The 226702-nt window shown below is 58.0% G+C and carries 218 protein-coding genes, 3 tRNA genes and 1 pseudogene (1 of these 222 cut by a window edge); 105 read left to right on the forward strand and 117 right to left on the reverse strand.

The features are described from left to right. Positions 1-190: 190 nt before the first annotated feature. The 4 genes from AC2FNR_RS15185 to AC2FNR_RS15200 all read right to left on the reverse strand — a co-directional run bounded on the left by AC2FNR_RS15185 (position 191) and on the right by AC2FNR_RS15200 (position 3585). On the reverse strand, positions 191-727 hold the full coding sequence (locus AC2FNR_RS15185; RefSeq protein WP_496849829.1) for a GNAT family N-acetyltransferase: 537 nt from the start codon (positions 725-727) through the stop codon (positions 191-193). Between the two features lie 12 nt (positions 728-739). Further along, on the reverse strand, positions 740-1159 hold the full coding sequence (locus AC2FNR_RS15190) for a nuclear transport factor 2 family protein (RefSeq protein WP_496849831.1): 420 nt from the start codon (positions 1157-1159) through the stop codon (positions 740-742). A 557-nt stretch (positions 1160-1716) separates the two neighbouring features. Then, on the reverse strand, positions 1717-2223 hold the full coding sequence (locus AC2FNR_RS15195) for a hypothetical protein (RefSeq protein WP_209195153.1): 507 nt from the start codon (positions 2221-2223) through the stop codon (positions 1717-1719). 411 nt (positions 2224-2634) lie between these two features. After that, the gene (locus tag AC2FNR_RS15200; RefSeq protein ID WP_480867100.1) at positions 2635-3585 is read right to left on the reverse strand and encodes a GlxA family transcriptional regulator; all 951 of its coding nucleotides are present in this window, start codon (positions 3583-3585) and stop codon (positions 2635-2637) included. 121 nt (positions 3586-3706) lie between these two features. Between AC2FNR_RS15200 and AC2FNR_RS15205 the strand changes: the two genes are divergently transcribed. The 4 genes from AC2FNR_RS15205 to AC2FNR_RS15220 are packed head-to-tail and all read left to right on the forward strand — an operon-like array spanning position 3707 to position 8176. Beyond that, on the forward strand, positions 3707-4414 hold the full coding sequence (locus AC2FNR_RS15205) for a GntR family transcriptional regulator (protein WP_170353316.1): 708 nt from the start codon (positions 3707-3709) through the stop codon (positions 4412-4414). Between the two features lie 7 nt (positions 4415-4421). After that, positions 4422-5339 (forward strand): dihydrodipicolinate synthase family protein, encoded by a 918-nt coding sequence (locus tag AC2FNR_RS15210; RefSeq protein ID WP_480867098.1) that lies wholly within the window; start codon positions 4422-4424, stop codon positions 5337-5339. Positions 5340-5342: 3 nt separating this feature from the next. Continuing rightward, positions 5343-6839: an aldehyde dehydrogenase gene (locus AC2FNR_RS15215; RefSeq protein WP_496849832.1), complete on the forward strand. Its 1497-nt coding sequence runs from the start codon at positions 5343-5345 to the stop codon at positions 6837-6839. After that, on the forward strand, positions 6836-8176 hold the full coding sequence (locus AC2FNR_RS15220) for an NAD(P)/FAD-dependent oxidoreductase (protein ID WP_496849833.1): 1341 nt from the start codon (positions 6836-6838) through the stop codon (positions 8174-8176). The genes AC2FNR_RS15215 and AC2FNR_RS15220 overlap by 4 nt, the downstream gene beginning before the upstream one ends. Here the strand turns inward: AC2FNR_RS15220 and AC2FNR_RS15225 are convergent, their stop codons facing one another. The 3 genes from AC2FNR_RS15225 to AC2FNR_RS15235 all read right to left on the reverse strand — a co-directional run bounded on the left by AC2FNR_RS15225 (position 8177) and on the right by AC2FNR_RS15235 (position 11245). Then, on the reverse strand, positions 8177-8905 hold the full coding sequence (locus AC2FNR_RS15225; protein ID WP_170751493.1) for an SDR family NAD(P)-dependent oxidoreductase: 729 nt from the start codon (positions 8903-8905) through the stop codon (positions 8177-8179). Beyond that, positions 8902-9633, reverse strand: a complete 732-nt coding sequence (locus tag AC2FNR_RS15230; protein ID WP_496849834.1) for an SDR family NAD(P)-dependent oxidoreductase — start codon at positions 9631-9633, stop codon at positions 8902-8904. Before AC2FNR_RS15230 ends, AC2FNR_RS15225 begins: the two co-directional genes overlap by 4 nt. A 64-nt stretch (positions 9634-9697) precedes the next feature. Further along, positions 9698-11245, reverse strand: coding sequence for a trimethylamine methyltransferase family protein (locus tag AC2FNR_RS15235; protein WP_170751497.1), 1548 nt, complete (start codon positions 11243-11245; stop codon positions 9698-9700). A 264-nt stretch (positions 11246-11509) separates the two neighbouring features. On the opposite strand from AC2FNR_RS15235, the gene AC2FNR_RS15240 reads away from it, so the two are divergent. The 7 genes from AC2FNR_RS15240 (at position 11510) to AC2FNR_RS15270 (ending at position 19205) form a co-directional block, all read left to right on the forward strand. After that, positions 11510-12415: a LysR substrate-binding domain-containing protein gene (locus AC2FNR_RS15240; protein ID WP_496850327.1), complete on the forward strand. Its 906-nt coding sequence runs from the start codon at positions 11510-11512 to the stop codon at positions 12413-12415. A 100-nt stretch (positions 12416-12515) separates the two neighbouring features. Beyond that, entirely contained in the window at positions 12516-13670 is a 1155-nt protein-coding gene (locus AC2FNR_RS15245) for an aromatic ring-hydroxylating oxygenase subunit alpha (protein ID WP_496849835.1), read from the forward strand. A gap of 48 nt (positions 13671-13718) precedes the next feature. Next, a complete protein-coding gene (locus AC2FNR_RS15250; protein ID WP_170751500.1) occupies positions 13719-13958 on the forward strand; it encodes a hypothetical protein in 240 nt (79 codons plus the stop codon). A 112-nt stretch (positions 13959-14070) separates the two neighbouring features. Then, positions 14071-16491, forward strand: a complete 2421-nt coding sequence (locus AC2FNR_RS15255; protein ID WP_496849836.1) for a GcvT family protein — start codon at positions 14071-14073, stop codon at positions 16489-16491. Positions 16492-16595: 104 nt separating this feature from the next. Beyond that, a complete protein-coding gene (locus AC2FNR_RS15260) occupies positions 16596-18068 on the forward strand; it encodes a flavin-containing monooxygenase (protein WP_496849838.1) in 1473 nt (490 codons plus the stop codon). Between the two features lies 1 nt (position 18069). Continuing rightward, entirely contained in the window at positions 18070-19044 is a 975-nt protein-coding gene (locus AC2FNR_RS15265) for an alpha/beta fold hydrolase (protein WP_496849840.1), read from the forward strand. A gap of 84 nt (positions 19045-19128) precedes the next feature. Next, positions 19129-19205 (forward strand) — tRNA-Met (locus tag AC2FNR_RS15270). On the opposite strand, the gene AC2FNR_RS15275 is transcribed toward AC2FNR_RS15270, so the two are convergent. The 4 genes from AC2FNR_RS15275 to AC2FNR_RS15290 form a co-directional block, all read right to left on the reverse strand. Next, complete coding sequence (locus AC2FNR_RS15275) at positions 19162-20775, reverse strand: recombinase family protein (protein WP_496850329.1); 1614 nt, start codon at positions 20773-20775, stop codon at positions 19162-19164. The two genes, AC2FNR_RS15270 and AC2FNR_RS15275, sit on opposite strands and share 44 nt — an antisense overlap. A gap of 274 nt (positions 20776-21049) precedes the next feature. Continuing rightward, positions 21050-21484, reverse strand: a complete 435-nt coding sequence (locus AC2FNR_RS15280; protein WP_496849842.1) for a hypothetical protein — start codon at positions 21482-21484, stop codon at positions 21050-21052. Beyond that, the gene (locus AC2FNR_RS15285; RefSeq protein ID WP_496849844.1) at positions 21477-23630 is read right to left on the reverse strand and encodes a hypothetical protein; all 2154 of its coding nucleotides are present in this window, start codon (positions 23628-23630) and stop codon (positions 21477-21479) included. Before AC2FNR_RS15285 ends, AC2FNR_RS15280 begins: the two co-directional genes overlap by 8 nt. Before the next feature lie 157 nt (positions 23631-23787). Then, entirely contained in the window at positions 23788-25011 is a 1224-nt protein-coding gene (locus AC2FNR_RS15290) for a MobA/MobL family protein (protein ID WP_496849846.1), read from the reverse strand. A gap of 215 nt (positions 25012-25226) precedes the next feature. On the opposite strand from AC2FNR_RS15290, the gene AC2FNR_RS15295 reads away from it, so the two are divergent. Further along, complete coding sequence (locus AC2FNR_RS15295; protein ID WP_170652438.1) at positions 25227-25454, forward strand: hypothetical protein; 228 nt, start codon at positions 25227-25229, stop codon at positions 25452-25454. Positions 25455-25557: 103 nt separating this feature from the next. Here the strand turns inward: AC2FNR_RS15295 and AC2FNR_RS15300 are convergent, their stop codons facing one another. The 12 genes from AC2FNR_RS15300 to AC2FNR_RS15355 all read right to left on the reverse strand — a co-directional run bounded on the left by AC2FNR_RS15300 (position 25558) and on the right by AC2FNR_RS15355 (position 39839). Continuing rightward, complete coding sequence (locus tag AC2FNR_RS15300) at positions 25558-27339, reverse strand: thiamine pyrophosphate-binding protein (RefSeq protein WP_496849848.1); 1782 nt, start codon at positions 27337-27339, stop codon at positions 25558-25560. Then, on the reverse strand, positions 27339-28748 hold the full coding sequence (locus tag AC2FNR_RS15305) for an aldehyde dehydrogenase family protein (protein WP_496849850.1): 1410 nt from the start codon (positions 28746-28748) through the stop codon (positions 27339-27341). Before AC2FNR_RS15305 ends, AC2FNR_RS15300 begins: the two co-directional genes overlap by 1 nt. Continuing rightward, positions 28729-29643 (reverse strand): sugar phosphate isomerase/epimerase family protein, encoded by a 915-nt coding sequence (locus AC2FNR_RS15310; RefSeq protein WP_496849852.1) that lies wholly within the window; start codon positions 29641-29643, stop codon positions 28729-28731. Before AC2FNR_RS15310 ends, AC2FNR_RS15305 begins: the two co-directional genes overlap by 20 nt. A 154-nt stretch (positions 29644-29797) precedes the next feature. Beyond that, positions 29798-30988, reverse strand: a complete 1191-nt coding sequence (locus AC2FNR_RS15315) for a Gfo/Idh/MocA family protein (protein WP_496849854.1) — start codon at positions 30986-30988, stop codon at positions 29798-29800. Beyond that, a complete protein-coding gene (locus tag AC2FNR_RS15320; RefSeq protein WP_496849855.1) occupies positions 30981-31655 on the reverse strand; it encodes a hypothetical protein in 675 nt (224 codons plus the stop codon). The genes AC2FNR_RS15315 and AC2FNR_RS15320 overlap by 8 nt, the downstream gene beginning before the upstream one ends. After that, positions 31636-32832: a Gfo/Idh/MocA family protein gene (locus tag AC2FNR_RS15325; RefSeq protein WP_496849856.1), complete on the reverse strand. Its 1197-nt coding sequence runs from the start codon at positions 32830-32832 to the stop codon at positions 31636-31638. The genes AC2FNR_RS15320 and AC2FNR_RS15325 overlap by 20 nt, the downstream gene beginning before the upstream one ends. Next, positions 32822-33649: a citryl-CoA lyase gene (locus tag AC2FNR_RS15330; protein ID WP_496849858.1), complete on the reverse strand. Its 828-nt coding sequence runs from the start codon at positions 33647-33649 to the stop codon at positions 32822-32824. The genes AC2FNR_RS15325 and AC2FNR_RS15330 overlap by 11 nt, the downstream gene beginning before the upstream one ends. Further along, on the reverse strand, positions 33646-35538 hold the full coding sequence (locus AC2FNR_RS15335; RefSeq protein WP_496849860.1) for a bifunctional sugar phosphate isomerase/epimerase/4-hydroxyphenylpyruvate dioxygenase family protein: 1893 nt from the start codon (positions 35536-35538) through the stop codon (positions 33646-33648). The genes AC2FNR_RS15330 and AC2FNR_RS15335 overlap by 4 nt, the downstream gene beginning before the upstream one ends. Then, on the reverse strand, positions 35538-36833 hold the full coding sequence (locus AC2FNR_RS15340) for a TRAP transporter large permease (protein ID WP_496849862.1): 1296 nt from the start codon (positions 36831-36833) through the stop codon (positions 35538-35540). Before AC2FNR_RS15340 ends, AC2FNR_RS15335 begins: the two co-directional genes overlap by 1 nt. Next, on the reverse strand, positions 36830-37405 hold the full coding sequence (locus AC2FNR_RS15345; RefSeq protein WP_496849863.1) for a TRAP transporter small permease: 576 nt from the start codon (positions 37403-37405) through the stop codon (positions 36830-36832). The genes AC2FNR_RS15340 and AC2FNR_RS15345 overlap by 4 nt, the downstream gene beginning before the upstream one ends. A gap of 30 nt (positions 37406-37435) precedes the next feature. Further along, on the reverse strand, positions 37436-38446 hold the full coding sequence (gene dctP, locus AC2FNR_RS15350; protein ID WP_170429695.1) for a TRAP transporter substrate-binding protein DctP: 1011 nt from the start codon (positions 38444-38446) through the stop codon (positions 37436-37438). Between the two features lie 100 nt (positions 38447-38546). Then, entirely contained in the window at positions 38547-39839 is a 1293-nt protein-coding gene (locus AC2FNR_RS15355; RefSeq protein WP_496849865.1) for a Gfo/Idh/MocA family protein, read from the reverse strand. Here AC2FNR_RS15355 and AC2FNR_RS15360 point away from each other — a divergent pair. Then, complete coding sequence (locus AC2FNR_RS15360; RefSeq protein ID WP_170353340.1) at positions 39838-40491, forward strand: GntR family transcriptional regulator; 654 nt, start codon at positions 39838-39840, stop codon at positions 40489-40491. The genes AC2FNR_RS15355 and AC2FNR_RS15360 overlap by 2 nt on opposite strands. A 214-nt stretch (positions 40492-40705) precedes the next feature. Here the strand turns inward: AC2FNR_RS15360 and AC2FNR_RS15365 are convergent, their stop codons facing one another. Beyond that, complete coding sequence (locus AC2FNR_RS15365) at positions 40706-41719, reverse strand: LacI family DNA-binding transcriptional regulator (protein WP_496849867.1); 1014 nt, start codon at positions 41717-41719, stop codon at positions 40706-40708. A 218-nt stretch (positions 41720-41937) separates the two neighbouring features. On the opposite strand from AC2FNR_RS15365, the gene AC2FNR_RS15370 reads away from it, so the two are divergent. The 5 genes from AC2FNR_RS15370 (at position 41938) to AC2FNR_RS15390 (ending at position 47159) form a co-directional block, all read left to right on the forward strand. Continuing rightward, entirely contained in the window at positions 41938-43242 is a 1305-nt protein-coding gene (locus AC2FNR_RS15370; RefSeq protein ID WP_496849869.1) for an extracellular solute-binding protein, read from the forward strand. A gap of 74 nt (positions 43243-43316) precedes the next feature. Next, positions 43317-44198, forward strand: coding sequence for an ABC transporter permease subunit (locus AC2FNR_RS15375; RefSeq protein WP_496849870.1), 882 nt, complete (start codon positions 43317-43319; stop codon positions 44196-44198). Between the two features lie 11 nt (positions 44199-44209). Next, complete coding sequence (locus tag AC2FNR_RS15380) at positions 44210-45103, forward strand: ABC transporter permease subunit (protein WP_480483418.1); 894 nt, start codon at positions 44210-44212, stop codon at positions 45101-45103. Between the two features lie 11 nt (positions 45104-45114). Continuing rightward, the gene (gene ugpC / locus AC2FNR_RS15385; protein WP_496849872.1) at positions 45115-46161 is read left to right on the forward strand and encodes a sn-glycerol-3-phosphate ABC transporter ATP-binding protein UgpC; all 1047 of its coding nucleotides are present in this window, start codon (positions 45115-45117) and stop codon (positions 46159-46161) included. Further along, a complete protein-coding gene (locus AC2FNR_RS15390) occupies positions 46158-47159 on the forward strand; it encodes an endonuclease/exonuclease/phosphatase family protein (RefSeq protein ID WP_496849874.1) in 1002 nt (333 codons plus the stop codon). Before ugpC ends, AC2FNR_RS15390 begins: the two co-directional genes overlap by 4 nt. A 48-nt stretch (positions 47160-47207) precedes the next feature. On the opposite strand, the gene AC2FNR_RS15395 is transcribed toward AC2FNR_RS15390, so the two are convergent. Then, positions 47208-47567, reverse strand: a complete 360-nt coding sequence (locus AC2FNR_RS15395; protein WP_496849876.1) for a hypothetical protein — start codon at positions 47565-47567, stop codon at positions 47208-47210. 354 nt (positions 47568-47921) lie between these two features. Here AC2FNR_RS15395 and AC2FNR_RS15400 point away from each other — a divergent pair, with 354 nt between their 5' ends. The 10 genes from AC2FNR_RS15400 to speB all read left to right on the forward strand — a co-directional run bounded on the left by AC2FNR_RS15400 (position 47922) and on the right by speB (position 58987). Further along, on the forward strand, positions 47922-49184 hold the full coding sequence (locus AC2FNR_RS15400) for an imelysin family protein (RefSeq protein WP_496849878.1): 1263 nt from the start codon (positions 47922-47924) through the stop codon (positions 49182-49184). A gap of 124 nt (positions 49185-49308) precedes the next feature. Beyond that, on the forward strand, positions 49309-49602 hold the full coding sequence (locus AC2FNR_RS15405; protein WP_496850331.1) for a (2Fe-2S)-binding protein: 294 nt from the start codon (positions 49309-49311) through the stop codon (positions 49600-49602). Next, positions 49550-50035, forward strand: a complete 486-nt coding sequence (gene bfr / locus AC2FNR_RS15410) for a bacterioferritin (protein WP_170751522.1) — start codon at positions 49550-49552, stop codon at positions 50033-50035. Before AC2FNR_RS15405 ends, bfr begins: the two co-directional genes overlap by 53 nt. Further along, the gene (locus AC2FNR_RS15415) at positions 49995-51536 is read left to right on the forward strand and encodes a di-heme oxidoreductase family protein (RefSeq protein WP_496849880.1); all 1542 of its coding nucleotides are present in this window, start codon (positions 49995-49997) and stop codon (positions 51534-51536) included. Before bfr ends, AC2FNR_RS15415 begins: the two co-directional genes overlap by 41 nt. Next, positions 51533-52546, forward strand: a complete 1014-nt coding sequence (locus AC2FNR_RS15420) for an imelysin family protein (protein ID WP_496849882.1) — start codon at positions 51533-51535, stop codon at positions 52544-52546. Before AC2FNR_RS15415 ends, AC2FNR_RS15420 begins: the two co-directional genes overlap by 4 nt. 3 nt (positions 52547-52549) lie before the next feature. Further along, positions 52550-53632, forward strand: a complete 1083-nt coding sequence (locus AC2FNR_RS15425) for a DUF1513 domain-containing protein (RefSeq protein WP_496849884.1) — start codon at positions 52550-52552, stop codon at positions 53630-53632. Positions 53633-53734: 102 nt separating this feature from the next. Then, positions 53735-55624, forward strand: a complete 1890-nt coding sequence (gene speA / locus AC2FNR_RS15430) for a biosynthetic arginine decarboxylase (protein WP_496849886.1) — start codon at positions 53735-53737, stop codon at positions 55622-55624. 23 nt (positions 55625-55647) lie between these two features. Next, positions 55648-56871, forward strand: coding sequence for a saccharopine dehydrogenase family protein (locus AC2FNR_RS15435; RefSeq protein WP_496849888.1), 1224 nt, complete (start codon positions 55648-55650; stop codon positions 56869-56871). Positions 56872-56978: 107 nt separating this feature from the next. Next, on the forward strand, positions 56979-58148 hold the full coding sequence (gene nspC / locus AC2FNR_RS15440; protein WP_496849890.1) for a carboxynorspermidine decarboxylase: 1170 nt from the start codon (positions 56979-56981) through the stop codon (positions 58146-58148). Next, on the forward strand, positions 58145-58987 hold the full coding sequence (speB, locus tag AC2FNR_RS15445) for an agmatinase (protein ID WP_496849891.1): 843 nt from the start codon (positions 58145-58147) through the stop codon (positions 58985-58987). Before nspC ends, speB begins: the two co-directional genes overlap by 4 nt. Here speB and AC2FNR_RS15450 read toward each other — a convergent pair. Next, positions 58984-59574: an HD domain-containing protein gene (locus AC2FNR_RS15450; protein ID WP_496849893.1), complete on the reverse strand. Its 591-nt coding sequence runs from the start codon at positions 59572-59574 to the stop codon at positions 58984-58986. The two genes, speB and AC2FNR_RS15450, sit on opposite strands and share 4 nt — an antisense overlap. 101 nt (positions 59575-59675) lie before the next feature. On the opposite strand from AC2FNR_RS15450, the gene AC2FNR_RS15455 reads away from it, so the two are divergent. Then, complete coding sequence (locus tag AC2FNR_RS15455) at positions 59676-60506, forward strand: LysR family transcriptional regulator (protein ID WP_496849894.1); 831 nt, start codon at positions 59676-59678, stop codon at positions 60504-60506. Here AC2FNR_RS15455 and lptF read toward each other — a convergent pair. From lptF to AC2FNR_RS15470, 3 genes are all read right to left on the reverse strand, one after another. Further along, positions 60503-61636 (reverse strand): LPS export ABC transporter permease LptF, encoded by a 1134-nt coding sequence (gene lptF, locus AC2FNR_RS15460; protein ID WP_496849896.1) that lies wholly within the window; start codon positions 61634-61636, stop codon positions 60503-60505. The genes AC2FNR_RS15455 and lptF overlap by 4 nt on opposite strands. A 141-nt stretch (positions 61637-61777) precedes the next feature. Next, positions 61778-61981 (reverse strand): hypothetical protein, encoded by a 204-nt coding sequence (locus AC2FNR_RS15465; RefSeq protein WP_170353358.1) that lies wholly within the window; start codon positions 61979-61981, stop codon positions 61778-61780. Positions 61982-62117: 136 nt separating this feature from the next. Beyond that, positions 62118-62193: transfer RNA gene (locus AC2FNR_RS15470), tRNA-Trp, on the reverse strand. A gap of 143 nt (positions 62194-62336) precedes the next feature. Between AC2FNR_RS15470 and AC2FNR_RS15475 the strand changes: the two genes are divergently transcribed. After that, positions 62337-63041 carry a lysophospholipid acyltransferase family protein gene (locus tag AC2FNR_RS15475; protein ID WP_496849897.1) on the forward strand — a complete coding sequence of 235 codons (705 nt, stop codon included), beginning with the start codon at positions 62337-62339 and terminating at the stop codon, positions 63039-63041. Here AC2FNR_RS15475 and AC2FNR_RS15480 read toward each other — a convergent pair. The 5 genes from AC2FNR_RS15480 to AC2FNR_RS15500 all read right to left on the reverse strand — a co-directional run bounded on the left by AC2FNR_RS15480 (position 63038) and on the right by AC2FNR_RS15500 (position 70214). Continuing rightward, positions 63038-63283, reverse strand: a complete 246-nt coding sequence (locus AC2FNR_RS15480) for a MoaD/ThiS family protein (RefSeq protein ID WP_170353360.1) — start codon at positions 63281-63283, stop codon at positions 63038-63040. The genes AC2FNR_RS15475 and AC2FNR_RS15480 overlap by 4 nt on opposite strands. After that, positions 63276-65531 (reverse strand): xanthine dehydrogenase family protein molybdopterin-binding subunit, encoded by a 2256-nt coding sequence (locus AC2FNR_RS15485; RefSeq protein WP_496849899.1) that lies wholly within the window; start codon positions 65529-65531, stop codon positions 63276-63278. Before AC2FNR_RS15485 ends, AC2FNR_RS15480 begins: the two co-directional genes overlap by 8 nt. Next, positions 65531-66010 (reverse strand): (2Fe-2S)-binding protein, encoded by a 480-nt coding sequence (locus AC2FNR_RS15490; protein ID WP_170353362.1) that lies wholly within the window; start codon positions 66008-66010, stop codon positions 65531-65533. The genes AC2FNR_RS15485 and AC2FNR_RS15490 overlap by 1 nt, the downstream gene beginning before the upstream one ends. Beyond that, entirely contained in the window at positions 66007-66873 is an 867-nt protein-coding gene (locus tag AC2FNR_RS15495) for an FAD binding domain-containing protein (RefSeq protein ID WP_496849902.1), read from the reverse strand. The genes AC2FNR_RS15490 and AC2FNR_RS15495 overlap by 4 nt, the downstream gene beginning before the upstream one ends. A gap of 128 nt (positions 66874-67001) precedes the next feature. After that, on the reverse strand, positions 67002-70214 hold the full coding sequence (locus AC2FNR_RS15500; protein WP_496849904.1) for a reductive dehalogenase: 3213 nt from the start codon (positions 70212-70214) through the stop codon (positions 67002-67004). A gap of 75 nt (positions 70215-70289) precedes the next feature. On the opposite strand from AC2FNR_RS15500, the gene AC2FNR_RS15505 reads away from it, so the two are divergent. Next, positions 70290-71192 carry a LysR family transcriptional regulator gene (locus AC2FNR_RS15505; RefSeq protein WP_480867040.1) on the forward strand — a complete coding sequence of 301 codons (903 nt, stop codon included), beginning with the start codon at positions 70290-70292 and terminating at the stop codon, positions 71190-71192. Here AC2FNR_RS15505 and AC2FNR_RS15510 read toward each other — a convergent pair. Next, the gene (locus tag AC2FNR_RS15510; RefSeq protein WP_496849905.1) at positions 71183-72034 is read right to left on the reverse strand and encodes a LysR substrate-binding domain-containing protein; all 852 of its coding nucleotides are present in this window, start codon (positions 72032-72034) and stop codon (positions 71183-71185) included. The two genes, AC2FNR_RS15505 and AC2FNR_RS15510, sit on opposite strands and share 10 nt — an antisense overlap. 103 nt (positions 72035-72137) lie before the next feature. Between AC2FNR_RS15510 and AC2FNR_RS15515 the strand changes: the two genes are divergently transcribed. Then, entirely contained in the window at positions 72138-72839 is a 702-nt protein-coding gene (locus AC2FNR_RS15515) for an SDR family oxidoreductase (protein WP_496849907.1), read from the forward strand. Positions 72840-72841: 2 nt separating this feature from the next. On the opposite strand, the gene AC2FNR_RS15520 is transcribed toward AC2FNR_RS15515, so the two are convergent. From AC2FNR_RS15520 to AC2FNR_RS15530, 3 genes are read right to left on the reverse strand one after another with little or no spacing between them, the layout of a single operon-like run. Then, positions 72842-74113 (reverse strand): NAD(P)/FAD-dependent oxidoreductase, encoded by a 1272-nt coding sequence (locus AC2FNR_RS15520; protein WP_496849908.1) that lies wholly within the window; start codon positions 74111-74113, stop codon positions 72842-72844. Positions 74114-74152: 39 nt separating this feature from the next. Next, positions 74153-75187 (reverse strand): ACP S-malonyltransferase, encoded by a 1035-nt coding sequence (locus AC2FNR_RS15525; protein ID WP_496849910.1) that lies wholly within the window; start codon positions 75185-75187, stop codon positions 74153-74155. Further along, on the reverse strand, positions 75184-77376 hold the full coding sequence (locus tag AC2FNR_RS15530; protein ID WP_496849912.1) for a dehydrogenase E1 component subunit alpha/beta: 2193 nt from the start codon (positions 77374-77376) through the stop codon (positions 75184-75186). The genes AC2FNR_RS15525 and AC2FNR_RS15530 overlap by 4 nt, the downstream gene beginning before the upstream one ends. Positions 77377-77540: 164 nt before the next feature. On the opposite strand from AC2FNR_RS15530, the gene AC2FNR_RS15535 reads away from it, so the two are divergent. Further along, entirely contained in the window at positions 77541-78431 is an 891-nt protein-coding gene (locus tag AC2FNR_RS15535) for a LysR substrate-binding domain-containing protein (RefSeq protein ID WP_496849914.1), read from the forward strand. A gap of 165 nt (positions 78432-78596) precedes the next feature. Here the strand turns inward: AC2FNR_RS15535 and AC2FNR_RS15540 are convergent, their stop codons facing one another. Beyond that, a complete protein-coding gene (locus AC2FNR_RS15540; RefSeq protein WP_496849916.1) occupies positions 78597-79754 on the reverse strand; it encodes an acyl-CoA dehydrogenase family protein in 1158 nt (385 codons plus the stop codon). A 101-nt stretch (positions 79755-79855) separates the two neighbouring features. After that, positions 79856-80422: a TetR/AcrR family transcriptional regulator gene (locus AC2FNR_RS15545; protein ID WP_496849918.1), complete on the reverse strand. Its 567-nt coding sequence runs from the start codon at positions 80420-80422 to the stop codon at positions 79856-79858. A 300-nt stretch (positions 80423-80722) separates the two neighbouring features. On the opposite strand from AC2FNR_RS15545, the gene AC2FNR_RS15550 reads away from it, so the two are divergent. The 7 genes from AC2FNR_RS15550 to AC2FNR_RS15580 all read left to right on the forward strand — a co-directional run bounded on the left by AC2FNR_RS15550 (position 80723) and on the right by AC2FNR_RS15580 (position 89130). Then, positions 80723-81187 carry a nuclear transport factor 2 family protein gene (locus tag AC2FNR_RS15550; RefSeq protein ID WP_170751567.1) on the forward strand — a complete coding sequence of 155 codons (465 nt, stop codon included), beginning with the start codon at positions 80723-80725 and terminating at the stop codon, positions 81185-81187. 12 nt (positions 81188-81199) lie between these two features. Beyond that, entirely contained in the window at positions 81200-81820 is a 621-nt protein-coding gene (locus AC2FNR_RS15555) for a pyridoxamine 5'-phosphate oxidase family protein (protein WP_496849920.1), read from the forward strand. A gap of 45 nt (positions 81821-81865) precedes the next feature. Further along, positions 81866-82027, forward strand: coding sequence for a hypothetical protein (locus AC2FNR_RS15560; protein ID WP_480483368.1), 162 nt, complete (start codon positions 81866-81868; stop codon positions 82025-82027). A 106-nt stretch (positions 82028-82133) separates the two neighbouring features. Then, positions 82134-84605 (forward strand): heavy metal translocating P-type ATPase, encoded by a 2472-nt coding sequence (locus tag AC2FNR_RS15565; protein ID WP_496849923.1) that lies wholly within the window; start codon positions 82134-82136, stop codon positions 84603-84605. Then, positions 84602-84991 (forward strand): Cu(I)-responsive transcriptional regulator, encoded by a 390-nt coding sequence (cueR, locus tag AC2FNR_RS15570; protein ID WP_496849924.1) that lies wholly within the window; start codon positions 84602-84604, stop codon positions 84989-84991. Before AC2FNR_RS15565 ends, cueR begins: the two co-directional genes overlap by 4 nt. A gap of 97 nt (positions 84992-85088) precedes the next feature. Next, positions 85089-85961, forward strand: a complete 873-nt coding sequence (locus AC2FNR_RS15575) for an NAD(P)-dependent oxidoreductase (protein WP_496849926.1) — start codon at positions 85089-85091, stop codon at positions 85959-85961. 118 nt (positions 85962-86079) lie between these two features. Further along, positions 86080-89130, forward strand: a complete 3051-nt coding sequence (locus AC2FNR_RS15580) for an aminotransferase class III-fold pyridoxal phosphate-dependent enzyme (RefSeq protein WP_496849928.1) — start codon at positions 86080-86082, stop codon at positions 89128-89130. 52 nt (positions 89131-89182) lie between these two features. Here AC2FNR_RS15580 and AC2FNR_RS15585 read toward each other — a convergent pair whose 3' ends face one another. Next, positions 89183-89644: a hypothetical protein gene (locus AC2FNR_RS15585; RefSeq protein ID WP_496849930.1), complete on the reverse strand. Its 462-nt coding sequence runs from the start codon at positions 89642-89644 to the stop codon at positions 89183-89185. Beyond that, positions 89641-89808, reverse strand: a complete 168-nt coding sequence (gene hemP / locus AC2FNR_RS15590; protein ID WP_170751582.1) for a hemin uptake protein HemP — start codon at positions 89806-89808, stop codon at positions 89641-89643. The genes AC2FNR_RS15585 and hemP overlap by 4 nt, the downstream gene beginning before the upstream one ends. Before the next feature lie 224 nt (positions 89809-90032). On the opposite strand from hemP, the gene gph reads away from it, so the two are divergent. Then, positions 90033-90707: a phosphoglycolate phosphatase gene (gene gph / locus AC2FNR_RS15595; RefSeq protein WP_496849932.1), complete on the forward strand. Its 675-nt coding sequence runs from the start codon at positions 90033-90035 to the stop codon at positions 90705-90707. Between the two features lie 248 nt (positions 90708-90955). Here gph and AC2FNR_RS15600 read toward each other — a convergent pair whose 3' ends face one another. From AC2FNR_RS15600 to AC2FNR_RS15620, 5 genes are all read right to left on the reverse strand, one after another. Then, complete coding sequence (locus AC2FNR_RS15600; RefSeq protein ID WP_496849934.1) at positions 90956-91711, reverse strand: ABC transporter ATP-binding protein; 756 nt, start codon at positions 91709-91711, stop codon at positions 90956-90958. Between the two features lie 9 nt (positions 91712-91720). Beyond that, the gene (locus AC2FNR_RS15605) at positions 91721-92476 is read right to left on the reverse strand and encodes an ABC transporter ATP-binding protein (RefSeq protein WP_170353384.1); all 756 of its coding nucleotides are present in this window, start codon (positions 92474-92476) and stop codon (positions 91721-91723) included. 11 nt (positions 92477-92487) lie between these two features. After that, positions 92488-93693 carry a branched-chain amino acid ABC transporter permease gene (locus AC2FNR_RS15610; RefSeq protein WP_170353385.1) on the reverse strand — a complete coding sequence of 402 codons (1206 nt, stop codon included), beginning with the start codon at positions 93691-93693 and terminating at the stop codon, positions 92488-92490. A 3-nt stretch (positions 93694-93696) separates the two neighbouring features. Further along, entirely contained in the window at positions 93697-94728 is a 1032-nt protein-coding gene (locus AC2FNR_RS15615) for a branched-chain amino acid ABC transporter permease (RefSeq protein ID WP_170353386.1), read from the reverse strand. A 100-nt stretch (positions 94729-94828) separates the two neighbouring features. Next, positions 94829-96175: a substrate-binding protein gene (locus tag AC2FNR_RS15620; RefSeq protein WP_170353387.1), complete on the reverse strand. Its 1347-nt coding sequence runs from the start codon at positions 96173-96175 to the stop codon at positions 94829-94831. A gap of 677 nt (positions 96176-96852) precedes the next feature. Here AC2FNR_RS15620 and AC2FNR_RS15625 point away from each other — a divergent pair. Together AC2FNR_RS15625 and AC2FNR_RS15630 are read left to right on the forward strand one after the other, a co-directional pair. Further along, the gene (locus tag AC2FNR_RS15625) at positions 96853-97698 is read left to right on the forward strand and encodes a helix-turn-helix transcriptional regulator (protein ID WP_496849937.1); all 846 of its coding nucleotides are present in this window, start codon (positions 96853-96855) and stop codon (positions 97696-97698) included. Then, a complete protein-coding gene (locus AC2FNR_RS15630; protein WP_496849939.1) occupies positions 97698-98192 on the forward strand; it encodes an A24 family peptidase in 495 nt (164 codons plus the stop codon). Before AC2FNR_RS15625 ends, AC2FNR_RS15630 begins: the two co-directional genes overlap by 1 nt. A gap of 3 nt (positions 98193-98195) precedes the next feature. Here the strand turns inward: AC2FNR_RS15630 and AC2FNR_RS15635 are convergent, their stop codons facing one another. The 14 genes from AC2FNR_RS15635 to urtA form a co-directional block, all read right to left on the reverse strand. Further along, complete coding sequence (locus tag AC2FNR_RS15635; protein ID WP_496849941.1) at positions 98196-99182, reverse strand: type II secretion system F family protein; 987 nt, start codon at positions 99180-99182, stop codon at positions 98196-98198. Positions 99183-99194: 12 nt separating this feature from the next. Beyond that, entirely contained in the window at positions 99195-100223 is a 1029-nt protein-coding gene (locus AC2FNR_RS15640; RefSeq protein ID WP_170353391.1) for a type II secretion system F family protein, read from the reverse strand. An 11-nt stretch (positions 100224-100234) separates the two neighbouring features. Next, positions 100235-101632 carry a TadA family conjugal transfer-associated ATPase gene (locus AC2FNR_RS15645; RefSeq protein WP_170751600.1) on the reverse strand — a complete coding sequence of 466 codons (1398 nt, stop codon included), beginning with the start codon at positions 101630-101632 and terminating at the stop codon, positions 100235-100237. Positions 101633-101680: 48 nt separating this feature from the next. Continuing rightward, complete coding sequence (locus AC2FNR_RS15650; RefSeq protein ID WP_496849944.1) at positions 101681-102883, reverse strand: CpaE/TadZ family protein; 1203 nt, start codon at positions 102881-102883, stop codon at positions 101681-101683. Between the two features lie 11 nt (positions 102884-102894). After that, positions 102895-103533: a TadE/TadG family type IV pilus assembly protein gene (locus tag AC2FNR_RS15655; protein WP_480845506.1), complete on the reverse strand. Its 639-nt coding sequence runs from the start codon at positions 103531-103533 to the stop codon at positions 102895-102897. Then, positions 103530-104036, reverse strand: coding sequence for a TadE/TadG family type IV pilus assembly protein (locus AC2FNR_RS15660; RefSeq protein WP_480867003.1), 507 nt, complete (start codon positions 104034-104036; stop codon positions 103530-103532). The genes AC2FNR_RS15655 and AC2FNR_RS15660 overlap by 4 nt, the downstream gene beginning before the upstream one ends. Beyond that, on the reverse strand, positions 104033-105598 hold the full coding sequence (locus tag AC2FNR_RS15665) for a pilus assembly protein TadG-related protein (RefSeq protein WP_496849947.1): 1566 nt from the start codon (positions 105596-105598) through the stop codon (positions 104033-104035). Before AC2FNR_RS15665 ends, AC2FNR_RS15660 begins: the two co-directional genes overlap by 4 nt. Before the next feature lie 28 nt (positions 105599-105626). Further along, complete coding sequence (cpaB, locus tag AC2FNR_RS15670; protein WP_170353397.1) at positions 105627-106487, reverse strand: Flp pilus assembly protein CpaB; 861 nt, start codon at positions 106485-106487, stop codon at positions 105627-105629. Positions 106488-106640: 153 nt separating this feature from the next. Further along, positions 106641-106835, reverse strand: coding sequence for a Flp family type IVb pilin (locus tag AC2FNR_RS15675; RefSeq protein WP_170353398.1), 195 nt, complete (start codon positions 106833-106835; stop codon positions 106641-106643). A gap of 389 nt (positions 106836-107224) precedes the next feature. Further along, positions 107225-107920, reverse strand: coding sequence for an urea ABC transporter ATP-binding subunit UrtE (gene urtE, locus AC2FNR_RS15680; protein ID WP_496849950.1), 696 nt, complete (start codon positions 107918-107920; stop codon positions 107225-107227). Between the two features lie 3 nt (positions 107921-107923). Continuing rightward, positions 107924-108664 (reverse strand): urea ABC transporter ATP-binding protein UrtD, encoded by a 741-nt coding sequence (gene urtD / locus AC2FNR_RS15685; protein WP_170773791.1) that lies wholly within the window; start codon positions 108662-108664, stop codon positions 107924-107926. Next, positions 108661-109890: an urea ABC transporter permease subunit UrtC gene (urtC, locus tag AC2FNR_RS15690; protein ID WP_496849953.1), complete on the reverse strand. Its 1230-nt coding sequence runs from the start codon at positions 109888-109890 to the stop codon at positions 108661-108663. The genes urtD and urtC overlap by 4 nt, the downstream gene beginning before the upstream one ends. A gap of 3 nt (positions 109891-109893) precedes the next feature. Next, complete coding sequence (gene urtB / locus AC2FNR_RS15695) at positions 109894-111846, reverse strand: urea ABC transporter permease subunit UrtB (RefSeq protein ID WP_496849955.1); 1953 nt, start codon at positions 111844-111846, stop codon at positions 109894-109896. Positions 111847-111907: 61 nt separating this feature from the next. Further along, entirely contained in the window at positions 111908-113188 is a 1281-nt protein-coding gene (urtA, locus tag AC2FNR_RS15700; protein WP_170353403.1) for an urea ABC transporter substrate-binding protein, read from the reverse strand. Positions 113189-113548: 360 nt separating this feature from the next. Between urtA and AC2FNR_RS15705 the strand changes: the two genes are divergently transcribed. From AC2FNR_RS15705 to AC2FNR_RS15765, 13 genes are all read left to right on the forward strand, one after another. Beyond that, positions 113549-114403 (forward strand): urease accessory protein UreD, encoded by an 855-nt coding sequence (locus tag AC2FNR_RS15705; protein WP_331251766.1) that lies wholly within the window; start codon positions 113549-113551, stop codon positions 114401-114403. Position 114404: 1 nt separating this feature from the next. Further along, positions 114405-114707, forward strand: coding sequence for an urease subunit gamma (locus AC2FNR_RS15710; protein WP_152460019.1), 303 nt, complete (start codon positions 114405-114407; stop codon positions 114705-114707). Positions 114708-114722: 15 nt separating this feature from the next. Then, positions 114723-114884 carry a peptidase M23 gene (locus AC2FNR_RS15715; RefSeq protein ID WP_170353404.1) on the forward strand — a complete coding sequence of 54 codons (162 nt, stop codon included), beginning with the start codon at positions 114723-114725 and terminating at the stop codon, positions 114882-114884. Continuing rightward, positions 114881-115186: an urease subunit beta gene (locus AC2FNR_RS15720; RefSeq protein WP_170353405.1), complete on the forward strand. Its 306-nt coding sequence runs from the start codon at positions 114881-114883 to the stop codon at positions 115184-115186. Before AC2FNR_RS15715 ends, AC2FNR_RS15720 begins: the two co-directional genes overlap by 4 nt. After that, complete coding sequence (ureC, locus tag AC2FNR_RS15725; RefSeq protein ID WP_170353406.1) at positions 115186-116946, forward strand: urease subunit alpha; 1761 nt, start codon at positions 115186-115188, stop codon at positions 116944-116946. The genes AC2FNR_RS15720 and ureC overlap by 1 nt, the downstream gene beginning before the upstream one ends. A 121-nt stretch (positions 116947-117067) precedes the next feature. Then, on the forward strand, positions 117068-117292 hold the full coding sequence (locus AC2FNR_RS15730; protein WP_170751626.1) for a DUF1127 domain-containing protein: 225 nt from the start codon (positions 117068-117070) through the stop codon (positions 117290-117292). A 28-nt stretch (positions 117293-117320) separates the two neighbouring features. Next, complete coding sequence (locus AC2FNR_RS15735) at positions 117321-117773, forward strand: urease accessory protein UreE (RefSeq protein WP_170353408.1); 453 nt, start codon at positions 117321-117323, stop codon at positions 117771-117773. Further along, entirely contained in the window at positions 117739-118407 is a 669-nt protein-coding gene (locus AC2FNR_RS15740) for an urease accessory protein UreF (protein WP_496849959.1), read from the forward strand. The genes AC2FNR_RS15735 and AC2FNR_RS15740 overlap by 35 nt, the downstream gene beginning before the upstream one ends. After that, complete coding sequence (ureG, locus tag AC2FNR_RS15745; RefSeq protein WP_480866986.1) at positions 118404-119063, forward strand: urease accessory protein UreG; 660 nt, start codon at positions 118404-118406, stop codon at positions 119061-119063. Before AC2FNR_RS15740 ends, ureG begins: the two co-directional genes overlap by 4 nt. 643 nt (positions 119064-119706) lie before the next feature. Continuing rightward, the gene (locus AC2FNR_RS15750; protein WP_496849961.1) at positions 119707-121215 is read left to right on the forward strand and encodes an FMN-binding glutamate synthase family protein; all 1509 of its coding nucleotides are present in this window, start codon (positions 119707-119709) and stop codon (positions 121213-121215) included. An 84-nt stretch (positions 121216-121299) separates the two neighbouring features. After that, a complete protein-coding gene (locus tag AC2FNR_RS15755; RefSeq protein ID WP_496849963.1) occupies positions 121300-122973 on the forward strand; it encodes an acetolactate synthase large subunit in 1674 nt (557 codons plus the stop codon). Then, a complete protein-coding gene (locus AC2FNR_RS15760; protein WP_496849965.1) occupies positions 122970-124355 on the forward strand; it encodes an aldehyde dehydrogenase family protein in 1386 nt (461 codons plus the stop codon). The genes AC2FNR_RS15755 and AC2FNR_RS15760 overlap by 4 nt, the downstream gene beginning before the upstream one ends. 281 nt (positions 124356-124636) lie before the next feature. Beyond that, positions 124637-125635, forward strand: a complete 999-nt coding sequence (locus tag AC2FNR_RS15765) for a LacI family DNA-binding transcriptional regulator (protein ID WP_496849967.1) — start codon at positions 124637-124639, stop codon at positions 125633-125635. Here AC2FNR_RS15765 and AC2FNR_RS15770 read toward each other — a convergent pair whose 3' ends face one another. Next, positions 125636-126769: a Gfo/Idh/MocA family protein gene (locus AC2FNR_RS15770; RefSeq protein WP_480866975.1), complete on the reverse strand. Its 1134-nt coding sequence runs from the start codon at positions 126767-126769 to the stop codon at positions 125636-125638. A 36-nt stretch (positions 126770-126805) separates the two neighbouring features. Next, a complete protein-coding gene (locus tag AC2FNR_RS15775; RefSeq protein ID WP_496849970.1) occupies positions 126806-127909 on the reverse strand; it encodes a Gfo/Idh/MocA family protein in 1104 nt (367 codons plus the stop codon). 127 nt (positions 127910-128036) lie between these two features. Here AC2FNR_RS15775 and iolC point away from each other — a divergent pair, with 127 nt between their 5' ends. The 3 genes from iolC to AC2FNR_RS15790 are packed head-to-tail and all read left to right on the forward strand — an operon-like array spanning position 128037 to position 130686. Further along, a complete protein-coding gene (gene iolC, locus AC2FNR_RS15780; RefSeq protein ID WP_496850332.1) occupies positions 128037-129005 on the forward strand; it encodes a 5-dehydro-2-deoxygluconokinase in 969 nt (322 codons plus the stop codon). A gap of 8 nt (positions 129006-129013) precedes the next feature. Beyond that, entirely contained in the window at positions 129014-129850 is an 837-nt protein-coding gene (locus AC2FNR_RS15785; RefSeq protein ID WP_496849972.1) for a 5-deoxy-glucuronate isomerase, read from the forward strand. After that, positions 129847-130686, forward strand: a complete 840-nt coding sequence (locus AC2FNR_RS15790; protein WP_496849974.1) for a class II fructose-bisphosphate aldolase — start codon at positions 129847-129849, stop codon at positions 130684-130686. The genes AC2FNR_RS15785 and AC2FNR_RS15790 overlap by 4 nt, the downstream gene beginning before the upstream one ends. Positions 130687-130744: 58 nt before the next feature. Here AC2FNR_RS15790 and AC2FNR_RS15795 read toward each other — a convergent pair whose 3' ends face one another. The 9 genes from AC2FNR_RS15795 to iolG form a co-directional block, all read right to left on the reverse strand. Continuing rightward, entirely contained in the window at positions 130745-131545 is an 801-nt protein-coding gene (locus tag AC2FNR_RS15795) for an SDR family NAD(P)-dependent oxidoreductase (RefSeq protein ID WP_496849976.1), read from the reverse strand. Next, a complete protein-coding gene (gene iolB / locus AC2FNR_RS15800; RefSeq protein ID WP_496850333.1) occupies positions 131499-132305 on the reverse strand; it encodes a 5-deoxy-glucuronate isomerase in 807 nt (268 codons plus the stop codon). The genes AC2FNR_RS15795 and iolB overlap by 47 nt, the downstream gene beginning before the upstream one ends. A 48-nt stretch (positions 132306-132353) precedes the next feature. After that, positions 132354-133535, reverse strand: a complete 1182-nt coding sequence (locus AC2FNR_RS15805) for a phytanoyl-CoA dioxygenase family protein (protein ID WP_496849978.1) — start codon at positions 133533-133535, stop codon at positions 132354-132356. A gap of 47 nt (positions 133536-133582) precedes the next feature. Then, the gene (gene iolE / locus AC2FNR_RS15810; protein WP_496849980.1) at positions 133583-134482 is read right to left on the reverse strand and encodes a myo-inosose-2 dehydratase; all 900 of its coding nucleotides are present in this window, start codon (positions 134480-134482) and stop codon (positions 133583-133585) included. Next, a complete protein-coding gene (gene iolD / locus AC2FNR_RS15815) occupies positions 134479-136311 on the reverse strand; it encodes a 3D-(3,5/4)-trihydroxycyclohexane-1,2-dione acylhydrolase (decyclizing) (RefSeq protein WP_496849982.1) in 1833 nt (610 codons plus the stop codon). The genes iolE and iolD overlap by 4 nt, the downstream gene beginning before the upstream one ends. A gap of 89 nt (positions 136312-136400) precedes the next feature. After that, the gene (locus AC2FNR_RS15820) at positions 136401-137219 is read right to left on the reverse strand and encodes an ATP-binding cassette domain-containing protein (protein ID WP_170353423.1); all 819 of its coding nucleotides are present in this window, start codon (positions 137217-137219) and stop codon (positions 136401-136403) included. 1 nt (position 137220) lies between these two features. Beyond that, positions 137221-138345, reverse strand: a complete 1125-nt coding sequence (locus AC2FNR_RS15825; RefSeq protein WP_170353424.1) for an ABC transporter permease — start codon at positions 138343-138345, stop codon at positions 137221-137223. Positions 138346-138427: 82 nt separating this feature from the next. Then, positions 138428-139330, reverse strand: a complete 903-nt coding sequence (locus AC2FNR_RS15830; RefSeq protein WP_234899385.1) for a sugar ABC transporter substrate-binding protein — start codon at positions 139328-139330, stop codon at positions 138428-138430. A gap of 163 nt (positions 139331-139493) precedes the next feature. Continuing rightward, positions 139494-140507, reverse strand: coding sequence for an inositol 2-dehydrogenase (iolG, locus tag AC2FNR_RS15835; RefSeq protein ID WP_496849985.1), 1014 nt, complete (start codon positions 140505-140507; stop codon positions 139494-139496). 340 nt (positions 140508-140847) lie between these two features. On the opposite strand from iolG, the gene AC2FNR_RS15840 reads away from it, so the two are divergent. Next, positions 140848-141009 carry a hypothetical protein gene (locus AC2FNR_RS15840; RefSeq protein WP_170353427.1) on the forward strand — a complete coding sequence of 54 codons (162 nt, stop codon included), beginning with the start codon at positions 140848-140850 and terminating at the stop codon, positions 141007-141009. A gap of 89 nt (positions 141010-141098) precedes the next feature. Here the strand turns inward: AC2FNR_RS15840 and AC2FNR_RS15845 are convergent. The 3 genes from AC2FNR_RS15845 to AC2FNR_RS15855 form a co-directional block, all read right to left on the reverse strand. Then, positions 141099-141175, reverse strand: a tRNA-Arg gene (locus AC2FNR_RS15845). 75 nt (positions 141176-141250) lie between these two features. Further along, positions 141251-141727, reverse strand: coding sequence for a GNAT family N-acetyltransferase (locus AC2FNR_RS15850; RefSeq protein ID WP_496849987.1), 477 nt, complete (start codon positions 141725-141727; stop codon positions 141251-141253). Then, the gene (locus AC2FNR_RS15855; RefSeq protein WP_496849989.1) at positions 141728-142039 is read right to left on the reverse strand and encodes an ETC complex I subunit; all 312 of its coding nucleotides are present in this window, start codon (positions 142037-142039) and stop codon (positions 141728-141730) included. 153 nt (positions 142040-142192) lie between these two features. Between AC2FNR_RS15855 and uvrB the strand changes: the two genes are divergently transcribed. After that, a complete protein-coding gene (gene uvrB / locus AC2FNR_RS15860) occupies positions 142193-144379 on the forward strand; it encodes an excinuclease ABC subunit UvrB (protein ID WP_480866955.1) in 2187 nt (728 codons plus the stop codon). Between the two features lie 90 nt (positions 144380-144469). After that, entirely contained in the window at positions 144470-144898 is a 429-nt protein-coding gene (locus AC2FNR_RS15865) for a hypothetical protein (protein ID WP_496849991.1), read from the forward strand. A 120-nt stretch (positions 144899-145018) separates the two neighbouring features. Here AC2FNR_RS15865 and AC2FNR_RS15870 read toward each other — a convergent pair whose 3' ends face one another. Further along, complete coding sequence (locus AC2FNR_RS15870) at positions 145019-145309, reverse strand: antibiotic biosynthesis monooxygenase family protein (protein ID WP_170353432.1); 291 nt, start codon at positions 145307-145309, stop codon at positions 145019-145021. Between the two features lie 223 nt (positions 145310-145532). On the opposite strand from AC2FNR_RS15870, the gene AC2FNR_RS15875 reads away from it, so the two are divergent. Further along, positions 145533-146234: an ORF6N domain-containing protein gene (locus AC2FNR_RS15875; protein ID WP_496849993.1), complete on the forward strand. Its 702-nt coding sequence runs from the start codon at positions 145533-145535 to the stop codon at positions 146232-146234. Here AC2FNR_RS15875 and AC2FNR_RS15880 read toward each other — a convergent pair. After that, positions 146231-146584, reverse strand: a complete 354-nt coding sequence (locus AC2FNR_RS15880; RefSeq protein WP_496849995.1) for an MmcQ/YjbR family DNA-binding protein — start codon at positions 146582-146584, stop codon at positions 146231-146233. The two genes, AC2FNR_RS15875 and AC2FNR_RS15880, sit on opposite strands and share 4 nt — an antisense overlap. A 7-nt stretch (positions 146585-146591) precedes the next feature. Next, entirely contained in the window at positions 146592-146882 is a 291-nt protein-coding gene (locus tag AC2FNR_RS15885; RefSeq protein ID WP_353391296.1) for an excalibur calcium-binding domain-containing protein, read from the reverse strand. 258 nt (positions 146883-147140) lie between these two features. On the opposite strand from AC2FNR_RS15885, the gene AC2FNR_RS15890 reads away from it, so the two are divergent. Then, positions 147141-147644, forward strand: coding sequence for a HugZ family pyridoxamine 5'-phosphate oxidase (locus tag AC2FNR_RS15890; RefSeq protein WP_170751675.1), 504 nt, complete (start codon positions 147141-147143; stop codon positions 147642-147644). On the opposite strand, the gene AC2FNR_RS15895 is transcribed toward AC2FNR_RS15890, so the two are convergent. Together AC2FNR_RS15895 and AC2FNR_RS15900 are read right to left on the reverse strand one after the other, a co-directional pair. Further along, entirely contained in the window at positions 147629-148036 is a 408-nt protein-coding gene (locus AC2FNR_RS15895) for a universal stress protein (protein WP_170751677.1), read from the reverse strand. The two genes, AC2FNR_RS15890 and AC2FNR_RS15895, sit on opposite strands and share 16 nt — an antisense overlap. Positions 148037-148105: 69 nt before the next feature. After that, positions 148106-148429, reverse strand: coding sequence for an antibiotic biosynthesis monooxygenase family protein (locus tag AC2FNR_RS15900; RefSeq protein WP_170353438.1), 324 nt, complete (start codon positions 148427-148429; stop codon positions 148106-148108). 123 nt (positions 148430-148552) lie between these two features. On the opposite strand from AC2FNR_RS15900, the gene AC2FNR_RS15905 reads away from it, so the two are divergent. Beyond that, on the forward strand, positions 148553-149233 hold the full coding sequence (locus AC2FNR_RS15905; RefSeq protein WP_496849998.1) for a hypothetical protein: 681 nt from the start codon (positions 148553-148555) through the stop codon (positions 149231-149233). A gap of 10 nt (positions 149234-149243) precedes the next feature. Here AC2FNR_RS15905 and AC2FNR_RS15910 read toward each other — a convergent pair whose 3' ends face one another. The 4 genes and pseudogenes from AC2FNR_RS15910 to phhA all read right to left on the reverse strand — a co-directional run. Next, the gene (locus AC2FNR_RS15910; RefSeq protein ID WP_496849999.1) at positions 149244-151532 is read right to left on the reverse strand and encodes a glycosyl hydrolase family 28-related protein; all 2289 of its coding nucleotides are present in this window, start codon (positions 151530-151532) and stop codon (positions 149244-149246) included. Positions 151533-151670: 138 nt separating this feature from the next. Next, positions 151671-152072 carry a DUF4864 domain-containing protein gene (locus AC2FNR_RS15915; protein WP_170751680.1) on the reverse strand — a complete coding sequence of 134 codons (402 nt, stop codon included), beginning with the start codon at positions 152070-152072 and terminating at the stop codon, positions 151671-151673. 48 nt (positions 152073-152120) lie between these two features. Then, on the reverse strand, positions 152121-153695 hold the full coding sequence (locus AC2FNR_RS15920) for a lysine--tRNA ligase (protein WP_496850001.1): 1575 nt from the start codon (positions 153693-153695) through the stop codon (positions 152121-152123). A 130-nt stretch (positions 153696-153825) separates the two neighbouring features. Then, positions 153826-154635 (reverse strand): annotated as a pseudogene (gene phhA / locus AC2FNR_RS15925) (phenylalanine 4-monooxygenase); the annotation flags it as partial. A 99-nt stretch (positions 154636-154734) separates the two neighbouring features. Between phhA and AC2FNR_RS15930 the strand changes: the two are divergent. Together AC2FNR_RS15930 and AC2FNR_RS15935 are read left to right on the forward strand one after the other, a co-directional pair. Then, positions 154735-155202 (forward strand): Lrp/AsnC family transcriptional regulator, encoded by a 468-nt coding sequence (locus tag AC2FNR_RS15930; RefSeq protein ID WP_496850003.1) that lies wholly within the window; start codon positions 154735-154737, stop codon positions 155200-155202. A gap of 83 nt (positions 155203-155285) precedes the next feature. Further along, on the forward strand, positions 155286-155708 hold the full coding sequence (locus AC2FNR_RS15935; protein WP_170353444.1) for a tellurite resistance TerB family protein: 423 nt from the start codon (positions 155286-155288) through the stop codon (positions 155706-155708). Here the strand turns inward: AC2FNR_RS15935 and dacB are convergent. From dacB to AC2FNR_RS15950, 3 genes are all read right to left on the reverse strand, one after another. Continuing rightward, a complete protein-coding gene (gene dacB / locus AC2FNR_RS15940) occupies positions 155705-157183 on the reverse strand; it encodes a D-alanyl-D-alanine carboxypeptidase/D-alanyl-D-alanine endopeptidase (protein WP_496850005.1) in 1479 nt (492 codons plus the stop codon). The two genes, AC2FNR_RS15935 and dacB, sit on opposite strands and share 4 nt — an antisense overlap. Positions 157184-157248: 65 nt before the next feature. Further along, positions 157249-157869 carry a nicotinate-nucleotide adenylyltransferase gene (locus AC2FNR_RS15945; RefSeq protein ID WP_480866940.1) on the reverse strand — a complete coding sequence of 207 codons (621 nt, stop codon included), beginning with the start codon at positions 157867-157869 and terminating at the stop codon, positions 157249-157251. A 32-nt stretch (positions 157870-157901) separates the two neighbouring features. Continuing rightward, positions 157902-158372: an MOSC domain-containing protein gene (locus AC2FNR_RS15950; protein ID WP_496850007.1), complete on the reverse strand. Its 471-nt coding sequence runs from the start codon at positions 158370-158372 to the stop codon at positions 157902-157904. A gap of 137 nt (positions 158373-158509) precedes the next feature. On the opposite strand from AC2FNR_RS15950, the gene ettA reads away from it, so the two are divergent. The 4 genes from ettA to AC2FNR_RS15970 all read left to right on the forward strand — a co-directional run bounded on the left by ettA (position 158510) and on the right by AC2FNR_RS15970 (position 162068). Continuing rightward, on the forward strand, positions 158510-160165 hold the full coding sequence (gene ettA, locus AC2FNR_RS15955) for an energy-dependent translational throttle protein EttA (protein ID WP_496850009.1): 1656 nt from the start codon (positions 158510-158512) through the stop codon (positions 160163-160165). After that, positions 160162-160890, forward strand: a complete 729-nt coding sequence (locus AC2FNR_RS15960; protein WP_496850010.1) for a hypothetical protein — start codon at positions 160162-160164, stop codon at positions 160888-160890. The genes ettA and AC2FNR_RS15960 overlap by 4 nt, the downstream gene beginning before the upstream one ends. A 242-nt stretch (positions 160891-161132) precedes the next feature. After that, positions 161133-161339, forward strand: coding sequence for a cold-shock protein (locus tag AC2FNR_RS15965; protein WP_170350547.1), 207 nt, complete (start codon positions 161133-161135; stop codon positions 161337-161339). Between the two features lie 168 nt (positions 161340-161507). Further along, positions 161508-162068 carry a L,D-transpeptidase gene (locus AC2FNR_RS15970; RefSeq protein ID WP_496850012.1) on the forward strand — a complete coding sequence of 187 codons (561 nt, stop codon included), beginning with the start codon at positions 161508-161510 and terminating at the stop codon, positions 162066-162068. A 13-nt stretch (positions 162069-162081) separates the two neighbouring features. Here AC2FNR_RS15970 and AC2FNR_RS15975 read toward each other — a convergent pair whose 3' ends face one another. Continuing rightward, complete coding sequence (locus AC2FNR_RS15975; RefSeq protein WP_480867149.1) at positions 162082-162708, reverse strand: arylesterase; 627 nt, start codon at positions 162706-162708, stop codon at positions 162082-162084. Between the two features lie 48 nt (positions 162709-162756). Between AC2FNR_RS15975 and AC2FNR_RS15980 the strand changes: the two genes are divergently transcribed. Both AC2FNR_RS15980 and AC2FNR_RS15985 read left to right on the forward strand, forming a co-directional pair. Beyond that, positions 162757-163452, forward strand: coding sequence for an ABC transporter ATP-binding protein (locus AC2FNR_RS15980; protein WP_170353452.1), 696 nt, complete (start codon positions 162757-162759; stop codon positions 163450-163452). Then, positions 163449-165977 carry an ABC transporter permease gene (locus AC2FNR_RS15985; protein WP_496850015.1) on the forward strand — a complete coding sequence of 843 codons (2529 nt, stop codon included), beginning with the start codon at positions 163449-163451 and terminating at the stop codon, positions 165975-165977. Before AC2FNR_RS15980 ends, AC2FNR_RS15985 begins: the two co-directional genes overlap by 4 nt. 2 nt (positions 165978-165979) lie before the next feature. Here AC2FNR_RS15985 and AC2FNR_RS15990 read toward each other — a convergent pair whose 3' ends face one another. Then, positions 165980-166426, reverse strand: a complete 447-nt coding sequence (locus tag AC2FNR_RS15990) for an RrF2 family transcriptional regulator (protein WP_209195274.1) — start codon at positions 166424-166426, stop codon at positions 165980-165982. A gap of 94 nt (positions 166427-166520) precedes the next feature. Here AC2FNR_RS15990 and AC2FNR_RS15995 point away from each other — a divergent pair, with 94 nt between their 5' ends. Beyond that, complete coding sequence (locus AC2FNR_RS15995) at positions 166521-167090, forward strand: gamma-glutamylcyclotransferase family protein (RefSeq protein ID WP_170353455.1); 570 nt, start codon at positions 166521-166523, stop codon at positions 167088-167090. A gap of 66 nt (positions 167091-167156) precedes the next feature. Here the strand turns inward: AC2FNR_RS15995 and gltX are convergent, their stop codons facing one another. Continuing rightward, entirely contained in the window at positions 167157-168482 is a 1326-nt protein-coding gene (gene gltX, locus AC2FNR_RS16000; RefSeq protein WP_496850017.1) for a glutamate--tRNA ligase, read from the reverse strand. A gap of 233 nt (positions 168483-168715) precedes the next feature. Between gltX and AC2FNR_RS16005 the strand changes: the two genes are divergently transcribed. Beyond that, positions 168716-169648, forward strand: coding sequence for an MBL fold metallo-hydrolase (locus AC2FNR_RS16005; RefSeq protein ID WP_496850019.1), 933 nt, complete (start codon positions 168716-168718; stop codon positions 169646-169648). A gap of 3 nt (positions 169649-169651) precedes the next feature. Here the strand turns inward: AC2FNR_RS16005 and AC2FNR_RS16010 are convergent, their stop codons facing one another. The 3 genes from AC2FNR_RS16010 to AC2FNR_RS16020 form a co-directional block, all read right to left on the reverse strand. Beyond that, positions 169652-170980 (reverse strand): NAD(P)/FAD-dependent oxidoreductase, encoded by a 1329-nt coding sequence (locus AC2FNR_RS16010; RefSeq protein ID WP_480866925.1) that lies wholly within the window; start codon positions 170978-170980, stop codon positions 169652-169654. Between the two features lie 135 nt (positions 170981-171115). Beyond that, positions 171116-171382, reverse strand: coding sequence for a hypothetical protein (locus tag AC2FNR_RS16015; RefSeq protein WP_353391266.1), 267 nt, complete (start codon positions 171380-171382; stop codon positions 171116-171118). 257 nt (positions 171383-171639) lie between these two features. Continuing rightward, entirely contained in the window at positions 171640-173298 is a 1659-nt protein-coding gene (locus AC2FNR_RS16020; RefSeq protein WP_170353460.1) for an NAD+ synthase, read from the reverse strand. A 145-nt stretch (positions 173299-173443) separates the two neighbouring features. Between AC2FNR_RS16020 and AC2FNR_RS16025 the strand changes: the two genes are divergently transcribed. Further along, positions 173444-174910 carry an MORN repeat-containing protein gene (locus AC2FNR_RS16025; RefSeq protein WP_496850021.1) on the forward strand — a complete coding sequence of 489 codons (1467 nt, stop codon included), beginning with the start codon at positions 173444-173446 and terminating at the stop codon, positions 174908-174910. A gap of 6 nt (positions 174911-174916) precedes the next feature. On the opposite strand, the gene AC2FNR_RS16030 is transcribed toward AC2FNR_RS16025, so the two are convergent. Continuing rightward, positions 174917-175582, reverse strand: a complete 666-nt coding sequence (locus tag AC2FNR_RS16030) for an SDR family NAD(P)-dependent oxidoreductase (protein ID WP_496850022.1) — start codon at positions 175580-175582, stop codon at positions 174917-174919. A 286-nt stretch (positions 175583-175868) separates the two neighbouring features. Between AC2FNR_RS16030 and AC2FNR_RS16035 the strand changes: the two genes are divergently transcribed. Continuing rightward, positions 175869-177437 (forward strand): 2-isopropylmalate synthase, encoded by a 1569-nt coding sequence (locus tag AC2FNR_RS16035; RefSeq protein WP_496850024.1) that lies wholly within the window; start codon positions 175869-175871, stop codon positions 177435-177437. A 45-nt stretch (positions 177438-177482) separates the two neighbouring features. On the opposite strand, the gene AC2FNR_RS16040 is transcribed toward AC2FNR_RS16035, so the two are convergent. Both AC2FNR_RS16040 and AC2FNR_RS16045 read right to left on the reverse strand, forming a co-directional pair. Then, positions 177483-179216 carry an adenylate/guanylate cyclase domain-containing protein gene (locus AC2FNR_RS16040; protein ID WP_170751710.1) on the reverse strand — a complete coding sequence of 578 codons (1734 nt, stop codon included), beginning with the start codon at positions 179214-179216 and terminating at the stop codon, positions 177483-177485. A gap of 122 nt (positions 179217-179338) precedes the next feature. After that, positions 179339-180124, reverse strand: a complete 786-nt coding sequence (locus tag AC2FNR_RS16045; RefSeq protein WP_496850026.1) for a 23S rRNA (adenine(2030)-N(6))-methyltransferase RlmJ — start codon at positions 180122-180124, stop codon at positions 179339-179341. A 155-nt stretch (positions 180125-180279) separates the two neighbouring features. Here AC2FNR_RS16045 and AC2FNR_RS16050 point away from each other — a divergent pair, with 155 nt between their 5' ends. From AC2FNR_RS16050 to AC2FNR_RS16075, 6 genes are read left to right on the forward strand one after another with little or no spacing between them, the layout of a single operon-like run. Then, a complete protein-coding gene (locus AC2FNR_RS16050; RefSeq protein ID WP_039523195.1) occupies positions 180280-181326 on the forward strand; it encodes a rod shape-determining protein in 1047 nt (348 codons plus the stop codon). A 56-nt stretch (positions 181327-181382) separates the two neighbouring features. Beyond that, positions 181383-182285, forward strand: coding sequence for a rod shape-determining protein MreC (gene mreC / locus AC2FNR_RS16055; protein WP_496850028.1), 903 nt, complete (start codon positions 181383-181385; stop codon positions 182283-182285). Further along, entirely contained in the window at positions 182278-182811 is a 534-nt protein-coding gene (locus AC2FNR_RS16060) for a rod shape-determining protein MreD (protein WP_496850030.1), read from the forward strand. The genes mreC and AC2FNR_RS16060 overlap by 8 nt, the downstream gene beginning before the upstream one ends. Beyond that, positions 182811-184760, forward strand: a complete 1950-nt coding sequence (gene mrdA / locus AC2FNR_RS16065; RefSeq protein WP_496850032.1) for a penicillin-binding protein 2 — start codon at positions 182811-182813, stop codon at positions 184758-184760. The genes AC2FNR_RS16060 and mrdA overlap by 1 nt, the downstream gene beginning before the upstream one ends. Then, positions 184757-185896, forward strand: coding sequence for a rod shape-determining protein RodA (gene rodA, locus AC2FNR_RS16070; protein ID WP_170353468.1), 1140 nt, complete (start codon positions 184757-184759; stop codon positions 185894-185896). The genes mrdA and rodA overlap by 4 nt, the downstream gene beginning before the upstream one ends. 15 nt (positions 185897-185911) lie before the next feature. After that, complete coding sequence (locus tag AC2FNR_RS16075; protein ID WP_496850034.1) at positions 185912-186844, forward strand: 2-hydroxyacid dehydrogenase; 933 nt, start codon at positions 185912-185914, stop codon at positions 186842-186844. Here AC2FNR_RS16075 and AC2FNR_RS16080 read toward each other — a convergent pair. The 6 genes from AC2FNR_RS16080 to AC2FNR_RS16105 form a co-directional block, all read right to left on the reverse strand. Further along, positions 186833-188845, reverse strand: coding sequence for a M3 family metallopeptidase (locus tag AC2FNR_RS16080; RefSeq protein ID WP_496850036.1), 2013 nt, complete (start codon positions 188843-188845; stop codon positions 186833-186835). The genes AC2FNR_RS16075 and AC2FNR_RS16080 overlap by 12 nt on opposite strands. Before the next feature lie 58 nt (positions 188846-188903). Beyond that, on the reverse strand, positions 188904-189941 hold the full coding sequence (locus tag AC2FNR_RS16085; RefSeq protein WP_496850038.1) for a HesA/MoeB/ThiF family protein: 1038 nt from the start codon (positions 189939-189941) through the stop codon (positions 188904-188906). Beyond that, on the reverse strand, positions 189941-190396 hold the full coding sequence (gene dut, locus AC2FNR_RS16090; protein WP_480866905.1) for a dUTP diphosphatase: 456 nt from the start codon (positions 190394-190396) through the stop codon (positions 189941-189943). The genes AC2FNR_RS16085 and dut overlap by 1 nt, the downstream gene beginning before the upstream one ends. A gap of 15 nt (positions 190397-190411) precedes the next feature. Next, positions 190412-191608, reverse strand: coding sequence for a bifunctional phosphopantothenoylcysteine decarboxylase/phosphopantothenate--cysteine ligase CoaBC (gene coaBC / locus AC2FNR_RS16095; RefSeq protein WP_480866903.1), 1197 nt, complete (start codon positions 191606-191608; stop codon positions 190412-190414). Between the two features lie 63 nt (positions 191609-191671). Then, on the reverse strand, positions 191672-192487 hold the full coding sequence (locus AC2FNR_RS16100) for a ChaN family lipoprotein (RefSeq protein WP_496850040.1): 816 nt from the start codon (positions 192485-192487) through the stop codon (positions 191672-191674). Continuing rightward, positions 192484-193362 carry an RNA polymerase factor sigma-32 gene (locus AC2FNR_RS16105; protein WP_170353475.1) on the reverse strand — a complete coding sequence of 293 codons (879 nt, stop codon included), beginning with the start codon at positions 193360-193362 and terminating at the stop codon, positions 192484-192486. Before AC2FNR_RS16105 ends, AC2FNR_RS16100 begins: the two co-directional genes overlap by 4 nt. 99 nt (positions 193363-193461) lie before the next feature. Here AC2FNR_RS16105 and cobU point away from each other — a divergent pair, with 99 nt between their 5' ends. From cobU to AC2FNR_RS16125, 4 genes are read left to right on the forward strand one after another with little or no spacing between them, the layout of a single operon-like run. Next, on the forward strand, positions 193462-193983 hold the full coding sequence (cobU, locus tag AC2FNR_RS16110) for a bifunctional adenosylcobinamide kinase/adenosylcobinamide-phosphate guanylyltransferase (RefSeq protein ID WP_496850335.1): 522 nt from the start codon (positions 193462-193464) through the stop codon (positions 193981-193983). Next, the gene (locus tag AC2FNR_RS16115) at positions 193980-194558 is read left to right on the forward strand and encodes a histidine phosphatase family protein (RefSeq protein ID WP_496850042.1); all 579 of its coding nucleotides are present in this window, start codon (positions 193980-193982) and stop codon (positions 194556-194558) included. The genes cobU and AC2FNR_RS16115 overlap by 4 nt, the downstream gene beginning before the upstream one ends. A 58-nt stretch (positions 194559-194616) precedes the next feature. Then, positions 194617-195498: a glutathione S-transferase N-terminal domain-containing protein gene (locus tag AC2FNR_RS16120; protein WP_496850044.1), complete on the forward strand. Its 882-nt coding sequence runs from the start codon at positions 194617-194619 to the stop codon at positions 195496-195498. Between the two features lie 45 nt (positions 195499-195543). Beyond that, positions 195544-197055: a YifB family Mg chelatase-like AAA ATPase gene (locus tag AC2FNR_RS16125; RefSeq protein ID WP_496850046.1), complete on the forward strand. Its 1512-nt coding sequence runs from the start codon at positions 195544-195546 to the stop codon at positions 197053-197055. Here the strand turns inward: AC2FNR_RS16125 and gshB are convergent. The 3 genes from gshB to rsmI all read right to left on the reverse strand — a co-directional run bounded on the left by gshB (position 197052) and on the right by rsmI (position 199276). Next, a complete protein-coding gene (gene gshB / locus AC2FNR_RS16130; RefSeq protein WP_480866893.1) occupies positions 197052-197984 on the reverse strand; it encodes a glutathione synthase in 933 nt (310 codons plus the stop codon). The two genes, AC2FNR_RS16125 and gshB, sit on opposite strands and share 4 nt — an antisense overlap. A gap of 61 nt (positions 197985-198045) precedes the next feature. Next, entirely contained in the window at positions 198046-198417 is a 372-nt protein-coding gene (locus AC2FNR_RS16135) for a YraN family protein (RefSeq protein WP_496850048.1), read from the reverse strand. A 1-nt stretch (position 198418) separates the two neighbouring features. Beyond that, positions 198419-199276 (reverse strand): 16S rRNA (cytidine(1402)-2'-O)-methyltransferase, encoded by an 858-nt coding sequence (rsmI, locus tag AC2FNR_RS16140; protein ID WP_480866891.1) that lies wholly within the window; start codon positions 199274-199276, stop codon positions 198419-198421. A gap of 87 nt (positions 199277-199363) precedes the next feature. Here rsmI and AC2FNR_RS16145 point away from each other — a divergent pair, with 87 nt between their 5' ends. Genes AC2FNR_RS16145 through murJ form a run of 3 tightly spaced genes read left to right on the forward strand, consistent with a single transcriptional unit; the run spans position 199364 to position 204853 of the window. After that, positions 199364-200536, forward strand: coding sequence for a penicillin-binding protein activator (locus AC2FNR_RS16145; protein ID WP_170724091.1), 1173 nt, complete (start codon positions 199364-199366; stop codon positions 200534-200536). Next, a complete protein-coding gene (locus AC2FNR_RS16150; protein ID WP_496850050.1) occupies positions 200496-203315 on the forward strand; it encodes a [protein-PII] uridylyltransferase in 2820 nt (939 codons plus the stop codon). The genes AC2FNR_RS16145 and AC2FNR_RS16150 overlap by 41 nt, the downstream gene beginning before the upstream one ends. Continuing rightward, the gene (gene murJ / locus AC2FNR_RS16155; RefSeq protein ID WP_496850052.1) at positions 203312-204853 is read left to right on the forward strand and encodes a murein biosynthesis integral membrane protein MurJ; all 1542 of its coding nucleotides are present in this window, start codon (positions 203312-203314) and stop codon (positions 204851-204853) included. Before AC2FNR_RS16150 ends, murJ begins: the two co-directional genes overlap by 4 nt. Here the strand turns inward: murJ and AC2FNR_RS16160 are convergent, their stop codons facing one another. Beyond that, the gene (locus AC2FNR_RS16160) at positions 204854-205540 is read right to left on the reverse strand and encodes a rhomboid family intramembrane serine protease (RefSeq protein ID WP_496850053.1); all 687 of its coding nucleotides are present in this window, start codon (positions 205538-205540) and stop codon (positions 204854-204856) included. A gap of 86 nt (positions 205541-205626) precedes the next feature. Here AC2FNR_RS16160 and trpS point away from each other — a divergent pair, with 86 nt between their 5' ends. From trpS to AC2FNR_RS16225, 13 genes are all read left to right on the forward strand, one after another. Further along, positions 205627-206655 carry a tryptophan--tRNA ligase gene (gene trpS, locus AC2FNR_RS16165; RefSeq protein ID WP_496850055.1) on the forward strand — a complete coding sequence of 343 codons (1029 nt, stop codon included), beginning with the start codon at positions 205627-205629 and terminating at the stop codon, positions 206653-206655. Positions 206656-206714: 59 nt separating this feature from the next. After that, complete coding sequence (locus AC2FNR_RS16170) at positions 206715-207578, forward strand: branched-chain amino acid aminotransferase (protein ID WP_496850057.1); 864 nt, start codon at positions 206715-206717, stop codon at positions 207576-207578. A gap of 60 nt (positions 207579-207638) precedes the next feature. Continuing rightward, positions 207639-208094 (forward strand): universal stress protein, encoded by a 456-nt coding sequence (locus tag AC2FNR_RS16175; protein WP_170353488.1) that lies wholly within the window; start codon positions 207639-207641, stop codon positions 208092-208094. After that, entirely contained in the window at positions 208095-208688 is a 594-nt protein-coding gene (locus tag AC2FNR_RS16180) for a 2-hydroxychromene-2-carboxylate isomerase (RefSeq protein WP_496850059.1), read from the forward strand. It begins immediately after the preceding gene. Positions 208689-208757: 69 nt separating this feature from the next. Beyond that, positions 208758-209321, forward strand: coding sequence for a NifU family protein (locus AC2FNR_RS16185; RefSeq protein WP_170751753.1), 564 nt, complete (start codon positions 208758-208760; stop codon positions 209319-209321). Beyond that, positions 209311-209898, forward strand: a complete 588-nt coding sequence (gene tsaB / locus AC2FNR_RS16190; protein ID WP_496850061.1) for a tRNA (adenosine(37)-N6)-threonylcarbamoyltransferase complex dimerization subunit type 1 TsaB — start codon at positions 209311-209313, stop codon at positions 209896-209898. The genes AC2FNR_RS16185 and tsaB overlap by 11 nt, the downstream gene beginning before the upstream one ends. Next, the gene (locus tag AC2FNR_RS16195; protein ID WP_170353492.1) at positions 209895-210308 is read left to right on the forward strand and encodes a GNAT family N-acetyltransferase; all 414 of its coding nucleotides are present in this window, start codon (positions 209895-209897) and stop codon (positions 210306-210308) included. Before tsaB ends, AC2FNR_RS16195 begins: the two co-directional genes overlap by 4 nt. 158 nt (positions 210309-210466) lie before the next feature. Then, positions 210467-211465, forward strand: a complete 999-nt coding sequence (locus tag AC2FNR_RS16200) for a BMP family lipoprotein (RefSeq protein ID WP_170353493.1) — start codon at positions 210467-210469, stop codon at positions 211463-211465. Between the two features lie 86 nt (positions 211466-211551). Continuing rightward, positions 211552-213081, forward strand: coding sequence for an ABC transporter ATP-binding protein (locus AC2FNR_RS16205; RefSeq protein ID WP_496850064.1), 1530 nt, complete (start codon positions 211552-211554; stop codon positions 213079-213081). Positions 213082-213084: 3 nt separating this feature from the next. Further along, positions 213085-214179 carry an ABC transporter permease gene (locus tag AC2FNR_RS16210; protein WP_496850066.1) on the forward strand — a complete coding sequence of 365 codons (1095 nt, stop codon included), beginning with the start codon at positions 213085-213087 and terminating at the stop codon, positions 214177-214179. After that, positions 214179-215147, forward strand: a complete 969-nt coding sequence (locus AC2FNR_RS16215) for an ABC transporter permease (RefSeq protein ID WP_170353496.1) — start codon at positions 214179-214181, stop codon at positions 215145-215147. Before AC2FNR_RS16210 ends, AC2FNR_RS16215 begins: the two co-directional genes overlap by 1 nt. Positions 215148-215395: 248 nt before the next feature. Further along, on the forward strand, positions 215396-216316 hold the full coding sequence (locus AC2FNR_RS16220; protein WP_496850068.1) for a sulfite exporter TauE/SafE family protein: 921 nt from the start codon (positions 215396-215398) through the stop codon (positions 216314-216316). A gap of 2 nt (positions 216317-216318) precedes the next feature. Beyond that, on the forward strand, positions 216319-217086 hold the full coding sequence (locus tag AC2FNR_RS16225) for a TIGR02186 family protein (protein ID WP_170353498.1): 768 nt from the start codon (positions 216319-216321) through the stop codon (positions 217084-217086). A gap of 1 nt (position 217087) precedes the next feature. Here the strand turns inward: AC2FNR_RS16225 and AC2FNR_RS16230 are convergent, their stop codons facing one another. From AC2FNR_RS16230 to AC2FNR_RS16240, 3 genes are read right to left on the reverse strand one after another with little or no spacing between them, the layout of a single operon-like run. Further along, the gene (locus AC2FNR_RS16230; RefSeq protein ID WP_496850070.1) at positions 217088-217816 is read right to left on the reverse strand and encodes an SDR family oxidoreductase; all 729 of its coding nucleotides are present in this window, start codon (positions 217814-217816) and stop codon (positions 217088-217090) included. Continuing rightward, positions 217813-219345, reverse strand: a complete 1533-nt coding sequence (locus AC2FNR_RS16235) for an ATP-dependent DNA helicase (protein ID WP_496850072.1) — start codon at positions 219343-219345, stop codon at positions 217813-217815. The genes AC2FNR_RS16230 and AC2FNR_RS16235 overlap by 4 nt, the downstream gene beginning before the upstream one ends. Before the next feature lie 60 nt (positions 219346-219405). Next, positions 219406-220044, reverse strand: a complete 639-nt coding sequence (locus AC2FNR_RS16240) for an acyl-homoserine-lactone synthase (protein ID WP_496850074.1) — start codon at positions 220042-220044, stop codon at positions 219406-219408. Positions 220045-220254: 210 nt separating this feature from the next. On the opposite strand from AC2FNR_RS16240, the gene AC2FNR_RS16245 reads away from it, so the two are divergent. Beyond that, complete coding sequence (locus AC2FNR_RS16245) at positions 220255-221241, forward strand: tyrosine-type recombinase/integrase (protein WP_496850076.1); 987 nt, start codon at positions 220255-220257, stop codon at positions 221239-221241. 16 nt (positions 221242-221257) lie between these two features. Next, positions 221258-221599 (forward strand): hypothetical protein, encoded by a 342-nt coding sequence (locus AC2FNR_RS16250; protein ID WP_496850078.1) that lies wholly within the window; start codon positions 221258-221260, stop codon positions 221597-221599. Between the two features lie 7 nt (positions 221600-221606). On the opposite strand, the gene AC2FNR_RS16255 is transcribed toward AC2FNR_RS16250, so the two are convergent. The 8 genes from AC2FNR_RS16255 to AC2FNR_RS16290 all read right to left on the reverse strand — a co-directional run. Beyond that, positions 221607-221993 carry a hypothetical protein gene (locus AC2FNR_RS16255; protein WP_496850080.1) on the reverse strand — a complete coding sequence of 129 codons (387 nt, stop codon included), beginning with the start codon at positions 221991-221993 and terminating at the stop codon, positions 221607-221609. After that, positions 221993-223663, reverse strand: coding sequence for a hypothetical protein (locus tag AC2FNR_RS16260; RefSeq protein WP_496850082.1), 1671 nt, complete (start codon positions 223661-223663; stop codon positions 221993-221995). Before AC2FNR_RS16260 ends, AC2FNR_RS16255 begins: the two co-directional genes overlap by 1 nt. A gap of 7 nt (positions 223664-223670) precedes the next feature. Then, on the reverse strand, positions 223671-224516 hold the full coding sequence (locus AC2FNR_RS16265) for a hypothetical protein (protein ID WP_496850084.1): 846 nt from the start codon (positions 224514-224516) through the stop codon (positions 223671-223673). Positions 224517-224638: 122 nt separating this feature from the next. Then, positions 224639-225310 (reverse strand): hypothetical protein, encoded by a 672-nt coding sequence (locus AC2FNR_RS16270; protein ID WP_496850086.1) that lies wholly within the window; start codon positions 225308-225310, stop codon positions 224639-224641. Next, entirely contained in the window at positions 225307-225825 is a 519-nt protein-coding gene (locus AC2FNR_RS16275; protein WP_496850087.1) for a hypothetical protein, read from the reverse strand. Before AC2FNR_RS16275 ends, AC2FNR_RS16270 begins: the two co-directional genes overlap by 4 nt. A 97-nt stretch (positions 225826-225922) precedes the next feature. Beyond that, the gene (locus tag AC2FNR_RS16280) at positions 225923-226240 is read right to left on the reverse strand and encodes a hypothetical protein (RefSeq protein ID WP_496850088.1); all 318 of its coding nucleotides are present in this window, start codon (positions 226238-226240) and stop codon (positions 225923-225925) included. An 11-nt stretch (positions 226241-226251) separates the two neighbouring features. Then, complete coding sequence (locus AC2FNR_RS16285) at positions 226252-226461, reverse strand: hypothetical protein (protein ID WP_496850090.1); 210 nt, start codon at positions 226459-226461, stop codon at positions 226252-226254. 228 nt (positions 226462-226689) lie between these two features. Beyond that, positions 226690-226702, reverse strand: the 3' portion of a protein-coding gene (locus AC2FNR_RS16290) for an SU10 major capsid protein (protein ID WP_496850092.1). It continues 1028 nt past the right edge of the window; 13 of the gene's 1041 nt are visible here — the last part of the coding sequence; its start codon lies beyond the right edge, outside the window; the stop codon is at positions 226690-226692.

Below are 226702 nucleotides of genomic sequence, written 5' to 3' on the forward strand. Positions count from 1 at the left end.
TCGCCAGCTCTCCCTCGCCTCGGGAGAAGTGAATCAGCGGTGAAAGCCCAGTTCAAGCAGAGTTTTTCAACACAATCGGCTCAGTGCAGTCGTTCGCTGCGGCCTCTCCGAATGACTGCTCAGCGGGACTAAGCGGACGAAGATTTTGGATGATCCCTTATTGAATTAACTCCCCGCAAAGTTCTCGCTTCTATTCCTGCGGCTTAATACTTGGCTTAGGATGGCGCCAGACTTGCATCGCGCCTAATGCGGGGTGTTGAAACGTTTTTTCAAATGTCGCGTTCAGGCGCTCAGCTAGAGCAAACGACCGAGTATTGCCTTCCATGATGAGGCTAACTGCCGTTGTCCACTCAAGGGTATAGTATGCAAAATTTCGAGCGGCGAGTGAAGCTTCGAAGGCTATGCCTTTGCCCTCCCCACTTGCAAAAACCGACCATGCCACCTCGGGCTCCGGCCATCCCTCTGGAAACCAAAGACCAACAACACCAAGCGGCTCATCTGTCCTGCGGTCAGCAACGACCCACCGGCCAAATCCGTGTAGAATCCAATGACCGAACAGCTCGCCGAATTGGCCATATGCTTCTGATCGCGTAAATGGTCCACCGACGCCTTGAGCGCGTTTTGACATACGGAACTCGACGAACGGTTTGTAATCTGAAGCTAGCGGTGCACGCATGTTCAAGCGTTCTGTTTCAAGGGTTGGTATATTTGCAAGTTTCGGTTTCATTTCCTTGAAAGGCTAGTGCAATTCTTCCGGGACCGGGTTGTTCTCGTCCGCCTGATCCCAAGCGTGAGCCATGATCGACCAACGGCCATCAGACTTAACGAGCAGATACCCACTGATGTCGTGGCTGACGTCCTTGCCGTTTTCCACAAGTTCCGACATTGCAAGAACAACCGCGATATTGCCAAAGCGCAAGATCTTCATTCCACGGGTGTGTTCTTCAAAGCTGCGCAGATTCTTCCTAGCGACCGTTTCCATCCGATCTACGAACTGCTCAAGCGATCGAAGCTGCGCTGGGCGTACCGCGCCGCATAACTTTGCGTCCGCAAGGAAATCGTTTCCAAACTTTCCCCAATTGGGCTCATCAACCTCGCCCCATCGCATAGGCTCAAAGTGTTGCCCAATCAATTTCCTGATTTCAAAGTCATCAGACATCGCTTAACTCAATCGGATTGCCATCTGCACGAAGTCTAGACGATTTAATCCAACTTTCAAAATCTTGGGCCGGAGCGTCCGCCTCGGACTCGAAGCAGGCTTTCGCCGCGTTTGGCCTGAATGTCCGCTTTCGATCTCTCCATTGAAGTTTCGCAATACACCGCGACATCCGTCTAAACCGGACTGTGCTACCATGCGGGTTGTCCCAGAGCCGTTGGCGGGGCGGGGGCATTAGTAGGGCATTAGTAGGGGAGCGGAGTCCAATACGATCCAACTAGCTGCTGCAGCTTCCAAATCCAACATTGTGAAAAGTCCAGAAAGAGCAATCAGTTATACTGCTGCGTCCAATTCGTTCGGCTTACGTCCAACTCTGGCAAAGAACTAGGCAAACACATTGGTAAGGGAGAGGTCGAGAGTTCAATTCTCTCCAGCAGCACCACCTTACAGTACAATATGTAGATGTGCGGATACTAAGCCTAATGTCCCTGCGCCGACAATGCGTTATTGCGCAGCATCACCGCCATTTGCCGCGCAATTGAACACCTCAGAGCTATGAATTAGTTCAGACGGCGGGACGCAGCCAACGCTCCTGCCAGAGCATTTTCTATCTCGCCCGGAAAGCTCCGGCCTTTTTCGTGCAGCCCAGCGGCGACCCATCCCACAGTATGTCCGCGCGCACCGATGTCGTTGGCCCTGACCACCATCGGAGAAGTCTTTTCAACCCGAACCAGCGCCATCGACTCTTCCACATCGCTTTCGGACAGGATCATTTTGACCGCGCTGCATATATCCATAGATACCTGCAGGGTCTGATGCTCAAGCCGATGGACGGATTCGGACAACAACCGGGTGCAGAAGGCAGACAAGAAATACCACCGAAAGATTTTGAAAACCCGCTTCTGGAAATCACCACTCGCTTCCATGTTGCAGGATGCGCTTTGGGAAATCTGTTCGAATGCCGTTTGGGCCGACTGTGCCGCTTCACAAATCTGCGCCTCGCGCTGTTCGACAGGCAAGCCGTGCAAACCCGAGAAAATTGCAGTTTCTTGAGTTTCTAAATTCATTTCGGTCCTCCAGCTTTAACTCCTGAGAAGGACATGGGAAACTTCAAGGCCATTCGAATGTGATTTTCTGCCATAAATTAACATGTCAGGCTGATTTCTGACTTTACGAAAGTGCCACAAACTCGCGCTTAAGGCAAACATGCCTAAGATTAACTTATCTTTAAGGGCCAAACTGTGGCCCAGAAGAGGCATTTAAAATGAGGCAGGATGATCGTTTCCGCGCCAAAAAACAGCGCGGAGTTGACATGTTCTGGCAATAGTTACGCCCATATTACGGTTTAAACACAGTCAATCTCGCGGAATTGTTGACCAGTTGGATTTTAACGAGGGGGTACAAGCGGGAACACGGGGGTGAGCGCATGTCCAGCCCACCTCGCCAATTGACAGAGCGGCTCCCCCCGTCACCACAAATCAATCGATCTTGCTTTTCTGCGCATGAGGCGTGACCCCGAAACTTGAGCGATACACCCGCGAAAAATGACCGGGGCTTTCGAAACCACATGCCATGGCAACTTCTGTGACCGAGGCTTCGGTCTGCAGCAACAGCCTTTGCGCCTTTTCCAGCCGCAGTTCCATGAAATACTTCTTGGGTGAGGTGTTTAGGTATTTGCCGAACAAACGCTCCAACTGTCGGGTTGAAATGCCAAGCCCATCGGCGATCTGCGAAGGAGAAATCGGAGACTCGATACAATCGCGCATTATGTGGATCGCCTTGGCCAGATGGGCATTGCGCATCCCGTTGCGCGATTGCAGCGATACGCGTTGTTTAGCGGTCGCATTTCGCACGGCGTTGTAAACCATCTGGTCGGCCACAGCGACAGCCAGCTCTTCGCCGTGATCCCGCTCAATCAGGTGCAGCATCAGGTCCGCAGTCGCTGTGCCTCCGGATGCGGTTATGTGCTTTTCATCCGCCACAAAGACACTACGAACAAGATTCACCTCGGGGAATGCTTCCATAAAGGCGTCATGGTACTCCCAATGGATCGCGGCCTGCATTCCGTCTAGAAACCCCGCCTCGGCCAGCAGCCACGCGCCGGAACACAAGGCACCAATGGCGGTTCCCCTCGCCCGTTCCCGGCGAAGAGTAGCCAAAAGCGAACGGGTGACGTGGTTGCGCATATGAATGCCGGACAAAACGAACAACTGATCCGTCTTTGGCAGATCGCCCAAACCACCATGCACCAGCGTCACAAGTTCGTTCGAGCAAACAGCCCTCTCTCCATCTTCTGAAATTAACGTCCAATCATAAAGCGTCTGCTCACTCACCAGGTTGGCGATCCGCAAGGGTTCGACCGCGCAGGAGAATGCGAGGTGCGAGAATTCCTCGATCAAGATGAAGGTGATGTGCCGCGTTTTGCGCATGAACAGATCCGGTTTCTATGGGGCGCTATGCTGCACGATTCTTTTCTGTATACAACTTGTATTTTTATAGAATACAGAATGAAAGACCAGACACGAATCGATCAAGAATGGGGCGGACCAGGTGAAAGACGACAGCAAATCCCGCAAAGCGGACCTGACCGAACATCTGAAGGTCGGTATTTTGACCCTGCGCCTGCAGCCTGGAACCGATTTGGATGAGGCACATCTGTCTGATGCGTTCGGCCTGTCCCGCACGCCCCTGCGCGAGGTGTTCCGGCAACTGGCCGGTGAGGGTTATCTGGACCTGCGCACCAACCGGTCTGCGCGCGTGTCCGAGATGTCATATACCACCCTACGCGATTTCTTTCTGGCCGCACCGATGGTTTACGGCGCCATCCTGCGGCTGGCTGCGCAGAACGCCACAGGAACGCAGATCGACGCCCTGAAGGATGCGCAGCAGGCGTTCAAGGCGGCTTTGCGTGCTGGGTCCGCCGAAGATCGCGCGCTGGCCAACAACCGGTTCCATGACGTGACCGGCGAGATGTCGGGCAATGTCTACTTGTTGCCCTCGTTCAATCGGCTTTTGATTGACCACGCCCGTATCGGGATGACGTTTTACCGGCCTCAAACAGCCAAAATGACCGAGAACCTGTCCCAGGCCAGCACCCAGCACGACGCCATCATCGCCGCCATCGAGGCGGGCGATGAGGCGGCTGCTGCGCAGCTGGCCGAGGACCACTGGAACCTGTCACGCGATCAGATTGAGCTGTTCGTGATGCCTGACGCGCTGGATGTGCCCATGGGCGCGCCCCTGTCGAAACCTGCATGAGGACGCAATGAACCCGATTTTCAAATTTGAGGGGATCTATACCCCCGTAGTCACGCCCTACCACGCCGATGGGTCCGTGAATTGGGATGCTCTGGCGCAGGTGATCGAGTTTCTGATCAACCATGGCGTGCATGGGCTGATCTCGGGCGGGTCAACGGGTGAGAACTATGCCCAAACGGTCGAAGAACGGCTGGAACTGGCACGTTTCACGCATCAGCAGTTGAAGGGCCGTCTGCCCTTGGTGGTCGGCACCGGTGCGATGTTGACGGCGGATTCGATTGCGTTGGCCTCGGGCGCGCGAGAGATCGGCGCGGACGCGATCCTGCTGGCCAGCCCGCCCTATGCGGTGCCCACCGACCGCGAGAACGCGTTGAACGCGCTGGCCATAGACAAAGCCGCCGACCTGCCCGTCATGCTGTATAACTATCCACACCGCACCGGCACGATGATGGGAGAGGAGTTCCTTGACCGCGTGGGCCGCAGCCGCAATTTCTGCGGCATCAAGGAAAGCTCGGGCGATATCAACCGGGTTCATCTGCTGGCGCGCGACTACCCTCATATCCAGCTGGGCTGCGGCATGGATGACCAGGCACTGGAATTCTTCGCCTGGGGTGCGCCCTTCTGGGTCTGCGGCGGATCGAATTTTCTGCCTGCCGAGCATGTGGCTCTGTACCAAGCCTGCGTCGTCGAAGGCGATTTCGCCAAGGGCCGACGGATCATGTCGGCGATGATGCCCCTGATGCGGGTGTTGGAACAGGGCGGCAAGTTCATCCAGACAATCAAGCACGGCGTCACAATGAACGGGATTGATGCGGGGGGGATGCGGCCTCCGCTGAAAGGTTTGAACAAGGATGACAAGCGCGCGCTAGAACAGGTGACACGGGTGCTGAAAAAGACAATCGCTGACATCGTGGCGGAGGAATAAAGCATGGAACTGCTGACACAGGACGAATACACATCCATCGCCGCAGGGCTGGACCTGCCCACCGGGGCGTTCATCGACGGTGGTTATCGCCCCGCGATCTCGGGCCAGACGTTTGCGACGGTGAACCCCGCAACAGGCGCGAAACTGACAGATATCGCCGCCTGTGGTGCGGCCGATGTGGATTTTGCCGTCGAAAAGGCGCGCGAGGCGTTTGATGATGGCCGTTGGTCGAAACTCCACCCGTCCGAACGCAAGGACGTGCTGATCCGTCTTTGCAAGCTCATGACGCGAAATGCCCGCGAGCTGGCGGTGATGGAGAGCATCGACAGCGGCAAGACCATCTATGACTGCGAAACCGTGGACGTGCCCGAGACCATTCACTGCCTGAAATGGCACGCCGAGGCGATCGACAAAATTTACGATCAGGTCTCGCCCGCCAGCGACGATCACATCGCCATGGTGGTGCGTGAGCCGATTGGCGTCGTGGGTCTGGTGCTGCCCTGGAACTTCCCTTTGCTGATGCTGGCGTGGAAGATCGGGCCTGCTCTGGCGGCAGGCTGTTCGGTAGTGGTAAAACCAGCGGCCGAGACGACGCTGACCGCCCTGCGGCTGGCCGAACTGGCGATGGAAGCCGGGGTGCCGCGCGGTGTGCTGAACATCGTGCCCGGTGGCGGGACCGAGGTGGGCGAGCCCATCGGCCGGCACATGGATATCGACATGGTGTCCTTCACCGGCTCCACCGTCACCGGCAAGCGGTTCCTGACCTATTCGGCGGAAAGCAACGCAAAAGAGGTGGTGCTTGAGATGGGTGGCAAGAACCCCGCCATCGTGATGGAGGATGCCGAGAATCTCGACCGTGTAGCCGCGCATATCGTCAATGGCGCGTTCTGGAATATGGGCGAGAACTGCTCGGCCGCGTCCCGCCTGATCGTGCATAAGGACGTGAAGGCTGAACTGCTGGAACGCATCGCCCATCACGCGAAACAGTGGAATATCGGCGACCCTCTGAACCCGGAAACCCGTATGGGCGCGCTGGTGAGCGCGGGGCATTTCGCCAAGGTCTGCGGCTATCTTGAACAGGCCGAGAATGTCGTAATCGGTGGCACCGCGAAGGATGGGTTTGTCGAGGCCACGGTGGTCGAAGTGCCCGGAAACGATGCGGTGTTGGCGCAAGAGGAGATCTTTGGCCCGGTGCTGTCGGTGATCGAGGTCTCAGGCTTTGATGAAGCCATCAGGATCGCCAATGACACCGAGTATGGCCTGTGCGCCTCGATCTTCACGGCCAATGTCAAACGCGCCATTCGCGGTGCGCGGGCGATCTGGGCGGGCACGGTCACGGTGAACAGCTTTGGTGAGGGCGACATCACCACGCCCTTCGGCGGCTACAAGCAATCGGGCTTTGGCGGGCGCGACAATTCCGTTCACGCGCATGATCAATACACCCAGCTGAAGACCATCTGGATTGATCTGGCCGATGACGAAGATGAGGCGGTGGATTGAGAAGCTACACCGCTCGCTCCCTGCCCCTCCACCGCGGGCCAGCGGCGTGGAGCGTCCTTCTGGGCGATCCTCCGCCAGCGCTGGAACTCAGCGACAACATCACCGCCGATTTCACCATCATCGGTGCCGGGTTTGCCGGGTTGTCTGCGGCGCGGCGACTGACCCAATTGCAGCCCGACGCCAAGATCGTGGTGCTAGAGGCCGGACGTGTCGCCGAGGGGGCTGCGGGGCGGAACTCGGGCTTTATGATCGACCTGCCGCATGATCTGGCCTCGGATGATTATGCGGGCGTGGGCGATGACCGGGCGATGATCGCGCTGAACCGGCAGGCCATCGCCTTTGCGCGTGAGGCCGTCGCGCAATACCAGATCGACCCGAACTATTTCGACCCGGCGGGCAAGGTAAACGGCGCAGCCAGCGCAGCCGGTCACACTCATAACGAAAGCTACGCGCAGCATCTGGCCAGTCTCGGCGAGATCAGTGAAATGCTGGACCCACAGCAGATGCATGAGTTGACCGGGTCTCGCCACTATCGCTCGGGGCTTTACACGCCGGGGACGGTGATGCTGCAACCGGCGGGCTATGTGCGCGGCTTGGCAGAGGGGCTGGTCGAACATGGGGTCGCGGTGTTTGAAAACTCGGCGGTCACGGGGTTTCAGAAACAAGACAACGCGTGGCAAGTTCAAACGGCGCACGGGTCGGTCAGCACGGGCACGGTGATCCTGACGGTGAACGGGCATCTGGAAAGCTTCGGGATCGAGACCGACCGGCTGATGCAACTGTTCCTGTTTGCCGCCATGACAACCGAGTTGGACGCCGAGCAGATGGCCCATATCGGCGGGCAGTCACGCTGGGGTGTGACACCGTCCGACCCGATGGGAACGACGATGCGTAGGATTGATAGCGGTCAGGGCGGCAACCGGATCGTTACCCGCACCTGCGCCGCGCTGCGCCCCGGTATGGCGGCGAAAGCGCGCGATCTGAACCGGGCCGCCCGCGTCATGCAACGCAAGTTCGATCAGCGCTTTCCGCAGTTGGCGGGTCTGCAAATGCAATACCAATGGGCGGGCCATCTGTGCTTGAGCCTGAACGGCGTCTCGGTCGCGCGGCAGATCGAACCCGGTGTTTTCTCGGGCTGCGTTCAGAACGGGCTGGGCACCGCGCGCGGCACGTTGACGGGTATCGCTGCGGCGGAACGTGCTTGCGGACATCAATCCGACATCACCCGCCATTTTGAGGAGGAACAACCGCCAAAACGCCTGCCTCCACAGCCTTTTCGCGAGCTTGGAGCGAATGTGGTACTGCGCTGGAAGGAGTGGCGGGCGCGGGATGAATAATCAGGGCAAGCTGAGCTTGGCCATACGCCCGCCGTCAACCGTATAGACCTGCCCGGTGATGAAACTGGCCTCGTCCGACGCCAGAAACGCGACCAAAGCCGCCACCTCGGCGGGTTGGCCGGTACGGGCGACGGGATGGATGCGTTTGATATCCTCGGAAAACCCCTCGGGGTCCGGCATCGAGGCGATGAATTCCACGTTCAGTTCTGTGTCGATCCAACCGGGTGCAACTGCATTACAGCGAATGCCCTCGGCCCCGTGATCCACGGCAACGGCGCGGGTCAAACCATGCAGCCCGGCCTTGGAGGCGCCATAGGCGGCGTGGCCAGGATTGCTGCCCAAACCCTCGATCGAGCCGATATTGACGATGCTGCCCCCTTCCTTTCGCAAATGCGGCAGCGCGGCTTTGATCAGCAGAAACGGCGCGGTCAGATTGACGGTCAGAGTGCGCTGCCAATCCTCAAGGCTCATTTCGTCAACGCGGGCCTCCTGCATCATGCCTGCATTGTTGATCAGGATATCCAGCCGCCCCGCCCTGTCGACGACCTGATCGACCACGGCTTTCGGGCCGTTGGGATCGCTGAAATCGACCTCGATCCCATTGGCATCCGCACCGCGCTGCGCGGTGAACACCTGCGCGCCCTCATCCCGCAAACGCTGAGCAATGGCACGCCCGATCCCGCTGCGCCCGCCTGTCACCAAGGCGGTTTTTCCTTCAAATCGGGTCATGCGACGGGTTTGCCTCCGTTCACTTCCAACAAGGCCCCGCAGATATACCGCGCCGCGTCCGAGACCAGAAACATCACCACATCCGCAATGTCCTCGGGTTCGGCAATTCGACCGAGCGGGACGGTCTGGCCCAACTCGGCAACTGCGCTGTCGGGATCGAATCCGCGTTTTTCAAAGCCCGAGCGCAACATAGGCGTGTTCACCTCATTCGGACAAACTGCGTTGATACGTATACCCTGATGGGCGTGATCCATCCCCATACATTGCGTCAGCGAGGCAATGGCGGCCTTGGTCATGCAATAAACGGCATGTTTCGGGCCGGGGCGCAGGCCCCAGCAAGACGCAGTGTTTACGATGGCCCCGCCCCCCGCTGCAGCCATGATCGGAATGGCAGCACGGCAGATGCGGAACGGGGCCTCGACATTCACGCCCAGCGACAGCACCCAGTCCGGGTCCGTCGTCTCGGTCACGGCCCCGCGCGTGATGACACCTGCGTTATTGATCACGATGTCCAACCCGCCCAGCGCATCCGAGGCGGCGTGCGGCAGCGTGTCGGCATAAGATGCGTCAAGCAGGTCTCCGGGCAAGTGGGCGTCGGCAGCGATCCCGGCCACGTCGCGGTCAGCCACGGCAACCTGTGCCCCGGCGGCGCGCAAGCGTTGCACGATGGCTGCTCCGATCCCGCCTGCGGCCCCGGTCACAAGGGCGGTTTTTCCTGTCAGGTCCATAGTACCTCTGGTTTGAAAAAGCCTGCCCGAGGGGACGGGCGGGCAAGTTTCGGGAGAGATGATTTCAGTAGCTTTGATTCAACTCGTCAGCGGCCGGGATTTCGCGTTCGCGCCGGGCGATATAGTCCAACAGGGCCTCATCCTTCGCCTCGTCCAGTTTCGGTTCCTGATATTCGTCCAGCAGAGTTTTGGCGCGATTCAGGGCGCGTTCCGTAACCTCGATGCTGCCTTCGGCCTGCCACTGCTCGATCGAGTTGTTGTCGAACAGTTCGGGCATGAAAAAGGCGCTTTGAAAATTGTCCTGCGTGTGCGGATGACCCAAGTAATGCCCGCCGGGGCCAACATCCGGCACAGCCGCCAAAGCCTGATCGAAATCACCCCACTTCGGCCCCTCGGCCATTCGATAGGCCATGGCGCATTGTTCGGCATCGACGATGAACTTGGCCACGGAACAGTGCATCCCGGCCTCATTCCAGCCCGCCGAATGCCAGATATAGTTGGCCCCCGCATGGATCACCGCCTGCAAGGTAGTGGCGGATTCGTATCCGGCCTGCGCGTCAAAGGTCTTGGCCCCGCCCAGTGTGTTCGAGGTCCGCCACGGCACCCCGTAATGCCGCGCCATCTGGCCGATCATGAAATTCATCAGGCTGATCTCGGGTGTGCCCGCCATCGGCGCGCCGGATTTCATCGAAACGGTTGACAGGTAATGCCCGTAGATCGCGGGTGCGCCCTTGCGAATGACCTGCGTATAAGCCAGCGCGCTTAACGCCTCGGCGTTCAACTGCGCCACAGTGGCGGGAACGCTGGCAGGCGTGTTTGCGCCGCCCAAGACGAAGGGCGAACACAGAACCGGCTGATTGCGACGGCAAAACGCCCGCATCGCGCCCAGCATCGTCTCATCCCAGACCAGTGGCGAGTTGCCGTTGCAATTACCGGTCGTGACGGGGTGATCCTCTAGGTAGTCTTCGCCGAACAGAATGGCGCACATCTCCATCACGTCCTCGGCGTTTTTGGGGCTGGTGGTCATGCCCATGAAAGTCTTGTCGGAATGTTTCATCGACGAATAGGTGATCCGCAGATGGCGCTGGCTGATCGGGTGGTCATAGGGTTCAACGATGTGGTGCGCGCTGGAATGCAACGCAGGCAGCATATGCGACAACTTGTGAAACATCGCCAGATCATCCAGCGTCGGATTGCGGCGCACATCATCGAGATCGCGCAAAAACGGCGCCCCGGTCATTGGCACAAAGATCGAATGCGGTCCGCCCAAGCGCACATTCTTTTGCGGATCGCGCGCGTGATAGGTGAAATCGCTTGGGATCGAGGAAATCAGCTGACGCACCAACCCGCGGTCCAGATAGACCAGCTCTCCTTCGACCTTGGCCCCAACCCGTTTCCAATCCTCTAACGCGATAGGGTCTCGAAACTGAACACCCACATTTTCCAGAATGTCCATCGAGGCCGCATCGATACGGTCTACTTGCGCACCATCCATAACTTCGCACAAAGGAATGCCTCGGGTCAGGCCAGGCAGCATGTCAAAGTTCGGCGCGGTGCGCAGGGCGCGGCGGGCCTGACGGCCTCCGGCGCGGGTTGCGGTGCGAATGTTCATTGGGCAGTCCTCCGATCTTGTGGTCCAGATTGAGGGATTCGGAGGCGTCCTACGTCACTGATTGCGAAACCTGTTTGCAGGAAACGACACAGATGCCTGCTTTGAATACCGTCACCCCGGGCGTCCGTGCGGGGCCGCAAGCCGGTTGATCGCTTTGTCCAATCGCTTTCAAAAAACCTGAGAACACTGGTTTTCTTGCACGGATACCCCGATATTGACATGAACCAAACTCATGCGAATGCATCACCCAAGGTCCCTGCGATTATGTCCAGACGTCACTACAACCTACCCCCGCTGACAACGCTTGCCGCGTTCGAAGCCGCCGCGCGGCATCTGAGTTTCAAGAATGCGGCCGAAGAGTTATCGGTGACGCCCGGTGCTGTCAGCCACCAGATCAAGGCATTGGAAGGCGATTTGGAAACGACCCTTTTTCAACGCAAGCATCGCGGGGTTGAACTGACAGAAGACGGAAAAGCCTTGTTCGAGGCACTGTCATCTTCATTTTCCAACATCTCAAAGACTCTGGCCACAATTCGTGGTCGCGTGTCGGTGGGTAAGGTCACTGTCGGATCCACGACCGCCGTAGCAGCCCTGTGGCTGTCGCCGGCTGTGATCCGATTCTGGCGCGAGATGCCCGAGGTCAACGTGGATCAAATCGCGCAGGACAGACCATTCCGTGACCGGCCGGATATCGACTTTTTTATACGCTATGGTCACGATAGTGACCCTAGCCTATCGCATACACCACTGTTTCGCGACCACTTGACCCCTGTGGCAAGCCCGGAACTGGCCCGGCAACTGACCGGCGCCGATCTGGAACAGCTTGCCGCACAGCGCCTGATTCATCTTGAATCAGATGACCGCAGTTGGACCACGTGGCCCGAATGGTTCCAGCAGCTTGGCTACCCCGGTAAAATCCCGATCGTATCCCGCGTGAACAGCTATTCGGTCGCGTTGCAGCTGGCGCGCAAAGGGGCAGGCCTGGTGCTTGGTTGGCAGCGCCTTATTCAACCCATGCTGCAATCGGGAAAACTGGTGACCCTTGGGCCGCATCACCTGACCGCGCCTAACCAATTCTACCTTGTAGGGCGGCCGGATGACGAACTGTCTGAAAGCGCACGCGCGTTGAAAAACTGGATCCTTCAAGAGGTACGGGATGGTTCGGTTTAGGTGAAGTCACCCACTGATGAGGTTTTCTGGTATTGAGAAAAGGCAGCCCCTTCCGCCAAAACGGATGAAACGCATCCAGCAATACCCTCAGGAGAGCCCGATGAATAAATATAGCCCGCTGTCCTCGGTTCTGGCCGATGTGAATGTGGCCAACGGTCTGCCGAACGAGCATTACATCGACCCGGTCGTCTTTGCCGAGGAACGTAAGTCCGTCTTATATGCGAACTGGTCAGGGATCGGGTTCGGCAAGGACGTTCCCGAGGAAGGCGATGCCAAACCGGTCGATTTTCTGGGCATGCCCCTGTTGATCGTGCGCGACCGGGATGGTGAAATCGGTGTATTCCAGAACACATGTCGCCACAGGGGCATGATACTGGTCGACACCCCCCGCAAGATCGGCGGCGCGATCCGCTGCCCCTACCACAGCTGGTGCTACAGCCTGAAAGGCGAGCTACGCGCGACCCCTCATGTGGGCGGCCCCGGCCACAACACACACAAGGATGTTGACCGCAAAGATCTGGGTCTTGTCCGGGTCCGCTCGTATGTCTGGCGCGACGTGATTTTTGTAAACGTGGACGGCAACGCCCCCGCATTCGAGGACGCCCACGCCGCGCTAATGGACCGTTGGAAAGAGTTCGACAAACCGGTGCATCACGGTGGCGAGACCTCTTCGTTCAAGCTTGAGGTCAAGACCAACTGGAAGCTGGCAGTCGAAAACTATTGCGAAAGCTATCACCTGCCTTGGGTCCACCCCGGCCTGAATAGCTATTCCCGATTGGAAGACCATTACAATATCGAAGAGCGCGGGCATTACTCGGGTCAGGGCACATTGGTCTATCGACAGCTGACCGACCAAGACGGCGCTACCTTTGATGATTTTGACGGCCTGAGCGACAAATGGAATGAGGGCGCGGAATATGTGGCGCTGTACCCGAATGTCCTGCTGGGCGTGCAGCGAGACCACGCCTTCGCAATTGTGCTGGAGCCGGTTGACCAGGAAAACACGGTCGAACACATCGAGCTTTACTATGCGAAAAGCATCGACGAGACACCGCAGCACGACGGCTTGCGCGCCTCGAATGCGCAGCTGTGGAAGACCGTATTCGAAGAAGACGTCTTTGTAGTCGAAGGGATGCAGAAAGGCCGCCACGGAGTGTTGTTCGACGGAGGTCGTTTTTCGCCCGCGATGGACGGTCCGACCCATAACTTCCACCATTGGGTTGCCTCGCAGATCGAAAATGGTCGCGCAGAGTAAGACAGCGGGCTGGTCGGCTTTTTGCTGATCGGCCCTGACGGAGACCCGATGGACAAGACCGATCTGGATCGCCTGCTGCTTGAGGCCCATGATCACAACGATCATGGCGCCCTCATTCGCTATTACACGATGGCCGCAGACGAACGCGAAGCGGTGCAGGATATCGACGCGGCCTGTTTCTATCTGACCCATGCCTTTGTGTTCGCTCTGGAATCCGGCGCGCCTGAGGCAGAGCCCCTGAACGCACGACTGGCCGCCTACGGGCGCGCTCATCGGTTGGAATTCTGAGATTAGCGTCAGGTTAAACTCGCTCAACTCAACTTGAAATTTATGTCCGTTGTCCGCGCAACACCCTTGGTGACACAAAGCGCGAAGAACCCAACTTGGATATGGCAGGCTCATGAAAACGAATGCACAGGCGGTGGTAATTGGCGGCGGGGTGATCGGGTGTTCTATCCTGTATCATCTGACCAAATTGGGGTGGTCAGATGTGGTGCTGCTGGAACGGGACGAGTTGACCTCGGGCTCAACCTGGCACGCGGCGGCGAATATCCACGGGCTGCATGACAGCACCAATATCAGCCGCATTCAGCACTATACCATGACCCTGTACAAAGAGCTTGAGGCCGAAACAGGCCAGAGCTGCGGCGTGTTCCAGCCCGGCTCGCTCTATCTGGCGCAGACCCAAGAGCGCGAGCATCAGCTTCGCCTGCAGGCGGCCAAGGCCAAGCTCTATGGCATGAATTTCTATGAGATAAGCATTGAAGAGGCCCAACGCCTGAACCCTCTGGTCAACTATGACGGCATCCGCTGCGTGATGTTCGAACCCGATGGCGGCAATGTGGACCCGTCGGGCGTGACCAATGCCTATGCGGTGGGCGCGCGCCAGCGCGGGGCCGAGATTCATCGTTTCACTCCGGTTACGGCAACCGATCAGCAAGAGGATGGCAGCTGGATCGTGCGCACCCCCAAGGGTGACATCAAAACGCCCTGGGTGGTGAATGCCGCCGGTCTGTGGGGCCGCGAAGTGGCGCGGCTGGCGGGAATCGAGCTGCCTCTGCAGCCCACCGAACACCAGTATTTTGTGACCGAGGCAATGGCAGATGTGCAGGCGCATGGCACCCGCCTGCCCTCGGTCAGTGATCGGGATGGAGAATATTATCTGCGGCAAGAGGGCAACGGCCTGTTGGTCGGGGCCTATGAGAAAGACATGAAATTCTGGGCCGAGGACGGCACGCCGCTGGACTTCGCCCATGACCTGTTCCCCGACGATCTGGAGCGGATCGAAGAGAACATGATGAACGCTATCGAACGCCTTCCTGCTGTAGGTGAGGCCGGAATCAAGCGTGTCATCAACGGCCCGATGATCTGGTCTCCGGATTCGAATGTCTTGATGGGGCCGGTACCCGAGGTTGATGGCTATTTCTGCTGCAACGGCATCATCCCCGGATTTTCGCAATCCGGTGGCATGGGCCTTATGGCCGCGCAGTGGATCATCGAAGGCGAAACCCAATACGACATGTTCGCCTGGGATATGGCCCGCTTTGACACCTGGGCCACAAAGGAATTCACCAAAGCCAAGGTGCAGGACCAATACGCCCACCGCTTTGCAATCCACTTCCCGAATGAGGAGCGCAGCGCAGGCCGCCCTGCCCGCGTGCGCCCGATCTACGAAACCCAAAAAGCCATGGGTGCGGTATTCGGCCTGAATGTCGGCTGGGAACATTCGCTATGGTTCGCGGATGAGCCGTGCACGGTGGATACCAACGGCTTTACCCGCCAGAACTGGTGGGCCCCTGTGGGCGAAGAATGCAAGATGTTGCGCGACCGAGCAGGCATCATCGACATCTCGAACTTTGCCAAATACGTCTGCAAAGGGCCGGGTGCCGAGGACTGGTTGAATGCAGTCTTCGCCAACACCATGCCCAAGGCGTTTGGCCGGTCTTGCTTGACGCCGCTGATCTCGAAACGCGGCGGCATTGCCGGGGACTTTACTGTCACCCGCGTGGCCGAGGATGAATTCTGGATCATCGGCTCGGGTATGGCCGAGCGATATCACAAACGCTTCTTCAAGCAGGTTCCGCTGCCCAAAGGCACCACATTCGACAGCCACACCGAAGCCATGTGCGGCTTCAACGTCGCCGGTCCGAAATCGCGCCAGATCCTGCAACGCCTGACCAACACGTCGCTGGCAACCGAGGACTTCCCGTTCATGCGGTCCGCGATGATCGAGCTTGCAGGCGTCGAAGTTCTGGCCCTCCGCGTGTCCTTCACCGGCGATCTGGGGTGGGAGTTGCATTGCAAGACCGAAGATCAGGCGCAGCTATATGAGGCACTGCTGGAAGCTGGCAAAGAATTCGGTGCAGGCCCCGTGGGCAGTCGCGCACTGATGTCGCTGCGGGTCGAAAAAGGCTATGGGTCATGGAGCCGCGAATACAGCCCCGAACACTGGCCGCACGAAGTTGGGCTGGATCGTTTGTGCAAGTTCGACAAAGACTTCCTGAACAAGGAGGCCGCGCAAAAGGTTCTTGAAAACCCTGCCCGAGAGCAGCTGGTCCTGCTGCATCTGGATGAGGCCGACGTTACGGCGTCCAATGCCGACGCAACCGGTGGTGAGCCGATCTTCAAGGACGGAAAAGGGGTCGGCCGTGTGACCTCGGGCACTTATGGCTACACGGTCGGCATGTCCCTGGCGCTGGGTTATGTCAAAAACGCTCAACCCGGTGATGAGGTCGAAGTGATGGTGCTGGGCCGCCCGCACAAGGCCACCATCCTGCAAGAGCCTCCGTTCGATGCAAAAGGTGAAAAACTGCGCGCCTGATCGAACCGTGATCTACCCCTGACCCTACGAGACCCTATCCACGCGCCCTGCCCTGCCTATATCCTTCACATACCATCTGGATCGTTTTGGGAGGGGCGGGGCGCGTGGAACACAAGACCGACATGCTGATTATTGGTGCCGGGTTCTCGGGGCTGATCATGGCGATTGAGGCCCGTAAGCGCGGGATTACCGATATCGCGATCCTTGAAAAAGCGGGCGATATCGGCGGCACATGGCGTGAAAACACCTATCCCGGCGTTGCCTGCGATGTGCCTTCGCATCTTTATTCAATGGCCACTCATCTGAACCCTGACTGGAGCCGCGCATACGCAGGCGGGGCGGAAATACAGGCTTATCTGCGTAAAGTCGCACAAGACGAAAGCTTGTACGATCTGTGCCATTTTCATCAACAGCTTAAATCCGCGCGGTGGGACGGAGCCCGATGGCAGGTTGAAACCGAAGACGGGCAGCATTGGTCGTCGCGGATACTGGTTTCCGCCATAGGCGCACTGCACGTGCCCAGCATTCCAGACATCCCCGGCGCGGACAGTTTTACGGGGCCAAGTTTCCACTCTGCCCAGTGGAATCACGACGTCTCTTTGTCGGGTAAACGTATCGCGGTGATCGGCACCGGAGCCTCCGCAGTCCAATTCATCCCCGAGATCGCGAAAATGGCGGGGCATGTCACAATCTACCAACGCAGCGCCCCATATGTTCTGCCGCGCCCGGATGGCCCAATCGCGCCGTGGGTCCGCAGGCTGTACCAGCGTGTTCCCATGTTACCCAAATTGCGCCGCAAGCTGATCTACATGGTGTTCGAATACCGCCACCGGGTTTTTCGCGGAGAAAAAGGCGCTGTGAATTTTGCCATGAAGATGTGGCGCTCTGCCATGGAAAAGGCGATCAGTGACCCGGACGAGCGCGCCAAGCTTACGCCCAACTACCAAATTGGCTGCAAGCGTATCCTCAGCTCGAACGACTGGTATCCAACTCTTGCGCGTTCCAACGTGTCTGTTGTGCCGCAGGGCGTGACCTCAATCGAGGGCGATCAGATCACAGCTGCGGATGGGTCCCAATCACAGGCCGATATACTGATCTGGGGCACCGGATTTCACGTCACCGATATGATCGAGTATCTGAATATCTCGGGCGACGACGGTGTAAGCCTACGCGACGCATGGGCTGACGGAATGAAAGCCAATCTGGGTACTGCGATTGCAGGCTTCCCGAACTTCTTCATTCTGCTTGGGCCCCATACGGGATTGGGGCACAATTCTGTGGTGCTGATGATAGAAGCGCAGGTTCGCCATATCGGCCGTGTTTTGGACGAAATGCAGCGCGACGGTCTGCAGGTTGTAACGCCCGACCCCAAAAAACAGGCGGCCTTCACCCAAGAAATGCATGACCGGCACACGGACAGCGTTTGGCAGGCTGGCGGATGTACGTCATGGTATCAGGACGCCCAAGGCCGCAACACCACGCTATGGCCCGGCACTGTATCCGAATTTGAAAAGCGTATGGCGCGCTCGGGGTTAGAACATTACCAACCCCTTCCTTCCCAACACGCGGAGAATTGAGATGAACGTAATTCTGATCCTTGTCCTTCTGATCGCCGCATTTTTCGTGGTCATGAATGTCTGGACCCGAAAACTGACCCGCGACGGGCTTGTCCGTGTTCCTCAACTGGGTCAGATCACTCCTGTGCGTGGAGGCAATATCCACTATGTCGAAAAAGGCGACCCCTCCAAACAGACGCTTGTGCTGATTCATGGCCTCGGTGGGCAGCTGCAACACTACACCTATGCGATGGTCGACCTGCTGGCCGATGATTACCACGTCCTCGCTGTGGACCGCCCCGGCTGCGGCTACTCGACCCGCGATACTGCTGAACTGGGCCGACTACCGGAACAGGGCCGCATGATACAGGAGTTTCTGGACACCAAAGGCGTGTCTGATGCAATCCTTGTCGGGCATTCGCTCGGGGGGGCGGTCTCATTGGCCATGGCATTGGACTATCCTGAACAAACAAGAGGATTGGCCCTGCTGGCCCCGCTGACACAGGTGATGCCCGGGCCGCCCGCCGTGTTTAAACCGCTAGAGATCCGCACCCAATGGCTGCGCACCTTTATCGGCAACACCATTGCCGTTCCAATTGCCGCAAAAACTGCCCCACATACACTTAGCGCAGTGTTTGATCCCGAACCGGCGCCCAGTGATTTTCTCGACCGCGCTGGTGGGGCTTTGGGCCTGCGCGCTTCGGCATTCATAACCGCCTCGCAGGACATTGTCGGCATTGACGAAAGCCTTGAGGGACAAGTGGCCCGCTACGGTGACCTCAAAACCCCCGGAGGCATCCTGTATGGCGCACAGGACGCGATCCTTTCACCCGAGGCACATGGCGCCCCGATGGCTCAATTCGGCCTGTCCGAAGAGCGGCTTGAGGGGCTGGGTCACATGATCCCGATAACCGCACCCGACACCTGCGCCGACTTCATTCGTCGCATCGCCAAAAGCACAGTAGAGGTTGATAACTCCGATACCGGAACGACGTGAGACTGGGTTAAAAAAGAATCTCGCACGGGGGCCATTTCCCTCTTGACCCTCTTGGGCCCCTCGCTTAAATCGCCTCTCACCCATGGCGGAGTAGCTCAGTTGGTTAGAGCAGCGGAATCATAATCCGCGTGTCGGGGGTTCAAGTCCCTCCTCCGCTACCACCAAACCCCCCAGCTTTTTGGAACGATTTGATACCAAGGCGCTAAGGCGGCCCTTCACCTCGACTGGCACGCCGTCTTTCTCGGTTGGAGACACAACGATCTCCGAAATCAAGCCGCGCACCGCGTCACGCGCTTTTGGGTTCGGATTGCCGTCATGTGCCTGCATGGAAGAGATCATTTCATCCAGTGCAGTGACATACCTGGATGCTGTCGCTGGATTGAATTCGAGCGCCTTCTCCTTCTCGTCAAAGCTGGCCAATACGTCCGTTACAACCGAAACGCGTTGTTTGGCCTCAGTCAACTTTGCCTCTCCTTCAACTCCTTCAAGAATTCCCATCTCGAAAAGTTCAATACGGCGCGATAGCAGCTTGTTAGCTTCTGCTACCGCGCGTTCGAGCTTCTTCCTGTCCGGTTTGTCCGCTGCGTTGAGTTTGCGACGTTCTTCATTGTAGGTGCGGATGAAATCATCGATGTAGGTTGGCTCAGACAACTCCTTTCGCAGTTCGGTCAGCAGAGCGCTCTCGATCTTGTCGAGGCGAACCTTCCCGTTATTGTTGCAGGAGCCACTCTCTTTGGCAGTTGAGCAACGGATGCGGATGGTATTGCCGTTTCTGTCATGAATCGACATGCCGCCACCGCAGCACCCGCATTTGATCAGCCCCGAGAACGGGCGCACAGGGTTTCGGGTCGATTTTCCCGATCGCTTGGCCGCAGACTGCGTGGTCAAACGCCGCTGAACTGCGTCCCAAAGTTCCTCTTCGACAATACGAAGGTGCGGAACTTCCGCAAATTTCCAGTCTTTGACCGGCTTTTCACGGCTGACCCTTTTGCCTGTTGTCGGGTTTCGTACCATTTTGACGCGATCCCAAACGAGTATGCCAGCATAAAGGGAATTTCTGAGAATACCGTAGCCGCGCTTGCCGTTTCCATTCAGCGTTGACGCGTTCCACTTCGTCCCACGAGGCGGTAACTCACCGCGAGCGTTGAGATCATGAGCAATATCTCGCGGGGAGGCTCCTTCTGCGTAGGCCTTATAGATTTGGCAAATAACTTCCGCTTCGTGTGGTTTGACCTGGAGCTCCCCGGGTTTTCCCGCAATAGGTGAGTAACCATAAGCCTTACCGCCGGCACTCAAACCTTTGGCTATGTTGCCTGACATTCCGCGATGCACTTTTTCACGCAGATCTTTGAGGAAAACCGTACCGACAAAGCCGCGAAGGCCAATCTGGAGTTCCGACTGTACCCCCTCGCTGGCTGAAATGATTTCGACGCCAGCGTAGCTAAGCAGTTTATGCACCTTATGAAGATCACCTGCGTCCCGGCTGATCCGATCAACACACTCCACGACCAGTGCATCAATTTCCCCCGCACTCGCCGCTTCGAGAAGATTAGCAAAACCAACTCGCCCAATCAGAGTCTCAGAGGTTTTGGCCCTGTCTTCGAATGTCCGGACCTCCCTATAGCCTTCACTTGTCAGGTAGCGTCGGCAGAGCTCCACCTGATCTTCAATGGAGCGCTCCGACTGGAGCGTGGTCGAATAGCGGGCGTAGATCGCAGCGCGGCGTTGCATTCTCTCGAGTTCCTCGCGTCTTGTTGTGCTGCCGCCCGGGCCAATTCCCGGACGAGCTCAAGCAAACCAACATCTGGCGTCGGGTTTTGCTTTGCTGCTGGGGACTTGGTGATCTCTTCACAAATCGAAAAATCGGTTTGGATCGGTTTTTGAACTGTCATGGTGCTCGCTTTATGTTTCAACGAGCGTGAGATCGGTCTCCTTTGGAAAATTTAGAAACGCAGTTTAATCCGAACGGTTCGGAGAGCGAGAAACGCTCTCCGAAGGCTGCAGGCTAAGTCTGCGTTTCAGCGATCACTCGACGTGTTATTCGGTCGGCTCGACGCAGGTTCTGGATGAGTTGAAGACATCTTTGAAGCGCCACCAAAGGTTCAACGGTCCGGTTCAATTCGGCTGCTCGATTTGTCAGCCGCTTGTTGATCCACGCACCGCCCGGGCAATTCTCGTCTGCAATCACCTCGCTCACCCATCCGGCTTCTATCTCAGCCAAGACAGGTTGGAGCAGGGATTCGAGATCATTGAGATCGCGATCACCGAACATTTCACCCGCACGGAGGCGTGAGCCAAAACGATAAGCAATGCGCGCGCCACTGGGCTCCAGATTGTCGATTAGCGTGTCGAGTGCCTTCGACGCTGAGGGCACCATGTTGAGCGCATCGAGGATCGCTGCCTCGATGGGCAATAGCTGCTGTGCGATGCTATCATACATAGCGCACCTCCCGCGTATCCGGCCGTCCCTTGCGCCGCGTTTCAACCGTGACGGCGCGTATCTTTCGACCCGAGCCTCTGCTGCCGAACCTACGGGAGCGCCGGATATCGCGTTCTGCATGTATTCGTGCGCGAACGCGATGAAGTCGATCCAGCGCTGCGTCGGCGAGTTCACCCAATACGGGCGTTCCATCGGAGTTTCTGTCGAAGCCGCTGTTGTTGACAGATACGGAAACACTTCGAGCCGCATTGAAGCGTGTTGGCGCCCTCAAAGAAGCCTGTTCCCGCTCCTCTTCCGAACGCACATCGACGCAATAGGCCTGCTTGCGTGGACAGGGGTTCGTTGTGCCGTAAGCCAGAACCGCAAAGCGCTCACCGGCCATTTTCTCGACATCAATAACCAGCGACGGCCGAACTTTGGGATCATCCTCTCCCATCGTTTCATGGGGGAAGCGAAACGCGACGACATCGCCAACTTTCAAACGGGATTTCCAGTTCTCGGAGGGCAGCGCGATTTCAGTTTGAAGTGTCATGAGACATCCTTCATCGAAGTTGAAAAGAGCCGCGTCTTCCACCGTGTTTGGGCTGGTTCCCACTTTCGGCTGCGCGACATCCGGACTGCGCAGTCGAAGGTGGGCGACCTGCCTTTTCCGCTGTTTCGGTTCTCGTCCGTGCGCTGTTGTCTGGTCTGTTGCAGCTTTCCGATCTGTCATCAGCGAGCTCGAATTTTTCCCGATGGGTCGGTCGATGGGTCTTTCCGACCGCTGTACTTCTGTTGGAGGGCCACAGAGTTCTCTGTGTCCAGAATGGTTCCCCTGTAGTGGGCATGGACCTGTCCGGTCCGGAGCAACTGGTAGGTCGGGGAGTGTTCCGGCCTTCTTGCGCGCGTAATACTGGGACCTACCAAGACCATAGTTCAGCCAGGGCTTGTTTCTCGATGCGCTGTTTTCCAGCAGGTACTGGTCGCGGGAGGCACTCCCCTGCGCGGCACGTCGCTGTCGTTCTCGTTCCGATTTTCTACGAAGACGCTCGACCGCTGGCATCACCTGACGCATGCTCAACTGACGCGCCATATCCGCTGATACGCCGAGACGCTCCGCGACCGTCGAGCCCCGGTAACAATATCTCTCACTCTCGCGTGCATTGTCGGAAGCTTGCAGCTTTGACTTCGCGAGAGCCTGCTTGATGATTGCGTTTGTTTCGACCTGGCATAGCCCGGGCGTTGCCGTGTCTGCCGCTCGTTGAATGTGACCTTCGATGCCTTGGGGGTGTGACTGATGGCTCAGGCAGGTGGCATAGAAATGCAACCACGTGTTTCGGTGTCCCTCCGGGATCACCCCACCGTGGTGAATCCGGTAAGCCTCGAGATCTTTGCGTATCTGTTCAAAACGCTCAGCTTGCGTCAAACCTCGGGGCATTGTCCGGGCGCCCGATGCCCAATGCTGACGTTGCTTGCGGTGCTCTGCGAGCTCGGAACGTGTGGGCCGCCCGACGGCGGCAAAAATCTGATCGGCAAGGACATCGAAATCCTGGCGTTGGGAATTCCCTCCTGATACCCGAACGACCCGGCCCGATTTCTCGTTTCGAGTGCCGGGAATGCGAAAGACGCGAGCTGGGTCGTTGCAAGAACGATCCGAACCAAAGGGAGCAAGCAGATCCATCAATGCCCGGATTGCCGCCTGCCAGCGGGATAGTGCAGCCGGTGGCATCGAATGGATCAACCAGATTGCGGCCAGTCCTCGTCCCGTCCGCAAATAGAATGATGGCTCAGAGACACCGCGCATCAGAAGATGGCCCGCGGCGGCTGCCTGAACGTTCTCTTCACCCTCAGCGCGCCAGCCGGGATCGTTGTGAAAGTCCAGATCGACATAGAGCGCATTTAGACTTGCCAGGCTGGAGTTCCTGCGTCGGCCATTGAACCGGTTCAACGAGATGAACGACGTCCGATCCAGCAGCGCATGAAGACACGCTACAATTCCATCCGGAGAGCGTGTGAATTGTTGGCTTGCCTCCTCGGAATTCTTGATCAGAACGGCAGGTCTACCGACCGCACCCAAGGGATGGAGGAGTCGAACGTATTCCTCTGGCGAAACGGTGTGGATGTCATCTGAATGCGGGGCAAAGTCGCGCGGATTGGTGTGCTTCATTCGCGGGAATTGGCTCTACGGTTGTAGGCACAGAAAAATCCAAGCAAAGAAAGGCAAGGCCCGGGTGACGCACCATGCTCGTCAACCGATCAACGGCTCGAATCCAAACATTGTAGATCGCATCAAGTGTTGCGCCCCGCAAAAACTGGCATCGGTGTCATCGCCTACGCTGACGCGGCTTGCGTGTTCTTACACGCGGTATGTTGGAAACCCGATCATTCTGCTGGAGCTGAGGTGGGTGATACGCCTCAAGGTCGACATCAAAGGAGAATTCCTCATCGAGGATATCTAAGGGATCGGCGTTTATGCCTTCTGTCGCCCATCGCACCGCTTTCTGGTATGCTGTTTCAGTTCTGAGACATTCTATTTGCGACGAAGCTTCCAGCGCTGCTTTCACTTCGCGGCCGGATCGCGCCTCCAGCATTCGACGTTTCTCATTGCTGGCCGTTTTCTTGCGAGCAGCCTCTCTCTCCCGCGCGATACGATCCGCTTCGAGGTCATCTCTCTGACGCTCCAGGGCGCGCAGCTGCAACCAGGAGTGCCAGAGTGTTGAATTGTGTTCTTGGACAGCCTGGCGCCGTACTCCGGCAACTGTGTCGTCGCTTCCGCTTTCTTGCAGTCTGCGGCGCGACCTGGCGGATCTGCGTGGCCCGACATGATCTTGTCTTGCCAGGCCTTGCGGTGCATCGCCTGTCTCGAGCATCTCGGCATACGAACGAAGATCAACCCGCGCTGGAGAGCCAATCTTGCGCAGGGCCGCGTTGGTCCGCTTTTCCCATTCTCCGCGGATACGCTTGATTTCTCCGGGGCCTGAGGTTCTGTCGTCAAGAACACGCGTTTTCTCACCAAAATCGCCAGTAATCCTATCAACCTTCCGCGTCGTCATCAGGATGTGGGCGTGGAAATTCAGGTTGGTCTTCGATGGATTGAAGAGCCTCTGCTCGTAGTCTTCTCGCGTCAGTTCGAGTTTGCCCACGCTGTTCCGTTTCTCTTCCTCAGGGCACAAGAAACGCGGCGCGTGAATGTCGGCTTGAACGGCAACGCCGTATTCATCGCGAAGCCAGAGGCAGAAGCCGCGGACAAGCCAGACCTGCTCGGGAAGCGGTAGCTCGCGCGGCAGGGATGGGCGCAGTTCGCGGATGACTCTTGCATTCTTTCGGCGTTCCGAACGCTCAGCAGCGTTCCAGAGCTCCTCGGCGTTTCCTGTCCAGTTGATCAATTCATGAGACAGGAGGCCACCCTTTCTGCCCGGCGAAAACCGTCGTCCAACCCGCGCATCCCGAAAGGTGGTGCGCGCGGTGTAAGCGGCGGATTTGACGGCGGAGCGACCGTCGGCACGAGAATGCAGGATGACTTCAAGTCTGCTGGCGGGATGTATCATGTAAAGGACATCGGGTCCCAACCCGAACTCCGCACAAAAAAGCCCGCGGCAGGCGCGCAGGCAAACCCCAAGTTTGCGTAACTGCGCGCATTGCACAACGGGCATGCGGACGGCCGCTCACAAGGCGGCCTGGCGGAGCCACGTTTTCACGCAGGGGGAGCGAAGCCGGGATCCAGGCCGCATTTCCTGTTCGACCACTGAAAAGGGAGGACGAAATGGCGGACCTGGATCAACAAATCGAACAGGCGCGCGCGAGACTCAGGGACCTTCAGGCCCGGGCGAGCAAACAACGGAGACGCGATGAAACGCGCAAAAAGATTATCTATGGCGCTGCTGTTTTGAAGCTTCTCAAGGAAATTGAGAGAGACAAAGCGGATCGGTTGCTCAGGCTTCTGCACGAGCGTATCTCACGCGACTCCGATCGAGAGCTGTTAGGGCTATAAACCCAGTTAGATCTTCTTGGGGCACTGCAGGCTCTCGGAAGGGTTGGCTGACTTGGGCCTATTGAAAGAAAAAAACTGGCGCGGCTTACCGCGCTCAGTATCGTCAGGTCGCGACGTGAGAAACATCCTTGTCCGGCGAATAAATGTCCAGGATGTTCCAATGACCGGTCGTTGGTGTCGGGTTGTTGATCATTGGCACATCCAGCACGGTTGGTTTGCCGCTGGCGATTGCCGCTTCCAATGCAGGCAACAACTCGTCAGCAGCGCTGAGTCTGTGCCCTTCCGCGCCGTAGGCTCGCGCTATGTCGGCATAGCCCGGTCCGTTTGCGGGTGCGGCGGCTGATCCGGGGAACGTGGTTCCATAGGTCAGACCGTAGTGCGCTTTTTGAAGGCCGGCGATCGTTCCGAAGGCGTTGTTGTTCATAACCAGCCAGATGATGCCGAGATCAAGCTCGACTGCTGTTGCCAGCATCGACGGATTTTGACCGAATCCACCATCGCCAACGAGGCTAAGCACCACGCGATCAGGTGCCGCCAGTTTCGCGCCGATCGCTCCCGGCGGGCCAAAACCCATCGTCGCAAACCCGCCCGGGGTCAGGATTGAACCCGGCGTCAAAATGTCGAACTGTTGCCCGACGCCATTCTTGTTCCACCCGACGTCCGTGGTGATGATGGCATCCTCGGGCAGTGCCTTGCGGGTATCTGCCAGAATACGCTCGGGCATCATAGGAAAAGCTGACGAGGTCGCCATTTCCACATTGCGCGCTTTGAAATCCGTCCGGAAGCCAGCGATCTTCTGTTCCAGCGCGGGGCGTTTGAAGCCTTCAGGATACATCTCGTGGGCGACTCGGTTGAGGACGCGCAACGCGGCCTTTGCGTCAGCAACGACGCCGATCTCGGTGGGATAGTTCCGGCCGATTTCCTGCGGTTCGATGTCGATATGAATGACCTTTGAGCCGGGAATGTTGAACGTATAGCCGGGATACCAGCTGGAACAATCGGCCTCTTTGAACCGGGTGCCTACGGCAAAGATATAGTCGGCATTCAGGCAGGACTGGTTGACCAGCTCGGTGCCCCAAAACCCGGTCATTCCCAGCACGAGCGGATGGTCATCCCGCAGCGCACCCTTGCCCATCAGGGAATGCGCTACGGGCAGGCCCATATGTTCAACAAACTCGCGCAACTCCTCACTGGCCTGCGCCAACAGGATACCGCCGCCGACATAGGCAACCGGGTTTTCGGCCTTCGCCAGCGCTTCGACAATCTCTCGCGCTGTTTCATCGTCAATCGACGGTTTCTTGAGCGCGCGCGTGTTATCGCGGATACGGTCGAAGCTGTCCGAGGGGATCACCTCGGAGAAGATGTCCATCGGCACATTGACCAGCACCGGCCCGGGCTGACCGCTTTCAGCCAGATGAAACGCCTTTTCCAAGATTTCGGCCATCAGGTCGGCGCGATCCACCCGCCAAGCACGTTTGACGAAGGGGCGATAAATCTCCCATTGGGCCGCGTCTGCGTGCAGGTTCACTTCCTGATGCGGATGCTTGCCGTAGTAGTGCGTAGGAATATCGCCCGCAATCACGACCATCGGGATACAGTCCAGTGCGGCGTTGGCGACCCCGGTGGCGCAATTGGTGAGCCCCGGGGAGAGATGGGACAGCACCACCGAGGCCTTGCCCGTCACGCGGGCATATGCATCCGCCGCGTGGCTGGCGATTTGTTCGTGTCGTACTGTGACGAAATCGATGGGACTTTCCGCCAGCGCAGCCAGAACCGCAATGTTCGTGTGCCCGCACAGGCCGAAAACGTGCTTGACCTCACGGCGTTCGAGAAAGTCAACGATATGTTCGGCAACGGTTTTGCCGTCCAGTTTCGCTCCGTCCATCACGCGACCTCCTGTCCGTAGAACTCACCGAACAGGTCCGGCTCCGAGGGGCGATCCTCAGGGATCGGACGACTGACCCAGGTGTAGTTCATCATGTGTTTCATGGTGACGTTTTCGTTGGTGATGTTGCCGCCCCAGATGCCGCAGCCCAGGCTGCTGGTCATAGGCATGCCATTTGTCCAGGCACCCGCATTGGCCTTGGACTGAGGCTGTCGCACCATCATACGGCTGACTGGAGCAAGGCGAGCGAGCCGATCAATGTGATCGTCATTATGGCTATAAATCCCGCAGGAATGGCCCTTACCTCCGGTATTGTAAATCCGGCTGACCGTTTCCAGCGCGTCATCGAACGTGTCGAAGTGATAAAGCGCCATCAGCGTGGTCAGTTTTTCCTTGGAGAACTTGTGCTGCGGCCCGATTTGCCCCTGATTTTCAACCATCAGAAACTTGCGATCTTCGGGGATGCTAAAACCGGCGACCTTGGCCGTTTGCTGCGGCGGACAGGCAATGGTCGGAAACGTACGGTTTCCCTTTTCATCCCACATGGCCGCTTCGAGCATGGCCTTCTCTTCATCCGAACACAGGTAGCCTCCCTCGGCTTGAAGCGCCTTGACCATATCGTCGTAAACTGAGCGCTGGATGATGATGTTGCCGTCGGCCGAGCAGCCCGACCCAAAGTCGGAGGTCTTTGAAATACGGGTATTCTGCGCGGCGATATCCAGATCGGCAGTCTCATCAATGACAATGGATGAATTGCCTGCGCCGACACCATAGGCTGGACGCCCTGAACTGTACGCCGCTTTGACCATGGGTTTGCCGCCCGTCGCCAAAGTCAAGTCGCAGATCTCCATCAGATGTTGCGTCAATGGGACCGAGGGTTTGCGAATGGATTGAAACAAGTCCTCGGGGGCACCGGCAGCACGACAAGCTGCACGCATAACCTCGACCATTTCGAAGGTCGTATGAGCGGTTCGCGGGTGCGGGCTGAAAATGACGGCATTCCGGGCGTTGGCGGCGGAAACGCCGGTCACCGGTGGTGTCATCGCTGGGTTAGTCATTGGGATCAGGGATGCGATGACGCCAGCAGGTTTGGCATATTTCACCAGACCTTTTTCCTCATCAACCTCGACGATGCCGGTCGAGGGTGTGCGCAAGACATCTCGCAGCACCATGTGAATCTTGAAGCGCTTCGCTGGGCGGCCTTCGCGATCTCCGATACCGCTCTCATCCACGCCTTGTTGAGCCAGACGCGTGAAGGTTTTCTCATTACCCGCATACCACGCAATGGCCTGAGACAGGCGGTCCAGCCTGTCCTGATCCCAATCCTCGATCTCGGCCATGGCAGCGCGGGCGCGTGCCAGCATATCTGCCGCCATGTTGCGGTCGTTTTCAGTGAGCTCTTTGCCCATGATGATCCTCTTGGTGTTTTGGAATTGTAGCATCGGGCATACGACGCTGTGACCGCGCCTCGCCAAATGTTCGCTTGGCGTGGCTGAGACAGCGACGCGCGTGTTCTTCATATCCCAACTCGGCAACGCGGCTTTGGTTGGGCAGTTCGATGGAATAGTCGACGGGCGGCATCCGTTCGATGATGCCGGTGAAATCGATCCATCCCTCACCGGGATATAGCCGCGCATCGCGGGCCAGTTGGATCATGCCCTCACGCGTATCGGCGATGCCGGGCAGGCAATCAGAGATATGCAGGAAGTGAAACAGGTCCGAAGGGACGTGCAGAAGCTCTCCGAGATCAACGCGACTGAGGTGCAGATAAAGCGTATCGACCAGAATACCGCCATTCGGTTGATCAGAGGCGCGGACAATATCCAGGGCCTCATCCAGAGTGCGCAAGCGAGAGAAGCTTGGGAATTCCAAGTCCACTGTTAGCCCGTAGGGCGCCGCCAGTTCGCAGGTTTCAGAATAGACGTCGATCAGGAAGTCACGATCATCGCGGGTATTGGTCCACGCGCTCATGATCATGCGTTTAGCGCCCAATTCCCCACCGATCTCAAGAGAAGGTTCAAAACTGCGCGGATCGACATCTTCCGTGATGCGCGCAAGTTCGACATCGAGGACTTTCAAGCCAGTGGTAGAGAGAGCAGTTTTGGTGGCATGCACCTGTGCCTTGTCGATTGGAGATTGAGTGAATTCACCGGGCACATGCATCGGAATGAATCTGGGGCTGACGGCATCGTAACCGGCCCGCGCGGCGATATAGACCAACTCGGGCGGCGTACAGCCAATCAGCGTCAGATGCGCCAAGGAATAGAGAGAGAGGCTTGCGCCAGCCTCTTCGGGTTTCACCATGAACGACAGCTCCACATGTCTGCGAATCTCAAATTCATCACACGTAGTAAAAAATATCTGATATTTTTAAAAATATCAACTCTCAATATCAGATAGGAAAGGAAAACGCCCGGGCCATTGCCCGGGCGTGATTTAAATTCGTGTTGGCAGAGCCTTAGAGAGTGACCCATTCCCCTCCGGACTGGTGAGAGCGCACAGAGGCTTCAATGAATCGGACACCGTCTGCACCTTGTTCCACACTGGGATAAGCAAGCCAATCGGCCGGAACGGTAACGCCATCCCGACGCGCGGCTACGGCCATGGCAAATTCCGTATAGAGGTTGGCCCAGGCTTCTATAATCCCTTCGGGAAAGCCGCGCGCCGTACGGATCAGACGTTCCGCTCCGGGTCCGATGCCTTGCCCGTGACCTCGGCTAATGATACGATCCGGCTCACCGAACCGATTGAACTTCAGCTGCTCCGAATTCTCCAGGTCCCACTCGAGACCTCCTTCGTTCCCGAATATCCGCAATCGCAACCCACCCCGATTTCCGGGGGCAAGACGCGTTGCCATCAGGGTTCCCGGAACCTCGTTTTGGTAGCGGGTGAACATGAATGCTGTGTCTTCCAAAGGCTTTGGCGCGCCGCAAACGTGAAACTCGGCCCGTAGATCGGTCAAGGGCATGCCCGAGACAAAACTGGCGAGATGTGCCGCATGGGTGCCGATATCGCCGACACAGCTGGTCGGACCAGAAATCTTTGGGTCCAGCCGCCATTTGACGTGGGGCGCATCAGCCACATCGTCGGGCGTCATCCAGTCTTGCATGAACTCGACGTGGATTTGGTTGATTTTACCGATGCCGCCTTCCGCTACGATTTGTTTGGCCTGACGGATGACCGGAAAGCACGACATCGCATAGCCGACAGCAAAGATGTGTCCCGTTCGCGCGGTAATCTCCTCAAGCCCCTCGGCCTCGGAGACTTCGTTGGTCAGTGGCTTATCGCACAGCACGTCAATGCCCGCCTCCAGAAAGGCTTTGGCCGCTTCGAAATGAACGTGGTTCGGGGTGGTGATCATGACGGCATCTACGCCATCAGGGCGCGCCGCCTCTGCTTGTGACATCTCGTCGAATGTCGCATAGCATCTGTCCGCTGGCAGATACCATTCGGCCCCGCGCGCCTTGCTGCGCGCGGCGTCGGAACTGAGCGCACCTGCAGCGACCTCCCACCGGTCGGTCATCCGGGCCGCCGTTGCCTGCGTGACCGAGATACGCCCACCGCCAACAACGCCCAGCCGCAAACGGCGAGACAACCGAGGGAAAGGCCCGTCAAAGTTCAGGTCTTCGGGCAAAAGTCTCTCAGCCATTCTGAATCTCCATTTCCGGGACCCGTACGCCTTCCGGCAGCATTTCCACCGCCATGAAAATGCTGGGGGTAATCGTCTCGTACTGATGCCAGGGATAGTTGCCCTCGGCGTCATACATCGGCTTGTGCGTCATGCCGGGGGCCATGAATTCTTCGAGGTAAAGGGTTTCAACATCCCGCTCACGGCATTGCTGCATTTTGCCAAAGCCTACGATTTGCGTATGCACTTCGCGAAACCCCGGTACCGGGCAGAACGGATGATCCTTGTGCAATCCGACATTCAATGGGACCGAGCCGGAATGGTACATGGTCAGCCCAACGTTACCCACGAAGAGCTTTGGCGACATGTAGTGGCTGACACCGCGCAGACGCTCCTCTTGGCGAACATCAAAAGCAGATGGCCATGTATCTTTCACCCATGCGAACAACTCGTTGTCATCCGCATGAGCGTCGAAATCGTGGACAATGACTGCACGTTCCACGCTGCTAAGCGTGCTGTCTTGCACGATCACAGAGGATAGCGGTGCAACGGTCTGATCCTCGACAGAGAGGCTCCTCTCCCCGAGATTCAGAACAATGGCGCGACCCTCGACAGACATTCTGTCTTCATCAGTGATGTGCTGGACGCGAAAAAATGGCTGGGCAAAGTCAAGAGTCTGAATAGGCATAGACCAGCTCCTTCCTCTCATCGTTCAGGAAATCGACAGGCAGAGGCATCGGCGCGTCGCACCGGCTTTCTATTGTCTGATAGGCGCCAAATTTCGGCGCCCGTTCAATTGCGTCCATGACTTCAAAAACATGGTAGGCGAGCGCTCCACTTGCACGGGGTTGGCGTCCATCTTGCGCCGCCAGGGCCAGATCCAAAAGGCCGAGCCCGCGGCTGTCTTCATTGAACCCGTGTTTGTTTTCGACCACCTGCCAGTCTTCGCGACCGGTTGGACGGGGCTGATGAGACCAGCGCGAGGTGTCCCGCGTCTTCAACCAGACATCCCCTTGAAAGATATTGGCGCCATGAACCGGGTCAGGGTCAGGGATGCTGATGGTGCCGTTTTCACCGTAGATCTCGAACCGCGGGGTTTCACTATCCCAGACGTCGAAGCTCATGGTCATTGACCCTATAGCTCCGGAAGAGAACTGCAGCAGGCTTAGGGAGTGCGTGTCGACCTCGACATCCATCCATTCACCATTGCGAGGGCCGTTTTCGATCATCCGCTGGTCAAAGGTTCGCCGTGCCATTCCGGCGACCCGGTCAATTGGTCCAAGGCAGCAGACCATGGCGGTCAGATAATATGGGCCAAGGTCCAGCAAGGGCCCGCCGCCGACCTGATAGTAAAAATCCGGGTTGGGATGATGACGCTCCGTCCCGTGGGTGCCGACATGGGCAAAAACCCCTGTTGGTTTGCCAATAGCACCCTCGTCGATCAAGCGCCGAACGGTCTGCCAGCGACCGCCCAGAAACGTGTCGGGCGCGCAACCGACCAGTAGCCCCTTTTCAGAGGCCATGTGCAGGATCGCCTTACCATCCGTTCGGTTCATGACCAGTGGCTTTTCGGAATAGACGTGTTTCCCCGCCTCCAGCGCGCGCAAGCTGATTTCGGCATGCGCCGCCGGAATTGTCAGGTTCAGAACGCAGTCAATCGCCGGATCGTCAAACACCTCATCCGGTGTGCAGGCCTTGGCGTCACCGTATTGATCCGCTTTGGCGCGGCTTTCCGAAGGATCAAGGCTGGCGCAAGCCACGACCTCGACGCTCGAAAATTTGAATAGTGTTTTTAGATAAATATCGCTGATACGACCACAGCCGATAAGGCCGACCCGGAAGGATTTCGATGTCTCAATTGTCATCTTTCCTGTCTTCGTAGAGGGGTAAGTAATTCGGGGGCATCGGCCCTTTGTTCCGCCCCCCCTGGTTCATCTGCTCCCAAGCGTGTGCAAGTATTCCAACCGAGCGGGACAGGCAGAATAGCCCCCGCGACAAGGGCGCAGGAAAGCCAAGCTCGCAGAAGATCACAGCTGTCGCGCCGTCGATATTCATGGCAATCGGCCGACCGCCGCGTTGACGGCCGAGTTCGGCCTGAACCTCTTCTCCGATATCGGCAAACCGGCCAGAAACTGTACCTTCTGTCGCCGCATCACGAACAAGTTGCATCAATCGTGGTGCGCGTGGATCGACGGGTTTGTGGAACCTGTGACCAAAGCCCGAGACGATCTTGCCATAGGTCTCACGCCAGCTATCCAAACCATCCCGAACAGCTTCATTTAGAGAAGCTCCCGAATCCATGCGGGCTGCGATATCATAGTACAGTTCTGCGCACTGCTCTCCTGCACCTCCATGCACGTCGCCCAGCATGTTCACCGCGGTCGCCATCGCATTATTGAGACCTACCCCGCAGGTGGCGGCCATACGCGCAGCCGCGATTGAGGGAGCCTGTGGGCCGTGATCCACGCTTGCGACCAAAGCGGCTTCGAACAGGCGCGCTTGCGCGTCGCTGGGTAGATCGCCCCGCACCATAAGCCAGATCATCTGCGGGAAAGACACGTTTCCGATCAGGTCCTCTATGGCGTTGCCACGAAAAGAGATCTGTCCGGGTTTCATGTCGATGATGGAGGTACGCCACCATTGGCGAACGGCGCGCTCATCGTCTGTCGTCTGCGCGGTCATTGCGTCTGCACCTCTTTCACCGGCTGGGTTTTGCTTTGCGCAGCAAGGCGAATGGATGCATTGCGCGCGCCATAACCGGCATAGCCCATACGGCGTTCAACAATTTCGAAGAAGAAGCCGTTAAAGATGGGGCGGCTGTATATCTGAAAATACTCAGCACCCGCCGCCCGATCGTAGAGAATGTTCCCACTGCGCAATTGGGCGACCAAATCGTCATCCAATCCGAATGTCGCTTGCAGATCAGCGTAGTAGTTCTCCGGGATGGACAGGCTGGGAAAGCCAGACTTGAGCAACTGGGCTGAAGTTTCAAAAATATCATCCGACTGGAAGGCAATGTGCTGAACACCAGCCCCAAAGCCGTCTTCAAGGAATGACGCCGCCAGTGTTCGACGCCCAACTGCCCCATTCAGGTTTAAGCGCACTTCGCCTTCGGGACTTTCGATAGCCTGGCTTTGCACGACACCAGACGGGTCGGCGACGTTCACGATAGGGGATTTTGCCATCTCGAAAGTCGAAATGTAGTAGAGTAGCCAGCTTTGCATCTCATCGTGACGCATCGTCTGGGCCAGATGGTCGATACGACGCAGACCGGCAGGTTGGGTGGCTTTGGTTTTCGCAACCGGCTCGAACTCAATGTCCCATACCCGATGGAGATCGGATTTCTCATCGATGAAATGAACGACGTTGCCACCAACGCCCCGAATGGCCGGGATATCCAGTTCCCCTGTTCCCACCGGTTGTGAGAAATTCGGCGCGCCCAACGCGGTCGCCCGCTGAACCGTCTGATCCGCATCTTTGACACGCAACCCCATGTCACAAACGGAGGGGCCGTGACCCAGGAACGCCGAATGGGCAAATCCTTCCTTTTCGGTATTCACAACGATGTTTATCGCGCCCTGCCGCCACAGCTCGACGGACTTGGATACGTGTTTTCGCTCCATTCGAAAACACATTGCTGACAACATATCTGCCAGCTGCGCGCCGCTTGTTTCGTCGGCTGTAAATTCGACGAATTCGAAGCCTGACGCATAGACGCGTTCCGGCAGGTCCGGGATGCCGAAATCGGTTCCCGGCTCGGTCCGGGATACCTCATCCAGGAGGTTCACCAGCGACCTGTAGCTGTCTCGGGCCAGTGTTCGGCCACCGGGTTGAGGAGCTGCTTCGTTGACGCGTGCAATGGACCAAGGTCCCTTGTACCCGGCGCGGGCCAGTACACGCACGAAGCCCTCAAGGTTCAGCGACCCAAGCCCTGGCAGAAGCCCAAAGTGCCGTTTGAGCCGACGTATATCCATCTCAAGCCGGGGTGCATCGGACAGTTGCACATGGAACAGCCGCTCTCCGGGAATATCCCGAAGGCGGGCGGGTTTGGACCCGTCGGCAAGCGAGAAGAATGAATTCAAAGCCAACCCCAAATGAGGGCTGTCGATGGCTTCCACGACACGTAACGCCTGCTCATCCGAGTGAACAAGATCTGACCATGGCAAACCCATATAGGCCAGACGCAACCCCATCTCTTTCGCGATCTCGGCCGCCTCGCCAAGATCTGCGATTACCTGTTTTTCGGTCGCAGCGGCATCGACCTCGAATGCGGACCCAATTAGCAGCAGATCCGTGCCCAACTCGCTCATCAGGTCGAGTTTGCGCTTCAGTCGATCAAAGGCGCGCTCACGTCCGGCATCGGGCTGGCCTTCAAGGTTATGGATGGGTTGTAGCAGGCAAATCTTCAGGCCGAGGTCCGACGCAATTTCGCGGACTTGCGATGGCGATCCGTCAAAAGCGGTCAAATCCGGTTCGTGTAATTCGACACCCCTGAATCCCGCGTCAGCGATAGCACTCAGCTTTTCAGCCAGATCACCGGGGATCGACGTTGTCGAAACCGAGAGGCACATTATCCCTGATATCCAAACATACGCGGCAACCACAGGACCAGATCCGGCATCAGCATCATGATCACCAAAGCGAAGATGAGAACCGCGAGGAAGGCCCAGATTTCCGAGATGATTTCACGCAGGGGAATGTCCGTCACAGCGTTGATCACAAAGAGTAGAATGCCATAGGGCGGCGTGATCAGACCGATCATCGAGTTCACGACGACCAGCACCCCGAAATGCACCAGATCAATTCCAAGCGCTTCGCAAGTTGGAATGAACAGGGGCACGATAACAAGAATGATCGTTGTTGCGTCTAACACGCATCCCAGCGCGAGGATCAGCAGGTTTACGAGGATCAGGAATACAATCGGGCTAACATCCGAACCCTCCAGCAGTGCCGAGATCGACTGTGGAATCTGTTCCTGAATGACGATGAAGTTCAGAATGAACGCGCCACCAATGACCACCCCGACGGCTGCGGAAGAGCGCGCGCTGTCGATGAACACTTGATAAAGGCCACGGAAGGTCAGCGCGCGGTAGAACAACGCTGCCAGTAGCAGAGCGTAGAATGCAGCAACTGCGGCGGCTTCGGTCGGAGTGGTGACGCCGCCATATATACCGTACAGCAGGATTGCGGGCATCAGCAGTGCCGGAAACGCGTTGGCGGTTTTAGCCGGCAATTCGCGCAGAGGAACAGGTTCTTCCAATGCAAAGTTCCGCTTTCCGGCCAGATAGTAGTTCATCGCCATGAGGACGACGCCCATGATCAGGCCCGGCAGAATACCGGCTAAGAACAGAGATCCGATGGAGGCCTTGGAAACGAGCGCGTACAAAACCATTGGGATCGAGGGCGGAATGATCGGGCCGATCGTCGCCGACGCCGCGGTAATAGCAGCAGCATAACCTCGGCTGTAGCGGCCATCCTTGGTCATCATCTCAATGATGATCTTGCCGATCCCCGCGGCATCCGCGACAGCCGAGCCGGACATACCGGAAAAGATCAGAGACGCTACCACGTTGACGTGCCCGAGGCCGCCCTTGAAACGACCGACAGCGGCTACGCAGAAGTTCAGCAGACGGTCCGTGATCGAACCAGCATTCATGATATTCGCGGCGACGATGAACAACGGCACGGCAAGCAGGATCGTGCTTTTGTAGAAGCCCTGCAGGATCTTCTCGCCGGCGAGTGCGACGTCCAGTCCGGCTGTGCCCAGATACACCAATGAGGCCAAAAGGATGGAATAGCCGATAGGTGTCCCGATGCCTGCCAGAAGAAAAAGAGCGAGCAGGCAGGAAAGAAGTTCAAAACTCATTTGTCTGCTTCCTCGTCCTCTTCGAAGTCGACACGGGGATGGTCGTCAACCACGTTGTACCCAACAACCAGTTCCAACTCTGTCTTTGGGGGGCCATTGCGCATGACGTCGAAGAATAGCCACGCGTAGCGCGCTGCGACGACCAGCATGAACACCGCGTAAATTGAAAACACAGTGCGCAGCGGTATCTTCTCACCCGAGAACGGATTGCGCACAGTCGAGGTTTTGCGGATTTTCATCCAGTCGATGTAGTCCCACGTCGGCAGGAAGCTGTAGAGCATCCCGACCACGATCGCCGCGGCCGCCAGCATCGCAAAGATCTGCCGCACGCGCATCGGCACCGAAAGGTAGATGATGTCGAACTTCACGTGATCCCTCTCGCGCACGATGAAGGCGCAGCTAAAAAAGATCACCCAGACCCAGAGGATGCCGATCAGTTCAAGCGTCCAGCCAGCGGGGGTAAAGAAGTAGCGCAAGAGTATTTGTAGAAGGAAGATCAGGAAGATTGCCGCCAGCATCCCGCCGGCAATCGCTTCGGTCAGTCGGGAGAACCCCTTTATGAAGGCTTTCATTATGGTTCTCCCTCCCTTGTCTTACTGGGCTCAGTTGCCCAAAGCGTTGATCTGATCCAGAACGCCTTCGGGCCATGAGCCAGCGAATTCGCTGTCCAGATACATAGACTGTACCTGATCACGGAACGCAGCGAGATCGGGTTCGTAGATCTCCATGCCTTGCTCTTTCAGGAAACTGACAAGATCCTCTTCTTTCTGAAGTTGCTTCTGGCGGCCTGATTCAGCTGCTGCGTCCGCAGCTTCCTGAACCTTGGCTTGCTGTTCCGGCGTCAACCCGTCCCAAACTTCTTTGCCAATGGCGATATAGTTCAAGTCGACTAAGTGCGATGTCAGGATGATCTGATTGGTCACTTCGTAAAACTTGGCATCAACCACGGTCGGCAATGGGTTGTCCTGACCGTCAACGGCACCAGTCGACAGAGCTGTGTAAACCTCTGAGAACGCCATTGGTGTCGGGGCGGCACCCAACGCTTTGCCAAGGAACTGCCACGCATCTGTGCCCGGCATCCGCAGGTTCACACCCTCCAGATCAGCCGGAGTGCTGACGGTCAGTTCATCCTTGGGTTGGCGCAGGTTCACCTGACGACGGCCCAAATACATGACCGACAGCAGTTTGACGCCCAGTTCTTCTTCGGCCTTTTGCTTGAAGGCATCCATCAGGGGATCGTTGAAGACAGCCACCTGATGCGCGGCGTCCTGGTGGACATAGCCTGCGGTAAAGATCGAAAACTCTGGGAAGAACTGTGCCAGTTCCTGCGCCGAGGTGATCGACATTTCCAGGTTACCCCGGCTGATGGCGTCTAACTCGGTGCCTTGAGCGAAGATGGTTCCGTTATAGCTGGGCTCGTAGCTTGCGAAATCAGCGACCATGGGTGCGAAAACCTCGGCCATGGCGACCGAGCGCTGATCGGTCTCCGATCCTGATGTTGCGAGGCGAAGTTGCACTTTGTCTTCCGCCAGCGCACCACTTGTTGCGCTAAACAGAACACCGGTTGCGACCAGGGCCGATACAGCAGCCCGGCGGGTAAGTTTGGTAATCACTTTGCTCCTCCCTGAGACATCATGATGCTTCTTTTTTGCGATTCAGAGTTTTGACCTATTTTGGACTTTTTGCAAGATGTTTTGCAAAATATCTGATATTTTAGACTGCCGTCATACCTACCATTGGTGTTTTTTGTAAGTTCTTGATCTTGACCGTATCACCTGTTCTGCAGGAATTCTGAATAGCTTCAATAACTTGAAGCGTTCTGAAACCTTCCCATCCAGACACAATCGGTTCTGCTTCGTGCCGAGCTACTTCAACAAAGTGCCTAAGCTGATTGACCAGGGGGTCAGACGCACCCTTCTTCAGCGCGGTTGATGAGATTGGCGTCCACCAGTCCCTTTGCTCACCCTGGTAACTCCACAATCGAAGATCGGGAACGGACAACGAACCATGAGAGCCACCTATCATGTAGCTACTCTCAGTGGTTGAAGGATAGATTGGATATTCCTGAGACGTCATCTCCCAGCTCCATGGAGCAACGATGCTGTCGGACACACTTATGGTCCCAATCGCCCCACTTTCGAACGTCAACAGAGCACCGGCAACATCTTCGTTGTCATAACCGCGCTTGGATACAGCCGACTGAGCCTGAACGGTCACGACTTCTCCGGCCAAATACCGCAGAAGATCGACGTCGTGGACCAGATTGACCGAGATGGGCCCTGCACCTGGTTTCTTTCGCCAGGGCGCAGCATCAAAATACTCGTCTGGCTTATAGAACCAGCAATTCGCATGGACAGCGCGCACATCTCCAATCTTCCCATCGACAATGGCTTCCTTAGCCGATCGGATCAGAGGATTGTGTCGACGATGATGTCCGACCATCAGTGGCACATTGGCCTTCTCCGCTGCTTGAACAAGCTCAAGTGCAGCGGTGGCTTCCACGGCGATCGGTTTTTCGACAAGAAGGGGACAACCACGTCGAACACACGTGAGGCCTTGTTCAACATGAAGAGTGGTCGGGGTCGCAAGAACAGCTCCGTCCGGCGTCTGATTTGCAAACATTTCCTCGAGGGTTTCGAAACATGCGACCCCATGCTCAACGGCGTAAGCACGACCTTCATCGCTGGGGTCGACCACCGCGACGAGATCAACATGGCGCAACGCTCGTATAGCGTCTGCGTGGCGGCGTCCAACAAGGCCAATGCCGACAATGGCAATGCGAAAGTTCTTAGACACTTTGCTTCCTTCCGGAGGGTCCGGAAAATCCCGAAACCGATGATTGCGATCGGGCTGCTTTGCCCAACTTGGCCACGACCGTATTGGGGTTTTCGCGATTCCGCAATAATGTATGATATTTTTATTTTTACCATACATCAGTTTGGATTGCTGATGTCTCTGAAAAATGCTAATTGAACGAGGAAACTGATAATATCGGGTGAAACGCATGGCGAAACAGCCGTCCACGATAGGTGCAAGCACCTATCAGCGCATCAAGCGGGATATCATCTTCGGGGAGCTGCAACCCGGCTCCAAACTGAAGCTGGACGCCTTGAAGGAACGCTACTCGGCAAGCCTTTCGACACTTCGTGAAACGCTGAACAGGCTCGCCAGCGACGGATTTGTCGAAGCTCCCGAGCAACGGGGTTTTCTGGTCACACCAGTTTCACGAGAAGACCTGACCGAGATTTCAGAGCTGCGGGTCCTGTTGGAATGCCACGCGTTGGAACTGTCCATTGCGAATGGCGACACGGATTGGGAAGGCAACCTCGTTGCCGCACACCACAAACTGCACCTGATGGAACAGCAGCTTCTCAAGGGCGACGAGTCCGAGAAAGAAACCTGGAAACGATATGATTGGGAGTTTCACCAAGCGATGATCGCGGCCTGCAACTCCAAAAACCTTCTGTCTCTGCACTCCATCATCTACGACAAGTACTTGCGGTATCAGATGCTTGTGCTGACTTATCGCGGCGAAGAGGCGGTCAAGGAGCACAAGGGCATGTTCGATGCCGCGCTGGCCAGAGACGCCGACACGGCGAAGAGGCTGTTGGAAGATCACATTCGAAATGGCCTCCAGCATACCTTGGAGGCTATGTAAGACGTTCCCCTTGCCGCAATAGCGACAGCCTTCAACGCAGAGCACCCCGGTGAAGGCGAATTTCTTTTGATCGAATTCGCCAGTCAGGGCACCGCTACGACAATTGACCTTTCGGCTTACCCCTTGAAGGTCACGGCACGCATATTTTACAGAGTGTTAATGTGTGGGGTTTGTGCCCAAGACGGACCTCCGCTACCATTTCTTCCCACACGTTTCAGTGTGTCCCGCGCGGAACGAAGAAGGGGTCAATCAACACTGTCTCACTTTCTTTTGCCGGGTCGGCGAGACGCCGCTCTAGCAGCCAGATGACCTGCTCGACAGCCTCGTCAATTGGATTGTTTACTGTGCTGAGGTTAAACATAGGCCAGCCCGCCATTTCAATGTCATCGAAGCCTACAATCGATAAAGATCCCGGAACATCCAAGCCAAGTTCTCGCGCCGCTGTCAGGGCACCGATGGCGCTTGCGTCATTGGCACAAATCAACGAGTCCAGCTGGTGGGCTTCAAGCATCCTCATCGCTGAACGGTATCCTGCTTCAACTGTGAACTCCCCGACCTCTTCTGCCACCAAAGAAAGACCGGCATCCCCTAGCGCTTGCATCACGCCAGCTTTGCGGTCAGCGGAGGACCCAAACCCTGTTGCGCCCGCTATATAGCCAAATCGTTGACGACCGCGATCAACCAAAACCCGAGTCGCTATCTGCATACCTCGCGCGTTTCTGCAGCATACATTGTCTACGCCCAATGCATCTACGATGCGCCCTGATGAGATCATTGGGACGCCGAATTTACTGCATTGCGTCACTACCGACTCAGGCATACTGCCGCCGCGCAGAATCAAAGCGTCCAGCGGGTAGCGGAGCACCTGGTCGATGGCGGAGCCGGCCCGATCATCTTCGCCATCAATCAGGACCGGCCACTTGTTCAAAGCATTCAATCGACCGACCAAGCGATGCACGAATTCCGAGTCATACGCGCTGCGCATATTGCCAATAAACACCGCCACAAGATGCGAGCGTCCGCCCTTCAACCCTGCGGCCAACGCATTTGGTTGATACCCCATATGTGTCGCAATTTCTTGAATTTTCCGCCGCTTACTCGCATCAAGATACGCGCCCGGAGTAAACGCGCGCGACACGGCAGACCGCGAAACCCCGGCGGCGTCAGCGACGGTTTGCGCCGTTACACGGCGGGGCCTTTCGGCAGGTTTACTGTTGTCGTCAGCCACCCCCAAGCTGTCCTCCGTTTCCATATAATTTGTCAATATTGCAATAAATCTTTCACCGAACTGTCACAGGAACTGCGTATGTGACCACGTGTGCACACACTGTGCATTCGCAAGCGGACCGTGTCCGTTTGCTCTGCTTTTTTATGCTGCAAGGGGCACCAGCCCCGCGAACTGGTGTGTTGGCCGCAAGCGCGGGAACCACCAAACCGGAGAGAGACATGACCAACCTGACATTCTGCGCAACCGCTGCGGCTGTCGCGTTTTCCGCGACCGCGGCCTTTGCCGAAACCGAGATCACATGGTGGCACGCCATGGGCGGCCAGCTGGGCGAAACCGTCAATAAACTGGCCGAGGATTTCAACGCCTCGCAAGACGAATACAAGATCACTCCGGTCTATAAAGGCAGCTACGAAGAAACCCTGACTGCAGGTATCGCCGCCTTCCGCGCGGGCGAACAGCCCAACGTCATGCAGGTGTTCGACGCCGGTGCCGCGACCGTAATCGGAGCCAAGGGCGCAACCATCCCGGTTCAGGACCTTCTGGCCAATAATGGCGTCGACTTCGACATCAACGACTATATCGCCGGTGTGCGTTATTTCTATGCCGACAGCGACGGCAAGATGATCGGGATGCCCTTCAACTCTTCCACGCCGATCCTGTACTACAACGTGGACGCGCTGGAAGCGGCGGGCGTTACCCCGCCGAAAACCTGGGAAGAGTTCCAGGCGACAACCGCCCCCGCGCTGAAAGACGCAGGCTACATCGCGCTGAGCCAGTCGCACCTGCCCTGGATCTTCACCGAAAACTTCATGTCGCGCCACAACCTGCCGTTTGCGACCAACAACAACGGCTATGACGGCACCGACACGCAGATTTTGGTGAACAACGACGCGATCAAAGCGCATTTCACCGCTGTGTCCGAATGGAAAGACGACGGTCTGTTCGAATGGTACGGCACCGGCTGGGGCGACAACGCCAAGCCGTTCGAGGAAGGCAAAGTTGCCATGTGGCTGGGTTCTTCGGGCTCGTTCGGCGGCCTGCTGCAGAAAGATCTGCCGTTCGAATTCAGCGCGACCGGGTTGCCCTATTGGGAAGCAGTGACCGCCGAGCCCACACAGACCTTCATCGGTGGTGCCGCTCTGTTTGCCATGTCCGGCCAATCGGACGAGGAGAACAAAGCCACGGCCGAATTCTTCCGCTTCCTGACCGCGCCTGAAACCCAGTATTTCTGGCATCAGGAAACCGGCTATGTGCCGATCACCGAGGCCGCTTATGACGCCGCCAAGGCGGACGGCCACTATGATCGCTTCCCGGCCGCCGAAGTGGGCGTCAACCAGCTGCAGGCCAAAGCGGGCGACAACACCAAGGGCTACCGCATGGGCTTTTACGTGCAGATCCGCGACATCATGAACCGCGAATATGGCCGTATCCTGACCGGTGAAACCGACGTGGAAACCGCGTTCAAAACTATCGAAGAAGAAGCCAACGAACTGCTGGCCCGCTTCGCCAAGACCCAGGGCTAAGCACCCGTATCACCCCCAGGGATGGTCGCGCTGTCACTGCGCGGCCATCGCTCTTTTTCTTACTGGACCACTCAATGAAACGTGCGGGCTTCGACAATATCTGGCTGCCTGTGGCGCTACTGCTTCCACAGCTGGTGATCATCGCCATCTTTTTCTACTGGCCTGCGGGCTGGGCACTGCAATCCTCATTGTATCTGCAGGACCCTTTCGGGTTTGGCTCGACCTTTGTGGGTGGCGAGAACTACACGTCGCTTGTGGGCAACGACCAGTACAAGCGTGTCGCCGGATTTACGATCATCTACTCGGTTCTGGTGACGTTCTTCTCTCTGGCCATCGCGCTGTTGCTGGCCGTGAAGGCAGACAAGGTAATCCGAGGCGCCAAGACATATCGCACGCTGCTGATGTGGGTTTATGCCATCGCGCCGCCGGTCGCCGGCTTCATGGGTATCCTGTTCTTTGATCAAAGCACCGGACCGCTGACCAAGTTCTTTCAGATGTTCGGGTGGGATTTCAAACTGGGCGTGGATTACAACGCCACCGCCACCGCTATGGTCATCGTGGCCGTTTGGAAGCAGATCCCGGTGAACTTCATCTTTTTCCTGTCCGGCCTGCAGTCCATCCCCCGATCGGTGCGCGAGGCCGCGATGATCGACAACCGATCCGCCACCGGACGGTTCTGGCAGGTGACCTTCCCGCTGCTGGCCCCCACCGCATTTTTCTTGCTGATCATCAACATCACCTACGCCCTGTTCGACACGTTCGGCATCATCGACGCATTGATGAAGGGCGAGCCGGGCAACAACCCGATGACGCTGGTCTACAAGGTTTATCTGGACGGCTTTCGAGGCAACGACCTGGGCGGATCATCGGCGCAATCGGTCATCCTGATGGTGCTGGTTCTTTTGCTGACCGTGTTTCAGTTCCGGCTGGTGGAACGCCGGATTCACTATACGTAAGGGCTTTGGACATGGCTGAGACAACACTCGAAACTCCCGTTGAAACCCATCGTCCCCGCCGCATCAAATGGGGCGCGATCGGCGATCACACCGTCCTGATCCTAGGCGCTTTGCTGATGATGATACCACCGCTGCTGGCGCTGACCACAGCCAGCCATGATGCGGTGACGATCCACCGCGAGGGGTTGCAGCTGACGCTGGGCGACGATCTGGGCAAGAACTTCCATGCCGCCATGTTCGAAAAGGGTGGGTTCACCCAGACGGTGGATGGCACGCTGATGCTGATGAACTCGTTCATCCTTGGCATCGGCTTTGCGGTGGGCAAAATCGTGATTTCGATGATGGCGGCCTATGCCATCGTCTATTTCCGTCTGCGGTTCGCGACGCTGGCTTTCTGGGTCATCTTCACCACGCTTCTGCTGCCGCTTGAAGTCCGCATCTTGCCCTCATACGAGGCGATCCAGAAACTGGGCCTGACAAACACCTATACCGGTCTGATCGTACCGCTGATCGCATCCGCAACCGGCACGTTCTTTTTCCGTCAGTTCTTCATGTCCGTCCCCGAGGAACTGGCCGAGGCCGCCCGGATTGACGGCGCAGGCCCATGGAAGTTCTTTGTCGATATCCTTGTACCGCTTAGCCGGACCATGATCGCTGCGATCTTCATCATCATGTTTGTCTTTGGCTGGAACCAATATCTGTGGCCGACACTGATCACGACGGATGAGAGCTTTTTCACCCTGGTCCGGGGCATCAAACAGATCGTGCTGTCCTACACAGATAGTCAGATCCCAGAACACGGGCAGGCATTGGCGCTGGCCATTGTCGCGATGATCCCACCCGTGGCGATCGTCGTCTTTTTCCAAAACTGGTTCGTTAAGGGCCTCACAGAATCCGACAAATAAGGAATACGCGCATGGCTCAGGTTTCATTAGAGGGCATCCGCAAGGTCTATCCCAACGGCTTTCAGGCGGTTCAGACCACCAGCTTCACCATTCAGGACGGCGAGTTTGTCGTGCTGGTCGGCCCCTCGGGCTGTGGCAAATCCACCCTGCTGCGGATGATTGCGGGGTTGGAGGAGATCACCGAAGGTGAACTGAAGATCGGCGACCGGGTGGTCAATGACGTGGATCCGGCGGACCGGGACATTGCGATGGTGTTCCAGAACTATGCGCTATATCCGCATATGACGGTGCGCAAGAATATCGGCTATGGCCTCAAGAATCGCGGCACCCTGGCCTCCGAGATCGCGGCCAAGGTCGAAGACGCAGCCCGGATGCTGAACCTGACCGAGTATCTGGACCGCAAACCAGCGCAGCTGTCGGGCGGTCAGCGTCAGCGCGTCGCCATGGGCCGTGCCGTAGTGCGTGACCCGGCGCTGTTCTTGTTTGATGAACCGTTGTCGAACCTCGACGCTAAGCTGCGCAACCAGATGCGGATCGAGATTAAGGCCCTGCAACGCCGCCTTGGCACCACAGCCGTCTACGTGACCCATGATCAGGTCGAGGCGATGACGATGGCCGACCGGATCATCGTCCTGAACGCGGGCCGGATCGAACAGATCGGCACGCCGTCGGAAATCTACCACAACCCCGCCTCGACCTTCGTGGCCTCGTTCATGGGGGCACCACCGATGAACCTGATCCGGGCTGAAATCGATCAGAAACAGGTCAAAATAAATGGGTATGACGCGTTAATGGTCGCCCCTGAGGCGTTTAGCGGCCCGATCACAATGGGAATACGCCCCGAAGATGTAGAGCTAGACGCCCAAGGCCAGGTGAAGTTTCACGTCGATATCCTTGAGGAATTGGGCGCTCATCGCCTGCTGCACGGGCGGATCGATGACCAGCCGTTCTCGGTCATGATTGGTAAAGAAGATACAGCCCATACAGGTGAAACACGGATCAAGTTGAAGCCCGAAGCACTGCGCCTGTTCGACAAGGATACGGGGCTGCGCCTGTGATTACTCAAACCCTTGCGACGCTACCTGCGGTTTCACCGAACCAGCGGGCCGCAATCCTGTCGGCGGATCGCACGGCGCAATCACACCGCCATTTGCTTGGTGATCTTCCGGCATTGAATGCTGTCCAGGTCGGTGGAACACCTAAGGCAGACCAGTTGCCGTCAGAATTCACGGTCGCCGCCTGGAACGTTGAGCGCTGTTTGTTTCCGGAAGAGACGGCCGCGCATCTGCAAAGTGTCTCTCCTGATGTCGTTCTGTTGTCCGAAGTAGACCACGGCATGGCCCGCACGGCGCAACGGCACACGACCGAGGCAATGGCGAGCGCACTTGGCATGACCTATGCTTTCGGGGTCGAGTTTCACGAGCTTGGTTTGGGCGGAGCAACCGAACGCGCCTATTGCACGGACGCTACCAATTCTCTCGGTTGGCATGGCAACGCGATCTTGTCCTCGGTTCCGTTCGAACGTACGGCGCTTATTCGACTGGACGATCACGGACACTGGTTCTGCACCGATTCCGGCGCCGCTGACCCAGAGCAGCCAAGAATCGGAGGTCGCATGGCGATCGCTGCGGTGGTTCCATACGGCCGCGGGCTTGTATGCCTGGTGTCCACACATCTGGAAAGCAATGCTGATGCTGCGCATCGTTTCGGTCAATTCCAGAAGCTGTTGCGAGCTATAGACGAATTCGCGCCCGGTCTGCCCGTTCTGATCGGAGGAGACCTGAACACCGGCAATCATATACCCCCCGCCTTTGATTGGAGGGACGAAACCCTGTTCGGATTGGCCGAATCTCAGGGCTATGATTGGGGTTTCACCGCGCCGGGTTTCACCACACGCCCCAGCCTTATCACGCCGCATCCCGAACGTCAGATGAAACTGGACTGGCTGGCTGGTCGGAAACTGACCCCGTTAGAGACAGGTATCGTGACGTCCATATCAAAAGATGGAAAGCCACTCTCGGATCATGACTGCGTCTGGAGTCGCATTACCTTTTAAGACTGAGCCGGGCGAAGTAATTCCTGACGCCCAGCTTGGCCCCGCACTTCAGGAGCTTTGCAAGGATAGACCCGCATCTGCCATATGGATGCTGAAACCTTTAGCGTTGGCAAAAGGGGTAAGAGTTTCCCCAAGGCGCTTCAACACAGCTGCATCCTTACACGCAACTTCATATTTCGCTTCGAACTTCAAATCCAAAACATCACCGGCCACCAAGGTCCCGCGACCTAGCCCGTGACCCGAAAGAACCACACGCGCAGACGTTACTGAACACTCGGCCTCGACCGGAAGGCCCAAAAATCCATGAGGGTCTGACAAATCCGAGATCGCCCGAGCGATCAGCGCGTTGTCGTCTGCAACCCCACTGGCGGAGACGTCCCCTAGCACATCAAAAGTGGCGACTGTCATGGATATCAGAAGGCGGGAACCAGAGTGAACTGCTTCACCACTCGGCTCTCTATCGCGCCACGCTGTTGCCGGACCAGCCTGGCTGAAAAATAAAAACGACAGTGCCGCTAAAACAGTCGAAAAACAAATCCTACGCACAAAAAAACCAATCAACTAACTTTAACTTAAACTGGTAGTACCTCCTACAGGTGCGGCCTTGAAGATGGAAGCCCACTATATTTGGGGAAGTCTCCACACCCAAATACCTGACAGTAAAACTCAGGTTGACATAGTCGACTAATTCACTCAGTTATCAGGCAGCCGACGCTTTCGTGGCGCCGGACCTGAATTTCTGAGATGAAAGACCTGCCCCCAATGACCAGATTGATTGCAACCACAAGCGCACTGACACTTTGCGCCGTTTCTGCGGTCGCTGCCCCGGCGAAAACTGATGTTCTGACCACTTACGCCAATATTGCCGAAGCCAAGTATCAAGACAGCCTGATTGCAGCCCAGACGTTGCAATCTGCAGTGAACGCGCTGATTGCCAACCCGTCAGATGCAACCCTGAACACTGCCCGCGCGGTATGGATCGCCGCCCGTGTTCCCTATCAACAGACCGAGGTCTACCGCTTTGGCAACGCGATTGTTGATGACTGGGAAGGCAAGGTGAACGCGTGGCCTCTGGACGAAGGTCTGATCGACTATGTCGATGCCGCCTACGGCGGGCCGTCGGATGAAAACGAGCTTGCAGCACTGAACGTCATCGCCAATCCAAGCTTTACGCTGTCGGGCGAAACAATCGACGCATCGGAAATCACACCTGAATTGCTGGCAGAAACCCTGCACGAAGCAGACGGGATCGAGGCAAACGTGGCCACTGGCTACCACGCGATCGAGTTTCTTTTGTGGGGTCAGGACCTGAACGGCCATGATGCTGGCGCAGGTGACCGTCCGTGGACCGATTATGCCCAAGGTGACGACTGCACCGGCGGACATTGCGACCGACGCGGTCAATACCTAAGCGCAGCCACCGACCTGTTGGTCAGCGATCTGGAGTGGATGGCAACCCAGTGGGCCGAAGGTGGTGATGCGCGCGTTGCTTTGACCGAAAACGAAGCTGCAGGTGTCAGCGCAATTCTAACTGGTATGGGTTCGCTGTCTTATGGCGAACAGGCGGGCGAGCGGATGCGTCTTGGCCTGATGCTGAATGACCCGGAAGAAGAGCATGATTGTTTTTCTGACAACACCCATAACAGCCACTATTACGACGGCTTGGGCATCCAGAACGTTTATCTGGGCAGCTACACCCGGATCGACGGAACGCCGATTTCGGGCGCGTCGCTGTCTGATCTGGTCACCGCGACCGACCCGGCGCTGGACGCAGAGATGAAGGTTAAGCTGGCCAACACCATGCAGGCATTGGGCCTGATCAAATCGACTGCTGAAGCCGGTTTTGCCTATGACCAGATGCTGGAACGCGGCAACGAAGGTGGCGAGGCCTTGATTATGGGCGGCGTGAACAGTCTGGTCGACCAGACCAAAACGATCGAACGGATCGTTGCGACGCTGGAGCTGGATCAGATCAGCATCGAAGGTTCGGACAGTCTGGATAACCCGAACGCAGTATTTCAGTGACCTTGGCCGAGAGGCGGCTCACCGCCGCCTCTCGGGCTTTTGAGAGCTGAATGACAGTATGACGCAGGACTACTGCCAATTAACCTACTATTATAGTCAGATTAGCAGCCTAAGGCACCATGCCATGATCGTTTGCCATTGCACGAACATCTCGGACACCGAAATCCATGCCGCGATCGACTGGATGCGCGCGTCGGACACCCATGCAGTGATCACCCCGGGCAAAATCTATCATGCCCTTGGAAAATCAGCGGATTGTGGCGGATGCATGCCACTTTTCCTAGACACGATGCGTTCCAGCGATAAGCTGGAAGTCCCCATGCAACTTCGCGCGTTGCGCAGCGAAGTATCACAGGAGAGTGCAGATGAAGGGCGACCCCAAAGTAATCGAATACCTCAACAAATCCCTGCGGCATGAGCTGACAGCGGTCAGCCAGTATTGGTTGCACTACCGTTTGCAGGAAGATTGGGGTCTTGGCCATATGGCCAAGAAAAGCCGCGAGGAAAGCATCGAAGAGATGGGCCACGCAGACAAGCTGATCGAACGGATCATCTTTCTGGAAGGCCACCCCAACCTACAAAAGCTGGACCCTCTCCGGATCGGACAAACGCCCAAAGAAACGCTGGAATGCGATCTGGCCGCCGAACACGACGCGCGCGCTTTGTATGTTGAGGCCCGCGAATACTGCCGCGAAGCCGGGGACTACGTAACCATGTCCCTGTTTGAAGAATTGATCAGCGACGAAGAGGGTCACATCGACTTCCTCGAAACGCAGCTTGATCTGTATGAAAGGATTGGCGAAGCCAATTATGCGCATCTCAACGCATCGAAAATGGACGAAGGCGAGTAAACTTTCGATCTTGGCGGTGGCGGCTTTGGCGGCCACCCCCTCACTGTCCGGCGAATTGCAGGACCTTCACCTCAACTTTCTGCCGAGAACCGAAGACGAGGCCGCGCGGATCGCCAAAGTGACCGCCCCGCCTGAAGATTTCAGCGCACCGCAACAGTTCGAAGAGTTGCCCGCAGGGGCGGCGACTGTTCGTTTGCGCACGGATGCGGACGCGTTTTCGCAACCGTCAGGCAATCTGGAGTTCGAACAGGAGCTGGACTTCAAGGTCGGCAATGGGCTTTTTAAAAAGCTCTGGGTCTCTTCTCCGTCATCGACATTGGCGTCAGATGGGCTGGGCCCGCTCTATAATGCGCGGTCGTGCCAGCGATGCCACATCAAAGACGGGCGCGGTCATACGCCAAATGGGCTGAATGACAGTGCCGTGTCGATGTTCCTGCGCATATCGATCCCCGGCGGGGCCAACCCTACCGAGATCGAAGATTACATCGCCACGCAACCTGAACCAAACTATGGCGGGCAGATGCAGGATCTGGCACTGCCCGGCCATCCGGCAGAATACCGGCTGGACATCACCTATGAGGACGTCCCCGTTACGCTTGCAGATGGCGAAACTGTCACGCTGCGCAAGCCGACATATGTCGCCGCAGATCTGGGTTACGGGCCGTTACACCCTCAGGCCATGCTTAGCCCGCGGGTCGCGCCACAAATGATCGGCTTGGGATTGCTGGAAGCGATTCCGGTCGAAGACCTACTGGCCAAGGCCGATCCCGACGACGCAGACGGAGACGGCATTTCCGGGCGACCCAATATCGTTTGGGCCACAGAATATGCGCAGCCCATGATGGGCCGCTTTGGCCATAAGGCCGGAATGCCCACGATCATGGAGCAATCGGCAGCGGCCTTTGCCGGAGATATCGGAATTTCAAGCCCGCTTTATCCTGCTGGCCACGGCGATTGCACTGAATTGCAGGTGAATTGCGTGAAGGCGCCGCATGGCGATGGCGACGACCGCACTTTCGAGATCGACCAGCAAGGCATGGACCTGATCACCTTTTACAGCAGGAATCTGGGGGTGCCCGAGCGTCGCAACTTGGGCGATCCACAAGTTCTCCGCGGAAAACAGGTGTTCCACGAAACGGGATGCACGTCGTGCCACACCCCGTCATATGTGACTCACCGCTTGGAAGACCGCCCCGAGCACAGTTTCCAATTGATCTGGCCCTACACCGATCTGTTGCTGCACGATATGGGCGAAGGTTTGGCCGACAACCGCCCCGAAGCGCGGGCCACAGGCCGGGAATGGCGCACTGCTCCTCTGTGGGGAGTGCGCCTGACACAACAGGTTTCGGGTCATACCCAGTTTCTGCATGACGGGCGCGCACGCTCGCTGCTCGAAGCGATCTTGTGGCACGGAGGGGAAGCACAGACCGCTCGTGACACAGTTGTTGCCATGCCAAAACCCGATCGCGACGCCCTGATCCGCTTTCTAGAGAGTCTATGATGCGTAAATTCGCTTTGGCCCTATCAATATGTCTGCCTGCAGTGGTGTCGGCACAGGATCGTGGGCAAGTTCTTGCGGATTTGACTGAAGAACACATACTGCCCAGATTTTCTGAATTGTCAGAGGCGACCTTTGTGCTGTCCGCAACAGCGCAGGCCGATTGTACATCTGAATCGTCTGAACTGCGCGCCGCTTATCACGCTGCTTTCGACAAATGGATTTCCGCCAGCCACCTTAGGTTTGGTCCATCCGAAGTGGACGATCGTGCGTTTGCTTTGGCTTTCTGGCCCGACACCAAGGGATTCACAGCCAAAGCGTTGTCCGGGCTGATTGCTTCGGAGGACACCGCTGTCGAAACCCCTGAACTCTTCGCTGAAACCTCGATCGCCGGTCGCGGATTTTTTGCTTTGGAACAGATGATTTTCGAACCTCATTTTTCGGACCAGGGTACCGAGGTTTATCGTTGCGCGCTCATTCGTGCCATCACGACTGACATCAACAGCAATGCCAACGCCATGTCGGAAGAATGGAAAGTTTACGCGCCATCATTGTTCCAGCCAGGTGCCGACAGCCCTTACCGCTCGGATGACGAAGCCCTGCAAGAGTTATTTAAATCGCTGGTCACAGGGCTGGAATTCACCGCCCAAACACGTTTGGGGCGTCCGATGGGGACTTTCGATCGACCCCGTCCCAAGCGCGCTGAGGCACGTCGCTCTGGCCGCTCGCTGAGGCACGTAGAGCTATCTTTGATCGCACTGAAAGACCTGGCGAAACATCTATCCGCAAACCACCCCGAAATTTCGGCCGATCTCAATCGTGCATTCGAAAAAGCAATCCTCCGCGCACAATCCTTGGATGATCCGACACTTGACGGAGTGTCGTCACCGCAAGGACGGCTTCGTATCGAGGCTTTGCAGCAGTCAATCGAAGATTCCCGTCAGATTGCCGCAACTCGGCTAGGCCCGACTTTGGGTATCAGCGCCGGGTTCAACTCATTGGACGGGGATTGACGGATGACCAACCGACGTCATTTTCTGGCCGGCCTGGTGGCTACAGGTCTCGTCCCGATGCGCGGTTGGGCAGCGGTCGGCGCGCCTGATTTTCTAGCCGCTGCGCTCTTTCCAGACGACTCCTACCGGCTTGTCGGGCTAGCAGTAGACGGTGACATTCAGTTTTCCCTTCCGCTGCCAGCTCGTGGCCATGCTGCAGCTGCCCACCCATCCCGCGCGCAGGCCGTCGCGTTTGCCCGACGACCAGGTACTTTCGCTGTGGTCATCGACTGCGCGGCAGGTGCTGAGATGGCTCGGCTGAAAGCACCCGAAGGTCGCCATTTCTATGGCCACGGCGTGTTTTCAGCGGATGGCTCGCAACTCTTCACTACCGAAAACGACTATGAGGCGGGCACGGGTCTGATCGGCGTCTGGGACACGGCGACATATTCCCGACAAGGCGAGTTTCCCTCGGGCGGGGTTGGTCCGCACGACGTGCGCCTGATGCCTGATGGCAAGACGCTGGTCGTGGCAAATGGCGGGATAGAAACCCACCCCGAGACGGGGCGCACCAAGCTGAACCTACCCGTGATGCAGCCAAGCCTGGCCTATCTGGACTTGGCGGGCACGGTGCTAGAGCAGGTCACGCTGCCAAGAGCGCTGCACAAGAATTCGATCCGCCATGTGGCGGTGCGGTCTGATGGGGTGGTGGCGTTTGCGATGCAATGGCAGGGGGACAGGACGCAGCATCCTCCGCTACTGGGTCTACACCAGCGCGGCGAGGACCCCCTCTTGTTGGCCGCCTCAGCAGCCGACCAGAACACGCTTCAGGGCTACGCCGGCAGCATCGCCTTTACTAGAGACGGCCAAAGCGTCGCCATCACATGCCCGCGCGGCAATGCGTTGCATCAATTCGACGTCACTACCGGCGCGCTGACCGCCGCTCTCACTCTTGAGGATGTCTGCGGCATCGGCCCCGGCCCCACGGGATTTGTCTTTACCACCGGAACCGGGCAGATCGGAGCCTTCACCTCCTCAGTCCGCATCTCAGCCCACCCAGACTGCCATTGGGACAATCACTTGATCCCGGTCGGCACTTGCGCGTAACTTCGTTACTTCCCGTCACATAGATTACACTTGGACGAATCAAACTGCTGCCGTATGGGCAGGCGCAAAACCGCACCCCCACGGATCAAAGGACTGACTTGATTGAAACAGACGCCCGACGCACCGCATTCCATCTATGGAGTTGAGAAATGGGGCAAGGGCCTTGTCGAGGTGACAGAGCAGGGCGAGATCGGCCTGCGAAACCCACTGGTCCCCGACGCGGCTGCGATCAGCCTGCCGGGTATTCTGGCCGATCTGGATGACCGGGGGATCAAGGCGCCGATGGTGCTGCGGGTCAGTTCCTATCTGGAACATGAGATCGCGCATCTGAACGAAAGTTTTGCCGACGCCATCGCACGCGTGGGCTACAAAGGCCCCTATCGCGGCGTGTTTCCGATCAAGGTCAACCAGCAGGCACAGGTGGTCGACCGCATCGTCGAGTTCGGCAAGAAATACAACTATGGGCTTGAAGCCGGATCGAAGCCCGAACTGGTCGTGGCGCTAGCCCATCGTCTGGCCCCCGAGGCGCTGATCGTCTGCAACGGCGTCAAGGATGCCGAATTCATCCAACTGGCCATCCTGTCCCGCAAGATCGGTTTCAACACCGTCATCGTTCTGGAAAGCCCGAAAGAGGCCGACACGGTGATCGATGTCTATAACGAGCTGGGCATAGAACCCCTGATCGGCGTCCGGGTGAAGCTGACCAACCAGATCAGCGGCAAGTGGGAAGAAAGCTCGGGCGACCGCTCGGCCTTTGGTATGAACACGGACCAACTGGTCGCCACGGTGGACAAGCTGAAGGCGGCGGGGCTGTTGCATTGCATGAAGCTGCAGCACTCGCATCTGGGGTCGCAGGTGCAGGACGTGAACGATGTGCGCCGCGCCGTGGGCGAGGCGTGCCGGTATTACACCGAACTCACACGCGAGGGCGTACCGCTGACCCATCTGGACCTCGGCGGTGGTATGGGCGTGGACTATACCGGTGAGAAAAAGGCCGCCGAGAACTCGATCAACTACACGGTCGAGGAATATTGCGCCAATGTGGTCGAAACCGTGGCCTATGCCATGGATGAGGCCGAAATTGCGCACCCCACTCTGGTCACCGAAAGCGGCCGTGCGGTGGTGGCGACATCCTCGATGTTGGTCTTCAACGTGCTGGAGAGCACGCTCTACGACGCCCCCACAGGCCCCGAGGTTGAACCCGACGATCACCATCTGGTCGCCGACCTTGCCGCCGTTCACGGGTACCTCAGCCAAGACCGTCTGCAGGAATGCTGGAACGACGCCACCTTTTACCGCAACGAATTGCGCGCCCTGTTCCGCCGGGGCTATGTCGACCTGCGCCAGATGGCCCGCGCCGAGCGTATCTACCTGTCGCTGATGGCCCGCCTCAAGGCGCTGGCGGCCAGTGAGGAACTGGACACGGATGTGGACGACCAGCTTGAGAAAGTGGCTGATATCTACCACTGCAACTTCTCGCTGTTCCAATCCCTGCCCGATGTCTGGGCCATCGACCAGCTTCACCCAATCGTCCCGCTGCAAGGGCTGAACGAAACGCCGGACCGCCGCGCGGCGCTGAGCGACATCACCTGCGACAGTGACGGCAAGATCGACCGGTTCATTCTGGCCGACGGCGTCTCGCCCAGCCTGCCGGTGCATTCCCTGCCCGAGGACGGTGAGTACTTCATGGGCGTCTTCTTCGTCGGTGCCTATCAGGAAACGCTGGGCGATCTTCACAACCTGTTTGGCGACACCAACGTCGTCACAATCGACTTGCGCGCCGATGGTGGCTTCGACCTGCTGCATGAACAAGAGGGCGATACGATCAGTCAGGTCCTGTCCTATGTCGAGTTCGACCCCCAAGACTGTGTCGCCGCCTTCCGCAAAATGGTGGACGAGGCGATCTCGACCGGTACTCTGATGGCCAAAGACCGCAAAACCCTGATGAGCGCGTATCGCGACTCCATCAACGGCTACACCTATTACGAATAACCCCCTGAGAGGAGACGACCCCCATGGGAACTTTGAGTGGCAAAACACTGGTTGTCGGCGCAGGCGGCGTATCCCACGCCGCCGTGCACAAGATGGCGATGAACTCGGACATCTTCACCGAGATCACTCTCGCCAGCCGCACGAAATCGAAATGCGATGCCATCGCCGCAGCCGTGAAAGAACGCGTTGGGGTCGAGATCAAGACCGCCGAACTGGACGCCTACAAGGTCGAAGACACGGTCAAACTGATCAAGGAAACCGGGGCCGAGATCCTCGTAAACCTCGCCCTGCCCTATCAGGATCTGGTGCTGATGGATGCCTGCCTTGAGGCCGGTATCCACTACATCGACACCGCGAACTATGAGCCCGAGGACGAGGCCAAGTTCGAATACCACTGGCAATGGGCCTATCAGGAGCGCTTCAAAGCGGCCGGCCTGACCGCCATTCTCGGGTCTGGCTTCGATCCGGGTGTGACCAGCGTATTCGCCAAATGGCTGAAGAAACACAAGCTCGACACGATCCGCCAGATCGACGTTCTGGACGCCAATGGCGGCAGCAACGATCAGGAATTCGCCACCAACTTCAACCCGGAAATCAACCTGCGCGAAGTGCTGGCCGAAGTCCGCCACTGGGAAGGTGGTGAGTGGAAACACTCCCCCGCCATGACCCATAAGGTCGAGTTCGACTTCCCCGCCATCGGCCCAAAGAACATGTACCTGATGTATCACGAGGAACTGGAGAGCCTCAGCACCCACTTCCCCGAGATCGAGCGTGCGCGCTTCTGGATGACGTTCGGCGACGCCTACATCATGCACGCCAAAGTGCTGGAAAACGTCGGCATGACTCGCATCGATCCGGTGATGCATGACGGCAAGGAAATCATCCCGATCCAGTTCCTGAAAACCTTGCTGCCCGATCCCGGCGATCTGGGCGCGGAAACCAAGGGCAAAGCCTGCATCGGCGACATCGCCACAGGTCAGGCCAAGGATGGCTCAGGCGAAAAGACCTTCTACATCTACAACATCTGCGACCACGAGGAGTGCTACGCCGAGGTCGGCAGCCAGGCCGTTAGCTACACCACCGGCGTTCCAGCAATGATCGGCGCGGCCCAGGTGCTGAAAGGCAACTGGACCGAGCCCGGCGTCTGGAACATGGAACAGCTCGATCCTGATGACTTCATGGACATGCTGAACACCCACGGCTTGCCGTGGCAGGTCCACGAACTCGACGGCCCGGTCACCTTCTGATCCGCGCGGGCGGCCCCCACGGCCGCCCTGCTTCATCTGGCTAAAAATACCTCGGGGGGGACCGGGGGGCTGGCCCCCCGGCCTCTCCACAATCGGAGACGCCTGACATGTCCGACATGATGACCACCCAAGCCGGCGACGCCGGTGCCTTTCGCAATTTCGACCTCAGCCGCGTCCCCACTCCCTGCTTCGTGGTCGACGAAAAGGCGATCGAGCGAAACCTGCGCATCCTCTCCGATATCGGCACACAATCTGGCGCGCATGTCCTGAGCGCGCTCAAGGCCTTCTCCATGTTCTCGCTCGCCCCGCTGGTGCGCCAGCACCTCGGCGGCACCTGCGCCAGTGGCATCTACGAGGCCCGCCTCGGCCGCGAGGAATATGGCGGTGAAGTCGCTACCTTCTGCGCTGGTTACAAAGACGCAGATATAGAAGAAATCCTGTCGCTGTCGGACCACATCATCTTCAATTCGCCCGCGCAAAAGGACCGGTTTCTCACGAAAGCCCAAGCCGCAAACGTTCAGGTCGGACTGCGCATCAACCCGGAGCATTCCGAAGGCGAGATCCCCAAATACGACCCCTGCGCGCCCTGCTCGCGCCTCGGCACACCCGTCAGCCAACTCACCGCCGAGACCCTGAGCGGCGTCGACGGGCTGCACATGCACACGCTCTGCGAACAGGGGTTCGAGCCATTGCAACGCACATGGGATGCGGTCGAACCAAAACTCAAACCCCTCCTCGGCCAGCTCAAATGGCTGAACTTCGGCGGCGGGCACCACATCACCCGCGACGACTATGACCGCGAAGAGCTGATCGCATTCATCAAGACTATCCGAGAAACGTACAACGTCGACGTCTATCTGGAACCCGGTGAGGCCGTCGCCTTGGACGCGGGTATTTTGGTCGGAGAAATCCTCGACCTACCGATCAATGGCATGAATCTCGCCATCACCGATATCTCGGCCACCTGCCACATGCCCGACGTGATCGAGGCCCCTTACCGTCCCGCCCTGATGGACGAGGCAGATGCAGGCCATACCTACCGCCTCGGCGGCCCCTCCTGTCTGGCAGGCGACGTTATCGGCGACTACACATGGGACAAACCGCTGGAGATAGGGCAGCGCTTTGCCTTCCTAGATCAGGCGCATTATTCGATGGTCAAGACCAACACGTTCAATGGGGTGCCCTTGCCGACCATCGCCCTGTGGAACAGCGAAACGGACGAGCTGAAGATCATCAAACAATTCGGCTATGACGACTTTAAGGACCGCCTCTCATGAGCATTTTCCTCGACAGTGAACTGACCACGTCCGAGCGCACCGAAGACGCGCGGTTCCGCGTGATCCCGGTGCCGCTGGAGCGCACCGTGTCCTACGGTTCGGGCACCGCCAAAGGCCCCGAAGCCATCATCGAAGCCAGCAACGAACTGGAGCGTATCACCGGCCATACCGAGCCCTGCGTCGAGGGCATTTTCACCGAAAACCCGCTGGATTGCGAAGGCGCCCTCCCTGACGTCATGGAACGCCTTGCCCAACGCACCGAGGCCGCCATTCGTGCAGGCAAAGTGCCAGTAACGCTGGGCGGAGAGCATTCCCTCAGCTACGGCGCAGTGATGGGCGTGGCACGTGCGCTGAACCAACCCGTCGGCATCGTCCAGATCGACGCCCATGCGGATCTGCGCAATGCCTATCAGGACGAGAAGCATTCGCACGCGTCAGTTATGCATCTGCTGGCTGAAGAAGGCATCAAACTGGCCCAATTCGGCGTCCGCGCGTTTTCCACCGAAGAGGCGCAAAGCCGTCTGAAAAACCACGTCTTCCATGTGGATGCCGAGGAGCTGGTCACCGGCAATATCCACGCCGTCGACCTGCCCGAGGATTTCCCCGAGCTGGTCTATGTCAGCTTTGACGTGGACGGTCTGGACCCTTCGTTGATGCCTGCCACCGGCACCCCGGTTCCGGGCGGGCTCGGTTACTACCAAGCCCTACGGTTGGTCGAACATGCCCTTAAAGGCCGCAAATGCGTGGGGTTCGACGTGGTCGAATTGGCCCCCGATGGCAACGCTGCGTGGGATTTCACCGCCGCGCAGATCGTCTATCGGCTGATGGCGTCCTGTTAACCTTCGGAAGTCTCATTCAATTCCATATGCCCTTCGCCCTTGTTCAATACGCGACGCAGCATGGGCTCGAAAAACTCCAGCGGCTTGGTCGGGTAGTTCGGGTCGAACGCCTTCTGATCGTATTCATGGCAGAAATAGCGGCAGTCTTCCCAATACGGGCTGTCGCGGTATTTGTCGCGGGCGTTTCGATCGCCGCCAAGGTGGTGGTTGTAGTAGTAACCCTGAAACACGCAGTGATGTTTCAATATCCAATAGGTCTTCTCGCTGACATAGGGCTTCATCATCGCCGCTGACAGCTCACCGTGATTGTATGGTGACAGGATATCGCCGGTGTCATGGATCAGAGCAGCGACCACCAGTTCCTCATCAGCCCCATCCTTATAGGCGCGGGTCGCGGCCTGCAAACTATGCTGATAGCGGTTGACCGGGTATGGCGTCCACTCCTCGTCCAGCGATCGGATCGCGTCCAGAATACGGTCGGGCAAAGCGGCATTGTACGCCTCTTCATACTCCATGACCGCATCCCAATCGGCTTTCGTCGCCTCTTCGAAACTAGTCCAGGTGGGTTTGTGGCTTTTGTCCAGCATGACACGGTCCTTATGCACATCGTTCACAACAGAGTAGCGCGGAACCATGCCTCCAAAAAAATGATTTGATTTTATCAATTCGATGAAAAAATACTTTCAACATGCAAATCACAGCGCTCGAGACTTTCCTATGCGTGGCCGAAACCGGAGGGTTCCACGCCGCCGCCCGCAAGCTGAACGTGACACAGACCGCAGTCAGTGCCCGTATCCGGTCGATCGAGGAATCGACCGGAAAATCACTGTTTAACCGCGGTGCAGGTGGCACCACCCTGACTGATTTTGGTCGACAATTCCGCCCCTATGCCGAGCAGATGCTGTCTCTGTGGTCTTTTGCTTCGCGGGACTTGCCTGCTCAATCGACAAACCGGATAGCTCTGCGTCTTGGAGCGCAACTCAGCATCTGGGATCCATTGCTTGTCGATCTTGCTGTTCGATTTGAGCAGAAACTGGGCCAGTTGCTACTGACCCTTAACTACGACCACGATCTGGACATGATCGACGCGGTCGCCACACATGTATTGGACGCGGCCCTTACCTACGAAAAACCGTCAGACACACGGATCATTTCTGACGAACTAGCCCCAGAGCGCTTGCGGCTCGTCAAATCCGCAGGCTCGGGCGGCGACCCGGTGTTCGTCAACCTGGAACTAGGTGAGGTCTATCAGGACCATGTTCGCTCAACCGCGCGCAGTGCATCGGGACAAACAGTGTTTCTGGGCAATTGCATGATGGCGCTTCGCTATATCCTGCGGCGGGGCGGGATCGGCTATTTTCCAGACTACGTTATCGCCGGCCATCTGGCATCTGGCGAATTGACGGCTGTGCCCGACGCGCGCGATCTGATGTTGCCACTCTATCTGGTCACGCGCCGTTCCAGCCCCGCGTTTGACAACATTCGGGATTGCCTGACTGATCTGAGAAAACCTGTCTAAGCCGCAGACGCCTGCCGCAGTCTGGACCGTCCTCTTACCAACGGCCTCCCTGCGATTAGCAGGAACAGACATGATATCAGGATACCGATAATTGCTGGCAAATACAGCACGATCCACAACCCCGGATCGGCAACGACAATGGGCGAAACAAAACCGCGCACACCCTCTAAAAGCACCAAAATCGTAAAGGCACCGAAAATCTGCGGCCATAGGCCAAATCGCGAAAAACTACCCAGCATCAGGGTTGCGTATCCGGCCATTGAAACGGCGACGCAAATGGCAATCCACGAGAACCTCTGATGCAGCTCCTCGATCAATTCACCCTCAGTGAACCCTTCCGCCGCTGCTATTTCCGCCCGGTTTTGAAAAAGCTCATTGGTCGGGATCGCCTCGAGGCTTCGTTCTGTCATCCGATTGGTGTTCGTTAACCCTGAGATGTCGTACGAGGCGTCCTCGAACAGTGTCGAAGAAAGCGTTTTGCCCTCTTGATCCAGGCGCAAAGCAACACCGTCCACCATAACCAGATGGATACCCGAACCGCCACTGACCAGATAGGCCGTTTTACTGGAGTAGCTCACGGGAGTTGCCTCATCCCTGCGGTCGGACACAAAGACCTCGTGCAAAGTCCCATCCAGGTCAATCCGACCGATATATACCGTGACGCCAGTGGTCGGGTGCAGAAACTCACCTTCGTTCAACAGTTGAGCGGTCACGTCGCCTGCGACTTCGGCCTGACGCAGTTCCAGCTGTTCGACCGAGGCAGGGCGCAGGAAAATACTGATCGACGCCATCATGGCGCCAGACACAAGACCAAACAGGAAAACCGCGCGCGCAAGGCGCCACGGGCTGGACCCGGTCGCCAGCATTACGGTCAATTCACTTTCACGACTCAGCCGGTTGGTTGCGTAGACGGCCGCAGCAAATACAGCCATTGGCATCACGGTTCGGATTAGCGTAGGCAGAGTCAGAGCGGTAAATTCCAGAAACACAAGCGCCGACTGCCCGCCACTGATTACCCGGTCAAACAGGCTGACCGAGCGAGTGATCCAGAAGACCCCCACCAGAATTAGAGTGAAAAAGCCGAACAGAATCAGCAATTGTCGCAGGAAATATCCATCGAAACGCGACATGTATCCTCATCCGGCCCTTGGGTGTTTCACCGGACAATATGCCAATCGCTGGGCCGAGGAAACCAGAATGCGAAGGAATAGCCCAAATTGACCGTCCGTCGTCAGGGATTTTGGAGCAAATTACATTATCTTCGCGTACGGTCAGGCCGTCGGTCGCCCTGGTGCGTCACCCAATGCAAGCAACAACAGGATCGCCAATAAGGGTGATGCGACAAGACCTATCAGAAACCAGATGAGACCGGATCGGTTGCGGCGCCCCGCCATCGTGATTGGCAGAATGTAGAGCCAGATCACGAAAATCAATAACAAGAGCAAAAGAACAAGTTGGATAATAGGTGCGTCCATATCTGAGCCTCGTAATTTTATTACGAACCTGCCCGTTCTACGCGCAGTGTCAACACCGGCCGTTAGTTGTGTATTGACACAAAAAGCCCCGGATCCCGTGATCCGATCTCTCGACATACTGATACAAAGTGTAATTTGGCAGGGGCAGCAGGGTTCGAACCCGCGACCTACGGTTTTGGAGACCGTCGCTCTACCAACTGAGCTATACCCCTAAGGTGCGCATCAGATATGCCAGCCGCGCGGCGGACTCAAGAGGCTTTTTCAGATTCTGTTGCTCTAAACCTATGCGACAAACAAGTTGCGCATGGCGTTGAGTTCTATAAGACACAATTTGCTTGGCAGAAGGACCCCGCCCGTGAGTATCCGCAAGAAGATCGCTGATAGTGAAGCCCTGTTGAACTGGGCCGCGCGGCGCATTGCGTGGTATATCCGGCTGGTCCATCGCAACACCGAATGGCAGCGTATTGGCTATGAGGAACTGGACCAGTTGGCCGAACAGGGCGAACCGGTCATCGTTGTGCTGTGGCACCAAAGGCTGGCGCAATCGCCCTATTTCTATCCGCTGGACAAGGGGCCCATCTGCTCCATCACCTCGTCTGCGCGCGCGGGCAGCATGGTTGGTCGAGTGCAAAAGCTGTTCGGTATGGACACGATCGCCATGACCAGCAAGAAATCGAACAACATTGCCGTGTCGCGGGCGGTGATCGGCAAGATCAAACAGGGCATTTCCATCGGCATCGCCGCCGACGGTCCGCGCGGGCCGGAAAGGGTGTTGTCCACGGTGCCTTTAGTCTGGGCAAGGACCTCAGGCAAGCGGGTGTTCGGGATTACTTTTTCCGCGGAACATGGTCGCGAGGCAGGCACATGGGACCGGTTGCTAATGCCGCGTCCCTGGCGCAACAAGGGCGTGTTTATTTGCCGGGAATGGACCAAAACCGTGCCGCGCAAAGCCTCGGACGAGCAGATCAAGGCCCTGCGCCTCAGCCTTGAACAACATATGAATGACATCACGGCCGAGGCCGACCGCATGGTCGGGCGCGAGCCTTGGTCGCCGTCCTAACCGCCGCGCAGACGCTGCATCAGGTAAACTTCACTGCCTTCGGGGATCGGTTCGGTCAGACCGGTTGCGATGACGCGTCCGTCGATGGCGATGGACACGCCCGCCTCAATTGGGCCTTCCAGTTGCGGATGCGTCCTGACCAGTTCCCGCAGCAGATCGCCGGTGGTTTTGGCCTCGACCTCCACCACCTGCTGACCCCCGGTCAACGACCGGAGGCCGGACCAGAGGTGGACCTCAACCATTGTCCTTGAGCGCCGCCAGAATGCGCGGCGGGGACATTGGCAGTTGCTTCATCCGCACGCCAGCCGCGTTGGACACAGCATTGGCGATGGCGGCCAAAGGCGGCACGATGCCCGTCTCACCCACACCGCGCACACCGAAGGGGTGGCCGGGGTTGGGCACTTCGACGATCACCGTGTCGATCATGGGCAGGTCGCTGGCAACGGGGATGCGATAGTCAAGGAAGATCGAGTTCTGCAACCGACCATCCTCGCCATAGATATATTCCTCGTTCAACGCCCAGCCGATACCTTGCGCGGCACCGCCCTGGAACTGGCCCTCGACATAGGTCGGGTGGATCGCCTTACCGGCGTCCTGAATGACCGTGTAGCGGGTGATCATGGTCTTGCCGGTTTCCGGATCGACCTCGGCGTCAACAATGTGGGTGCCAAAGGACACGCCTGCGCCTTCGGGCGTCGCCTCAAAATGGCCCGAGATCGGACCCCCGGTGCGTCCCATTTTGGCGGTGATATCTGCCAACGGCATCGGGTTAAAGTCACCCGCGTTCGGGCCCGAAGGCACGGCGCAACCGTTTTCCCACTTTACGGCTTCAACCGGGATATCCCATTTGGCCGCTGCACGTTCGCACAGTTTTTCGACCGCATGGCGCGCCGCCTTGATCGTTGCCAGACCCGAAGCATAGGTCACCCGGCTACCGTGGCTGACGTCGTTATACCCCAGCGTTGCGGTGTCTGCGACGGTGACACGGATGTTCTCATATGGAATGCCCAACACCTCGGCCGCCATCAGCGCCATCGACGCGCGCGAGCCGCCGATGTCGGGCGTGCCCACCATCAACTGGGCTGAGCCATCTTCGGACAATGCCAGGGATACCGAGGTTTCACCCCCGTGGTTGAACCAGAAACCGCAGGAGACGCCGCGTCCCTGCCCCGGCTTCAACGGCGCCGAATAATGCGGATGCGCCTTGGCGGCCTCGAGCGTTTCCACCAGACCGATGCGTTCATAACGCGGGCCATAGCTGGCCTTGGTACCCTCATGCGCGGCGTTCTTCAGACGCACCTCGATCGGGTCGAGACCCAGCTTGTTGCACATCTCATCAATGACCGACTCGACCGCAAAAGCCCCCATCGGCGCGCCCGGCGCGCGATAAGCGGCTTGCTTGGGGCGGTTGGCCATCACGTCATAGCCGATCTGTTTGACGTTGGTCAGGTTATAGGCCGCAAAGGCACACATGGCGGTCATATCGCCCGGCGCTCCGGGGAACGCGCCGCCTTGCAGACGGAACTCGCCGCGTGCTGCGGTAATCGTGCCGTCATTCTTCATGCCAATCTTGATATCCATCGAGGCCGAGGCGGTTGGCCCTGTCGCCCGGAACACTTCGGATCGGGTCATGACCAGCTTGACCGGGCGGTTCGCCTTGCGGCTCAGCGCCAGCGCGACCGGTTCGATGAAGACCGTGGTCTTGCCGCCAAATCCACCGCCAATCTCGGACGCGGTAACGCGCAGCTGCGAGGTTTCGATGCCCAGCAACGCCGCGCAGGTCTTTTGCGCGATCCAATGGCCTTGGGTGGTGCACCACAGCTCACCTTTGCCGTCATTGCCCAGCAGGCCAAGACAGGCGTGCGGCTCGATATAGCCCTGATGGGTCGCCTCGGTGACAAAGCTATCTTCAAGGACCAGATCTGCCTCGGCAAAGCCTGCGTCGACATCGCCATGACCGCTTTCGTGATACCGCACAACGTTGGGGTGCATCCCTTCGGGCACGGAATAATCCGCCGCACCTTCGCGAATGACCGGTGCATCCGGGGCCATCGCTTTGTCAACGTCGGTCACATGAGGCAGCACCTCATACTCGACCTCGATCAGCTTCAGCGCATCCCGCGCGGCCAGCGCCGAAGTCGCCGCCACCGCAGCCACCGCATGACCATCATAGAGAGCTTTCTCGCCCGCCATGACGTTTTCCAGCACGTTCCAGAATTCGCCCGCCAAACCGGGTTTGAACGGCACGTCGGCGAAATCAGCGCGTGTGACCACGGCTTTGACGTCTTTCAGCGCCTCGGCCTTCGATGTGTCGATTTTCACGATCCGCGCATGGGCGTGGGGTGAGCGCAGGATCGCGCCATGCAGCATGCCGGGCGCAGACATATCCGCGCCGAACTTGGCGCGGCCCGTCACCTTGTCCAACCCGTCAGGGCGGTTCGGACGGGTGCCGACAAAAGTGAAATCCGTTTTACGATCGTCCAGAGCCATTACGAAGCCTCCCGCAATTCTTCTGCCGTTTCCATGACGGCGCGAATGATCTTGTCATAGCCGGTGCAGCGGCACAGGTTACCCGCCAGCCAGTACCGGGTTTCTTCCTCGGTCGGGTTGGGGTTTTTCTCCAGCAGCGATTTGGCCGCCACCAGAATGCCCGGCGTGCAGATGCCACATTGCAGGGCGGCATGTTCGATGAACTTCTGTTGCAGCGGGTGCAGCACGTCACCATCCGCGATACCTTCGACGGTTTCGATGGTCTTACCCTCGGCCTCAGCGCCCAGCATCAGGCAGGAACAGACCAGACGGCCATCAACCGTGACCGAGCACGCGCCGCAATCGCCAGTACCGCAACCCTCTTTCGCGCCGGTCAGGTTCAGCTTGTCGCGCAGACAATCCAGCAGGGTTTCGCGCGGGTCGCACAGAAAATCGACCTCATCGCCATTCACGGTGGTCGTTACGTGGAGCTTGCTCATGCTTTCTCTCCCTTCGCGCGGGCATAGGCGATTTTCGCGGCGCGCTTGGCCAGAACGCCAGCGACCTCGGTGCGAAATGCGATCGTGCCGCGTTTGTCGTCGATTGGGTTACAGGCAGCCGAAGCGGCAGTGGCCAGTGCCTCCAGCGCTGCGTCGTCCAGCGTGCTGCCGATGATGGCCTTGGCACAGTCTTCAACCAGCAGGACGGTCGGCGCGACCGCGCCCAGCGAGACGCGGGCCTCGGTCACGGTATCACCGTCCAGACGCAGGCTGACACCCACGCCAACAACGGCGATGTCCATCTCGGTGCGCGGGATGAACCGCAGATACGCGTCACCCGCATTGTCCCCGCGCGCAGGGATGTTTACGGCCGAGATCACCTCACCCTTGGACAGCGAGGTCTTACCGGGTCCGGTTGGGATATCCTCGACAGCAACCTCACGCGTTCCATCAGGGCCGGTGACAGACACGGTCACACCAGCGGCAACCATCGCAGGCACCGAATCCGCCGCCGGAGAGCCATTACACAGGTTTCCGGTCAGCGTTGCCCGCCCCTGCACCTGCGTCGAACCGATCAGGTCCATCGCCTCAACCACGCCGGGCCAGTCGCGGCTCAGTTCAGCATGTTCGCTCATCTCGGCACCGGTTGCGGCAACGCCGAGGGTCCAACTGCCGTCTGAATTACGGGTGATGTCACTGACACCGTCGATCTTCTTGATGTCGATCAGCGTATCGGGCGTGACCAGTTCCGAGCGCAACTGCACCAGAACATCCGTTCCACCCGCCAGAAAGCGGGTGACGCCCGTTGCGTTTGCAGCCAGAGCCGACGCCTCGGCAAAACTGGCGGGGCTGTGATAATCCATGAAAATACCTCGCACCTGTTGATCAGGGTTCACTAGGGTTCGGCAGGGACGTTAGTGCAGCGGCTCCCCAACGTCCATGGTTGGAGCGACCAATTTTTGAGATAAAAAAGTCGTTTCCTGACCTTCGCTCAGAGGTCGATCTCGATCACACCATCCGGCTGCGCCGCCCGGCTTTGGCACAGGATGACAGCGCTCTCACGTTGTTTCTTGGACAAAACGAAATCGCGGTGTTCGACCTCACCCGAAATCACGCCACATTTGCAGACCCCACAGATGCCATCGGCGCATTTCACATCCACGTGAATGCCTGCCTCGTTCAGCACCTGCGCTGCATCTTTGTCGGCGGGTACAGTCAGATCTCGACCCGATTTTGCCAGCCGCAAAGTGAAGGCGTGATTCTCATAGTCCGGCTGCTCGGGGACCGAGAAATACTCCAGATGCCGCGCTTCTTCGGGAAAGCCCTGACGCTCAGCCGCTTGCATAACTCCGTCCATGAAGCGATCGGGGCCGCAGGTATAAACGTGCCAACCGTCTTGATAACCCGACAGGACGGCTTCCAGATCGGCCCGCGTGCCTTCGTCCGAGAAATGATAGTGCACGCGATCCGCCCAAGGCATCGCTGCCAGATCCTTCAGATACCCGACCCCGGCACGGGTACTGGCCGAATAGTGCAGCTGGAACGGTTTGCCCAAGGCATACAGACGGTGAGCAAAGGCGATCATCGGAGTGATGCCGATCCCGCCGCCCATCAGGAAGGTCTTGGTTGCGCCCTCGTCCAGTTCGAAGTGGTTGATGGGTTTCGAGATGAAGACCTTGCGCCCCTCGTTGAAAATGCGGTGCAGCAGAGCTGAGCCACCGCGTCCCTCATCCTCACGCAGCACGCCGATCTGATAGGTGGCGCGGTCTGCTGGATCGCCGGACATAGAGTACTGCCGCAGGAATTCCGGCGCGACCAGCACGTCCAGATGCGCGCCCGCCGTCCATTCGGGCAGTGGTGAACCGTCCAGCGTCGAGAATTCGTACTTGGTCACATCCGCAGTCATCTTGTCGACCTTGGTCAGTGCGACGCGCATAACCGGGGCATCGCCCGCGATGGTATAGCGGTGGATCACCGACAGATCACCCGCCGCTTTGCGCGCCTTGTATTCCTCGGCCGTGACCATGGCCTCATAGGCTGCGATCCCAGCCTCACGGTCCATGGCGAACGGATAGGGCCAGGGATGCGGGGCCAGATAGGCGGGGTAGACCGCCAGAGTCTGATCTTCGTATTTCAGGTCCAGGTCGGTTTGCAGATCGCGCCGGTTCAGCGGGTGGTCGGTCGGGCGATAGGCGCCGTCCGGTTGCAGCTCCAGATCCCACCACCATTTCTTGACATCGTTCAGCCCGCCATTGCCCACCACATCATCCAACCGCGCCAGCGCGGGCGCGGCTTTGGGAATATTCATCGCGGCCCAGCGGAAGGGACGTTCCTTGAAGATGCCCTCAAGGTTCCAAGGGCAGGTCTTCATACACCGCCCGCACATCGCGCCGCCCGGCGTGGTCACCCGGTAGGTGGCGCATTTCTGGCTGTCGGATTTCCAGATTTCATAGCCGTTGAACATCAGCTTCGGACCAGCAGTGATCGCACCCGAGGGGCATTCGCGGGCGCATTTGTTGCAGCTTTCGCAGAAGGTCTGCAGACCGAAATCGATCGGCTTGTCATGCGCCATCGGCATATCCGTCGTCACCGCGCCTGATTTCAGGCGGGGCCCCAAATAGGGGTTCAGGATCACTTCCCCGATCCGGCTAACCTCTCCCAGCCCAGACAACAACAGCAGTGGCGGCTGTAACACCTCGCCATCCATTACGGTATGCGCGCGGGCCTTATAGCCCAGATTGCGGATCTGCTGCGCGATCACTCCACCCAGCAACGAAAACCGCAGATAGGCGCGCATCGACTGGGCCACGCTGATCCAGTCATCACCGCTGGCGCCTTCCATCGTCTCATAACCCTGGTCGATGATCATGCTGATGGCCTGGTCGTGGGGTGGCGTGATCTCCTCGCCCGTTGCGTCATGCGAGTACCACGCCCAGTCCGGGCACCGGCTGAGGCCCACCGCATCGACCCCCAGAAAATACGTGGCCGCCTTGATATTCGCGGCATTGCGCGCGGCGTCCGTCGGCGGCGCGGTATCGGCGCTTTCCCCATCCTGCAACAGAACAAACGCGCCCAGCGCGCGGCGTTGCGCGGTACTGGGCGCGGCCTTGCGCACGTAATACCCGCCCTTGGCCCCGTCTTGCAGATGCTTGCCCATATCCCCGAACTGCGCGCGAGCGAACATGTCGGCGCGCTTGGGGACGCGGGCGACGTTTTCCTCGTCGATATAAGTTGTAGGTTTTTCCACCCGCTTGAGGGTCTCAAACGGATGCGCCCCGTCCACATAGCGCCGTTTGGCATAAGGGTCGCGGTTCAGCGCGTTCTTGGCAAAGCCCGCGCCCAGCCACCACGCCGGGCCTTGGGTGCGAAACCACGGCTGTTGCGCCATGGGGCGCAGGGGCTGATCGTGGGCGATCTCCATCTCGGTCGTGACCGCAGCCAGTCCGAACCGTTTACCCAGCCACGGCGCGACCAGCTCTCCGTCTTCGACCGAACACAGCCCCGCCGCGACGGCCAGCTTACCCAGATCAACCTCGGAAGACATGACCGTATGCGCCCGGGCGTCAAAGCCCAGAATGCGGATGTAGTTGGCAATGACCACGGCGTTTTCGGTCGCCAGAAGACAAGCGCGGTGGTCTTGCGCATCCATGATCCAATCTGCGCCGGGCTCGTTGGGGTCCGGGTCGCGGTTGTGTTCGTACAGAAAGACAATCGCATGGCGATGGGTGTCCATGGGGCGCGGTTTGGCCTCCATGCTTTCTTTCAGATCGGCCATGATCAGGTCGATCCCCGAAGCCAGTGTCTTGGTCTGCCGTGTCTTCAGCGCATGGGCCAGACGGTCGATATCGGGGTTGCGGCGGGGTTCGGTCAGCAATGCCTCGGGCGGCAGAGGACCACACCCCATCATTGAGGCATCATTGAAATAGCCGAACGCTTTTAGATGGTTGGCACGACCGGTCAGATCGGCAGGCACCTCGGACTCCACCGGATTCACGAACCCATCCCGGATCGTATCCAGCATCGCTTGAAACTCACCCATCGCATTGACAATGCTCTCAGGGCGCTCAGGGCGATGAAAGCTGAGCGTTGGCATGGGCATCACCTCGGAAAGATCAGGCAAATCCGACTGCCGTGCCAACCGTTCTAGCGGGTATTGCCCCATATGAACCGGGCGGTTCTTGTCCGAGAAAAAGCGGATTCCCATCGCGCACCTCCTGATGATGACAGTCACCTATTGCGCACTGGACTGCAAATCCATTCATGAATTATCATACACGTCATGAGGAAAACTGATTTTACTGATCTGGACGGTAAGGTCTTGCGCGTGTTTCTGACCATTCTCGAAGAAAGTTCGGTATCGAAAGCGGCCGACCGGTTGGGCGTGACGCAATCAGCGATCAGCCATACGCTGGCCAAATTGCGACAGGTTCTAGGCGATCCGCTGTTTGTCCGCTCGGGTCAGGGGCTGACCCCGACCGAACGGGCTTTGTCGCTGAAAGACCCAGCGCAAAACGTGCTGGATGCAATGCGGGCGCTGACCGAAGACCGCCCGTTTGATCCGATGCTCGAGGAAATGCAATTTCAGATCGCCACCAACGACATGCCGCGCGAACTGATCTTTCCCGAACTGCTGCGTGCCACACGGGCCGAAGGCGTCCGGTTGCGGCTAGGGTTCATACCCTCGGGCGTTCCCGATCCGGACTTGTTGCGCAGCGACCGGTGCCAGCTGATGCTGACGCCCCTGCCGCCTGATGGGCCGGACATCTTTCAGAAACGTATTCTCAGCAGCCCATTGATGATCTTTTACGATGCAGAACGACGCTGTCCGCCGGACAGTTGGCACGCCTACTGTGCGACTGAACATGTTGACGTTCGGTTTCCCGATGGCCGCAGTTCGCGAGCCGTGATGCGGGGCGTAGACCAAAGCCAGATCAGACCACCCACCGTCACCTTGCCTCATTTCAACGCCATCCCGTCCTTTGTGAAAGGCAGCGACCTGATCTCGACCGACACCGCGTTGATGAAACGCGGGCCACTGGCTGCGCTGGACTGCGCGCCCTTGCCGTTTAAATGCGAGCCGGTCTCAATCTACATGGTCTGGCATCAAAGGTCGGCCAATGATCCCGCTCATCGCTGGGTACGTAACAGGATCGAGTCCACCGCGCGCGCCCTTCAGACCTGAGATAAAAGCCATTTTTGCACCACCTTGACCAGTTCCGGTTGTCGGGGGCGTTTTGGCATGACGATGTGAAAACCGAGATCCTCGACCAATACGTCAGGCAGAGGTTGAACAAGGCGTCCTGACGCCAGTTCGGCCGCGACCAATGGCGCATTAGCAAGCGCTATCCCTTGCCCGGACACAGCCGCGTCAATGGCAAGGCTCGTCTGGCTAAAGTTCATCATTCGTGGCTTGCCGACGACTCCGGCCCGATCAAGGAACAGAGGCCAAAGACCGTGGGTGTCGTTCAAAAGGATTGCGCCTGACAGGTCCTGCGGCGCTTTGACTTTGTTGGCCATCGAAGGGCTACAGACCACAATGAATTCAGTGGAAAACAGAGGCACCGATGATAAGTCGCTGCCAAATGGGGCTCGACCCTGTCGCACGGCGATATCGACCCCGTCGCTTTTGAAATCTGCCAACCGCTCGCGCGCGTCGATCTGAACGGCGATATCCGGATAACGCGAGGAAAAGTCCTTTAGCCGTGGCACCAACCATTTCGACGCGAAACTGGGTGTGACCGAAATCGTAACATGTCTGTCGCCGGACAGATCAGTGACCGCCTCTTCGATCAAACGAAAAGCGCGGCGCAGAGGGGCATGAAACCTGCGTCCGGCTTCGGTCAGCGCAAGGCCACGCGGCAGGCGATCAAACAGCTTCTCGGCCAATCGCGCTTCTAGTCCGCGCACCTGTTGGGCAACCGCCCCTTGCGTCACGCCCAACTCTTCTGCTGCCAGTCGAAAGTTGAGATGCCGCGCCGAGGCTTCAAACGCGCGTAGAGCATTGAGCGGGGGTAATGCGGTCATATGACCATCCTGTAGATTTTCTACAGCATAGAAACAGAAGAACTGATTAGTCAAATGCGCCGACGAGGCGCATTTTCGGGTCATCAACAAACGGAGAGATCAAATGACCAAAGTGGCGCTTATCACAGCCGGTGGCAGCGGAATGGGTGCGGATTCCGCCCGGCGGCTGGCTGCAGACGGTTTCAAGGTCGGTATCCTGTCCTCTTCGGGTAAAGGCGAGGCACTGGCGCATGAATTGGGCGGTGTTGGCGTGACCGGTTCAAACCAATCTACAGAGGATCTGCAAAAGCTGGTCGACGCCGCGATGTCCCATTGGGGGCGTGTCGACGTCCTGGTCAACTCGGCCGGGCATGGACCCCGCGCGTCGGTACTGGAGCTGACGGACGAGGATTGGCACACAGGCATGGACGTCTATTTCATGAACGCCGTTCGCCCCACCCGTCTGGTTACACCGATCATGCAAGCGCAAGGGGGCGGGTCGATCATCAACATCTCGACTTTCGCCGCCTTCGAACCGGACCCGGTCTTCCCAACGTCTGGTGTATTCCGAGCCGGACTGGCAGCCTTTACCAAGCTGTACTCGGACCAATACGCCGCCGACAATATCCGCATGAACAATGTCCTGCCCGGCTTTATCGACAGCCTGCCCGAGAAAGAAGAGTTCCGCGCCCGTATCCCGCTGGGCCGCTATGGGCGCAGCTATGATGAGATCGCCCCGGTCGTGGCAATGCTGGCATCCGAAGGCGGAGGCTACATCACAGGGCAAAACATACGCGTAGACGGTGGCATCACGCGATCCGTCTAGGATTAGAACCGCGCCTTAATCAGATGCGTAAGCGCCGCGCCTGTCTCGAAATAGGCGCGCCGCAGGCCGGTCCAACTTTCCGAGTACTCAGCAACTGCCGGGACAGGCAGCAGACCCGGATCGTTGCGCAACAGGCTTTTGGCCATTTGACGGCCAAAAACGGTACCCGGGCCGATACCACGGCCCGAGAACCCATGCGCTGCCAAGGCATTCGGGCCAATCTGCGTGATTTTGGGAATATGGTCCGACGTCATCGCAATGCGACCATGCCAACCTTGGGTCAGGGGCTGGTCGGACAGCTGCGGATAAAGCTCGGCCATCTTGCGTCTGATCCACGCCCTGTGGGCCCCGCTACCTGCATGCCCCAGATCGCCCATCGCCCCGATGATAAAGCGTCCCTCGTGATCCAACCGGAACGAGGTCATGATCAGGCCAGTATCCCAGGCACCCTCGCCTTGGTGCAGAATACTGGCGCGCAGGTTGTCCGAAAGCGGGGCTGTCGCGAACTGAAAATAGTAAACCGGTACATATGCAGGCGCCGTTCCGGGCAAACCCCGGTGATAAGCGTTTGTCGCCTGGATCAATGCTTTGGCCCGAACAGTACCTTCTGCTGTGGTCAACACCCACACATCGCCGTCACGCGACAGCGATTGAACCGGGCTTTGCGTAAAGACCTGCGCCCCCGCCTCAACTGCCGCACGCGCAAGCCCGCGGACATAGTCCAACGGCTGGATCGTCCCCGCACACGGATCAAAAACCGCACCGTGAAAAGCCGCGCTACCGGTGCGCTGGCGGGTTTCGTCGGCTGACAAAAGCTCAATCGGGGCACCGGTCGCGCTGAGTTGTGCATGACGGTTTTTCAGGTCCTTAAGCCCGGCAGGCGAATGCGCACAATGCAGGGTACCGTTGCGCACGGGCGCGCAGTCGATCCCATGATGCTGGATCAGGTCAAACACATCGCCCGGCGCAGCCCCCAAAAGGTCGATAAGGCGGTCGCCTGCCGCCTCTCCCAAAAACGCACGAATTTCGTCCGGTGGCAGCCACAGACCTGCATTGGCAAAGCCGACATTTCGGCCCGATCCACCATGCCCGATTTCCTGCGCTTCAAGCTGAGCAACCGATGCGCCGGACTGCGCCGCGGTCAAAGCCGCTGAGCAGCCAGTGTACCCACCACCGATCACAGCCAGATCAACCGTCAGATCACTGGTCAAAAGGCTACTGGCAACGTGCTCCTTACTGGTATTCAGCCAGAGGGACTGGTCATGGTCGCTCACGTCGGGCTCCTTGCGAATAAGCAGATCATCAAGACTGTGTCAGCCGGTTGCAAGTGCGCGCTGATCATCGCGGCCCATGGCAATCAGGAAGGGTTGCGCGTCCTGCCGCGCCTGAAACGCGGGTTTGTCCGCCAAGCCGCGCCAATCCGCCAATACCAGAGACTGTGCCACTGCGCCCCCAAGGGTTGCCCCAGGTCCAGCAACGATAAACAGGTCCGGTGCAAATTCGCGCGCTGCGGTTTGGATGGCGCGGGTGAAGTCATAAGGTTCGGTGACTTGGTGACCTAAAGTGTAGTTCCACAACGCTTGCGTATCCGTCGCTGCAGGCCACCAGATTTTGCCGCGTCCGTCGATCAGAGGGCGCTCGGGCTGGCCAAACAGGTCGGCCCCCAACCGCGCGCGGCCCTCGGCGGCGACCGGGGCTTGCAGCGCCGTGTGAAACGCTGCGTGATTGGCCAGACGCATCGGGAACCGGTCCTGCAGGGCGGGCTGAGACGCCTCGAACGCAGTCAGCCCCGCCTCATCCCCGGCCAGAACCAGCATCCCGCCCAGATCAATCGACAGGCCAACCGTGTGGCCGTCCTGCGCATTGATCCGCGCGACCTCGGCCAGCAACTCCTCCTTCCGAGCAGGGTCGTTTACCCAGTCGTCACCGATGAACGGATAGACCAACTGCCCGCCGATCAGGTGATCCTGCATAAGCGTACCCATGGTGTTCACCACCCGAAACCCGTCCTGCGGCGACAACGCCCCGCCCGCAGCAAGCGCGCTGTACCAGCCCATCGAGTTCCCCGTGACCGCAACAACCTCGATATCATCAGCCACGGCCTGCGCATCCGCCAAAGACGCCGCATAGATCAGAGCCGAAGCCACATCCCCGCGCGAATAGGTACTGACCGTGAACCGGTCGGCCCCATCTAACGCAGTCACAGCCTGCTGCCCCGCCTCGGCACGCAGGGCGTCGAAGCTGTGAAACAGTTCCATCCGCTGCGCGTGGTGACGGTGCAGATATCCCAGCTCGGGCTTGTTATAGGTGCCTCGACCGGGGCAGATCAGAACAGCGGTACGGGTCATGCGCGGCCTCCGGTTAGGTTTAATGCAGCGGCAACGATCCCGTCTTTTGACGGCAAAGGGGCTGCATAGGCGGGGCCGGTTGCGATGAAACTATCCTCGGCGACAACACGGGCGATTGGGGTGGCGGGACTTTCTTCGACGAAGAAAGTCATCAACGCCTCAGACTGGCTGCCGGTGCGACGACATTCGTCGACGACCAAAACATGCGCGCATGTTTTGGTGGCCGCGCGCAGGGCATCCATCGGCAACGGGGCCAGCCAGCGCAGGTCGATGATCCGCACGTTCAACCCGGCCGCTTCCAACTCAGGCAGCGCCTGTTTCGACAGGTAATGCCCGTTGCCATAGGTCACGATGGCCAGATCGGTGCCGTCGCCATGCACCCCCACCTCACCCAGCGCGATCCGTCGATCCGGCGCGGGATAAGTCGTCATCCAGCCCCCATCCTGCGCCTCATGCAGATCACGCATGGGATAGAGCGCGATGGGCTCCAGAAACACAACCACCCGTTGTTCCTCGCGCGCCAATCGCACGCATTCGCGCAGCATCTGCGCCGCATCCTCTCCTGTCGAGGGGCAGGCGATGATCACTCCGGGAATATCGCGCAGCACGGCCAGCGAGTTGTCATTGTGGAAATGCCCGCCAAACCCTTTCTGATAGCCCAAGCCAGCAATCCGAACGACCATAGGGTTGGTGAATTGCCCGTTCGAGAAAAACGGCAGCGTCGCGGCCTCGCCCCTGATCTGGTCCTCGGCATTGTGCAGATAAGCGAGGAACTGGATTTCGGGGATCGGCACAAACCCGTTATGGCCCATGCCAATCGCCAGCCCCAAAATCGATTGCTCATCCAGCAGCGTGTCGATCACCCGGTCCGGCCCGAACCTCTGTTGCAGCTTTTGCGTGACGCCGTAGACGCCCCCCTTGCGGCCAACATCCTCACCCATGCAGACGATTTCGCCATGTTCCAGCATCAGATCAGTCAGCGCCCAATTGATCAGGCGACTCATGGGCTGAGGGTCATTCATTGCTCGCATATCCCCGCCAAACGCATCTTTGCGCGCCTCGGCGCTGGGTCCGTTGGTAGGTTTGCAGTCGCGTTTGGGCGGGATCAGGCTGGCCATCACCTCGGCAGCGCCGCCCAGATGAGGGCGCGTGGCAGCTTCGGCTGCGATGCGATCGGTGCGGGCGCAAGTGTCCTGGTATATTTTCAGCGCCTGATCAGGTGACAGTGCCCCGGCCTGATCCAGCAGGCGCACGGAATGCAGCAAGGGATCGTTGGCCTCGTCCGCCTCGACCTCGGATTTGGGCATATATGTCGTCGGCACATCCGCCCCCGCATGGCCGTAAAGGCGCACGGTTTTCAGATGCAGGAAGGCAGGTTTCCGGCGGGTACGCACATAATCGGCGGCCTCTTGCGCGACGGCAAAGGTCTCATAGATATCCAGCCCGTTGGCCTGAAAATACGTGATGCCGGGGCGATGCTCCATCGAAGCCTGTATCCAGCCTTTGGGCGTTTTGACCGAGATACCAATCCCGTTATCCTCACACACAAACAACAAGGGCAGCGGCGTCGATTGAACGCTGGTCCAGCCCGCCGTGTTGATCGCCCCCTGCGCGGTCGAGTGGTTGGCCGAGGCGTCGCCGAACGAGCACATGGCGATCCCGTCCTCGGGCAGTTCGCGATGGTCAGGTGCGTGACGCCGCGCCGCGCCCAGAGAATAAGCCGCGCCGACCGCCTTGGGCAGATGGCTGGCAATGGTCGAGGTCTGTGGCGGGATGGTCAGCGCTTTGGACCCCAGCACCTTGTGCCGTCCGCCCGAGGTGGGGTCGTCGGAAGAACAGGCAAAACTCAGCAGCATGTCCCAGGCGATCTGCTGGCCCGGCACCTGCTCCGCGCGGGCGATCTGAAAGGCGGCGTCGCGATAGTGCAGAAACGCAATATCCGTTGGGCGCAGCGCGTGGGCCACAGCCGCCATCCCCTCGTGCCCGGATGAGCCGATGGTATAGAACCCCTGCCCCGCCTTCTGCATCGCGCGGCTGGTGCGATCCAGTGCCCGGCTTAGCACCTGCGAGCGAAACAGAGATACCGCTTCGGGCGCAGGCAGTCCCGACGGAGGAGGCGCACCATGGGGGAAATCGCGTTGCGCAACACGGGTCAGGAAATTCTCATGAACGATCTGAGCGCGATCCATTTGCGGGTCCTTTTGGTTCAACCTGGCGGCAACATCAGAAATACAGCGCCCCCTTCTTGCAGGCATTCAGCAGCTTAAGCAAAGGAAATGCCTGTGATGTGTATCGGGCTGGCGCAGCGCAAATGCCAGTGATATTCCGTCCCAAAGGTATGAGGATTTGTCATATGATTGCGCCCCGTCGTTTCCTACCCTCAATCCCGTCGCTTCTGGCTTTGGAAGCGGTAGACCGGCTAGGCAGCGCCTCGGCTGCAGCCGAAGAGCTGTCGTTGACCCAAAGCGCGATCAGTCGACAACTCAAGGCGATGGAAGAGCAACTGGGCGTCGATCTGATTCAACGCAACCAGATGCGACTGAACCTGACGCCCGCGGCAAAAGAATATGTTCAGGTCGCCCGGTCCAGCCTGAGTCAGCTTGCTCAGGCGTCTCTGAAGCTGAAGGCCAACCCGACCGGCGGCTCACTCAATCTGTCGATTCTGCCAGCGTTCGGGATGCACTGGCTGGCCCCCCGCCTTCAGGATTTCGCCCGCAAACACCCCGAAGTCACCGTAAACCTGAACACGCGTCTTAGACCGTTTGAGTTTGAAAACGAACACTTCGACGCCGCGATTCACTTTGGCGGACGGACATGGGCCGGTGTGAACTACTTGCCAATCATGCGGGAAGATGTTCTGCCGGTCTGCGCGCCAGATCTGCTTCCGACACAGAACGATGACCCCGACTGGCTTTTGAGTGCACCCTTGTTGCACTTGGAAACGCGGCCAGATGCGTGGGAAAGGTGGTTCGCTGTACAAGGTCGATCCGTTAGCGGTATTTCTGGCATGCTATTTGACCAGTTTTCGACGATGGGTCAGGCGACAATCCACGGGCTGGGGGTCGCGTTGCTGCCGACTTATTTGATCGAAAACGACTTGAAAACGGGCAAACTGGTGCTTGCATGGAACGGCCCGAGTGTCAGCCTTGGCGACTTTTTTCTTGTCTGGCCCCAATCCCGAGCGGAATCTGAACCGCTCCGATCGTTTCGAACATGGCTACAGGATCAAATCTCTTTAGCCTGAACCAATAGACAAGACTTACCGAGCAAAACTGCGCGGCCTCCCGCCTTGCGTACAGCGGACAGCAAGGGCCGGGCAGGCGCGGGCTGCGCCCGCGCCTGCCCGGCCCAACGGAAGGAGATGTTTCTTCAGAAACGTCGACGACGGGCGGGAGTATCCCGTCGGGCTTTATGTGTCCAAGGAACGTGCGATGAGTTCCTTCATGATCTCATTGGTGCCACCATAGATCATTTGAACGCGCGCATCGGCGTAGAGGCGCGCGATAGGGTACTCCATCATAAACCCATAGCCTCCGAACAACTGCAGGCATTCATGCATGACTTCGTTCTGCACCTCGGAACCCCAATACTTGGCCATCGATGCCGTCGCTGCGTCCAGCGTTCCAGCTTCAAGCCGAGCGATACAGTCATTCACAAAGCTGCGCAGAACCTCGGCTTTGGTTTTGCACTCGGCCAGTTTGAATCGTGTGTTCTGGAAATCCATAACCCGCTGACCGAAGGCTTTGCGCTCTTGCGTGTAACGCACCGTCGCGGCAATCGCGAAGTCGATCGCACCAAGTGCGATGATCGCAATCGTCATACGCTCCCACGGCAACTGCTTCATCATTTGATAAAAGCCCTGCCCTTCTTCCGGGCCGATCAGGTTGGTCATCGGCACCTTTACGTCCTCGAAGAACAGTTCGGCCGTGTCGTTGCCCTTCATCCCCAACTTCTTGAGGTTGCGCCCCTTCCGGAACCCGTCCGCGCCTCCGGTCTCGACCGCCACCAACGAAACACCTTTCGAGCCCAGCGATTTGTCCGTTTTTGCTGCGACAAGGATAAGATCAGCCGACTGACCGTTAGTAATAAAGATTTTCGAGCCGTTTATGCGGTATGAATTGCCATCTTTCTCGGCAGTTGTCCGAATGCCTTGAACATCGGAACCAGTGCCGGGCTCAGTCATCGCCAGAGCGCCGACCATTTCACCCGAAGCCAGCTTGGGAAGCCATTTTTGCTTTTGCTCTTCGCTGCCATAAGCGGTGATGTAATGGGTCACAATCGATTGGATCGGGTAACCCCATCCACAATCTCCGTGCGACGCCTGCGCGTACATCGTAACCGCGTCGAAACCAAGACCGCCCCCGACACCGCCATGTTCCTCGGAAATCGACCCGGCCATAAGACCCATTTCCCCAGCCTTGTGCCAGAAAGCTCGATCAACTTGCCCCAGATCGTTCCAGCGTTCGGCGTTGGGGACCAATTCATCCTGCATGAAACGGTCCGCCATCTCTGCGAACATCCGATGCTCTTCGGTTACCCAATTGGCGGCATTCGTAAACAAAGACATTTCGTGTCCCCTCAAGTCAGTTTCCTTGAAGGTAACCCCCGCGATCCGGCAATCCAATGCGCCAGGAGCTTTGCTACGCAACGTCTTTTAAACGTAACGCCTCAGACCGGCAGCGCATTCGCCAATAACACCCGCGCTGCTTCCTTGGCGTCGCGCGCAGGATCACAGCTTTTTAGCAGAACAGCGGTGACAATCGCACCTTCTTTCAACAGCAAAATCTGACATCCCAGTTTTTCAGGCTCGCGGGCGCCTGCGTCGCGGGCCAAATCAGTGAAATATTCGAGCAGCAGACGTTTGTGCTCGGCTGCTTCCAGATGGATGGGGTGGTCTTTGTCCTGATATTCGGCCCCGGCTTTGATGAACATGCAACCGCGATAGCCGTCCTCTTCAAACCACTCTCCCAAGGCATCGAAACTGGCCAGCAGTTTTTGCGCGGGCGTGTCGGCAAGCGCGTCGATCCGGCCATAGAACCAGTTGCGGAAATTCTCATCCCGCAAGCGCAAGGCGGCAACGATCAATTCCTCTTTGGTTCGGAAATGCTTGTACATCGAGGTCTTCGACACACCTGTCTCTGCCACCAGTTTGTCCATACCGGTGGCGTGAAAGCCATCCCGGTAAAAAACCTGCAGAGCATTGCGGACCAGCTCGTCGCGTTTGTTCGGGCGCATGATTCGGCTCCTGAGTGTACTGATCAGTACATAACCATGGTTTCATTTCGCGACAAGATTGCCGGGAACTCAACCCCTGAAGCCTTTAAATTATAGCTCTTTAGAGGTCATTCAAAAATTTTCTCAAATTGAGACTTGCAAAAGTTTACAGATCAGTACACATTGACCTCACGATGTACCGATCAGTAAACCTTGGAGCTAGACGATGAAACGCCGCAACAGCCCATTTTCCCCTCAGTATGTCCCGTTCCTGTTGACCCTTGCGCTGCTTGCCGCCGCACTGACCTGAAAGACCGAGATATGAGCCGACCCCCTCTGCCACCCTTCACCCTTGAGACCGCCACACAAAAAGTCCGTATGGCGGAAAACGGCTGGAACAGCCGCGACCCCGATCTTGTGACACCCGCCTATACCGAGGACAGCCAATGGCGGAACCGCGCCGAATTCTTGTCGGGCCACGAAGACATCCACGCCTTCCTGACCCGTAAATGGAACAAAGAGCTCGACTACCGGCTGATAAAGGAACTGTGGGCATTTACGGAAAACCGAATTGCCGTACGCTATGCCTATGAATGGCATGACGATAGCGGTCAGTGGTTCCGGTCCTATGGCAACGAGAACTGGGAATTTGCCGAAGATGGTCGGATGGCCAAACGCCACGCCTCGCTGAATGACCTGCCGATTGACGAAGAAGATCGTCTGTTTCACTGGCCCCAAGGCCCGAGACCCGAAGACCACCCCGGCCTGTCTGATCTGGGTCTCTAGAAAGGATCACCCATGCCCCGCGCCTTTTCTGAACTGACCTTTACTCCCGCCGTCCGCGCCCATCAGGAAAGAATGGGATCGGCCAAGACCTATGCCAAATTCATAGAAGGCGGGCCACAGCAGGGGCATCAGATCGGCCCTGCGGAAAAAGCGTTTATCGAGGCGCGGGACGGGTTTTACCAATCTACTGTGTCCGAGACCGGTTGGCCCTATGTGCAATATCGCGGCGGGCCAATCGGGTTTCTAAGGGTGCTTGGGCCGACAACCATCGGATACGCCGATTTCTCGGGCAACAAACAGTATATCTCTCGCGGGAATTTGGACGGAAACGACCGGATTGCCATGATCCTGATGGATTACGCCAACCAACGGCGGTTGAAAATACTGGGTCGGGTCGATTTTACCGAAGGCGAAGCCGCCGCCGCCAGCCTCTATCCCAACGGAGCGGAAACGCCCGCGGAACGCGCCGCGATCATCCGGGTCGAGGGGCTGGACTGGAACTGCCCCCGCCATATCACACCTCGCTTTACCGAGGCCGAACTGCGCCCCCATCTGAACACGCTTGGTCAGCAATTGGCGCAACTTCAGGCCGAGAACGAAAAATTAAAACAGGAACTGGCAAAACGGGGCTGAACCGAATTGCGATCCGCCCTCATATTGGAAACAGGGATTACCATCATGCTGCGTTCGACACTGAACCTCGCCAGTTTCTGCCTTTTTGGCATGTTTATGTGTGTGGCCATTCTGATGCTGGGGTTTTTCGCGTCTCCAGAAGCTGTCCGCAGCGCGCCGCCCGCCCAATACAACTCGCTTTTGCTCGAGGTTTTTTCAGATCGCTGACCCCAAACGCATGGCAGCTATGCGTTGAAAACCCACGCAACCCCTTGACCTTCCCGTGACTGGAACCCCCATTTAAGGGAACGAAGATCTACACGGGATGAGTCGGATGACAGCCGTACACGAAACCAGGCTGAACATAACCGGAATGGGATGCGCATCATGCGTGGGACGTGTCGAAACGGCCCTGCGCGCCGTGGATAGTGTGACCGATGCGTCGGTGAATTTCGCGACCAAAGTGGCGCAGGTTACCCACGACGGCCCGATCACCCGGCTAACCGATGCGCTGGACGCCGCCGGATATCCCGCCGCAACAGCCACAGCATCGCTGAAGATCGAGGGGATGAGCTGCGCCTCGTGCGTGGACCGGATCGAGCGTATCTTACAGGCCGACTCGGCCGTGATCAGCGCCCAAGTCAACCTCGCTACCGAAGGCGCAACAATTCAGTACGTTGAGGGGGCCAGCTATCCCTTAGCATTTGCCAGGCTATGCGCTGACGCGGGTTATCCAGCGCATGTCGCGCAGGTGGATGAGGGCGCGACGGATAAGGCGCAAGAAGCCACAGCACTGACGCGCACGACCCTCATAGCTGCGGTACTGGCTCTGCCCGTCTTTGTCCTTGAAATGGGTGGGCACATGGTCCCGGCCTTTCATCACTGGGTGCATCAGACCATTGGGATGCAGACCAGCTATTTGATTCAGTTCGCGCTTACCACGGCTTTGCTGGCTGGACCGGGAAGAGTGTTTTACGCAAAGGGTGTTCCATCCCTGTTACGCCGCGCACCGGAAATGAATGCGCTGGTCGCGATGGGCACGGGTGCGGCTTACTTGTATTCGATTGTCGCCACATTCGCACCGGGTCTCCTGCCGCAAGGCAGCGCGAATGTGTATTTCGAGGCCGCCTCGGTCATCGTTGTCCTTATTCTTCTGGGGCGCGCGATGGAGGCGCGGGCCAAGGGCCGCACCGGCGCTGCGATCCGCAAATTGGTGGGCCTGCAACCAAAGACGGCTCGGGTTGAACAAGGTGGTGCCACTGTAGATCGTCCCATTGCCCAGATCGTGGTGGGTGACATTCTGCAAATCCGCCCCGGTGAACGCGTCGCAGTGGATGCCGTGGTGCTGGAGGGTACGTCATACATTGACGAAAGCATGATCAGTGGCGAACCCATTCCGGTCGGCAAAGCACCAGACGACCCGGTTGTGGGTGGCACGGTGAATGGCACCGGCGCGTTGCGCGTCCGTGCAACGCGGGTTGGGGCCGACACGGTCCTGGCGCAGGTCATTCGCATGGTCGAACAGGCGCAGGGGGCTAAGCTGCCAATTCAAGGGTTGGTCGATAAGATCACTGCTTGGTTCGTTCCAACCGTGCTGGTCATTGCGCTGCTGACCATTGCGGTCTGGCTGATCTTTGCGCCCGCGCCGGCGCTGCCAATGGCGCTGGTCACCGGTGTTTCGGTCCTTATCATTGCATGCCCTTGCGCGATGGGTCTGGCGACGCCGACCTCGATCATGGTTGGCACCGGGCGCGCGGCTGAGTTGGGTGTTTTGTTCCGCAAGGGCGACGCTCTGCAGCAGTTGCAGCAGGCAAAGGTGGTCGCGTTGGACAAGACTGGCACTCTGACACTGGGTCGGCCCGAATTGGAAAGCATCACCACCGTCAACGGATTCGACCGCGATGACGTTCTGCGTCTGGCCGCTTCGATTGAGGCGCGGTCCGAGCACCCGATTGCCACCGCGATCACACGCGCCGGACCTGCGGATCTGCTGCAGCCAGTCGAATTTGAGTCTCTGACCGGATTGGGCGTGCGGGCCGTGGTCGAAGGGCGCGAGGTGTTGATCGGGTCGCCTCGGTTTATGGATCAGGGTAGCGTGAACCTGTCTGAGCTGACGCCCGAGGCAGATCAACGCGCCGCCGCAGGGGCCACGCCTTTGTTCGTTGCCGTGGATGGTCGGGCTGCTGCTTTGCTGACGGTTTCCGATCCGATCAAGCCGGGGACGGCCGAGGCTTTAGACCGGTTGCACGCGATGGGCCTGACTCTGGCCATGGTCACAGGAGACAACGCACGTACAGCGCAAGCCTTGGCCGACAAGCTGGGCATAGATCATGTCACCGCCGAGGTTCTGCCCGACGGCAAACTAAAGGCGATCAACGCAATGCGCGACCGGTTCGGTGCGCTGGCCTTTGTGGGTGACGGTATCAACGATGCGCCTGCGCTTGCCTCTGCTGATACTGGAATTGCCATCGGCACGGGCACGGATGTGGCGATCGAAACGGCCGATGTTGTGCTGATGTCCGGAGATCTGCGCGGCGTCGCCAATGCGGTGGAGATCAGCCGCCGAACAATGCGCAACATCCGCCAGAACCTGGGTTGGGCATTCGGGTATAACGCAGTGTTGATTCCGGTCGCGGCGGGTGTTTTGTTCCCCTTCGGCGGACCGTTGCTGTCCCCAGCTTTGGCGGCAGGGGCGATGGCCTTGTCCAGCGTCTTTGTCGTGACCAACGCCCTGCGCCTGCGACGGGTGCGGGCCACGCTGCCCGAGCGGCAGACAGAACACCAACCTCAGACGGTGACCTCATGAATATCGGAGATGTTTCGACCCAGACGGGCCTGCCCGCCAAGACGATCCGCTACTACGAAGACATCGGGCTGGTTAAACCACTGAGGGACAACAACGGATACCGTGTGTTTCGCAGCCAGGACGTGCACAAGCTGAACTTTCTGGGCCGCGCCCGCGCCTTGGGATTCACCATCGAAGATTGCCGAACCCTGATGGCTTTGTACGAAGACGAGACCCGCGCCAGCGCTGATGTGAAAAAAGTCGCGCGCGCGCATCTGGCGCAGATCGAGGCCAAAATCGCCGACCTGAACGCGATGCGGGATACGCTCGGTCATCTGGTGGACGCCTGCGCGGGCGATGACCGTCCAAACTGTCCAATCCTTCAAGATTTGGGTGGGAACCCTTAGCACAGGGTTGCCCTTTCCTCGCAGCTTTGATTTGTCTCTGCTGAACATTCCGGACTGCTGCGCTAGGTGGTTGTCGGACAGCAGAGAGGATCTCCACATGGCAAAAGTCGCGTTTCTGGGTTTGGGTGTAATGGGCTATCCGATGGCCGGTCACCTACAGGCTGCAGGCCACGATGTCACCGTCTATAACCGCACCACAGCCAAGGCCGAGGCTTGGGTGGCCCAACATGGTGGCTCAATGGGAACAACGCCGCGCGAAGCCGCTGAGGGCGCGGAATTTGTCATGGCTTGCGTGGGCAATGACGATGACCTGCGCATGGTCTGCACCGGAGAGAACGGCGCGTTTCACGGCATGTCCAACGGGGCAATTTTTGTCGATCACACAACCGTATCCGCCAAGGTGACGCGTGAGCTATACGACGCAGGCAAAGCCGCAGGTATCGCGTTTGTGGACGCTCCGATCTCGGGCGGTCAGGCCGGGGCCGAGAATGGGGTCTTGTCGATCATGTGTGGTGCGGATCAAGCGGCCTATGATGCAGCAGAACCGGTGATGCAGGTCTATTCCAAAATCTGTCGCCGCATCGGCGAAAGTGGCGCAGGGCAGATGACCAAGATGTGCAACCAAATCGCCATTGCGGGTTTGGTGCAGGGTTTGAGTGAAGCTCTGCATTTCGCTGAAAAGGCCGGATTGGACGGGCGCTCGGTCGTTGAAGTGATCAGCCAGGGGGCGGCCGGCAGCTGGCAGATGGCCAATCGCTATGAGACGATGCTGGACGACCATTTCGACCATGGTTTTGCTGTCGACTGGATGCGCAAGGATCTGGGGATTTGTCTGGATACGGCGGATGAGACCGGGGCATCGCTGCCGGTGACGGCTTTGGTCGATCAGTTCTACAAGGATGTGCAGAAGCTGGGCGGCGGGCGGTGGGATACGTCCTCGCTGATCAAGCGGTTGCGCGCTTTGGGGTAATGGGTCAGGGGGGGCTGTCTGCCCCCCATCGCGCCGGGGCGCGATTCCCCCCGAAGATATTTTTAGCCAGATGAAGAGGATCCCGTTTGCAAACGGGGCAGGTTTGGGAATGGAAAACATGACGCAGTTCTGGGCCAATGCATTGCTCCAGCATTGGGGTCTGGAGGCCAAGCTGACGCGGCTGGATGGCGAGTATGACCTGAATTTCATGGTCCATGCCACCAATGGTCAGGATTACGTTCTAAAGGTCATGCGCGCGGGCTGCGAGGCCGAATTCGTCGATCTTCAGGTCAAGGCGCTGGAGCATATCGCGACTGAGGCACCGGGTCTGCCGTTTCCCAAGGTTTTCCCTGATCTGAACGGCCGTCTGCTGCCCGAGATTGCGGATCAGGACGGACAGCCCCGGCTGGTCTGGTTGCTGGAGCGTCTGCCTGGCGAGTGCTATGCCAAGGCCGCTCCGAAATCCGAGGCCCTGATCCTGAAGCTGGGCCGCGTTTTGGGGGCGACCGACCGGGCGCTGGAGGGGTTTGCCCATGACGGCTTGCAGCGCAGGGATTTCAAGTGGGACATGATGCAGGCGGGTTGGATCACGGATCAGCTTGAGGCGATCTCCGATCCCGCGCGGCGCGCTTTGCTGGCCGAGGTTTGTGCCGGGTTTGACGCGATATCACCGGTTCTGTCCCGACTGCCCAAACAGGCCATCCATAATGACGCCAACGACTATAACATTCTGGTCGAAGGGGAGATGGGTCAGCGGCAGAGCGTCTCGGGCCTGATTGATCTGGGGGATATGTGCGCGGCACCCCGCATCTGTGATCTGGCGATTGCCGGGGCGTATATCGTGTTGGACCATCCCCAGCCTGAACGCGCGCTGACCGCCTTGGTGCAGGGCTATCACGCCGCGAACCGCTTGCGCACGGATGAGGTTGATCTGATCTGGCCGCTGTTGCGGATGCGGCTGGCGGTGTCGGTGGTGAATTCGACCCTGATGGCCATCGACAATCCCGATGATCCGTATGTGACCATCAGCCAGGCCCCCGCCTGGCGGTTTCTGGAGAACGCTTCGGTCAATGGCGGGTTGATGGCGGCGCGGCTGCGCGTGGCCTGCGGGCTGCCTGTGACGGATGGGGCCGAGCGCGTCCACGCCTATCTGACCGCTCATCGCGGTCAGTTCGCACCGATGTTTGGACAAGATCTGGTTGATCTTCCGATGGGGTCGCTGTCGGTGGAAAACTGCGTCTGGCCGCAGAACCCGTTTCATATGCCACTGGCCGAGGCCGCCCGCGTGGGCGAGGAATATGGCGAGGGCTTGTGGCTGGGATATTACAATGAGCCGCGCCTGATCTATGCCGAGCCGGGGTTCCGTAAGGGGCCGTGGAAAGCCTCGGACCGTCGCACGGTGCACTTGGCGGTGGATGTGTTCGCCCAGGCGGGCACCGTGTTGCACGCGCCGATGAGTGGACGGGTTGAGGCGGTGGAAAACCGCGACGCCCATCTGGACTATGGCGGCGTGGTGATCCTGCATCACGAAACGCCTGAGGGGGACACGTTCTATACGCTCTATGGTCATCTGGACCCTGAGGTGTGCGATCGGCTGAAACCCGGTGATCCGGTGGCGCAGGGCGCTGCGTTCGCGCGATTGGGGGACGCCACACAGAACGGCGGCTGGGCCCCGCATGTGCATTTCCAGCTGGCGATGACCACGGACGGGATGCAGAACGACTGGCCCGGTGTTGGTGACCCCGATGAGATGGAGCTGTGGCACGCGGTTTGCCCCAACCCGGCGGCCTTGCTGAACCTGCCTGATGACAAGGTGTTCTATCAACCGACCGACAAGCTGGCGATCCTGCAGGGGCGGCACGACCATTTTGGCGGCAATCTCAGCCTGACCTATGACGATCCGGTCATGCTGGTGCGCGGGTGGAAACACCACCTGTTCGATGAATGGGGTCGCCCCTATCTGGACGCCTATAATAACGTCCCCCATGTGGGCCACGCGCATCCGCGCATTCAGGCGGTGGCGGCGGATCAGCTGCGGCGCATGAACTCGAACACGCGCTATCTGCACCCGGCGCAGACCGCTTTTGCCGATAAGGTGCTGTCGAAACTGCCTGACCACCTTGAGGTCTGTTTTTTCGTCAATTCCGGCACCGAGGCGAACGAGCTGGCCCTGCGGCTGGCCCGCGCCCATACCGGGGCCAAGGGGATCGTGACGCCCGATCACGGCTATCACGGCAATACGAATGCGGCGGTCGCGATCTCGGCCTATAAGTTCAACAAACCCGGCGGCGTGGGTCAGGCGGATTGGGTCGAACTGGTTGAAGTGGCCGACGATTATCGCGGATCATTCAAGCGCGACGATCCCGACCGCGCCACAAAATTCGCGAATTTTGTGGACCCTGCGATTGCCGCCTTGCAGGACAAGGGCCACGGCATCGCCGGTTTCATCGCAGAAACCTTCCCCTCGGTCGGCGGGCAGATCATCCCGCCCAAAGGCTATCTGCCTGCGGTCTATGAAAAAATCCGCGCCGCCGGAGGGGTGTGTATCGCTGATGAGGTGCAGACTGGGCTGGGACGTCTGGGTGAGTATTATTTCGGTTTTGAGCATCAGGGCGCGCTGCCTGATATCGTGGTCATGGGCAAACCCATCGGCAACGGGCACCCTCTAGGCGTGTTGGTCACCACCAAAGAAATCGCCCGAAGCTTTGACAATGGGATCGAGTTCTTCTCGACCTTTGGCGGATCGACCCTGTCCTGCCGGATCGGGAAAGAGGTGTTGGACATCGTCGATGACGAGGGGCTGCAGGACAATGCTCGCGTGATGGGCGCGCGACTGATGGACGGGTTGCGCGGGATAGAGGCCGATTTCGGCTGTGTCGGCGACGTGCGCGGTATGGGTCTGTTTCTGGGGGTTGAGTTGGTCAACCCCGACGGGTCTGAGGGCACCGAGATTTGCAAATACGTCAAGAACCGGATGCGCGATCACCGCATTCTGATCGGCAGCGAAGGGCCCAGGGACAACATCCTGAAAATCCGCTCGCCCCTGACGATCGAGGCGGGTGATGTCGACATGATCCTGTGGGCGCTGCGCGATGTGCTGACCGAGGTCGGTGACTATGCCCCTGCCCCCTCCTGCGATCACCACCATGCCGGTTGCGGGTGTTGCTGAATGAACAACCCCCCGGCCTAACTGGAACGGGGGTCTGAGCCTGACCGAGCTGTTAATGCAACACGGCAGAGGGGGTTACGTGGCCGGTCGAAGAAAGCGGGGCCGCGACTGACATGCGACGCAATGCCAGCGCCAATTCCTCGGACAAGGCAGCAAGGGCGGGCGCGAAATCCGGACGGACGATAAGCGCCGCCAACATCATTGTGTCTTCCCGCGCACCTTCCGAGGCTGCGGCGATCATCTGCGCGAAACAGTTCTCATCCGCGCCCAGACAGGAACACCCCAGTCCGTGGCGGATCAACGGTCGTCTGCCATGATGAGCACAGAGTGAACACAAGCGATCCATAACACTCATCGCAACGCTGTCCTGATCGGATTCTTGCGCCAAACCATCTGCGCGCGCCAACGCTGCATCGCTCCACTGCCGCAAGTACAGAACCGCGCTGGCTTCAATAGGGCTAAGGTCTGTCAGTCGACCAACGGTAGCCCCGCCGCGGGCAAAACGCGCGCTCATTTCGTCAGGATCAGTTTGCCAGCGCGGGTGATGCGCAGGGTGTAAAGCTGATCACCCAGCTCAATATGAGCCAGATTTCCGCCTTTCGTCAGTTCTTCGGCTTTATGTGCCGGCAGCATGGATACGGGGTAGGATTGCGTGGGGTTCGGATTCTGCACATTCATCAGGTCAACTCCAGAGGGTCACGGGCAAAAGGCCGATTTTTGTTCGCGTTTTCAGTGGCTGGCTGACCCGAATCCGGGTTGGCTTGTTGTCTTAATCCTTAATCTGATAATTTTACTCAGGTATGTCAAGCGTCAATATCATACCTCATTCATCCGCGTGGAATTGCGCTGCTTTGGCGATCGGGCTAAGCCTGATGCGACGATTCAAACGCCCGAGGTTTTCCATGACTGCAACGCTCATGTTCGATCTGGACGGAACGCTGATCGACAGTTTGCCTGATATCGCGGCCGCCGCGAACCGCATGCTGCAGGACGAGGGACGCCCCCATCTTCCACAAAAGACAATCCAGCAATTCGTTGGGAATGGCCTTCCCAAATTGGTCGAACGTGTCATCAGGCATTGCGACATGCCACTTGATCGCCATGAAGAACTGACTGAGCGTACACTTGCACATTATTCCGCCGTATCCAGTGCGCTGACCGTGCCCTATCCCGGTGTTTCCGAGGCGCTACAGCAGCTGCGCGATATGGGATGCGTATTGGGCATTTGCACCAACAAGCCCGAGGCTCCCGCCCGCGATATTCTACGGGATTTGGGCCTCGCCCATCATTTCGAAACCGTCTTTGGCGGTGATACTCTGAACACACGCAAGCCCGACCCCGCGCATCTTCACGCCAGTTTCGCCGCCGTCACCCCGACCGGTCCGCGTCTGTTTATTGGCGACAGCGAAGTCGACGCCGAAACCGCGCAACGTGCGCAGGTTCCGTTTCTGCTGTTCACCGAAGGGTATCGGAAGTCACCCGTATCCGAAATCCCGCATGCACTTAACTACGACCACAACGAAAAGCTGCCCTCGTTGGTCCAGCAAGCGATATCGAAGCTGGAAGAAACGGCCTGATCCAAGGAACTGAGGGGCCGGCCGAGGGGGTAAGAAGCCAGCCCCTCAAAGGGGGAAATGTCCTTGGTAAAACCTTGGATGCTTTACAGTTAAGGTATTTCGTATTTGCAAGATATTGGGGGTTTCCCGTAGAGGCCGGAAAACATCCAACCGTCGTTCGAATTCAATCGCCCTTTTTGCAGTCCTGAAACAACTAAGGCGAAGTGGTTCCCCACCCCGCCTTAACGCTTTGCAACGGATTGTCTGGATCAGATCGCCAAATATTCCTCACGCAGTTGCGTATTCTCCAGCACTTCGCTGGCAGTGCCGTCAAACACGATACTACCTGTATCCAGGATGATTGCGCGGTCGGCTAATTCCAATGCACGCACGGCGTTTTGTTCAACGATGATCGTGGTCATGCCCTGTTGCTTTACGTGGATCAGAGTCTTTTCGATCTCATCCACGATCACCGGGGCCAATCCTTCGTAGGGCTCGTCCAACAGCAAAACCTTGATGTCGCGTGCCAATGCACGCGCTATGGCCAGCATTTGCTGCTCACCACCTGACAGGGTCACACCCTCTTGCTTGCGTCGCTCGCCAAGACGGGGGAACAACTCGTAGATACGTTCAAGCGACCAGCCAATTGGTGGCGCAATCTGAGCAAGTTGCAGGTTTTCCTCGACCGTCAAGCCAGGGATGATCCGGCGATCCTCGGGGACAAGACCAAGACCGGCCGCTGCAGCCTCATAGCTTGTTTTGTTGTGCAGAGGCTGGTGGTCCAGCCAGATCTCGCCATGGCGCACTTCGGGGTCACCAAGACGCGCGATCGAGCGTAGGGTCGAGGTCTTACCAGCCCCGTTCCGGCCGAGCAGAGCCAGAATCTCGCCCTCGTGCACGTTGAAGCTGACACCTTGAACGATGTAGCTTTCGCCGTAGTACGAATGCATATCCCACACCGAAAGAAAGGCGGGCGCAGTTGTGGCCATATTGGCGTTTTTCGAAAAGTCCGGTTTCTCATTCATAGCTTTTCCTTACGCTGCCTCGCCCAGATAGGCTTCGCGAACCTTGGGGTTACCGCGAATGTTCTCTGGCACGTCTTCCACTAAGGGTGTGCCCTGTGCCAGCACGGTAATCCGTTCGGCAAGGCTGAAGACCACATGCATATCGTGCTCAATGATCGCGATGGTGATGTCGCGTTCATCCTTGATTTGTTTCAGCAGGTCGATCGTGTTGTTGGTATCGGCCCGCGCCATTCCGGCTGTCGGTTCATCCAGCAGCAACAGACGCGGGTTCTGGCTAAGGCACATGCCGATCTCAAGCCGACGCTTGTCACCACGCGACAAGGAAGCGGCGTGCATTTCGCGCTTGTCGGCCATGTTCATCTCGACCAGCATCGCTTCGGCCTGTTCGACGATGTCCTTTTCATTGGCAATCGTCTCATAGGCGTGCATCCGAAACGCCCCGTCTCGCATGGCGAAAATCGGGATCAGCATGTTCTCCATCACAGTCAGCTCACCGAATATCTCGGGGGTCTGGAACACACGGCTGATGCCCATCTGGTTGATCTGAAACGGCTCGAGCCCTAGCACCGAATTGTTGTCAAACAGGACCGACCCGGTATCCGGCATCAGTTTACCCACAAGACAGTTCAGCAGGGTCGACTTGCCGGCGCCATTGGGGCCGATGATGGCATGAACCGAATTTTCCTCGACGTTCAGGTTCACGTCCGTCAGCGCCTTTAGGCCACCGAAGCGTTTACTGACGTCTTTTACACGTAGAATTGCCATAGTCGCCTCCTTTATTCCGCTGGCTCGGTTTTGCCCGAAGGCGCATCATCCGCACCGGATTTCCGACGTTTGAACCAGTTCGATACCCGCTGTCCGCCTTCGACAAGGCCGCCAGGCAGATAAATCACCACCAACATGAACAGGATACCCAATGTCAGGTGCCAGCCTTTGCCGATGAACGGGTGGATGATGAACACCACCGCGTCCTCCAACCCGTCGGGCAGGAAGGCAAACCAGCTGTGCAGGACGTTATCGTTGATTTTCGAGAATATGTTCTCGAAATACTTGATGAAGCCCGCGCCCAGAACCGGACCGATCAGCGTTCCGGTACCGCCAAGAATGGTCATCAGAACCACCTCGCCCGAGGCCGTCCACTGCATCCGCTCGGCCCCGGCCAGCGGATCCATCGCGGCCATCAGGCCACCAGCCAGACCGGCATACATGCCAGAGATCACAAAGGCCGCCAGCGTATAGGGTTTCGAGTTCAGCCCGGTGTAGTTCATCCGCTGCTGGTTCGACTTCACCGCCCGCAGCATCATCCCGAAAGGCGACCGGAAGATACGGATCGCCAGATAAAACACGACCATCATAACCACCGCACACAGGTAGTAGCCTGCGTTGAAGTCAAAGCTCCACGCGCCTATGTCCAGCGTATAAGTCGCGCGCATGGGTAATCCGAACAGGTGCGGCAGGTCGGGCGCATTGGCCCCCTGCAGGATCTGCGGGTCATCTGCATAGACCTGAAGGCCAGTCTCCCCGTTGGTCAGGTTGAATTTGGGGTTCGACAGCACCGAATAGGCCAGCGCAAAGCTCATCTGTGCGAAGGCCAGCGTCAGGATCGAGAAATAAATCCCTGACCGCCGCAGGCTGACATAACCGATCAGCAAAGAGAACAACCCAGCGATCACCACGCTCAGCGCGATGGCGGGGATGACGTTATAGCTGAGCAGCTTGAACATCCAAACGGCCGAATACGATCCCACGCCCAGAAAGGCCGCATGGCCGAAGGACAGGTATCCGGTCAGGCCAAACAGGATGTTGAACCCGATGGCGAAGATGCCAAAGATCACGAACCGCTGCATCAGGTCGGGGTAGCCCGCGTTGAACTGCGCCATGGCGCTGTCCGCCGGGAACGGGTTCAGGATGAAGGGGGCCAGCAGCGTCAGAATCCCAACGATGATCAGCAGCCCGGTGTCTTTCTTGTTCAGTCCAAACATGGATTAGTCCTCCATCACGCCTTTGCGCCCCATCAGCCCGCGTGGCCGCAGCAGCAGCACGATGATGGCGACAAGGTAGATGATGATCTGGTTGATGCCCGGAATCGTGGTCGTGGCCCAAGTGGTCGAGGCAAAGCTCTCGAGGACCCCCAGCAAGAACCCCGCCAACACGGCACCAGGCAGCGATCCCATGCCACCTACAACAACCACAACAAAGCTAAGTACCAAGAAGTCCATCCCCATGTGGTAATTCGGCGGATTGAGCGGCCCGTACATCACCCCGGCCAGTCCTGCCACCGCAGCAGCGATCCCGAACATGATGGTAAATCGGCGGTCGATGTTAATGCCCAACAAACCTACGGTTTCCCGGTCGGCCATACCTGCGCGAACAACCATGCCGAAGGTGGTGAATTGCAGGAACGAGAAGACTGCACCGATAATGGCAACCGCAAAGCCGAAATAGACCAGACGCCAGATCGGATAAATGATTGCGTTCGGATCGAACCCGATCATGGTGCCCAAATCGATAGAGCCATTGAGCGCTTCGGGCGGCGGGGTCTGGATCGGGTTGGCCCCGAAGAAATACTTGACGACCTCTTGCAGTACGATAGCCAGACCAAATGTCACAAGGATCTGATCCGCATGGGGGCGTTTGTAGAAATGCTTGATCAGCCCGCGCTCCATCACGTAGCCGACCAACAGCATGATCGGGATCGCGAACAAGATCGCCAGAGGCACCGACCAGTCGATGATTGACGCACCGACCTCGGGACCGAACCATGCCTCGACATAAGGTGTCTCGACCTTCAGCGGATTACCCAGAAAGTCCGTCTGGGTTTCGTCGATGGTCTGAAAGCTGAGGCTAAACAGCTTTTGAAGGGTAACAGCACAAAAAGCGCCGATCATGAACAGCGCCCCGTGGGCAAAGTTCACAACACCCAGCGTGCCAAAGATCAATGTCAGCCCTAGCGCGATAAGCGCATATGCCGATCCCTTATCGAGCCCGTTTAGGATTTGAAGAAGTATGGCGTCCATTGTCCCCCCCTTTTATTGCCTTCAAGGCAGGCTCCCCTGCGTCAGCAGGAGAGCCCAGTTTCAGGTACAAGAATTTTCGTCGAAAATTCTGAGGCGCGGATTATGCGCCCGAGTTACAAGAACCCAGGTCACCGCCGGCGAACATCGGATGATCAGGTGCATAGGTCACCTGTTCGACCGGGGTCACTTCGACGATTTCCAGCGTGTCATAGGCGTTTGTCGGGTTTTCGTTGCCACGCACGACCAGCACATCTTTGAAGCACTGGTGATCTTCGGCGCGGTACAGTGTCTTACCGTTGCCCAGACCGTCGAACTCGAACCCTTCCAGCGCTTCAACAACGCCACAGGGGTTGAACGTACCCGCACGCTCGACCGCATCGGCATATAGCAGAACCTGCGCATAGCAGGTCTGGGCCGAGTTGGATGGCGGCTTGCCGTACTTTTCACCGAAGGATTTCACGAAGGCCTTGGTGCCCTCATCCTGCAGCTGCCAGTTCCAGTTCATCGAACCCAGCACGCCCTTGATGTTCTCGCCCGCACCAGCGGCCATCAGTTCGGAATACAGCGGCACGACAATCTTGAAGTCCTTGCCGTTGGCCACCTTGTCCAGCAAGCCGAACTGAATCGCGTTGGTCAGCGAGTTCACCATGTTGCCGCCATAGTGGTTTAGAACCAGAACATCCGCGCCCGAGTTCAGAACCGGAGCGATGTAGGACGAAAAGTCCGTTGACGCGAGTGGTGTTTTGACTGTGTTGACCGTTTCCCATCCCAAGGCTTCGGTCGAAGCAACAATCGACTCTTCCTGGGTCCAGCCCCAGTTGTAGTCAGCTGTCAGGTGATAAGCGCGGCGTTCCTTGCCCATCTCAGCCGCCAGAACCGGCGCCAGCGCGGCACCCGACATATAGGCGTTGAAGAAGTGGCGGAAACCGTTGGCTTTCTTGTCTTTACCGGTGGTGTCATTGGCATGGGTAAGACCCGCCATAAAGATCACGCCCGCCTCTTGGCACAGACCCTGAACCGCAACGGCCACGCCCGAGGACGATCCGCCGTTGATCATCACGGCCCCGTCTTTTTCGATCATCGACTTGGCCGAAGCGCGGGCTGCATCCGATTTGGTTTGTGTATCACCGGTTACGAACTCGACCTTTTTGCCAAGGATACCGTTCCCCTTGAGCGCCTTGGACGTAAAGGTGTTCAGGCAACCGCCATCGCCTTCGCCATTCAGATGCTCGACCGCCAGCTGTTGCGCCAGAAGTTCATCATTTCCTTCTTCGGCATATGGCCCGGTCTGCGGGACGTTGAAACCAAGGGTAACCGAAGACCCTGTGGGCTCGTTAGTGTAGGCTGCTGCTGACGAAGCGGTGAAGATCGTAGGCAGGGCCAGACCGGTTCCCGCAACGGCACCGGACTTCAGCACGCCGCGGCGTGTGACAGATTTGTTAGTCATTCATTCCTCCCATTTCCCAATTTTCACTCTCTGGCTCCTCTTCCAGCGAGTGAAGGCGCATTTCTGCGTTCTATGAGTATGGAGGCCCATCCGAAAATTTCTCAACAACCTATTAAACTTGCAACGATGTTAGGTAAACAAATACACAAGAGATGAGAAAATCAGTTAATGTTTAGTCATTTTGGAATTTTTTACTTTTTAATTACAGATGTTTAATTGTGAATCCATTATTCTTGTCAAAAACCTAAAACCGTCGCCAAGCTCGCTGATTCAAGATGCACCCTTAGGGCCAAATGCGAAGAGTTCTCACAATGACACTTATCCGCGCCGCATTCAAACACCTGAGAGCACATCCTGAAGAGCTTAAACTTGCTGATCTTTGATGAACTTTTTTATCGTCATAAATCACATTATGAACACTCATAATGACCCAAGCCAGAGCGCTTAACACGCCATGAAAGAAACAGTCTAAAGGAGCTCGCTCGTTTGTCCCCAGAAAGGAGGCCATAAAGTCACAACTTTCGTTCGTTGCTCTAAATTTATGTTCCATTAATTTTCAGTTAATTTTTTAGGTGGTACGTTAGACTTTCAAAAGAATCGTTAAAGAATCGAGTGGGCATTTGTCCGCTTTTGGCGTAAGCCGCATTTTTGTTGTAATTAGTATGGAATGGTGACGTATGAATGGGGGGAAGGCTCAAACTGGAGCGTGGCTGCCAAATGCGCTTCATGCACGAGCAATCATAAATTTCATTCATTGGAGTCAGGGCGGCCTTGTTCTGGACGCAGCTCTCAATGGTATAGTGGAAGCCTTCGGCGCAGACTGCGCCGTCATAAGCCGTTTGTGGCTGAACAAAGGCGGCCACAGGGTGGCCGCGCGTTCGGACACGCGCGATCCATCAATCAGCCGCCCTCTGTTCTTGTCCTATGCCAATGACGCGCTTGGACCTTTTCGCAACGTGCCGAAAAGGGCATCTGTTTTCAGTTTGCGTGAAGATGGCGAGGACCCTGCGAAACTGTCACCGGTCCTGACGGATTGGATTGCGCATCGCAAAATCTCGGACATCCTGTTCCTGTGTCTGGACCATCAGGCTGGCGAAATAGACTTTCTTGAGCTGCACTTTGGTCAGAATCCCGAACCCGGCTATAAGGAGGCAATCGAACAGATTGCTCCACAGTTATCCGAGACGTTTCAGAGCCGGCGCGCTGGCCTTGTGACCGAGGCATTGTCCCGGCAGACCGTCGCAACCATCCGCAAGACAAGTATTGAAGTGCCTATCCTGAGCACCGAAAACCCTGCGGGGCTTACCCGTGCCGAATGGCGTGTGTGCGTATTGGTGTCTCGTGGCATATCATCCCAAGGTATCGGCGCTGAGTTGGGAATTGGACCTGCAACTGTCAGGACACACCTCAAACATATCTATTCGAAAACCGGTCTGGATAATTTCCATATGCTGGCACGCAGACTAGTGTCGGTCGAAGAGCGCGAGGCGCTGTACGGGAAACTGCATCAAGCAAGGGCTTAATGCCTCAATTAGACTGGCAAAATTGGATTGCCCTATGGCTGTTCGCGCCGCTGTTTGCGGCTACAGCGTGGACTGATTTCACTCAGCTGCGAATTCCTAACACCTATTGCATCATCGGCCTGGTCATTTTCGTGGCCACCGCCCCGTTTCTGGAATGGCACGAGTTGTTCATGCGCCTCATGATTGGCGGAGCGTGCTTTCTGCTTTGCTTTGGCCTGTTCGCAGTCAGATGGCTGGGCGGCGGGGACGCCAAGATGCTTCCTGTCGTGTTTCTCATTGTTCCAAGCCCAGCAGTTCCCGACTATTTACTGCTCTTGGCCGCAGGTATGGGTCTAGGGCTTGTTGGGATGGCCTTGGTACGACGTTATGCCAAAACCCTGTCTCCGCGCTTCAAATCAACTGCCCAATCGCGAGAGTTTCCAATGGGGATCGCGATCGGGTCTTCGGGGCTGGTTTTGGCCCTGCATTCTGTCCTTCAGTTAACACCGAATTGAGCCTTAGTTTCCACCAAAGGTCTCCATATAACGGATCACAACAGGAGCCAGGATCAGACCTGCGATAGCTGGCAACATCAGGGTAGCCAAGACCGCAGACATTTGAACAGGTAGCTTATTAGCCTTTTCCTGAGCACGCACTTCACGCAGCTCTCGCATCTCTTCTGCATAAGTGTTCAAGGCAGAAGCAAGCGGAACACCAAACCGGGTCGACTGAAGAACAACGCTTACAAAAGCACTCATTTCCTCGATCCCGGTTCGACGTGCCATACGCATAAGAGCTGTGTCACGATCCCGGCCTGCCTGAATCTCGCTTAGCGCGATCAGTATTTCTTCGGACAGTTCTGGAGCAACCAATTGCATTTCGACAGCCACTTTCAGCAGAGCCTGATCGAATCCCATACCAGCTTCGATACCGATCTGCAGAAGATCCAGCATGTTCGGGAAGGCGCTCTCCATCTGCCATTTGCGCTCTTTGATGCGGGCTCTCATCCACAGATGAGGAACGTAGAACCCGATCGCACCCAAAATGACCACGTTTCTAAGAGTGGCCAGCAAGTCCAGACCGCCCATATACTCTGCAATCCGCGCGCCAAAGTTGTTCGGCGGCTGCCAGTTGAGCAAAAAGATAAAGGTCATCGGCAAAAACGTCGCCAGGCCCAACCGGATAAAGTAGTAACCCGCAATCGCGTTCTTCCCGCGAAAGCCAGACTTGGCTAGCACCTGCCCGACTTCGAGACGCTCGCTTGCATCGGCTGGGATAAGCGCTGCGCTCAGGCCAGTCGGCGTTTCGCCTTCCAGTTTATCTGGCGTTCCCCGAGCCAGATTTTGGCGTGGCCGGCTTGGCACCATGCGATCGGCAGCGGTTGAACGTTCTCTGAAAGCGGACGAAATTCCGAAAAAGGCGAGCACTGCGCCAAGGACCACAATTGCAAGCAAAAGGAATTGTGACCCAATTTCGTCAGCAAGAATAGAGTTGATATATTCCATCGGGGAAACTCCTTATATCCGGAAATTCACCAGCTTAAACAATATGATGGCGTTCAGAACTATTGCCGCCGCGATCAACCCCATTACCGGCCAGAACGACGGAGCATCCGAAACATCGCCGTAGTAGGTCGGCGTCATGATCGTCATAAAGACGGCAATGAGGACGGGAATACTGGATAGGATAAATGCGGTCATTCGACCTTCTGCCGAGATCGCCTTGACTTTACGACGCAGCGACATCCGCGAGCGAATAACCCGCGCCAGAGTTCTGAGGATTCCGGCAAGATCACCCCCGGTACCGTGCTGCATCATCAACGCAACGGCCAGGTACTGGATGTCTTCTTCGTCAATACGCTCAGCAAGGGTTTTCAAGGCATCCGGCAGTTCTTCGCCGTAGGCAACCTGGTCGACAATCAGCCCGAACTCGGTGCCGATAGGATCAGGCATTTCTTCGGCAACGCTCTGCAACGTCGTGTTCAGCGGATGCCCAACTTTCAAACCCCGGGCCATAAGGTCCAGCGCATCAGGCAGTTGCTTGATCAGCATGGCCTTACGCTTTCTCAACGTGCTTCCGAGGACAACAAGCGGGCCAAACAAGAAAACCACGGCCGAGATTGGCACAACCTGCACTGGATTGGACACGAGCGAACCGCCAATTGCGCAGACAAGAAAGGCCGCAGCACAAGCTATCAGGAACACCTCGGGGGCCATGTTCAAACCGGACGCTTTCAACGCTGCCGGAAGATCCCCCACAAACGGGAAATTCCGGATCAGCGGCTTGGCTTCCTGCGGTTTAAGCAGGTTTAAAACATCTTCGCCGCTCTTACCTTCGTTTAGCAGCTGAACGCGACGATTGATCGCTTCTTCACGGTTTTCACCCCGCCGCAGGAATTGCCGCAGCCCTTCCCATGCGATCAGAGCCCCCAGGAAAACAGCCAACGCGAGAACAAAGCGCGCATCAAAACCGAAGATTTCCATCTCGGGCCCAACAATTCCGTTGATATCGAGATTGGAAAAGAATGATCGAATTTGCTCGAACATGACCCGCCTCCTTAGGTGAACTGGACGGTGGACAGGTCTACCCCAGCAGCGGCCAATGCTTCGCTCGACTTCGGCCGGATACCGGTTGCCATGAACCGTCCCAAAACTTTGCCGTTCTCATCTTTACCTTCGCGCTTGAAGACAAAGATGTCTTGCATGGTCACAATGTCCCCTTCCATGCCGGTCACTTCAGCAATGGAAGTCACGCGGCGGGTACCGTCTGACATGCGGTTCAACTGCAGAACAAAGTGCACTGCCGAGGCAATGGTGGCGCGAATGGCCGAATGCGGCAGTTCCATTCCACCCATCTGGACCATCTGTTCGACACGCGACAGGGCATCTCTTGGGCTGTTCGCGTGGACCGTAGTCATCGATCCGTCGTGGCCTGTGTTCATGGCCTGCAGCATGTCAAAGGCTTCCGAACCGCGTACCTCGCCCACGACGATACGGTCCGGGCGCATCCGCAGCGCGTTTCGAACAAGGTCACGCTGCGCCACCGCTCCTGTTCCGTCCAGACCAGCCGGACGCGTCTCCATGCGCAGCACATGTTCCTGCTGCAGCTGGAGTTCCGCAGCATCTTCGATTGTCACGATCCGTTCGTTCGCACCAATGTAAGAAGAAAGCGCGTTCAGCATCGTCGTCTTACCAGAGCCTGTACCGCCCGAGATCAGAACATTCATCTTGGCGTCAACCAGCCCTCTCAGCAGATTTGCGGCACTGTCGTTCAGGGCGCCGTTGTTCACCAAACGCTGCATCGTCAAAGGAACGCGTGCAAATTTACGGATCGACAGGGCAGGGCCATCCAAAGCGCAAGGCCGAATAATAGCGTTCACACGGCTACCATCCTCTAGACGCGCGTCCACCCAAGGCTGACGTTCATCAATACGGCGACCAACCCGGCTAACGATTTTGTCGATGATACGCAGCAGGTGGCGTTCATCACGGAACCGGGCTTCAGTTTTTTCAAGGATACCAGCGCGTTCGACAAAGATCTGCTCATGGCCGTTGACCAGGATATCGTTGATCGTCGGGTCGGCCAGCAACGGCTCGAGCGGGCCAAGGCCCAGGACTTCATGCATCAGCTCTTCGACAAGCTCTTTGATCTCTTCGCTGCGCATCGCACGGCCTTCATGGCGCAACAGATCCGTAGCGTGCTTGCCAATCTCGCCGCGCAGAGTGTCCTCTTCAACCTTGTCGATTACAGCGAGGTTCAGCTTGTCCAGCAGCGAGTTGTGCATCCGCGCCTTCAGGTCAATACGATCCTGCTGTCTTTCGCGATCAACGACCTTTTTCTCGGCTTCAAAGGCTGCGATGTCTGATACGTTAGAGTCCAGCTTCTTGGTATCCAAGGGAACGACCTTGGGTGCGCTGGGTGCTGTACGGCTCGTTCTGTCAAATTCACGAAACATTCTTTCAACCTTTTACTTTATCTTACATCACGGCTTGGGGAACGGGCGTCAGCTGTTCACGCGCGGCGGCAGAGAAGCCCGCGTGTCATCCGCCAGCTTCTTGATCGCCCGTGTCGCTGGTGCCCGGTTGGACACGTCCTGCAAGGGAACGCCTCGATCAACGGACTCGCGCACTGTACGCTCGTCCTTTGGCACCCAATACGAGAAGTCTTTTTCAAGTAGCTTGGTCGCCGCGCGGTGATGGGCCGCGGGGAACAAGGGCTTTTTCTCAAGGCTTGCAACCAGTTGAATGTCCAAAGCCGGGTTTTCGCTGTGATAAAAATCAATCAGCTTGCGGGCAGAGCGCACCGACGGTACGGCCACATCCGTAACCAGATACAGCCGGTCCGCCTGAGCGAGCACCGGAGTGATCCACTCGACCAAAGCACGCGGCAGATCAATCACAACGTAGTCGTGAGACCGGCGCAAACTGTCCAGAATAGCGTCAATCTGTTCGGCTTTGATGGCAGATAGCGGGCCATAACGTGATGGAGCTGCCAGAACATCTACACCGCATGGTGCTTTGGCCATTGCCTGATCCAGAAACGCAGTGTCAGGAATGCTTTCGTCCATTGCCATGCGCCACATGGCATCGCTTTCTTCCACGTCCATCAGGGCCGCGATGGAACCAAACTGGAAGTCCAGATCAACCACTGCAACCTCGTTGGCCGCTTTCTTCTTGAAGAAACCTTCTTTCTGCTGCAACTCGTTGGCCATGTTTGCAGCCACAAGCGAAGAACCAACACCACCACGAGATTTTGCCACGGCAATCACTTTGCCCAGCGTTGCATGACCGCCCCAAACCGCAGGCAACTGAGCTTGGCGACGAGTCCGGATCGCATCAACCTGCGGCACGATCTCCTCGTTGATCGCGGTCCGGGGTAAAACGTCATCGACGCCCAATTTCTTAAGCTGTCGAGCTTTTTCAAGCGGCAGATCTTCCGGGGCCAGCGCAATGATAATTGCGTTGGGCATCCGCGCATCGCAGATTCTCTGTGCTGTTTCCAGCATTTTGTCGCTGTCTTCCTCGACGTCGAACAGAACCACATCATTCAGCGCCGTAAGCGAGATGGCCGAACCGTTCACACCCGAGACCGTGTCTTTTCGGCCAGTGAACTGGCAGTTCTCCTGTTCAGCAAGAGACCCTTCAATCGCCGAGTAGATCTCTTCGTCGGGCGAAATCAACAATACTGAAATCTGTTTTCCACTCATTATCTTTCTCCTTACTCTGCTGCCCCGATGCCCAAGTCTTCGGCAGGAACCGAAGTGCTCATCGCGGGAAGGGAAATACTATTTGGGGTGTTTGAAGTTACCGCCGGGCTATTGGAAGCCAGTGCTGCCAGTCCGGCCAGCGGCATTACGAAATCGAAGTCCACATCAATCAATTCGGCCGTAACAACCGGCGTATAAGGGCCACCCAGAAAACCCAAGCGTGGATCGTGAGTATAGGCGAACTGCACATTCGTCGGGGTTGTGCCCGGTGGCAGAAGCGGTTGGATTTCATCCCAGATACGCTCACCGTAGGCAGTGCTTGTGTCCAGACGGCACGGGGCAGGCAAGTTCGGCACTTCACAGATGCCACCTACGCGGCACAACGTTCCGAACCGAGGAGTGCCTGTTGGATTGTTTACCAACTCATGTGACGCAGGCAACGCTCCGCACTGCGCAGGACCGACAGTTGCCAGCCGGGCTGCTTTTTGCATCGCCTTCTGAGCCGTTGTTGTCGACCAGTACAGGCGACCATAATCCACGATGCCAAACATCAGTAGAAGGAACATCGGAACGACCAGCGCCATTTCAACAAGGGCTGCACCGCGTTCTTGCGTACGGAATTTGCGAAAGATGTTAACCAGACGTGTCATATGCCAAACACCCTGCTTTGATCCGAGATTTCCATGTTCAACGGGCCCAGAGCGCCACCGAACAAGCTGAAAACGTTGCCAAACAAGAACTCGACGCGAACCTGAGCGGTCACTTCCACCACCGAGGCCGGGTTGACCCTATAGGCGCCATCGCGACGCAGGCAGGTGGGGATCACGTCCACGACGGATGTGCCAATCGGCATGATCGATGTGCCGCCAAGCTGGTTTGTGACGATTGTCGTCGCTGTCGTTTCGTAGTCACCGCCCAATGTGACCGGCCCCGTGGCCGTCGCGCACAAGTCAATCGGAGCCGTCCTTGCGATCATCCGGGAGGCGTCGCGGACACCGGCAGCAGCCGCCTGATGCGCCCAGGTGATCCGGCTGCCTTCGATAATCACTGCAATGAACAGCAGCAGCAGCGGAAGAACCATCGCGAATTCGACCATCGGTGCGCCAGATTCACAGCGCTTGAGGCGTTGGATATGCGAGATCAAACGTTTCACCGGTACAACCTCACGACATCGCGGAAAATACCGTCATCTTCACTGCCGCCCAGACCGGCGCCGCCGACTTGTTCGACCACTTCAAGGTAGATGTCGAAATCGGTACCCGATGAATTCGCCAGAGGCTGGATCATGAAGCCTTTGACATATTCCTCAACCGGAACATCTACGGCACGGCCTTGAACGTTGTTCGCGGCGCAGTCGATCGCAGCCAGAATAAAGGTGCGGCGGTCGGGATCAGTCGACGCAGGCGTGGAGCACTGCGCGCGCCCAGTTTCCGAGCGATTAGACAGGATCGGGCCGCCTGAGAATTGATTGATCTCTTCAAGATACATTTGGTAGCGCGTTGTTCCGCCTGCAGATGGCAGTCCAGTCGGCATGTTACGGATCACATTGGCTCCGTCGGAATTGTTTACCGGCAGCGGATTGTTCAAAGGATCAAGGCCCGCGCCATAGTTCACATCCAGATAATCCTGACGACCATTGGACCAATCGCCATTTCCAAACCGACCACCGCTGTTGGGGACTAGCGAACCGCAAGTATCAGTTGCAAAACAGTCATCCGGCGGGAAAGGCATGGTATCTGTGGACAGCGTGGGCTGACCGCTGATACAGCTGTTGCCATTTCCATTGCCATTTCCATTGCTAGTGGGTTGAACCCATCCTGAAATAACCTGCGGCCCCGGCGCGTAATCGGGATCATTTCTTTCGTTGGTCAAGGTCGACGTAAAATAGTCAAAGCGCGAGTTATAGATTGCTCCGCCGATGCCCTGGCGCTGACCGGGTTCGGTATCAACACCCCGCTGCACGACGCAACGACCTTTGTTACCTTCGGCAGCGATCAGGCAAATGTATAGGTTCGAGCCGTTCAGCCCCGCACATGGCCCCTCCGGATTGATGCCAAAATCAATCGGATCAAGAAACCCAAAGTTACCCGGACCCCATTCAGCATTGGCCTGACCAGTACGCAGTTTGATCGTGGATCCGATATTCGCGTTCGCAGTCCAACCCGGAGGGATGCAGAACATAAGCGGAGTCACGTCACACGCGTAGGCCGTGAAACCTGCAATCGCCTGTGCGCTGACCTCGGCATCTTGCGGGGTCGCACCAAGCAAAGTTGCCAAAGCGCGCGAGAATGGAAGGAAAACTGTCCGAGGCGTTGCAGTAACCTCAGCCATGACGGCCAAAGTCGGGTCGGTTGTCACAAAACTGGCGACAGAGGCTTCGTCGCGCGCGTCATTTGGCAAACCGGTCAAAAACCGAATATCGAAGTCTGCGGCCGAGGCCAATGCACGATCGCCTTCGGCAAAAAACTGTTCGTCCGCAATCATCGCAGCGGCAGCGGCCTCAGCCCGGGTAATCGCATCTCCTTCGCCGTCCAGTTCACCGGCGGCAGCCAGCGCAACGTGATCAGCATAGGATTGGAGGTCGGTTTGGGTGGAAACGACACGGCCAAGGTCAAAAGTCAGCGCGACAAAGCCGAAGATGAAAACCAGGCTCATTCCAACAAATACCAGAATTGCGCCGTCTTCTTCTTTTTTGAACTCTTTAACCGAAAACATTGTCAAACCCTCCCAAACACTCCGTGATTTAGTTCACTGTCCCGGACGTGTCCGTGACGGGGACGTCCTGTTCGGCAGAGGCCGCAGTGGGATTTTCCACCCTGAACTCCTCGACCTCGGAGATACCGCGACGTACTTTGACAATCGGCTGCGGTTCACCATCTTCTGCTGGTGATTTTTCAAGGAGAATATCGCTCAGGCGCACTGCTTCGAGCGGCTCATCGTCTTCTGTGTTCAGCGAACGCAGTGAGAGGCTCAACTGGCCTGCCTTTTGCGCCAAGGCCAAACGCTGACCTTGCTGCGGGGTGACTTCGACCGTCACGGTCCGTGCGATACCGGGTTGATCCAGTTCCTCGTCCGCAGTTTGGTCGACGCCGATAATGCGAATATTTTGAAGAATGGTAATGGCGCGCAGCTCATCGTTGGACCCGCGGGTCAACACGATATCTACAAAATCGCCAGGTGTTACGAAACCACCAACGCCGGTTTGCGCATCAACACTGATGGCAACCGCACGGTTGTTTTCCCCGATCGTCTGCACAATCGTGACTTTCTCACCAAAGTCCGAGACCTTTGAGGCCAACAGAATCTCACCCTGTGCCAATGCGCGCTTAGCGCGGCGCGGGTCTGCTCCGGGTTCAGGTAGAACATCATCAAAGTTGGTAAACACGCCAGCCGGTACCGACTCTGCCGGCCATTCGATCGTGGTCAGCTTGTACCTTTCGATCGGCGTTCCAAATGGGATGTCTTCAGCAACTGCAACAACGCGGACGATAGATGCGTCTGCAGCGGCTTCCTGATTTCGTTGAATTTGGTCCTGGGCAATAAGAACGGCACCGCCTGCCAAACCGACACCCAAGAATGTCATCAAAAAAGACTTAACGCGCATAGTGCCCTCCAATTTCCGAAGTCGGCAATTGTTGTCAGGTGTAGGCGAGTTGCTTTTTTCTGATGAACAAATCGGCTTTCAAACTGACAAAATTAAAAGTGTTTGATTTCCCGCCAGTATCCGGCGGGAAATCAGATTATCACGCCTGTCGACTTAGTCGGTGTTGCCAGTACGAGTTGAGGCGCTAACCGCATCCGAGAAGTTGTCGCTTGTAACGTTGGCCAGTCCGGTCAAAACCGTACCACCAACAACCACGGCAACGAACAGGGCAATACCATATTCAACCAGGGTCGCGCCGCGCTCGTCTTCACGCAGTTTCAGGAAAATCTTGCGAATTGAATTCTTCATAATTTGTACTCCAGACTGTTTTACCAAGTGCGAAATGACCGCACACACACGAGGTTCACATCCCCGTTAACAAAATTGATACCAAGCGAGTCGCGATGGAACCTCCCCCCAAACGAAAAGGTTTTCCCGCATAACGGGAATTTTTTTTCAACTTGGGCGGATTTGTGGCCAGAGTTAGACTGAACATGACCGCCAAACACAAAAATTCACAGATTCGCCACCCACACGAATCGTGCTTTGACAGCTCGCGTAAGCCCAAAAGCCCGACAAAACACCGAAAACTAGTGCACTTTTCCGAAGTTGACCGGAAAACCTAAGCCACAAAATGCAAAACGACCCCTCGCTCGCTCGGGGGTCGTACAGCGTATTTCGTCTTAAGTTACTAGATGTTAGACCGTCACGCCCTGTAAAACCTGCTCTCGCGACAAGTCCTGCCTTGCCCCTGCCATCAGGATGGAACCACGTCTGAGCACGACAAAACGGTCGGCAAGATCGTAGGCAAAGTCGAAATACTGTTCGACAAGAACGATGGCCATCTCACCCTTGCTTCTGAGATGCCGAATGACATCGCCAATCTGTTGGATGATATTGGGCTGGATACCCTCGGTCGGCTCGTCCAGCAAAAGCAGTTTGGGTTTGGTGATCAAGGCACGCGCAATTGCCAGTTGTTGCTGTTGGCCGCCTGACAGGTCGCCTCCCCGGCGATTTTGCATTTGCTTCAGGACGGGAAACAGATCGAAAATCTCGTCCGGGACGAAATGCTCGTCCTTTGGCAAGCACGCAAACCCGGATTCAAGGTTTTCGCGAACAGTCATCAATGGGAAGATTTCGCGACCCTGCGGAACATACGCCACTCCTTTCCATGCCATCTTATGTGCGGGCAAGGGCGGCAACACTTCGCCATTCAGCTCCAACCCACCGCCCGAACGCGGGTGGGTGCCGGAAATCGCCTTGATCAGGCTGGTCTTGCCGACACCATTGGTGCCCATTACGCAGGTCACCTCGCCCAGCGCGGCCTGCATCGAGATGCCGTTCAGGATTTGCGAATGCCCGTAGTGCAGAGTCAAGTCAGTCAGTGTCAGCATCGTCTAACGCCCCAGATAGACGTCAATGACGTCCTGATTTGAAGTCACATGGTCCAGAGACCCCTCGGCCAGAACCGAGCCCTCGTGCAACACCGTAACCTTGCAATTTAGGCGGCGGACGAATTCCATATCGTGTTCCACGACCACCACGGCGCGGGTCTTGGCGGCCTGCACCAGCAGGTCGGTGGTGTGTTCACGTTCCTGCGGGGTCATCCCGGCAGCGGGTTCGTCTACCAAAAGCAAGCGCGGCTCCTGTGCCAGAAGCATCCCAATCTCAAGCCATTGCTTCTGCCCGTGGCTGAGTTCGCCCGATTTGCGGGTCAATTCGTCCTTCAAGCCGATCTCGGCGGCCAGTTCCTCGACTTTCTCCAGATCACCCTTTGAAGGGCGATAGAACAGCACACCCAGCCATCCGCGTTTGTTCTTCAGCGCCATCAGCAGGTTCTCCTGCACGCTCTGGTCTTCGAACACGGTAGGTTTCTGGAACTTCCGCCCGATCCCGGCCTGCGCAATCTTGGCCTCACTCATGCGCAGCAGGGAAACGGATTTCTCGCCCCATATAACGCGGCCTTCGTCGGGTCGGGTTTTGCCGGTGACAATATCCATGAAAGTGGTCTTGCCCGCGCCGTTCGGCCCGATCACTGCGCGCAGTTCCGCGTTGCCGATCTGAAACGACAGGTTGTTGATGGCGCGGAACCCATCGAAGGTGACCGAAACGCCGCTGACTTCTAGCAGAGTACTCATTCCGTGGCCTCATTCTCACGCAGTGCGCTTTCATCAGGCCCGAGGGCCGCGCCGTGGCGCTGCGGCGTGCGGCGGTTGGTCCAGAGGTCGAACAGCCCCCCGATCCCCTGCGGGGCGAACAGTGTGACCAACACGAAGGATACGCCCAGCAGCACCTGCCACCAGTCAACCCATTTGATCGTGTAGAACCCCAGCGGAATGTCCGGGGCCTGCCCGCCCGTAAACCACGTGCTGAGTAGGCTGACGAACGCCGCACCAATGACGGCACCGTACAGGCGACCGCGCCCGCCGATGGCGACCCAGACGGCCAGATAGATCGAAGCGATGGGGGCCATCTCTTCGGGGTTGATGATGCCCGCCTGCGGGTAATAAAGCGCGCCCGCGATGGCCGCGATGCAGGCGGTCAGAGTGAAGACGGCCAGCTTGTAGACCTCGACTGAATAGCCAAGGAACCGCACCCGCGCCTCGTTATCGCGGATGCCGCGAATGACCGAGCCGAACTTGCCCGACACCACCCATGCCGCCAGCATGTATCCCAGCCCAAGGGCCAGCGCCGAGGCCCAGAGGAACCAGATCGACACTACGTCCTGCGAGGCTGTGACACCCGGCAGGTTTTGCAAGCCCGACAGGCCATTGTTGCCGCGCAAGCCGCTGTCGTTCTGGAACAGATACAGCGCCAAAGCCAAGGTCATGGCTTGGGTCAGGATCGAGAGGTAGACACCCGTCACCCGGCTGCGGAAAGCGAGCCAACCGAAGATCAGCGCCAGAAGGCCCGGCACCAGCACCACCAGCGCCAGTTGCAGGAACAGGCTGTCCGAAAAGGCCCAGATCAACGGGAATTCCGACGAACCAACCACGCCGAAGATTTGCGTACCAATGGCGTCCACGACCTCGGATGACGTCGGAGGAATTTCGGCTTGCGAAAGTGACTCTACCACGATCAGCCGCGTGCGTTCATACATCAGCCACATGCCGATCATGTAACCGCCCAGCCCGAAAAAGGCGAAATGGCCAAGGGACAGGATGCCGGTGAAACCCCAGACCAGATCCATCGCCACGGCAATCAGGCACAGGCACAGGGTTTTGCCCAGCGTCTTGACGAAACTGGTCGAGATCACGCCGATCCCGAACCCTTCGGACAGGACGGTGACGCCCAAGGTGAACAGGGACAGGATGGCCAGAAAGACCAGCACCGATGGGTTTTTGGCGACAAAGCTGCGTTCCATGGCTCAATCCCCCGCCGCGCGGCCTTTGAGAGCGATGATGCCCCTTGGCCGGAACTGAATGAAGATAATGATGAAGATGATCATGTAGGTTTGCGCCGCGAGGGTGTTCGACGGGTTCATCCACTCGATCCCCTTTTGCAGGAAGCCGATCATGCCGGCCCCCGCCAGTGCCCCCCAGATATTGCCGACACCGCCGACAACCACCGTCATGAAGCTCTGCACGATATAGTCGCTGCCCAGATCGGAGGTCACCTTGGCGAACAGGCCAATCGCGACACCGGCGATCCCGGCGATGCCTGAGCCCAGCCCGAAGGTCAGCATGTTCACCCGACCCGGATTGATGCCCATAGACCCAGCCATGCGCGGGTTCTGCGTCACGGCGCGCATCTCAAGCCCCAGCCGTGTGCGTTTCATGATATAAAGGAACAGCCCCAGAAAGATCATCGCCAGCACGAATATCGCAATGCGGATATAGCTGATTGAGACCACATCGTTCAGCACCCATGCTCCGTCCAGCCAGCCGGGCGCAGTCAGCGGGCGGGCCTGCGTGCCGAAGATGTTCTTGGCCAACTGCTGCAGGGCAATCGAGATACCAAATGTCGCCAGCAGCGTTTCCAGCGGACGCGAATACAGCCAACGGATCACCAACCGCTCCATCGCGACGCCCATGGCGAAAGTGACGGCAAAGGCCATAGGGATAGCTACGATGATCGACAGCGTATGATCGGGGATGAACTGCTGCACCACATATCCGGTGTAAGCGCCCATCATGATGAACTCACCATGGGCCATGTTGATGACGCCCATCACGCCAAAGGTGATGGCCAAACCGATGGCCGCAAGGAAATAGATCGAGGCCAGAGAAATCGCGTCCAGCGTCAGGTCGAGGGTCTGGTTCAGGCCGACCTTCAGCTCGATCTGCTCCAGCGCCTTTTCCGCGGCGGCTGTGACTTCGCCCGACGGCTCTGCATAGGTTTCAAAGAACACATGCGCGCCCAGCGCTGCATCGATGTCAGTCTGCGTTATCAACGCGGGAACAGTTCCGGCTTCGGCCAATGCCGCATAAGCCTGCGCGCGGGCGGCGTCGGAGTTCAGTTGCGCGACCGGAACACCGCCCACGCGGCCTCCGTCGATATTGGCAGCCAACGCCGCACGGATGTCATCCGCCGAAACACGCGGCGCGGCCAAATCGCTGGCAACCAACAGGTCATAGGCCGCATCACGCGACAGGTCATCCGAGCCGGGTTGCAGAACACCAGCGATATTCACATCAGAAGGTAAATCTGTCGCCGTCTGCAGCTTGGTCACGACCAGAGGGTTCAAAGCCGCGCGCACGTCCACACCCAGATCGTCGGACATCTCCTCGATCGCGGCCACACGGGCTGCAGTATCTTCGTCGTAGCCGATGGTCAGCAACCGCTCGAGGCGTTGCTTCTGCGCTTTCAGATCGGCGTCGGGTTCTTCATCAATCGACGCGCGCAACGGCTCAAGCAGAGCGCCCTCGGGATCGCGTTGGATAGACGTCAAAGCGGCCAGTCGTTTTGCACGATCCGGGTCGGTCAGCTGGAATTGCACCAGCGCCGTGCCGATCATCGCGCGGATGCCACTATTGGGTTTCAACTGTTTCAGGTCGGATTTCTCAAACGTCCCGACGACCTCTCCAGTGTCGAAATCGGTCAGCTCATACGACCGCCCCTCACCCTTTTTGCCGGCAAAGAACAGGCCATCGGACTTGCGCATCCACACGTTTTTGGCGGCCCACGTCTCAAGCATGACCTGCGCTTGCGGCAACCCGCTGCTGGCAATCGCTTCAATCGCCGGTCCGATCGTCTTGCGCGAGCTTTTGGCGATGATCTCCTGATGCTCTTGCAGGATCGGTTGCAAACCGCCCTCTTGCGCGTTGGCAGTCAGGCAGGCGCACAGGATTGCGAGGCCCGCAAGGAATAGTCGTAACATGTGGTGAAACCCGAGGTGTCTTAGGGGCAAGGCGGGCGATCACACCCGCCTTGCGTGTCGTTTAGTAGTTCGACAGCGTCTGAACGCAGGTCTTGGTCTCGGTGTTGTACATGCCGCAGCCCAGCTCTTTCCAATCCGAGATCAGAACCGCCGATTCCGGCAGGAAGTCGGTCCAGGCATCACCCGGCACAACATCGGTCTCGCTGATGATGTCGAACTGACCGTCTTCCTGAATCTCACCGATCAGAACCGGTTTTGCCAGGTGGTGGTTCGGCAGCATGACCGCCGTACCGCCGGTCAGGTTCGGGAATTCCTGGCCGTACATCGCAGCGCGTACATCGTCGACTTCGGTCGAGCCGGCTTCTGTCGCGGCGTTCACCCACATGTTGAAGCCGATATAGTGTGCTTCCATCGGGTCATTGGTCACGCGCTCGTCGCCCATGGTGGCTTTCCATGTTTCGACAAATTCGGCGTTCGCGTCGGTGTCCGCCGACTGGAAATAGTTCCACGCGGCCAGATGGCCCACAAGGTTGGTGGTGTCCAGGCCGGACAGTTCTTCCTCACCGACCGAGAAGGCCACGACCGGAATGTCATCGGCTGAGACGCCTGCGGCGGCCAGTTCTTTATAGAAGCCGATGTTTGCGTCACCGTTGATGGTCGAGATCACTCCAACTTTTTTGCCATCCGCGCCCAGCGCGACAACGTCCGCCACGATCTTGGACCAGTCGGAGTGACCGAACGGTGTGTAGTTGACGAAGATATCCTCGTCCGCGATGCCTTTACCCTTCAGGTAGCTTTCCAGAATGTTGTTCGTGGTCCGCGGGTACACATAGTCAGTGCCCAGCAGCGCGAATTTCTCGACACCCAGCTCGTCCAGGAAGTAGTCAGTCGCAGGGATCGCCTGCTGGTTCGGCGCGGCGCCGGTGTAGAAGACGTTTTTCGACGATTCTTCGCCCTCGTACTGAACCGGATAGAACAGCAGGCCGTTCAGCTCTTCGATCACGGGCAGAACCGATTTCCGGCTGACCGAAGTCCAGTTGCCAAAGATCACATCCACCTCATGCACAGTCAGCAGCTCGCGTGCTTTTTCAGCGAACAACGGCCAGTCCGATGCGGGGTCGACGACAACCGCCTCAAGCTGTTTGCCCAGCAGGCCACCCTTGGCGTTTTGCTGGTCGATCAGCATCAGCATAGTGTCTTTCAGCGTGGTTTCCGAGATCGCCATTGTGCCCGACAGCGAGTGCAGCACGCCCACCTTGATGGTGTCTTCTTCGGCCAGCGCGGCGGTTGCCATGGCAGCAAAGACAAGCGAACCGGCAAGTGTGGATTTGAGAGATGTCATAAAGATCCTCCTGGCAGGGCGCAGGTGAGGGCTTGCGCAGCAGCGCGCCTTTCTTCTACCTGATCCCCGCAACTGTTGTTGCGTTCCGTGTGGCGGTTGTGTCCGAGGTCCAATTCGCGCAGCCGTCACACACCCCCAGGGATCGTCCCCGTGGCGGGCACCCATACGGTTTCTGCATCGCAGAGAATTTAGCAAATGGTTGACAGATCATTTCCCTCGATCCGTCGTGTTTGTTTAATTTTAAGGCAGTCGTTAACGTGATCGCCTAAAAATTAATCCGCCGCACCGAAACACCACCCAAATCCGACACGGAAGAATAGAGTTCCGACGCCCAAACGGTGAAACAGGCGGCATAACAAGGTGATCCGCAGGTGCCCCATTACACATCATGCCTCGATATTGCCCACGCAGGCCGCGCAACCGCCGCGCGCACAGGGTGCGATTCGGCTGAGTGCCAAACGATTGGGCAAAACCTCGGTTCTGGATGGGTTCCGGCAGTCAGGCTCTTTCAAATGCCTGTTCCCGCGCACCGATGGTGACGCGCTGGACGCGGTGCTGCTGAACACCGCTGGCGGGATCACCGGAGGCGACACGTTCCGCTTTACCGGCCACGCGGGCAAAGACACGACCCTGACGCTAACCACTCAAGCCTGCGAACGCGCGTACAAAGCCAAACCCGGCCCCTCGGGTCAGATCGTGAACCACCTGAACGTCGCTTCGGGCGCGCGGCTGAATTGGCTGCCGCAGGAAACCATCCTGTTTGATGGCAGTGCGCTGGATCGCCGGTTGCAGATCGACCTTGCCCCGGATGCCACTGCACTGATGGTAGAACCGCTGGTCTTTGGCCGCATGGCCATGGGTGAGACCCTGACTGATATCCGCCTGCGCGACCGGATCGAGATCCTGCGCGATAGCACCCCCCTGTTTCTGGACGCGATGCAGTTCACCGGTGATCTGCACGCCCATCTCGCCAAACCGCATATCGCAGGCGGCGCGGGGGCGATGGCGCTGGTGGCCTTTGTCTCACCCACCGCCGAGGGCCAGCTGGGCCCCATCCGCGACATGCTGCCCGACACCGCCGGAGCCTCGCTGATCCAGGACGATCTGCTGGTGATCCGGGTGCTGGCCGAGAACAGCTTTGCCCTCCGCCGCACGCTGATGCCGATGCTACGGCGGCTGAACAATGACACGCTTCCCCGATGCTGGATGATCTGACATGAACCTGACCCCCCGAGAAAAAGACAAACTGCTGGTCGCCATGGCCGCCGAGGTCGCCCGCAAACGGCTGGCCCGCGGCGTCAAGCTGAACCACCCCGAGGCGATCGCCCTGATCACCGACGCGGTGGTCGAAGGTGCGCGTGACGGCCGATCGGTGGCTGACATGATGCAAGCCGGGGCCGAAGTGATCACCCGCGCGCAATGCATGGAAGGCGTACCCGAGATGATCCACGAAGTTCAGGTCGAAGCCACCTTCCCTGATGGCACCAAACTGGTGACCGTCCACAACCCTATTCGCTAACAAAGGAAAACTGATATGACCCGTATGCTCTTCCCCGCCCTGATCCTTGCTGGCCCCGCTGCGGCCCACAACGGCACACATGTCCACGCGCATGGAACAGACTATGCCACTTTGGGCGTCGGTCTGGCGGTTGTCGCGCTGGCCGCCGTCGCATTGATGGTAAAGCTAAACAAATGATCCCCGGAGAGCTGTTCCCAGCCGAGGGTGAGATCACCCTGAACGCGAATGCCGAGGCGATCACCCTCATGGTCGCCAATACCGGCGACCGCCCGGTTCAGGTCGGCTCGCACTATCATTTCGCCGAAACCAACCCGGCGCTGGATTTCGACCGCGCCGCCGCACATGGCCTGCGTCTGGACATCGCGCCGGGCACCGCCGTTCGGTTCGAACCCGGTCAGGCGCGCGAGGTCTCGCTGATCCCCATCGGAGGGGCACGCAAGGTTTACGGGTTCAACCAGAAGGTCATGGGGTCACTCTGATGCCAGCAACAATCAAACGCTCTGACTACGCTGCAATGTTCGGCCCGACCACCGGCGACAAGCTGCGGCTGGCCGATACCGATCTGGTGATCGAGGTGGAACGCGACCTGACCGCAGAACGTGCGGGCGCGGCTGCAACCGGGGGGACCGGAGACAACGCGTTGCTTTACGGCGAAGAGGTCAAATTCGGCGGCGGCAAGGTGATCCGTGATGGGATGGGGCAGTCTCAGGCCACGCGTGCCGAGGGGGCCGTGGACACGGTCATCACCAACGCGCTGATCGTGGATCACTCGGGTATCTACAAGGCGGATGTGGGCCTGAAAGACGGACGCATCGCCAAGATCGGCAAGGCCGGCAATCCCGACACGCAGCCCGGTGTTGACATCATCATCGGCCCCGGCACCGAGGCCATCGCGGGCGAAGGGCGTATCCTGACCGCCGGCGGGTTCGACAGCCATATCCATTTCATATGCCCGCAACAGATCGAAGATGCGCTGCATTCCGGCCTGACCACCATGCTGGGCGGCGGCACTGGCCCGGCCCATGGGACGTTAGCCACCACCTGCACACCTGGCCCCTGGCATATCGGGCGGATGCTGCAGGCCGCCGACGCTTTCCCCATGAATTTGGCTTTTGCAGGCAAGGGCAACGCCTCGCTGCCCGCCGCGCTGGAAGAACAAGTCAACGCAGGGGCCTGTGCTCTGAAACTGCACGAGGATTGGGGCACAACCCCTGCCGCCATCGACTGCTGCCTGACGGTGGCCGATGCGATGGACGTGCAGGTGATGATCCACACTGACACGCTGAACGAATCCGGCTTTGTCGAGAACACCGTGGGCGCCATGAAGGGCCGCACGATCCATGCCTTCCACACCGAGGGCGCAGGCGGCGGCCATGCCCCGGACATCATCAAGATCTGTGGCGAGAACCACGTTCTGCCGTCCTCGACCAACCCGACGCGCCCCTTCACCGTGAACACGGTTGAGGAGCATCTGGATATGCTGATGGTGTGCCACCACCTCGACAAATCCATCCCTGAGGACGTGGCCTTTGCCGAAAGCCGCATCCGGCGTGAGACGATTGCCGCCGAGGATATCCTGCACGACATGGGTGCCTTCAGCATCATCGCGTCCGACAGTCAGGCCATGGGTCGGGTCGGAGAGGTTCTGATCCGCACATGGCAGACCGCAGACAAGATGAAGAAACAGCGCGGCCGCCTGCCCGAGGAAACCGGCGAAAACGACAATATGCGCGTGCGCCGCTATATCGCCAAATACACGATCAACCCGGCGATTGCCCACGGGTTGAGCCATCAGATCGGCAGTATCGAAGAAGGCAAACGCGCCGATCTGGTGCTGTGGAACCCCGCCTTTTTTGGGGTCAAACCCGAGATGGTTCTACTGGGGGGCACCATTGCCTGCGCGCAGATGGGCGACCCTAATGCTTCGATCCCCACACCGCAGCCGGTCTATAGCCGACCGATGTTTGGGGCCTACGGGCGCTCGGTCGAGCATTCGGCGATCACATTCGTCTCGGGCGCGGCGCAGGCGGCGGGGATTGGTGATACACTGGGGCTGGCAAAGCAAACCGTTGCGGTAGAGAACACCCGCAATATCGGCAAACGCGACCTGCTGCTGAACAACGCGACGCCGCAGGTTGAGGTTGATCCCGAAACCTACGAAGTCCGCGCCGATGGCGAATTGCTGACCTGCCAACCGGCCGAGGTTCTGCCGATGGCCCAGCGGTACTTTATGTTTTGACCAAAAATTGTGCTGCGTTGCTGCATTTGCAACGCGGCCATGACCAAAAACCCACTACTCAATGAGGCTGACATGACACATTTTCAAGCTCATGGGAGGACCAACGGAAACGAGGGTCCAAATGGCACATTCAGCAACTCATACCCCGACGCGGTTCTCGCTATTCGGGCTGATCGCAAACTTCGCAACACGCGTCAATTCCATGCTGTTCCGCATGGCCGAAGCTCAGACACGGGTTCGGCAAGTCGAGTTCCTACAATCGCTCAGCGACGAGGAACTGCACAAACGCGGCCTGACCCGCGACCGGATCGTTCACAGGGTGTTTGCGGACTCGATCTGGCTCTGACCGCACGCGCTGCAGAGGGGGCCAAACTATGACCGCCCTGCTCTGCACTGCTCGTCGATACAGTGACCATACGCACGGTGATCCCGCGGATCACCTGTCGCTTACCTACGAGGACCGTTTTCTGCGTCGTAAAGTTCTGACCTGCGACAGCGGCGAACAAATCCTTATTGATTTGTCCCAGACCACATCACTGGACCATGGCGGCGCATTGGTTCTGGAAGACGGGCGCGAGGTTCTCATTCAGGCAGCGCCTGAAGCGCTGCTTGAGGTCACATCCGACGATCTCACCCGCATCGCGTGGCATATCGGCAACCGCCACACACCGTGTCAGGTCGAGCCGGATCGCCTTCTGATACAGGTCGATCACGTCATCCGCGACATGCTGTTGAAACTGGGGGCAACTGTGCGCGAAATCCGCGAGCCTTTCACCCCCGAAGGTGGCGCCTATGGCCACGGCAGGACCCATGGCCACGCCCACTGACGCCGATATCCTGACGCTGACGCAATGGTTGTCGCCCGCATACCCTGTGGGCGGCTTCGCCTATTCCCACGGTCTGGAATGGGCCATTGAAAGTGGCAGCGTTTCCTCGGCCGCCGAAACAGGGGAGTGGATAGCCGATGTGATCCAGCACGGCTCAGGGCGCGCCGATTGCATCTTTCTGGCCGCTGCCCACGCTGGGTCGGCGGATGCGACTGCTGAAATCAACAGGATGGCGCGCGCTTTTTGCCCCTCGTCCGAGCGTTTGATGGAAACGCGCCTTTTGGGGGAAGCGTTCAGCACTGTCACGGCAGAAGTATGGTCAGTTGACCTGCGATCCCTGACCTATCCCGTGGCTCTGGGCTATGCCGCAAAACTGAACGGCCTGCCTCTGCCGCTGACGGCACAGATGTATCTGCAAGCCTTCATGTCCAATCTGGTCGCATGCGCAATGCGTCTGGTGCCCTTGGGCCAAACCGAAGGCCAACGCCTGATCCGAGATCTGACCCCGTTATGTCAGCACGTGGCAACGGACGCTCTGGATGCGACACTGGACGATCTGACGTCCACAGCTTTCCTGTCGGACATTGCGTCGATGAAACATGAAACCCAATATTCAAGGATGTTCCGAACATGACCAACATGAACGGCCCTCTGCGCGTGGGCATTGGCGGCCCTGTCGGCGCTGGCAAAACCACGCTGACCGCAGCACTGTCTGAGGCACTGCGCGACCGTCTTTCGATCGGTGTAATTACCAACGATATCTACACCCGTGAAGACGCCGAGGCCCTGATGCGGATGCAGATTCTGCCCCAAGATAGGATCATCGGTGTCGAAACCGGTGGCTGCCCGCATACGGCGATCCGCGAGGACGCCTCGATCAACCTTGCGGCCGTGGCTGAAATGCAGGCCCGGCACCCCGATGTCGACGTTGTTCTGATCGAAAGCGGCGGCGACAACCTATCTGCCACCTTCAGTCCGGAATTGGCGGATGTGACGCTCTATGTGATTGACGTGGCTGCTGGCGAAGAAATCCCCAGAAAGGGTGGCCCCGCGATCACCAAATCCGACATCCTGATCATCAACAAAACCGACCTTGCGCCCCATGTCGGTGCATCGCTGGACGTCATGGACCGCGACGCGACGAGGATGCGCAACGGGCGGCCGTTTGTCTTTGCATCTCTGAAACATAGACAGAGCGTCGACAGGATTGTGGACCTGCTGGCGCAGATAGGTGGATTGAACCTGTCATCAAGCTCAGATGCCCAACAACCCGTGGTTCAGAATGCGTAACCTCTGATACTGCAAAACGCACGACAGGTGCGCGGTTTCAGAACCTATTGTTCTACCAGTCTTGCGGCGTCTGCCCCAAAAACGTCGGGCCGAAACGAATTCAGCCCGACGTTGGAGCATCAGCTGCCCTGATTGCGAAAGCTCTCTTCGAACTCTTGCGTTTGATTTTCTGCGCTGCCGCCGCTTGGACCTTCGCAGGCGGCCACAAAGAGTATGCTGGCAGTGATGAGGACGGCTCGGATCATTTTGGTGGCCTTTGCGTTGAGGACGTGGACATAAAAAGTGTGAGTGCTTTTGCCTAACACAGCGCGGTACGACAGCGGGTCAAACCTGTGTGACCGCTCTGTGAGCACACACGATCCGGCGGAGCCTGAAGTGCTTAAGCTTTGAGTACTAATCCCCAAAGATGTGTGTGCACTGCTCATCGGCTAAGAAAAAACAAAAGTGTTCTGGGAAACAGAGGCCAATATAAAAGTGAACAGGCTTTCGCCATCACGGCTTTGTTGACGCTTATTAGCAAAATCGTGATTGCTGCTGGAACAAAGACCCGGAACTCCCAATCTAGGTTGCATCATTATTCTTCGACTTAGAAGTCCGCTTGATCCTTGCGAATTTTGGTCGATCACAACAGACGAGCCAAGCCATGTCGCAATTATCAACGTCCCTCTTCAGCGTTTTGGAAATCCTGTCCTTGGTTTTTGTCTTTGCTGTCGGACTTGCGATTTTATGGGTTGTCGTCGCCTACTTTCGGGACAAGACACAAACGGAAAGTACACTGCGAAGGAACTATCCGGTTGTGGCCCGGTTCAGGTATTTCTTTGAACATATGGGGGAATTCTTCCGTCAGTATTTCTTTGCCCAGGACCGCGAGGAAATGCCATTCAACCGGGCGGAACGATCCTGGGTTTACCGGGCTGCGAAGAACGTGGATTCTACCGTCGCATTTGGCTCGACACGGGATCTACGCCCCACGGGTACCGTATATTTCGCCAACTGCCCCTTCCCGACACTGGAACAGGATGCGCAAGGACCATCGGATGTTACAGTTGGCCCCTTTGCACGCCACCCCTATACGACGGATTCAATGTTCAACATTTCCGGCATGAGCTATGGCGCGATCTCGATCCCAGCTGTGCGGGCGCTGTCCCAAGGGGCGAAGAAAGCGGGCATGTGGATCAATACCGGCGAGGGCGGTCTATCGCCTTATCATCTGGAAAGCGGTGCGGATGTCGTGTTCCAGATCGGCACGGGCAAGTTCGGGGTGCGCAAACCCGAGGGCGGGTTTGACGAGGACAAGTTGCGCACTGTCGCGGCCCATGATGCGGTGAAGATGTTTGAAATCAAGCTGAGCCAAGGCGCCAAACCCGGCAAAGGTGGCATCCTTCCCGGCGCCAAAGTGACCGAGGACATCGCCGAAATCCGAGGGCTGAAAGTTGGTGAAGTCGCCATCAGCCCCAACCGTCACCCCGAGATCGACAGCGTCGGCGATTTGCTCGATATGATCGCCCATGTGCGTGATATCACCGGCAAGCCGGTCGGCTTCAAAGCGGTGATCGGATCATATGGGTTCTTTGACGATCTGTGCGCAGAGATTTTGAAACGTGGGCCAGAAAGCGCGCCGGATTTTGTGACCATCGACAGCTCGGATGGCGGTACCGGTGCGGCCCCGATGAGCCTGATTGACAACATGGGGATGCCACTGCGCGAAAGCCTGCCTCTGACTGTAGATATGCTAAAGAAATACGGGCTTCGCGACAGGGTCAAGGTTTGCGCAAGCGGCAAGATGATCAACCCGTCCGAGGTGGCATGGGCCTTTTGCGCGGGTGCGGATTTTGTGAATTCAGCGCGTGGGTTCATGTTTGCACTGGGCTGCATTCAAGCGTTGCAGTGCAACAAGAATACCTGCCCGACCGGAATCACTGCGCATAATACCAAGCTGCAGTTCGGCCTTGATCCAACCAGTAAATCGGAACGTGTGGCAAGCTATGCCCGGAACATGAAGAAAGAGGTTGGCATAATCGCCCACAGCTGCGGTGTGGCCGAACCGCGCCAGCTGAAGCGTCACCACGCGCGTATCGTGTTGGACAATGGCCGATCCATTTCGATGCACGAGCTGTATCCCGAACCTGCGCAATTGCAAGCAGCGGAATAACATCGCACCATTCATCTCAGTTCAATTGTGACCTTTGCCACCGCCGGATTCGTGCGCGGATCCGGTGCGCTATCAGGAGACATCATGTCCGATCATTCGCAAAACGCACCGTCTGTCACAAAAGCCTCTGATCTGCTCGTCGCAGCGCTTGAGGCCGAAGGGGTCGAGTATATCTTTGCCGTACCGGGTGAGGAAAACCTGGATGTGCTGGAATCCTTGCGGACCTCAAGGATCGAGCTGGTCCTGACCCGCCATGAACAGGGCGCGGCATTTATGGCGGCGACCTACGGGCGCTTGACCGGCAAGGCGGGAGTTTGCATGGCAACACTGGGGCCAGGGGCCACCAACTTTGCGACTCCTGCCGCTTATGCGCATCTGGGCGGCATGCCTCTGATCATGATCACAGGCCAAAAGCCCATCAAGAAGTCGAAACAGGGCCAATTTCAGATCATTGATGTGGTCGGCCTGTTCGACCCGATCTGCAAGATGTCCAAGCAGATCGTTCACGGCAACACCATCCCGTCCCTGATCCGCGAGGCGTTCCGCGTCGCACAAGAGGAACGCCCTGGCGCGGTCCTGCTTGAATTGCCGGAAGATATCGCTGCTGAAGACACAACGGAACATGTGCTCGAGCCGCATCCGCGCCACTACGCTGTCGCGGGCGACACGGTCCTGAACGAAGCCGCTGAAATGATCCGGTCGGCGAAAATGCCTCTGTTGTTGCTGGGCGCCGGAGCCAACCGCAAGCACGCTCGCAGCGCGCTAAGCAAATTTGTCGAAGACACGCAGATCCCCTTCTTCAACACGCAGATGGGCAAGGGCGTGGTGGATGAACGATCCGACCTGTTTCTTGGGACGGCTGCGCTGTCGGATGGCGATTACCTGCATTGCGCCATCGAACGGGCCGATCTGATCATCAATGTGGGCCATGACGTAGTCGAAAAACCGCCCTTCTTCATGGAGGAAGGCGGCACCAAGGTGATCCATGTGAATTACAAGGCCGCGCAGGTCGATCAGGTCTATTTCCCGCAGGTCGAAGTCGTCGGTGATTTGGCACAATCCATCGCGCGGCTGGGTGATAAACTGGGCGGCCCGCTAGATTTCGACCGAAGCTATTTCCAGCGCGTCAAGCAAGAGACCGACCAGCACACATCTGAAGGTGCCGATGACCCACGTTTCCCCGTAATCCCACAGCGTTTTGTAGCCGATACCCGCAAAGTGATGGACGATTGCGATATCATTGCGCTGGACAACGGCATCTATAAAATCTGGTACGCGCGAAACTATCTTGCCTATCAGCCCAATACCGTCCTGCTGGATAATGCTCTGGCCACCATGGGGGCCGGGTTGCCTTCGGCCATGATGGCGGCCAAGCTTTACCCCGACCGCAGAGTCATGGCGATCTGTGGCGACGGCGGGTTCATGATGAATAGTCAAGAAATCGAGACCGCGGTTCGACTTGGCCTCAATCTGGTTGTGACCGTTTTGAATGACAGCTCATACGGGATGATCCGGTGGAAGCAGTCACATGCGGGGTTCGACGACTGGGGGCTGGAATTCAACAACCCCGATTTCGTGCAATACGCGAACAGTTACGGCGCGACCGGCCATCGAATCGCACGTACCGAGGATCTGGTCCCAACCTTCGAAAAGGCGTTCCAGGCGGGCGGCGTTCACCTGATTGACCTGCCGGTGGACTACAGCGAAAACCAGCGTGTGCTGATTGATGAACTGGCTGCAAAGGTGTGCCTGATATGAGCGACACTCTGGACGTTCTCAACCCTTTTGATCTTGAGAAGATCGGTAGTGTTGCGATCAACACGTGGGATGATGTGGATTCCATGTTGGACGTGGCCCATGGTTTGCACCGGTCGCGCGACGCGTGGTTGCCAGCCTTTCAGCGGATCGAGATCCTGAAAAACACAGCCCGTATCATGTCCGAAAGGGCCGACGAACTGGCGATGCTGATCGCCAGTGAAGGTGGCAAGCCTTTGGTCGACGCGCGCATTGAAGTGACCCGCGCAATCGACGGGGTCGAGCTGTGCGTCCACGAGATTGGCCATATGGCTGGCAAAGAAATCCCGATGGACCTGACAGCGGCGGGCTCGGGTCGGGTCGCCTTTACACAGCGCGAACCGATAGGCGTGGTTGTCGCGGCCAGCGCGTTCAACCATCCGCTCAACCTGATCGTTCACCAAGTCGCCCCCGCAGTGGCTACAGGTTGCCCGGTGATCGTCAAACCCGCTTTGGATACGCCACTGTCCTGCAAGGCATTTGTCGAAATTCTGCATGAGGCCGGTTTAGCTGAGAATTGGTGCCACCTCGCGATTTGCCACAACGACGTGGCCGAGCAGATGATCACCGATACGCGCGTTGGGTTCTTTTCTTTCATCGGCTCGGCCAAGGTGGGTTGGATGCTGAGGTCCAAGCTGGCCCCCGGAGTGCGATGTGCGCTGGAACATGGCGGGGCCGCACCCGTGATCGTGGATGAAAGCGCCGATATTGAGGGAATGATCCCACTCGTGACCAAAGGCGGGTTCTATCATTCCGGGCAGGTCTGCGTCTCGGTCCAGCGCGTTTTCGCGCCCACGGGCATCGCAAAGGACATTGCACAAAAGCTGGCCAAGGCGGCGTCCGCACTTAAGGTTGGCGATGCGCGTCAGGAAGATACCGAATGCGGTCCCCTGATCCGCCCAGGTGAAGTTGATCGCGTTGCCGAATGGGTGGACGAGGCCGTTGAGGGTGGCGCAACCTTGCTGACTGGCGGACGAAAGCTGGGCCCGACTACATATGCGCCCACCGTCCTGCTGAACCCACCCGCCGACGCTCGGGTTTCAACATCCGAAGTCTTTGGACCCGTGGTCTGCGTCTATAGCTACGACAGGGTCGAGGATGCGTTCTCCGCCGCCAACAGCCTGCCTTTCGCGTTTCAGGCGGCTGTCTTCACCAAAGCTCTGGACTCGGCCATGCAAGCCATCAGACATCTGGATGCAACCGCCGTTATGGTGAACGATCACTCGGCATTCCGGGTCGATTGGATGCCCTTCGCGGGACGGAGGCAATCGGGATACAACACAGGCGGCATCGGCTATACGATGCATGACATGACTCAGGACAAGATGGCTGTAATCAAGCTTTGAGGACATTGACTAGCGTGAGCAGCTGCCCGTTGTTTTGCCTGATGCGTCAGGAAAGATCAGGCCGCAACTTTTCTGTCTGATGCAGCCGAAAGTGCCTTTTGTGTCGATGATACCTGTTTCTGCTAACCTTGGGGTCGACCAAGTTTTCGCATACAGGCCCAGTTTTCTTTGCTCTTGCCGCAACGATGCCGTTGCAACCGATTGCAACCACGGTGCAATTTTGCGTAGTATTTCCTTATGACCGCACCAATTTCTTCCCTAAAACCGATTAGGCCCACATCATGAGTGTCACACTGAAAGATGTCGCGGCGCTGGCCGGAGTTTCGCGGTCTGCTGTGTCGCGCACCTTTACCGAAGGCGCCTCGGTTTCAGCCAAAACCCGCAGCAAAGTCGAAAAGGCCGCTGCCGAACTAGGCTACAGCCCAAATGCTTTGGCGTCGTCACTGACAACGGGGCGAACCAAACTGATCGGCCTGATCTCGAACAACTTTCACAACCCGATATTCCTTGAGGTGTTTGATCTGTTCACCCGCACCCTTCAGGAACGCGGCCTGCGGCCCCTGATCGTCAACCTGACGGACGAAGTTCAGCCCGCAAACTCTGTCAGGATGTTGCGGCAATACTCGGTCGATGCGGCCATCGTGGCTTCTTCGACGTTGCCGCCAAGTTTTGCCAAGGCGTTCCACGATGCAGGCGTTCCCGTGGTGCATACATTCGGGCGTTCTGCCACGTCGCCCGAGGTTCACGTGGTGGGGATCGACAACGTGGAATGCGGGCGCATGGCTGCACGAGAGTTGCTTGCAAGAGGGTACAGACGCATCGGTTATCTGGGCGGTCCCAAAGATGCGACCTCTGCCATGGACCGCTATCGCGGCTTCATGGAAGAGGTCGAAAAACACCCCGGCCTGAACGTTTCGCATTCCTTCGCGGGGGCCTATTCGTTCGAGGCAGGTCGCGCCGAAATGCTGCGTCTGTTGGCGGATACCCCTGCCGAAGGGTATTTTTGTGGCGACGATATTTTGTCAATCGGCGCATTGTCAGCCTTGAGCGATCACGGGATAAAGCCGGGTCATGATATCGGAATCATCGGCCTGAACGACATGGAGATGTCGCGTTGGGAAAGCGTTGACCTCACGACAATCCACCAGCCGATCAAGCAGATCATCACGGCGTCGGTCGATCTTGTGGAAGAGATGTTGAAAGACCCCGACCGCTACCCCGAGGCCCGCATCTTTCCCTGTCGGGTGATTGAGCGGGGCACATTGCGCCCCTACCCCTAATCAGCGAAACATCGGTGGGCGCGCGTCGGTCCAGGCACCATCTTTTTTGGATGACGCCACCGCTGCGTGAACGGCTGCGATGGATCGGACGCCGTCGGCAGGGGTCGGCAGACCATCTCGAACCTCTCCCTGAATGGCATCGGCCAGATCGCAATAGATATTCGCCACGGCCAGAGGGAAGCCTTCGGGGTGGGCAATCGCCACGCGTGACAGGCGCTGCGCGTCGTCGTGCAAACCCCCTTCCCCTTTTTCGATGATCTGAGTGCGCCCTCCCACCGGGGTATAGACAAGCTGGTTGGGCTGCTCGGATGCCCAGCGCAAACCACCGGTTTCGCCAAAGACCTGAATGTCGAATCCGTGCTGCCGACCAATCGCCACCGAGGATGTCCATAACCGCCCCACTGCGCCACCTTCGGTACGGAAGTTGATCATGGCGTCATCCTCAAGCTCGCGACTGGGGATGGTCGAGGCCATATCCGCCGACAGGGTCTTGACCTCGTCATCGCTGATGAAGCTCGCCATATGCAGCGCATGGATACCGCAATCGGCGAATTGACCAGAGACGCCCGCCATTGCTGGGTCATAGCGCCAACGCACGCGGGGATTGTCGGCGTCAGTTGCATCGCCGTGGTGGCCGTGGCTGAAATTCGTCACCACCAGACGCACCTTGCCGATATCGCCCGCCCGCACCATCGCACGGGCCTGCCGCACCATCGGATAGGCGGAATAGCAATAGTTCACCGCGCAGATCTTGCCCGATGCTTCGGCCACACGCACGATCTCTTCGCCCTCTTCCACGGTCATGGTCATCGGCTTCTCGCATAGCACGTGGAAACCGGCCTCGAGAAAGGCTTTGGCGATCTCGAAATGGGTCGCGTTCGGGGTGGCAATCGTCACTAGATCAATGCGGTCGGGGCGGTCTTTTTCACCAGCCAACATTTCTTGCCAGTCGCCATAGGCACGGTCCTGCGCCACGCCCAGACGCTGCGCATATTCTCGCCCGACTTCTGGGCGATGGTCCAACGCGCCCGCGGTGAATTCAAACATCCCATCGGCCAGCGCGCCCAACCGGTGCGCGGGCCCGATCTGACTGCCCTCACCCCCACCAATCATGCCCCATTTCAGCTTTGCCATGATCTTAGTCTCTCTGTTATCTTGTCGTTTGTTCGATCAGAAATCACTGACGTCCTGCCATTGCCGCTGGTCCGAGGACGCAAGCACCGCCGCCAGAACGCGGTTCACCTCATGCCCGTCGCGGAAGGTCGGCCAGATGTTTTGGCCTGTATGGATGGCCTGCAGGAAATCCTTCACTTCGATGATGATTTGGTCCTGATACCCGGTGCCATGGCCCGGTCCCTGACAGAAGGGCTCGTAGTCCGGGTGCGCCGGACCGGTCAGGATCTTGGTGAAGCCCCGCGACGCCTCAGGCCCTTCTCGGCGGTACAGCCACAGGGCATTCTGATCCTCCTGATCAAAGCGGATCGCGCCTTTGGTGCCAGAGATCTCATAGGCGTACCCCATCTTCCGTCCCGTCGCGACGCGGCTGAAATAGAGGTTCCCCATGACGCCATTTTCGAACCGGCACATCATCTGGGCGTGGTCGTCATTCGTGACCTCTCCGCCCGGTCGATGGCGGTGGACGGTCTCCACATCTGCCATCACCTGTGCGATAGGTCCGATCAAAGCAAGCGCGCCATTCACCATATGTGGCGCCAGATCACCAATCGTCCCATTAGCCCGACCCGTTGTGCGCCATGACACCGGAGCATCCGGATCAGCGTAGAAATCCTCGGTATGTTCCCCCCGAAACCAGGTGACGTCGCCAATCTCGCCGCTGGCAATCAACTGTCTTGCATATTGACTGGCGGGGGTCCGGATATAGTTGAACCCAACCATATTGATTGCACCGGCCGCTTCAGCGGCCGCCACCATCGCGCGGCTGTCCCCCAGTGACGCGCCCAGAGGCTTTTCGCATAACACCGGCTTGCCCAGCGCAATGGCAGCCTCGGCTATTTGGCGATGCGTAGACTGTGGAGAGGCGATCACGATTGCCTCGACCTTTGGGTCGGCGACCAGGGCGCGCCAGTCGCTGGTCGCCCGCGCGAACCCATAGGCTGCGCGATACCGCTCTGCGCTCTGCGACGTCGACGCGCAGATCACCTCAAGTCGGGGTCGCAATGCTGTGTTGAACACCGCCCCCACCGCGGCCATTGCGACCGAATGAGCCTTGCCCATATAGCCGCCGCCGACGATTCCAATTCCGATTTCTGGCACTTGCAACCGCTCCGAACAATGTATTTGCAACCGGTTGCAAAATGAGTATCGTGTGAATCGATTCAACGCAAGGACCAACCATCCCTGCCCGCCCTATTTCGCCGGAGGACACGACGTGAGCACCCTGATGGATGGGATCAAAGGAAACCGATTTGCTGTTTTCGGGCGCGCGGGCATTGACCTGTTTGCAGATCCTGTCGGTGTCAAAAGCGAAGATGCCGGCGCCTTTGGAGCCGACTTGGGTGGATCTTCAGCCAATATCTGCGCCGGGCTGGTAAAACTTGGCAGTCAGGCATCTTTGGTCACGTCGATTTCGGATGACGCGGTAGGGCGGTTCTGCATGAACAGGCTGGTCCATTACGGAGTGGACACATCTTACGTCCGCGTTCTGGGGGGTGAATATCGCACCTCTCTGGCGCTGTATGAAAGCCGGACCGAGGATTTCCAGAACGTCATTTACCGGAACGGAGCGGTCGACTTTCAGGTCACCGAAGAAGACGTCGACCGAGTAAACTACACTTCATTCACAGCCGTACTGTCCGCCGGAACTGTCTTTGCGGCTGAACCCTCGCGCAGCGCCACATTCCGCGCCCTTCAAAACGCCCGCTCGGCCGGATTGCCGGTGATTTTCGACATCGACTACCGTCCTTACAGCTGGCCGTCTGCGGAAGTGGCGGCAGATGTTTTGTCGCGCGCGGGCGCGGCCAGCGATCTGATTGTCGGAAACGATGAAGAATTCGGCTTCATGGCTGGCGGTATAGAAAAGGGCTTTGCCAAAGCGCAAGAACTAGCTGGGAAACCGGGGCGCGTCGTAATCTACAAAATGGGTGAAAAAGGCGCAGTAACACTGGCCAACGGACAAGAAATCGAAACCGGCATCTACCCTGTCGACGCGATCAAGCCTGTGGGCGCTGGCGACAGCTTTATGGCAGGTCTGCTGGCCTCGATCGCGGCGGGGTATCCGCTGAAAGACGCGGTGATGCGCGGGTCGGCCTGTGCGTCCATTGTCGTGTCTAAACCCGGATGCTCTCCAGCCATGCCAACGACGTCTGAGCTGGATGCGTTTCTGGCGTCCCATCCCGGTCCAACGACCTAGGAGGTCTCATGCATATTGCCCCATTCGACAACCAGAACAAACCCATTGTGGATACTGATGACCCGACAGTGCCGTTGAACTATTTCAACATCGTCAAATTGAAAAAGGGCGAGGCGTTCGAATATCAGGTACCCGGATATGAAACCTGCATTGTTCCGGCAACCGGCAGCGTCAATGTCGACGTGGAAGGCGTCCCCTTCCCCGCTTTGGGAAACCGGGGCGAAGACGTCTGGGATGGCGAACCCGAAGGGGCCTATGTTCCCGTGGGTGCCAAAGCGCAAATGGTCTGCGTATCTGAATCCGCCGAGGTCTTTGTAGCTGGTGCGAAATACGACAAGGTGCTGGATCCATTCGACGTGCGTGAACATGACCTTGTGCAATATGGCAGCGATGACACCAAGACCCATCGCAAGATCAAACATATTCTAGGTCAAAAGCAGCACGACAAAGTGGGACGGCTGCTGGTGAGTGAGTTGTTCACCGTCGGTCAAGGTGGCTGGTCAGGGTTCCCCAGCCACAAGCACGACACCAACCGCCTACCCGATGAGACGCGGCATGATGAGACCTATAATTTCCGCTTCAAACCCAACTGGGGCTCGGGTCTGCAGATGTTACAGCGCGAAGATAACGCCCCTGGCGATGCTTATCACATCGTCGATGGCTCGACTGTTTGTATAGACACCGGGTATCACCCCTGCTGCGTCTTGCCAGGGTACGAGATGTATTACTTCACCATCCTCGGTGGCCTGACCCAACGGTCTCTGGTGCAGTACTTCCAACCCACCCATGCCTATCAGATCGAAACGATTCCGGGCATCAAAGACATGATCGCCAAGTTCAAATGACCCTTGTTACGCTGAAAGATGTGCTGCAACCGGCCTACGCGCAGGGCTATGCTGTTGGCGGGCTGGTAGCGCTGGGCTGGGAGGACATGCGCGCCTATGTGGCCGCAGCCGAAGCCGAAAATGCGCCCGTCATCCTGCAAGCCGGACCAAGCTGTCGCGAGCATACGCCCTTACCCATTCTGGGAAAAATGTTCCGGCACCTGGCTGAAAACGCCTCGGTCCCTGTCGTGGCGCATCTGGATCACGGCTATACGTATGAGGAGTGCAAGATCGCGCTGGACAGCGGCTTTACCTCGTTGATGTTCGACGGGTCGCGCAAGCCTCTGCAGCAGAATATTGACGAGACCGCCGCCATCGCCGAAATGGCCCATAAGGCAGGAATTTCCTGCGAGGGTGAGATCGGGTTTGTCGGCTATTCCGGCGGGGAAGGATCGAACGGCACAGAACCCGCCGAGGCGGCGCAATTCGCCCGGCAAAGCGGTGTCGATGCGATGGCGATCTCGGTCGGCAATGTACATTTGCAACAAGACAAAGAAGGCGGATTGGACGAGGCCCGCATTGCCGAGATCGACGCATTGACCGAGGTCCCCTTGGTGATCCATGGCGGCTCGGGCGTGCCGGTGGAACAGCGCGCGCGGCTGTCGCGCGACACGTCGATCTGCAAGTTCAACATCGGCACCGAACTGCGGATGGCCTTTGGGAATGCCCTACGCGCAGCGGTCAACAGCGACCCAAACCGATTTGATCGCGTGACTATCCTGAAAGAAACGCAAAACCCGGTCGAGGCCGCCGCCCGCGCCGTGATCCGCGCTTTTGGGGCACCACCGCAGAAGTAAGACACACTCGGTCAACGGGTCGCGGCCCCCACAAGCCTGATGCCGCGAAAGAGCAGGGTCAGATCGAGCCACCCTCGACCATGAAATTCCCCGCGCTGCACATGGCGGCGTCGTCTGAGGCCAGAAAAACCGCCATCCGCGCCACATAGACCGGGTCAATCGGGTCCGGCAAACACTGGCGGTCGACCTGTTTGGCCAGCGCCTCGGGCGTGACCCACAGGTCCTTTTGGCGCTCGGTCATGATCCAGCCGGGAACGACGGTATTGACGCGTATGCGGTGATCGCCCAATTCGCGCGCCATTGTGCGGGTCAGGCCATGCACGGCGGATTTCGCCGTGGCATAGGCCGGGAACCCTGCGCCACATTCCCACCAGGAATTCGAACCCAGATTGATGATCGAGCCGCCGCCCGCCGCAATCATACCGGGCGCAACAGCCTGAATGGCAAAGAACATGTGGCGGATATTCGTCGCCATACGTTCATCCCAATAGTCCGGTGTGACTTCGCGCCAGTCGTGGCGATCATCATGGGCCGCATTGTTGACCAGAACATGCGCCGGGCCCAGTTCCTCGGACAGTTGCTCCGGTGCGTCGCGCAGCGCGTCGATGTCGCGCAGATCGCACTGCGCGAATGCGTGCTCGCCTTCCAGCTCGGCCAGCAGTGCGTGCCCGGCATCAGCGTTGATATCCAGAAACCCGACTTTCGCGCCTTGCTGGGCAAACGCTCGGACGGTCCGCGCTCCGATACCACCGGCGCCGCCGGTAATTACGAGGTTTTGCCTTTCAAACTGGGGTAATTCGCAAAATCTTGGGTCAACTGTCTCGCTCCATGATCCACTCGACCTCGGGGGCCGGGACAAACCGCCATTTGCGCAAGGGGCCTGCCATGACGTTCAGATAGTACATCTCAAACCCATAGGGCGCGCCGCAAGGGTGATGGCCCCGCGGCACGGTCACAACATCGCCATCGGATACGGCCATCGTCTCGTCCAACTGACCGTCATCGGTATAGACGCGCTGAATGCCAAACCCGTTGGCGGGGTTCAGGCGGTGATAATAGGTCTCTTCCAAATAGGTGATCCGGGGATAATCATCCTCGTCATGGCGATGGCTTGGGAAAGAGGACCAGTTGCCGTTGGGCGTAAAGACCTCGGTCACAAGCAGGCTGTCGGCGTAGTCTTCGCCCTCCATCGCGATGTTGTTGATGTAGCGCGTGTTAGTACCCTTGCCCCGTTCGGTCAAAGTAATGCCGTCCGGCCCGATACGTCGCGCTTGATGTCCGCCTTTGCCAGGGGCCGTGCATACCGCGATGATGCAATCAGTTTCCGCAACCGCCTGCCAGTCGGTCCCGTTGGGCAGGTACAGGCAATGCGGAGGGGTCTTTTCGAACACGTCCATCCGGTCGCCCAGCACGCCCCAGTCCTGTCCGGCTCCGGTGATCTGCGCCTTGCCTTCTACCATGACCAAAATAACCTCGCGGTCGCCAGTCACCTCGCCAGCGGTGTCGCCCGCGCGCAGATGGTACAGGCCAAACCCGACATAGCGCCAACCGGCACTGGCCGGGGTGATATCGTGCACCTTACCGCGCGTGCCGAAGGGTTTTTTCAAAAGGTCTGCCATCTCGTGTTCTCCGTGTTGGGTGGGCATGTTCGCCCGCCCGATATTGCCTTATGCCGCCTGTCGGGTTTCCAGCGCTGCAAGCGTCTGTGCCAGCTGTTCTTCTGTCCACCCTTCGGATACCGCGCTGCGCAGGATATCGGCTTGACTGGCGGGGGCGTTCCCGCCAACCGGTGGGTCTGTATCCAGATTTGTCGGAAACGGATAACCCTCGGCAGTGGCCGCAATAGCCGCATCCAACTCCGGCCCCGACAAATCACCACGCTGCTTCAACCTCACCAGCACCGGGAACGCCTTAAGCGACATGGCGCGCCGGTCTATGGCCTCCATCGCGCGCCCAAAGGCTGAAGAGACCTGAAGCAGGTTTGCCATTCTGTCGATATCCGCGCTGCGGTTCTCGCCCGCCGCGTGAAACAGCGCCGGGTTGAAGAAAACGGCATCGCCTTTATCCAGCGGCAGCTGGATATAGTTGGCTTCGAAATGGTCGCGATGGGCCGCATCGTGAAACGCCAGATAGCCCGGCGCATAAAGCTGCGAAAACGGCAACAGCTTGGTCGGGCCACTTTCGACCGGCATATCGCAATGAGCCACCGCGCCCTGCAAAGTCAGAGTCGCTGTCACCAAATGCGCATGGGCCGGATACCGCGCGGCACCATCCGCGCTTTGAAACCCCAGATGATAGTCCCGATGCGCTTGCTGTGCCTGACCACCGGGGCGGACCTGATTGACCTGTGAAGTCATCTGATAGTTCGGACCCAGCCACGCCTCGCACGCGGCGGCAATCGAGGTGTTGCCGAAGTACAGCGCAAAGCCTTCGGGATCCTTCATGCATTGCTTTTGCAGCGCATTCCACACCCGGTCGTTGGCACCCGAGGCTGCAAAGTGATCGCCCTCGCCTGCCCCACCTTCGCGCTCTTCGTCGATGATCTGTTGAAACACCTCCGTCGCCCGGTCGATCACGGTGGTATCCGCATAAGCGCCTTTCAGCGCGATCACTCCGGCCGAGCTGTTCAACACCTGCCCCCATTCCGCAAGCAGAGCTTGACGCTGTGCGCCATCCTCTAGCGCAGGCCGCAGGGCATTCATGTCATAAACGGGTACGTTCTTTTCAATGTCCGCCGCATGGGGCACCGCTGACGCCTGTAGGGCCTGAGAGGTCAACACCTTGAATTCATCCAGATCACAGGATTCCCGGTCAAAATATCCGACATATCCAAGTTCTTGGCTTACCATGATTTTCTCCTTTCTCATGGCTTCGGTGTTGCCCATCGGGCGGTGAGTTATGCAGTGATCGTCAGCCCAGCCCCCCCACAGACTTCGACAATGTGCTCGTAACCCTTCTTCGAATATTCGTAAGGTGGCGCTTTGGCTGGATCCTGTTCGGCCTCAACCACGATCCAGCCGCTGTAATCCATCGTCTTCAGCGCGTTTGCGACGGCTTGGAAGTCGATGCAGCCATCTCCCGGCACGGTGAAGGCCCCAGCAATGACGGCATCCAGAAAGCTGCGATTGTTCTCGCGCGTATCCTGCACGACTTGCGGGCGGATATCCTTGAAATGCACATGATGCACCCGGTTGCCCCAGCGGTTCAGGGTGGCCAGCACATCGCCGCCGCCAAACAGCAAATGGCCGGTGTCAAAGCACAGCTTGACCTCGGGGCCCGACCCTTCCATAAGCCAGTTCACGTCATCTTCGCTTTCGATGATCGTACCCATGTGATGGTGATAGGCCATGGGCATACCCTGATCCGCCATCCACTTGGCCAATTCGGTGATCTTGGCGGCGTAGGCCAGAACTTCATCCTTCGACAGTTTCGGGCGGTCGTTCACTGGGGTTCCGATCTGACCTTGAACGGTGTTCGAGCATTCGGCGTATACGATACAGGGGCTGTTCAGCGCCACGAATTGTTCGACCTGTTCGCGTACGGCCTCACGTTCGGTGCCAAAGTCATTCACCAGCGACGCGCCCGAGCACCAACCACCGCAAAGCGCGATGTCATTCGCCTCAAGATAGGCGCGCAAACCTTCAGTATCGCCGGGCATCCGCTGGCCGCGTTCGACGCCGGTATAGCCGATCGCACGCGACTCTTTCAGCGCCTGTTCCATGGTGTAGGCAGCGGTCAGATCCGGCAGATCATCATTCTGCCACGCGATCGGAGAGATTCCGATTTTCACGCTCATTTGGTATTTCTTTCCTTGATCGCCAGCTCGTAAGCCGCGCGTTTTTCGTTCACTTCAGGGCGGATGCTGACCTCGGGCACCGCCACTTCCCACCACGTGCCACCATATTCGGTCGAGGGGTAGGGATCGGTGTCGATAACAACCACATACGGCCCCTTGATATCGGCGCGTTTGGCAAGCGCGTCCTCGAGCTCGGCAATCGAGCCCACCTTGACCGAGGTCGCCCCCATCGCCGCCGCATGGGCGGCAAAGTCGATATTGGACGGGTTCTCATGCACCGCATGGTCCAACAGGTTGTTAAACTCGGCCCCACCGGTGCCCATCTGCAGGCGGTTTATGCAACCAAAGCCCCGGTTATCGGTGATCACCACGGTAAACGAGACACCCATCATCGCGGCTGAGGCCATCTCGGAATTGGCCATCATATAGGTGCCGTCGCCGGTAAAGCAGATCACGTCGCGCTCGGGCTCGGCCATCTTGATGCCCATGGCACCCGCGATCTCGTACCCCATGCAGCTGAAGCCGTATTCCATGTGATATGCGCCAGGGCGCGGGGCTTTCCACAGTTTGTGCAGTTCACCCGGCATGGTCCCGGCCGCGCACATCACCACCGTATCGTTATGCGAGGCGCGCTGGACTGCGCCCACCACCTGCATATCCGTCGGCAGAGCGTTCCCGTCGCCGGGCGCGTCCGTCAGCTTATCGACCTTGCCGTACCAATCGGCCTTGAGCCTGTCCGAGACCGGATCGGCGCGATAGCCTTGCAGAGCCGCGCTCAGCTCGGTCAATCCGACGCGCGCGTCCGATTGCAACGGCATCGCGCTGTGTTTTTCAGCGTCATAAGCATTGGTGTTCAGGCACACCATCTCGCGATCCGGGTTCGAGAACAGGCCCCATGACCCGGTGGTGAAATCCTGCAACCGCGTCCCTGCTGCCAAAACCAGATCAGCTTCGGCGCAGACATCATTGGCCGGTTCACCCCCGGTCACGCCAACGGGGCCCAGGTTCAACGGATGGTCCCAGGCCAACGCGGACTTGCCCGCCTGCGTTTCGGTGACGGGGATGTTGTGCATTTCCGCAAAGCTTTGCAACGCTTCCGTCGCATCCGAATAGTGCACCCCGCCCCCCGCGATGATCACCGGCCGTTTGGCCGCCTTTAGCGCCGCCACTGCGCGGGCCAGCTCACCTTCATCCGGGCGGATGCGGCGCTGATACCAGACGCGGGGCTCAAAGAAGCTTTCGGGATAGTCATAAGCTTCGGCCTGCACGTCCTGACAGAAGGACAACGTGACCGGCCCGCAATCCGCGGGGTCCGTCATGGTGCGGAACGCCCGCGGCAGAGCGGTCAGCAGGTGTTCAGGCCGAGTGATCCGGTCGAAGTAACGGCTGACCGGGCGGAAGCAGTCATTGGCACTGACCGTACCGTCGCTGAAATTCTCGGGCTGTTGCAGAACCGGATCAGGCCCGCGTGTCGCAAACACATCACCCGGCAACAGCAAGACCGGCAGCCGGTTCACATAGGCCAGCGCCGCCGCCGTCACCATATTCGTGGCTCCCGGCCCGATCGAGGACGTCACCGCCATCGTCTGCGTCCGCCGCTTTTGCTTGGCATAGGCAATTGCGCAATGGGCCATGGTCTGCTCGTTATGGCCACGATAGGTGGGCAGGCTGTCTTTCACTGCATGCAGCGCCTCGCCCAGCCCAGCCACATTCCCATGGCCAAAGATGGCCCAGACGCCTGCGATAAACGGCTCCCCAGCCTCGTTCAATTGCGCGCCCAGATAGCGCACCAAAGCTTGCGCTGTGGTCAGTCGGACTGTTTTGCCCATTGTGATCCCTTTCAACACAAGGCCAATTTGGCCATTCCAGAATTTTCGTTAAATGTTGGACGCTTGAGCCCAGGGTTGGGGGAACGGCGTTAAACAGTTCCGCCCAGTGAGCCTTCCAGCTGAGCCAGTTCCTGACCACCTGCCATCAGGTCCTGTAACTCTTCTGGCGTGATCTCACCACGTTTTGCAGTGCCCAGAGTCTGACCCCGATTGAGAACGGTAAAGCGGTCCCCCACGGCCAGAGCATGACGCACGTTGTGGCTGATGAAGACAACGCCCACACCTTGACTGCGCACCTTGTCGATGGTCGCCAGAACATTCGAGGTCTGACGCACGCCAAGGGCCGAGGTCGGTTCGTCCAGGATCAGAATCTTCGCGCCGAAATGCACAGCCCGCGCAATTGCCACCGTCTGACGCTCACCCCCAGACAATGTGCCAACGGCCTGATCCGGACCACGCAGGTTGATGCCCATTTTGCGCATCTCTTCCATGGTGATCTCATCGGCCAGCTTCTTATCGAAGAAGTTGATCCCGGCCACTTTGCGCGTCGGCTCGTTGCCCATGAAGAAATTGCGGCTGACGCTCATCAGCGGAATCATGGCCAGATGCTGGTGCACCGTTGCGATCCCAGCGGAGATCGCATCGCGCGGGTCTTCGAAGTGCATAGGCTTGTCTTCGAAGAATATCTCGCCTGCGGTTGGCTTGTGCACACCGGACATGGTCTTGATGAAGGTCGACTTGCCCGCACCGTTGTCGCCCAGAAGGCAATGACACTCCCCTGGTTTTAGGTCAAAGCTGACACCAGCCAGCGCAATGACCGAGCCGAAGTGTTTCTGGATGTCGACCATCCGAATGATCGGCTTTTGATCCTGCGCGTCGCCATGATGGAACTTGGTATCTTCGGTCATCTCAGCGTTCTCCTGTGATGATGCGACGGATATAGGTGTTCAGGATCACCGCGCCCAGCAGGATCACGCCCAAGAACACCCGGAACAGAGAGCTTTCCACGCCGGCAAAGAACAGTCCCTGTTGAACCACTCCAAAGATCAGCGCGCCGAGCGCCGCGCCAAGGACCGAGCCATAGCCGCCGGTTAGCAATGCGCCACCGATAACCACAGCAATGATCGCTTCGAACTCTTTCAGCAGACCACGATCCGCACCGGCTGATCCGAACTCCATCACCTGACAGGTGGCGAAAACCGTGGCGCAGAAGGCCGTGAACATAAACATCAGGATTTTGACTTTGTTGACTGGAACACCCGAGTTCCGGGCTGCCTCGGCATCGCCACCAGCTGCGAAAATCCAGTTGCCGAATTTGGTCTTGGTCAAAAGCACATGGCCAAAGATGATGATTACGATAGCCCAGATGATCAGCATTGGAATGCCGTCCACCACCGGCTGACCCTGACGCGTACCCCGTTCGAAAACCTCGATAATACCGTTGTCACCCAGCCAAACGAACAGGCCCTGCCCGACCTTACCGCCAAAGATAGATGCCAGCCAATCGCCTTCGGCTGCGTCCTTGATCCCGCCGATGATGGTTTTACGTTCAATCGTCTGTGGCAGGTAAATCGTGAATCCGCGCAGAATGAACAAAAACGCCAGCGTAACAATAAAACTGGGCAGGCCTGTTCGGACAACGATGTAGCCGTTTAGCGCTCCGATGGCGACGCATAGGACAAACGTGATTATGATAGCCATCCAGACCGGCCAGCTCATCGTGACCGAGAAAATAGCAATCATCATGCCCGCAAACCCGATCATCGACCCAACGGACAGGTCAAATTCACCGGCGATCATCAGCAGGCAGGCCCCAACAGCGATGATCATGAACTGAGCCGAAACGACCGACCAGTTCATGACCCCCTGAGCGGTGAACATGCCGCTGTCAAAGGCGAACAGCAGGAAAAAGGTGAATACGGCGACAGTGCCGACCATCCCACCCAATTCGGGGCGGATCAGAGCGCGGCGCAGTGGTGAGATCTCTTTGATCCGTTCGTCGCCGCCTGCCGTGGATTGAACTGACTCAGACATCGTGGTCCTCCCTCGCGCGGGGTTCTGAGTTTTGGGGGGTACAGCGGGCACGCCCAATTGGTGCCCGCTGTGATTGAGAAGATCAGCGGTATTCGCCCGCGAACTCTTCGATCTTGGTCAGACCGTCTGCGGTTACGAAACCGGGGCCCGAGTTGATGTTGTTGCCCGGCAGAACGCCATAACGGTGGTAGTTGGTCATAACTACAACCGGCAGATAGGCTTGCAGGAAGGGCTGTTGGTCGATGCCCCACTGGATGGTGCCGTCCTTGATACCTTTGACGATTTCACCGCCCAGATCGAATGTGCCGAAGTAGATGTCACCGGCCATGCCGTTTTCCTGTAGCGCCAGAATGGTCGGATCAGCCGAGGTCGGGCCAAGTGTCAGAACAGCGTCGGTGTCCGGGTTAGCCGACAGATAGGCCAGCACCCGGTTCTTGATTTCGGCTGGGTCCTGCCCCGCGTCGATCATCTGCTCGCCCAGTTCGACGCCCAGACCATCGGCGAAGCCCTGACAACGCTCCTGGCTGGATGGCTGTACGATGTAGTGGTTCACGCAGAGGAACGACCCGATGCCGTCAGCCTTGGCGCGCTGACCGGCAGCGAGGCCCGCGTCATATTCTGGCTGGCCAACATACATCAGAGCGCCCACTTCGCGCGCTTTCTCAGGCGTGCCGGTGTTCATGATGATAACGTCGATACCGGAATCCACCGCAGCCCGGATTGGACCTTCCAGGATGTCTGGATCGGCCAGCGTGGTGATGATCCCGTTCGGGCCAGAGGCAGCCGCCTGATCAATGATCCGCGCCATGTCCGCCAGATCGCCGGTCGGAGGGTTACGGTATTCCACCTCGACCCCCATCTGCTCGCCCGCCAAGGCGATGCCGTTTTTGATCGTATTCCACCAGCTGTCGCTGTCAGGGGCGTGGCTGACCAGAATGTACTTCTCGCCCTCCGCAGCCGCGCCGGTCACGGTCGCCAGCGCCATCGCACTGGCCGCCAGAGCGCTTTTTACGAACTTATTCATTTGGTTTCCTCCCATAAGAACAGTTTGTCTTTTTTGCCGGGGTCTCAGCCCCAATCATTCGGACGGACCGAATCTCCTCCACTCCGGAAGCTGACGGAGCTGTTCCCAGTTTCCGTATATCGACTCATTTTGCAACCGGTTTCAAAACATCAGATAGGTTAACTGCCCGGCCAGATCGCAGCGAAAGGGTCGCGGCCTCGGCCATGGCTAGGGCGGCCACTCCGTCTGCAAGAGTGACCGGTATAGGTGATGAGTGTTGCGCTGCCCTCACAAACGCATCCCATTCGGCGCGGTACGCTGGCATATAACGCTCAAGAAAAAAATACGTTGGCTTGGCACCTGTGACGCCTTGAGCCGTGGATTTCACCACAGCGTTTTCCAATATGTTGTTGGCTTGCAGCAATCCGCCGGACCCCAACAACTCGATCCGCTGATCATAACCGTAGACCGCACGCCGTGAATTCTTGATGACGGCGATCTGACCGCTGCTGTAAGTCATTGTTACAACAGCCGTATCCACGTCACCTGCTTGTCCGATTTCGGGATCGACGATCGCGCTGCCAATGGCAGAAATCTGTTCCGGCAACTGACCCATCAAATAGTTCGCCATATCAAAATCGTGTATCATCATGTCGCGGAACAGGCCGCCAGACACTTTGACATAGCTGATCGGAGGAGGCGCCGGATCGAAGCTAGTGATAGATAGCATCTCGGGCTTTCCGATCTCCCCCTGATCAGCCGCAGCTTTAAGGGCCGAAAAGCTGGGATCGAACCGACGATTAAACCCGATCATCACAGGTTGAGCTGTCTCAGCAACCGCCATTTGACAGGCTTGAGCACGCTCCAGATCCAAATCCACTGGCTTTTCGCACAGAACAGCCTTTCCCGCGCTGGTTGCGGCTTGGATCAAATCGGAATGCGTGTCGGTTGGCGTAGCAATGAGGACCGCATCTATCGAAGAATCAGCGATAATTTCTTCAGAACTGGCCGCCTTGGCGCCGTATTGGGTCGCCAGTGTATCCGCCGCCTCGGTCACTGCGTCAGAAATTGCCACCAACTCGGACTGGGGATGCCCGGCGATTGCATCTGCATGCACGCGTCCGATACGTCCTGCTCCCAGTAATCCAATCTTTAGCATGGGGGCCTCCCGAATCCTCTTCTCAGCGCAACAATGTTCATTTTTGCAACCGGTTGCAATGCTTTTTCTCGCGGTCGGGGCATCCGTATTGCAAGTCACAAGCGCTACTCAGACTCGATTGCAGATCGAAGATCGAATGATACCTTCACGATTTCAAACGTTTCGAAGTCAGAAACCTTTCTGAAACCTGGGTGATTCTGGTGGCGCGCCTTCACGCTCCCAAAAAACATGGGCGGTGTAAGGCCTAATTTTCAGATACTTACGTGTCACTCACCTGAGACGAAGAATTTTTGCAAAATTTATGTCATAATGACCCATTGTTTTGTGGGGTGCTGTCAAAATGTTTGATTATGGAATTACATCGAAATTCAGTTTGGGCGGGTTCAATTTCGGAGAATTCGGCGTATCAACCTGGATCGGTCAAATCGTCGGGAACCCGGTTTTCCTGATCATCACAGTGGTTGGATTGTATTTTCTGGCTCGGCTGGTTTTCGCCAAATAGGCAAAACCATAGCGACAATGGTGCTAACTCCCCTTGGCTAGTCGCCAAGGGTTCGGTTTTTTTAATCAAAACTCAGCCATCAGATGAAATGGCGCCCACGGGAGGACTCGAACCCCCAACAGCCCGATTAGAAGTCGGATATTCTATCCAGTTGAATTACGTGGGCGCAAGTTCGCTTTTATTGGACAACGCCAACCCATAAGTCAACGCGGTAATTGCGACCCTGACGCGCGGCCGAGTTTCAAGCCTTTGGGTTAAGGTCCAATCGCATGAACGCGCTATTTGGGTCTGCCTCATATCCGTAAATCGGTCCGCAATATGCGTAGCCCAGAGCTTCATAGAGCTTACGTGCGGCGTCATATTCCCCAAGATGCGCCGCTCCGGTTTCAAGAACCAATGCCGAAACGCCCTCGGCCCGCGCCAAAGTTGCCAGGTGGTTCATTATCTCGCGCGCCAGCCCTTTCCCCCGTTCAGATGAAAGAACATGTACGGACTTCACCTCGGCGGTGCCGTCCGGCAATGTTTTCAGCGCGCCGCATCCGACAGGCCTGCTGTCGTTGTAGACAGCCCAAAACCGCATGTCCGGCCCGGCCAGTCCCTGCGCATCCATAGTATGATTGCTTTCAGCCGGTCCTGCCGTTTCACTATGTGTAAAGTGAGCCTGCACCAGTTGCCGCACACCATCCGAGGTGGGATCAGCCAGGCGAATGTGGACCATTCAGTGCGTCCAGGGCGCGCGCCGGTCGGTAGCGAAGTTCTCGCCATACCCACGTGCACGCAGATTTGGTTTGCGCTTATGCGGTTCGCTGACAGTGGCTTCGATACCGTTGTCTTTGGCGTAGTCCAGCGCCTCTTCCTTGGTATCGAATTTCAGGCGCACCTGTGTCTGCGTATCGGACGACGACGTCCAACCCATCAGCGGATCAACCTCGCGCGAAGACGCAGGGGCATATTCCAGAACCCACTTGCGGGTCTTGGCCATTCCCGAAGTCATGGCATTCCTTGCAGGTTGGTAAATCCGTGCGCGCATGTCGCCTCTCCGTACTCGCTTGGCTAGGGGTGTTTATGCGTCAGACGCGCCGCCCGGACAAGCCCGCAATTGTCGCAATTGAAGCGATTGGAAATGCCCCCTTGAACAAGAACAAAAACAGACCAAAATCAGGCCCGAAAGGAATCCCCCCTTATGGCCTATGCACATTCCGACAAGACGCAACTGATCTCTGAAGATGTCCGCGCCCGCCTGAAGCTGGAAGGCGGCAAGGCATTTGTCATGCACACTGATTTTGCGCCCGCAGGGGATCAGCCAACGGCCATCAAGGAACTGGCGGGCGGCGTTCAGGACGGTGAACGTGATCAGGTTTTGCTGGGCGCGACCGGCACGGGCAAGACCTTCACTATGGCCAAGGTAATCGAGGAAACCCAGCGCCCCGCCATCATCCTTGCGCCCAACAAGACGTTGGCCGCGCAGCTATATGGCGAGTTCAAAGGCTTCTTCCCCGAAAACTCGGTCGAGTATTTCGTCAGCTACTATGACTATTACCAGCCCGAGGCCTATGTACCGCGCAGCGACACCTACATAGAAAAAGAATCTCAGATCAACGAACAGATCGACCGGATGCGCCACTCGGCCACGCGGGCTCTGCTGGAACGCGATGACGTGATCATCGTGGCCTCGGTGTCGTGCATCTACGGTATTGGCTCGGTCGAGACCTACGGGGCGATGACGCAGGATCTGAAGGTGGGCAGCGAATATGATCAGCGGCAGGTGATGGCTGATCTGGTCGCCCAGCAATACCGCCGCAACGATCAGGCGTTTCAGCGCGGGTCGTTCCGTGTGCGGGGTGACAGCCTCGAAATCTGGCCCGCCCACCTTGAGGACCGTGCATGGAAGCTGTCCTTCTTCGGCGAAGAACTGGAACAGATCACCGAATTCGACCCGCTGACCGGCGAGCGCACCGCGACGATGGAGCAGGTGCGAGTCTATGCGAACTCCCACTACGTGACACCGAAACCAACGATGCAGCAGGCAATCATCGGGATCAAAAAGGAACTGCGCATTCGGCTGGATCAACTTGTTGGCGAAGGCAAATTGCTGGAAGCGCAACGTCTGGAACAGCGCACCAATTTCGATCTGGAAATGCTCGAGGCCACTGGCGTCTGCAACGGGATCGAGAACTACTCGCGCTATCTGACGGGCCGTGCACCGGGTGAGCCGCCCCCGACCCTGTTCGAATTCATCCCCGACAACGCAATTGTCTTTGCCGACGAATCCCACGTCTCGGTCCCGCAGATCGGCGGCATGTACCGGGGCGACTACCGGCGCAAATTCACGCTGGCCGAACATGGCTTCCGCCTGCCGTCCTGCATGGACAACCGCCCCCTCAAGTTCGAGGAATGGGACGCCATGCGCCCGCAATCCGTCTTTGTCTCGGCCACTCCGGCGAAATGGGAGATCGAACAGACCGGCGGTGTCTTCACCGAACAGGTCATTCGCCCCACCGGCCTGCTGGACCCCGAGGTCGAAATCCGCCCCGTCAGCATGCAGGTCGATGATTTGCTGGACGAGGTACGCAAAGTCACAGCCAACGGGTTCCGTACGCTGGTCACGACGCTGACCAAACGCATGGCCGAGGACCTGACCGAATACATGCACGAACAGGGCATCAAGGTGCGCTACATGCACTCGGATATCGACACGATCGAGCGGATCGAAATCCTGCGCGACCTGCGCTTAGGGGCCTTCGACGTCCTGATCGGCATCAACCTGCTGCGCGAAGGTTTGGACATCCCCGAATGCGGGCTGGTCGCCATTCTGGACGCCGACAAAGAAGGCTTCCTGCGGTCCGAGACCTCTCTGGTTCAGACCATCGGCCGCGCCGCGCGGAACGCCGATGGCCGGGTGATCATGTATGCCGACAAGATCACCGGTTCTATGGAACGCGCGCTGAATGAGACCAACCGCCGCCGCGCCAAACAGATCGCCTATAACGAGGAACACGGCATCACGCCCGAGACGGTGAAGAAGAATGTCGAGGACGTTCTGGCCGGGCTTTATGAGGGCGACGTCGACATGAACCGCGTCACCGCCACCATCGACAAACCGATGCACGGCGCCAACCTTGAGGCGCATCTGGACGGGTTGCGCGAACAGATGCGCAAAGCCGCCGAGAACCTGGAATTCGAAGAGGCCGCCAATATCCGCGATGAGATCAAACGTCTGGAAGCAGTCGATCTGGCCGTCGCCGACGACCCCATGGCGCGTCAATGGGCGGTCGAGAAAGCCTCGGAAGACGCGGTGAAAGCGCGCGGACGGTCAACAGCTGGACGGCCAGGGCAGCGGGGTGGGAATGTGAAGCGGAGGAAACGGTAGACCGTTAAAGACGTAATTCAAAGATGCCGCGCATGGCGAAATTTGATTCTGCCACCTTGCCCAGCTGCGTTCTGTAGCTAGGTTCAGGTTATGCGAGCCGTTTTGTTATTAATGATCCTCAGCACTCCTGCCTACGCGTGGGATGTAACCGTTGATGAAATTTGCACCCTGTCGCACGAGACCGACGCGGCGAAAATATTCCTTACCTACGAGCCGTCCAAGCCGCTTTATACAATCACCGTGACCCAAGCGAATTCTGATTGGACACAGACTCCGTGGTTCGCAATGCGCTTCGAAGGATCGTCCCCGATCGAAATTGCCACATCCCGCCATGTTCTTTCCGACGACGCAAAGTCATTGACGGTTACAAATACGGGTTTCGGAAACGTGCTTGATGGGTTGGAGTACAACCAAATAGCCTACGCATTCACACAGGATCACGTGGCCACATTCTCGCTGGACGGCGCTGCTGACCCGGTGCGGATTTTCCGCGAATGTGCTTGGGCTCAACTGTCCTAACCCATCCGGAATATGACCATTCCTGATTTTTGCCTCAGCGCGTTTCCACGGTATTTAGTTTGATTGCATAAGTCTCGAACGCCTATACCCCGCGCGAGTGCTTCTCGCGCGGGTCCGTGCTCACCCCTTATCCCAATGGGCAATCACATCATACCCAACTGGTGAGGGAGGGCCTTCCATAAATTCAGCAAAATGCCCCCAGAGCTCGGCCACTTTCGAGGCGTTCGCGTTCGATGTTTCCTCGCTCTCGACCACCGAGATCACATAGCCTGAACCGTCTTCATTCATGACATTGGTAAAGCTGTGCATGCCGGGCATGCCCATAATTTCGGATTTCAGTGCATTCATCTTCTCAGTTGCGGCGTCACGGGTGCCGGGCTTCATTTTAAATTGAGTAATTCGCGCAAACATCATTTTCCTCCCTCATGGGACGAGATTGCGCTGTGCTGGGTTTGTGCAACCTCGCCAAGAACATATTAACACGCCGCTAAATAATCTCATATTGAGAGTTTGTTATTCAAGGTAATTTCAACTTTAAGCCTCAGCAGTTTGCGACGGCTGACACTTCACAGTTGCAGCCCAGCGCTCTCTGCTTCACGTTTGAAATCACAAATTGTGATTCCAAAAGGTTGCCATGACGAACACCTTGCCCAGCACGCATGAGGTCCAAAGCGCCATTCACCGCGTGCGTGGCACCCGCGTGGTGCTGGCCGAGGATCTGGCACAGTTCTATGGAAAATCCGTCAGCGCCTTCAATCAGGCCGTGTCGCGCAACAAGGACCTGTTCGAGGGCTACCGCTTTCAACTGACCGATGCCGAAGTCGCCGATTTGCAATCACAAAATGTGATCTCAAAACCCAAGGGCCGCGGCGGGCGGCGGGTCAATCCTTGGGTCTATACCGACTACGGCGTGGCCATCGCCTCGGCCCTGTTCAAGGACCCGCGTGCGATCAGGATCACGCGGATGATTACCGAGGCCTTTGTCGACGGAGCGAATACTTTGGCCGAAACCCCGCGCAGCGCGCCGGAAATCCTGCCGCCCGAGGATGCACCCGCCCCGCTGCTGCCCAATGGTAAGCAGTTGCGCGATCTGGCCGAAAACATCCTCGATTCCGGGCAGCAGAGCCTTGTGGATTACATCGCCAACCCAACCACCAAGCGCCAGCAGGCCGTGGCGGCGATCATGAAAACCCTGGCTGAGACCGCAGGTGAAGAGGTCCGCACCCAACGGGAACGCCTGCGCCTGCGCATTGCCGAGCGTCTGGCTACCGGTGACTATGCCGATGATGATGACCGCAAACAGTTGCTGGAATTGCTGCAGGCGATGAAGGGTTAAACCCCCAGCTCTGCCCGCAACTTTTTGGTCAGCTTCGCAACGACCAGATCATAAGAGGTCACGATATGTTCGCGCAGCGACGCGTCACTCATCCCGAGTTCCTCGTGTACCTGCAGCCATTTCATCCCGCGCGAAGCCAGATAGGGCGCTGGGCGGATACCGGGCTCGTCGCTTAGAACCTCAAAGGCGAGATCGGTGGCTTTGAAGGTGAAAGCATCCTGGCCATTGTTCCAGCCGCAGATCGCAAACACCTTGCCGCCCACTTTCCAAACATCCGCATCACCCCATTGCACCACATGGGTGGTCGCTTTGAGAGTGTCGCAGAAACTGTTGAACTCGTCGCGGGTCATGCAGGGATCAGGGGCGCAGGAATTTGGCGTTACCGACCTGTTTCTCCGCTTGCAAAGGCGTCTCTACCGCGCTTTGTCGGCCAGAGTCGCATGCGATTCCATCTGCATCCGGGTCATTGCGCAAATGATAACCAGGCTGCCCTTCGTAATACGGACCGGGCAGGATTTTTTGCGCCGCGTGGCACCCTCCAACAAGCGCCGCAAGGTGAAACACGGCCTCTTCCCGCTCAAAATCCGATGTGCGTATGAACACGCTCAGCGCAATCGCCGCAGTTGTGACCGGAAGCATCAGAATCATCAACATAATCCGAACCGGCGACAGCGCCCTTTTACGGGTCACTTCCGCACGCCGCTGGCGTTCTGGGCAGGTCGGATCGGTAAAGACCGGACGCAGGGAGGATTCTCGGGTCGTCATACGGCCTGAGTATACACGGTTTGTGGCAATTCCGAGCCCCCTGAGTCCGAACACGAGTGATTAAGTTTTGGTGATCGGAACTGTCGCGAACCGAGACATCAAAGGTTAAAGTAATTTGGACCAGAGCAGGCGGGGCACAGAATGACAGAAACGAACCCTTTTCGAGCCGTAGATGATCACGCCCGAAAACTGGCCTACGACCTTATTGCGTCGGCGACCTTCGGGGCGTTGGCGGTAAACCGCCCGGATACAGGGTTGCCATCTGTCTCTCGGATCGCGCTGGCCATGGCACCAGATGGATTGCCCATGACGCTGATCTCTGCGTTAGCCGATCATACGCGCGCCCTGACCGCATATCCAAACTGCGCCATTTTAGTTGGTGAACCCGGCGACACCGGCGATCCGCTGACCCATCCGCGGCTGACCCTGCATGCTCAAGCCGGATTTGTCGTGCCCGGTACACCTGAACACTTTGACCTACGTAACAGCTACCTAAGCCAACGCCCAAAAGCCAAGCTGTATGTCGATTTTTCGGATTTCAGATTTGTCCGCTTTGCAGTCACTGACGCGCTGTTGAATGGCGGTTTTGGCAAGGCATGGCGCCTTGCCCCTGAAGATATTCGAGCCGATCAACGCACAACATGAACCGCACACGCCGCGTGCCGCACAACGTGGTTCGCCGTAGAGCCCAACAGCAAGTCCTGCATACCTGGGCGGTGCGATGCCATAATGATCAAGTCAGGTTTATGCTCACTGGCCCAATCCAGGATAGTACGGCCTGAATGCCCCTCGATCACGATACCCTTTGCATTGGGCAATTTGGCGGCAAGGCTGTCCAACTCGGCCTGAAGCGCTTTACGCGCCTCGGTCAGATACTCGGGTGGCATGTACGAGATGGCATAGTTGGGGATATGTTCAACCACGTGAAGTAGAGTGACCTGAGCATCTGGCGTTGCCAAAACCTCTGCCAGTTTCAAAGGGCCGGAAATATCCCGTTCTGCATCAAAGGAAATCGGGACCAAAATATTGTGATACATGACGCGTACCTCCGTTTCATTCATCGGAAATTTGCACCAATACCAAGGGGTCGGCTTTGATTTAGGTCACTAAGTACCAAATGTTTCGGCAACGTCATACATCACCGGCTCGAAGCTTTTGCACATTTCGTTTATTCTACGATTGCGGTCGCGCATTTCCGGCGTGCGTAGCATGGCCAGGAAATCCTCGCGCCGTTCCCATTGCGAATAGTTGGCAATCCGAGTTTGTGCATCATTGACATGTAAACCTGCGGCGATGAACCCCGGCTGCTTAGAAATGAACTCGGCATAGGCATCGGTCAGCGCTTCAAGCAGGTCATGACATGTGCCCGGCGTCATCTCGAATGTGGTGATTACGGTCTGGACGCTGGCATTTTTCGCGATGTGCGGCATCTGGAATCTCCCTTGTTCTGGTCGAGCCTAACACAAGTTCTAAAAAGGTCCCGGGGTTTCCTGAACGGTGCGCCACAAACCGGTATTTGCGAAAAAGTAAGAATAACTAACGTTCCGTTAACTATGCTGCCCGATGCTTTGCGCATGTTCCGGCTTGGCTGTCTTTTTGCTCTGTTGTTTATGGCGTCCCCCGCGTGGCCAGGCGCCTGGCTGCGCGCCAAGGACTCGGCATTTACTGCCGCGTCGGTCACAGTTTTCACAGTTGACTACGGGTACGACTATAAGTCAGCTCTGTATGCGGAATGGGGGTACCGCGAGAACCTGACACTGGGTTTCGACTTTGAAGAAAACCGTGACATTTATGGGCACGCCACCGTTTTCGCCCGCGTTCCGGTTGCCGATTTGAACAATATAGGGCGCTTCGCAGCAGAGTTCGGCGTCGGAGTGCATCATCGACACCGTGACGCATGTGCCCTTTACAAGGCGACACTGTCCTACGGCAAAGGTTTCCAGACCGGCTGGGGCAGCGGGTGGGTCGCAATTGACACAACGCTGGAATACCGAACTCACGATGCGCTTTTCAGAAAGCTGGATATTACGACCGGTCTGTCCGCACCCAGATTGCTCAACCCGCTGTTGCAGATAGAAACATCCTATCGCTCCGGGGACCCGTTGTATTGGCGTGTGCGCCCTTCAGTCATGATCCGCAAGCAGGACAGACCGACAACATGGGTTCTGGGGTTGGAACGAAAAGATGCCCGCAATGATACGGGCATCAAGGTCGCAATATGGGCGGATTTCTGAAACCCGCAGATCAGACCTCCATTCGGATCATGGTAGACACCGTTCCGCGAAGTGACTGCGACCAGCGAAGGTTGATCACGTCATTGCCTGCACCTTGCTCAAGTTGGACATAAGGCGTGTCATGCACGATTTGCCCAAAACTATTCCTCAGCGGCCCCAGGACTGTGACCGCATCACACCCACGTGCTTTTCCCCCAAATGGTAAACGCCCTTGAGCCCAAACTCCCCACACTTGCGAGTTTGAGTTCTGCGAAAACCGCAAACGCAAAGGATTTTCGACCTTGGCCGTAACACCGTGAAACGTGTTGTCCCTGACACTTACGTTCAGATGCCTAAAGTGGTTCAGCCCCGCAAAAGTCGTGTCCACGCGTTCAGCACGATCAATAGTCCCGTTGACCGACCGGAATTTGTTCCCAGCAATGACGACTCCATTCAGGAAATGCCCGGGGCCATGCGGGCGGATCACGATATTGCTGAACCACGGCGCAACCTCGTTGCAGTAAAAGATATTGTCAGTGATGGTCATGGCACTGAACGAAAACCCGGCCGTGTAAGTCGGGTTCGCATCCCTCTCGTTCGTCCATTGCACAAAACAGTTGTCGACGTAGTTCTCGGAAATGGTCGAGCTGTTATATGTGCCAATCATGACAAGCCCTGCGCTGCGCACGCCTTGGGCAATACTGTCCCCTTGGAAGAAATGGTTACCAAGCACCAGGTTGTTCGTCCCCGCCAGAACAGCGAAACTTTGGAACCTGACAGCTCGGTTGTGCCGCAATTTGACGTCATTGGCCGTCGCATTCAAGGCAATGGACCTGCGGTCCGGCACATTGAACGACTCCTCGCTCGACAGGAACTGACAATTATCAATCAGCATTCCCTGACATCCCGTTCCAATCGAGGTGATGCCCCGGTCCTTCGGACGGCTTATGAAACAGTTGGCCACCGCAAAGGTACTCCCGGACGGAGCAAGCCGGATCGCGCTACAGCGACCGTTGCACTGAAACTCAATCTCCTCCATGCCGAACTTGCGCAGAGTGCCAAAGCCGATGAAATCCAAAAGATACTTGAACGAATAAAACGTGAAATTTTGGGTGCCAGCGGCGTCAAAAATGGGGGCGTTCAACCTAATTTCACCCGCGCCCACGTTTTTGGACCGGACATATATTTCGCGACCAACGCCGTTTCCCTGAACCAACGCACCAACCGGTATATTGGCCACATTGGCGACATTGGTCAGGCGAGTCGGGTCCGAAGGGTTATAGGTGGCGACCGAAGTGAAAGTTTCGGTATCCCAAGCCGAATTGCTTTTCACATCAAACTGGCCGTTTCGGATGACGCGGCGCGTGGAAAAACCACTCTGTCGGTTTGGAACCGCCGCAGCCATATCTATCGGACCGTTGACCGAAATTTTGCGCCCACCCATGTCGAGCGATTCATGATCCGAATTGTTCAGCAACGCCTGAAACGCTTTTTTAAAGGCCAGCTCTTCGTCCCCAAAAGCCGTGATGTAGGCGGGCAGATCAAAGTTTTTCGTCAGTAGCAACATCTTGTCGTCAGGCATTGTGACAGTGCCTTCAAACTCGATTTCAGAAGCGATGGTCGTGTTTTGCGTCAGCGCATATGTCCCTTCTGACACGAAAACACGACGCCCGGCCGCCGCCTGATCAGCAGCCACAAATGCAGCCGTATCATCTGCGACGCCATCACCAATCGCACCGAAGTCACGCACATCCACAAGGCTGATCATATCGCGTAGGAAAACACTTGTGACATCGGTGATCTCGATATCATCAACGCGAACAACGGCACCGTTTGACCCGACCAAGTCCAATCCGAAGTGGCCGTACAGCGCTGCGACGCCCCACGGCATATCAACACCGTTGCGCTGACCCGTGCCAACAATCGCGGTGATTTCCTGAACCCTGCCATATCCCGAAAGCTGGGTTGCGGGGCCTTGTTCGATCACTCCTGTCACATGCGAGTCACCTGCACCCCCTGCCCATGCGGCGATCCGAACTTCGGGCAAGGGACCGCTGATCGCTTTCACCCTCACTTTGATCTGAAGATAACACCCCGGCTGCAAAGGTGTCTGACCCATGTACCGCAGCTTTTGCGTGGCGCTGACCTTCAGGATTTCGAGACAGCCGCCAAAATCCGCATCCGCAGGAACGAACGCGCCAGTGCCCGATCCGTCATAAGTGGGCGACCCCGGTGTGCCGTCTCCGCTGGACCAGACGTTCAAACCGTTTGCGAAAGTAGGCGGCATGAACACAATGCCGTCGGTGATTGCCTTGTTCATAGAAATCCCTTTCCCAATCGCGCCACAGCCAAAAGCTACGCGCATTAACCCAGTGTCCCGGGGAATGCCCCGAACGCATAAGTCTGAGTAAGGAAAAGGAATTAACCGACGCTCATGCCAGCGCACGTTGGTGTTGCCTCAGGCCGACGGATCGCCGTTACCCAGAAGCTGCACGCCATTGATCTTCCAGCCGTTTTCACGCTGCACCATCTGATAGTCCAGAATATGCACCCGGCCGTCGACGTCGGTGATCATCACCTTCTGCCACAGCAGCCCTGAGATTTCGCGCAGTTCCAGGAACCGCACATCCGACGGACGCCAAACCATCGGATAGCCGCGCTTGACCATCACGCCGAAATTCTCGGGTGTTTGAAACAGACGTTGGATGTTGGGGCTGGCAAAGGTGAAAGCGGTAGCGAAATCATCCGCCTGAAACGCCTGTATCTGGGCGGCGATATTGGCCTCGATCTCGGCATTCTGGGCAAACGCACCCGTGGCCAGACCGGCACTCAGGGACAAAGCAAGCAATAGTCGACGCATGGGGCTACCTCCTAAACCAAGGGTAGCCCCACACGGCATCAGGTCAAATCAGACCAGTTCTCCGGCCAGAGCCTTGTCGATCAGAGCGATGGTTTCGGGCACGCCATACAGTGCGATGAACCCGCCAAAGCGCGGACCTTGCGACGCACCCAGCAGCACTTCGTACAGGGCCGTGAACCAGCCGCGCATCGGATCAAACCGCTCGCGCCCGATGGAATAGACCACCGATTGCAGCGCCTCATCCTCAATCGGGCCGTCATAAGCCTCAAGCGCAGCTTTCAACGCCTCCAGCGCCTCACGTTCCTGATCGGTGGGTGCGCGGTGCTGACGGGTAGGTTTGACGAAATCGTTGAAGTAGCGAACCGCAAATCCCGCCGCCTGATCGAGATCGGGGTGGGTCTCAGCCGTAGCCTCCGGCGCGTAGCGGCGGATAAAGCCCCAAAGCGTCTCTTTGTCCTCGGCACCAGATACCGAAGCCAGATTCAGCAGCATGGCAAACGGCACCATCAGCGTGGATTCGGGAACCTCACCGCCATGGATATGCCAGACAGGGTTGTTCAACTGCGCCTTCAGCTCTTGCCCGGGATAGGCGCGCAGCTGCTGATGATACTCGTCCACAGCCTTGGGAATGACGTCGAAATACAGACGCTTGGCCGTCTTGGGCTTTTGGTACATGAAATACGACAGGCTTTCGGGTGCAGCATAGGTCAGCCACTCTTCCATCGACAAGCCGTTGCCCTTGGATTTCGAGATCTTCTGCCCCTGCTCATCATTGAACAGCTCATAGCTGAGCGACTCGGGCGGCTGTTTGCCCAGCGCCCGGCAGATTTTCGACGACTGCGTGACCGAGTCAATCAGGTCTTTACCCGACATCTCATAGTCCACGCCCAGCGCGGCCCAGCGCATGGCCCAATCGGGCTTCCACTGCATCTTGACGTTGCCGCCCGTGACCGGGATTTCGACCTCTTCGCCATCGGGCTCCTGATAAACAATCGTGCCCTTGGCCACGTTACGCTCCAGCGTCGGCACTTGCAGCACGTGGCCGGTTTTCGGGCTGATCGGCAAGAAACATGAATAGGTCTCTCGCCGCTCGGGCCCGAGGGTCGGAAGCATGATTTCTTGTATCTTGTCGAACCGCTCCAAAGCGGTCAGCAGAGCCTCATCAAACTTGCCGCTGGTGTAGTAATCAGTGGCCGAGGCAAATTCATAGTCGAACCCAAAACTATCCAGAAAATCGCACAGCATAGCGTTGTTGTGCTGCGCGAACCCTTCATGCGTGCCAAACGGGTCGCGCACTTTGGTGAGCGGCAGATGCAGGTCTTCTTTCAGTTCGTCCTGCATCGGCACATTGGTCGGAACCTTGCGAAAGCCGTCCATGTCATCTGAGAAGCAGATCAGCTTGGTCGGGATATCGCTGATCTGTTCAAACGCATGCCGCACCATCGAGGTCCGCGCGACCTCGCCAAAGGTACCGATATGCGGCAGGCCCGACGGGCCATAGCCGGTCTGGAACAGCACATACCCCTTTTCAGGCGCACCCTTCTGATAGCGTTTGAGGACCCGGCGCGCCTCTTCAAAAGGCCAAGCCTTGGACGACATCGCGGTTTCACGCAGTTCAGACATTTTTTAGGTGCTCCATCGGGAAATACAGCGCCGGACGCCCCATGCAACCCGACCGGCCCCTCCTATTGTGCCGGTGCAGCATGAGTCAATAAAGCGCGCTGTTTTTCTGAACGGAAACCCTGACTGCGGCTTACTCGGCTGCCGTTACTTTCGGTGGAAACTTATTGGGCAACAGACCCAAACGCTGTGCCTTATGCACATCAGCCAGCAGATCCCTATCAGCGGCGGCAAACAGCTGTTCGGGGTCGCCCAGTACAAAGTACCCCATCTGGTGCATGTCGATCCGATAAGGCGTGCGTAAGATTGTCGGGATATCGAACGGGTCCCGGTCAGGAATGTCGCTTTCCACAGCATAGACCAGTTCCGTGGGCGAGGACGCCAGCCCCGAGCCCAGCGCCTTGATCTGCCCGTCCTGTCGGCGCAATCCAAATTCAATCGAAAACCAATAGAGGCGTATCAGCCACGCATAGTCCTTGTCCTCCGCCTGCACCCCGGCCTTGCCGATCGCATGGCTGAAAGCCGCAAAACGCGGATCGCTCAGTAGGGGCGTGTGGCCGAAGATTTCGTGAAAGATGTCGGGTTCTTCAATATAGTCAAAATCCTCCCGCGACCGGATGAACGAGGCTGCAGGAAAAACTCGATCCGCCAGCATACCAAAAAAGGTTTTGAACCCGATCAGCGCCGGAACCGGTTGAACCCGCCACCCGGTCAGGTCCAGAAGACGCTCGGATATATCCGCGCAGGACGGAACGCGGGTTTCGGGCATCTCCAACCGCTTCAACCCGTCCAGATATTCACGCGCCATGTAGCGCTGCACATTTTTCTGCTGCGCTGCATAAAGGTCCGCCCAAACCGCATCCTCTTCGGCAGTATAAGCAATATGGCCGCGCGCGTCGGCCTGTTTGGCCACGTATTTGGTGGATTTGGGCATGGAACGTCCTCCTTGATAGAATTTTAGCCCATACTCGTGGTAAAATTGACCTCATGGTGTGAGTAATTGCTGGATTTTTGACCAAAACATTTCGATAATTCTTAAATTATGACCCAAATCCTTCAGTCTGCCGACATCGCCATTCTACAAGAGCTTCAGTCAGACGGACGTCTGTCCATGCAGGATCTCGCCGACCGGACGGGGCTGTCGGCCTCGCAATGCTGGCGGCGTGTGCGAGATCTTGAGGCCACAGGCGTCCTCGCAGGATATGCCGCGCGCGTGCCCGCAAAATCGGTGGGGCTGAACGCGATCGCCTACGTTCACATCGCCCTGAAAGACCACCAAGAAGACAGCATCGCGGCCTTCCTGCGTCTGGTCGAGACAGAACCCCAGATCGTCGAATGCGCATCGATTACCGGAGATCACGACTTCATCTTGAAAGTCTATGCGCGTACGCCCGAAGACCTTGAGCATTTCATTATGCAGCGCTTACTGAAGTCCGGCCTCGTCAGAGATACCCGCAGCAATTTCGTGTTACGTCAGACGAAAACGCGCGGACCTCTGCCCATCCTGTGACGCTTTGGCCGCCGAAATGCGTTGAACCCGATCCCGGTCCCTCCTATCGTGCGCCCTCAGAACAGCTTTATCAGGACCCCGCCATGACCGATCAAGTGCCTCACCCGATGTCCCCACAGGATTGCCTTGTTGCGATCATGGTAGCGATTTCAGCGTCGGACGAAACCATTCGAACGGCTGAACTGGTCAAAATCGAAGGCGCGGTGAACATGCTGCCGGTTTTTGCAGAATACGATGCCGACCGCACCCGGCGCGTATCGCAAATCGTGTTCGACCTGTTCGAGCAAGAGGACGGGTTAGACGCATTGTTCGGCCTGATCCGCGAAAACCTGCCCGCGCGATTGAACGAAACAGCCTATGCACTGGCCTGCGACGTGGCAGCCGCTGATGGGTCGCTGGCGGAAACCGAGCTGCGTTTGTTGGAAGAAATCCGGTACGAGTTGAATATCGACCGCTTGCATGCTGCAGCGATAGAGCGTGGCGCGCGTGCGCGTCACACGACTTAACTGCCGCTTAGGGTTCCCCATCTTGCAATGAGGGCGCGCTGCAATCTGCGCGACCGGCTATTCCAACTTCGTGCGCCTGACGGGCGTTCGCGTTGAGAGCGTGGTATTTTTGCGCGATGATCAACATCGGCGGTAAAGATGGCGAAAGCCAGTTCAGACCCGTCAGGCGTCGTAATAAACCCACCCAGGCCGGACACGAAATTCAACGTCCCGGTTTTGGCGTCCACCTTGATTGGGTGGTTCTTGACAGGCCGGCCTTGACTGTCAGTTAGATTAAACCGTTTCAGCAATGGACGCAGCGCGCCAGATTTTTGCGCCTCGACCAGCATCTTGACCAGAGCGCTCGGGGCTATGCGGGACGCATCCCCCAATCCCGAGTGATCCACCATTGCGACGCCATCAACCCCATAAGTCTCGGCGGCCCAAAGGTTCATCTCATCCGCCGAATCCGTCAGACTCTGCAATTCCGCGCCACGCGCTCTTGATGCCGTCATACCCACCAATTCGGCGGTAATATTGGTCGAGTATTTGAGCATTCCGCGCAAAATGCTGTCCAGCTGATCGCTGTTATGCACAACCAAAGCAAGACCGACTGGCGCTTGGCGCGTCACTTGCACCCGATCCAAGACAATCCCGTTGGATCGGGCAAGCGTCCGAAACACATCTCCCGCATAAAGGGCGGGTTTGCGCACCGGTAGCCATCGCGCTCCGCCGTTGCCAAGGGCAGCGCGCGCAACAGTCCAGCGATCCTGCCGGGCACTGGCTTCATAGGTGTAGATCGGGGCCTTGCGGGCTTCGACCCACATCGTCGCCATGTCCACCGCGGGCTTATACCGAGCGCTGCGCGCATCCATGGTCACATCGTAGTTGGTTCCGGCCCGTTTCCATTCAAAATGAACACGGTTGAAGTTTAGGGATATCCCGCTGATGGCAGGGCTGTAACCCAAATGGTCAGGTTGCCCCGGATCAATGCTGAACACGTAAGGCAACGCCCCATCATACACTTTGAATGAGCCCCGAACTTCGGTGATCCCAACCTCGCGCAGATTGGCTGCCATAGTTGCCAACGCATCTGTATCCAACAATGGGTCGCCGCCACCCACAAGGATCAGGTCGCCATTCAAAACGCCATTTTCAATGGTGCCATCCGCAACCAGCTTTGTCTCAAAGCGGAATTCCGGGCCCAGAACATCCAACGCGTAAAGCGCGGTCAGTGCTTTTGCCACGCTCGCTGGCGGCAAGCCGAGATCTCCTCCGACCGCTTCCAACTCGACCCCGGTCTGCGCATCGGCAACGGCAAAAGCAACCTCACCGCGCAAACCCGCAGCTTGTATCAGACGTTCCGCCCCTAGCGGTTGCGCGCCCCGGAGTTGCGGCCTAAGGGAAACCAGCGGTGCATTCGCCAGGGCAACACCCGGAGCCATCGCTGCCCCAAGGCCAGCCAAAACAAAACGACGTGTGAAACGATCAGCCATAGCCAATTAAAATCCTACAGATCGCGGGCGAACAACCGGTCAAAAGGATTATGCTCCGGTGGGGGCTATTCCGGCAACACCCCATTCGCCGTGATGCCGCGATTGCGAAGTTCAGTTGAACTCACATCAAGCATTGGGACATTGACAAAACACCACGCCGGGGCCTGCGCCCGCCCCAGAAGATGCCGCGCCTGCCCGTCTATGCGATACGTCGCATAGACCTTGGCCGCCGGAGACATTCGCGCTGAAATACGATCACCTGGGCGTGCGACAACACCGACAGGCACGTTATCCATGATGGTTCGCCAATCTTTCCAGAGGTGGAACTGGGCAAGATTGTCAGCCCCCATGATCCATACGAACCGTACCTGCGGATAAAATCGCTGCAATGCCGCCAGAGTATCTGCGGTCGCCCGGGTCCCCGTCACCGCTTCGATATCCGTGACCTCGACACGCGGATGTTGCATCACGTTCTGCGCGGCCCGGACACGCTCCGCCAATGGCCCTGGCCCGCGTGCTTTCAGGGGATTTCCTGGGGATACCAGCCACCATACCCGATCCAACCCAAATGCCTTCATAGCCTCTCGCGTGACATGAACATGTCCCTGATGCGGTGGATCAAAAGACCCCCCGAACAGACCGATTACCTGACCGGGCCTCGCGTATGGTATGGCAAAACGTTCCATCCTTTGCTGTTGTTCAGAACTGGGACGGCTTGTCAATCAACGGGCTGCACGACATCGCCCAGCTTGACCCGGCCGGGTTTGACGACTTCAGCACACCAGCCCCCATGGCCGCGCACGGCAGAATAGCCGCCTTTACCGAAAGCCTCCTCCATCCGGCTGCAGGGCGCGCAGATCACGGTAAAGCGCAAAATCGCTTCACCGACTTGCACCTCACGCCCCTTGAGAGCGGCCAGATTGATCCCTGAGACAACCAGATTGCGCCGCAAGATTTCAGGCGCAACCGGCCCCCGACCCAGATACGATCCAATCGCGACCAGATGCTCCTGCTGGATCAGGGTCACGGCACGCTTGCCCGCACGAGCGCGGTCGCCTTCAAAACCATCGGCGGAGATCAAAACAGTATCGACCCGTTGAACCTCGGCTCTGCGATCAGGTCGCAGAACAATCCATTCCAGCCGACCCGGCTTGGCCCATCCCGCAATCAGTGCCGCCAAATCCGCCATGCTTCCCCCTTTGGTACAATCGGACAACTACCGCCGCGCATCCGAATGCAAAATTCACAAAACCACCAGCTTGCCCCGCCCGCCCCGCTTGGATATCAAGCGGATCAACCCAATTTCCCCGACCCAGAGGACGCGACATGGCCGCCTATCAATATGTCTACCACATGCAGGGTGTCTCAAAGACTTATCCCGGTGGCAAGAAGTGCTTTGAAAACATCCACCTCAGCTTTCTGCCCGGCGTGAAAATCGGTGTTGTCGGCGTCAACGGCGCGGGTAAATCGACCCTGATGAAGATCATGGCCGGTCTCGACAAGGATTTCACCGGCGAGGCATGGGCCGCCGAAGGTGCCAAGGTCGGCTACCTGCCTCAGGAACCGCAGCTGGATGAATCGCTGACCGTCCGCGAAAACGTTATGCTGGGCGTGGCCGAGAAGAAAGCGATCCTCGACCGTTACAACGATCTCGCCATGAACTACTCGGACGAAACAGCCGATGAGATGGCCAAGCTGCAGGACGAGATCGACAGCCAGAACCTCTGGGATCTCGACAGCCAGATCGACGTCTCGATGGAGGCGCTGCGCTGCCCGCCGGACGATGCCAACATCGCCAACCTCTCGGGCGGTGAGAAACGCCGCGTGGCGCTCTGCAAACTTCTGCTGGAAGCGCCCGACATGTTGCTGCTTGATGAGCCGACCAACCACCTGGACGCCGAGACCATCGCCTGGCTGCAACAGCACCTGATCGACTACAAGGGCACCATCCTGATCGTCACGCACGACCGGTATTTCCTGGATGACATCACCGGCTGGATTCTGGAACTCGACCGTGGCCGCGGCATTCCTTACGAGGGCAACTATTCTGCATGGCTGGAACAAAAAGCCAAACGGCTGGAGCAGGAAGCCCGCGAGGACAAGTCCAAACAGAAGACCCTGCAGCGCGAATTGGAATGGATGCGTCAGGGTCAAAAGGCCCGTCAGGCCAAGTCCAAAGCCCGGATCAACGCCTATAACGAGCTGGCCGAGCAGTCCGAACGCGAAAAGCTGACCCGTGCCCAGATCGTCATCCCCAATGGCCAGCGCCTTGGCGGCAAGGTGATCGAGGTTGAGAGTCTATCGAAACACATGGGCGACAAGCAACTGATCGAAGGGCTGGACTTTGCCCTGCCTCCCGGCGGCATCGTCGGCGTCATCGGTCCCAACGGCGCGGGTAAATCGACCCTATTCAAAATGCTCACCGGTCAGGAGCAGCCCGACAGCGGCACCATCACGCTGGGTGACACGGTCGAGCTGTCTTATGTCGACCAGTCCCGCGACGACCTTGCCGACAACGACACCGTGTGGGAGGCGATCACCGGCGGTGCCGAGATCATCCAGTTGGGCGACGCGCAGGTCAATTCCCGCGCCTATTGCTCGTCGTTTAACTTCAAGGGCGGTGACCAGCAGAAGAAGGTCTCATTGCTGTCAGGTGGTGAGCGCAACCGCGTCCACATGGCCCGCCTGCTGAAAGAGGGCGGCAACGTCTTGCTGCTCGACGAACCAACCAACGACCTTGACGTCGAAACCCTTCGCGCGCTGGAAGACGCGCTGGTCGATTTCGCCGGCTGCGCCGTTGTGATATCGCACGACCGCTTTTTCCTCGACCGTATCTGCACGCATATTCTGGCGTTTGAGGGTGATGCCCATGTGGAGTGGTTCGAGGGCAACTTCGAGGACTACGAAGAGGATAAAAAGCGCCGTCTGGGACCGGACGCGCTAGAGCCCAAGCGGTTGAAGCATAAGAAGTTTGCCCGGTGAGAACCCGAATTTCCAAACGTATGTTCCAATCGCTGTTCTTGGCGATTGGACGCATTGCAAGGTTTGGAAAGACATCGGACCGCGACCATTGCGTCATAGTCGCAAGCAACGGTCGATCCGGAAGTACCGTTACTTATCTTGCCCTTAGCAAGGCACTTAGAAAAAGAAACCCTTCAGCTGTAGAACGCTCGGCCTTCGTTGCTCGTCTCAAGGACGCCGAATTCAAAGCGCCGTTCATCTACAAAACCCACGATTTTCCGCAGGCGTTGTTGGAGTGGCCGGCCAATACCAGAGTGGTCTTTTGCTTCGGTTCCACCAAAGATTCGGCCTTTTCCGTCTATTCGGCAAAAGAGCGGTATGGTGAAGACTGGATCCGACAGCATTTTTATCACCTTCATGCGACTGGCGAATATTGCGATCTGTTTCAGCGGGATATCCTACAACAAGCCAAGCAGATAAAAGAATGGGCCGTATTTGAGGGCGTCCCCGTTTTATGCGTTCACTACGATGCGATATGGGATCATCAAAACGACATATCGGAATTTACCGGCCTGAAAATGAAGCTCCCGAAACGTGAACAGCGCGCGCCCAAAGAGATTCCGACTGAACTCAGGTCGGCGGCAAGCCAAGTCTACGATTCGATTGATGAAATTGTCGAAGAACTGCCAAGGTGTTTCATAGCATCACCCAAATACGCTGATATTGTCGCCAAGCTTCCGGTTTAGGTGCAAAGCGGAAGGCCAGCGCAAACCCGCTAACTCGGGCGATCGATGACGCCTTATGAACCGATTACGGTACACAAAGACGATCACCCTTGCCACATCCCTACACCAATGCCATATCCAAAGGGCTAACGTTTTTCTATTTCGACCTACTGTCTCCTTTTCCGGCGCTCAGTCATTCGATCCAGACTACGACGCCAGGCTGCCGCATCCCCGTGGGCAGCACCAAACAGGAGAATACGGATATGCCCGCAGGCACCGTTAAATGGTTCAACACCACCAAAGGCTACGGCTTTATCGCACCCGAAGATGGCGGCAAAGACATCTTCGTTCACATCTCGGCTGTCGAGCGTTCGGGCCTGACCGGTCTGGCCGACAACCAGAAAGTCACGTACGAGCTGCGCTCGGGTCGTGACGGCCGCGAAAGCGCCGACGACATTCAACTGGCATAAGCCATTGAAAGGGCAGCGGCTTTCCTCTGCCCTTTTTCTCAACGGGCCCGAATAGTGTGGCCCGTTGACGACATCACATTTCAGTTACTCTTCACCGCAGATTGACCGGATCGGATATCATTCCGACACTCTGTTCAAGATTTTGTTTTTCGAGTGAAGAGATACGACATGTTCACACGCCGAAGCTTCATGACAAGCGCCACCGCCCTAAGCCTTGTTCCGGGCGTTGCATCAGCAAAAACGAAGACTGCTGAATACGACCCGACGCCCCAGTACGTTCGGATCAAGAAAGAATTCCTGCCCGGCCAGCTTCTGGTCGTACCGAGGTCTTTCTACCTGTATTTCGTGACCGAACCGCGCAAGGCGATTCGCTATGGCTGCGGAGTCGGCAAAGCAGGGCTCGAGTTTACGGGAACAGCGACCATCGACGTCAAGAAAGAGTGGCCCACATGGCGCCCCACCAACGAGATGATCGAGCGCGAGCCGGTAACCTATGCCCGTTTCAAGGATAACGACTACGTCCAACCCGGCGGAGGGGACAACCCGCTTGGCGCGCGGGCGTTGTACCTGTTTCAGAACGGGGTCGACACGTATTTTCGCATTCACGGCACCACGCAGCCACAGACGATTGGCACCGCCGCATCAAACGGATGCATCCGGATGCTGAATTCTCATGTTGTCGATCTTTACGAACGTGTGCTGATCGGAACCGTGGTTACAGTCATTTGATCCATTCTATGGCTTACTCGGCAAGATCCAGAACGTAGGGCCCAAGGTCCTGAACGATTAACGCAACGCCTTCGGCATTGGGGTGGATGCCGTCAGGTTGCATTAATCGGCGCGCTGCATTCGGGTCTGCGTCAGATGTGAGACCCGTGAAGAAGCTAGGGGCATAGGCGGTGTCAAATTGCTGCGCAAGATCAGGGTACATCTGATCGAAGGCCGCCTTGTATTCAGCCCCGTAGTTGCCCGGGGCCTGCATGCCGACCAGCAAGACCTCAACACCCGCCTCCTGCGCGGTTTTCAGGATGGCTGTAAGATTGGCACGCGAAACGGCCGGATCGATTCCCCTCAATAGGTCATTTCCACCGAGTGCGACGATCAACCCGTCAACTTCGGGGGTCAGGGTCCAACCCACCCTTGCAGCACCGCCAGCGGTTGTGTCGCCTGAAACACCGGCGTTGATCAAGCGGATGTTAGCATTCTGACCATCAAGCCAACGGCCAAGTTGCGGTACAAACCCATCACGTTCTGGCAGGCCGTATCCTTGCGTCAGGGAATCTCCTAATGCCGCAATCACGACGGTTTCCGCTGTTGCCATGACGCCCCAGCAGGCAAAAAGCATCGTGATCAAAGCCTTGCGCAACATCATAACCGCTCCATATCAATCATCAACGCCCCCGCTTTGGATCGCCCTATGACTCTACCAGTTCTGTCCCTTGAACATGCCGCTTTATCGCTGGATGGCAATGCCGGTCGGGTGGATATCCTGCATGACATCACTCTTTCGGTTGCTCAGAATGAAACTCTGGGGCTGGTTGGGCCGTCCGGGTCTGGCAAGTCTTCGCTGCTGATGCTGATGGGTGGGTTGGAACGGGCAACCAGCGGCAAGATCAACGCACTCGGCCAGGATTTGGGTCGTATGGACGAAGATGCTCTGGCTCGGTTCCGTCGTAACACGATGGGCGTGGTGTTCCAGAACTTTCACCTGATCCCAACTATGACAGCATTGGAAAATGTAGCAACGCCGCTGGAGCTTGCCGGCCAGAAAGATGCATTCTCCCGTGCGCAAGCGGAATTGGATGCGGTCGGCCTTTCCCACCGGCACGAACATTACCCTGCACAGCTGTCGGGTGGCGAACAACAGCGCGTCGCACTTGCGCGCGCGGCTGCTCCTCGACCGAAAATATTGCTGGCGGATGAGCCAACTGGAAACCTTGATGAAACCAACGGCGCTGCAATCGTCGATCTTCTGTTTGACCTGAGGGACCGCCACGGCGCGACATTGGTCCTTGTAACCCACAGCCATAGCCTGGCCCGTAAGTGCGACCGTGTGATCCGCTTGCGCGATGGCAGGATTACCGAAGATACACGGCAAGAGGCCGCCGAATGAGCCTGCGCCTTGCGGGGCGGCTAGCGCGGCGCGAGTTGCGCGGCGGCTTGCGTGGTTTCCGCGTTTTCCTTGCCTGTCTGGCGCTTGGGGTGGCTGCCATCGCAGCTGTTGGCTCGGTCAGATACGCAATTCAGAACGGCCTGTCACAGGAAGGGGCCGCGTTGTTGGGCGGAGACGCACAGTTGGAGTTCACCTATCGGTTCGCGTCCGACGATGAGCGTGCTTGGATGGCACAGGCGGCCGAGGCAACCTCCGAAGTCGTCGATTTCCGGTCGATGGCCGTAACCGGGCAGGCAGAGACCGCGCAGCGCGCGCTGACGCAAGTAAAATCCGTGGACGATGCCTATCCTTTGGTGGGCGAAACCGTATTAGAGCCCACCATGACTCTGTCCCAAGCTCTTGAGGGCGATCAGGGTTTGCCCGGTGCGGTCATGGACCCGTCTTTAATGGACCGATTGAACCTGTCGGTGGGCCAAACTTTTGCTCTTGGCTCGCAAGACTTTGTGCTGACAGCTGCGCTTATCCATGAACCCGACGGAGCGGCAGACGGGTTCGGGCTGGGCCCACGCACACTGGTTCGCACCGAGGATTTGGGCAGTTCGGGGTTGTTGGCACCCGGAACACTGTTTTCAACCAAGTACCGGTTGGACTTGCCACGCGACACTGACCTTGCCCAGCTGGCCACGACCGCAGAAAAGACGTTCGACGGCACCGGAATGCGATGGACCGACGCCCGAAACGGGGCACCCGGCATCGCCGAGTTCGTAGATCGGCTCAGCGCGTTTCTGGTGCTGGTTGGCCTGTCCGGACTGGCGGTCGGAGGCATCGGCGTATCAGCCGCCGTACGGGCCTATTTGTCACAAAAAACGGAAACGATTGCGACGCTGCGCACACTGGGTGCGGATCGAGCAACAATTTTCCAAACCTATATGATCCAGATCGGGATCCTGTCTGGTATCGGGATCCTGCTGGGCCTTGTGCTGGGTGGTCTGACACCCGTGCTTCTTGCCCCATTGATCGAGGCGCGCCTGCCCGTACCCGCAGTGTTTTCTTTCTACCCCAAACCGCTGGCCGAGGCGGCACTTTATGGAGTGCTAACTGCGTTTTTGTTTACCCTTTGGCCATTGGCCCGCACTGAACAGGTCCGCGCGGCAACACTCTTCCGCGATGCCCTTTCATCGGCACACGTTTTTCCGCGCCCTGTATTCCTCATGGCGACGGTCATCGGGCTGGGATTGCTTGTTGCCTCTGCAGCTTGGTTCAGCGGATCGACCCGCCTGACGCTCTGGACTGCCGGAGGGTTGGTCGGCGCGCTGGCGCTGTTGGCCCTATCGGCATTTGCCATCCGCAAGCTGGCTCGTGTCAGCGCCCCCTGGGCACGCGGTAAACCCGCAATGCGATGGGCGCTGTCTGCCATTTCCGATCCAAGGGAAGGGGCAGCGTCGGTTGTTCTTTCGCTTGGTTTGGGGTTGTCTGTTTTGGCGGCAGTTGGCCAGATCGACGGCACACTTCGCAATGCGATCTCGGGAAATCTGCCGGATGTGGCACCGTCGTATTTTTTCGTAGACATCCAAAAAGACCAAATGCCCGGCTTTCTCGAACGTCTGGAAACCGACCCGGCGGTCAACCGCATCGAGAGTGCTCCGATGCTGCGCGGCATCATCACTCAGATCAACGGCAGCCCTGCGCGTGATGTGGCGGGTGATCACTGGGTTCTGGACGGCGACCGAGGCGTTACGTATTCAGCAACGCCACCAAGCAACGCGCGTGTCACCAAAGGGGACTGGTGGGACGAGGACTATGCAGGCCCCCCTCAGGTCAGTTTCGCCGCAGAAGAAGCCGAAGAGATGGGGCTTAACCTTGGCGACATGCTGACAGTCAACATCCTCGGGCGCGACATCACGGCAGAGCTGACATCCCTGCGCGAAGTCGACTTTTCCAATGCTGGCATGGGATTCATCATGTCGATAAACCCGTCCGCCTTGGCCGGAGCACCGCACAGTTTCATCGCGACAGTCTACGCCGAAGAACAGGCCGAAGGTCCGATACTGCGTGACCTTGCCGGGCAGTTTCCCAATATCACTGCTATTCGGGTGCGCGACGCAATTGACCGGGTGTCAGACCTACTGGCCGGTCTGGCCGCTGCGACGTCTTACGGTGCAGGCGTATCGCTGTTGACCGGGTTTCTGGTTTTGATCGGCGCCGCTGCAGCGGGCGAACCGGCCCGACGATATGAAGCCGCGATCCTGAAAACGCTGGGCGCTGACCGGCGTCGCATCCTGCTCAGCTTCACCATGCGCGCAGCTCTCTTGGGGGCAGCTGCCGGAAGCGTGGCACTGTTGACGGGTATTCTGGGCGGATGGGCCGTCGCCACCTATATTTTTGACACCCGTTTTGCGGTCATCTGGCCCTCGGCCATTGGCATTGTTCTGGCCGGGGTTCTGGTCACGCTGGGCGCAGGTCTGATCTTCGCTTTGCGCCCTCTCGCAGTGAGACCGGCCCGCATTCTGCGCGCCAGTGACTGATCCTATCGCACGCAGGCCACGGGTTGCAGTATCTGCAACAGTTGGTCGTTGTCGCATACCAGCGCGTCCAGCGTGATGTCATCTAACGACGCATAAAACACTTCGGCAGCATCTTGCAGCGCCAACCGCAAACGGCACGCATCGGTCAATGGGCACGTGTTGTCTGCATCAGCAAAACACTCGGCCAGCGGCAGATTCCCTTCGACATGGCGAAAGACCGACCCGATGCGAATCTGGTCAGCGGGTCTGGCAAGCGTCATGCCTCCGTTTCGACCCCTTTGCGTACTGAGATAGTCAAGCTGGCTCAGTTGATTAATCACCTGTGCCAAATGGTTTTCCGAGATGTTGCACACTTCGGCAATCTCGGATTTGGTCACAAGCCTGTCCTGATGCGCGGCACAATACATCAGCAGGCGCACCGCAATATTCGTCCGTTTGGTAATGCGCATGGTCGCCTCCCAAATTTCAAGATGCGACCTTATTGCATGTCCGGCAAAAAAGCGGTTTGACATACATCAATCGGCGCAAAGGACACAGTGGCACATGGCAGACCCTTACTTCTTTGGCTACGGAAGCCTGGTCAACCTTGCGACCCACGATTTTCCGGATGCCCGCCCTGCCCGCCTGAAGGGCTGGCGTCGCGCTTGGAGGCATACGGACCTTCGCCCGGTGGCATTTCTAACGGCCATCCCTGATCCGAACAGCGAAATCGAAGGCATGATCGCACATGTGCCTCGAAACGACTGGGCCGCTCTGGATGAACGCGAATGGGCCTATGATCGAGTACCCGCAACCCAAGCCGTGACACATCCCCTGACTCATGATGTGGAAATCGCCGTCTATGCAGTGCCTCATGGCCGTCACGCCGAACCGACCAATCGCCATCCCTTGCTGCTCAGCTATATCGACGTGGTTGTACAAGGCTATCTGCGGGCCTTTGGCGAAGCCGGGGCGGACCGCTTTTTTGCCACCACTGATGGATGGGATGCTCCGATCCTAAACGACCGCGCCGAACCTCGCTATCCGCGTCACCAGCAGTTGAAACCGAACGAGACCGAATTTGTGGATACCCGCCTGCAGCATCTTTCTGCAAAACTGGTCCACTCTTTGTAAAAAAGGCCGGGGACGCTTGCCCGGCCATTCTTTGGTAGAAAATACGTGCGCCGCAGAGCGCGTTTATCACCCGCGCGCGCGGATCACTTGCAGCAAGGGCAGCAAAGTCGCCATTTCCGGTCCGCGCTCCATCCCTGTCAGCGCTTTGCGCAACGGCATGAAAAGCCCCTTACCTTTGCGGCCCGTGGCCTCTTTGACGGCCTTGGTCCAGGCTCCCCAGGTTTCACCGTCAAACGGTCCTTCTGGCAACAGCGCAACAGCTTCGGCGATGAATGCCCGATCCTCGTCAGCGATTAAAGGTTCGGCCCCGTCGCGGCACAGATCCCACCAGCCCTTCAGATCAGCCAGAGTCGTGATGTTCTCGCGCGCCATGGCCCAGAACGACTCGGCCAGCTCAGCCGGGACACCCGCATCGGCGACCGCATCGGCCACATCGGCCAGTGGCAACGATTGCAGGTGTTTTGCGGTCAGCGGAAACAGGTCCTGCACGTCGAATTTGGTCGGCGCCGCGCCAAAACGGCCAATGTCAAACCCGTCAATCAGCTCGGCCATATCCGAACGCAATTCGACCGGATCAGAGGACCCTAGACGCGCCATCAAGCTTAGCAGAGCCATCGGCTGCACGCCCTGTTCGCGCAGATCGCGCAAGGCCAGCGTACCCAGACGTTTCGACAGCGCTTCACCCTGCGGGCCAGTCAGCAGCGAGTGGTGCGCAAAGCGCGGGCAGTCTCCGCCCAGCGCCTGAATGATCTGAATCTGCGTCGCGGTATTGGTCACATGGTCCGAACCGCGCACCACATCGGTCACGCCCATCTCGGTATCGTCGACCACCGACGCGATGGTGTACAGAACCTGACCATCCCCCCGGATCAGCACCGGATCAGACACTGACGCCGCATCAATCGAGATGTCGCCGAGAATACCATCATTCCACTCGATCCGTTCGTGATCCAGTTTGAAGCGCCACACACCATTGCCACGTTCCGCGCGCAGAGCCTCTTTCTCGGCCGCCGACAGGTTCAGCGCGGCGCGGTCGTAGACCGGCGGCTTGCCCATGTTCAGCTGCTTCTTGCGTTTCAGGTCCAGCTCGGTCGGTGTCTCGAACGCCTCATAGAAACGACCCATCTCGCGCAGCTTGTCGGCTGCTTCGGCATAGCGATCCAGACGGTCGGACTGACGCTCGACCCGGTCCCAATGCAAACCCAGCCACTCCAGATCCTGCTTGATCGCGTCGACATATTCTTCCTGCGACCGCTCGGGATCGGTGTCGTCGATGCGCAGGATGAACGTGCCGCCTGCCTTGCGAGCGATCAAATAGTTCATCAGCGCGGTGCGCAGGTTGCCCACATGGATGTAACCGGTGGGCGACGGGGCGAAACGGGTGGTTGTCATAGGTGTCTCCTGTTGGCGCGGCTCTTGTCACAGGATGGGCATTTTGTCCAGCACATGCAGGAAAACGGGGCGGCAGGAAACAAATCTGTCTTCAGATCCGGCGCGGATCGCAACATGAGCAAAAATTAACATGCTATGTTCGCTCACGCAGCCCATTTCACTGATGTGTGAACTGGCAAGTGGCCTTCACCGATCTAGGATTAGAACTGGTGCTCTGACAGGGAGAATGAGACATGACCATCAAACTGACACGCCGCGCAGCGCTCGGATCAGCCGCAGCATTGCCTTTTGCCGCCGCTGCAACCCCGGTGCTGGCAGCAACGAACGAAACCAAAGCGAACTCGACAATCGCCAAATCGTTTCAACTGGGCGATTTCACGGTCACCTCGCTTTTGGATGGCAGTTTGCCGCGTGACGGTGCCAAAGAGATTTTCGGCGGCGGTGCCTCGGACGAGGAATTTGCCAAGGTCTCGGCCGACAACTTCATCCCTGCCGACCAAGCACAATTCTTCTTTACCCCGACGCTGGTCAACACCGGATCCGAGCTGGTTCTGTTCGACACCGGCCTGGGTCAGGGGGGTATTCAGGCCGCTCTTGCAGATGCGGGGGTTACCGCTGATCAGATCGACGTCGTCGTACTTACCCATATGCATCCCGACCACATCGGCGGCATGACAACCAATGATGCCCCCACCTTTACCAACGCGCGTTTTGTGACCGCTTCGCCCGAATATGATTTCTGGGCAGCTCAGGATGCAGGGAACCGCGTCGGCGATCTCGTTGCCGCCAAGGTCACTCCGCAAGCTGAAAAGATAACATTCCTTGGCGATGGCGGAGAAGTCGCATCAGGCATCACAGCCGTCGCGGCGTATGGCCATACACCGGGCCACACTGTCTATCACCTTGAAAGCAACGGGCAGCGTCTGGTGCTGACAGCTGACCTCGCAAACCATTACGTCTGGTCTTTCGCGCATCCCGAATGGGAAGTGCGCTTTGACATGGACAAAGCTGCAGCCACAGCATCACGCCGTAAGGTTTTGGGTATGCTGGCCGCAGATAAAGTCCCGATGATCGGATTCCATATGCCGTTCCCCGCAGCAGGTTTTGTTGAAACACGCGGGGATGGTTTCCGCTTTGTCCCCGTCAGCTATCAGATGATGGGTTAACCCTTAATACCCTGGGTCCGGCCGCACGCGTGAGCCATCGGTAAAACGTGACAGACGAAACGCGGCCGGATCAACACATGGTGTTGTGTCCGCGACCAGATCAGCCATAAGGCGGCCCGCGCCGGGCGCTATGCCAAAGCCGTGGCCGGAGAAGCCCGTGGCGATGAACATACCCGGCATCGTATCCACACCCGAAATGACAGGTATGGCATCGGGTGTAACGTCGATCATCCCCGCCCAACTCTGAACCAGTTCACTTGCCTGTAAGGCCGGAATTGCTTTCTGCGCACTCGCCCAAGCGCGGCGAAGAACCTTGCCCGAAGGATCGGGGTCCAGAACGCGGGTATGCTCGAACGGCGTGACATCGGTAGGCAGCCACGATCTGTCCTCTTGTGCTTCGACCGCCCAACGTTTGGACCATCGGAACCGGAGTGATCGCCATTCCTGCCGAAATGCGGGCAGAAAACGCCGGGCCAATCGAAAGCTGTCAGGGACGATATCCACCGTATTCTCATGGCCAGATGCTATTGTGTACCCTCCGTCCGCACGTTTACGAATTGCGAAGTCATCCGACCATAAAGCTGTCTCGGGACCTGCAACCGGAGAAGCCCGTAACACCGTGTTCAGCACTTTGAGCTGTGGCAAATCTATACCCGCGTTGCCTGCGAAAAGGCGGGACCAGGCACCTCCTGCCAATACCGCGGAATCACAGGCGACACGGCCGCGTTCAGTGAAAACCCCGGCAATGCGCCCATCCTGCACATCCACGCTGCGCACTGCACAGTTGGTCATGAGCACCGCACCCCTGTCGCGGGCTGCCTCGGCGATCGCAGGGGCTGCCCACTGCGGCTCGGCCCGCCCATCGCGAGGCATGTAAAGCGCGTAGTTCAATCCAGTTTTGTGGTCCGGCAACACAGCGTCCAGTTCAGTGCCAGACAGCAATTCTGCGCCTGTCTGCAATCCCTCAACATGCTGCGCCCACCGTTCGAGGTTTTGGGCCCCGCGGCGACCCGAAGCACCAAACAGAATTCCTGACCGGGTAAATCCGGTTTTGCGCCCGACACGGTCATCAAGCCCATCCCAGAGTTTCTGGGCCTCCAGCATCAAAGGAATTTCGCGAGGATCCCGCAAACCCAATCGCACCCAACCCCAATTGCGCGAGCTCTGCTCACCAGCTATGTGGCCTTTTTCGCAAAGTAGAACCCGTGCGCCCCGCTCGGACAGCTCCAAAGCGGTTACGGCACCAATAATTCCTCCTCCGATCACCACGACATCCACGGATTTCGGAAGGTTCAAATCTGGTTCCACGTGGGTGGGTTTCGGGCCGGGCATCTACCGCTCTTTTATCATTGCTCGGACCGCAATGAATGCCCGTCGCACAACCAGTGGCAATACGACCGAAGTCGTGGTTGTTACTATTTTCGTGATCTGTGGCTATCGCGCACAGTTTCCAAAAAACGTAAAAGCTCAGGCTGCCCCGACCAGTTCAGCCCATTTTTGCCGTAGAGAGGCAGAAAACCCGATGACAGTGTCAGGCGCAGCTTCTTGCGGCTTGTCCTCGGATGCCGGAATCGTTGGCGGTGTTGGCTCTGGTTCCGACTTGACCGAATGCTCTTGGTTCATCAGGTCGGCAATCGCCAGGTCCAGCTTGGTTTCATCCAGAACCTGACCTTCCGATTCCATGGACTTCCACGGTAACGGAGAATGCAGCGGTTTATCGTATTCCTCACGCATGGCGATACCAAATCGTTAACACAGACATCTGAGGCGACGCGCAAACTTACCTGGTCGAGTCAACCGTCCGGTTTGTCCAACCCAATTGCGTCACACCCGCCCGACATTGGGCGATAATACAGCTAAAATGTGGCGAAAAAGCGGCCTGTCGACAAGGAAAACTGCCAAACAAGGGCTACCACCCCACTCAAAGGGGATTGAGTGGAAACACTTTATCACAGTTAGGGAAATTGGATCGGGATTACCGACAATCTATCTCAGGAGCGGTCGCGCCACCGGTTCGCTATCGGATAGCGGCGATCCAGCCAGAAGGCACGACTTGTCAGACGTGTTCCGGGCGCAGACTGAAACCGCTTGTACTCTGAGATATAGATTAGATGCTCGACCCTGCGGGCATCCGCTTCGTCAAAACCAGCAGCAACGCAATCAGCGATCGAGCCGTCCTGATCGACTAGAATATCCAAAAGCGCGTCCAACACCGGATAATCCGGCAAGCTGTCACTGTCTTTCTGATCCGCGCGCAGCTCGGCGCTGGGGGGTTTGTCGATAACCGACGGCCGAATAACTTCGCCATTGGGGCCCTTCATCCAGTCGCGATGATTGGCATTCCGCCAACGGCATGTTTCGAAAACCCGTGTCTTGTACAGATCTTTGATCGGGTTATAGCCGCCATTCATATCGCCGTAGATCGTGGCGTAGCCCACGGCGACCTCGGATTTATTACCGGTGGTCAGCAACATCTCGCCGAACTTGTTTGATATCGCCATCAGCAGCAGCCCGCGCAGACGGGATTGAATGTTTTCCTCGGTCAGATCCTCGTCCCGCCCGGCAAAGAGCTGGGACAGAGTCCCAGTAACGGCCGCCCGGCTATCCGAAATCGGAACATAGTCGTAATGCACGCCCAGCGCCTTGGCGACGGCCTCGGCGTCGTCCAGCGAAGCCTGGCTGGTATATTCCGACGGCAGCATGACACAGCGCACGTTCTCGGCCCCAAGCGCATCCACGGCAATCGCGGCAACGAGCGCCGAATCCACCCCCCCGGACAGTCCAAGCACGCACTTTTTGAACCCCGTTTTACCCATGTAATCACGCAGAGACTGGACCATGGCGCGGTAGTCCTGCTCCCATGCATCGGGCTGCGGCACGATATCTGCCGGAACGATACGCCACCCGTCGTCCCCACGCTCCAGATCAACATGAGCCAGGGCCGCGTCAAAAACGGGCATTCGGAAAGCAAGTTCTCCGCCCGGGTTCAGGCCAAAAGTCGCGCCGTCAAATACCTGGTCGTCCTGTCCACCGACCATATTCAGATAGATCAGGGGCAACCCGGTCTCGATCACACGTGCAACCATATGATTCAGGCGGATATCGTATTTGTCGCGAAAATAGGGCGAACCATTCGGGATCAGCAGGAACTCGGCCCCGGTCTCTTCCAGCGTCTCGGCCACATCCGGATGCCAACTGTCCTCGCAGATCGGGCTGCCGATGCGCGTATTGCCAACTGAGTAAGGCCCCCCCAAAGGGCCTGAATCATAAAGGCGCACTTCGTCGAAAACGGTTTCATTGGGAAGATGATGTTTCAACACCTTGCTACTGACCTTGCCGCCCTTCAGAATCAGGTAAGCGTTGTATAGGTGGCCGTCTTCCACCCAAGGCCCGCCGATCGCCAGAGCAGGCCCATCTGCACATTTCGCGGCCAAAGCCTCGACAGCGGCCATGGCCGTGCGATGGAAAGCAGGCTTCATGACCAGGTCCTGCGTATTGTACCCGGTTATGAACATTTCCGGCAACGCCACCATCTCGGCCCCTGCGGTGCGCGCTTGTTCCCATGCGTCAAGCGCCTGCGCCGCATTGCCTTCGATATCGCCCACAGTCGGGTTGAGTTGCGCCAGAGTGATGCGGAAACGGTCGGCCATGCTGCCCTCTTGCCCTCGTCAGTCTTATGCCATTTAGCAGATCGCGGCGCGAGTGAAAGGCAAATGCGGCAAAAGCCGTTGCCCTGCCCCCTGCGGTATCTTAGTTTTGCGCAAAAGGATGATAACCGGGCAGGTTGGAACGATCATGAATGCATTCCGCACCTCAATTGCTGTAACGGCCCTGGCCTTGATGGCCGGAACCGTTAGCGCGCAGGAAGGACAGGTGATCACGGCCGATGACGAGGTCGGCGGCGTCTACGAAGGTACGTTTCTGAACGGCCTGCGCCACGGAACCGGCACGTATCGCCTACCGGACGGCTTCGAATACACTGGCCAGTGGTCCGAGGGTGAAATTCAAGGCAGCGGTATCGCCCGATACGCGAATGGGTCGATCTACCAAGGTATGTTTGCAAAGGGTCAGCCCGAGGGGCGTGGCAAGATCATCTATGCTGACGGTGGCAGCTATGAGGGCGACTGGGCTAACGGCACGATCAACGGCACCGGCATTGCGACTTATGCGAACGGTCAACGGTACGAAGGTGGGTTCAAAGATGCCAAGCGTCACGGCAAAGGCATTCTGACCAATCCGAACGGCTATACCTATGACGGTGATTGGGTCGAAGGCGTCAAGCAGGGCAAAGCCAAAATCACCTGGGCAAACGGCAACGTTTATGAAGGCGACGTCCTGAATGGGCAGCGCCATGGTGAAGGCACTCTGACCGTTCCCGACGGCATGACCTATAGCGGTGCGTGGCTTGAAGGTCGGATGACCGGAAAGGGCCGGCAGGTTCTGGCGAACGGAGACGTCTACGAAGGCGACATGGTGGACGGGCGCCGTCAGGGCACCGGCAAGGCGACCTATGTGAACGGCACGACATACGAAGGCGCGTATGTCGATGACCGTCGAGAAGGCAAGGGCCGCTTTGTTGGCGCAGACGGGTTTGAATACAACGGCGAATGGTCCGGAGGCCAGATCGACGGGTTCGGCGAGATGACCTATCCTGACGGCTCGGTCTATGTGGGGGATTTCAGCGTCGACCTGCCCCACGGCAAAGGCGTACACACTTACCCGGATGGCACTATATACGACGGTGACTGGATCGCTGGCATCTACGAAGGCCGCGGAACCGTCACCTATCCCAACGGCGTGGTCTATTCGGGCCAGTTCAGGAACGGCCTGAGCCATGGCTCAGGTGTGCTGAAATTGGCCAATGGTTATATATACGAGGGCGAATGGGTTGACGGAAACCGCCAAGGCACTGGCAAAGCCAGCTTTCCGGATGGCACAGTCTACGAAGGCGAATTCCTGAACGGCAAGCGGCACGGCCAAGGCACCGTCACCACGGCACGCAATTTCACATATACCGGTGGGTGGGTTGACGGAAAAATCAGTGGTAGCGGTATTGCGACCTATGCCACCGGCGACGTCTACGAGGGCAATTTCCGCGACAATAAACGCCACGGTGACGGCACCATGCGTTATGCCAATGGAGAGGTCGAGACTGGCACCTGGGAAAACGACGTCTTGCCCAGCAGCGGCGAGGCTGAGACGACAGCGCCAGAGGAAACCCCGCCCGCGGCCCAACCGACCGAGACGCCCTCGGACGGGTAGCTCAGGCTACCACGGAACGGTCTGACCCGCCCAATCGAAGAAGCCGCCGGTATCAGCATGGGTCAGTGATTGAGCCACAGCCAGCAGGTTCTGAGCCGCCTTGTCCGGTTTAACTGCCGGATGACGACCTACGTATTTCTCGGTGAACGCGGTTTGAACCGTGCCAGGATGCAAGGCTACGCACACACTTTGTTTATGCGTCCGCGCCAACTCGATCGCGGTTGTATGCACAATCTGGTTCACGGCGGCCTTGGCCGCGCGGTAACTGACCCATCCACCCAACCGGTTGTCGCCGATGGACCCTACGCGGGCCGAAAGCACGGCAATCAAGCAGCGCCTGTCACGGGGCATCAGTTTGGCTGCGTGCCCCAGAACCAAAGCGGGGCCTACCGCGTTCAACGCAAACTGATCCATCATGGCCTGCGCAGACACTGCCTTTATCGACTTTTCCGGCGTGGCCCCGTCGATCTCAAGCGCGCCGGACGCGACGAAGATCATGTCATAAGGGCCAGTTAGCGTGCCGAGAATCGCGTTGGATTTGTCCGGATCCATCAAATCGAACCCGTCCATAGACCGCGACAGGGTCGTGACTGAAACAGAGTGCCCAAGTAGCCGCGCGTGAAGGGCTGAACCAATCCCCCCGGACGCGCCGATGATAAGTGCCGTTTGCATGCTTCTTCACCTAGCAGCCTGCCCTCACCAATCAATATTTCCCGAAAAACAAACACGACCGGTAACAAGCTGCAAATTCCGTCTTTTCATTCGCGGCGCTGTCTGTATAACCTCAACCCCATGATCAACCGCGCAGATATCCTTGTTGCCGACACCGCCCTTGGCGGTGCGTCGCTGCGTGGCCTACTGATCCTAATCCGCCTCTGAGCGTGCCATCCGGCGCGCCCGCTCAGAGGAGGACGCCCGCGCGCCATAGGCTTTAGGACAGAAGAAGAAAGAGATTCCCATGACCAACGTGACCGACCAAGACCGCGTCTTGATCTTTGACACCACCTTGCGCGACGGCGAACAAAGCCCCGGCGCAACCATGACCCATAACGAAAAGCTCGAAATTGCCGAGCTGCTGGACGAAATGGGCGTCGACATCATCGAGGCCGGTTTCCCAATCGCCTCCGAGGGTGATTTCAAAGCTGTCAGCGAGATTGCCGAGCGCTCGAAAAACAGCCGCATCTGCGGTCTGGCCCGCGCCAATTTCGCAGACATTGATCGCTGCTGGGAGGCGGTGAAACACGCACGCCTGAACCGCATTCATACCTTCATCGGCACCTCTCCGCTGCATCGCGCCATTCCGAACCTGACCCAGGACGAGATGGCCGAGAAGATCCACGAAACGGTCAGCCATGCACGCAATCTGTGCGACAACGTGCAGTGGTCGCCGATGGATGCCACCCGGACCGAGTGGGATTACCTGTGCCGCGTGATCGAGATCGCGATCAAGGCGGGCGCGACGACGATCAACATCCCCGACACGGTGGGTTATACCGCTCCGGTCGAAAGCGCCGACCTGATCAAACGCCTGATCGAGACCGTACCGGGTGCAGATGAGGTGGTTTTCGCCACCCACTGTCACAACGATCTCGGCATGGCGACGGCGAACTCTCTGGCCGCTGTGGCGGGCGGAGCGCGACAGATCGAGTGTACCATCAATGGTCTTGGCGAACGCGCCGGCAACACCGCGTTAGAAGAGGTCGTGATGGCACTGCGCACGCGCAATGACATCATGCCGTGGCACACAGGTATCGACACCACCAAGATCATGCATATCTCGCGTCGTGTGGCGACGGTGTCCGGGTTCAATGTGCAATTCAACAAAGCTATCGTCGGCAAGAACGCCTTTGCGCATGAAAGCGGCATCCACCAGGACGGGATGCTGAAGAACCGCGAAAACTTTGAGATCATGCGCCCCGAGGATATCGGCTTGTCCGGCACGTCTTTGCCGTTGGGCAAACACTCGGGCCGCGCGGCCCTGCGCGACAAGCTCGAGACCTTGGGCTTTGATTTGGGCGACAATCAGCTCAAGGACATCTTTGTACGGTTCAAGGATCTGGCCGACCGCAAGAAAGAGGTCTTTGACGACGACCTCATTGCCTTGATGACCATGGATCAGCACGACGACTATTTGCAGCTCGTGTCGATGAAGGTGACCTGCGGCACAGGCGGCCAAGCCGAGTCTACGGTCGAACTTGAGATGGATGGCAAGGATATCATCGCCACCGAACATGGCGACGGTCCAGTGGACGCGACTTTCAAGGCAATCCGTGCGATCTATCCCAACAAAGCGCATCTGCAACTCTATCAGGTCCACGCAGTGACCGAAGGAACCGATGCCCAAGCCACGGTGTCTGTTCGGTTGGAAGAGGACGGCATGATCGCTACCGGTCAGTCGGCGAACACCGATACCGTCGTCGCCTCGGCCAAAGCTTACATCCACGCGCTGAACCGCCTGATTGTAAGACGTGAAAAAGCGGGTCCGGGCGCTGATGCGCGCGAGATCAGCTACAAAGATTTGACCTGACCGAACGGCGGCCCGTCTTTGCGGGCCGCTTTTTCGTCGCAAAGGTCAGGACAACCCGGCCTTTTGCATCCCATCCACAAAATGCCGAAAATCTTCATCGCTGGCGTAGTGCAGCATGCCTTCAATATCAGCGATCTTGAACTTTGGCTGGGCCTCGTAAATTGCGTCAACGTACGCTCGCGCTTCGTCCTGGTTTCCCAGCCACGCATGGCAGGCAGCGACATATGCGTTCTGAAGCGAGTCGAGGGCAGGCAACCGGGCGAAATCCTCTAATGCCTGATCATACTTCTTAGCACCGAAGCGCGCCTTTCCAAGATGGCTCCAGAACCGTGCAGGGTGGTGAGGGTTCAGACGCATCGCCTTTTGTATCCACTCGGCACCTTCATCGGCACGACCCGACCATGTCAGCAATTCGCCCATCTGAACCACAACCAGATCGTAATTCGGGTTCAGCGACAGCGCGCGTTCCTGATGATACCGCGCCCGGCCAAGGTTGTTTCGCAAAATCTCTACCGCAGCCATCAAACGATGAACATCCGCGTCGTTATCATCCAGAGAAGCGGCCTTGAGGATCGCCTTTTCACACTCACCCAGCATGGCTTCACGATCATCGCACCAACCATATCCCCAAGCTTGACCGCGGATACAACCGCTCCAGGCATGGGCGTGCGCGTAATCCGGATCCAGTTCGATAGCGCGATCGATCAACTTTGTCGCCTCGGCATTATCCTCGCGCGTGCTGCGGTGATGCAGGACTTTCGCGGCCAAAACGCATTCATAGGCTGCAAAACTGGAAGGTTTCTTGCGCGTCAGCCCCTCTTGCTGCGAAGCTTCGATACGACCGGGAAGTGTGGCAACCACGGCCGAGATAACCTCGTCCTGTATTGTGAAAATGTCATCCAGGTCGCGATCATACTTCTCAGCCCAGACATGGCCATCACTGTAACTATCAATCAGCTGAACGGTGACACGTACCCTGTTGCCAGCCTTTCGGACACTACCTTCGACGATGTATTGCGCACCCAGCTTAGCACCCACTTCGCGTACATTCACAGCCTGTCCCTTGTAGACAAAACTGGAATTGCGCGAGATCACGAACAGCTCATGCCGGCGGCTCAACTCGGTCAGCAAATCTTCGGTAAGACCGTCGGCAAAAAACTCCTGTTCGGTATCTCCACTCATGTTTGCGAAGGGCAAAACCGCGATAGAGGGTTTGACCACTTTGGTATCGCCATCACCTGCTGGCGCATCGTCTGCAACCGTGCCATCCAAAGCGACCCGATAGGCATGAACAGGTTGAGACAGGTTCTTAAGTGTCAGATCGCCTAGATCATCATATTGCAACTCCAATCGGTCCGAGACTTGTTCATGCACCGCGCCCGAGATCAGAACCTCACCAGCATTTGCAGATTGCTCAAGCCGCGCGGCGATATTGACACCGCTGCCGAAGATATCGCCATCCTCAAAAATGATCTCATCCAGATTTATCCCGATGCGGAAATGAATGCGCTGGTCCTTCGGAACATCTGCATTGCGACGCAACATCCGGTTCTGCACCGCGACCGCGCAGGTCACTGCTTCGCTGGCGCTGGGGAATTCAACCAGCATCCCGTCGCCCGTTGTTTTGATGATTTTTCCGCGGTTCTTGTCGATTGCCGGGTCGATCAGCTCGATACGGTGCGTACGCAGACGGGCAAGCGTGCCTTGTTCATCCGCTTCCATCAGCCGACTATAGCCCACCATGTCAGCGGCCAGAACCGTAGCTAGTCGGCGATCCATCGCGCACCTCCCTGACCAAAGTCTAGGACCGAACACCCCATTTCCAAAACAGATTTTGTAAAAACACCCAAGGCGTGTATCGCGAAGACGCGAATGCCCTGATCAAGTGTATTCAGGCATCTTCAGAGCTTGGCAAACAACGCATCCAAACGGCGCATCTCATCCGCAATTCCGAATGGCGCATTTACAACGAACATCCCTGATCCGATCATGCGATGCCCTTCGCGCGCGGCGGGAAAGCGGACTTCGTGACACTCGACCTTTGGTAAGTCTTGCCCTTGCAGCGCCGCGACCATCGACTTGTGCCGCCCATCCGCAAGGATTGGATACCACAAGGCAATAACGCCTACGTTCCATTTCCGATGCACTTTAGAGATAAAACCCGGCAGCCGGTCATACTCTGACTTCACCTCGTAGCTCGGATCAATCAACAGAACTCCTCGCCGTGGCGTTGGCGGCAGTAGCGAATGCGCCAACTCATATCCGTCCTGCTTGTAGGTTTTTGTTCCGAACCGCGACACGGCCAGCGACAAGGCGCCGAATTCTTGTGGATGCAGTTCGGCCAAATGCATGCTGTCCTGATCGCGAAGCAAATTACCCGCGATCAGGGGTGAACCTGCATAGGCGTGCCGTCCGTGTGTCGCCTGAACCTGCGTCAGTGCACGTGACAGCGGATGATCCGCTTTGAACCAACCTTCGCGCTGCACCCGCTTTATCCCGGCCAAAGCCTCGCCTGTTCGCACTGCTTCATCCGCGTCCAAGTGATACAAACCACGACCTGAATGTGTTTCGAGATAGGTCAATGGTTTGTCTTTTTGGGTCAAATATTCCAGCACCCATGCCAACAAAGCGTGCTTTTGCACATCAGCCAGATTTCCAGCATGGTAAATATGTTGATATGAGAGCATGTTGCCTTCTAAAGTCCCTATCAATAAGGCGGAAAGGTGCTGATTGACGCGGAATCAGCCCTTTTACCGGGCGAGATGGCACCCTATAAGACATCCGTCCCGGAACCGTCGAGTCGCGGGCAGTGGAAATTTTGACGAACGGGATCATTGAAAACATGGGAATCTTTGGCAATCTGGGCGGCCTGTTCACAGCGGACATGGCGATTGACCTTGGGACGGCGAACACGCTGGTTTATGTCAAAGGGCGCGGTGTGATCCTGTCGGAACCTTCGGTGGTGGCCTATCACGTCAAGGACGGCGTCAAAAAGGTTCTGGCCGTGGGCGAAGATGCCAAGCTGATGCTGGGTCGAACGCCCGGCTCGATCGAGGCGATCCGTCCGATGCGCGAAGGCGTGATTGCCGATTTCGACACTGCCGAAGAAATGATCAAGCACTTTATCCGCAAGGTGCATAAACGGTCGACCTTCTCGAAGCCCAAGATCATCGTCTGCGTACCCCATGGCGCGACGCCAGTTGAAAAGCGCGCGATCCGTCAGTCGGTTCTGTCGGCAGGTGCGCGCCGCGCGGGCCTGATTGCCGAACCGATTGCAGCCGCCATTGGTGCTGGCATGCCGATCACTGATCCGACCGGCAACATGGTTGTCGATATCGGCGGCGGCACCACCGAAGTGGCCGTTCTGTCGCTGGGCGACATCGTCTATGCGCGCTCGGTCCGCGTGGGCGGAGACCGTATGGACGAGGCGATCATCTCTTACCTGCGGCGTCAGCAAAACCTGCTGGTGGGCGAATCTACTGCAGAACGTATCAAAACCACCATCGGCACCGCCCGGATGCCAGACGATGGTCGGGGCCAGTCAATGCATATCCGGGGCCGCGACCTGCTGAACGGCGTGCCCAAAGAAATCGAGATCAGCCAAGCCCAAGTGGCCGAGGCCCTTTCAGAACCTGTCCAGCAGATTTGCGAAGCGGTGATGACTGCATTGGAAACCACACCGCCCGATCTGGCCGCCGACATCGTGGACCGGGGCGTGATGCTGACCGGCGGCGGCGCGCTGCTGGGCGATCTGGACCTTGCCCTGCGCGAACAGACCGGTCTGGCTGTGTCGATTGCCGATGAAAGCCTGAATTGTGTGGCTTTGGGTACCGGCAAAGCGCTGGAATACGAAAAACAACTGCGCCACGCGATTGACTACGAAAGCTAAGGCGCGCACCCTTTCGGGGTAAGAACTCGGGCAAGAGCAGCACGGGAAGGTAACCTGTGGCAAACGACCGATCACAGCGCGATGAATACACGGCACCTCTGCGCCGCTTGTTGCTGGGGATTGTTGTGCTTTGCCTGTTGGGCATCTTTCTCGTCTGGCGCATCGACAGCCCTCGGGTTGAACGATTCCGCGCGCAAGTGGTCGACAAGGTTGTGCCCTCGATGGAATGGGCGATGGTGCCAGTCACAGGAATCGTCAATCTGGCCCGTGACTTCCAAAGCTATCAGCGGCTGAGCGAACAGAACCAGGAACTGCGCAGCGAGTTGCGCCTGATGCGCGCTTGGAAAGAGGCCGCCCTGCAGTTGGAACAGGAAAACGCGCGCCTTCTGGATCTCAACAACGTACGGCTTGACCCGCGCCTGACCTATATCACCGGTGTCGTTATGGCCGACAGTGGCTCGCCCTTTCGGCAATCGGTTTTGCTGAATGTTGGTGAACGCGACGGCATAATGGATGGCTGGGCAACGATGGACGGTATTGGCGTGGTGGGGCGCATCTCGGGCGTTGGCCCCGACACGGCCCGGGTCATCCTGCTGACCGATGCCTCAAGCGCTATTCCCGCGACGATTCAGCCTTCGGGCCAGACTGCACTGATCGCGGGCGATAACACATCCGCACCCGCCGTCGAGTTTGTGGAAAATCGCGAACTTGTACGACCGGGCGACCGTGTTGTCACGTCAGGTGATGGCGGAGTGTTTCCCGGCGGCCTGCTGATTGGCCAGATCACGGCCGATCCGGGCGGGCGTCTGCGCGTACGCTTGTCTGCGGATTTCGAACGGCTGGAATTCTTGCGTGTTCTTAGGTTCCACTCGGCTCCTGCCATCGAAGACTCGGGGGATATCGTCGGACCACGACGTCCCGAAGCCGCCCTGACACCAGCAGAGGTCGGAGATGGATAGGAATGCGTCTCAGCTTTGGACCAAGCGTGCATTGTATCTGTTTCTGGCAATGCTGATCTTGTTCATGCACCTTCTTCCGCTGGATACAAAACCGGACCGCTGGCCCTTTCCCGATCTGTTGATCGCGTTGACGTTCGCGTGGGTCATGCGGCGGCCCGAATTTGTGCCGATTCCGTTGATAGCGGTTGTGATGCTGACCGCCGACCTGTTGCTTCAACGCCCGCCGGGCCTGATGGCGGCATTGGTGGTCATTGGCGCGGCCTATCTGCGAACAGCATCGCTGGGCATGAGGGATGCCGGTTTTCCAAGTGAGTGGATGACATCAGCGGTCGTGATCACGGCAGTTTTTGTGCTCAACCGCGTTATTCTTGCTATTGTGTCCGTGCAACAGGCGGCATTGGGGCCAGTCGTGATTCAAGTGGTTCTGACAATAGCTATTTACCCCTTGATCGTTCTGCTGACACAGAGCGCATTCGGCGTTCAACGCATATCCGCCGCCGAAACCGGCACGATGGGGGCACGCTGATGAAGCAACAGAAGCCCAAGTCACAAGGAATGGCCTATAAACGCTTACCCCGTCGGGCCTTGATTCTTGGCGGGTTGCAAGCTGCCTTTATCGGGGGTTTGGCCGCCCGCATGCGTTATATGCAGGTCGATCAGGCCGATGAATACCGCCTGCTGGCCGAAGAAAACCGCATCAACATCCGCCTGATCCCTCCGACGCGCGGACGTATATATGACCGAAACGGTCAGATCATCGGGCAAAACTCTCCTTCCTACCGTATCGTGATGGTCCGCGAGGACGCAGGCGATGTGGACGAAGTGCTGACGCGGCTGTCGTCCCTGATTCCGCTGACCGAAGACGAAATGGAACGCGCCAAGACCGAGATGCGCCGTTCGGCCCCGTTTCTTCCGGTCACGTTGGCTGATCAGGTCACGTGGGAGGATATCTCGAAAGTCGCCGTCAATGCGCCTGCCCTGCCGGGGGTGACACCCGAAGTCGGCATGACGCGGCAATATCCGCGCTACGAGGACTTTGCCCATGTGGTCGGATATGTCGGCCCAGTCAGTGATTATGACCTAAGCCAGATCGACGACCCCGAGCCGGTTTTGCGCATCCCCCGCTTTCAAATCGGCAAGGTTGGACTTGAGGCCAAGCAGGAAAGCACCCTGCGCGGCAAGGCCGGGGCCAAGCGGGTCGAAGTCAACGCCACCGGTCGCGTCATGCGCGAATTGGACCGGCAAGAAGGCGAGGCCGGCGCCGATCTGCAACTTTCCGTCGATGCCGATCTGCAGCAATACGCGCAAGCCCGTTTGGCGGGTGAAAGCGCCGCGGCGGTGGTAATCGACTGTGAGACCGGCGATATCCGCGCGATCAGTTCAGCACCCAGTTTCGACCCGAACCTGTTTGTGCGCGGTATCTCGGTTGGGGATTACCGAACCCTCACACAAGACAATTACCGCCCGCTTGCGAATAAGACAGTCCAAGGCACGTACCCTCCGGGATCAACCTTCAAGATGATCACCGCCATGGCCGCGCTTGAGGCCGGAGTGATCGGCCCCGGCAATACCGTTTATTGCCCCGGCCATCTAAAGGTGGGCAGCCGCCGTTTCCACTGCTGGAAGCGCGGCGGGCATGGGACTGTCGATCTGAACCTTTCGCTCAAGCGCAGCTGTGATGTCTATTATTACGATGTGGCGCTGCGGACCGGTATCGACAAGATTTCCGACATGGCGCGTGTTTTCGGGCTGGGCGTCAAACATGACATTCCGATGTCGGCAGTTGCGGCCGGGCTGGCCCCGAACCAGGCATGGAAAGAGCGGGTACACGGTGAAAGCTGGCTTGTGGGCGACACAGCAAATGCGTCGATTGGTCAGGGTTTCATGCTGGCCTCACCTCTGCAGCTTGCGGTCATGACTGCACGGATCGCCACCGGACGTGAAGTGAAGCCAAGACTTGTTCGTTCGATCAATGGGGTCGAAGAACCCTCGGGCCTGGGTGAACCTTTGGCGGTGAACCCGAACAATCTTGAACAGGTGCGCAAGGCCATGTTCTCGGTCTCGAATGACCGGGGTGGTACCGCCTATCGCAGCCGCATCATTGCTGACGATCTGCGCATGGCTGGCAAGACCGGCACCAGTCAGGTGCGCAACATCACCAAGGCCGAACGTGCCGCAGGCGTGATCCGAAATGAAGACCTGCCATGGGAACGCCGCGACCACGCGCTGTTCGTCAGCTTTGCCCCCTATGACAAACCGAAATACGCAATCGCTGTTGTTGTGGAACACGGCGGAGGCGGCTCTAAGGCCGCCGCACCTGTTGCGCGGGACATTATGCTACAGGCGCTTTACAACGGCACGCCCCCACTCGAAGCCTATCCTGTCGCAGACCGGGAACGCATAAAGGAACAACAGAAACAGCTTGAAGGCGACCGCCGCCCCAAAGCGCGTCCAACCACAAAGGACCGCGCATGAGCTATCTTGAATACGCCGTCAAATCCACGCCATCGGGGTTCCGCAAGTTCCTGTACATGAACTGGCCCCTGACGCTTTTGCTGATCAGCACAGCCAGCGCCGGGTTCCTGATGCTGTTTTCCGTGGCCGGAGGATCCTGGACCCCGTGGGCCGAGCCACAGATGGAACGTTTTGGTCTGGGCCTCACAGTGATGTTCATCATCGCGCTGGTTCCGATTTGGTTCTGGCGAAACATGTCTGTTTTGGCCTATCTGGGCTCGATCGGGCTGCTGATCATGGTTGAGCTTTTCGGAACAATCGGTATGGGCGCGCAGCGCTGGATTGATCTGGGCTTCATGCGGCTGCAACCCTCCGAGGTGATGAAAGTGGCGTTGGTGATGGTATTGGCCGCTTACTACGACTGGCTCCCTTCGCATAAAACCTCACGCCCGATATGGGTTCTGATCCCGGTTGCGCTGATCCTGATCCCGACGGCGCTGGTCCTGAAACAGCCTGACCTAGGCACGTCGATCCTGCTGCTTGCGGCGGGCGGAGGTCTGATGTTCCTGGCCGGTGTCCACTGGGCCTACTTTGCCGCCGTCATCGCGGCGGTGGTCGGCCTGATCGCCACTGTGTTCAACAGCCGCGGGACCGAGTGGCAATTGCTCAAAGACTACCAGTTCCGTCGCATTGATACGTTTCTGGACCCATCGACCGATCCCCTGGGCGCAGGGTATCACATCACACAGTCCAAGATCGCGCTGGGATCAGGAGGGTGGAATGGGCGCGGCTTCATGCAAGGCACGCAATCGCGCCTGAACTTCCTGCCGGAAAAACACACCGATTTCATCTTTACCACCTTGGCCGAAGAGTTCGGCTTTGTCGGCGGCATCACCCTGCTGACGCTATACGGGCTGATCCTTGTGTTCTGCCTAGTCACGGCGCTGTCGACCAAGGATAGGTTCTCGTCGCTGGTGACGCTAGGCATCGCGTTGAATTTCTTCCTGTTCTTTGCAGTCAACATGTCGATGGTGATGGGGCTGGCCCCGGTGGTGGGTGTACCCCTGCCGATGGTCAGCTACGGTGGCTCGGCGATGCTTGTTCTGATGGCGGCCTTCGGTATTGTGCAAAGCGCCCATATCCACCGTCCCCGCTGATTTGAAAGGCCCCCGATGCCCGTAAACGTTCTGTTTTCCGCGCGCCCTGAATTGTGGCCCGTGTATGAACCACTGCTGACCAAAGGGTTGGAACAAGCAGGCGTGGATGCCCATCTTGCCACCGTCCTGCCGGCCGATCAGGTCGACTATGTGGTCTATGCCCCGAATGGAGGGCTGCTGGATTTCACCCCCTATACGCACCTCAAGGCCGTGCTTAGCCTCTGGGCCGGGGTCGAAAAGATCGCGGGCAACGACTCTCTGACCGTCCCGCTGGCGCGGATGGTCGATCACGGGCTGACGCAAGGCATGACCGAATGGGTGGTCGGCCATGTGCTGCGTTATCATCTGGGGATGGACCGCCATATCACCCTGCAAGACGGCACATGGACACCCGAGGCCCCACCGCTGGCCCCTGAACGTACCGTTTGCATTCTAGGCCTTGGCATGTTGGGCGAGGCATCCGCGCGGGCATTAAGGGCGCTGGGTTTCAACGTCACAGGCTGGAGCCGCTCACCCAAGGACATCCCCGGTGTTTCCTGTCTACATGGCGATGAAGGGCTGCGCAACGCGCTGGCCAGCGCCGAAATCGCCGTTCTACTTCTGCCCGACACACCGGCGACCGAGAACCTGCTGAACGCGGAAACCCTCGCCCAACTGCCCAAGGGCGCATGTCTGATCAATCCGGGCCGAGGCCCTCTGATCGACGACGACGCCCTGCTGGATGCGCTGAGCGCCGGACACATCGGCCACGCTACGCTGGACGTGTTCCGGGTTGAACCCTTGCCAATCGACCACCCCTATTGGGCGCATCCGAATGTGACGGTCACGCCGCATATCGCCTCAGAAACGCGGCCAGTGACAGCCGCGCAGGTGATCGTTGAGAACATTCGACGTGGCGAGGCGGGCGAACCCTACCTGCACCTCGTCGACCGCGCTTTAGGCTACTAGCCCGCGTCCTTTCAGCAACGCCTCGACCCCCGGCAACCGGCCCCGGAAGGCCAGATACAGGTCTTCGGCCTCGCGCGAGCCTCCGGTGGACAGGATGTTTTCCTCCAGCGCCTTGGCGCGGTCGGGGTCGAATGCGCCTCCAGCCTCTTCAAAGGCAGCGAAGGCGTCGGCGTCCATGACCTCGGACCACATATAGCTGTAATAGCCCGAGCTATAGCCGTCGCCCGCAAACACATGCGCGAAATGCGGGGTGGCGTGGCGCATTCCGATGGCCGGGGGCATTCCCAGACCCTCCAGCACCTTTGCCTGTTTCGCCATCGGATCGACGGGGGCCGCACCGTCGTGGAATTCCAGATCAACCAGCGCCGAGGCGACATATTCGACCGTCTGAAACCCCTGATCGAAATTGGCGGCCTTCAGCACCTTGTCCAGCATGTCTTGCGGCATCGGCGCGCCAGTATCGGCATGGGTGGCGAACTCGGCCAGAACTTCGGGCACTTCCAACCAGTGTTCGTAAAGCTGGCTGGGCAGTTCCACGAAATCGCGCGCCACTGATGTGCCCGAGATGCTTTCATAAGTCACATCTGACAGCATCTGATGCAGCGCATGGCCGAATTCATGAAACAGTGTCCGCGCATCATCATAAGACAGCAGTGCCGGATCGCCCTTGGCGAAGTTGCAGACATTGATCACGACCGGAGCTTGCACCGTAGGAAACTTGGCCTGCGACCGCATCGCGCTGCACCACGCGCCGGATCGCTTGGAACCCCGCGCGAAGTAATCCCCGATGAACACCGCGATATGCTGACCGTTGCGCGTGACTTCCCACGCGCGGCAATCGGGGTGGTAGAGCGGTACGTCCAGCGGCGCGAACTCCAACCCGAACAGGCGGTTGGCGCAGGCAAAGGCGGCCTCGATCATCCGGTCCAGTTGCAAGTAGGGTTTCAGCGCGGCCTCATCCAGATCATGCTCGGCCTTGCGGCGTTTCTCGGCATAATAGCGCCAGTCCCACGCGGCCAGTGGGCCATTGACCCCATCCGCCTGCATCATCTGCGTCAGGGTCTCGGCATCCGCATCCGCGCGGGCCTTGGCGGGCTCCCACACTTGCATCAGCAAGTCGCGCACCTTGTCCGGCGTGCGGGCCATCTCGGTTTCCAGCTTGTAGGTGGCGAAATTGTCATAGCCTAGCAGCTTGGCCCGTTCTTCACGCAGGGCGAGGATTTCGGCGGCGATCTCGCGGTTGTCTGTCTCGCCACCGTTGGCGCCACGCGCGGTCCAGGCCTTATACGCCACCTCGCGCAGATCGCGACGGGGCGAGAATTGCAAGAACGGCACGATGATCGACCGCGACAAGGTCACAACCGGGCCGTCCGCACCCTTTTCCTGACCGGCAGCGCGGGCCGCGTCCACTACGAAATCGGGCAAACCGTCCAGATCATCCTCGGACAGGGGCATGAACCACGCGCGCTCATCCGCCAGCAGGTTCTGGGTGAAGGATGTACCCAGCGAGGCCAGCCGCGCCTTGATCGCCTGCATCCGCGCGTCCGCATCGCCGGTCAGCGCTGCGCCCGCGCGCACAAAGCCCCGATGGGTCAGCATCAGAACCCGCGCCTGTTCGTCGGTCAGGTTCAGATCATCCTTTCGGTCCCACAGGTCGGCCACCCGCTGAAACAGTGCCTTGTTCGACGAAATCCCCGAGAAATGCGCCGCCAGCTTGGGCGAGAAGTCACGCTGCAGCTCTTCACGCGCCGGGTTGCTATCGGCCCCGGCCACGGTGAAAAAGACGGACAGGACCTTGTCCAATTGCTCACCCGCGGCCTCAAGCGCCTCGACCGTGTTGGCAAAGCTCGGCGCGTCGGGGTCGCCTGCAATCGCGTCGATCTGCGCGTTGTGGGCCTGTAGGGCGGCGTCCAATCCGGGGGCGAAATCGGTGTCGGCAATCGTGTCGAAGGGCGCGATTTCAAACGGTGTGGTCCAGTCGGACAGGATCGGGTTGGTCATGAAACTCTCCTTTGAGCACAACCTAGGAGCGCGGGGCGGGATGATCCAGTGCGCGCGGTCACTTACCACAAATCGGGCAATCGGCGCGGCGTGACAGTGTGATCTTGCGGCTTTCACCATAAAGCGCGTCATAGATCAGCATTTCACCGCGCAGGGCCTGCCCCGCCCCGGTGATCACCTTGATCGCCTCAACCGCCATCATCGAGCCCACAACGCCGGGCAGAGGGCCGATCACCCCCGCCTCGGAACACGACGGGGCCAATCCGGGGGCCGGGGCCTCGGGGAAGATGCACTGATAGCAGGGGGCGTTATGAGCGGGGTCAAAGACGCTCAGTTGCCCTTCCCATTGCGACAGCGCACCCGAGATCAGCGGCTTGCCCAGCGCAACCGCCGTGCGGTTGGCCAGATAGCGAGTGTCGAAATTGTCAGTCCCATCGAGGATCAGATCGAAATCGGCAAACAAATCCTGCGCGATCTCTTCGGTCAAACGACGGTGATAGGGCAGAACGATCACATTAGGATTTTGCGCCTGCATGGCCTGCTGCGCCGAGAACACCTTGGGCATCCCGATATCCGCGTCGCGGTGGATCACCTGACGTTGCAGGTTCGCGTTCTCGACCTCGTCATCGTCGATCACACCGATGGTTCCAACCCCGGCTGCGGCCAGATATTGCAGGGCGGGCGCGCCCAGACCACCAGCGCCAATGACCAGCACACGGGCCTGTTTCATCTTTTTCTGACCCGGTCCGCCCAATTCCCGCAATACGATATGGCGAGCATAACGTTCCAGTTCGGTCTCAGAGAAATGGTCGGATGGCATGGCGGGCTCCTTCGTGGCGGGCGTTGCACGGTTTCGCAACGCTTTCAGCACCCTTCCATAAACCAGAACCAGAACCGCGAAACCACCCAAGATCAGCCACATCGCTGCAGAGCCGCCAGTCGCCTGACGCAAGGGGTGGCCATCCGGCAGAACCAGTTGCGCCGTGATCACGCCCAACAGCAGCACCCCGACGGATGTCATGCGTGCGGTGCGCGACACGCCCGCCAGATAGCCCACGCCCCACAGCCCGGCAGCCAGAATGAAAACCAGCAGCATCAGCCGCGCCCGGTCGAGCCGAACCCACCCGCGCCGCGTTCGGTGTCGCTGAGCGTATCGGCGGTTTCGAACGTGGCCTGAACGACCGGAGCCACGACAAGCTGCGCAATGCGTTCGCCGTGGGTGATCTCGAACACCTCCTGCCCGGCATTCAGTACGATCACGCCAAGCGGTCCGCGATAGTCGCTGTCGATTGTACCCGGGGCGTTAGGCAACGTGATCCCATGTTTCAACGCCAGCCCGGACCTTGGGCGCACCTGCACCTCATAGCCATTCGGGACTTCGATCCGCAGACCGGTGGGAACCAAGGCGCGCTGGCCAGGCTCCAACGTCATCGACGCGCCACCCGGCAGGTTGGCCCGCACATCCGCCCCCGCCGCGCCGGTGGTTTCGTAGGACGGCAACGGTACTGAGGGGTCAGAGCCGTCCTCGCGGATCACGCGAATTGCAACCATCTTGTTTCCTTTCCCTCACGCGGTCAGCGCGTCGGCGATCTTGCGCGCAAACCGCTCGGCCACAGCGTCCTTGCTCATACGTGGCCATTCTTCGGCCCCTGCGTCCGAAATCAGCGTGACCGCATTCTCGGACCCGCCCATGATGCCGGTGGCGGGACTGACATCATTGGCCACAATCCAGTCGCACCCCTTACGCGCGCGCTTCGCGGTGGCGTGTTCGATCACACTATCGGTCTCGGCGGCGAAGCCCACGACCAGCGCGGGGCGACCCGTTTCCAGATGCGAGACGCGTTTCAGAATGTCGGGGTTTTCCGCAAATTCCAGCGCGGGCAGGCCGTCGCGGGTTTTCTTCAGCTTCCGGTCCGAGGCGCTGGCCACCCGCCAATCCGCCACAGCCGCCGCAAACACGCCCGCATCCACGGGCAAGGCGGCGTCCACCGCATCCGACATCTGTTGCGCGGTCTCGACCGCAACCACCTGTACGCCTTGGGGCGGAGCCACATCCGCCGGGCCGGTGACAAACACCACCTCGGCCCCCAGCGCGGCCAGCGCCCGCGCCACCGCCGTTCCTTGCGCGCCCGAGGACCGGTTGGCGATATAGCGCACCGGGTCGATGGGTTCATGGGTAGGGCCCGACGTGACCAGAATACGCTTGCCCTGCAACGGGCCGCCGCCCAACTGGCCCTCAACCGCTGCGACGATCTCAAGCGGTTCGGACATGCGGCCGGGGCCGTATTCGCCGCAGGCCATATCGCCCTCGTTCGGGCCGACAAAGCGGATGCCATCGGCCTGCAGCTGCGCCAGATTGCGCTGTGTCGCCGGGTGATCCCACATCCGTACATTCATCGCAGGCGCACACAGAACCGGCGTGTCGGTCGCCATCAGCAGGGTCGAGGCCATGTCGTTGGCCAGCCCGCTGGACATCTTTCCCATCAGATCGGCAGTGGCCGGGGCAACCACTACAAGATCGGCAGAGCGGGACAGTTGGATATGGCCCATCTCGGCCTCATCGGTCAGATCGAAGAGATCGCGATAGACCTTCTCTCCGGCCAAGGCAGACACGGACAAAGGCGTCACGAATTCTTCAGCCGCGCGGGTCAGAACCGGGGTCACGGCCGCGCCGCGTTCGCGCAGGCGGCGGATGAGATCCAGCGATTTATAGGCTGCGATGCCTCCGCCGATGATCAGCAGAATTCGTTTCGATGCCAGCATGTTCAGCCCTTCCCGTCCCGGTCGGCCCTGACATTAGGCAAGCAGACCAAACAGTTCCAGCGGTTAATTCTGTGTCTGGAAGGCCAGACAAGGGTCTTCGCGTTCGACCGAAGGGCTGTCGATCACCGCGTCAAACTCGCCTGAGATCGCACCATCCTCGGACTGCCCCAACACAAAGACTTTCAAACCAGGGCGCAGCCGGGACGTGAACGTCGGAATCCCGCGATCCTTGCGGGCATGCCCATTGCCAGTTATCACAGCAATCGGCCCGCCTGTTTCGTCATCGGCACGCAAGATCGAACGCGTCAGAACCGCGTCGCGCAAACGTTGGATGGCCACCATCTGAGGCAGCGCCTCTTGCGGGAGCGCATCGCAATGCGCCGCCAGTTGATCTGCCTCGCGTGCAGCCTGATCCGCAGCCGAAAGAGGCACGGTCAACCCATAGCGCGCTGCATCCGCGCCCAACGCGGTTGCAGCCCCCCGTTCCATTGCGGCGCGCGCTGCCGCACGGGGCACCATCGCCCCATAGACCGGCGCATCGGAAGCCCGAAAGACCGGGTAATACATGCTGAGGGACGGCCACCCCATCTCGGCCCATTTCAGAATACGGTCCAATTCCTCGGGATTGGTCGCAGCTTTCTGAGCCAGCCGTTGCGCGCCCTCTTCGGTGACCATTTCCCAGACCACGGCCGAGGGGTTGATGATCTCTAACGCTTCTTTTTGGACGATGTGATGCTGTGGGTTGTCGTGGATTTCACCCAGGATCACCACGTCAGCCGCACGCATCGCATCGGCGACGTCATCCGGAATCAAACCGTCAGCCCGGCCTATACCGGCTGAAACCACAAACGCGCACAGCAGAATCGCAAACTGTCTCATGCGATGAAGTGTTGCACCTCGCGCGATTGCGCTTCAAGGTTCTTGCGCATTTTTACGAATGCCGCCGCTTCAAGCTGACGCACCCGTTCTTTTGAAAGACCCAATTCCTGCCCCAGGCTTTCCAAGGTACGCGAAGGCTCACGTAGTTTCCGTTCGCGGACGATAAACCGCTCGCGCTCGTTGAGCGATTGCATCGCGGCGACCAGCCAATGGCGCAGCTGTTCCATATCATGGCTGTTTTCGACCATTTCGGCAGCTTGTTCGCGCTCATCTTCCAGCGCGTCAATCCACTCGCGACCATCCTCATCCGCAGATTGAACCGCGTTCAGCGAGAAATCCGATCCCGAAAGGCGGCCTTCCATCATTTCGACGTCACGCAAAGGCACACCGATTTCTGCGGCGATCATTTGATGCAACTGATGGCGGTCCAAATCCATTCCATCCGTCGCGGCCTCACGCTCCAGCCGGGCCTGCACACGACGCATATTGAAAAACAGAGATTTCTGGGATGAGGTCGAGCCGGTGCGCACCATCGACCAGTTGCGCATCACGTAATCCTGAATGCTGGCCTTGATCCACCAGACTGCATAGGTCGAGAACCGCACGCCCCGGTCCGGGTCGAACTTGTCGGCAGCTTTCATAAGGCCCAAACCGGCCTCCTGGATCAGATCGTTCATCGGCGCGCCGTACCGTTTGAATTTGGCCGCCATGGAAATCGCCAGCCGCATATAGGCGGTAATCAAGCGATGCAGGGCTTGCTCGTCGCGGTGATCTCGCCACGCATACGCCAGTTTAAGCTCGGTTTCTGCGTCCAGCAGTTCCGCTTTCATCGCCTGTCGCGACATCGAAAAATCGTTTGTATTATCCAGAGCCATGGAAGCCTCCCTTTTTCGCAGGCCTAGCCAGCCTTGCCTTGTCGACTTGTGGTCGATACGCAGGACAAAACCGGGTGGATCACATGGAAGGTAACACCAGTGGGTTCGGATTTGACCTTTGTTATGGGCGGAGCAGCCTCGGGAAAGTCGGCATTTGCCGAACAACTCACTGTTTCAACAGGGAAAATCCGCATTTACCTCGCGACTTCACAAGTGTTTGATGATGAAATGCACAAAAAGGTGAAGTCGCACGTGAAGCAACGAGGGGAGGGTTGGACGACGATCGAGGCTCCGTTCGACCTGCACCCTGCTCTGGCCGCTCTGACGCAGGATCAGGTCTGTCTGATTGACTGTGCGACGATGTGGCTGACCAATCATATGTTGGCGGAAAATGATCTGGAACAAGAACAAGCCCAGCTTTTGGATGCGCTGAATACCTGCAAAGCCCAGATTGTAGTCGTATCGAACGAAGTCGGCCACGGCATTGTCCCCGATAACGCCCTGTCCCGCCGCTTTCGCGAGGCACAGGGACGGCTGAACATCGCATTGGCCGCGCAGGCCGATCTGGTGGTGCAAGTCACAGCCGGGCTGCCTCTGGCACTGAAAGGACAGCTGCCGTGACTCGCCTGCATCTTGTCCGCCACGGCCCGACCCATGCCAAAACCATGGTCGGCTGGTCCGACCTGCCCGCTGATCTCAGCGACACAGTGGCGATCCAGCGTTTGCATGACCATCTGCCGTCTGATGCGGTTGTTATCTCATCCGACCTGTCCCGCGCCGCGGATACGGCCTCGGCCATTCAGGGAACACGCACCCGCCTGCCCCATCACCCCGACCTGCGCGAGATCAATTTCGGCACGTGGGAGCTGCGCGGCTTCCGCGAGATTGAGGCCGAAGACCCCGAACTGGCCTTCGCCTATTGGGACAATCCCGGCGACGTGCGGCCCCCAAGCGGCGAAAGCTGGAACGAGGTGCGTACGCGGGTAGATGCCGTGATCGACCGGCTGATTGCCGATCATAGCGGGCGCGATCTGGTCGTCGTGGTGCATTTCGGCGTGATCCTGACACAGGTACAGCGCGCGCTGGACGTGACCGCACAAGAGGCGTTCAGCCACAAGATAGACAACCTCTCGGTCACGGAACTGACCCATCACGGGGATCGCTGGTCGGTCGGTCGGATCAATCACCTCGCGTGATGCACCAGCGCACAAATCACTGATTTACCGACGCGATTGTCCGCGCCATCCTGCACCTATGACCTATGATCTGTTTATCGGGGACCGACTGTTTTCCAGCTGGTCCATGCGCGGCTGGCTGATGCTGGAAAAGTTCAGCCTGCCTTACAAAACCCAAATGATCGGCCTCTATTCCGGCACCATGACTGAGGATATGAAGCCACTCGCCCCCGCCCGTCTGGTGCCCGCCTTGCGCATGCCCGACGGGACGGTGGTAGGCGAAAGCCTCGCCATGGCCGAAACTCTGGCCGAACGACATCCCGACGCCGGGCTGTGGCCTGCAGATCCAGCCGCCCGCGCCACCGCGCGCTGGTTATGCGCCGAGATGGTGGCCGGGTTCACCGCCTTGCGCGGCGAATGCCCGATGCAGTTGCACCATTGCTGGACCGGGTTTGAACCCTCAGCAGATACCTTGCGCGACCTTGACCGGATCGAGACCCTTTGGGCCCATGCTCGCAGCGTGTCCGGGGCCACCTCCGGTCCGCTGTTTGGCGACTATTCCCTGGCGGATGTCTTCTATACGCCGGTGGCCGCGCGGATTATCGGCTATGGTCTGCCAGTCTCGGACGCAAACCGGGTCTATTGCCTTGACCTGCTGTCAGACCTGTCCGTCCGCCAATGGCGCGCGATGGGATTGACTGTGTCCTATGACCCCTTCCCCTACGCACTGGGATTGGCAACACAACCCTGGCCAGTCGGCTCGCCCGTAGCCCGCGTTGTGGACGCAGGCCCCTCGGTCAACGCCATCTGCCCCTATTCCGGCGACACTGTGACGGATTTCCTTGAATTGGATGGCCGCATTTGGGGCTTCTGCAACCCGTTCTGCCGTGACAAAACCGCCGCAGATCCGGGCGCGTGGCCGAAATTCTCTGCCATGGTCGCAGGCGTTAACGATTCCTAAACCGCCTGCGTGCCAGCAACGACCTGTTAACCAAAAAGGTCGTTCATGGTCGCCCGCTCTCACACCGTCGCTTTCCAAGGAGTCGAGGCCCGCCCGGTCGAGGTGCAATGCGCCGTCTCGCCGGGCCTGCCCGCTTTTTCCATCGTCGGCCTGCCCGACAAGGCCGTGTCCGAGGCCCGCGACCGCGTGCGCAGCGCGCTCAGTTCCATGGCCATCGCGCTGCCGTCGAAACGCATCACCATCAACCTTTCGCCCGCCGATCTGCCAAAAGAAGGCAGCCATTTCGACCTGCCCATCGCCGTCGCGCTGCTGTCCGCGCTGGAGATCATTCCTTCCGACGCCGCCGAAGGTGCGGTGTCCTTGGGTGAGCTGTCACTGGACGGATCGCTTGTACCCGTGGTCGGCGCTCTGCCCGCTGCCATGACCGCCGCCGCCGAAGATCGCGCGCTGCTGTGCCCCAAAGCCTCCAGCGCCGAGGCGGCTTGGGTCGATGCCACGCAGGTTATCGGGGCCACGTCATTGGGCGATGTTGTGCGGCACTTCTCGGGCCAAGCCCCTTTATCCGCCGCCCAACCCGGCGAGGTCAGCCTTGCGCCCAGCGTCCGCGACCTGCGCGATGTGAAAGGGCAAGAGCGGGCCAAACGCGCGTTGGAAATTGCCGCCGCCGGGCGGCACCACTTGATCATGATCGGCACTCCGGGGTCGGGCAAATCCATGCTGGCCGCGCGCCTGCCGGGCATCCTGCCGCCTCTGACACCATCAGAGGCGCTGGAAACCTCTATGATCCAATCACTCTGCGGGTTGCTGGACGAAGGCGGGATCAGCCGCACCCGTCCGTTTCGCGAGCCGCACCATACCGCCTCAATGGCTGCAATTGTCGGAGGCGGCCGGGGTGCCAAACCCGGTGAGATTTCCTTGGCTCATAACGGAGTTCTGTTCATGGACGAATTCCCCGAATTTCCGCGCACCGTTCTGGAAACCCTGCGCCAACCGATTGAAACGGGCGAGGTCATGGTCGCCCGCGCCAATGCCCATATGAAATACCCTTGTCGCTTCATGCTGGTGGCCGCCGCCAACCCCTGCAAATGCGGATATCTAACGGACCCCGCCCGCGCCTGTTCCCGCGCGCCAGTCTGTGGTGAGGATTATCTGGGCCGTATCTCTGGCCCGCTTTTGGATCGGTTCGACTTGCGGATTGAGGTGCCTCCGGTCGGGTTCACCGATTTGGACCTGCCGCCTTCCGGAGACAGCTCTGCCACCGTTGCCGCAAGGGTCGAAGCCACCCGTACTGTGCAGGCGGAGCGGTTTGAGGGCATGGAGCCCCGCCAGAACGCGGATATGGAGGGTAAGTTGTTGGAGGAAATCGCCGCCCCCGACGCCGAAGGCAAAGAGCTGTTGCTGAAAGCCGCCGAACGGTTCGGCCTGTCGGCGCGCGCCTATCACCGCATCCTGCGGGTCGCGCGCACCATTGCTGATCTTGAAGGCGCGCCAGATATCCGCCGACCCCACGTGGCCGAGGCGCTGAGCTTTCGCATCAGCGCCCGGGCGGCGTCTTAAACCTTGGCCTCAATCGCCTGCCAGATTTTTTCGGCGATGTTCACACCGTCGAACCGCTCCAACTCCTGAATACCGGTGGGCGAGGTCACGTTGATCTCAGTCAGATAATCTCCGATCACGTCGATACCGACGAAGATCTGGCCTTTTTCCTTCAGCAACGGACCGATGGCGGCGCAAATCTCCAAATCCCGGTCGGACAGGCCGATCTTTTCCGGGCGGCCACCCACATGCATGTTCGACCGCGTCTCTCCCTTGGCCGGCACACGGTTGATTGCGCCGACTGCCTCACCATCAACCAGAATCACCCGTTTGTCGCCATTGCTGACGTCGGGCAGGAACTTCTGCACGATCAGCGGCTCACGCGAGAACCCGGTGAACAGTTCATGCAATGAGGTCAGATTTCGGTCATTGGCATCCAGCCGGAACACGCCCGCACCGCCGTTGCCATAAAGCGGCTTGAGAATGATATCGCCATGCTTTTCCTTGAACGCTTTGATCGTCTGTAAATCACGCGCGATGGTCGTCGGCGGCGTTAGATCGGGGAAATCCAGAACCAGCAGTTTTTCGGGGTAATTGCGCACCCAGAACGGATCATTGACCACCAGCGCCTTGCCCTTCAGACGGTCCAGCAAATGCGTTGACGTGATATAGTGCATATCGAACGGAGGATCCTGACGCAGCCAGATCACATCGAAATCAGCCAGATCAACCTCACGCTCGGGGCCCAGCTCTGCCGGATTGCCCGCCACGCGCTGAACGGTCATGTCGTGGCCGCGCGCCGTGACCCGCCCTTCCTGATACGCCAACTGATCCGGCCCGTAGAAAAACAGTGAGTGCCCACGCGCCTGCGCCTCTTCGGCCAGTCGGAATGAGCTGTCTGCATTAATATCCACGGCCCCGATCGGGTCCATCTGAAAGGCGATTTTCATGGCGTGTCCCTCAGTTTCACGCCAGATACATGGCCCAGCAGGGCCACGGGATCAATGGGGGTCAGGCCTCGTCAAAGGCGTTTTCGATGATTTGAACAGCGCCCGAGGCGTCCACAAGCGCGGCGTCAAAGCGCACATTTGTCAGCTGCCCATCGGGTTCATGTTCTAGAAACTGCGCCGCCGAGGCACAAATCCGGTTCATCTGTCGCCGATTGATCCGCGCCGCCGCCGCGTCAAAACTGCTGCTTTTCTTGACCTCGATGAACACCAGACCATCGGCGTTACGCGCGATCAGGTCTATTTCCCCACCGGCCCCGCGCCAACGACGATGCGCAATCGAAAAGCCGCGACGTTCATAGTCGGTCGCAACCCGCATCTCGGCGGATTGACCCGCCTGATAAGACACAGAGCTTCGAACAGCGCGCGCGGACATGTCATCCCTTTCCCAGTTTCAGCGCCTTTTGATAAATCGGACGGCGCGGAAGTTTGTACATTTCCGAAACCAGATCCGCCGCATCCCGAACCGAATGGGTTTCCAAGGCCCTTTTCAGAGCTTCTTCTACGTCAGATTCGTTAACAGTTTCCGAATGGCTGCGATCCACCAGAAGAACAATTTCGCCTTTGATGGTCTGATCCTGCAGCCCTTGGGCAAGGTCTTTCAGGGTCCCGCGGCGAACCTCTTCGAATTTCTTGGTTAATTCGCGGCACAGGGCGGCATGACGCGACTCTCCCAATACATCTGCCAGATCGGACAGGCAGGCCGCGACACGCTTTGGCGATTCGTAGAAAACAAGCGTGCCGGGTATGTCGCGCAACGCCTCGATCCGTGCCCGGCGTGCGCCCGATGCATTGGGCAAGAATCCGGCAAAAAAGAACGCATCCGTTGGCAATCCGGCCAGTGTCAGGGCCATTAAAGCCGCCGATGGCCCGGGCGCACAGGTCACCATGTGACCGGCCTCAGCCGCCTGACGCCCCAGATCATAACCCGGATCAGCAATCAGTGGCATCCCAGCCTCAGAGGCATAGGCAACCGATTTCCCTTCGGCCAGCGCGTCCAGGATCTTGCCCCGCGCGCCTGCACCGCTGTGATCGTGATAGGCCAGAATGCGCCGTCCCTCCAACGGCACACCGTGAATCTCCATCAGGCGCCGAAGGCTGCGGGTATCCTCGGCAGCGACCACATCAGCCGAGGCCAGCACATCCAGCGCCCTGAGCGTGATATCGCGCGCCGTTCCGATCGGAGTGGCGACAAAATACAGGCCCGCGCCCAATCTGACTTTTTGGTGATTCAAAGCTGGACCCTCGCAGCGTGACGTTTATTATCGCGACCTAATAAAATGGCGTCTTTCAAGTCGCCGGGACAGGGAGTTTTCATTCAGATGTTTACCGTTTGCAAGCCCGTTCGCAAACTGGCGAAAACCGCCGCCGTTTTGGCCACCGCCGCTTTTCTGACCGCCTGTGAGACAACAGGACTGGGCGGAGGGCCATCGATTAACACCTCTAAGCCGGTGCCTGTGGCGCTGCTGGTTCCGGCGGGATCGGCCAATTCGGGCGATGCGGCCTTGGCCCGAAGCCTTGAGAATGCAGCACGTATGGCCATGGCAGATTTGCAAAATGTGCAGATCGACCTTCGGGTTTATGACACGCGCGGCAGCTCGAACACAGCGGCGGAGGTGGCCCAACGGGCCGTGGCGGATGGTGCAAAGGTTATCCTGGGTCCGGTTTACGCGCAGGCAGCAAACTCGGCAGGGTTAGCCGTTTTAAACAACAACGTGAATGTCCTGTCGTTCTCGAACAACACCAGCATCGCGGGCGGGAACGTCTTTGTCCTGGGCCCCACCTTCGACAACACGGCTAACCGACTCGTTAATTTTGCCGGTTCGCGGGGCAAAAACAACATGGTCATCGTGCACAGTAACGATGCGGCAGGCCAGTTGGGACAATCTGCCATCGCCAACGCGCTAAGTAACAGTCGCGTCAACAACGCTGGAACAGTCGGCTATGACCGGTCTCAGCAGGGCGTGATCAACTCGGTTCCGACAATCAAGGCCACGGTGGATGCATCTGCGGCTGACTCGGTGTTCCTTACGGCAACCACGGCTGGTGCGTTGCCACTCTATTCGCAGTTGCTGCCAGAGGCGGGTGTCTCGCCAGCAACGACGCAATATATCGGTCTGACACGCTGGGATATTCCGGCTCAGACGCTTGAATTGCCGGGCGTGCAGGGGGGATGGTTCGCGCTACCCGACCCGGCCAAGGCACAGTCCTATCGTCAGCGGTACAACAATACCTATGGTGAGGCACCGCACCCTATCAGCGGGCTGGCATACGACGGCATCGCAGCAATCGGAGCCTTGGTCAGCCAGGGTAAATCGGATGCGCTTACGGCTTCGGCCCTGACACAAAATGCCGGTTTCCAGGGCGTGGGCGGCATCTTTCGCCTGCGCTCGAACGGTACCAACGAACGCGGTCTGGCAGTTGCCACGATCCAGAACAAACAGGTAGTAGTGATTGACCCTGCCCCACAAAGCTTCTCAGGCGCCGGTTTCTGATCGACCGGCACTGACGCTCACCCCAAAAGGTGAGCTGATCTGCCCGGCCCAAGACATATTCGACAGCACCACCGTTCTGGCGCAACTGTCGGAAGCCTTTGAAAACGTATCAAACAACACCGCGCGCCGGGCCGAATGCGTGCGCATTCTGCGGGATGCCCAAAAGGCAGGGCGGCAAGCCATCGCTGATGCGTTTTCCCAACGCCCGTTCGACGCCCGGCCGCTGACCCATTCTTACACCTATCTGACCGATGGACTGGTCTGCACCGCCATGCAGGTCGCAAGCCATGACCTTCACCCTCTGGCCACGCCGACGCAGGGCGAAAAGATCGCCGTTCTGGCTGTGGGCGGCTATGGGCGGGGCGAGATGGCCCCCGCGTCAGATGTCGATCTGCTGTTTTTGACGCCCTACAAAATCACTGCCTGGGCCGAAAGCGTGATCGAGTCCATGCTGTATATCCTGTGGGATTTGCGTCTGAAGGTCGGGCATTCTTCGCGCACCATCAAGGATTGTCTGCGGCTTGGGGGCGAGGATTTCACCATCCGCACAGCTATGCTGGAGCAGCGTTATCTGGCGGGCGACACGGCCTTGGGCGATGAACTCAAAACCCGCCTGCGGGACGAGTTGTTCAAAGGCACCGAACGTCAATTTATCGAAGCCAAACTGCAAGAGCGTGACGAGCGTCACAAAAAGCAGGGCCAGCGTTATATGGTCGAGCCTAATGTCAAAGAAGGCAAAGGCGGGCTGCGCGACCTGCAGTCGCTGTATTGGATCGCGAAATACATATACGACGTTCAGGACGTGTCTGAATTTGTACCGCTGGGGCTGATAACAGAAGACGAGTACAAAACCTTCGACGAGGCCGAGGAGTTCCTGTGGGCCGTACGCTCGCATCTGCATCTGGTGACTGGCCGCGCCACTGAGCACCTTACCTTCGATATGCAGGTCGAGGTGGCCGATCGCATGGGCTATGAGGATCGCGCCGGTCGCCGTGCCGTCGAGGTTTTCATGCAGCGGTATTTCCGCGAGGCGACGATGGTGGGCGAATTGACCCGCATCTTCTTGACCAAGCTGGAAGCCGCGCACATGAAGGGCGCACCGCTGCTGGAACGGATTTTCCGCCGTCGCCCACGGGTCAAGGCAGGGTATCAAGTCGTTCATGGTCGTTTGGACGTCGCTGACCCGGACCAGTTCCTGTCCGATAAGGTGAACCTGCTGCGTCTGTTCGAGGAAGGGTTGCGCACGGGCATGCTGATTCACCCGGATGCTATGCGCTTGGTAACAGCCAATCTGAACCTGATCGACGACGACATGCGCGAGGACAAGGAAGCCCAGCGCATCTTCCTTGATCTGATGCTGAAACATGGCAATCCAGAACGCGCCCTGCGCCGGATGAACGAGTTGGGGGTCCTGTCGGCCTTTATCCCGGAATTCGAGCACATCGTCGCGATGATGCAGTTCAACATGTATCACAGCTACACGGTGGACGAGCACACCATCCAGTGCATCGTGAACCTCGCCCAGATCGAACGGGGCGAGTTGATTGAGTCACTACCGCTGGCCTCTTCGATTCTGAAAAAGGGGGTGAACCGCAAGGTTCTGTATGTCGCCCTGCTGATCCACGATATTGCCAAGGGGCGGCCTGAAGATCACTCGATCCTCGGCGCACAGTTGGCCCGCAAAATTGCACCTCGGCTTGGGTTGAACAAGGCTGACGCGGAAACGGTCGAATGGCTGGTGCGCTATCATTTGCTGATGTCCGACATGGCGCAGAAGCGCGATATTTCCGACCCGCGCACAGTGCGCGACTTTGCTAAGGCGGTGAAAACGGTCAAGCGGTTGGACCTGCTGACTGTCCTGACGGTCTGTGACATTCGCGGCGTTGGTCCGGATACCTGGAACAACTGGAAGGCCACCCTGTTGCGCGCACTGCACGCGGAAACCAAACGCGCGCTTGAGACCGGGATGGAAGACCTCAACCGTGCCAATCGCGGGGCTGAGGCGAAAAAGACCCTACGCGCCGAATTGGCCGATTGGTCCAAGGCCGACCTCAAGACCGAGACCGGGCGGCATTACGACCCGTATTGGCAGGGGCTCAACCTCTCGACCCATGTGGAATTCGCGGAGATGCTGCAGGCACTTGACCGCAGTGGCGACGCGGGCGCGATGGAGATTCGCCTGCAACCGGACGAGGACCGCGACGCCACCCGCGCCTGTTTCGCCATGGGCGACCATCCGGGCATCTTTGCACGGATTGCGGGGGCCTTGGCGCTGGTTGGGGCAAACGTGGTCGATGCGCGTAGCTATACGACCAAGGATGGTTATGTCACGGATGCGTTCTGGATACAGGACGCAGATGGCCGCCCATTCGAAGCCAGCCGCCTGCCACGCCTGACGCAGATGATACACAAAACGCTAAAGGGCGAAGTTGTGGCGCGCGACGCGCTGAAATCGCGCGACAAGATCAAGAAACGCGAACGCGCCTTTAACGTGCCGACACATATCATCTTCGACAATGACGGGTCTGAAATCTATACGATTATCGAGGTCGATACCCGCGACCGCCCCGGTCTGCTCTATGATCTGGCACGCACGCTGGCCGCAGCGAATGTCTATGTCGCCAACGCGGTGATCGCGACCTATGGCGAGCAGGTGGTGGACACGTTCTATGTCAAGGATATGTTCGGGCTGAAATACCACTCCGAAAGCAAGCAGCGTGGGCTTGAGGCCAAGCTGCGCAAAGCCATCACCGAGGGCGCCGAGCGCGCGGAATCATGAAGCAGATCCGGCTGTTCTCGGGCCTGTTCACGGTCGGGTTCTGGACCCTGGCCAGTCGGATATTGGGGTTCCTGCGGGAAATCCTGCTGACGGCTTTTATCGGGCCGGGCCCGGTGATGGACGCCTTTGTGGCCGCCTTCCGCCTGCCCAACATGTTCCGCCGCTTCTTTGCCGAAGGTGCGTTCAACGCGGCCTTCGTCCCGATGTTTTCCAAACGGCTGGAAGGGGACGAGAACGCCGAAGGTTTCGCACAGGACGCCTTCAACCTGCTGGCTGTGTCCGTTTTGGCGCTGGTTGGGCTGGCGATGGTGTTCATGCCCGCACTGGTCTGGATCACCGCCGAAGGGTTTTACGGCGACGACCGGTTCGATCTGGCCGTGGATTATGGTTACGTGGTTTTCCCCTACATCTTGTTCATGTCACTGGCAGCACTGTTTTCGGGCGTTCTGAACGCCACGGGCCGCTTTGCGGCTGCTGCCGCAGCGCCCGTTCTGCTGAACATTTTCGCCTGCACCGCCATGATCGCCGGAGCACTGTCGGGTGGCGAAGTCATCCGCTGGCTGATCGCCATCATCCCCTTGGCCGGTGTGGCGCAGCTTGCGCTGGTCTGGGTCGCGACCGAGCGCGCGGGTATCCGCATCCGCCCCGGCCTGCCGAAACTCAGCCCTGAGATGAAGCGTATGGTCCGCATTGCCGTCCCCGCCGCGCTGGCGATGGGGGTGACGCAGGTCAATCTTGTGGTGGGGCAGCTTGTGGCCTCAAAAACCGAAAACGCGGTCAGTTGGTTGTTTGCCGCGGACCGGCTGTATCAACTGCCCTTGGGTGTGGTGGGCATCGCCGTTGGAATCGTGTTGCTGCCTGACCTGTCTCGCCGCCTGCGTGCGGGTGACAAAGACGGCGCCCGCAACGCCTTTTCCCGCGCCGGAGAGTTCACGCTGCTGCTGACCCTTCCGTCAACAGTGGCCTTTGTGATCATGCCGATCCCTCTGGTCTCGGTCCTGTTCGAGCGCGGCCAATTCACCGCCGAGGATACCGCCGCCACCGCGCTGGCCGTGGCGATCTATGGTATCGGCCTGCCGGCTTTCATGTTGCAAAAGCTGCTGCAACCGCTGTTCTTCGCGCGCGAGGACACAAAATCTCCGTTCCGCTATGCGGTGGTGGCGATGGTGGTGAACGCGGGGCTGGCCTTTGGGCTTTATCCGCTGCTGGGCTGGATTGCGCCTGCGATTGCGGCCTCGGTCGCCGGGTGGGCAATGGTCGGACTGCTGGCGCTGGGCGCTCGGCGCATGGGCGAGGAGGCGCGCTTTGATGACCGGTTCAAACGACGGGCATGGCGGATCGTGGCCGCATCGCTTGGGATGGGCGTCGGCCTATTTGCCGCACTTTCCCTGTTCGGATGGGCATTTCACCTGCCAGGCTGGCGCTATGTAGCACTGTTGGCCCTCATCATCGGTGCGGCAGTACTGTATTTTGTGCTGGGCCACCTGCTGCGAGCGTTTGAGGTCGCCGAGTTCAAAAAGGCACTGCGCCGGTCCTGATCAGTCGCGGCGGATACCGCCAATGATCCGGGCCCAACCACCGGGGCCAACCACAAATGACAGTGCAAAGCCTGTAGCGAACCCGCCCAGATCGGCCACCCAGTCCAGCGTGCCGCCGAAGATCAGACCGAACAACAACTGGATCCCCATCAAAACAGCGATCAGGCTGAAGGCCCGTGACTGGTTTTCGCCTACCAAAGATAACCTACGCCACAAAATCCACGTGAACGCTCCGATCAGGCCGTAGACGGGTGGGAACCCTCCGACCAGCGGATATTGCGGGTCCAGCAGCAGCGCATAGGCCAGCGCCCCGCCGATGCCCGACAGCACAAAAATCACCAGCATCTGCACGCTGCCAAAAACCTCGGCCACCATTTTGCCCATGGCCAGAACAAAGACGCAGACAAAGATGGCCTGAGTGAAATTGGCCGACACGAACGGATATGTCACTAAGCGGATCAGATGTTCAAACGGCCAGCGCCCGTTTTCCATCATCCAGTCGAAAATATCCGGCGAAAAGGAATAGTGCTGCAACGCATCCAGCCGCCAGCCCACGGCCGATGGCCCGCCGACCAACCCGCGCGAGCCCAGCGTCAGGGCCAGTTCGATCCCGAAGATGAACAAGGTCAGCGCCGCCACCACGGGCGGCAGAGGGTTCACGGCGGGTGTATAATGCTCACTGCTCATTGGGCTGGCCTTTCGCGGCTGTTGACGTCCCTTGGCCTCATGGGTAAGCGACGGGGGCTTATTTTTCCAGACGGGAGTTCCCTTCGATGACCGACACCCAGTTCACACCGCGTGTGTTTTCCGGCATCCAGCCGTCGGGGAACCTGCACCTTGGCAACTACCTGGGTGCGCTCAAGCGGTTCGTGGATATGCAGGGCGACGATTTTGAGACCATCTATTGCATGGTCGATCTGCACGCGATCACCGTCTGGCAGGACCCCGCCCGCCTGCGCGAAAAGACCCGCGAGGTCTGCGCCGGTTTCATCGCCGCTGGTCTGGACCCGGAAAAATCCATCCTGTTCAATCAAAGCCAAGTGCCCGAGCACACGCAACTGGCCTGGATTTTCAATTGTATCGCCCGGATGGGCTGGATGCAGCGGATGACGCAGTTCAAGGATAAGGCCGGCAAGAATGCTCAGAATGCCTCACTGGGTCTGTTTGCCTATCCGGCGCTGATGGCGGCGGACATCCTGACCTACCACGCGACGCATGTGCCGGTGGGTGAGGATCAGAAACAGCATCTGGAACTGACCCGCGACATCGCCATCAAGTTCAACCATGACTATGGCGTCGAGTTCTTCCCGGTGACCGAACCCGTCATCGGCGGCCCCGCGCCGCGCGTGATGAACCTGCGGGACGGGTCGCGCAAGATGTCGTCCTCGGACCCGTCGGATATGACGCGGATCAACATGACCGATGACGCCGACACGATTGCCAAGAAAATCCGCAAGGCCAAGACCGACCCCGATGCTCTGCCTTCGGATGTGGATGGCCTGTCCGAACGCCCTGAGGCGCGCAATCTGGTCAATATCTACGCGGCGCTCAGCGATCAGACCGCCGAGCAGGTTCTGACCGAGGTTGGCGGCAAGCAGTTTGGCGAGTTCAAACCGATGCTGGCCGAACTGGCCGTGTCGAAACTGGCTCCGATTTCGGGCGAGATGGCCCGCCTGATGGGCGAAGAGGACGAGATTGACCGGATTCTGGCCAATGGGGCAGAAAAGGCGCGCGCTGTTGCCGCCCCGATCCTGCAACAAACTTACGAAATCGTGGGCATGGTTGGCGCAAAACAGGGCTGATTGCTCTGGACGTTACCGCGGCGTCTTCCTAGGTTTGCCGCAAAGCTTGGGAGGGCGTGATGGCAGTCGGCAAGAATATTCGCACCTATTTCGAAGGTCAGTGGCATGACGGGGATGCGCCCATCATGCGGGCAGCCGATCACGGCGCTTGGCTGGGGTCGTCCGTCTTCGATGGAGCCCGCTATTTCGACGGTCTGGTCCCCGATCTTGAGGCGCACTGTGCCCGCGTGAACCGCTCGGCCGAGGCTTTGATGCTGACGCCGTTTGTGACCACCGAGCAGATGGTCGAGATCATCCGCGAAGGGCTGGAAAGTTATGCGCCCGACGCAGCGGTTTATATCCGTCCGATGTACTGGGGCATCGACGGCGACCGCACGGCAATCGTACCGCTGGAGAACAGTACGGGCTTCGCGATTTGCCTCGAAGAGATTCCAATGGCGCCCGAATCTGCGTCGGTGACACTGGGCTACACGCGCTTCCGTCGCCCGGTTCTGGAATCGGCGGTTGTAAACGCCAAGGCGGGCTGCCTTTACCCCAACAATGCGCGGATGTTGCAAGAAGTTCGGTCCAACGGCTTCTCAAACGCCCTGGTCGCGGATGCTTTGGGACATGTAGCCGAAACCGCGACCGCAAATATTTTCATGGTCCGGGATGGCGAGGTGTTCACCCCCACCCCCAACGGTACGTTTCTGGCCGGAATCACCCGCGCACGCCACATCGAAAACCTGCGTGCAGACGGTGTGACCGTGCACGAAGCGATCCTGAGTTTCGAGGATTTCCACAAAGCTGATGAGGTCTTCATGACCGGCAACATGAGCAAGATCACCCCGGTCACGGCGTTGCAGGATACGCAATATCAGGTCGGCCCCGTCGCCCGTCGCGCGCGCGAGTTGTATTGGGACTGGGCTGCCAGCACGCGATAGGCTTCGGTTGCCAGCGCGCATTTGGTCGGGCATGATCGCCCGAAATGAATGAGGACACCCATGCGTAAGTTCCTGGTGGTATTGGATGACAGCCGCGAATGCCTGAACGCAATGCGTTTTGCAGCCATGCGCGCGGCCCATACGGGCGGCGGCGTGACGATCCTGTCGGTCATTCCCCCCGATGAGTTCAACCACTGGATCGGAGTGGCCGAGGTGATGCGCGAGGAATCGCGTGAACGCATCCACGCCCATTACGAAGTGTTCGCCAAATGGATGCGTGACAAGCAGGGCGTTGATCCGGAACTGGCCATCCGCGAGGGCGAGCCAGTGGCGCAAATCATCGAACACGTGCAATCCGATCCCGAGATCGGCGTGCTGGTACTGGGCGCGGGCGTCGAAAAGAAGGGCCCCGGTCCTCTGGTGACGCAACTGACCAAAAACTCCGGCAGTTTACCGATCCCGATCACCATCGTTCCCGGTGATCTGAGCAAGGAAAAACTGGAAGAAATCACCTAGATGCCCCGCAGCATTCAGTTCTGGTTCGAGTTCGCCTCGACCTATTCCTACCTCAGCGCGATGCGGATCGAAGAGGCCGCCGCCCGGCATGGCGTGAGTGTCGATTGGCAGCCCTTCCTGCTGGGCCCGATCTTTTTTGCACAGGGCTGGACGGATTCGCCCTTCAACCTCTATCCAGCCAAAGGGCAGTATATGTGGCGCGATATGGAGCGTCTGACCGCCCACCGCGGCCTGCCGTTCCAGCGCCCCGATCCATTTCCGCAAAACGGCTTGAAGGCGGCCCGCCTGACGCTGGCCATCGAAGACCCGGCCCAAAAAGCCGCCTTTGTCCGCGCCGTCTATTCCGCTGAGTTTGCCCATGGCCAGAAAATCGCTGATGACGCGGTTCTGGTTACTTGTCTGACCGCCGCCGGATTGCCCGAAGAGACGCTGAGCCGGACGCAAAACCCTCAGATCAAAGCTGCGTTGAAAAAACAATCCGAGATCGCGCAGGCCAAAGGACTGTTCGGTGCCCCCAGTTTTCTGGTCGGGGATGAACTGTTCTGGGGCGATGACCGGCTAGATGAGGCGATAAAGCTGGCGGCTGGAATTTAGAATCGTTCCAAATCTTGACTTCCCGCGCGCGGACCCGCATATCAGAGGCAACTGAAACGGAGCCGCGCTATGTTCATCCAGACCGAATCCACGCCGAACCCTGCAACCCTGAAATTCCTGCCCGGTCAAACTGTGCTGGAGGCGGGCACCGCAGATTTTCCATCGGCAGAAGCGGCTGAGAAGTCACCTTTGGCCAACCGGATTTTCACCGTCAACGGCGTAACCGGCGTCTTTTTTGGCAATGATTTTGTGACTGTCACCAAATCTGACGATGTTCAGTGGGACCACATCAAGCCCGCGATCCTTGGCGCAGTTATGGAGCATTACCAGTCGGGCCAGCCGGTCATGGCTGCTGACGCCACAACCGCATCTGGCCATGCCGAACACACCGGCGAAGACGCGGAAGTCGTTAATCAGATCAAGGACCTTCTGGATAGCCGCGTGCGCCCTGCTGTGGCCCAAGATGGTGGCGATATCACCTTCCATGGTTTTGACCGCGGCGTTGTGTATCTGCACATGCAAGGGGCTTGCGCGAACTGTCCGTCCTCGACCTTGACACTGAAAATGGGGATCGAGAACCTGCTGCGTCACTACATCCCTGAAGTGACCGAGGTTCGCCCCGTTGCCGTCTGACCCGCTGATTCTGGCGTTTGACACATCGGCCGCGCATTGCGCGGCCGCTTTGTTACGCGGAGATCAGATCATTGCCGTTCGAGTCGACGCCATGACACGCGGTCAGGCAGAACACTTGATGCCCATGCTGGAAGATTTTCTGACACAGGCCGGATACGCGTGGAAAGACCTTTCAGCCATCGGCGTTGGTATCGGGCCGGGCAATTTCACCGGCATCCGAATTTCGGTATCCGCTGCGCGTGGGCTGGCGTTGGGCCTTGGCGTTCCGGCCGTCGGCGTTTCGGGTTTTGAGGCGCTGGCGCAAGAAACTCAAGGCGCGTTACCGGCCATTCGCGCACCACGGGATCAAGTGTATATCTCACCCGAAGGTCAAGACCCGGCCTTGATCCCGCTTGAACAGGCAGAATCACTAGGTCCACTGGCTTTCAACGATGACCCCGAAGTACAGGTTCGCGGGATCGCAAATGTGGCTTCTCAGAAGTGGCAAACCACAAACAGCGCGCCTGCGCCGCTTTACATCCGCGCGGCAGATGCGGCCCCGTCCAAAGACTCGCCACCGGTTTTGTTGGACGGATGACTCCGCAAGCCCTTGCCAAAACCCATTCTGCGGCTTTTACACAATCCCGCCCGTGGTCCGAGGCAGAATTCGCGGATTTACTGCAGAATCGTTTTACTCACGTAGTCGGAATCGCGACGTCCTTTGCTTTGTTTCAGGTAATCGCCGACGAAGCGGAACTGCTGACAATAGCGACGCATCCTGACCTGCAGCGTCAGGGGCTCGCAAGAATCCGTATGGCCGAGTGGCATGCAAAGGCCCAAAGATTGGGCGCGACGCGCGCCTTTCTGGATGTGGCGCAGGACAATCTTCCGGCGCTGTCCTTGTACCATAGCTGCGGCTACCGCCCCTGTGGATTACGCAAATCGTACTATGTGCGCGAAAACAATCAGAAAATTGACGCTCTCGTGATGGAATGTGACTTGACCTGAATAGTCGTCGAATTTTTTCTCGACCAAATGGTCAAAAATCAGTTGACCCCGGCTGTTGCAAACGGCCTTAATTCCCGCCATCACAACAGATATGCTCGCTCTTAGTGGGTGAACGGGGCTATCTTGGCTCCGACCGACAATAACAACGGGAGTAACAAATGACCCTGATGAAATCCTTGATGGGCGCCGCCGCAGCCGTCGCACTGACCGCAGGTGCGGCCTTGGCTGAACCGGCCCTGATCTTTGACCTGGGTGGTAAGTTTGACAAGTCATTCAACGAGGCCGCCCATAATGGCGCGCAGCGTTGGGCCGATGAAACCGGTGGCAGCTATCGCGAAATCGAACTGCAATCCGAAGCCCAGCGCGAGCAGGCTTTGCGTCGCTTTGCCGAGGCTGGTCTGAACCCGATCATCACCATGGGTTTCGCCATGGCCGATCCGCTGTCGGCAGTTGCGGGCGACTACCCCGACACCAAATTTGTCGCGGTTGACGTGAACTGGCTGGACGCTCCGAACATCCGTCAGATCGGCTTTGCCGAGCATGAAGGTTCGTATCTGGTTGGTATGATGGCGGCAATGGCGTCTGAATCTGGCACCGTTGGCTTCATTGGCGGCATGGACATCCCGCTGATCCGTCACTTTGGCTGTGGTTATGCCCAGGGCGCCAAAGCTGTGAACCCCGATATCGAAGTTGTTGCCAACATGACCGGCACCACTCCGGCGGCATGGAACGACCCGGTGAAAGGGTCCGAGCTGACCAAAGCGCAGATCAGCCAAGGTGCTGACGTGATCTATGCAGCCGCAGGCGGCACCGGCGTGGGTGTTCTGCAAACCGCTGCCGACGAAGGCATCCTGTCGATCGGCGTGGACAGCAACCAGAACCACCTGCATCCGGGCAAAGTTCTGACTTCGATGCTGAAACGCGTGGACGTTGCCGTTTATGACGCGATGAAAGCGGGTGAGAACCTTGAAACCGGCGTCTTCGCCATGGGTCTGGCCGAAGAAGGCGTGGGCGTTGCCATGGACGACAACAACGCGTCGCTGGTCTCGGACGAGATGAAAGGCGCGGTCGACAAGGCGCGTCAGGACATCATTGACGGCAATGTCACGGTGACCAGCTACTACGAGAACGACAGCTGCCCCGCACTGCAGTTCTGATATCGCGCGGGCGGGGGTTTTAGCCTCCGCCCGGCCTCCACTCTGCCGCGCGCCATGCGGCCCTTTCGGCAATCTGAGGACAAGACATGACCGTCCCCGCCATTGAGCTCAAAGGGATTTCCAAAGCCTTTGGGCCGGTTCAGGCCAACAAAGACATTTCCATCAGCGTCGCCCCCGGATCGATCCATGGGATCATCGGTGAAAACGGTGCGGGCAAATCCACGCTGATGAGTATCCTCTACGGCTTTTACAAGGCCGATAAGGGCGAGATTTGGATCAACGGTGACAAGACCGAAATTCCCGACAGTCAGGCTGCGATTGCGGCAGGTATTGGGATGGTGTTCCAGCATTTCAAGCTGGTGGAAAACTTTACCGTTCTGGAAAACATCGTTCTGGGTGCCGAGGACGGAGGGCTGCTTGCCCCCTCGCTGTCCAAAGCGCGTAAAGAACTGAAAGCGCTGGAAGAAGAATACGAGCTGTTCGTCGACCCTGACAAACGTATCGACGAAATAGGCGTGGGCATGCAGCAGCGTGTCGAAATCCTCAAAGCCCTGTATCGCAAGGCCGAGATCCTGATTCTGGACGAACCCACCGGGGTTCTGACCCCGGCCGAGGCCGATCAGCTGTTCCGCATCCTCGACCGGCTGCGGTCCGAGGGCAAGACGATCATCGTGATCACCCACAAGCTGCGCGAGATCATGGAAAACACCGACACCGTCTCGGTCATGCGGCGTGGTGAGATGACAGCCACAGTCAAAACCGCCGATACCAACCCGCAGGAACTGGCTGAGCTTATGGTTGGGCGCAAAGTGCTGTTGCAGGTGGATAAACTGCCCGCAAAACCCGGCCAGCCCGTGCTTGAGATTGAAAATCTGAGTGTCACCGATGGTGCGGGTGTTGAGCGGGTCAAAGGCATCGACCTGACCGTCCGCGCGGGTGAAATCGTGGGCATCGCTGGCGTCGCCGGTAATGGCCAGTCTGAACTGCTTGAGGTTCTGGGCGGGATGCGTCCGGGCCAAGGCACGATCCGCCTGAACGGCGCATCATTGGCGCTGAGCGGGGCGGGCTCGGATGGTCAAACCCGCCGTGCGCAGGGCATTGCGCATGTACCCGAGGACCGCCAGCGCGAAGGTCTGATCATGGACTTTCACGCGTGGGAGAACGTGGCCTTCGGCTATCACCGCGACCCGGCCTACAAGCGGGGGCTGTTCATGGACAACGCCGCCCTACGCGCTGATACAGAGGCCAAGATGGAAAAGTTCGACGTCCGCCCGCCCGATGGCTGGCTGGCGGCCAAGAACTTCTCGGGCGGAAACCAACAAAAAATTGTCGTCGCGCGCGAGATCGAGCGGAACCCCGATCTGTTGCTGGTTGGTCAGCCAACACGCGGCGTGGATATTGGTGCGATCGAGTTCATTCACAAACAGATCGTTGCTCTGCGCGATCAGGGCAAGGCGATCTTGTTGGTTTCGGTCGAGCTGGAAGAGATCTTCTCGCTGTCCGACCGGATTGCGGTGATGTTTGACGGACATATCATGGGCGAACGCCTGCCCCATGAGACGGATGAAAAAGAGCTGGGCCTGCTGATGGCCGGTGTTGCGGGAAAGGCCGCGTGAAGCATGGATAAAATGCCCAAATGGGCCGATGTCGTTCTGATCCCGCTGATCAGTCTGGTACTGGCCGCAATCCTCTCGGCGCTGGTGATCCTCGCCATAGGTGAAAACCCCATCGAGGCCGTGAACCTTATGGTCACCGGCGCGCTGGGGTCGACCTATGGCTGGGGCTATACGCTGTATTACGCGACCAACTTCATGTTTACAGGTCTGGCCGTAGCCGTGGCATTTCACGCGCGTCTGTTCAACATCGGCGGCGAAGGTCAGGCCATGCTGGGCGGTCTGGGCGTTGCCATGGTGTGCCTCTATATCGACTGGCCACACTGGAGTATTGCCCTGCTGGCCGCCTGTGTCGGATCGGCCCTGTTCGGTGCCATGTGGGCGGCAATCCCCGCCTACCTGCAAGCCAAGCGCGGCAGCCACATCGTAATCACCACGATCATGTTCAACTTCATCGCGGCAGCCTTCCTGAACTATATGCTGGTCAACGTGATGCGCCCGCAGGGCTCGCAAGACCCGGCAACCGCGCGTTTCCCCGAAACGGTGCATTTGCCAACCTTCCAATCCATGTTCTCAACCGCCGAGAATGCTCTGTTCCGGGGCGCGCCCGCGAATATCTCGTTCTTCGTGGCCTTGCTGGCCTGTGTCGCGGTCTGGGCGCTGATCTGGCGGACGCGGCTGGGTTATGAAATCCGCGCCTATGGCCATTCGGAAACCGGGGCCGTCTATGCCGGGATTTCCCCGGTGCGCATTACCATCATCGCCATGCTGATCTCGGGCGGATTGGCCGGAATGATGGCCATCAACAACGTCATGGGCGAGGCGGAACGTCTGGTCCTGAACTCGACCGAGGGCGCGGGCTTTATCGGCATCGCCGTGGCGCTGATGGGGCGGTCGCACCCGTTCGGGGTGTTCCTTGCAGCGATCCTGTTCGGGTTCCTCTATCAGGGCGGTGCAGAACTTGCGCTGTGGACCTCGATCCCGCGTGAGCTGATCGTGGTCATTCAGGCGCTTGTGATCCTGTTCACCGGAGCGTTGGACAACATGGTACGGATGCCGCTTGAAAAGCTGTTCCTGAGCCTGCGGAATGGAGCGCAGTGATGGAAGCTTTCGTAACCCTCGTCCAAGTCCTCGACTCGACCATCCGACTTGCAACACCACTGCTGCTGGCCTGTCTGGCGGGGCTCTATTCCGAACGCGCTGGTATCTTTGATATCGGGCTTGAGGGCAAGATGCTTATGTCCGCCTTCTTCTCGGCCGCCGTGGCCGCTGTGACCGGCTCGGTCTGGCTGGGCCTTCTGGCAGGAATCGGGGCTTCACTGATCCTGTCGGCCCTTCATGGCGTTGCGTCGATCACGTTCCGGGGCAATCAGCTGATCTCGGGCGTCGCGATCAACTTCCTGGCCTCGGGGATGACCGTTCTGGTCGCACAAAGCTGGTTCCAGCAGGGCGGGCGAACTCCGTCCCTGTTCGGCGGCGGCCGGTTCGAGCCGATCAACTTCCCCTTTGCCGACGCCATAAGCGGCGTACCCATCGTTGGACCGATCTACTCCGAGCTTCTGTCGGGGCATTCCATCCTCGTCTATGTCGCCTTCCTGATGGTACCGCTGACGTGGTGGATTCTTTACCGCACCCGCTTTGGCTTGCGCCTGCGGGCAGTGGGCGAAAACCCGGCTGCTGTAGATACCGCAGGTGTCTCGGTCGTGGGGCTGCGCTTTGCCGCCGTGGCGATTTGCGGCGTGCTGTGCGGGATCGCGGGTGCCTATCTGGCGACCGCCCTGCAAGCCGGGTTCGTCAAGGAAATGACCGCCGGACGGGGTTTCATCGCACTGGCCGCGCTGATCTTTGCCAAATGGCGGCCTTGGCATGCGATGGGTGCGTGTCTGCTGTTCGGTTTGCTTCAGGCTGTTGCGCTGCGATTCCAGAATATTGATCTGGGCGGTGTTGTCATCCCGGTACAGGTCATGGATGCCCTGCCCTATATCCTGACCGTGGTGATTCTCGCCGGGTTCGTTGGCAAAGCTGTTCCACCCCGCGCGGGTGGCGAGCCCTATGTGAAAGAGCGGTGATAAGTCCAGTTTCGGACAGATTTCAGTCCTGTTCGCTGCAGAGCGGCATGCACAGTTGATTTTGCATGCCGCAGACGCTCTAAAGAGGTATGCGAGTGTTTCCTGTGCCAGCCAATTCCGGACACATACCCACCCGGGTAAATTGCCCAATGGGTTCAAAGCCACGCCTCACGCAGAATTCAAAGCTCTTTCCGGAAACGGACCGCATATCATCACCTAACACACCTGTTAACAAGACCTAGTGCCCCATGCAGATCTACCTTCCTATCGCCGAAGTCTCTGTTAACGCTTTTCTGCTGCTGGGTTTGGGCGGTATGGTCGGTATCCTCTCCGGCATGTTTGGCGTCGGCGGCGGGTTCCTGATGACGCCGCTTCTGTTCTTTATCGGCATCCCTCCGGCCGTTGCTGTGGCAACCGAGGCGAACCAAATCGTCGCGTCTTCGTTTTCCGGTGTTCTGGCCCATTTCAGGCGTAAGACCGTCGACCTCAAGATGGGCACTGTCTTACTGACGGGAGGTCTAATGGGCGCGGCCCTTGGGGTGGTGGTATTCAACTACCTCAAAAGTCTTGGTCAGGTCGATCTGCTGGTTACCCTGTGCTATGTCGTCTTCCTCGGCGTGGTCGGCAGCCTGATGTTCATCGAAAGCCTAAATGCGCTGCGAAAGTCCAAAAAAGGTGGCGCTGCGCCTGCGAAACGACGACAGCGTGGCTGGGTGCATTCCATGCCCTTCAAAATGCGTTTCCGCACCTCGGGCCTTTATATCTCGGTCATCCCGCCGATTGTGGTCGGGCTGTGCGTTGGGGTTCTTTCAGCGATCATGGGGGTCGGAGGCGGCTTTATCATGGTGCCTGCTATGATCTATCTGCTGGGAATGCCCACCAAAGTTGTCGTCGGCACCTCGCTTTTTCAGATCATTTTCGTAACAGCGTTCACCACGATGCTGCACGCGACAACGAACTATACGGTCGATATCGTTCTGGCTGTTCTGCTGCTGGTCGGAGGCGTCATAGGCGCGCAGATCGGCACGGTGATCGGCGCGCGTATGCCGGCCGAGCAGCTGCGCGTTCTGCTGGCTGCGTTGGTTTTGGTCGTTTGCGGAAAGCTGGCGCTTGATCTGCTTTTGGAACCGTCCGAGCTGTATTCGCTGGGCGTGGAAGGGGGGCACTGATCATGCTGAAGCGCCTGATCCTTTTGCTTGCCCTGTGCGTGACGCCCGCGTTGGCCGAAGAAGAATCCGTTGTTCTTGGCCTTAGCCAGGATCGCGTGGCGATCACAGCCACGTTTGACGGGTCCGAGATTCTGATTTTCGGGGCCGTCAAACGCGAAACACCCATTCCGTCCGGTCCCCCGCTTGAGGTCATCGTCGCCGTTGCGGGGCCATCCAGCCCGGTGACCGTTCGCAGAAAAGAACGCAAGCTTGGCATTTGGGTCAATACCGACAGCGTTCTGGTCGACCTTGCGCCCAGTTTCTACGCCGTCGCAACAAGCGCGCCGCTGGATGACATTCTATCGGATACCGAAGACCTACGCTATCGTGTCTCGATTGAACGTGCGATCCGGTCTGTCGGTGCAGCGATGCACATTCGCGGGGCACAGGACTTCGCTGATGCCGTCGTGCGTATCCGCGAAGACGAAGGGCTGTATTCCATCCGCGAGGACACGGTTGCAGTGGACGAACAAACCTTATTTCGGACCTCAATCGACATGCCAGCGGACCTGACCGAAGGTGAGTACGCGGCGCGCATTTTCCTCACCCGTGGCGGCGCAGTCGTGTCGCAGTTTGAAACCATCATCGACGTGCGCAAAGTGGGGCTGGAACGGTTCCTTTATACAATGTCCCGCGAACAACCCGTCTGGTATGGGCTGATGTCTCTGGTCATCGCGATTGCCGCTGGCTGGGGCGCTTCTACCGCCTTCCGGCTACTACGCGAAACCTGAGTTACCCACGCCCAATGTAAGGCATCGTGGTCGCCATAACCGTCATGAACTGAACATTCGCATCGGGCGGCAAACCGGCCATGTGAAGCACCGAACGGGCAGCGTCACCAACGTCCATCGTGGGGTCCGGCAGCTGCCCCGCTGCGACGGCATTGTCTACCAAATCCTGCACCATCTGCGTCCGCGCGTTGCCGATATCGATCTGACCGCAGGCAACGCCAAATGCCCGCCCGTCCAAAGACAGGCTACGCGTCAACCCAGTGATCGCGTGTTTCGTTGCCGAGTAATGCACCGAATTTGGTCGCGGCACGTGGGCTGCAATCGATCCGTTATTGATGATCCGGCCGCCCTGAGGCGACTGGTGTCGCATGATCCGAAAGGCTTCGCGCGCGCATAGGAACATTCCGTTCAAGTTGACGTTTACACTTTGGTACCAGTCTTCCAACGCGATCTCATCAATGGTGCCGCCGGGGGCAAAGATACCCGCATTGTTGAACAGGACATCCAGCCTGTCCGCCCTATTGGAAAACGTCCGAAAGGCCCGAGATACCGCAACCGGATCCGTCACGTCGGCAGCCAGAACTATCGCCTTGGGGTGCTGTTGCGCAATTTCGTCCAGCTTATCGGCACTGCGGGCCAACAAACCTACGGTCCAACCCTCATTCAGAAACAGCTCGGCTGTGGCGCGCCCTATGCCAGAGCTTGCGCCGGTTACGATGATCGTCTTCATGTCTCTTCCGCCTCCAATGTCAGCGAGGCCGCCGGAACCGCCCTCAGATCATCCACGCGCAGAGGATAAGTCGGCTTGGCCAAACGGTTTCGCACCACCCAAATCAACCGTTCCTGCGCACGCGTGATGGCCACATAGGCCAGACGTTTCCAAAGGGGCTGCCCCGCTTCGGTTCGGCCCATCCGAGCAGCCGCGTAGATATCGGGTGCAAAGACCTGCACCGTGTCCCATTGCGAGCCTTGCGCCTTGTGGATGGTCACGGCCGCCCCATGCAGAAAGGTCGCGCCCATGCGGGCGGCATAGGGGATGAACGGCTCTTCCTCATCTGGCATTTCGATTTTCACGATCGAGGCCGCGCTGACCTGCGGGTCCTCGGCCCCCATGACGTGCAGGCGCGAAAAACCCGGCTTGCGACCCGGCCCCAGATAAACAACCTGCGCCCCTTTGATCAGCCCGCGCGCTTCAAGGTCCAGACGCTTCTTGCGATGCTTCAAGGGCAGTTCGATCCCATCACAGATCAGCGGCTCGCCTTCCAGCAATTCGGTGTCCGGGGCACCATGCACCTGCCGAAACGCCTGAATCAAACGGATACGTGTCGCATTGCGCCACACCAGAACCGGGCTGCGGGCCATCAGATCAACCTCGACCCGCTGCCCCCACACGACGCGGTCATCCTGCCGGGCCGTTTGTTCAACCAGACGCTCGAAATCTTCAAACCCCATGGCAGGGTCCGCCAGCGCATGGGCCAAATCCAGAATGGGGTTGTCTGCAGTCTGGCGGTGCACCCGGTGCAGGATCTGCTTACGCGGCTCGGGCAGACCATCAAATACCATGCTGCCCGATTGATTGACCGGAGCAAGCTGCGCCGGATCGCCAAACAGCAACAACGTTGGGAAAATCTCCTGCAGGTCCTCGAACTGCCGGTCATCCAACATCGAAGCTTCGTCCACGAACCCGATATCCAGGGGTTCTTCCCGACGCTTCCAGCCAGTAATGAAATCCGAACCACGTAGCCCCGCCGCGGCCAAAGCACCCGGAATGGACTTGTTGTTTTCATAAAACGCGGCGGCACGGTCCAGTGCCTCTTCCGTCAGCCCCTCGATCTCGGGTCGTTCGTCGTTTCCGGCCAGCCACTCGGCAATCCGCTCATATTCTGGGTCATAGACCGGGGTATAGAGGATGCGGTGGATCGTGGTCGCAGGAACCCCGCGCAACCGCAATACGCTGGCGGCCTTGTTGGTGGGGGCCAGAATTGCAAGGCTGCGTTTGTCCCGCGCCTTGCGGCTTTCAAAATCGCCCGAGACGATCTGAACGCCAGTTTCAGCCAACGCCTTATAAAGCTCGGCCAACAGCAGCGTCTTGCCCGACCCAGCCTTGCCGATCACCGCCATCACACCGGATTTTCCGTTGCCCGGCAGTTTCAGCAAGGCATCGTCATCCAGATCAACGCCTGCCGACCTCAACATCTCTGCGATGTTGTCATAGGCGGCGGCCTGATCGTCCGAGAAGGTCACGAGGGGCGTAGACATGGCGCGACCCTACAAGGCCGCGCCAGCTATCACCAGATGCGGTTTCCGCTTTTCCGCAAGTTATGCCGACAGAGCAAACCGATGCTGCCGCGCGGTTCCGAAAGCGGTCTTGAACCAAAGACGCGACAGTTCACGCGGGATACCGGCCCGTTCGGCCACACGGTTGCAATCGTCAGAAGAATAAGGCCACAGCCCTACCGAAATCTGATCACGCCCCGTTCCTTGCGACCCCAACACCACCGGAGACGACCCGATCAGCCGGTAAATCCTGATCATTCGTGCATCAAACACGCCGGCGATGTGGGTCAGGCCGAACCCTTCCATGATTTCGCCCCCGCTCAGCATGATAGCACCGGCGGTATGCGGGCTAGCGGTGCGCGACAGGCAAAACCGCGTTACCTCCCAGATCAGTGGGCTGTGGATCGGCTCACCTCCGGTCAAATGTCCGAAGACTTCGTTTACCATAACGCGCCCGGTTGTCGGCAACACACGCATCGAGCCGCCATGACTGCCGTCTTCTTCTTCCCAGATAACATATAGCGGGTTCAGATCATCATACTGATCCCGCTCTTCCCCCCTTTCATTGACATATACGTCCCAACCCAGTCGGGTTTTGAACTGATCGGCTCGGTCGCGGAACATTCCGTCGGCGAGCTCCGGAAACTTGTTAAGTTCGTCGGCAAACAAATAGCGCAACATGACATTTCCCCTTGTCGTCCTGTGCAGGAACGAAGGGGGTACGAAGTCGTGGTTAATTTACCGTTCGAGGTGCGCGCGGCCGTTAAACGACTATTAACCAATTTATAGCGGCAATCGAGCAAAACCCCTTATTTTTATGGGTTATTGCTATCTCATATTTAACATGAAATAACATAAACAGATATGTTTGGGCACACAAAAGGCACATAAATGGCGTCGTTCACAAAAATTAACAGCGGTTGGCGGGCACAAGTCAAAGTCAAGGGCCAGAGGGCTACTAAGGTGTTTCCCAATAAGGTCAAAGCGCAGGATTGGGCGCGGCGTAAGGAACAGGAATTACACGATATTTCTGATAGCGGCTTTGTCAGTCTTGCGGGTGTACCGATCAGTACACTATTGCAGCGCTATGAGAAAGAACAGGGGCACACTTGGTCAGATAGCAAGCGTTCTGCGGTAGGAAGGCTACTGAAAGACTGCGATTTAAGAGCCGATGAACTGACCCCGCCCAAGGTCAGAGCGTGGGCTTTAGGACGTACTTACGGTCTAGGAACGTCGCGGATAGACCTAGCTACGCTGCAAGGAATGCTGAGATACGCCAAGCAGGTCTGGTTCATTGAAACCAACATAGACGCGGTACAGGCGGCACGGGTTAGCCTTGATAAGGGCGGTGAAATGCCTGTCGTTCAGCACCGCGATAGACGTATTAGCATTGAGGAAGAGAACGCGATTATTCGTAACTGGCAGAGTAATCGCATACCCTCTTACGTGGTGCCGTTCCTGATAGATACGCCTATCCGCTCTGGTGAAATGTGCGCTTTGACTAGGGACGATATCGACGGACGGATTATCACAATTCGGAACCGCAAAGACCCTCACGAGAAAGGTCGTATTGACCGCGTACCGCTGCTAGGCCGCTCTTACGAGATATTGAGCGGGACCGGGACGCTACGCCCGTTTCCGTTCAGTCAAGATAAAGTCAACTTGGCTATCACCGATGCAGTCAAGAAAGCGGGACTTGAAGGTATCACTGCCCATACCTGCCGCCACGAAGGGATTAGCAGGATGTTTGAAAAGGGATATGGCGTCCCGCAAGTAGCGTTGGTAAGCGGTCATAAGAATTGGAACACTTTGAAGCGGTACACACACATCTCGCCAGAGAGTATTCTCGAAACAAACCGAAGTACCTCACAAATTTAGACTAGGACTACCATCAATGAACTACGAAGACCAAAGAGACGAGTCTGAGGCAAACGAAGTAATACTTGAGCAAATTGACTTAGCGATAGCTGACTTAAAGGTTGATACCGCTGAATTGAGTTCGGACGTACAAAAACAGCTAAGCGCAATAGAATCTGAACTAGTTAAAATCAAAGAAGTAATCGAAGACGCATCCGGCGACATAGAGGACACAAAGTCTTTTTTAGGACTTCAGGAAATCGGGCTACACGCCAAACTGAATGAGCTTGATCGAAAATTGAACAAACAGAATGTCGTTACCCAATTTACAGCAGGTCTAGTTCTAGTGATCGCTCTGATCCTGTGGCAGATCTGGTAGTCCCCCATCAGAGGGGACGTTCCAAGAGTACGTGTGTTGCGTTCCAGCCGTGCGGCTTTAGTCGCCGCTCAAAGCCTTTACGCCCCATTAGCGTTAGCTTGGCTGCACCTAGTTTGCGGCCATTCTCTGCGGCTAGTTCGGTTAGAGCGTTGATTTCCTCAAAAACGCCACCCGCTAGAAAACAATGGTAGCTAGACCAATTCCCAAACTGCCTATGCTCCATAATCACAAAGCTGTTTTCCAGCGGGTAGAAGTGCAGCTTGCCAGTCAGGACAGAGGAAACAATCTGGTCGAAGCTGTGGGAGTGACCCGCGTAGGATAACGCCGCCTCTATCTGCGGTTTGTAGCGCAAGATAGTCTCTGTAAGGCTCTCAGGCGGCGTTAGGTCTTTCATTATCGACCGCCTAGGCTTCTGATCTGGTTGACCGCACCAGCGCCGGGGACGCCTGCCATATCCGCCGCGTTCAAGAGTGTATCAACCATAGTAGCCATACCCTGCGGTGTACCGCTGTCTCTGGTTTCTCTGAACATTGCCGCCGCTGCTGAGTTGAGGAATTTACCAAACTCATTATTGCGGTAGGCGGTGCGGTTCCGACGCATCAGACGCTTGTAAGCGTTGTTGTATGACCGCACGTTGATATCACCGCGATCATTCGTAGTTGCAGCGGTGTTTCTGGCTGCTAACGCGGCTGGATACTGCGCACGGTTCTCATTCAGTAGCGCCCTGTCCTCTACGTCTAGGGCTGCGGCTAACCTGTTATCAAGCTCGGTTGTAACATCATTCAGAGCGTATCCGGTTTCAACGGTAGGCTGTCCCCTGAAAGCGTTTCTGGCCTGTTTAGCAAGCACATTGCGAACCTTCATCAAGTCCTCAGCGGTAAGATACTGCGCACCGTTCTCATTGGTTTTCATATACGCTTCGATACGCTTTTTGGCGTCCTCTACTGCGGTTCTGACCTCAGTACCGGGAGGCGTGACTTCAATTATCTCGTCAATCCGCTGCATAGTGCTGCCCATTTCCATATTACCGGCACGGGCGGCAATATCGTCGTAGTTCTTTGAGATTTGGTCTAGGGCTTCATCTACGTTGTCTGTGCTAGCGGCTACGCGGTTGCTGCCCATTGCAGACATAGCGGTACGGTTGACTGCATCCTGCTGTATCACCGTTAAATCACCGTAGTTGTCTACTGGTGCGTGGGCGTCTTTCAGTTGACCTCTGATACCGCCTCTAGAGCGCCATTCGTTGAAGTCCTCTCCATCCTGCATACGCGCACGGTTGTAGGCGGCAGGGTCGCCAGTATCTAGGATGGTCTTTTGCGGCTGACTGGTTGGGAAGCCGTAGCGCTCTAGCATGTGGTTGCTATCGTAGACGCCGCCCAAAACCTTCTCAGTCAGCTCACCAGTGGCGTCGGGGTTCACAGAGGCGTTGATACTGTTGTCCACCACACGCAGCGGTGTACCGCTCTCTGCGGCCTCTCTCATGGCTTTGTTTTGGGAGCGTATGTCGTCTACGCCAGCCTTAGCCTTAATTCCGTCTGCAATCCGCATACCGCGAATTACACCGGGCATAGCCTCAAGAGCTTTACCGCCAGCTACACCAGCACCGCCAGCTAAACCACTAATCAACGCCCCTCTAACAGGGTTTTCTGGGTCGCTAACGGCACCTATGCCAGCATCAACACCGATACCCAGACCGGGACGCCGGATAAGAGCGCCTAGCGCTACCTCTGGTGCCACTTCACCTAAGAACGTAGAGCCGGGGTTTATGGTGCGGTTCGCTTCTTGCTGTACGTCATTTCTGGTACGCAGTTCACGTCCTCGCTCCACTAGGCTTTCTCTAGGCGGTAATACTCCGTCAGCTACAGGGTTTGGGATGCCAATGCCACCGTAGGTTTCAGCAAAGCCGCCGATAAGGTCTTGTACCTTATTACCAGCGCCGCGCAGGAACGATGAACCTACGCCTTGCTGCGCTGCGGTCCATTCCTCTTTAGATACTTCGGTCCAGTTGTTCTCACCTACGTTGCGAACAACATAGCGACCATCTTTGGTACGTGCGGTCTGCATTTGTCACCTACCTGACTGTTCTAGGGTCAATCTCAGAGGGCGCTACTGCCCCGCCAGAGTTAAGCGGTTCGACCACGAAACGCTGAGGATGCTCTAAGGCCCAACCCTGACCGGGGAATTGATTGTTCAGGCGGTCAATGGTGCGCTGCGCCTTGTCTAGCTCTACTTGAACCGTTTTACGGTCCTGAGCGCTGCGCTCGTTATAACGCTCTGTGACTTGGCCCCAGCGTGTCTCTGGTGTGCTTGAGAATGTGGGATAGGCCGCGCGTAGCTTTCTGAGTGTCTCAGGCGTTGGCTCTCTGTCTCCGTAGACGCTCTCTACCCACTGGAAAAAGTCCATTTCGCTAAGTTCGTCTAGCTCAAACTCAAGCGCCCTAGCCTCTTGGCTCATCACACCGTACTGCGCCCTAGCTTCCTGTAGCTGCTGCGCTGTTTCTATGGCTTGGTTTCTCAGAGCTATACGGCTGTTGATAGGCTCAACAGCGGTTTCTAGTGCGGAATCGACCGCCCAAAACGTATCGTCAGCTTCCCGTAAGTCCTTAGCGTTGATAACGTCTAAATCAGCCTCACGGTCTAATGCGCTCTCACTAGCTTCAAAGGTCTGGCGATCCTCTTGCCGCCTATCTAAGCCTTCCTGCGTGATGAGGGTACGGTCCATAGCAGCGGCGTCACCTGCGTTCTGTATCCGTAGCTGTTCCAGAAAATCACGCTCACTTGCTTGGTCCTCAAAACCAATGTCTGCGAAGCTGTCTACATCCAGCAACCCGCCTGACATTAGAGCGCGGCGTTTGTCGTCAATACTGGCGTCCGACCCTAAGTCGTCCAGAATGCCTTGAGCTTTACGTCCCTGCATTTCCTTGAACTTGGGTATAGCCCACCCGTGCGCTGCCGCTTGGGTAGCAAGCCCCGCCCCAAGGATACCTAGTAAAACTGGTGCTACCATCGTCTATCCTCCAAGTCCCCTACGAAGGGGGATCACTTAATGCCGATATCAAATCCGGCGCTGCGTTGACTGCCGAAGTCCTCGCTTCGAGTAACGTCAGAGCCAATGCTTGTGCTTTGCTGACTGCTGAGAACAGTCGGATCACCAAGCAAGCCCTGTAGACGTTGCAGCAACCCGAACTCGCCAGTGATTGCGTTATTCAGAACGTCCCCGCCACCAGCAATCGTGCCTATGTTGGCGTCGATAGCTTGGCGGTTAGCGTTGGCAATTATATCGCCGTACCCTCTGGTGAAGGCGTCACCGATTTCACCGCCTAGCGCGGCCTCAGTGATGCCGTGGCGTGACCCACCAAACGCACCGGAAGATGCGGCGTTGTGATCTAGCGAACTGATACCTTGTGCGTAGATTTCACCCAGACCGGACTGCAAGCCTTCTAGCTGTGCGTCAATCACTTGCTGAGTGTTTCCCAACCCGCCTAAGTTTTCTAGCGCGGTTGAGCCAGTGTTGTTGACTGCTGAGGCCGTGTTATTAAACCCCGACTGACCAGAGCTATACTGGTCCATTCCCATCACCCGCAGCGCATCCAGAAACGGTTGCTGGTTAGGGTCAATGAAACTACCGCCGCTTGACTGGCTAAAGTCAAACGCATCGCGGTTTGTGTAACCGTACTTGTCCTGTTTGGAGGCGTCACCACCGATACTCATCCTAGATACCTCTCTAGTTTGAAGTTTCCGTAGGTTTCATAATCACCTGCGGGTACGTCGCTACAGAGGCTTAGGCGGAACATCTTGTCTGTTCCTGTCGCGTTGGCGGGAACCTCTTGGAAGCGTTGGATTGCGTAGTATTCGCCGTTTTGACTGGCGATAATGCCGCCTTGAGCGCGGCGAAACCCGTCAGGGATAGGGTCTGAGCAAAGCGCTATGCGACTATCCGGTCCTGCGTCACCTTTCGGCGCGTCGTACAGAACACCGCCGATAACGGCGTTGATAACGTCATAGTACAGGACGTACCTACCTCCCGGCGCGTTGGCTAAACCGACCTCCATCATCGCGTTAGGGCCAGTCAAGCGGTACTGACCGCTGCCTTGGTCGGTTGCGCCTGTCCCTAATGAGAATGAGATTGAAGGCGGTGTGCCAGTTGCGCGTCTGTTAGGCACCAAAAACTGCCCCGGCTTACGAATAGCTGAGATAGAGCGCTGTCTATGTCGTATCATCTGCATCAGCTTGGTTTCCTTGGTGGCTTTTTCGGCACGATTAATTGCCCCGGTCTGCGTACTAGGGTAATCGGCGTTTGTTTTAGAGGCGTTAGCTTGCTCATCAGTCCACCGATTGCAGTTGTTCAACAGCCTTAGCGTAAACTTCGTCTTTGTAGACTTGGCTGTAGGTCGATAGGCCCATGAATGTACTAAGGAACCATATATCGCCCCCGATCAGCACGTATGAGCCGTTCAAGTTCTCCGCTAATGCGTAATCAGGACCGTTCGCAGACGGATACGGTCCTGCGTCATACCGCGCACCGCCGCTGTCAAAGTCACTGTAAGCGTCTGCGGCTTGTGCGCCTTCTGCTTCTTGCTTTGCCAGCCTCGGATAAAAGCCGTAGTGCGGATCAATCCCTAGCTCTAGCTTCCCGGTCATGTCAGCGCCCCCTATCTTCGACGAAACTTGGCTAAATCGCCGCTCAGAATTTCCTTTTTCATCGCCTCTGAACGCTCTAGGCGGTTCGCAGAGTTAAGAGCGGGGTTTTTAGCCGCGATCTTGTCGAACTCAGCTTTCGGCACCTGTACGCCTTCATTGAAAGCGCTCTTGGTAGTGGCTCTGCCGCCTCTTGCTACGTATGGTGCCGCTAGCTTGCTCATTCTATGTCCCTGTAACTCTCATAGGCTCTGATCTTTTGGACTGCGGACGCGGTGACACCGTATTCCCCGGCTATGTCTTTGTTCGTCCAGTTACCCCAGTCCTTATTCCGTATTTCTCTCACTTGTTCGTCTGTTAGCTTGCGCTTACCGCGCCCCTTTGGATCAACCATAGCCCTCCCCAAGACTGTAGGCGTTTGGTCCCCCACTAGAGGGGACCAAACTTAGCGCTTAGGTTGTAACG

Source organism: Ruegeria sp. SATB045 (assembly GCF_059613525.1).

Bases quoted from the DNA above. Each gene is read 5' to 3' on its own strand.
- AC2FNR_RS15850 (WP_496849987.1), bottom strand. From the start codon at position 141,727: ATGGTCCACATTCGCCTGGCTGATCCCACCTCGGATGGTGTGCGGCAA.
- AC2FNR_RS15335 (WP_496849860.1), bottom strand. From the start codon at position 35,538: ATGTGCCTCTCGGTTTCGACAACGTCGATCCCCGGTGATCTGGCTGAA.
- AC2FNR_RS15380 (WP_480483418.1), top strand. From the start codon at position 44,210: ATGGCTGAGACAACACTCGAAACTCCCGTTGAAACCCATCGTCCCCGC.
- AC2FNR_RS15360 (WP_170353340.1), top strand. From the start codon at position 39,838: ATGGCGAAACAGCCGTCCACGATAGGTGCAAGCACCTATCAGCGCATC.
- AC2FNR_RS15985 (WP_496850015.1), top strand. From the start codon at position 163,449: ATGAGCCTGCGCCTTGCGGGGCGGCTAGCGCGGCGCGAGTTGCGCGGC.
- AC2FNR_RS15750 (WP_496849961.1), top strand. From the start codon at position 119,707: ATGTCGCAATTATCAACGTCCCTCTTCAGCGTTTTGGAAATCCTGTCC.
- AC2FNR_RS16105 (WP_170353475.1), bottom strand. From the start codon at position 193,362: ATGGCTCTGGATAATACAAACGATTTTTCGATGTCGCGACAGGCGATG.
- urtD (WP_170773791.1), bottom strand. From the start codon at position 108,664: ATGAGTACTCTGCTAGAAGTCAGCGGCGTTTCGGTCACCTTCGATGGG.
- AC2FNR_RS16170 (WP_496850057.1), top strand. From the start codon at position 206,715: ATGGCAGTCGGCAAGAATATTCGCACCTATTTCGAAGGTCAGTGGCAT.
- bfr (WP_170751522.1), top strand. From the start codon at position 49,550: ATGAAGGGCGACCCCAAAGTAATCGAATACCTCAACAAATCCCTGCGG.
- iolE (WP_496849980.1), bottom strand. From the start codon at position 134,482: ATGAGCGTGAAAATCGGAATCTCTCCGATCGCGTGGCAGAATGATGAT.
- AC2FNR_RS15615 (WP_170353386.1), bottom strand. From the start codon at position 94,728: ATGGACGCCATACTTCTTCAAATCCTAAACGGGCTCGATAAGGGATCG.
- AC2FNR_RS15715 (WP_170353404.1), top strand. From the start codon at position 114,723: ATGACCCGTATGCTCTTCCCCGCCCTGATCCTTGCTGGCCCCGCTGCG.
- AC2FNR_RS16160 (WP_496850053.1), bottom strand. From the start codon at position 205,540: ATGAGCAGTGAGCATTATACACCCGCCGTGAACCCTCTGCCGCCCGTG.
- AC2FNR_RS16020 (WP_170353460.1), bottom strand. From the start codon at position 173,298: ATGGCCGACCGTTTCCGCATCACTCTGGCGCAACTCAACCCGACTGTG.
- AC2FNR_RS16240 (WP_496850074.1), bottom strand. From the start codon at position 220,044: ATGTTGCGCTATTTGTTTGCCGACGAACTTAACAAGTTTCCGGAGCTC.
- lptF (WP_496849896.1), bottom strand. From the start codon at position 61,636: ATGTCGCGTTTCGATGGATATTTCCTGCGACAATTGCTGATTCTGTTC.
- ugpC (WP_496849872.1), top strand. From the start codon at position 45,115: ATGGCTCAGGTTTCATTAGAGGGCATCCGCAAGGTCTATCCCAACGGC.
- AC2FNR_RS16235 (WP_496850072.1), bottom strand. From the start codon at position 219,345: ATGTCTACGCCCCTCGTGACCTTCTCGGACGATCAGGCCGCCGCCTAT.
- AC2FNR_RS15465 (WP_170353358.1), bottom strand. From the start codon at position 61,981: ATGGACGCACCTATTATCCAACTTGTTCTTTTGCTCTTGTTATTGATT.
- AC2FNR_RS15805 (WP_496849978.1), bottom strand. From the start codon at position 133,535: ATGGTAAGCCAAGAACTTGGATATGTCGGATATTTTGACCGGGAATCC.
- AC2FNR_RS15580 (WP_496849928.1), top strand. From the start codon at position 86,080: ATGACGCAGTTCTGGGCCAATGCATTGCTCCAGCATTGGGGTCTGGAG.
- AC2FNR_RS15540 (WP_496849916.1), bottom strand. From the start codon at position 79,754: ATGTCTTTGTTTACGAATGCCGCCAATTGGGTAACCGAAGAGCATCGG.
- AC2FNR_RS16275 (WP_496850087.1), bottom strand. From the start codon at position 225,825: ATGCAGATGATACGACATAGACAGCGCTCTATCTCAGCTATTCGTAAG.
- gltX (WP_496850017.1), bottom strand. From the start codon at position 168,482: ATGACAACCACCCGTTTCGCCCCGTCGCCCACCGGTTACATCCATGTG.
- AC2FNR_RS16245 (WP_496850076.1), top strand. From the start codon at position 220,255: ATGGCGTCGTTCACAAAAATTAACAGCGGTTGGCGGGCACAAGTCAAA.
- AC2FNR_RS15345 (WP_496849863.1), bottom strand. From the start codon at position 37,405: ATGAAAGCCTTCATAAAGGGGTTCTCCCGACTGACCGAAGCGATTGCC.
- AC2FNR_RS15325 (WP_496849856.1), bottom strand. From the start codon at position 32,832: ATGACAATTGAGACATCGAAATCCTTCCGGGTCGGCCTTATCGGCTGT.
- AC2FNR_RS15455 (WP_496849894.1), top strand. From the start codon at position 59,676: ATGCAAATCACAGCGCTCGAGACTTTCCTATGCGTGGCCGAAACCGGA.
- AC2FNR_RS15840 (WP_170353427.1), top strand. From the start codon at position 140,848: ATGTTTGATTATGGAATTACATCGAAATTCAGTTTGGGCGGGTTCAAT.
- AC2FNR_RS15245 (WP_496849835.1), top strand. From the start codon at position 12,516: ATGAATAAATATAGCCCGCTGTCCTCGGTTCTGGCCGATGTGAATGTG.
- AC2FNR_RS15740 (WP_496849959.1), top strand. From the start codon at position 117,739: ATGGCCACGGCAGGACCCATGGCCACGCCCACTGACGCCGATATCCTG.
- AC2FNR_RS16050 (WP_039523195.1), top strand. From the start codon at position 180,280: ATGGGAATCTTTGGCAATCTGGGCGGCCTGTTCACAGCGGACATGGCG.
- AC2FNR_RS15315 (WP_496849854.1), bottom strand. From the start codon at position 30,988: ATGGCTGAGAGACTTTTGCCCGAAGACCTGAACTTTGACGGGCCTTTC.
- AC2FNR_RS15905 (WP_496849998.1), top strand. From the start codon at position 148,553: ATGCTGCCCGATGCTTTGCGCATGTTCCGGCTTGGCTGTCTTTTTGCT.
- AC2FNR_RS15720 (WP_170353405.1), top strand. From the start codon at position 114,881: ATGATCCCCGGAGAGCTGTTCCCAGCCGAGGGTGAGATCACCCTGAAC.
- AC2FNR_RS16175 (WP_170353488.1), top strand. From the start codon at position 207,639: ATGCGTAAGTTCCTGGTGGTATTGGATGACAGCCGCGAATGCCTGAAC.
- AC2FNR_RS16185 (WP_170751753.1), top strand. From the start codon at position 208,758: ATGTTCATCCAGACCGAATCCACGCCGAACCCTGCAACCCTGAAATTC.
- AC2FNR_RS16135 (WP_496850048.1), bottom strand. From the start codon at position 198,417: ATGTCCGCGCGCGCTGTTCGAAGCTCTGTGTCTTATCAGGCGGGTCAA.
- AC2FNR_RS15735 (WP_170353408.1), top strand. From the start codon at position 117,321: ATGACCGCCCTGCTCTGCACTGCTCGTCGATACAGTGACCATACGCAC.
- AC2FNR_RS16205 (WP_496850064.1), top strand. From the start codon at position 211,552: ATGACCGTCCCCGCCATTGAGCTCAAAGGGATTTCCAAAGCCTTTGGG.
- AC2FNR_RS15485 (WP_496849899.1), bottom strand. From the start codon at position 65,531: ATGGCTCTGGACGATCGTAAAACGGATTTCACTTTTGTCGGCACCCGT.
- AC2FNR_RS15975 (WP_480867149.1), bottom strand. From the start codon at position 162,708: ATGTTGCGCAAGGCTTTGATCACGATGCTTTTTGCCTGCTGGGGCGTC.
- urtE (WP_496849950.1), bottom strand. From the start codon at position 107,920: ATGCTGACACTGACTGACTTGACTCTGCACTACGGGCATTCGCAAATC.
- AC2FNR_RS15295 (WP_170652438.1), top strand. From the start codon at position 25,227: ATGGCGGACCTGGATCAACAAATCGAACAGGCGCGCGCGAGACTCAGG.
- AC2FNR_RS15435 (WP_496849888.1), top strand. From the start codon at position 55,648: ATGGGAACTTTGAGTGGCAAAACACTGGTTGTCGGCGCAGGCGGCGTA.
- AC2FNR_RS16180 (WP_496850059.1), top strand. From the start codon at position 208,095: ATGCCCCGCAGCATTCAGTTCTGGTTCGAGTTCGCCTCGACCTATTCC.
- AC2FNR_RS15210 (WP_480867098.1), top strand. From the start codon at position 4,422: ATGAACCCGATTTTCAAATTTGAGGGGATCTATACCCCCGTAGTCACG.
- AC2FNR_RS15340 (WP_496849862.1), bottom strand. From the start codon at position 36,833: ATGAGTTTTGAACTTCTTTCCTGCCTGCTCGCTCTTTTTCTTCTGGCA.
- AC2FNR_RS15550 (WP_170751567.1), top strand. From the start codon at position 80,723: ATGAGCCGACCCCCTCTGCCACCCTTCACCCTTGAGACCGCCACACAA.
- AC2FNR_RS15930 (WP_496850003.1), top strand. From the start codon at position 154,735: ATGACCCAAATCCTTCAGTCTGCCGACATCGCCATTCTACAAGAGCTT.
- AC2FNR_RS16045 (WP_496850026.1), bottom strand. From the start codon at position 180,124: ATGCTCTCATATCAACATATTTACCATGCTGGAAATCTGGCTGATGTG.
- AC2FNR_RS15915 (WP_170751680.1), bottom strand. From the start codon at position 152,072: ATGCGTCGACTATTGCTTGCTTTGTCCCTGAGTGCCGGTCTGGCCACG.
- AC2FNR_RS16200 (WP_170353493.1), top strand. From the start codon at position 210,467: ATGACCCTGATGAAATCCTTGATGGGCGCCGCCGCAGCCGTCGCACTG.
- AC2FNR_RS16125 (WP_496850046.1), top strand. From the start codon at position 195,544: ATGGTCGCCCGCTCTCACACCGTCGCTTTCCAAGGAGTCGAGGCCCGC.
- AC2FNR_RS15895 (WP_170751677.1), bottom strand. From the start codon at position 148,036: ATGTATCACAATATTTTGGTCCCGATTTCCTTTGATGCAGAACGGGAT.
- AC2FNR_RS15600 (WP_496849934.1), bottom strand. From the start codon at position 91,711: ATGAATGAGAAACCGGACTTTTCGAAAAACGCCAATATGGCCACAACT.
- AC2FNR_RS15515 (WP_496849907.1), top strand. From the start codon at position 72,138: ATGACCAAAGTGGCGCTTATCACAGCCGGTGGCAGCGGAATGGGTGCG.
- AC2FNR_RS16260 (WP_496850082.1), bottom strand. From the start codon at position 223,663: ATGCAGACCGCACGTACCAAAGATGGTCGCTATGTTGTTCGCAACGTA.
- AC2FNR_RS16220 (WP_496850068.1), top strand. From the start codon at position 215,396: ATGCAGATCTACCTTCCTATCGCCGAAGTCTCTGTTAACGCTTTTCTG.
- AC2FNR_RS15330 (WP_496849858.1), bottom strand. From the start codon at position 33,649: ATGACCGCGCAGACGACAGACGATGAGCGCGCCGTTCGCCAATGGTGG.
- iolB (WP_496850333.1), bottom strand. From the start codon at position 132,305: ATGGCAGACCTTTTGAAAAAACCCTTCGGCACGCGCGGTAAGGTGCAC.
- AC2FNR_RS15665 (WP_496849947.1), bottom strand. From the start codon at position 105,598: ATGTTTTCGGTTAAAGAGTTCAAAAAAGAAGAAGACGGCGCAATTCTG.
- AC2FNR_RS15285 (WP_496849844.1), bottom strand. From the start codon at position 23,630: ATGAAGCACACCAATCCGCGCGACTTTGCCCCGCATTCAGATGACATC.
- AC2FNR_RS15370 (WP_496849869.1), top strand. From the start codon at position 41,938: ATGACCAACCTGACATTCTGCGCAACCGCTGCGGCTGTCGCGTTTTCC.
- AC2FNR_RS16145 (WP_170724091.1), top strand. From the start codon at position 199,364: ATGTTTACCGTTTGCAAGCCCGTTCGCAAACTGGCGAAAACCGCCGCC.
- murJ (WP_496850052.1), top strand. From the start codon at position 203,312: ATGAAGCAGATCCGGCTGTTCTCGGGCCTGTTCACGGTCGGGTTCTGG.
- AC2FNR_RS16255 (WP_496850080.1), bottom strand. From the start codon at position 221,993: ATGAAAGACCTAACGCCGCCTGAGAGCCTTACAGAGACTATCTTGCGC.
- urtA (WP_170353403.1), bottom strand. From the start codon at position 113,188: ATGACATCTCTCAAATCCACACTTGCCGGTTCGCTTGTCTTTGCTGCC.
- AC2FNR_RS15605 (WP_170353384.1), bottom strand. From the start codon at position 92,476: ATGGCAATTCTACGTGTAAAAGACGTCAGTAAACGCTTCGGTGGCCTA.
- AC2FNR_RS15730 (WP_170751626.1), top strand. From the start codon at position 117,068: ATGGCACATTCAGCAACTCATACCCCGACGCGGTTCTCGCTATTCGGG.
- AC2FNR_RS16250 (WP_496850078.1), top strand. From the start codon at position 221,258: ATGAACTACGAAGACCAAAGAGACGAGTCTGAGGCAAACGAAGTAATA.
- AC2FNR_RS15900 (WP_170353438.1), bottom strand. From the start codon at position 148,429: ATGCCGCACATCGCGAAAAATGCCAGCGTCCAGACCGTAATCACCACA.
- AC2FNR_RS15525 (WP_496849910.1), bottom strand. From the start codon at position 75,187: ATGACCCGTACCGCTGTTCTGATCTGCCCCGGTCGAGGCACCTATAAC.
- AC2FNR_RS15575 (WP_496849926.1), top strand. From the start codon at position 85,089: ATGGCAAAAGTCGCGTTTCTGGGTTTGGGTGTAATGGGCTATCCGATG.
- AC2FNR_RS15830 (WP_234899385.1), bottom strand. From the start codon at position 139,330: ATGGCGCTGGCGACCGTGACCGGCGCGGCTGCGGAGGGCGAGAAGTAC.
- AC2FNR_RS15310 (WP_496849852.1), bottom strand. From the start codon at position 29,643: ATGGTGAAACCCGAAGAGGCTGGCGCAAGCCTCTCTCTCTATTCCTTG.
- AC2FNR_RS15290 (WP_496849846.1), bottom strand. From the start codon at position 25,011: ATGATACATCCCGCCAGCAGACTTGAAGTCATCCTGCATTCTCGTGCC.
- AC2FNR_RS15190 (WP_496849831.1), bottom strand. From the start codon at position 1,159: ATGTCTGATGACTTTGAAATCAGGAAATTGATTGGGCAACACTTTGAG.
- AC2FNR_RS15825 (WP_170353424.1), bottom strand. From the start codon at position 138,345: ATGTCTGAGTCAGTTCAATCCACGGCAGGCGGCGACGAACGGATCAAA.
- AC2FNR_RS15620 (WP_170353387.1), bottom strand. From the start codon at position 96,175: ATGACTAACAAATCTGTCACACGCCGCGGCGTGCTGAAGTCCGGTGCC.
- AC2FNR_RS15990 (WP_209195274.1), bottom strand. From the start codon at position 166,426: ATGCGCATTACCAAACGGACGAATATTGCGGTGCGCCTGCTGATGTAT.
- AC2FNR_RS15230 (WP_496849834.1), bottom strand. From the start codon at position 9,633: ATGGACCTGACAGGAAAAACCGCCCTTGTGACCGGGGCCGCAGGCGGG.
- AC2FNR_RS15675 (WP_170353398.1), bottom strand. From the start codon at position 106,835: ATGAAGAATTCAATTCGCAAGATTTTCCTGAAACTGCGTGAAGACGAG.
- AC2FNR_RS15920 (WP_496850001.1), bottom strand. From the start codon at position 153,695: ATGTCTGAACTGCGTGAAACCGCGATGTCGTCCAAGGCTTGGCCTTTT.
- AC2FNR_RS15235 (WP_170751497.1), bottom strand. From the start codon at position 11,245: ATGAACATTCGCACCGCAACCCGCGCCGGAGGCCGTCAGGCCCGCCGC.
- AC2FNR_RS15820 (WP_170353423.1), bottom strand. From the start codon at position 137,219: ATGACCGAAGATACCAAGTTCCATCATGGCGACGCGCAGGATCAAAAG.
- AC2FNR_RS15555 (WP_496849920.1), top strand. From the start codon at position 81,200: ATGCCCCGCGCCTTTTCTGAACTGACCTTTACTCCCGCCGTCCGCGCC.
- coaBC (WP_480866903.1), bottom strand. From the start codon at position 191,608: ATGCTGGCATCGAAACGAATTCTGCTGATCATCGGCGGAGGCATCGCA.
- trpS (WP_496850055.1), top strand. From the start codon at position 205,627: ATGACCGACACCCAGTTCACACCGCGTGTGTTTTCCGGCATCCAGCCG.
- AC2FNR_RS15995 (WP_170353455.1), top strand. From the start codon at position 166,521: ATGGCAGACCCTTACTTCTTTGGCTACGGAAGCCTGGTCAACCTTGCG.
- AC2FNR_RS16270 (WP_496850086.1), bottom strand. From the start codon at position 225,310: ATGAGTATCGGTGGTGACGCCTCCAAACAGGACAAGTACGGTTACACA.
- AC2FNR_RS16195 (WP_170353492.1), top strand. From the start codon at position 209,895: ATGACTCCGCAAGCCCTTGCCAAAACCCATTCTGCGGCTTTTACACAA.
- AC2FNR_RS15630 (WP_496849939.1), top strand. From the start codon at position 97,698: ATGCCTCAATTAGACTGGCAAAATTGGATTGCCCTATGGCTGTTCGCG.
- nspC (WP_496849890.1), top strand. From the start codon at position 56,979: ATGTCCGACATGATGACCACCCAAGCCGGCGACGCCGGTGCCTTTCGC.
- AC2FNR_RS15505 (WP_480867040.1), top strand. From the start codon at position 70,290: ATGAGGAAAACTGATTTTACTGATCTGGACGGTAAGGTCTTGCGCGTG.
- AC2FNR_RS15490 (WP_170353362.1), bottom strand. From the start codon at position 66,010: ATGAGCAAGCTCCACGTAACGACCACCGTGAATGGCGATGAGGTCGAT.
- iolC (WP_496850332.1), top strand. From the start codon at position 128,037: ATGGATGGGATCAAAGGAAACCGATTTGCTGTTTTCGGGCGCGCGGGC.
- AC2FNR_RS15610 (WP_170353385.1), bottom strand. From the start codon at position 93,693: ATGTTTGGACTGAACAAGAAAGACACCGGGCTGCTGATCATCGTTGGG.
- AC2FNR_RS15355 (WP_496849865.1), bottom strand. From the start codon at position 39,839: ATGCGTTTCACCCGATATTATCAGTTTCCTCGTTCAATTAGCATTTTT.
- AC2FNR_RS15425 (WP_496849884.1), top strand. From the start codon at position 52,550: ATGACCAACCGACGTCATTTTCTGGCCGGCCTGGTGGCTACAGGTCTC.
- mrdA (WP_496850032.1), top strand. From the start codon at position 182,811: ATGAAGCAACAGAAGCCCAAGTCACAAGGAATGGCCTATAAACGCTTA.
- AC2FNR_RS15645 (WP_170751600.1), bottom strand. From the start codon at position 101,632: ATGTTTCGTGAATTTGACAGAACGAGCCGTACAGCACCCAGCGCACCC.
- gph (WP_496849932.1), top strand. From the start codon at position 90,033: ATGACTGCAACGCTCATGTTCGATCTGGACGGAACGCTGATCGACAGT.
- AC2FNR_RS15855 (WP_496849989.1), bottom strand. From the start codon at position 142,039: ATGCGCGCACGGATTTACCAACCTGCAAGGAATGCCATGACTTCGGGA.
- AC2FNR_RS15980 (WP_170353452.1), top strand. From the start codon at position 162,757: ATGACTCTACCAGTTCTGTCCCTTGAACATGCCGCTTTATCGCTGGAT.
- AC2FNR_RS15395 (WP_496849876.1), bottom strand. From the start codon at position 47,567: ATGACAGTCGCCACTTTTGATGTGCTAGGGGACGTCTCCGCCAGTGGG.
- AC2FNR_RS15910 (WP_496849999.1), bottom strand. From the start codon at position 151,532: ATGAACAAGGCAATCACCGACGGCATTGTGTTCATGCCGCCTACTTTC.
- AC2FNR_RS15255 (WP_496849836.1), top strand. From the start codon at position 14,071: ATGAAAACGAATGCACAGGCGGTGGTAATTGGCGGCGGGGTGATCGGG.
- iolG (WP_496849985.1), bottom strand. From the start codon at position 140,507: ATGCTAAAGATTGGATTACTGGGAGCAGGACGTATCGGACGCGTGCAT.
- AC2FNR_RS15965 (WP_170350547.1), top strand. From the start codon at position 161,133: ATGCCCGCAGGCACCGTTAAATGGTTCAACACCACCAAAGGCTACGGC.
- AC2FNR_RS15875 (WP_496849993.1), top strand. From the start codon at position 145,533: ATGACGAACACCTTGCCCAGCACGCATGAGGTCCAAAGCGCCATTCAC.
- AC2FNR_RS16210 (WP_496850066.1), top strand. From the start codon at position 213,085: ATGGATAAAATGCCCAAATGGGCCGATGTCGTTCTGATCCCGCTGATC.
- AC2FNR_RS15945 (WP_480866940.1), bottom strand. From the start codon at position 157,869: ATGGAACGTTTTGCCATACCATACGCGAGGCCCGGTCAGGTAATCGGT.
- AC2FNR_RS15865 (WP_496849991.1), top strand. From the start codon at position 144,470: ATGCGAGCCGTTTTGTTATTAATGATCCTCAGCACTCCTGCCTACGCG.
- AC2FNR_RS15585 (WP_496849930.1), bottom strand. From the start codon at position 89,644: ATGAGCGCGCGTTTTGCCCGCGGCGGGGCTACCGTTGGTCGACTGACA.
- AC2FNR_RS15560 (WP_480483368.1), top strand. From the start codon at position 81,866: ATGCTGCGTTCGACACTGAACCTCGCCAGTTTCTGCCTTTTTGGCATG.
- AC2FNR_RS15635 (WP_496849941.1), bottom strand. From the start codon at position 99,182: ATGGAATATATCAACTCTATTCTTGCTGACGAAATTGGGTCACAATTC.
- AC2FNR_RS15625 (WP_496849937.1), top strand. From the start codon at position 96,853: ATGAATGGGGGGAAGGCTCAAACTGGAGCGTGGCTGCCAAATGCGCTT.
- AC2FNR_RS15710 (WP_152460019.1), top strand. From the start codon at position 114,405: ATGAACCTGACCCCCCGAGAAAAAGACAAACTGCTGGTCGCCATGGCC.
- ureC (WP_170353406.1), top strand. From the start codon at position 115,186: ATGCCAGCAACAATCAAACGCTCTGACTACGCTGCAATGTTCGGCCCG.
- urtC (WP_496849953.1), bottom strand. From the start codon at position 109,890: ATGGAACGCAGCTTTGTCGCCAAAAACCCATCGGTGCTGGTCTTTCTG.
- AC2FNR_RS15320 (WP_496849855.1), bottom strand. From the start codon at position 31,655: ATGCCTATTCAGACTCTTGACTTTGCCCAGCCATTTTTTCGCGTCCAG.
- AC2FNR_RS15500 (WP_496849904.1), bottom strand. From the start codon at position 70,214: ATGGGAATCCGCTTTTTCTCGGACAAGAACCGCCCGGTTCATATGGGG.
- AC2FNR_RS15770 (WP_480866975.1), bottom strand. From the start codon at position 126,769: ATGGCAAAGCTGAAATGGGGCATGATTGGTGGGGGTGAGGGCAGTCAG.
- iolD (WP_496849982.1), bottom strand. From the start codon at position 136,311: ATGGGCAAAACAGTCCGACTGACCACAGCGCAAGCTTTGGTGCGCTAT.
- AC2FNR_RS15950 (WP_496850007.1), bottom strand. From the start codon at position 158,372: ATGGCGGATTTGGCGGCACTGATTGCGGGATGGGCCAAGCCGGGTCGG.
- AC2FNR_RS15885 (WP_353391296.1), bottom strand. From the start codon at position 146,882: ATGATTCTGATGCTTCCGGTCACAACTGCGGCGATTGCGCTGAGCGTG.
- AC2FNR_RS16060 (WP_496850030.1), top strand. From the start codon at position 182,278: ATGGATAGGAATGCGTCTCAGCTTTGGACCAAGCGTGCATTGTATCTG.
- AC2FNR_RS15640 (WP_170353391.1), bottom strand. From the start codon at position 100,223: ATGTTCGAGCAAATTCGATCATTCTTTTCCAATCTCGATATCAACGGA.
- uvrB (WP_480866955.1), top strand. From the start codon at position 142,193: ATGGCCTATGCACATTCCGACAAGACGCAACTGATCTCTGAAGATGTC.
- cueR (WP_496849924.1), top strand. From the start codon at position 84,602: ATGAATATCGGAGATGTTTCGACCCAGACGGGCCTGCCCGCCAAGACG.
- AC2FNR_RS16230 (WP_496850070.1), bottom strand. From the start codon at position 217,816: ATGAAGACGATCATCGTAACCGGCGCAAGCTCTGGCATAGGGCGCGCC.
- AC2FNR_RS16280 (WP_496850088.1), bottom strand. From the start codon at position 226,240: ATGACCGGGAAGCTAGAGCTAGGGATTGATCCGCACTACGGCTTTTAT.
- AC2FNR_RS16265 (WP_496850084.1), bottom strand. From the start codon at position 224,516: ATGCAGGGACGTAAAGCTCAAGGCATTCTGGACGACTTAGGGTCGGAC.
- AC2FNR_RS15760 (WP_496849965.1), top strand. From the start codon at position 122,970: ATGAGCGACACTCTGGACGTTCTCAACCCTTTTGATCTTGAGAAGATC.
- AC2FNR_RS15215 (WP_496849832.1), top strand. From the start codon at position 5,343: ATGGAACTGCTGACACAGGACGAATACACATCCATCGCCGCAGGGCTG.
- speB (WP_496849891.1), top strand. From the start codon at position 58,145: ATGAGCATTTTCCTCGACAGTGAACTGACCACGTCCGAGCGCACCGAA.
- AC2FNR_RS15420 (WP_496849882.1), top strand. From the start codon at position 51,533: ATGATGCGTAAATTCGCTTTGGCCCTATCAATATGTCTGCCTGCAGTG.
- AC2FNR_RS16120 (WP_496850044.1), top strand. From the start codon at position 194,617: ATGACCTATGATCTGTTTATCGGGGACCGACTGTTTTCCAGCTGGTCC.
- AC2FNR_RS15405 (WP_496850331.1), top strand. From the start codon at position 49,309: ATGATCGTTTGCCATTGCACGAACATCTCGGACACCGAAATCCATGCC.
- AC2FNR_RS15655 (WP_480845506.1), bottom strand. From the start codon at position 103,533: ATGACACGTCTGGTTAACATCTTTCGCAAATTCCGTACGCAAGAACGC.
- AC2FNR_RS15765 (WP_496849967.1), top strand. From the start codon at position 124,637: ATGAGTGTCACACTGAAAGATGTCGCGGCGCTGGCCGGAGTTTCGCGG.
- AC2FNR_RS16040 (WP_170751710.1), bottom strand. From the start codon at position 179,216: ATGGATCGCCGACTAGCTACGGTTCTGGCCGCTGACATGGTGGGCTAT.
- hemP (WP_170751582.1), bottom strand. From the start codon at position 89,808: ATGAATGTGCAGAATCCGAACCCCACGCAATCCTACCCCGTATCCATG.
- AC2FNR_RS15535 (WP_496849914.1), top strand. From the start codon at position 77,541: ATGATTGCGCCCCGTCGTTTCCTACCCTCAATCCCGTCGCTTCTGGCT.
- AC2FNR_RS16030 (WP_496850022.1), bottom strand. From the start codon at position 175,582: ATGCAAACGGCACTTATCATCGGCGCGTCCGGGGGGATTGGTTCAGCC.
- AC2FNR_RS15970 (WP_496850012.1), top strand. From the start codon at position 161,508: ATGTTCACACGCCGAAGCTTCATGACAAGCGCCACCGCCCTAAGCCTT.
- AC2FNR_RS16100 (WP_496850040.1), bottom strand. From the start codon at position 192,487: ATGAGACAGTTTGCGATTCTGCTGTGCGCGTTTGTGGTTTCAGCCGGT.
- AC2FNR_RS15375 (WP_496849870.1), top strand. From the start codon at position 43,317: ATGAAACGTGCGGGCTTCGACAATATCTGGCTGCCTGTGGCGCTACTG.
- AC2FNR_RS15790 (WP_496849974.1), top strand. From the start codon at position 129,847: ATGACCCTTGTTACGCTGAAAGATGTGCTGCAACCGGCCTACGCGCAG.
- ettA (WP_496850009.1), top strand. From the start codon at position 158,510: ATGGCCGCCTATCAATATGTCTACCACATGCAGGGTGTCTCAAAGACT.
- gshB (WP_480866893.1), bottom strand. From the start codon at position 197,984: ATGAAAATCGCCTTTCAGATGGACCCGATCGGGGCCGTGGATATTAAT.
- AC2FNR_RS15450 (WP_496849893.1), bottom strand. From the start codon at position 59,574: ATGCTGGACAAAAGCCACAAACCCACCTGGACTAGTTTCGAAGAGGCG.
- AC2FNR_RS15195 (WP_209195153.1), bottom strand. From the start codon at position 2,223: ATGAATTTAGAAACTCAAGAAACTGCAATTTTCTCGGGTTTGCACGGC.
- AC2FNR_RS15300 (WP_496849848.1), bottom strand. From the start codon at position 27,339: ATGGACGGAGCGAAACTGGACGGCAAAACCGTTGCCGAACATATCGTT.
- rodA (WP_170353468.1), top strand. From the start codon at position 184,757: ATGAGCTATCTTGAATACGCCGTCAAATCCACGCCATCGGGGTTCCGC.
- AC2FNR_RS15510 (WP_496849905.1), bottom strand. From the start codon at position 72,034: ATGACCGCATTACCCCCGCTCAATGCTCTACGCGCGTTTGAAGCCTCG.
- AC2FNR_RS15250 (WP_170751500.1), top strand. From the start codon at position 13,719: ATGGACAAGACCGATCTGGATCGCCTGCTGCTTGAGGCCCATGATCAC.
- AC2FNR_RS16080 (WP_496850036.1), bottom strand. From the start codon at position 188,845: ATGACCAACCCGATCCTGTCCGACTGGACCACACCGTTTGAAATCGCG.
- AC2FNR_RS15565 (WP_496849923.1), top strand. From the start codon at position 82,134: ATGACAGCCGTACACGAAACCAGGCTGAACATAACCGGAATGGGATGC.
- AC2FNR_RS16005 (WP_496850019.1), top strand. From the start codon at position 168,716: ATGACCATCAAACTGACACGCCGCGCAGCGCTCGGATCAGCCGCAGCA.
- AC2FNR_RS16035 (WP_496850024.1), top strand. From the start codon at position 175,869: ATGACCAACGTGACCGACCAAGACCGCGTCTTGATCTTTGACACCACC.
- AC2FNR_RS15265 (WP_496849840.1), top strand. From the start codon at position 18,070: ATGAACGTAATTCTGATCCTTGTCCTTCTGATCGCCGCATTTTTCGTG.
- dut (WP_480866905.1), bottom strand. From the start codon at position 190,396: ATGGTTGCAATTCGCGTGATCCGCGAGGACGGCTCTGACCCCTCAGTA.
- cpaB (WP_170353397.1), bottom strand. From the start codon at position 106,487: ATGCGCGTTAAGTCTTTTTTGATGACATTCTTGGGTGTCGGTTTGGCA.
- AC2FNR_RS15400 (WP_496849878.1), top strand. From the start codon at position 47,922: ATGACCAGATTGATTGCAACCACAAGCGCACTGACACTTTGCGCCGTT.
- AC2FNR_RS16085 (WP_496850038.1), bottom strand. From the start codon at position 189,941: ATGCTGCTGGTTTTCATTCTGGCTGCCGGGCTGTGGGGCGTGGGCTAT.
- AC2FNR_RS15530 (WP_496849912.1), bottom strand. From the start codon at position 77,376: ATGGATCGCGCTCAGATCGTTCATGAGAATTTCCTGACCCGTGTTGCG.
- AC2FNR_RS16215 (WP_170353496.1), top strand. From the start codon at position 214,179: ATGGAAGCTTTCGTAACCCTCGTCCAAGTCCTCGACTCGACCATCCGA.
- AC2FNR_RS15240 (WP_496850327.1), top strand. From the start codon at position 11,510: ATGTCCAGACGTCACTACAACCTACCCCCGCTGACAACGCTTGCCGCG.
- AC2FNR_RS15785 (WP_496849972.1), top strand. From the start codon at position 129,014: ATGCATATTGCCCCATTCGACAACCAGAACAAACCCATTGTGGATACT.
- AC2FNR_RS15755 (WP_496849963.1), top strand. From the start codon at position 121,300: ATGTCCGATCATTCGCAAAACGCACCGTCTGTCACAAAAGCCTCTGAT.
- AC2FNR_RS15305 (WP_496849850.1), bottom strand. From the start codon at position 28,748: ATGGGCAAAGAGCTCACTGAAAACGACCGCAACATGGCGGCAGATATG.
- AC2FNR_RS15200 (WP_480867100.1), bottom strand. From the start codon at position 3,585: ATGCGCAAAACGCGGCACATCACCTTCATCTTGATCGAGGAATTCTCG.
- AC2FNR_RS16075 (WP_496850034.1), top strand. From the start codon at position 185,912: ATGCCCGTAAACGTTCTGTTTTCCGCGCGCCCTGAATTGTGGCCCGTG.
- AC2FNR_RS15280 (WP_496849842.1), bottom strand. From the start codon at position 21,484: ATGTATGATAGCATCGCACAGCAGCTATTGCCCATCGAGGCAGCGATC.
- AC2FNR_RS15890 (WP_170751675.1), top strand. From the start codon at position 147,141: ATGACAGAAACGAACCCTTTTCGAGCCGTAGATGATCACGCCCGAAAA.
- AC2FNR_RS16010 (WP_480866925.1), bottom strand. From the start codon at position 170,980: ATGCCCGGCCCGAAACCCACCCACGTGGAACCAGATTTGAACCTTCCG.
- AC2FNR_RS15650 (WP_496849944.1), bottom strand. From the start codon at position 102,883: ATGAGTGGAAAACAGATTTCAGTATTGTTGATTTCGCCCGACGAAGAG.
- AC2FNR_RS16225 (WP_170353498.1), top strand. From the start codon at position 216,319: ATGCTGAAGCGCCTGATCCTTTTGCTTGCCCTGTGCGTGACGCCCGCG.
- AC2FNR_RS15935 (WP_170353444.1), top strand. From the start codon at position 155,286: ATGACCGATCAAGTGCCTCACCCGATGTCCCCACAGGATTGCCTTGTT.
- ureG (WP_480866986.1), top strand. From the start codon at position 118,404: ATGACCAACATGAACGGCCCTCTGCGCGTGGGCATTGGCGGCCCTGTC.
- AC2FNR_RS15545 (WP_496849918.1), bottom strand. From the start codon at position 80,422: ATGCGCCCGAACAAACGCGACGAGCTGGTCCGCAATGCTCTGCAGGTT.
- AC2FNR_RS15480 (WP_170353360.1), bottom strand. From the start codon at position 63,283: ATGGTTGAGGTCCACCTCTGGTCCGGCCTCCGGTCGTTGACCGGGGGT.
- dacB (WP_496850005.1), bottom strand. From the start codon at position 157,183: ATGGCTGATCGTTTCACACGTCGTTTTGTTTTGGCTGGCCTTGGGGCA.
- AC2FNR_RS15415 (WP_496849880.1), top strand. From the start codon at position 49,995: ATGCGCATCTCAACGCATCGAAAATGGACGAAGGCGAGTAAACTTTCG.
- AC2FNR_RS15275 (WP_496850329.1), bottom strand. From the start codon at position 20,775: ATGCAACGCCGCGCTGCGATCTACGCCCGCTATTCGACCACGCTCCAG.
- AC2FNR_RS15870 (WP_170353432.1), bottom strand. From the start codon at position 145,309: ATGTTTGCGCGAATTACTCAATTTAAAATGAAGCCCGGCACCCGTGAC.
- AC2FNR_RS15225 (WP_170751493.1), bottom strand. From the start codon at position 8,905: ATGACCCGATTTGAAGGAAAAACCGCCTTGGTGACAGGCGGGCGCAGC.
- AC2FNR_RS15495 (WP_496849902.1), bottom strand. From the start codon at position 66,873: ATGGATTATCACAGCCCCGCCAGTTTTGCCGAGGCGTCGGCTCTGGCT.
- AC2FNR_RS16285 (WP_496850090.1), bottom strand. From the start codon at position 226,461: ATGAGCAAGCTAGCGGCACCATACGTAGCAAGAGGCGGCAGAGCCACT.
- urtB (WP_496849955.1), bottom strand. From the start codon at position 111,846: ATGTTACGACTATTCCTTGCGGGCCTCGCAATCCTGTGCGCCTGCCTG.
- AC2FNR_RS16015 (WP_353391266.1), bottom strand. From the start codon at position 171,382: ATGCGTGAGGAATACGATAAACCGCTGCATTCTCCGTTACCGTGGAAG.
- AC2FNR_RS16025 (WP_496850021.1), top strand. From the start codon at position 173,444: ATGAATGCATTCCGCACCTCAATTGCTGTAACGGCCCTGGCCTTGATG.
- AC2FNR_RS15880 (WP_496849995.1), bottom strand. From the start codon at position 146,584: ATGACCCGCGACGAGTTCAACAGTTTCTGCGACACTCTCAAAGCGACC.
- AC2FNR_RS15185 (WP_496849829.1), bottom strand. From the start codon at position 727: ATGAAACCGAAACTTGCAAATATACCAACCCTTGAAACAGAACGCTTG.